This is a genomic window from Pantoea sp. Mb-10 (assembly GCF_021272205.1).
GTDB lineage: Bacteria > Pseudomonadota > Gammaproteobacteria > Enterobacterales > Enterobacteriaceae > Pantoea.
In genome coordinates this window covers 54,993-285,678 of sequence record NZ_JAJSDX010000005.1, presented here as the reverse complement: position 1 = coordinate 285,678, position 230,686 = coordinate 54,993, and the positions used below count along the sequence as shown (strand labels likewise).

Here is a 230,686-nt window from a genome sequence, read left to right as displayed (position 1 = left end):
CCACGGCTTTCCCGTCAGAAAAAATATACGCCAGGCCGCGCACAATCTGCATGGTGGCCAGCGTGGTGATAAGCGCATTGATTTTCAGACGGGCGATCACGAAGCCGTTGACAAAACCCGTCACCATCCCGAGCACCAGACCGGCAGCCACGCCCAGCCACAGGCTTTCAGTCATGTTTATGACCACCGCCGTAACCACGCCCGCGCAGGCAATCACCGAGGCCACTGAGAGGTCAAAATCGCCGGATGCCAGGCAAAAAAGCATACCGCAGGCCACCATGCCGGACATGGACATCGCCAGCCCCAGGCCTTTCATGTTGATAAAACTACTGAAGTTGGGAACAAAGATGGCGCAAACAATAAACAGCAGCGCAAACACCACCAGCATGCCGAAGTTATCCCAGATACGCCCGAGCTGAAGGCCGCTGCGCGGTGCCGGTGGCGTGTTGGACGTGGTAGATGAAGCCATTCTTATTTCTCCTTTACATCAGGCCACGGCGGCCGCTTGTGAGGTTTTTGGCATTGCCAGGCTCAGCGTCAGCTGCTCCGTGGCGCTATCGTGATCCAGCTCGCCGGCAATCTCGCCTTCGCGCATGACCACAATGCGATCAGCCAGCCCCATGACTTCGGGCAGGTCACTGGAAGCAAACAGCACCGCGATCCCCTTGTTGGCCAGTTGATAGATAAGGTTATAGATTTCGTGCTTGGCGCCCACATCAATGCCGCGCGTGGGCTCATCCAGTAAAATCACGTTCATCTCTTCCGACAGCCAGCGGCCCAAAATCGCCTTTTGCTGATTGCCGCCGGAAAGGTTCATGATCAGCTGGTGCGGACCTGGCGTTTTGATATTGAGCGAGCGAATGTGCAAATCGGCGTTTTTGGCCTCCCAGCCGGACTTGATCAAACAGCCCGCGCTGAGGTTGTGGCGACGCGCGCTGATGTTGATGTTTTCCCGCACCGAGTGCACCGGAATGATGCCTTCCGCTTTACGGTCTTCCGGGCAGAGCATGATGCCTGCGCGGATAGCATCAATGGGTTCGCGGATAGTGAGCACCTTGCCGTCCAGCGTGACGGTGCCACCGCGTAATCGTGTGGCGCCAAACAGCCCTTTCATCAGTTCACTGCGTCCTGCGCCCACCAGGCCGAACAGCCCGACGATTTCACCGGCGCGCACGCTAAGTGAAATCGGGTGGCGCACGCCTTTGGCCTGCACGTTGTCCAATTGCAAGCGCACCTCGCCCAGCGGTCGCGGCGCGTAGCCATAGATATCGCCTAAATTGCGTCCCACCATCGCCTGTACCAGATCGTCATGGTGGGTGTTGCGCATATCGTCAAAGGTGCGCACGTAGCGGCCATCTTTGAATACGGTAATGGCGTCGCTCAGGGCGAAAATCTCTTCCATACGGTGTGAGACATACAGCACCGTACGCCCCTGCTCACGCAGTTGACGGATCACGCGGAACAGGTGTTCGATTTCACGCGCTGACAGTGAACTGGTGGGCTCGTCAAAGGCAATAATGCGGGCATTACGCGCCAGCGCTTTGGCGATCTCCACCATCTGCCACTGGCCCAGCGACAAATATTTCAGCGGCATATCGGGATCGATATCCATGCCGAGGTTTTTCAGCTGCAAGCCCGCCTCATAGCGCAGCAGCTTGCGGTTCACCAGTCCACGCTTGTGCGGCAGCTGGCCGAGATAAATGTTCTCCGCCACGCTCATTTCCGGCACCAGATGCAACTCCTGGTAAATGATCGCCACCCCCGCGTCGAGCGCGTCGACCGTGGTGTTGAAGCTTTTCGCCTCACCTTTGATACGAATTTCACCGCTGGTTGGCTGATAGCTACCGCTGAGAATTTTCAACAGCGTCGATTTCCCGGCGCCGTTTTCGCCCATCAGCGCGTGCACCTCCCCGGCGCGGCAGCTGAAAGAAATATCCTGCAGCGCTTTCACGCCCGGAAACGTTTTACTGATGCCATGAAAGGACAGAAAGGCTTGATCGGTTTCCATGGAACTCCCTCACGGCAACACCGCGCCAGACGGCGGCGCGGTGTTGCCGGTTAGTCAGATAATGTGCCTGAATACACCGTGCTGTAGCGCCTGCGGCTTACATCAGGCCCTTTTTGGCCAGCTCGGTTTTGAAGTTGTCGCGCGTGATCAGCACCACATCGGTCACTTCGGTAAACTTCGGTGGCGCTTCGCCTTTGGTGACCCAGTTGTAAAGCATTTGGCTGCTCTTGTAGCCGTGCACGTCCGGGCTCGGCAGCAGTGAGCCATAGAAACCGGTGGCCGCGCCTTTTGAGAGTTCACTCACCGCGTCCACACCGTTAATACCGATGCCGATAACGTCTGGCGCCTTAAAGCCCTGACCCTCGGTGGCGCGCACGCCGCCCAGCACGGTGTTATCGTTCATGCCGACAATCAGCCAGTGTTTGACTTCCGGGTGTTGCACTAACAGTGAGTTACCGGCATCAAACGCGCCGGGAATGTCGTTGGATTTGGTGGGAACCTGGTAGATTTGCTTCTCGGGGAAGCCAGCCGCTTTCAGCGCATCCATCGAACCACCGGTGCGGCGGCGCGCGGTATCCAGTTCGTTCGCGGTGATGGCCATTACCGCAGTTTGCTTCACGTCCCAGCCGCGTTTCTGCATCTCTTTATACAGCTCCTGGCCTTGTCGTTCGCCAATTTTGGTGGCCGCCATCATCACCAGCGGAACGGTGTCCATGGGCTTACCTTTGGCGGTGACGAACTGATCGTCCACCGCGATCACTTTCAGATCATAGCTGCGCGCTTTCGCCATAATCGCCGAACCGAGTTTGGGATCGGGCGTACAAATCACAAAACCTTTCGCTCCGCTGGCGGCCAGGCTGTCGATGGCGTTAAGGGTTTTTTCACCGTCTGGCACGGCAATTTTGATCACGTCGAAACCGAGGTCTTTGCCGGCTTTATCGGCAAAACGCCACTCCGTTTGGAACCAGGGCTCCTCGGGTTGTTTGACCAAAAAACCGAGTTTCATGGTTTCGGCGATAGCGGATTGTGACATAACCGCGGCGAGACCGATGGCCGCCAGCGTTTTAGTGAATTTATGCATGATGCTCTCCGGCAAAATGGTATTTTTCGCTGCTATTCAGTAATCGGTGTAAACGTTACCAATCAGAGTTCACGATTTAGCAGTGCGCAAAATCAGCGCGTTAGCTCATAGGTTGTACAAAGGCTGTGCAAACGCTGGGCTAGTTGTAGCGATAAAAGCGCGGAAAAATGTAGAGCGGTATCACATCCTAAAACGATGACAATTTTCTCCATATATTCAGCGAAATTAATCCGGCGTTAACTTTTGCTGACGATCACACATCCTCGCCGATGACAGAAAAGTGCATATTCTCAGCCAGCCGTGACTAACCGCTTTGCCGTGTGCCTCTCAGGATAGAGCCAGACCACTTACACAGGAGAATTCCAATGGGTGCTGGCGCCATAACAATTGGGCTGGATTTTGGCAGTGACTCCGTGCGCGCGCTCGCCGTGGCCTGCGACACAGGCGAAGAGCTGCAGAAAGCGGTAGTGAACTACCCGCGCTGGGCAAGAGGCGAATTCAGCGATGCGCACGTGAATCGCTTTCGCCACCATCCGCAGGACTACATTGATGCGCTCGAGCAGGCCATCGTTGCGGTGGTGCGGGCCCTCAGCGCCGAACAGCGTGCGGCGGTGACAGGCATCGGCGTGGATACCACCGGCTCCACGCCCGCCCCCATCGACCGCGACGGCCGCGTGCTGGCGCTGCGCCCGGAGTTTGCCAGCAATCCCAACGCCATGTTTGTGCTGTGGAAAGATCACACCGCAATAGAAGAAGCCGACGCGATCAACCACCTGTGCCGCAGCGGTCGCTTTAGCGATTACACCCGCTACATCGGCGGCGTGTACTCCTCTGAGTGGTTCTGGGCCAAAATTTTGCACGTTTCGCGCGAAGACGCGGCGGTGCGTGAGGCCGCCGTCTCTTGGGTCGAGCTGTGCGACTGGGTCCCTGCGCTGTTAAGCGGCAATACCGCCCCGGCGCAGCTGCGGCGCGGACGCTGCGCCGCCGGACATAAATCGCTGTGGCATCCGCAATGGCAAGGCTTGCCACCTGCCGATTTTCTGCGCGCGCTGGACCCGCTGCTGGTTGAGCAATTGGATTACCCCCTGTTTACCGACACCTATACCGCCGATGAACCGGTAGGCACGCTGAGCGCCGAGTGGGCGGAGCGCCTGGGTCTTTCGCAGCAGGTGGTGCTGTCTGGCGGGGCCTTTGATTGCCACATGGGCGCGGTTGGCGCAGGCGCGCAGCCTTACACCTTAGTGAAAGTGATCGGCACGTCGACCTGCGACATTTTGATCGCCGACAGCGAAAAAGTCGGTGACCGAGCCATCAAAGGCATTTGCGGTCAGGTGGACGGTAGCGTGGTGCCCGGTGCCATCGGGCTTGAAGCGGGCCAGTCGGCGTTTGGCGACATTTACGCCTGGTTTAGTCGCCTGCTCGGCTGGCCGCTGCAGCAGGCAGCGGCGCGTCACCCGGAACTGCAGCCGCAGCTGGCGGCCCTGCAGCAGGATATGATCCGCTCGCTCACCGAGACGTGGGCGGCGAATCCACAGCTGGATCATTTACCGGTAGTGCTGGACTGGTTTAACGGACGCCGCACGCCAGACGCCAATCAGCGTCTTAAAGGCGTGATTACCGATCTTAATTTAGGCACCGACGCGCCCGCGCTGTTTGGCGGACTGATTGCCGCGACCGCGTTTGGCGCACGCGCCATTATGGAGTGCTTCGAACAGCAGGACATTCCGGTAGACAACATTTTGACGCTGGGCGGCATCGCCCGTAAATCCCCTGCCATCATGCAGGCCTGCTGCGACGTGATGAATCGCCCACTGGACATCGTCGCCTCGGATGAGTGCTGCGCGCTGGGCGCGGCCATCTTTGCCGCCGTCGCCGCTGGCGTCTATCCCGATGTGCCCGCCGCGCAGCAGGTAATGGCCAGCCGCATTGACACCACGCTGCAGCCCGATCCGCAGCGCGTGGCCGCTTATGAGCGGCTTTATCAACGTTATCAACATTGGTGCCAGGCCGCTGAACCTCAGTATGCCGCGCGCGCCGCATCCGCTAAGTGAAGGAGCGAGAAATGGAACAACATGTGTGGTTTGTGATCGGTACGCAGCATCTCTACGGAGCGGAAACCCTGCGTCAAGTTGAACAGAATGCGCGGCAGGTGATGGAAGGGTTGAATCAGGCCGGCACCCTGCCGGTATCGCTGGTGCTGAAGCCGCTGGTAAAGTCTCCGGACGAAGCGCTGGCGCTGTGCCGCGACGCTAACCATGACGCCAACTGCATCGGCATCATCACGTGGTTACATACGTTCTCACCCGCCAAAATGTGGATCGGCGGCCTGAGCATCCTCAATAAGCCGCTACTGCAATTCCATACCCAATTTAACGCGGAAATTCCGTGGGACAGCATGGACATGGATTTCATGAACCTCAACCAGACCGCGCACGGCGGCCGTGAGTTCGGCTTTATCGGCGCGCGTATGGGGTTGCAGCACAGCGTGGTGACCGGACACTGGCAGGATAAGCAGAGTCAGCAGCGTATTGCCCGCTGGATCAACGCCGCCCAGGCCAAACAGGCCAGCCAGCAGCTTAAAGTGGCGCGCTTTGGCGATAACATGCGCGAAGTGGCCGTTACCGAAGGGGATAAAGTCGCGGCGCAGATTCAGTTTGGCTATGCGGTCAACGGCTGGGGTGTCGGCGACCTGGTGGAGGTGATCAACGGCGTCAGCGACGGCGACGTGAATGCGCTGGTCGATGAATACGAAAGCCAGTATCTGTTCAGCGAGGCCGCTGCCGTCGGCGGTGAAAAGCGGCAGAACGTGTTAGACGCAGCGCGCATTGAGCTGGGACTCAAACGCTTCCTGGATGACGAAGGATGCCAGGCCTTTACCACCAACTTCCAGACGCTGCACGGCATGACGCAGTTACCCGGCCTGGCGGTACAGCGTCTGATGGGACAAGGCTACGGTTTCGCTGGCGAAGGCGACTGGAAAACCGCCGCGCTGCTGCGCATCCTCAAAGTTCAGGCGGGTAACCGCGCCGGCGGCACCTCGTTTATGGAGGATTACACCTACCACTTCTCACCGGGCAACGATTTGGTGCTGGGCTCGCACATGCTGGAAGTGTGCCCGTCAATCGCGAAAGAGCAAAAGCCGCTGATCGACGTGCAGTTTCTTGGCATCGGTGGCAAAGCCGATCCGGCCCGCCTGATCTTCTCAACGCCTGCCGGACGCGCCATCAACGCCAGCGTCATCGACCTGGGCGATCGCTTCCGCTTGCTGGTGAATGTGGTGGACGCCATTGAGCAGCCAAAACCGCTGCCTAAACTGCCGGTCGCTCGCGCCCTGTGGCGCGCCCAGCCTTCGCTGGCAACCGCCTCGGAAGCGTGGATTCTGGCCGGCGGCGCTCACCACACGGTGTTCAGCCAGGCACTCGATTTGGAAGATATGTACCTGTACGGCGAACTGAACGGCATTGAAGTGCTGGTGATCGACGAAGATACCCGCCTGCCCGCCTTCAAGGACGCGCTGCGCTGGAACGAGGCCTATTACCGCTTGGTGCGCTAGGAAAGAGAGTTATAACGGAGAAAGCCGCGATTTATCGCGGCTTTTTTATAGCGCGGTGTTGAGACACTCAGAAGCGCGGCCAGAACTCAACGGCTTCACAGGCAAAACAAGCGGCGGTGAGAGGTAAACGCCTCGAATGTGCTCTCCCTTCAGGACATCTCGCACAATGAAGGTGTGTCATGCGCCATTTGTGCTGCTTTGTAGGCTTTTTGCGCCTCCAAAAAAACCTGTAATTTGCCATCATTGATAACAAAAAACCGATCGCACACGCTTTCAATTAACTGTCTATCGTGTGACACCATCAGTACCGTACCCTTGAATGCCGCCAATTGATGCTCCAGGGCTTCTTTACCCGCGATATCCAAGTGGTTGGTGGGTTCATCCAGCAATAATAAATGACTTTGTATCAGTGAAATACCGGCGAAAAGCACCCTCGCCCTCTCTCCTCCACTTAACGTGTTCACTTTATTGGAGAGACGCTCCCAGGGAAATCCTGCCTTTAATAAAGCATGCTTAAGCTGATCGGAGGTGGGATTAACACGCGATTTATTACAGTAGTTGAGGAGCGCGGTCAGAATATCACTTTCAGCCTCGATACCATTTTGCTGCTGATCGTAATAAGCGATCAGCGTGGCATCGTGAATATAGAAAGACGCTTCCCGTCCTGAATAACTCTGCCAAATCTGCTGTAAAAAAGTCGATTTGCCGATGCCATTGGCACCGATCAGTGCAATTTTTTCGCCGGGGCGAATCACCAAGTCATCAATCGAATAGAGCGTTTTTTCACTATTAGGTGGCTTAATTGCCCGCGGACCGCAGCTCAATATTTTTTTTGCACTCAGCGTCTGGCCCGGAAACGAGAGGTTCCACGGGTAAGGCTCGGGCAACGTATTTTGCTCAAGCTTGAGCTTATCAATGCGTTTGAACATGGACTGTGCTTTTCGGGCAGAACTTTTGCTGTGCTGCTCTTTACCCCATGATGCGAGCTGCTTTGCGCTGGCTTCAATGCGATCAATTTCATTTGCCTGTTCTTGATACTGTTGTTGGCATGCCTGTTCTTTATGCGCGTGCTCTAACAGCGCTTGAGTACAGGGCAGTCGAAACTGATGAATGTCTCCCCCAGCAATAATCCAGGTACTGTTTGTTGTATTGTCCAATATACGCGTGTCGTGTGAGACGATAACAAATGTGCCGCGCCACGACGACAGAAATGCCTCTAGCCAGAGTAAAGTGGGTAAATCCAGATGGTTTGAAGGTTCGTCCAGAAGAAGGACATTCGGTTCACACAGTTGAGCCCTTCCCAACAGTATGCGCGTTTGTTGTCCCCCACTCAGCTGCGAACAGGGCAGCGCATAATGCATGTCACTGATGCCGAGGTTATCCAAAACGATCTGAGCTCGCCAACCCTCATTAATGCGCTCATCTTCACTTAAAACATCCAGTAAGGCTTCTTCGGGTGTACACCCTAAAAGATGATCGGGGAAACGCTGTTCTACCATGTAAAAGCGCGACGATTTGGCATGCGTAACCTGTCCAGAAGTAGGCTCAAGTACTTTTGCTAATAGCTGCAGCAGCGTCGATTTTCCCGCGCCATTGAATCCAATGAGTCCAACCTTATCCGATGAACTTAATGAAAGTGAGACATCGCTAAAAAGCAAATTTGTTACATTATGGTAGGTGAGCTGGTTTGTGGCGATAAACACCTGTTCTTTACGGTTCACGGGAGTCCCCTTTACGGTAAAAAATAACAATCAAGATACCGACAAGCGCAAGCAAACCTTGCGACAGGTAAATTCCCTGTGATGAGAAGCCTGCGCCTCCGTGGGCCATCAGGAGATACATCGCCAAGATGAAGATACCCGATATACCATTGAAGGTGGCTTGTAGCCTACCCTGAAATTCTGGTTCACAATGAAGCTGAGAAAGGGAAATAGAGAGCGCCCAGCTTGAAATACCAAACCCAATAAAGAAATAAACGGGATAAACTAAGCCAATCGCATCATTACCGGAAAGAATGAATAAACCGCAGGCGATAATCAATAAAAGCAGCGCCAACGTTTTCTTTATGGTTATCTTCTTACACAAGATGGGTGCTAAAAACCCGCCAATTAGCACGCCCAATGAATAGAGCGCCTCGTAAAGTGCAAAGACGCGTGTGCTCGCATTAAGCACTTCGCGCGTATAAGGCACCAGAATGATGGGGATGGTCATCAACAGCACCATGATAATCATCTGGCTCATGTAGGGCATGAAGAGATCAGGTTTACTTTTGAAGTACCTGAGTGAAGAGATATAGCTGGCCCACCAACTCTCATTTTGACTGGCTTTATTTTCAGTAACCGCCGGTCTACGCATAGCTAAATTCAGTATGCCTGCAAGGATAAAGAGCCCCCCCCCAATGAAAAGCGTGCCCTTTATACCTACAATAGCTAACATAAAACCGCTCCATCCCATCCCCACAATGGTGCCAAATTCATAAACCATATCGATGGTGGAATTCGCACTCACAAGGGATTTTTTAGGAACGATTTCCTGAATAAACGGCACCGCACACGGCATATAAAAGGAGATAAAAATGCCCATCAGCGAGCACAACAGCATAAGGCTAAGCTGAACATGGTAATGCCATAACATGACCCAAGCGACAACGACAACGCCACGCACCAAGTTTGAGATGACAATTTGCGTTTTACGATCATAGCGGTCGGCTAACAGGCCAAATAAGGGCGCAAACACGATGCTTGGCATCCAGATACAAAACATCATCATGGCTACGCCGCCGATTGAGTTTGTCTGCGAATAAGCCAGCCATGAAAGCGCTATATAATTCAGGCCATTACCAAAGGTGGCAAAAAGCCCGCTGAGGGTAAAGAACAAAAAGTTTCTATTTTTGAAAAGCGCCAATCTCTCTTGAGCTTCCACCTTGAACATACTGTCATCCTAATGCACGAAATCCATTACACAACCAGTTAATTTTGTTGCCGAAATAACTGCGTTTTTTCGCCGCTGACTGTACCCGTTGTATGTACGCTGGCATCAAGGCGATTGAGTCATTTAAAAATGCTGTCAAATTAAATGAATTGACCGTACTATGAATGAATGTAACTGAGCATTCAATAGTTTTTGCCTGGTGCCACCAGTGCATAGGAAAATAGAGAAAGTCGCCTGGGTGTAGCATTACGCTTTCAAATGGAATATTCAGTTCGGCCAGCTCCGCATGCGTATAATAACGCCCCTCTTGCAGCGAATAATCCGGTGAGACAAGCGTAAATTCCTTTATTCCTTCAAGTTGCCCTACTACACCATTAACGCAAAGCATGTCTTTATGCATGGACGTAACCGTTTCAGGTGCGGACATAAGCATCCACGGCGCCAGCACTAATTCTCCCACAAGCGAATTTTCAATGGCGCGTAATGTGATTGACTCAGGTATTGAATAGGACTGCTCAAGCGCGTCAGCATGGTTCAAATGGGGCTGCCAGGACCAGTTCCCCATCCCTTTGGTTCCCGTTTTGATACGATCAATATAATCACCTACCGTTATCTCTACCGTGCCTGACTTGTTTATCCCCTCCTCAATGAGAATTTTATCCTCAGAGAAGTGTTCAACGATAGACGTAAAACTCCCTTTTTTAAAAAGGGGCCACTGGGTACAATAGTCATTTATGACAAAGCAACTCTGCGTTAGCTGCATTTCGCGCGCTGCTTCCAGCATCATTTTTTCACTCTTAAACACATGCATTCAAAAACCCCTCCCCCTGAAATTGGAAATTTATGCTTTTGAGCTCATTCATTACTTTTATACCGTGATGCGTCAGTAATGAATTATCTTCAAATTGCTCTACCGTTTCACCAAGTAGTTTATTTGAATTAGCCGCTTTGGTTTCAGAGTAACCTGAATCATTAACGCTTAATTGTATTTTATTCATATAAAATACAATGCGTGCTAAAACAAATGCCGCATGGAAAACACCGTTTACCGGACGAGGATGACTGCGAAAGGGACTGCGCAACTGTGCACCTTTAACAACCAAAGGGTCGGTTAGCTGTTTAATGTAGAGTTCGATATGCGACATCTCATGAATAAGATTTTCAATATAATCATGCAGTGACCATTCTGGCTTAGGCGCAATCACAACCAAGCCAAGAAAGAGTACAGAACTGGTGGCGACCAGCGAATCACTCTCTACAATGACAATCTGACCCACAAACTTACGCAAGGCGTAACTGAGTTCACTGTCGCCGGCTTCAATGATGTTCACCGCACGCAAGAGTGATTCACGATACGTTAAATCTTCAACGTACCCAATCTCAGAAAATGCGTCTTCCTGACGCGCCATTTCACTGGCTATCTTTGTAATTATAGATGCGTACTTTTCACCCCCATCAGCTGTGTAATTCACAATTTTCTCTGCCCACTTCACGTCAACATCATCCGTTATAAAATTGATTAACGGAAGTTTGGTATTACAGGCGAAAAATTTCTGCCAGAGTGCAACCTCTTGATCAATGACGTTGGTATGCAAATACACTGAATAAAAATTATCCTGTGTGATCGCCATAAAATATTTCTCCGAGTGCAGCCATACTAAGAGGATCATAAATCTTCTTGACATTAATGAGCTCAGGGTCTGAAAAAGGATAGAAAAAACTTGTAATATTGTTCGCCATTATGGCGCTTAATAATAAGTTCGTTGATCCAATTGATCCTGATATCGGTTTTGACTTTGCTTTGTCGTGTTTTTTGAGACTTGCAAGAAAAGCCCGTTTAGCCGCGTCCGTGGTTAAAAGCGGGCCAGCGGAAAGTGAGGTATAGCCAGCGGCACCAAAAATGACGGGTTTATTGTTTTTTATGCAGTATTCAATGACATACATAGATGATTTTATTGCCGGCGTGTCTATAGCGGAAACAACAAGGTCAATGCCCTTGCTAAGGCACTCAATGTCCTGAGAAGACTGAATCTGTTGTTCAACGGTAGTGATATGCATGTCGGGATTGATATTTTTTAACTTTGTCTTCAGGCATGATACTTTACTCTGGCCCACATCGTTCAAATCGTAAGCAAATTGTCGATTGAGATTACTTGTTTGCACTGTATCAAAGTCAATTAACGTCATGCTGGCGATGCCTGAAGAAGCCAGGCACATAGCTATATTGGCTCCCGTCCCACCACAGCCAAGTAAGGCGATATGGATATCTTCACGAAACTGAAAAGGCCGCTCACCGTTACCGAAATGAAAATTGAGGAAATCGTAGCTTTTTTCCATCGCAGTCCCTTTCCATCTCGTATCGACAAGATTGATCAGAGCAGTGGATTTTAGTTCCTCAAAAACAACCCGATTTCTTTCTTTCTTAAGAAATACATTCAATTCATCTTTGCTGAGCCCGGTTTCGAGTCGTGATAGAAAAGCAATGACATCGGGTTCGAGCGTGCCATTTAACTTGTAATTCCTTTTTCCCATCAAAACGATTTCTTTATCTAATTCAAGTACGGATGCATTCAACTTTATTCTCATCATCTTTTTTAACCTGCACTCTTTTTCCTGGAGAAAAAATTGACGCTTCCGCTAGATTTGACACACAAAAGAAGCCCGTTGGAAATAAAAAAAGAGGGATGCATAGGCCATGCTTACGCAACACAGCATCTATCTTCTTGAAGATTTTTCCTTGCTGAGAAGATAGCTCTTTGACGTGCAAGCAAGAATACAATTTCTTTAAATAGAGATAATCCTCATGATTTTTATCCAACCTGCTTAAATCTGATCGAATGATGTTTATGGGGCTGGATTGGGGGGCTTTACGGATTTCGAATCTGAGATGACAATCTGATTGCCAATCACCATAGTTATCCTGGCATAAATTAAGGTGAATATTGTGCTCTGCAACTTGGCTTTTTATAAAGCCGAGCACGTCTTTGTTAGGATAAAAGTCTTCATACGAAACATCTAAAGAAAACGAGTTAATATGCAATGATGCATTGTTTTCAGCCACTTCATACTCGCCATCGTAATAGAGTGCCATCCATGAATAAAAAGGCTCAAGTGCATTATTAAATTTTGCCGCGATAGCTTCTCTTTGAATTGCCGAGACAAAACGCATCTTAACATCATCGGGGATCTGATCAAATTTATTTCCTGGTGACAGCAGCATGACCAGGTTATCGTTATCGGAGAAAAATTCTTTTCTACTTTTGAACTGCTGATATTTATTAAGATCAAGGGCGGTGTTACTGCTGACATCGACTATTCCACTAAAAAAAGCTTGACCATCTAAATCTTCAGCCACCAAAACATAATCAATCTCTTTTACAAATTCGGATTCATTTGTTAAAGAGAATTTTTTATTGGCGATAAGCTTAATTACATTTTCATTTTTTGATTGAAGTATGTAAGGCCCTGCATAAATTTCTCTATTACTTACATGCATAGGCGAGAAATTTATGAGGGTGAGATGTTGGGTGATAAAGGGATCATACCAAGACGTTCTCAACGAAAAGCAATAATCGTCATGCGCAACTATTGCTTTTTCATCCTTTATCAACGCTGAGAGAATTTTCTTATAACGATTCGAACCATCACTAATGACATATCTAATCGCCCTAACATAATCTTCTGCCTTAACATTATCGCCATTACTCCAGAAAAGATTGCGTTTGATTTCAATCTTTACTTCGTTAGTCGATTGTTCAAAAACTTCGGCTGCAAAAGGCTTTACCGTTCCTTTTTCAGTGATGAAAAGCGGAAGCGCTAATTTACTGTAAATTTGCTCGCCGCCATAATCACAAATCGACCAGATATTTTCCTTATAGGGGAAAACATCAATGGCGATATTAATCTTTTCCATTTGAAATGACCGTTTAAACTGTTGCTTTGATCATGCTTTCATAAAGTCTTTTCTTTTGCATAAGAAGATCGATTTTTTCTTGCGTATAAGAAACTTCTTCTTCTATAGAGTTAATGACTTCATTGGACAGCGGCGCATCATTTTCAGCAAGCATTTTTAGATAATTATTGAATGCCAAATCACTTTCTAATGCATCACGTGAAATGTAAGAATGATAATTCTTATAAAATCTTATCGCGTGCTGCTGTGAAGTAAACCCACCGGTTACCATGATATTGTCAGAGTCATTTCTAATTTCATGTACCCAACCTGTAGGGACATAGAGGATGGTTCCAGGAGTCAGTGTAAACTCAACAATATTTACGCCGTGCTTATTTAGATGCTCAACCACCTTGCTGTCGAATAATGATGCACCCATATCAATGTTATGGCGATCCAGCGGTGAGATTGCTCTAAATGTTTTTTGCCCTTCGATCATTAACAACCATGCGCTGGTAGAAAAACAATCAATATGCAGATCGCAGTTTATTCCCTTCTTACCAAAAAAAATCCAGCGCCTACGGAACTGCATTCTTTTGGGTAACATTTCGATAAAATCTTCTGGGTGAAACTCTGGGAAAAAGATATCGTCATCTAAAGATGGGAAACTTTTTTGATAACTCCATCCCGTCATGTAGGGGCATTCTTTTCCATCTTGAACCATTTGAATATATTCTGAAATTGATATTTTCCTGGTAATATTTGCGGGATCGTTCAGATCATCGCTTACCTGACACAGCATTTCTTTACAGTTTTCTTTAAAAAAGTCAAAGTTCCACTTTTTATAAGCTGGCATCTCGCTGGCAATATTTCTATATTGCACTGGCGTAGTGTTATTAAAGAAAATCTCCGAAAATTGTGTGTTATCAACTTTAGTAATATCTTCAACATCAGGACGGTAGACGCTCATCTGCAATTCTCTCTATTGAAAAATTCAGTAAGTTCTGGGGACTCCCCCAGAACTTCTTTTTATTAGCAGCGATGGGTCGCTAATAACAACTCACTGTCTAACTCAACTTCAGCAAGCTGGACATTTTCAATTTTGAACTCAACATCGAAGTCTTTAGCTTCGGTTGGAGACACATAAGAACGAAACTCTTTGCTTTCGAAATCATTCATGGTTATTGCTCCTGCAAAATTAATGTTATTAGACAATGTTTCCATCGACGATCGCTTTGTAAAATTTGTTAAGCAGCCGTTTCCGGTGAAGCAAACTTAATGTTTTTTGTTGGATGGTGTTACCTGTTTGTAAGTGAATTGTGACTTACCACACAGTTTTAAACTTTATTTCACCCCTTAAACATATAAGAAAAACTTTTATTTAAAGATCAAAAAATACGCTTTGATTTAAAATAAATGATATAAATCAACACATTAACATTTAGTGCCGCACCTTAAATTACCCAGAAACAGTAAACTATTTACGCTTTAAAAAATAACCTCAGGATTGATTAAAATTTATACATAACCACGTATGGAAATCACTTCGCCCTTAAAATATTCACATAAACTTAAGTTTACTTCGGATTACCGTCTCTTTTTTGTGCATCTGGCGCAGCAAGATACGCATGATTTTTTGATGTTTCGCTTCCATAAGCGAAAGGCGTTCTATGCACAAAGCGCTGCCTTGATGACTCGGCGTCAGCTCTGTTATTCATCATGAACCCAATGACAAGCTGCACGCGCTCTGTAGCAAGACCGCATGCTCGTCATACGCGCTCGCATAACGTTTTCGCAGGCTCCACGCTGGCTCCATAATTCGCACAACATCACTAAATAGTGGCAGTGCAGAGTGTTCTTCCCTGCTCAGGAGGAACCATGACTCTACTCAATCACGTCTCAAAACATGTGGAATATTTGGCGCGAAAAGGCCGCACGCTGTTGACCAACGATTTACGCTTTCATCAGATGCGGCTGGAAAAGGTGTCAGGCCGGCCTGGCAATATTCGCCAGCCGGTGACGCTGAGCGAGAAAATATGCCATCGCCTGGTTTTTGATCGTAATCCGCTCTTCACGTTACTGGCCGATAAACTCAACGTACGCCACTACGTGCACGCCAATACCGCGCTGGTTAACACCGTGCCGCTGTTAGGGGTTTACCGGCAGGTTAAAGAGATTAACTTCGCAACATTGCCCGATCAGTTTGTCTTGAAGTGCAATCATGATAGCGGCAGCACGCAAATTTGTACGGATAAACGGACGTTCGATGCAACAAACGCCTTGCGCAGACTGCACTTCGCCTCAAAAAGAAATATGTACTACACCACCCGAGAGTGGCAGTACAAAAATATTGTGCCGATGATTTTGTGCGAGCAGTATATTGCACCGCCTCGTCTGGCTGCGACACGCGCGTTACCCGAGATGCTTAGACTGCATTGCTTCCATGGCATCTTGAGGGTGATAGAAGCTGACTTCACCGATTCTCACGGTCGCGAATTTATTAATGTCTATGATCGTGATTGGCAGCCGCTCCCCTGCCAAATGGAGTATCCGAATACCCCGCACCCTGTTCCGGCACCCGCGCTGCTGGGTAAGGCGATTATCGCTTCTCAACAATTGGCCCACAGCCTCGATTACTGCCGCGTCGATTTGATGCTGCACGATGAGGGAATTTATTTCAGCGAAATCACGCTCAGCCCGCGCCGCGGCAAATTGACCATTACGCCCATGGAATGGGATACCCAGCTGGGCAACCTGTGGCAATGGCGCGCAGAGACGGCGCATCCACATGAATCCGCCCAACTCGGGTATGCGATTAAACCGGCCAGCTCAGCGTAAATACGGAGTGATTGTGGTGGGTCCGCTGGTAGGTGGCGTCGCCACCGTGCGCCACCATCAGCGCTTTCACCACCGAGAGCCCCAGCCCGTATCCGCCCGGATTGACGATTTGCGCCTCGGTGCCGCGCTGAAACGGCTGAAATAAGCATTTTTGGCCCGCGTCCGATACACCGGGCCCCTCATCCTCAATGACAATCCAGTTTTGCCCTTGCGTCACGCCATTGCTGACGTGCAGCGCGCGTGAAGTAGCGTACTGCACCGCATTATCGAACAGCACGTTAAGGCACTGTAGAATTCGCAGGGGATCGCACTGGCAAACCTGATCCTGAAGCGTGATGGTCAGGCTAAACGCGTGACGGGTAAACTCCGGAGAAAAAGCGCTGAGCGTGCTCTCCAGGATCTCTTTGAGGTTAACCTCAGAGCGTGACAGGCTAAAACCCACCCGACTTGACGCGCTCACCACCCGCAGATCGTCAATCAGGTTGGTCAGCCCTTCGGTCTGTTTAAGCAACGTGCCAAACAGCATGGGCTCTGGTGTGAATACGCCGTCCACCAAGCCTTGCAGCCTGCCGCGCAGAATAGTCACCGGCGTTCTCAGTTCATGCGCAATAGCGGCGTTCCAGGCGTTACGCTGCGCGTCCAGCGTCTGCAGCCGTTCCGCCATTGCGTTAAAATCATCCACTAATTTTTTCAGCTCGCCCAAGTGAGATTGCCCATAATGCGCGCGGGCGGCTAAATCGCCTTGGGAAATCTTTTTAAGACTGGCCGCCAGAGAGTTGAGTGGCGTCAGGATTCTTCCCGACAGCTTTACGGTAAAAAACAGCGAGATGGCCACGCTGATGGTGGTGGAAATCAGGACCCATACCCAATCCAGGAAGGTCATTTGATCTTCCGTGCTGGCTTCTGCTCCGCCGGGGATATAGTTGATGATCACCGTATAAAAGAGAAATGAACCCAGTACGGAAACGGCGACGATCGTGAAGGTCAACGACAGCATATAGGTTAATACCTGACGACTGAGTATCGGCTCGCGCTTCATCTGTTTTCCCCCAGGCGATATCCCATACCGCGAATGCTCTCCGGCATCCCCTTCAGCCCGGCATTTTCCAGCTTTTTCCGCAGCTTACTCATGTGGCTGTCAACCGTTCTGTCCAGCGTGTCACCTTCTGGCAGGCACGCGGTGAGCAACTCTTCGCGGGAAAATACGCGCCGTGGACTGCGCGCAAGGTGCGTGATCAATTTGAATTCCGTGGTGGTCAATAGCGGGCTAACCCGCTCGGTACCTACGGCAATCTCAATGTGAAAATCCTCCGGATAAATGGTGATATTGGGCGTTCTGATAGGCTGAACCGCCGCCCGCTCCGTGAGGGTACGCGTGCGGCGCAGCACGGCTTCCACCCGCGCCACGACTTCGGCTGGATTAAAAGGCTTGATCACATAGTCATCGGCGCCCAAACGCAGCCCCATCAATTTATCCATATCCTGATCCAGCGCTGTGACCATAATCACCGGCACCGGGTTTTCGCGGCGCAGCGTGGCAAGGACATGCCAGCCATCCCTGACCGGCAGGTGAATATCCAGCAGGATGAGATCGGGTTTATGCAGATTGATGAGCGTGAGGGCCTGTTCGCCTTGCGCTGCGCGCAGCGTTTTCATGCCAGCACGGTGCAGATAACTCATGAGGATGTCGGCAATGTCATCATCATCTTCCGCCACCAAAATAAGACTGTTCGTGTGCACATAATCCTCGATTTCTGCCTAAGACTCGCCAACGTCAGTGGGCAAGACAGTTGGTGTCAAAGCGTGACTATCACGCTTTACGTGGGCAAGCAGCATACCAAATGCCAGTTACCCTGGCATGACGAAACTGCTTGGGGGTAAATACGTCACCCGCCTGTTATACCCCAGGGTTCACCAATGAAAAGCAAACGCATTGCCGCCCGTTGACGTCACCAGAACGCGCGCCAGGATTCACGCGTTACCGCGATATCGATCGCGATGCGTCATGGGTGCCAGCTTGCGTCGATAAGGTATTTTTCAGGCAGCCTATCGCATTGTGTAACGCCTGGTCGGCTTCCGGCAGCGTACCGGCCAGGAGGTGCCAAACATGAAACATTCCCGGCCAGACTTCAAGCGTTGTGCGCACCCGGTCCTCGCCTAAGCGTGTCGCCAGTATCATCGCGCCACTGAGCATCACTTCGTTTTCACCCATTTGTATCAACGTGGGGGAAAGGCCCTGGAGTTCGGCATAAACCGGCGATGCGTCAGGGTGCGTGGGGAGTTCCCCCGCCAGAAAATGCCGGGCTAAATGGTGAAGAAAATCGAGGCTACAAAGCGGATCCAGACCTTCGCGAGCGCGCGCCGCGACGCCGCTGTGGGTGAGATCGGCCCACGGCGAGAAGGCTACTGCCGCCGCTGGCAGCGGTAACCCGGCGTCTCGCGCCTTACGCATCAATGTCACTCCCCTCGCCCGGCCCGCTGAATCACCCACCCGCACCAGAGTGACAGGATCGATGCCCTTGTCGAGCAGCGCACGATATGCGGTCAAACCACCGTCAACCGGGGTTGGGAAGGGAAAATCCGGTGCCTGTCGGTAATGCGGCACGTAAACGTTGGCGTTTAAAGCCGAGGCGATGCGACCGGTTAATCCGCGATACATTTCCACTCCACGCCACCGTGTACATAGCCGCCGCCATGTAGGTAAAGCACCACGCCTATTCCCGCCGAGGCGTGCATCTGGCAAGCTGCCTTCCTTTATGCTGGATAAGGATATTCTGGAGGGTCGATGAGTCCATCTGTTACCCGCAGCGCAGGGGGAAGAGATGGCTATCCATGCGATCTGTTCCAGCCGCAGGCACCTTTCTTTGCGTGTGCGGGCGTTTATTGATGAGCTGAAACGGTTTCTGGGCGCGCAGAAAACGTGACGTGGTCAGTGGCGGGACACCACGTCGCGTGTATTCCCGAAGTGACCATGACTAACGATGTTGAATGACGTAAAGGAATGCCGCGCATTTACGTGACGATGCGCAGCGGCCCGGACGCGACAAAAGATAAACCGGGCAGTGACCCGGTTATCCGTCATCAGCATTTCTTTGCGCTTGGTCAAACTGAACGATATTCCTCACACTTGCGTCATCCCCCCATCCACGCAGATTTCTGCTCCGGCGATATAACTGCTTTCATCACTGGCGAGGAACAGTGCAGCATTGGCGACTTCCTCAGGTCTGCCCATGCGAGCTAAGGGAATGGTGCTGATAAGCCCTGTACGCACCTCTTCAGAGGCTGCAAGCATCATCTCCGTATCGATAGGGCCAGGGGCGACCACATTAATGCGGATCCCACGGGCGGAGAGTTCCTGCGTCCATGTGCGGGCAAAAGAACGCAGTGCGGCTTTACTGGCACCGTATACGCCATAGCCCGGCGTGCCAATCACATCGGCAATCGACCCGATTAACACCACGCTCGCGCCCGGTTTCAGCAGGGGAAGTACTGCCTGCAGAGCAAAAAGCGGTGAGCGCACATTCAGGCCGAAAATAGCCTCAAACTGTGCCGGCGTAACCTCATCAATCGTCGCGTATTCGGCCATTCCGGCGTTGATGACCAGCACATCTAACTGCCCCGATTCGGTCTTGATGGCGTCCGCTATCCGCGTCAATTCGCTTAGCTGGCTGACATCAGCCCGGATGGGCCTTGCGGTGCCCTTAATAGTGAGGCTGGCAGCGTGTAACTCCTCATCTCGGCGTGAGGTTAACCAGGTTATGGCACCTTCACGGGCAAATCGCTGACTGATAGCCAGTCCAATACCTTTTGCCCCACCAAGTATCAGGGCAACTTTGTTCTCTAATCGACTCATCTGTTCACTCCTGTCGGGATGGAAAACAGAGGATATAATTTTTATACTTAATAACAATTACGCACTTTATCTATATCAGGTATCGAGGAATATATCGCCATGTCTCACACTGCTAATAATGACCTGAGAGAAATAGGGAAAACCCGGCCGGTGCTGGAGAACATCACCAATAAATGGTCCATTTTAATTCTCACCGTACTGTGTAATGAACCCGTGCGTTTCAATGAGCTGCGTCGCCGACTGGATGGGATTACGCACAAAGCCCTGTCTGATGCGCTGAAGCGGCTTGAGCGCAATGGCTTGGTACATCGCAAGGTACTGCCGACTTCCCCCGTGAGTGTGGAATACAGCCTGACAGCACTGGCACAGACGTTGCAGGCGCCCTTTAGCGCGCTGTATGGATGGGCGCTAAAACATGGGCCAGAAATGGAACAGGCGCAGTTGCAATATGATGCCCGGCAGGCAGAAGAGATAAGTTGAATCATCGGGCCTAGCCAACAGGGGGATAAAGTTCATAGAAGGCTGTGGCGTTCTACCAGACAGGCGTAACACCCCTGCTTTGCGTTATGAATATGGATATAGCTCACGAGCGGGTCGTCGAAAAAATGCGTCAGCAATGCTTCCGCAGCCGCACCTTCACAGATATCCGCGTGTATCATGAGATGGTTTTGATTAAAGGCCCGCAAAGAAAGCAGCCTGGCACCGATCGATTCCAGTATTTTATTCGTGTATATCCCCTGCTTCATACATCCTTCCCACAGGTAAATGGCGTGTGTGCCGTAGTAGGGAGAATCAGCTGGCTGATAAGTATGGTTAATGAGCATCGCCGTTTCCCCGACTGGAATCTCACAGAGTGAAATTCTGTCGGGATAACCTGGAAAGCGATCGACACTGACTCTTAACGCACCGTATTTTTTTTAAGTAGTGCTCGTCCTGTCCAAAAAGATGCAGAAAGGGGGCCGCCTCAAGCCCTGAAATGTTGAATGTCATGTTCGTCTCCTGTGAATGTCAGGCAGACAATACCTTTATCTGTGGAAACGCTGCGCGCTGTTTTCGGACACGGAGATGCGTGGTTCAGGATGGGTAAATAATGGATGTATGGTCACGGAATGCGCTTTTTAAGCGGGAAGCACGCCACAATTTCACCTTCAGACTAAACGCCTCTACAGCCGCTCTTTTCCTGGTTACCCAGTAAAAATAAATTATCGCGTCAGACACCGCACTAACTGGACTTCCTTGTATGTTTAAAGCAGAACCGGGATGAGGACAGTTATAATGCTGATTTTGTCAATATCTAGCCCTGGCTGTCGGTAACATAATACGTCAGTAGATAACTGTGACTTTCCTTGCCCCCTTTTGTTACAAGCCCCCTTTTTGAAGCTTCATCAGCTTTCAAAACTAATCTGCCTGATTCAGACCAGGTAATCTCATTTTGCTCTTTATCGGAAAGCCTCACGCAGGAAGTGTAAATCTTACGGAACATGCCGTTGTAATTATCATCCTCGTCAAGAATACGTTTTGCCTGATCCGGTCGCAGATAGTCAGCCTTCTCATTAGTGGCCGCTGCTGGATGCAATACAAACTGGGCCATTGGCATGGCGTAACGTTCAGGGGATGCGCAGTAAATCATGGTGGCGGATGAGGCTGTCATTGCCGAATTTATCATGCTGAGTTTCATTGGGCTTTGTCGAAGGGCTTCGTACGCTACATAAGCAGCATCCATATCACCGCCCCGGCTGTTCAGATAGATATCAACGTTTTCAACATTAAGATAATTGTTATGAATCTCGGCAAGTGCGGACAATAACCATGTCACAGTCTGATTGTTGACCGCACCGTTAAAATAAAGCGCTGCCTCTTTGACCTGCGCATTACTCAGAGTGTCATTCTTTATGAAGGACACATTGGCATGCGTTTCTGCTGACATAAGCAGCGTGCCAAGTAATACAGCAGACAGTGGTTTTATCTTCATCTTCTTTCCTCTGGCGCGTTTCAGGTCATCCCCATTAAGGAGAATGCATTCAAAGCTCGATGATTCGATCGGCCGATGAAATTGTGGAAGGTCTGTGTGCGATGAGCACACGTGTCATTTTCAGGGTCTGCATAGCCGCATTAATGAGGGCTTCATTTTTCTCATCAAGGTGACTGGTGGCCTCATCCATGAATATGATGCCCGGGCGCCGGTACAGTGCCCGGGCGATAAACAGTCGCTGACGCTGTCCCCCTGAAAGTCCTTCTCCCAGCTCGCCAGTTAGCGTTTCATACCTCATAGGCAATGCCATAATATCGTCGTGAATATGGCTTAGCCTGGCGCAATGGACCATCCACTCTTCATCAACATCATGTGAGAAACCGGTAATATTATCCCGAAGCGTTCCAGCCAGCAGCCTGTCATCCTGAAGGATACAGGCTACCGCCCGGCGATAATTGCTGAGCCCCGCAGCCTGGATATCGACATCATTCACCAGGACTCTTCCTTTTACTGGCGTGGTAAGTCCACACAGAATTTTCATCAGCGTGGTCTTTCCTCTGCCTGACGCTCCGGTTATGGCCACGCTTTCCCCTGCTCCGATGCTGATATTGAGGTTCTGCAACACCGGTGGGGAGAACCTATCGTAGCGAAACATCAGATCCTCGCATTTAAGGTTCAGGGCCTCACCTGCAGGAAATAAACGCTTTACCTCTTCTTTGTCCCCTTCCGGATCGGAAAGCGCAATATCCGCAATACGTTCATTGTGAAGAGAAAGCATCCTTAACTGTAATACAACACCCGTCAGGGAAAGTACGCGCTCTGAAAACATGCCTCTGAACGCGGTAAAAGCCACGAAAGCTCCCAGCGTCATGGTGTGATTGATCACGGCGGAAATTCCCAGCCAAAGAATAATCACACTGTCACTTGCAGCAATAAAGGTTCCGGCACTCCCCGCCAGCATGTCAAACCGGAGCAGACTGACCCCGGAGCCGGTTGCATCGGCCATCATGTTAAGCCAAATTTCACGCCGGCGGTGGGATAAACCCTGCGCACGCACGGTAGCCACTGCGTAAAGCGTTTCAGTAAATGATGAAGCCACCCGGGCGTTTTTTATCAGTAGCTCCTCCTGCGCCTGTCGGTAGCGAGGCCACGTAAAAACACGCAAGAGCACAAAATCAGGGTAAATCCGGTAACCACCCATGCCAGCCATCCCCCATAAAGGATCAACAAAACCAAAGCCCCCGTGGCCATAACACCGTCAATTACTGCGCCGTTGATACTCTGGGTGAAGGTGCTGCGCAGCGTATCGAGAGAGGCAAATCGGGACTGGATATCGCCTATCCGGCGTTTCTCAAACCAGCAAAGGGGTAAGCGAAGGAGGTGACGGTAAAGGCCGTCTTTCCACTGCAAATCGGTATAAATCCCCATCACTATCATCGTCCAGCCCCGAAAGAGGCTTAGGCCTGTCTGAAGCAGAGTCAGTAGAAGAAGACTCAGGCAGATCAGCGTAAGCAGCCCTGTGTCTGCAGCCGGCACGGCATTATCCATCACCATCTGGGTAGCTACCGGGATCAGCAGGGTAATGAATTCAATCATCAGCGAGAGGCAACATATCTTTACCAGGGACTGTCGGAATCCCGTGATGTTGTTCAGCAGCGTACTGATTTTGAGCTTTTTTTGACGGATATCAGGCTTGAAATCGGTATCAGGCCAGAGCTCCAGAGCAACGCCGGTAAAATGTGATGAAAGGGCTTCAAGTGACATGCTCTGACGGCCCGCAGCCGGGTCATGCACAACGCATCGTTTCCCCTTCACACTGACCAGCACGACAAAATGGTTGAGGTCCCAGTGCAGAATGCAGGGTTTGCGCAGTTCACTGAGACTGTCAAGGTCGATAGAGAGTGCCCGTGCTGCAAGGTGCATTTCACCTGCCACGCTCATCAGCGATGCCAGAGTACTGCCGCGTGCCGAAAGCCCTGACCGCTCCCGCAGGGTGAGTAAGTCTGTATGGCTGCCATGAAAGCCTGCCACCATTACAAGACAGGCAAGGCCACATTCTGATGTTTCCGTCTGCAGATGCAGTGGAACCCTGCCGTGCCCTGAAAACTGCAGCAGCCCCCTTATCATGGTATGAAGCGCTTCATTCATGGATTGCCCCCGTTGCGCTGTCGCGGATGTCATAAAGCGGTGACAGGATCCACTGATACAGTTTCCTTTCCTCAAGAAACAACGTTACAGAGGCCTTCATCCCGTTTTCAGCACGTATAATTTTATTTTTGTAGGTAAAATGGTCGGAGGACGGGTTGACGAGGATTTTGTACCATGTCTGGGGACCACTGAGAGAATGGGGGGGAGCGCCAGGGTAAGTTGACATTTCCTGCCAGGAAGCAGGTGAATGGGCCACGGATGCTATTTTACCCGCAAACTGGCCAAACTTCTCAGCGGGGAACGCATCATAGCGGATATTAACCGGTTCTCCTGCAGAGAGGTAAGGTATAACTGAATCAGGCACCCAGAGCACCAGTGTCCGGTAATGCGCATCGCCGGGAATAATTTGGAGGAGACTGTCTCCGGACGCCACCATCTGGCCCGGAGTAACGCTCAGCGTATCAACAGTTCCGTCAACGGGGGACGTTATTATCTGGTCGCCGCCAACATCTGCATCCGTTAACTCACTTTCAAGCGCGCTTTTCTGAATCGCAATCTGATTGAGCTGATTGTCAAAGTCGGCCGCCTGAGTCTGAAGAGCACTGCGCAGATTCATTACCTGTAGCGCATTTTGCTGATTCTGACTTTCAATCCCCAACATGTCATTCTGCTGCTGGTAATAAAGAGCCGTCTGATTGATAAGCTGGTCTCGGTTTATCAGACCCTGATGCTGATATTGCCGATAATTGTCCATATTCTCTTTCATCAGTTTCAGGCCTTCCCGCGCATGCGCAACGATTTCGGAAGACCGCTGGAGGGCCGACTCGTAACGGTTTTTTTCCTCTGCGAGCATCGAAAGCGTCAGAGCACGATTACGGGCTATATCAGCCGCAATCTGATTCAACGTGGCTATGCGTTTTTGAATACTTTCATGATGCCGCTGGCTGACCACGCCCGAGGTGGTGGTCCGGCTCACGTCGATGCGGTAAAGAGGCTGTCCTTTCCTCACTTGTTCGCCCTGCTTTACCGCACGATTGATAATGAATCCCTGTTGAGGAGAAAAGACAGTCACGGCTCGGGGCGTTGAGACAATTTCGCCGGAAACACTGACTCTGCGGGTGTAGGAGCATGACGTGATGAGCACTAAAAATGCGGTAAAAAAAATCAAGGTGAAAGCAATAATGTAATGGCCACGATGACCGGAAATTAATACAGCTTTGCCTGACCAGTAATTGTTCCTGGCTTCAGTGACCTCCTTTCTGTAAAGCATAGAGAGCCAGCTCCATAAGCAAAGTTTTTTATTCCTGAAAATTAAAATACGGGCATGGAATAATAATTCTCACATGCCCGGAAAATTATTTACCAATGGCACTGTCCGTTAGCGCTGTTAGCGTTTGAATCCCCGCCAAGATTGCCGTTATTGCCGCCGTTGTTGGCAGAGCCACTATTCTGGCAACCCACATACCCTCCGACAGCCCCTGAAACACCACCATAAACAGCCCCTTCAGCTGCCCCGGCACCTGCTCCTGCTACAACCCCTGCAGGGCCGCCAGCAAGGCCCGTCACACCGCCACGGATAGCACCGGCGACAGCACCGCCCGTTGCACCGGTCACTCCCCCCTTAATCGCGGCGTTGGTGCAGTTCGGGCCTTCGTAACCTGAGTTAGCATTACCGCCAGAGACATTATTTATTTCAATTTCAGTCAGTTCTCTAAGCATGTCATTTATCCTCTTTTGGAAACTATTTTTGTTACTACCACGTTCGAGATGATTACTGCTACAGCAACTGTTAACGAAATGGATAAAGAAGGATGTGAAACGTAGAAAGCACTTTTCGAAATGAATTTAACGATTACAGCGGTAATCGCGACACACAAAAACAAGGTAAGTATCTTCTCTTGAATAACTGATTTCATAATCAAGCCCTCATGCTTACATAAATAGTAATGACAATAAATGTATATAAAAAGAGCGTTACGTTGACAAAATGGCTACATTTTGAAAAAAAGGAATTCAAAATATTAATAATAGGTGCTCTGAAAGGTTATTTTGCAGGGCCTGTTTTAACTCCACCTCACTGCTGAGTAACTGAATTGCCAGCCAACCCAAGCCTGCATATTCGGACGTTGTTGGGATGTTTTAGCTGCGATGATGACGGCAGAGGTATTTGGTGCGGCTCATAGTTACGAAAACTTCGATGGCCTATCCATGCCTGCTTTGTACTGTGAGTTTAACCGATGGGTGCAACACACTGCCCGGAGCGTTCTGCGGATGACACAGCACGTTACTGCTTCACCGAACAGACTATTGTGGCATGATCCCACCATTTATTTTTATTAATTTTGAACGCCTCCAAATTAAAATGCGCTTTTTGTACTTCATCAATTAAATCCGTAAGCGGCATCAGGGTCCGCCAGGGGCGGCCTTCTTTCAGTAAATGATGCCTGAGGGGATCATACGCTTTAACATCTTCGGATTGACGGGGAGTTCCGCACATAGAACCGATTACAAATCGTCCACCGGGTCGGAGCAATCTCCTTACCTCTGCAAAAAAAGTTCGCGCGCGTCATCTATAAGGCAATGCAAACAACTGCCATCAATAATCAGCTCAAACATCGCGTCCCTGCATTGATGAATATTGCAGACATCGCCGACAATGAATCTTGCGGTAAGCCCGGCTTGCTGAAAACGATCTTCTGCCCAACTGATAGCCGTTTCTGACCAGTCAACTCCCCAGACAGAATATCCGAGCTCAGCAAGCGACTGCGCTGCCATTGCTCCATTCCCACACCCCATCTCAAGTACAGGTGTAGCAGGGTGGGGTAAATACTGGTGTGTGTAAAGCCACCGAAATATTTTCTCCTGCTGTTTTTTGGCTCTGGGATAACCTTCTCCAGCCCAGGCCGCCGCGCCATTTGCCATGAGTTGCCTGTAATGTCTCTCATAGGGGTTCATGCCAGAAATACCTTTTCAATAATACTCACTCTACTTTATACGTCAGAGCCGTCTCTGAGGAATAGAGTCTGCATCGCTCATAAACAAACATTTTTAATGCAGCTGTGCATCTATCTCCCATTCCGATTGACACCAAACACAACTGCTCACCCCGCTGCCGATAAACAAAGGGCACCACCGCGCGTCGCCAATAAAGCGGGTGGCTGAAAACAACATAAACTTATCTCGGGATTTTTCATGTACCAGAATAAAAGAATAAAATTAAGCGTCATGTTAACTGCCGCATTTATTACCGTCATCTTAACGGGTGTTTTTGTCACCGCCTTTGCAGGCTTCAAACTGAATACGGCAAGCGATCAGCAGAAACTCACGAGCGCGCGACTGGCCGATCTCCAGGCGCTGCAGACGGTAAAAAATAATCTAACGCAACAAACGGTTATTTTACTGGCCCTCTCCTCGCAGACGCAGGCTGAGGCAACGTTACAAGCACAGTTTTTTGCCCTGCAGGCCAACAGTGATGATACTACTGCGCGTTTTCGTGGGCTGATCAACGGCGCTAAAAGCATTCCGGGCATCAATCTTGCTGAGGTTGAAGAGGCCTCCTCGCTCCTGAAGAACATTGAGGTCGCGTCGGCCCCCCTTAATCGGGCATCGCAGCGTCTGTTTGTACCGGGCGCGGTTTCCTTACAGGATAAGCTGCATGGCGACGTGCTTCCTGTGCTTTCACAGTACCTTAATGCCGTCAACGAGATGGTAGATTATCAGGCCAGGGTAACGGGTAAAACGGCGCAGACATCAAGCCAGGAGCTCTCCGGTGTCTATGTGACGCTCTCTGTAATGACCCTGCTGTTTGTCATTCTCGGGGTTATCATCAGCGGGTTGATGACCCGCTGGATTAAGGCTCAGCTGGGTGGGGAGCCCTCTCACGCGCAGGACCTGGCCGCGGCCATTGCCGCGGGCAACCTCACGACGAACATCACGCTTCGTAAAGGGGATTCGTCCAGTCTGATGGCCTCGCTGAGTGCCATGCAAAATAACCTGCGCGATCTGGTGTCAAAAATTAAAGCGTCGTCCGCCTCGGTCGCGATGGCGGCCGACGAAATTAGCCAGGGCAATACTGAGCTCTCTTCACGCACCGAACAGCAGGCCGCTGCGCTGCAGCAGACCGCCGCCAGCATGGAGCAGCTGACCGCCACGGTGAAAAGTAACAGTGCGGGCGCACAGCAGACAGCAGGTTCAGCGCGTGAAACAGCACAGCTCGCCCGTTCAGGTGAGACAGACGTGCAGCGGATGTCGGATACCATGAGCGCTATTTCCGTGAGTGCTGCGAAGGTAAATGACATTACGTCAATTATTGAAAGCATCGCTTTTCAGACGAACATCCTTGCTCTCAACGCCGCGGTAGAGGCTGCCCGCGCGGGTGAACAGGGCCGAGGCTTTGCCGTGGTGGCGGGCGAGGTCAGAACGCTGGCCCAGCGCAGTGCTACCGCTGCGCATGATATCAAGCAGCTGATGGCGGAAGCCGTTAGTGTGGTGGGCAGCGGCGTCGTGGCGGCAGCGGATGCCGGGAAGAGCATCCTGAAAATTGTCGATATGGTCGGCGAGCTGGCCGAAGCCATGGATAATCTTTCACTGGCGTCATCAGAGCAGATGCAGGGCATTTCACAAGTCAGTATTGCGGTGAGCCAGATGGATGGCGTCACGCAGAACAACGCCGCGCTGGTTGAGGAGTCCTCGTCCGCTTCGCAGTCGCTGTCGGAGCAGGCGCACGCGCTGCGCGGGGTGGTGGAGGCCTTCCGGATCTGATGCCGTGGAAGCACGACGGGCGTGGTATCCTGCTATCACGTTGTCGTGCTTCCGGTGATATGACGAGAGGCCCGAAACGCGATGACAGCGTGAGAGGTGAAAACACGGGCATCGCACGATAAAACGGGCATATCGCAAATCAGATATAGCAGTATTCAATGAACCAGCAGCAGACACTGCGGAACGGCCGAAATGACCCGGTGCCGCCCTGACCCGCCGCTGCTTCCCTTGCCTTCTGTTGCATGAATAACACGCCGCTATAAGCAAGGCGCTGAGTATTGATTGCCCACCGCCGCCCCACTTCTGCATAAGATACCGTGTCATTAACAGGATATGCGTCCGCTTTATGCCAGGGGCAGTCGTCACTCAGTTCACGCCCGATGTCTTTATAGGCTGCCGACCCATTCAGCCTAATCCTTTGCCATAAAATGCCGATACCCCTTTTTCTTAATAAATATGTGAAGGACCATGTATGTATTCCCTGCCTATTTTTACGCGTTCACTTTTGCTGATGTTTGTTTTGCCGCTTCCTCTTGCCCAGGCTGCTGACACGCTCGGTTTGACGGATGTGAGCACGAATCCCCTATCCATCATAAAAATTCACGATCGTGTCAATTTCATGGTGTCGTTAAACTTCAGCAATGGAAAAACAGCCCAACAATGGCGATCGATTGATTGTAAACAGGGCAAGGCACAGCTTCTGTACAAAGATTTGTTGAATGATAAGGGCTATACCACCGCCCGCTTTTATGGCAACAGCTATCTTCGCTATGCGCCCGCACAAGATGATGTGCAGATGAAAGAAGAGGATATCCGTAAGGTTTGCCAGCTACCGATAAAAGCAGCGCAATGGGAAAAATTATCCGCTACGTCTGAAACTGGCATGACTACTCTGGTCGATGTGACAAGCATTAAGCACAGTGGCGATATGCTATTGGTCCGCATGGGCTACGATTTTGCCGACGTCATTTGGGAACCCCCTTACGACGCGCCGCTGGTATTAAAGGTTGAACAATACGTTTACAACTGTAAAACCCATCAGGGTGATGCCGTTGCCGCAATGAACTTAGACGATAAGGGGCGCGTAACAGACTCGCTTATCACTGCTGACATTGTTCGCCGCAAAAGCAGTTTCACGATTAACGCTGAGATGGCACAACGCTTCGATCAGATGTGTCGGTTACCCGCAGGCAAAAAATTTAAAGCCGCAGGCCACTTTGTCCCCGCAGCGAATAAACCCGCGTCGACGTTGATGGGGCCATCAATGCCTGACCTGAGTGATAATAATCCGCAGTGGTTAAAGAAATACCCGCTAACGGGGACTGTTGAACATCAGGCACAATCATTGATCAAACCCTGGGCATTACCCCGCTTTAAACAACTCCGTTATACGGAAACAAGCGCGCTCGGCAAGGTCAACGTACAGTTAGATGCACAACCCAATGGTTATGTCCGTAAATTGGAAGACTATGGTATCTGGAAGGTACAACGCGTGACGCTGGCTAATCAGCTTCAGCTTAAGTTCACCATGTCTATTAGTACTGGCGCATCCCTTCTCAATAAATTGCAGACGAATCTGCGTTTTCCATTGGTGACAGGTCAACATTATCAGGCTCAGTGGGACAGTATTGATGCTGAAAAGAAAGTCACCGCGTCTTCGTTAACCTGTGAGGTTACCGCACAGGGCGATGCAAAGCGCATCGCTCCTGAATTTGATGGGAAATACCTGTTAGTTGTGTGCGATCAAACCGCTGAAGGACAAGTGAAAAGTCGTGACACACTCGCCTGGCTGCAAGATCTTAATGTCTTTGTCCCGGTTGCAATGCAAGTCGGAGAAAAACCTGAAAGCCAGGTGAGGCTAGAAAACGTGAAGGTGATGCGTTAAACCACAAGCAGGTACCGAGCTTTCACCCAAGGCCGTGTTGAAAGTTATCTTTGCCAGAAGGATGTCCACGCCAGAATGATCGTGGGCATCCTTCTTGTCGTTGAATACCTATAGCGCACCTGCCTGGGAATATGAAAAATGAATCGCAAGCCAGCAGGCACAGACGTTGAGACTCGCCTAAAGCTTTTTTGATCAACGTTGAAGCGTTATAATTCATACGATAAACATAAAATATCAACCTCTTAGAATATAATAAGGTGTCATGAATGTTCAGGGCTTTATTCGTCAGCGTTCTTTTTTTAAGTTTGGCAGGATGTGGATTACCAAAATATCAACCAAAGACGGATCATGCGTTTATTATTCACCCTGGCGTCGGCATCAAGAATTTGTCATTAAATGATTCCATTCAACATGCCAAATCCCACTTTTCCAGCGAATTTGTCGCGAAGGAGGGGTACTTATTCCTTCCCCGCGAGGGGGTAGATGCTTCATATGGCGCGGATGGAAGAATAAGAGCGATTTTTCTCTACTATAAACTGCCTGGCTACACGATATTCGACGGTGTCACCGACAAGGGGATAGGAAAAGACAGCACCATTAAAGACGTCCTTGAGGCGTATGGTCCCCCTTCGCGTGAAGGAGAGAGCATAATTTCTGAATTCGGCTCCGTTCCCGGCGCGCATGAACACAGTCTCACCTATGCCCCTCAAGGAATTGAATTTACTTTTTGGGATAGCAAACTCGCAGACATAAGAGTGATTAGGCCGCATTGAATATTTTCTTCTCGGCTAATTTTTCCACGCAAGGACACATTCAACGTGAACGTCGCATGCATGCTTAATGCGACCATCAGTTCAAGAGTGAGTCCATTTGTGCCAAAGGCGACCTGAACCCTTTTAGCAAAGCACATCGCCAGCGCGTGTTTATCTGATTTCTGATCAGGAAGGGAACTCAAATCCAACGCTTTAATTTTGCGAATTATTTATGGATACTTTCCGCGATAAAAAGAAGATCAGAATAAGGAGCTTTTACAGTGACGGTTTCTATAGGTGTGCTAGCCGGTATGGGGCCCCGTTCCACTGCGCCCTTCATTGATAGGCTGGTAACAGACTGCCAGGTGAGCTACGGTGCTAAAGATGATCTGGATTACCCCAAAATGCATATTATCTCCTTACCAACGCCGTTTTGGCCTGGTAAGAAAATTGATGATAGTGCGATGATATCTGCCCTGCAGCAGGGCATTGCTGAGCTCGTCAACGCTAACGTGAGCCTGATCACCATTCCTTGTAACCTTGCGCACTGCTATTTCACCGAAATGAAAGCGGTAAGCTGCGGTATTCCACTGCTGCATATCGCAGACAGTGCCCTTGCGTCGCTGCCGACAGACGCAACCAGAGTCGCGGTACTGGCGACAGAACCGACACTGGAAGCAGGTTTTTATCAAGCACGAATTGAAGCGTCTGGAAGGGTGATGATTGATTCACAGCGGCTACGTGAAATGACCACGTCACTCATCGGGCGCGTCAAAGCAAAAGGGTTTGACGCACCCGATGTACAGGCAGAGTGGCAAGATTTATTAGCTGAAGTAGAAGGTCATGGTGCAGAAGCACTTCTTATTGCCTGTACCGATTTGAGCCCCCTATTAAACAGTAACCCTTACCGCTTTGTTACCGTTGATACTGCCGCAAGCCTTTCCTGGGCGACCATTAATAAATTCAGGCAATTGTGCGGATACAGCTAAAAAAGGCACAATCCTCTCTGCCATTCAGGCGTCGACTTCTCGCCTGGACAGCGTCTTTTTAGGGTGCAGCCGCGCTTCGTGCCAGAAGCGGACGTTTAAAAGATACGCTTTGCTTTTTTAGTCAATTCACTTGTTTAAGACTCAATTCGACCCAGCAGTCCAAAACCGACATGACTTAATCGTTGTATCTCATACTGGGTACAGGTCACCGGAGGTGATATGCCATTGCAGAATCTTGAAATCGTGCCTCGCCTGCTGCCGGATGTTCGCGCAGGCAGGAAGCGTCATACCATTCGATGGCGGGAGCGCGAGATTGTGCCGGGCCCTATGCTTTACGTAAACGCGCAAGATGCCTTTGACACGGTCATGGTGTGTGTCACGCACGTTGAAAAAATGCCGCTTTGTGACGTTGCGGCCAGGCTGGGGAAAAGTGCGGAATGGCCGGATGCAGAACTGCTGGAAGGAATGCGTGAGCACTACCCGAGCATAGAGCTGGATTCCGACGTTACGGTCATCCACCATTTACCGCCTGTGGCATGAGTTCATGGACGAACTTTTATACTCAATCTGACCGTATAGGCTCTTGAAATTAGCGCATCAAAACCCGCAATGCGGCATGTCTGACCGCTGTCACGTTACTGTCGGGTTGCGATCGTGGTCGTGCAGGATTACGCGGGCAATACTGTGCGCTGAACATCTGCTATTCGGAGACAGAGAATGCGTGATACCAACACATTCAGGTCGCTGCGTCTTTCGCGCGCCTGGTCACAGGAGCAACTTGCCGAACTGTCCGGGCTGAGCGTGCGCACGGTGCAACGTATCGAAAACGGCGACAAGCCAAGCCTGGAAACACTAAACGCTTTGGCTGCGGTATTTGAAGTGAGCGTGACGGATTTTTCCGGCCGTCACGCGCCTGCCGATGATGCGCGCGACGAGCAAATTGCCGAAGCGAAGCGCAAAATTGCTGAGGAAGGCCGTTTTTACCGATCGGTTATTACGGCTGTCGTCGTCTGCGCGCTACTCCTTATTCTCAACCACTATTCGGCCCCAACCAGCGTATGGTCACTCTGGGTCGCGGGGATCTGGTGTGCGCTGCTGATTATTCGTGGCATGCGGACGTTTGTTTTTCGCGTGTTCATCTGCCGCTGGCAACAGAGGCGGCTACGGCAGATGCTGCGGCGCTAGCCGTTATTCACCACAGTCGTGTTATGTTAAGTTTTCAGGGCTACGTCAGTATGAAACTGACGACCTGCCACAGCAGCCAGACGCCCACCAGGAGCTGTATCGCCTGGATAGCCCAGCGGGTATAGCGCCATGAATGCCGTTCGCGTTCATCAGCCTTGGCGATAGCCGGATCGCTATTCTTTTTTCTTTCATTCGGTCTGAAATCCAGCCAGACGGATGCTATCGCCGCTAAGCCGGCGAAAATTTTAAGCGCCAAGTGTCCGTTCATTTCAGATCTCCATTCTGTGCGGTTATGAAGATGCTGAGAGGTAAAAGAGCTGTAGCTTCGATATCAGTCCAGTAAAGCCTGCGGGTTCTTTCACACCAGAGGGGACACTCTCCCAGCGTATTGCGGATATCAGCTGCGATTGAAAACATGTTATTTCTCCCTGTCAATAAAGATCATTTTGTAGTCTGAACAAACTCACCCACATCTGTGCGTTGATAAACAGGGGTAAAGGCTTCACTGCAGAAAACGTGCAAAGAGTCGATCGCCGAAAAGCATGATGGCAAGTCCGGCCAGCATGACCAGCATACCTCCCAGCTTCAGCAACGAGACTGGCCGCCTTACCGCGCCCAGCAGGCCAAAATGGTCGATCACCTGTGATGAGAGTAGCTGTCCGACAATCGCCAGCCCGAGCAGGGCTGAGAAACCAATGTTGGGTGCGAGCACGACGTAGCTCAATAATGCGCAGGCACCGATCAGTCCGCCCGTCAGGCTCCACACAGGCTGCGAAGGAATAGCTGCAAGGGAGATGAGCAGCCCTCCGCGCAGTAGCGCATATATTCCGAGGCCGAACGCCCCGGCCGTAAAGGAAAACAACGCGGCGGTGACCGGATCCTCGCCGAGCCCTTTAGCGAGCTGACTGTTCAGGGTCGTCTGAAGCGTAATCCCAAGACCTGCTACAAAAGCTAGCACATAATAAATCGCGTTCATGCTGTTCGTCTCTGTCAGCTTGTCTGGACCAGCGGCAGGAATTTTTCCGCAAAGATGTCTGGCTGATACCCTGCTGCCGCAAAAAGGTGCTCGCGTGATTCATCGATGGCGGTGCGAAGGCGATCGCTGTCGACACCCAGCACTTTGCCGTTCTGCTTGACGATGCGCCCGCCGATCATCACGGTATCGATGTTGCTACGCTCAGCCGCATGCACTACCGTGCCAAACACATTTCCATTGGGATAGAGGTTGAGGTCAGCCGCGTTAATCAGGATCAGATCTGCCTGTTTGCCTGGCGTCAGGCTCCCGATTTTATCCTGCAGTCCGGCACACACCGCACCATCGACCGTGGCCGATTTAAGCAACTGCGCTGCCGGAATCGTTGTCAACGAATGTGCTGAATCACAGCAGTGCTGCTTATGCATACCCATTACGCGCTGCAGATAGAACGCTACGCGCATTTCCATAAACATGTCGGTGCTGTAAGACGTTTCGTTATCCACGCTCAGGCCAGGATGGATGCCATGACGCTGCGCGGCTTCAATGGCGAACATCCCGCTTTCAATACCGTAATGCGAATCTGAGCGCGGGCAGACGTTGACCCGGACACCGGCTTCACGCAGGATGTCCCAGCCTTCATCAGGTAGAGCGGTACAGTGATTAAAGATATTGTCCGGACCCAGCAGGCCCTGCTGATGCAGCGACTCAAGCCTGGAGGCCATTTCAGCACCAAAGAACTCGGTGACAATCGGCAGCCCCAGCCTGCGGGCCTCGGCCCACAATTCCGGCTCCAGCTGAGCCATGACGCCCAGCGTCACAAGACTCTCAGGATTACCCCTGAAATATTTTTCCTGCAGACGCTGCCAATTGCCAGGCCAGTGCGCTTTATCCCATTCACCGGCCACCGGTGCGCCGGAAGCATGGATAGCGCGAATACCGCTATCAAGCAGGGCCTCAACGGCAGCATCGGCATGCGCGGCGGTACGACTGTTGTGCGAATTATCAATCATCGTGGTGATGCCCGCGTCAATTGCGCCCAGCGCCGTCAGCAGGTTACCGATGTAGATGTCAGCAGGACGGTAATACTTTGCAAACGAGAAGTGCGTGGCGTTGCTGTAGTCGTCCAAACAGGTTGCGTTCGGGTTAATACGGCGCAGCTGCCCTTCCCACGCGTGACGATGAGAATCGACCATCCCCGGCATGGCGATCATATTGGTAGCATCAATGACGCAAGCATCCGGCGCGTCAAGGTTCTTGCCCACGGCGGTAATCGTTGAGCCGTTGATGAGAATATCACCGCGCGCCATGTTGCCGACGCTCTCGTCCATACTCAGTATCGTCGCGCCACGAATCAACGTAGCCTGTAACTGTAAAGTGACCTTCTGATTGTTAACAATATTTCTGATGTAATCGGTCATTAATTTGCCTCTTTCCTGATCAATGGGGAAACGATACGCGACGCTATTAACCTTAAAAAGGTGCTTAAAACGCTTTCATCATTCATAATTCGCGAATAATCAGGCCCAGTTTTTACATAAGGAAAGGATGATGGATCGGATTCAGGCTATGCAGATTTTCATGCGGGTGGCTGAAGCCGGGAGTTTTGTACGCGCGGCAGAAACGCTGTCACTGCCTTCTTCGACTGTTACCAGCACGATTAAAAATCTGGAGAAGTACCTGCAGGTGCGTCTGCTGAACCGCACGACAAGACGGGTCAGCCTTACTCCAGAAGGCTTGCAGTATCTGCCGCAATGCCGCGAAATTCTGTCACTGATCGAACAAAGCGAATCCAGCCTGAGTGATTCCACCAGCCGCCCCCGGGGGCGGCTGCGGGTTGATATGCCTGCCGGGATCGCCCATTTCATCGTCATGCCCAACCTGAAAGATTTTTACCGGCTTTATCCGGATATTTACCTGATGATTGGTGTGAGCGATCGGCAGGTCAATCTTGTGCAGGAAGGTGTCGATTGCGTCATACGAACCGGGGAATTAGCTGACTCCACATTGGTTGCCCGTCCGCTTGGCCGGTTTCGCTGGGTAACCTGCGCCTCGCCGGACTATCTCAGGAAGTTCGGCGTCCCTGAGACGCCTGAAACGTTGTCACAGCATCGTGCGATTCATTACTTTTCCGGTTCGGGAAGACGCACGAATGAACTGCGTTTTACACAAGGCACTGAGGCTTTCTCTGTTCCGGTTGAGGGAAATACAGCCGTCAACGAAACGGGACTCTATATAAGACTGTGTCTTGAGGGGTTTGGGCTGGCGCAGCTTGCTGAGAATGTGATTTCAAAGGATCTGCAGCAAGGCAAACTGGTCGAGGTTCTGGCGGACTGGCAGCCACCCGCCGTGCCGGTGACGATGATCTATCCGCACCCGCGCTTTCTCTCCCCCGCTGTGCGCGCCTTTGCGGATTGGGCCGCGGGTCTATTCAACGCCGGTCCGGAAGAGACCGCGCCTTCTCGCTGATGCCCGTGCCAGCGAGGTCCTCCTCATCACACGCTGTGCGGGAGGCAACTTTACTCGCGGATATCGGGAAATAGGCATCGGCGTCCTGCCGTATGGCGCGATTATGCCTGCCTCCTTAGGCGCGTCGCTCCCAGCGATTACGCTCAGGGATGCCTTGTCTGCCCGTACGCTCAGGCTGGGGATACATACCAGCCAGGCGCTATCGCCCGGCGCGCAGAAGATGGTTGATTTTCTGCGCGCGCAAAGTACAGGCGCGGTGTAACGGAACAAGGAACAATTTGCGCGCTTGCTTAAAACGGTGAGGGTCGCCGTTGACGGGCAGGCAAGTCAGTCAACAATGAAGAGTTTCGCTCCTGTCGCGGTGGTTGACTGATGTTGTTCAGCATTATCGCCCACCTGATAGCTCATTCCGGGTTTCAGGACGAATGTCCGTCCATCTTCAAGCAGGGTTTCTAATTTCCCTTCCAGACAGAAAAGAATATGTCCTTTATGGCACCAATGATCGGCACGGTAGCCAGGGGTATATTCCACTATTCGTACGCGGATTTGATTGGGCGCATCACCAAAGTACTGGGTACGCCAGTAAGCAATCCCTGTTTCTCCGGCGTGCGCGGTGCGTTCGACCTCATCCCAGTGGGTTGTTCCAAAAGCAAATGCCTCCATCTTCATTGTGTTGCTCTTCGCATGAGTAGATGTTCTGTTCTGAACGCGTTGCGCTTTTTGATAACGAGACATTCATTTGCATTAAGCATAACCACGGCTTAATCGTTTATTAACGCTATTTTTTCCGCGCAAGGAGGCATTCAACGTGAACGTCGCCTTCATGATCAACGCGATCACCCGCGCGCTTTATGCCAAGAGCAGACGTTTAGTTCGCTTAGGCGATGGCAAATTATCAAAGCCGCCAACGGGCGACTTATGTGCAGTAAAACAGGCTCAGCTGTATTCAGTAATATCAAACCCTTCATCAGCCGTTGGCTCTGCAAAATAGCGCGTTATGGTTTCAAACTGTTGATCGGAGGCAGCAAATTCATGCGCTCCTTCTGCATTACGGGCGCGCAAGCGGGATTTACATACTTCATCAGACACGTTCAGATAATGCAGCCTATGACTGGCACCTGCCTCTTTAATGATGCTCATCATCCATTCACGAGTTATGTGTGTGTTTGCCGGAAAATCCAGTACTACGGATAGACCCGCTTTGAGTAGTAACACCAAATGGGGCTTCATCGCATTTCTGAGTCTTGAGGAATACTGCACATAATCAGATATGGATAGCATTTCATTGGCAAAGAGGGCGGCTAGCCACTGATCTTCACTGACAACCAGGGTGCCGGGTAATGATCCTAACTTTGCGCATAATGTGGATTTTCCTGATGCAATTTTTCCACACACCAAGTGCAAAGTGGGTTTTTCTGACGTTGTTGCTGAAGCGGCGTGCATTATTTACCTCACTGGATTGTTACCGGTAAGGCCCGCCTTACCGGCGGGAAAAAGGCGAACGTTATCCCACCTAAATCAGACAGGTGATAATAATCATCATTGAATGGAATCGGGCAGCGTGCGCTTTCATCATCATTCACGCTAACAGGGCCGGAATGTAAAATCAGCAATTTTTCCGCTTATTCACTGAATGCCCCTCCTTGCTCATAGCGGACCTTCGCCTGTGTACGGTCTGCGTTGTGCAGAAGCGGATGTTTACAGTCAGCCCAAGGCTATCTTGTGCTCATAGCAAGTTTAGCCGCGAAGCATAAAAATAAGCCTCCTGTTGCTCTATCCATCACCTGGACAATGCGACTTTTCTTCAATATGGCTGACGCAAAATGCGTGGATAAAATAAGTGTGAATGACCATATAGTCCCAATCGCTACGTGGATCATCCGATCTGAAGATTGAGATAGAGGCTGTATTTGGCCTCTGACCCCTTACTCACGGCCGGGCCGTTATTGCTGTTCGGTGCTTTAGGCGTTTTACCGAATCCGGGTAGACGGGAAGCTTCAGCCCGCTTTGTGCCACAAACGGACATTTTGTAACATTGAATATGCATTATCGGACATCTTACCTTCATCGTATAAGACACATTTGTTAATTCTGCGAGGTAATATGAGTCAGGGCGACAAGAAATATTTAAGAAGAATAAGTGGCTATTTTTTTCGCACAATTCCCGTTGAAAGACTGGCTTATGTCCTTGATCTCCCGAAACATGGAAGTAGCGGACGGTATCATCGCCTTGGACAGCCTATACTCTACATGAGCCCCGTAAAAGAGTGGTCTATAAGGGCTGTGTCAGGATATATGCGGGCTGACGGAATTCGACGTGTAGTTGTTCCTCTCTATATCGACGAAGCATTTGTCTTGGATCAAAATGATGAAATGGCTTGTCGTGTTTTGGGGATTGATCCAGAGCTTTCAAAAAAACCATGGATACCTGCATTAAAGGTAAATCGTGAACCACCTTCATGGAAAAACTCTGACCTTGCTCGGGGTTATGGTGCTGATGGCATTATTGATTGCTCAAGATTAATACCGGGTGGCTGGCATCTTAATCTGTTTCGATGGAATGAACTTGGTGCTCCAACTGTACACATTTGCGGAGAACCCATGGAATTCAGATTATCTGTGGAAGGGAAAAAATGGGACCTTTGACAAAAAATCAGCCTCATGAACTACCCTATTACATCATTGTGAACGATAGCTCTCTAATATATGAATAAGCTATCAAACCAAGGAATAAAGTCGCGTAAGTAGTATTTGCAGCGATTCTAGTAATTATTAGACTCAAAATTATTTTCTTCGCCAACGTCTGCTCCTCGCTCAAAGCGGCCCTTCATTTCAGTCAGCTTGTCCGCTTCGTGCCAAAAGCGGACATTGAAATGAATACTGCAATAAAAACCATCAGGGCCGGTGGAAAGTTCACGCGGTAGAGGTGTTTTAGAGGCAACTCGTTCGGACCTCTTTGAAGCCTGATATATCAGCCCACGTTGACAACAATTTTCCCAAATGCATCCTGATCAAGCAGCTTCAGGGCCTCCGGAAGTTCGTCAAAGCGGAAAGATTTGGCGATAACCGGTTTCAGCTTGACCCCATCAACGGCCCGAACCAGATCTTCCAGCGCCCTGCGGTGGCCAACGCCAATCCCCTGAATGGTAGGGGATTTAAGCAGCAGTAATCCCCCTGGCGCTGAGGTATCGTGTACATCCATCATACCGATCAGCGAGATACGCCCATGCGAAGCAACGGCGCGGACAGAATTCGCAAAATTACGACCACCAACTGTATCAACAACGTGATCAATGCCCCGATCCTTTGTCAGACGGTAAATGGCGTCGACCCAGTCCTCTTTTTTACGGTTAATACCGTGATCGGCACCGAGTGCTGCCGCAGCGGCCAGCTTCTCATCGCTGGATGAGGTAACAAATACTTCAGCCCCCATCGCCTTAGCAATCTGAAGTGCAAAAAGCGATACGCCACCGGTTCCCTGCACCAGTACAGTTTCGCCGGCGCGAAGGCCACCGCGTTCAATCAGAGCAAACCAGGCCGTCAGTCCTGCACAGACTAATGTGCTAGCCTCAGCTTCGGTGAGCGACTGAGGGGCTCTGACCAGCCACTCTTCACTCATGACCACATATTCGGCCAGTACCCCCTGAAGCGCATAGCCTAACGTGTTGTAGTGCGGATTTTTAGCATTGTTATTCAGCTTGCCGTCAACCCAGTCTGCGTTGAAAGATGAAATAACACGATCGCCTTCGCTGAAACGGGTCGTACCCGGCCCCACCGCTTCAACGACGCCAGCCATATCAGAGCCCGGCGTAAGGGGCATTGCCATACCCTTGCCCATCCCGCCGTCAATAATGACTTTGTCACGGAAATTAAGGGAAACAGCATTGACCCGGACCAGCACGTCGTTCGGGCCGGGCTGAGGTATTTCTGCGTCAATAAGTTTCAGATTCTGACGTCCGGTTTCGCTTAACGTCCAGCGTTTCATTGTAGGGTTCATGAAGACTCCTGTATGAGTAATAAAGGACAGACGAAATCCTAGCATTGCTAGTCAGATGACAGTGGCGATACTATTTCACTTTATTGATTCTCTGCAGGAAACAATATGAAAGGCGAAATGAACACGATTGCTGTTTTTGTGGCCGCCGCCGAATCAACGAGTTTTTCTCAGGCGGCAGAAAAACTGCACGTCACGCGCTCGGCAGTGGCGAAAGCGATATCTCGGCTTGAAGACAGACTAGGCGTTACCCTTTTTAACCGCACAACCCGACGCCAGAGCCTGACTGATGAAGGCTCGCTTTATTATGAAGCCTGTCGCCAGGCGCTGGATGAAATCAGCCTGGCAGAGGATATGCTGGAAGGCGGCAAGCTTCGGGCACGCGGGAAATTAAGAGTATCTGTTCCGGTGCTGTTCGGACTCCACTGTGTTTCACCTTTGCTGTCTACGCTCGCAACAGAAAATCCCGGGCTTGAACTGGAAATGTCGTTCAGCGATCGCCAGGTGGACCTGCCGGCAGAAGGATTTGATCTGGCCGTAAGAATTGGTGCGTTGACTGAGAGCAGCAGCCTGATAGCCCGTAAGCTGGCCTCGCATAATATGGTTTTCTGCGCTTCTCCTGATTATCTCCGCCAGACCGGTGAGCCTGTTTCACCCGAAGAACTTAAGCATCATGCGACCATTGCTTACATCCATTCAGGACGCATACTGAAATGGCGTGTTAAAAATGAACATGATGAAATTTATGAAGTGACGCCTTCTGCCAGACTCATGATGGATGATATGCAGGCGGTGAAAGATATTGCCGTTGCGGGCGGCGGCATCGCCTGGTTGCCTGACTGGCTTGTGCGAGGGCAGCTTATCAGCGGGAGTCTGACACAGATATTAAAAAACTGGCCTTCTGAAAGCCAGCCGGTGTATGCCGTCTGGTCGCGAATTCCCTATCTGCCTCTCAAAATCAGGCTGGCCGTTGATAAACTGGTAAGCGAGCTGCCGGCTATGATGGCTACTGAAAAAAGCCCGGTTTAATGTCCGCTTCTCGCTCATAGCGGACCCCAGCCTGCCGTGAACCCGCTTAGTGCCGACACCAGACGCCAAGTGATACTGTTTTATTACATCCTTATTCGATACGTTCCACATTTGGAAAACGCCCGGCTGCGGCTTCACGAAAAATATCACTTAGCCAGCCAGCAATCTCGCCTTCTGTTATATCGTTTGAAACGGCGACATCATCGAGCCGAGAAAACGTTCTGCCCTTATTTCCGGCGCGAAGACGTTACCGTTGACCACGCCCTCATCTCTAACGCTTTACGATTTATTCAGCGTTAAGAACTGGCTACACATTCAGGTCAACCTGATCTTATCGGCATTAGCATGCGGGAATGTAGTATTTGATAAATTATTTTTTAATATCCATGATGCTTTCATCGTGATGACGTCTTCTGGCTCCACTCCCGCTAAACGGATCCCCACCCTTATCGTTAATAGATTTCGCATCTACAGCAATCCTGCCGAAAAACCTGAAAATTAAATTTAAAAATTAAATCATGAATCTAACCCACCACCACCTTCCTTAGACTGCGCCGTGAAATACGTGCAAATTTTAATTTTTGTCACTGTATTTGTGTCTGCCACGCTATGTGATAACTTGCACCAATAGGATTAATCTTATTAATAAAATTGTTATAACTTTCACTTTCAGGGTGCATCATGGCGTATGCTTTTTCTGCCAGGCGGCTGTTTTTCAGCCTGGTTTCCGCGTTTCTGATTCTATGTTCAGTGCCTTCAGCCTTCGCGCTCTCTGCGGGCTGTTCCGCGGTTAACGCCCTGTCGGGATCTTCCGCGCTGTCCTTCGCCTCGAACCGATATCCTGCGTCTGATTTTGCCGCCGGTGACGCCCTGACCCTGAGCTTTACCGACAGCGGTGGGGCATACGGCGGAAGCCCGGCGATGGCCGACAGCGTCAGCCTCGCGCGTTACAACCTCAGCAGTTTTCAGACCTATAATGCCGCCAACGCCACCAGTAGCACGCCTCAGACAGTGACTGTCACCGTGCCATCGGGCAGCCTGGAGGCAAACGGCATCGCTATCCGCGCCACGACGTCAAACGGCCAGATAAGCAACCTGGTGTTCAACTGCACCAGTGCATCTACGGCCTCCGGCGACGCCACGCTCTCCGGTCTTTCGCTTTCGTCAGGCACGCTCTCACCGTCGTTCAGTGCCGCCACCAGCAGTTATAGTGCTTCGGTCCTCAGTAACGTGTCCTCCGTTACGGTCACGCCTGTTGTCACTGAGAGCCATGCTACCGTTACCGTGAACGGCACCGCCGTGGCATCCGGCTCGGCGTCCCAGTCTGTAAGCCTGATATCCGGCAGCACGACCAGTATTTCCATCGTCGTCACGGCGCAGGACGGCACGACTCGGGGGTATACGCTCAGCGTCACGCGTGCGGAAGCCGCTCCGGTTTCATCAGGCAGCGCCGCCACCGTCGCCGCTGACAGTACGAATAACGTGATTCCGCTCTCCCTGAGTGGCGGAGTGGCAACGTCAGTGGCGATCGTTTCCCCACCGGCTCACGGCAGCGCGACGGTAAGCGGGACCTCGGTGATCTACACGCCCACAGCCGGTTATTCTGGCAGCGACAGCTTTACCTGGCATGCGTCTAACGGCGGGGGGACCTCTGCCGATGCCACCGTGTCTCTGACCGTTACCCCTCCGGTGCTGACGGTGACGCCGGCATCAGGCGCTCTGACCGCCGCCACCGTGGGAAGCACTTGGTCACAGCGTCTGACGGTTTCCGGGGGCACCTCCCCCTGGACTTGGTCCTCTACCGCACTGCCCGCCGGGATCGCGCTCGACGCAACAACCGGCACGCTGTCTGGCACACCGTCCACAGCAGGCAGCTACGGCTTCCAGGTCACCGCGACCGATGCAAACGGTGCCACCGGCAGCGCCAGCTATACATTCGTCGTCAGCACCGCCTCGCCGATAGCCAGCGACAGCACCGCCACCGTGACCGCCAACAGCAGCAGCAATCCGATTACGCTCAATTTATCCGGCGGGAGGGCCAGCTCGCTTAGCATCGTGAACCCGCCGGGTCACGGCAGCCTGGCGGTCTCAGGTTTGACGGTCGCCTACACGCCGGCCGCGGGTTATGCAGGCAGCGACAGCTTTACTTATACTGCCACCAACAGCAGCGGCACCTCCGCCAGCGCCCGCGTGTCGCTGACCGTGACGCCGGTGCTGCTGACGCTGTCACCCGGCAGTGGCGCATTGAATGCGGCTACGGCGGGCAGTCGCTGGAGCCAGACGCTGACGGCCTCGGGCGGCAGCGCACCCTATACGTTCAGCGCTACCCCCCTACCCGACGGCGTTACCCTGAACGCGGCGACGGGTGCGCTGGCTGGCACGCCGTCTGCGGCGGGCAGTTACCGCTTCCAGGTCACCGCCGCTGACAGCCAGGGCAACAGCGGTACGGCCAGCTACTCGCTGGTCGTCAGCGCCGCCGCACCCGCTGCCCTGCAGCTTCAGCCTGCCGGCGGCGCCCTGCCTGAGGGGAAAGCCGGGCAGGCATACTCTCAGTTCCTCAGCGTCACGGGCGGCACCGCGCCCTATCGCTGGCAGCTGAGCGGCGCCCTGCCGCGTGGGCTGGCGTTTGGCGACGGCCAGCTTTCAGGTACCCCGCAAGTCTCCGGAAGCAGTACGTTTAGCGTTCTGGTGACCGATGCCACCGGCAGGACGCTGCAGGCGGGATACTCGCTGGACATCGCTGCGTCGGCACCGTCCGCCGCTGACCACGCCGCCACGGTGGCCGCCGGACAGTCGGTCACTATCAGCCTAACCAGCGGGGCGACAGGCGGTCCGTTCACCGGCGCCCGGCTGCAGGCGCAGCCGGACAGCAGCCTGGGTAAGGCCTCCATCCAGGCTTCCGGTGCCGACTATCAGCTTCTGTTCACCGCCGCCGCGCAGGCCAGCGGCACCCTCACGCTCCGCTATGCCCTGACCAGCGCTGCCGGAACAACATCACCAGCACTTATTACCCTGACCATTACCGCGCGCCCCGACCCGTCTAAGGATGCTGACGTCATCGGACTGGTGAGCGCGCAGTATCAGGCCGCACAGAATTTTGCTCGCGCGCAGCTGCGCAACTTCAGCGACCGACTGGAGCAGCTGCATCGCGGGAGCGACCTGCCTTCTGACATGACCGGCGTCCATTTTTCCCTGCCCGCTTCCAGTCCTGAGCGCGACGCCGATCGGGATATGTGGACAACGGCCTGGCAGCAGAAAAAATCGGGCCTGAATGACCTACAGGGCCGGTCTGACACTCCCGAACTGCCTTTCGCCACCGGACAGCAGGCGCGCAAACTCTCGTACTGGACCGGAGGCTATGTTGATTTTGGCGGCGACAGTGCGGACGGGGTGCGCTTCAGTCACACCACCGTGGGCGTGACAACCGGGGCCGACTACCGCTTCAGCACCACCTTTACCGGCGGAGCGGGCATTGGCTTCGGCCGCGATGTCAGCGATGTGGGTGACAACGACACCCGCACGAACGGGCGCGCGCTCAGCGCCGCCCTTTACGGCAGCTATCACCCGGGACCGTTCTTTGTGGATGGCCTGCTTGGACAGGGTACGCTGAATTTTGATAGCCGCCGTGCGGTCACGAATTCCGACGCCGTGGCCCGCGGTTCCCGCTCGGGCCGTCAGGTCTTTACGTCACTGACTTCAGGCTACGAATATCGGGCGCCCGAAATGATGGTCTCACCCTATGGGCGTCTACAGTACACCCGCACAAGGTTAGACGGCTTCAGCGAATCCGGGGCGGGCGCGTATAACCTTGCCTACGCACCGCAGGCGGCGGTGCAGGTCTTGACGGCCGCCGGGCTGCGCGGCGAACGATCTGCGCCCGTCAGCTGGGGCTTACTGCGCCTGCAAGGGCGCGTTGAGTATGCTCAAACGCTCAGCGGCAGCGAGAGCGCAGGGGTGGGTTATGCTGATACCGCAAATGATAGCTGGCGCGTGTCGCTGTTTGAACAAAGCCGGCGAACCCTGACCTTTGGAGCCGGCATCGATTTTCTTCTGCCATACAGCATCACGCCGGGCATTGCTTATCAGGGCACTGTGGGGCTGGATGGCGCGAATACACGAGAACAGCTGGTGATGATCCGGATTAATATCGGGTTATAACCCCCGGAATCGGGAGGCACAGTTTTCATGAGCAGAGCTGAAAACAGGTTGTAGATTAAGAGGGTATCTTTATTCGTCATTGAACTCTTATGTTAACTTCGGGTGATGTAGTGACAGCAAAAAATAAAGGATGTGTATGAAAATCGAGATCTGCCGGGATTCGGACATTCCGGAGCTGGCGAGAATTTTTGTCGAAATGGAATCCTATTACTTCGGGAGTGAAGCTACCCGCTATGACGAAATGCACTCTTATCTAACTAAGCGCGTTTTCTCTACCTATTCGGGTGTGACTGTCCTGGGAGCATGGAAAGACGGCGCGCTCGTCGGATTCGCCACGTTCACGCTGATGTTCCCTGCGCCAAAATGCTCTGGACAGGCATACATGAAAGATCTCTTCACTTCAGCAGAAGTGAGAGGCCAAGGGATCGGTAAATCACTCATGCGATTCATTGCGGCTTTCGCAGTTGAACATGGCTGCACACGTTTTGACTGGACTGCTGAAACAACCAACCCGAAAGCTGCCGAATTTTACTTGTCACTTGGGGCTTCTGTGGTCGAAGAAAAACAATATTTCCGATTAGATCATCAAAGTTTAGTTGCGTTTGCTTTGCAGGACGGACATTCCTGAAGCCCATTCCGGCTGCGCAGCGGCACTGTGTGGCGGGATGTTATATTTAATATGGAAGGACTTCCCTGTCCCTAACATGATTACGTCCGCTTTTCGCGCAAAGCGGACACGCCCTGAAGAAGACCCGCGGCTTGTTTCATACACGGACGCTGGCCTGACTCACTGCCGGATTTTTACGTCATACCGCGCCAACCAGCCGCGCGGCGCTCCAGTCAGAAATGCGTCCAGCCTTCGTCCTTATTCGCGACGTCGATGCTTGCTCCCGGCGTACTGAGTTTCTGTCTTAGAGGTTCAGAAACCGTCCTAACAGAAGACGTAATGGCCTGATTACTCAGACGGAATACGGATACGGCCTGGAGAAGCCTTTCGGCCTGATCTTTCAGGCTTGCAGCCGCAGAGGCCGACTCCTCGACGAGCGAGGCGTTCTGTTGCGTGGTGCTGTCCATCTCCGTTACCGCAATGCCTACCTGTTCAATACCGCGGGCCTGTTCAGCGCTTGAAGAGGTGATTTCCTCCACGGTGTCAGTCAGCTTTCCGACCGCAGAGAGGATGCCTGACATTGTTTCAGAGGCGTGTACCACTAATTTGTTACCCTCTCCGACGCTGTGCGCATTTGCCTCAATAAGCTGACGTATTTCACCGGCAGCTGTTGCACTGCGCTGTGCCAGAGATCTTACCTCACTTGCCACCACGGCAAATCCGCGCCCATGTTCACCTGCCCGAGCCGCTTCAACTGCGGCGTTGAGCGCAAGGATATTCGTCTGGAATGCGATTCCGTCAATCACGGCGGTGATCTCGGCGATACGACCGGAGCTTTCGCTGATGGTCTTCATGGTCCCGGTAATGGCTCCGGTGGCATCGCTGCCTTTATTCGCCACATCGCGTACGCCCACTGCCAGCTGACCGGCCTGCCGTGCGTTTTCCGCATTGTTCCTGACGGTCATACCCAGCTGCGTCATGGTTGCCGCAGTCTGCTCTAGCGCACTGGCCTGCTCTTCAGTTCGTTGTGAGAGGTCAGCGTTACCCTGCGCAATCTGGTTGCTGGCTGATGCAACACTTTCCGCATTGCTTCTCACCTGGCTGACGGTATTAATCAGCGAATCTTGCATGTCACGAATGGCTGACAGCAGGACCCCTGTCTCATCTTTATGACCCGTATGCACAGCGCCACTCAGGTCACCCAGGGCTACGCGACGTGCAGCCTGCACGGCCTCCGTAAGTGGCCGTGTGATACTTCGGGTAATGAAAAGTGCGGATATGGCGGCCAGTAGTACGGCAATAATGCCTGCGGTAATGAGTATCCTCAGTGCTGAAGAACGGTCTTCGCGCGCCTGTGCAGTAGCGGTAATCATGCGCGCTTCCTGATGGTCCTGCAGTTGTTTCAGGGAAGCCATGAATTCATCCTGGCTGTGATAACGCGGACCGAAAATCAGCTGCGTGGCTTCGTCGCTTTTGCCGCTTTTCGCGAGGGTCACAACTTCATCAACAAAAGGCAGAAAGAGGTCTGCCCGGTCCGTGAGACGCTTAAAGATTTCCAGCCCTGTGGGCGAGTTCACCTCTTTCCGGAGCAGTTCGAGCAGGCTATCAAGCTCATGCCTTTCTCTGCGGTAGTCATTGATGGCTTTCTCTCTCTGAGACTCGTCCTTGAGGAGAATCGCGTTGCGTGCAAGACGGCTCATGTCGGATGTGAGATAGCGCAGAGACTGGGAGGCGGAGGATTTACTGTATAGGCTGCCTGAAATTTCATCGTTCACATTGCCAAGCGAGTTAATTTTAACCACGCCAATCAGCACCATCATAATGACAAGCAATGCCATAAAGCCGAAGGCCACACTAAGCCTTATACCTATTTTAATATTATTCATGAAGGTTCCCTGATATCGGCGGGTATCCGCGTTGATGTATGGAGACATCAGTGCTGATACGAAAGCTCTCCTGCGCTGCAGGAGAGCGATGCAGTACATTTCCGTTTTGTTTTATGACGGAATTATTACTATCGGCAGCGATTAAAAAATGTTCATTCTGGCTGGCCGGATCTGAAAGCCGAGGAGAGTCCATGGCTGTTTCTGAGCCATCGTTAAACCGGACTGAGCAGCGACAGCTAAGGCAGTAAGTGCTGCTTTCATTCCTGGAGACAGGAAGCAGCCTGTAATGCCACCATTTCCCTTATTGCGGATTTTCCCTGATGAAGCTGCCCGCTTAGTGCCAGGAGATTGGGTTACTGGCCTGAATCCTGATTACCAAATCTGCGTCGATCAACAAAAAAACCGCCTTACGGCGGTTTTTTATGTTGATCCGGAGTCTGCAGGTCACGGCCGGTTTTAATTACTTATGATGCATCATAAGTAATGTCATCCTGTGGACACGGGCCGCCATCATCGTAGCAGGCCGAGTTTACGCGCTGACCACTCGCCAGGGTTTTCTCTCTGGCCAGAATCATGTTTCCGTTACGGTGCGCAGCATTTTTCAGCTGTGAAACCGCACCATGTTGGATGGGCTGCGAAGAGGCTGACGCGGTTTCAGCCAGTGCTGCGTCTTGATTTAACAAAAACACGGTGAGCGCGAATGCTGTTGTTTTCAGTAGCGATTTTGTTGAGAGCCTGTTCATGATTTACCCTTAATCAATACGTTCTGTGGTGGAAAGTATTATGTGTGTCGTAAATCTCTGTGTCTGAGTTCCAGCAAACTGATTTTCTATTGCCGGTATATCGTTTTTATGACCGACTCATAAAATCAGATTTTTCTTGTCCGGAGGGGTCACATCCTGAATCAGGCTGCTGTTAAGGTGAGACGCGAAAGAACACATCCGTGAATGGACATGCAGCGCTGAGCGGTACTGCTCACGGCGAATATTGGATGCTGCAGATGTTTGCTCTGTGCCGATAGCGAATGTTAATAAGGGGGGCTTTTCTGATCCTTTTCCTCACCATGATCTGCACGGTGCTACATTGATCTCTTTCTGGTTTCGTTTATAGTTAAGCGCCCGTTCTGACAAGATCAGGCTTCCCGGTCAGCGTTCATCCCCCTGATGAGCCGGCTTAATTCAGTCCTGAAGGCCTCTGTTTGCCGTAAAGGAGATCTCAAAACATCATGCGTCTTACGCCACCCTGAGTCGTCACCCTCTCCTGTCGCACTGAGTTGTCTCGGTCGCGCATCCTGAAACATCCCGTCTGCGGATGTGCTTTTTCGTCTGTGAAATTTTCGCCCTTCGGGCTAACTGTATTCAAAATCTGAGAAATTATTATGCTGCTGTCCTCGACGCGTAAGGACTGGCTGGGCAACGTCCGTGGTGACGTGCTCGCCGGTATTGTCGTCGCGCTTGCGCTTATTCCTGAAGCGATCGCGTTTTCCATCATTGCCGGCGTCGACCCGCAGGTCGGCCTCTACTCGGCGTTCTGTATTCCCGTGGTTATGGCCATTTTCGGCGGACGCCCCGCCATGATTTCATCGGCCACCGGTGCCATGGCGCTGCTGATGATAACCCTGGTCAAAGACCACGGCCTCCAGTATCTGCTTGCTGCCTCCATGCTAACCGGCGTCATCCAGCTGATAGCCGGCTATCTGAAGCTCGGCAGCCTGATGCGCTACGTGTCGCGCTCGGTCGTAACGGGATTCGTCAACGCGCTGGCCATTTTGATTTTTATGGCGCAGCTGCCGGAGCTGACCCACGTGACCTGGCACGTTTATGCGCTCACCGCCGCAGGCCTGGCAATCATCTACCTCTTTCCGTACCTCAATAAAACCATTCCCTCGCCGCTGATCTGCATCGTGGTGCTGACCGCCATCTCCATGTGGCTGCACCTGGACGTGCGTACCGTGGGCGACATGGGCAAACTGCCTGACAGCCTGCCAGTGTTCCTTATTCCAGATATTCCGCTAAACCTGAATACCCTGCTGATTATCCTACCCTATTCTGCCGGCCTTGCCGTCGTGGGGCTGCTGGAGTCGATGATGACCGCCACTATCGTGGACGACATGACTGACACGCCGAGTGATAAAAACCGCGAGTGCAAGGCGCAGGGTATCGCCAACGTCTGCACGGCGTTTATCGGCGGTATGGCGGGCTGCGCCATGATTGGTCAGTCGGTGATTAACGTGAAGTCCGGCGGGCGCGGGCGCCTCTCGACCCTGACGGCCGGACTGGTGCTGCTCTGCCTGATAATCTTCCTGCGTGACCAGGTATCGCAGATCCCGATGGCGGCGCTGGTTGCGGTGATGATCATGGTCTCCATCGGCACCTTCTCCTGGCGCTCCATCACCGACCTGCGCCGCCATCCGTTGTCAACCAGCGTGGTGATGCTGGCGACCGTGATTGTGGTGGTGGCAACCGACAATCTGGCCTTCGGCGTGCTGACCGGGGTGCTGATTGCCTCGCTAAACTTTGCCACCAAGGTAGCACGTTTCATGACGGTCAGATCGTCACTGGAGGGCGAGACCCGGACCTATACCGTGGCCGGTCAGGTCTTTTTTGCCTCTGCCGATCGTTTTATGCGCCACTTTGACTTCAGGGAAGCGGCAGAGCGCGTGGTTATTGACGTTATGCACGCCCACTTCTGGGACATCACCGCCGTGAGCGCACTGGACAAGGCGGTAATCAAGTTCCGCCGGGAAGGTGCTGAAGTGGAAATACGGGGCATGAACGACGCCACCCGTACCCTCGTTGACCGCTTCGGTGTGCACGACAAGCCGGAAGAGGCGGAAAAGTTGATGGGCGGTCACTAACCGACAGGAGATTCAGTTATGAACGGCCTGTGTGGACGGTTGGTCGTCAGCCACTGCGTCCACGCTGGCGACTGCGCTGTGGGTACAGCTGTTTGGCCCCGCACAGCTGACACAAGTCCCGACATAGAGTTATACCGCATCCTCATAACCTGTTTCTATAAGGCTACATGCTTTAAACCCTGCATCCAGAACCGGCTGAGTTCGGCTGCGGAATGAATGGATGCGGGTAACAGTGGCTCAGGCTGCTCAGAGAATATTTTCTGCGCGAATTGTCTTCCAGCCATCTGCGCTGCTAAGGTTTTGCTATGTCGCTGGTGGTAAAAGTTTTGCAGAGCAATGTTCAGATCATCTGTCTCTTTCATTAAACAAGTAAGACTCCATGCATCTTCAAGCGCCTGACATGCTCCCTGCCCGGATGTAGGCAGGGAAGCATGAGCCGCGTCTCCGATGAGTAAGACATTGTCTTTATGCCAAAAAGGAAGAGGATCAATGTCATGCACAAAAATTCCCCGTACAGATGCCCTGTCACATGACAGCAGCACATGCCGCACAGGAGCAGGCCAGTCTCGAAAACGCTGATGCAGCTCATCGTACCAATGTGCCCGAGGACGTCCATTGCCAACAGGCGCGTTCCACGCCCCTGCCCAATAGCACCACCCATCCTTCACCGGCACGATCCCAAAACGCTCACCTTGACCGCGAAAGTCATCAACAGCGTTGTTCAGGATGTGCTCTTGTTGTCTTCCCACACCGATTACGTTCACAAAGCCATGATAACGAGGCGTGACTTTATCCCTATACAGAGCCTGCCGTACGACCGAATTCATACGCCCGTCAGCGCCGACGACCAGATCAAACTCCTGGCTCAACGTCATCACGTCCGCTGCACCAATTGCACTATTGAATGTGATCCCTCCGCCCAGACTCTCTAACGTACTGGCCAGTAAGCCCATCAGTTCACGCCGCAATATTGTGACACTCGGAAAACCGCAAATCGAATTCACGGCTGAAATATCGAACTGCATTTGAAGGTCACCCTTCCGATCAAACTGGCGCATCATGCTCGGTGTCCCCCCTACGTGCTGGATCTTTTCGTCCAGCCCCATCTTCTGCATGACGAACATGGCATTTGGCCATAAAGTCACACCTGCTCCAACACAGGAGACGTTGCGGCCACGCTCAAACAGTCTGACTTGATGGCCCTGTCTGGTCGCAAGTATTCCCAATGCTATTCCAGCCACGCCGGCACCGACGATGGCAATTTTCTTAGGCCTGGTCATCATTATTTTCCCTCTACGAAACGTAATAAAAATTGTAATGACCGCCTTATTATTGATAAATACAGCGTTATAACTTTGTTAATCTCATTTTTTGGGATAATCGATGATTGAGAAATGTGAATTGCAGTGGCTGATCAGCTTTCGAGTGGTTTATGAAAAACTGAGTTTTAAGTTAGCGTCAGAGCAACTTCAGTTGCCCTCTTCTAACGTCAGCAGGCATGTCGCTTTACTTGAACAACAACTCCACGTGCGGCTACTGGAGCGAACGACGCGCAGGATAATGCCCACCGCAGCCGGCAGAATGCTATATCAATCCGTTACGCCGCTCACGCACGCTTTGGATCATGCTCTGCAGGAAGTCGCACTGTTTGGTGATTCGCTTTCAGGTCACCTGAAGATCATTACACCAGACCTTCCATTCATGGCAGATATCCTCGCTGACTTCTGCATCAGACATCCCCAAATACAGCTCAGTTGTGACACACAACTGGATCCAACAGAGGGCTTACTGGATGAATTCGACCTGATATTACGCTTTGGACGTGGACCGCTGGAGGATTCCTGCTGGGTGGCGAGGGAAATTTTTCGTTGGCCGAGCTGCGTGGTCGCAGCACCCGCACTTCTGGAACGCTACCCTTCACCACAATCTGTTGATGAGCTGACTAAACTCCCCTGCATTACCAGTATGTCAGTGCTGCAGGGAATGCCATGGAGATTTAAACCAAACCAAAGCGTCCAGGTGCAGTCCGGCTACAAGGTGAACAGCGGACAGATGGCTAAGGCCGCGGCACTGAAAGGACTTGGTTTCGCCATTTTGCCTCTCCATGCATGTGAATCAGAAATCGATAATGGCTCCCTTGTTAAAATTAACTGTAACAGCGAACCCGAAGATTTGGTGTTATACGCGCTCTATTCCGGCAGAAAATACTTACAGATAAAAGTGAAAACATTTCTTGAGCATCTCCAAAATGCGATTGCTCAATTAGCTATAAGCAGTAAGGAAGGAGCATGATTGATTAAGCCATCCAGTACATTGTGCTGAGGAAAAAAAAGCTGGCGAAATTTTGTAGGTGAAGCTTTTTTCATATAGCTGTCCCAAGCTGACTTACGCCTTTTGTTGAAAACCTCTCGGTCTGAATGTGCCACCTGAACTTCCGCTTCTCGCTCTTATCGGACATTCATCTGATTCCGTCCGCTTGTGCCAGAAGCGGAAGTTGATAACCTTGGAATGTGGTAATCAGCGGGAAGCAGGTCAACTCAACTATATTGCCTGCGTTAAAAGCACAGCTCATCTTTTTACTCCCCGCCAAGTCTGCCGAGGAGTAATAAGGGTTCACGAAGGTGATCGAAGTTGAAGCCTTAAAATGGGTCTGTGGGTTGCAATAATATTTCTAGTTAAAATGCGCCACCGTCTGTTCCAACTGGCGTGCACGTGAATCAAGAGAGGTTGAGGCCGCTGACATCACCTGCACCAGTGAAGCGTTGTGTTGCGTTGAACCATCAATATCATTAACAGCTTGCGTGACCTGAGCTATCCCTCTGGCTTGTTCATCAGAAGCAGTGACAATTTGCTCAATCATATATTGAACGGATGATACAGCTTGGTTGATTTCCTGCATGCTTACACCCGCTTCATCAACAAGACTCACACCGCGACTGACGCGCATGCCGGACTCTTCTATTAATGATGACACATCTTTTACGGCATTTGCGGTACGCTGAGCGAGGTTACGTACTTCAGATGCCACAACAGCAAAACCGCGGCCTTGTTCGCCTGCCCGGGCAGCTTCTACCGCCGCATTGAGCGCGAGTATGTTGGTTTGGAAGGCAATGCTGTTTATCAGGGTCGTGATATCGGCAATCTTCTTTGAACTCTCGTTAATGCCGGCCATCGTTTCGACAACCTGACCGACTATCTTTGCTCCTCTGTCTGCAATTGAGTTTGCTTTGGACGTCATTTCCGTCGCCTCACGGGAATGGTCAGCATTGAGCCTTATTGCAGCGCTTATTTGTTCCATACTAGCGGCTGTCTCTTCCAGTGATGCAGCCTGCTGTTCTGTTCGGGATGAAAGATCAAGATTTCCATGAGCAATCTCTTCTGCCCCCTGACGGACAGTAAGACTCGCATCCTTAATTTGAATGACAAATTCTCGTAACTGTTTCTGCATTATATGAAGCGCATAAAACAGACTGCTTTTATCATTTTTATCAAATTTTATATCACTCTGAAGGTTCCCACCTGCAATGCTCAGGGCAATTTTCGCCGCTTCAATAGGTTCTCCTCCCAGCGGGCGTAAAACCTTACGGCTGAATAAAATCCCCAACACTGCGCATACAATAATGATGCTGAGTATCATCAGGCTTGCAGCCCACATAATCTCATGGTTCGCGGCCTCCATTACTTTACTAACGGGAACGACCACGCCAAAATACCAAGGCTTATCGCTATCGCCAACCAGCACCGGATACCAAGCATAAATAGCATTTTCTTTAAGCACAGGATCATAGTGCTCAGAAAGTCCCGATGTTTTTAAACTGCTATCTCCATTCCATTTTTTCCCAGCATTTTCTTTGTCCGGTGAGGCCACGACAACACCATCACTTGATATCAAAACTGCATAACCTGTTCCATTAAAGGGTTTCAACAGACTTATTCTCTTCTGTATCGCATTAAGAGACATATCGGAGTTAATAACGGCAATCAGTTTGTCGTTTATAATTATCGGTGTGGCAACGGAGGTTATCCATACAAGCCCTACACCTTCATAAGGGGCCTTATAAGGTTCAATTAGAACATCTTTACGGGTATTCTTCGGAATTTGATAAAAATCTCCGTCACCCGGCAACATAAAATTGGGGGCCGCATTCATTCTATATTGCCCTTTGTTGTCACGATCAACATACCAGGCATAGCGGCCATCTGGAAGTTGCCCGGTCTTACCAGCGAACTCAACATCCCGTCCGTCATAAGCGTTGGGCTCAAATACAACTGTCATCGACATAAAATCAGCATTTTGACTAAGGGTATATTGCATCAACTTATCGACTACCCCGCGATCTTTTACGCCGGCCGCGGGTAAAGCAGCAATATTCTGTCCCAGTGTTTTTGCAACGTCCAGCCCCTTACTTAACTCTCCCTGAATTTGCTGACCAGTCGTCCTGGCTATGAGTTGTAGATTATTCACAGCCAGCATTTTTTGCTCTTTAGATGACATCCAGCTTATCAACCCAATGGTAGCGATAAAACCTATGCAGATAGTCAGTCCACCGGCAAGTATCATTAATGTTCTCGTGCTCATTTTTCGTGATGTCGCCTGCACTTTTCCCATTTTTTCCTCGGCATTAAACTGTAAGTATGATTGATGCAAGCTGAGCGACAAATATTCATCGTAACCCTTGTTAAAAATTGGAGTTAGGGTGCATAAATAATCTTACATTACTTTTAAAGATGAATAATTGGATATACAGCTTGCTGTATGTGAGGGCTACAAGTCAGTATCGGAAAAAATTCAGAAATATTTAGGCGCAGTTGAAAAAAAATCATACATTCTGTCCGGGATGATTCCCCCCTTACATATTAATCCCTTTCATTTTCACTAAATGATAGTTATCATTAACCTGCCTTTTTGGGGAAGTGTCGATATAAAAAATTTAATTATAAGCGACCTGGAACACTTATTTTTATTGCGAGCGATTGGATTATGACTGTTCAAAGGAGTGGCTGACTCATCCCCCTCCGATTTCAAGCAATTAATGTTGGCCATTTCCGCAGATAAAATTTGTCAGACATTATCCTGCCGTCTGTCTGTTTTGTGCCAGAAGCGGACATTGCGTGTGAACCCACACTTCTATGCTGTCCCGCCTTTCAACTTATGAGTTTGCTGTTCATCGCTTATCCATGTCGATGGCTTCGCTCACCCACAAGCATACTTCGGTGCCGACCGAAGCAGCATGCCTCCGTCATCGTTAAAGTGTCCGTAAATTAACAGCGGAGCGGACCATGATTGCAGTACTTTTTGAGGCAGATGCCCTGCCAGAGGCTCAGGAAAGATATCTTCAGCTCGCTTTGGAGCTGAAACCTCTCTTATCCAACACGCCCGGCTTTATTTCAATTGAGCGTTTCCAGAGCCTGACTACGCCCGGAAAGATTCTTTCTTTGTCCTGGTGGGAAGATGAGGAGTCTGTAGCCGGATGGAAGCAAAATCTAATGCATCAGGCCGCTCAGAAAGAAGGTAAGCAGTCGATTTTTTCATTCTACCGAATACGAATAGCCAGCGTATTCCGTGACTACTCTTCTGATAAGGGAACAAATCAGCATGTATGACATTCACGTTATTCTCAAAAATAGCCCGGGTTCACTCGGTTCACTGGGTAGTGTACTGGGTGAAAACGGAGTGGGACTTGAAGGCGGTGGCGTATTTACAGGACCTGAAGGCGGGCACGCCCATTTCCTGGTTGAGGACGGCTATAAAGCACGCAAAGTGTTGACTGAAGCCGGTTTTACCGTCTGCAACGTGTGTCGTCCCCTGGTAAGAAAATTACCTCAGGAACGGCCCGGAGAGTTGGGAGAAATAGCTGACACAATTGCCCGGAACGGCATCAATATTCTGTTACAGTACAGCGATCACAGTAACCGGCTCATTCTCATTACGGATGATGATGCCCGGGCAGCCGAAGTAACCCGAAAGTGGGCAATACCTTCTGAATGAACCTCGTTAAAACAAAGCGCGACAGCGAGCCCGATGATGTTCTTGAAACATCAATGGCAAAGGTGGCTTCTGCACTGTCTGATCCGTCAAGGGTAAGTATCCTGTGCGCCCTGATGGACGGGCGCGCATGGACAGCTACCGAACTTAGCGTAGTGGCTGACATAGCAGCCTCGACTACCAGCGGGCATCTGAACCGACTTCTCAGCAACGGCTTGGTCATTTGCCTGACGCAGGGGCGTCATCGCTATTACAGCCTTGCAGGCCATCATATCGCCGGACTGCTGGAAAACCTGATGGGCGTTTCCATGGGTACTTCCAAAGCCCCCGTTTCCAGTACGCCGGTTTATCTGCGTTACGCACGCACCTGCTATGACCATCTGGCAGGCGAACTTGCTGTCAATATTTATGAATTTATGCTGCAGGAAAAATGGCTTGAGGCAGATGGCTCGGAATTGACATCAGCCGGCAAAGTGAATTTTGAGAAAATAGGCATTTTGCTTAACCCTCGCACACGACGTAAACCCTGTTGCGGCTGTCTGGACTGGAGTGAAAGACGTTTCCATCTCGGCGGTGACGCTGGCTCAGCCCTGTTTACACTTTTCCTGCAAAAAGAGTGGGTAACGCGTACACAGGGATACCGTGAAGTGAAGGTAACCGATTCAGGCCGGGTGGCAATATATCGGCTATTTAAGCTGAAGATCGCCTAATTTTAAGTCATTTACCGGTTGATATGATCGGGTGACTCAAGATGCCTTCATCTCACTCTTCCATTTTACGTAAACGTTCCGCTTCTCGCTCTTAGCGGACATTCATCTGATTCCGTCAGCTTTGTGTCAGAAGCGGACGTTGCATGTCCCCTGGCTCGCGATTAAAAAAACGCAGTACAGCCTCATCCTGTTGTCTCAAAATGGCACCCAGTAAAAGATGCCAAAATGGGGGAACGTTTGATGAATGGGCGTTCAGTCTGGGAATCAATTGGCTTTGTGTTGGCCCAACCACGTAATTGCCATATCCGCAGCATCTCCTTTGAAGGTTCAACTCGCGAAAAACCGGGAGTCTGAAGCTGAATCTGGCGACGCTTATCATGGCAGTTAACGTCCGCTCCTCGCGCTTATTAACAAATAAGAAAGAGTGCGCCTGACATCAGAACCGCGTGGAGAACGAAAATATCCTTTGCCTTGACTGGCTAAGAATGACGCCAGGTTGCTGTTGTCGGGCGGCGACGTCAGTCACAGCTTTCTCATCACTGACGTTCTCACCGGTTCAGTATCGGTATTTTCCATCGAGAATGCGGCAGGTAAGGTAGGAGCCTGCCGCACATAACAGCACCGGAACAAAATAACTGTGTTCCATCTGGGTAAATTCCATCACAAGGACGACGGCGGTAAGGGGCATCTGCATGGATGCCGCCAGAAATGCTGCGCCTCCAACCAGTGCAAAACTGGGGGCATTCCCCCCAGGAAAAATAAGCTGCCATCCGGCACAAAGTAGAAGGCTCAAGAGCCCACCGACCGCCAGAGCGGGCGTCAGCAGGCCTCCCTCAGCGCCGCCCCGCAGTACGGCCAGGATCACCAGAAGTTTTAGTCCCAGTAAAACGGCAGCGTGGCGGTCATCCAATTCATTGCTGAAAGCCATCTGCATCGGCCCCTTACCGTTACCCGGTAACTGAGGATGGTAAAGACTGAGGACAGCGAGCACAGCAAAGGCGAGCAGACAGATAACGGGCATCTGCCAGTTATTTTTGACCCCGGCGCGGGCTTTACCTGTGATAATCCGGAATCCCCATGCCGCCAGGCCCAACAGCGGGCCCGCGAGACAGGCCCAGAGTACAAAGGTATGAGGAAGCGCAACGGACAGAAAATGATACTGCGATTCATTTCCCAGGCCGAGTGAGGCGATCCAGGCCGCAAGCGCCGAGGTGACGACGGCAGCGAATGCTTTTTCCCAGCTAAAAGCGATCAGCAGAACTTCCAGACTAAACAAGGCCCCCGCCAGTGGCACATTATAGACAGCCGCCAGGCCAGCGCCTGCACCACAGGCAATCAGAATCCGGACCTCATCCTCGTTTAAACCTAACCGGCGCGCGATGGCGCCGCCGGCAAGCGCCCCCATTTCACGTGGGGCAACTTCACGTCCCAGTGGGGAGCCCAGCGCAACAGTCACGATCTGTAGCAGCGCATGAACGGTCGTGGTGCCCGGAGGCATCGCCCGGGAGGGCACAGCGACGGCGTCTTTGATCGAGACGCGAGGCTGGCCATAACGCCCCAGCAACCACCATCCGAAGCCCGCGATAACACCGCCAGTCACGATAGCTGCAATGCGCCGCACGAAGGAAGAATCACTGACGCCCTGAAGAAAAGAGACGGTACCGATGACATGCGACAGGCTGTAGCCAAACGCGTAGTGCTGCACTGCGTGTAAAATCAGCCCCAGCGCCATCCCTGCCAGACCTGCCGCTAAGCCTGTTGCCACAACAGCAACAAGCCTGATGAGATAACTGACGTTTCCTGCCCAATCTTTCATTTTTCTGAATCCCTGAGTTTTCATATCCGTACAGTAACGAACGTCACTTCAATCGTGTCTCACTGACGAGCCATACAAGGCTATGATTCGGGGTCAGGGTCTGCGGGTTCACTCTTCACCATCGTGACATCTTCATAAAAGGATGCTGATGTGCCGCTATTAGGCTGAACTATCATCTACAGCGGGTGTTGTTCGTCACCACCCGCTACAAAATCTGGCGGGCAAGTCAGGCTGTTATCCGGTTTGTTTCTCTTCCTTTCCTGCCAGCGCTTCTTCATTCTCTATCATTGCAAAGAACAACTCGAGCTGCCCGAGCATCATTGACGCGGCCACCGATAACTGGCGTTGTGGTGCCACGCACAGTGACAGAGTAAAGGGTTTTAATACCGTGTCGATCAACGGAATGAATTTCAGTTCTCCCCGGCGATATTCATCAACAATATCCAGCCAGCACATCAGGCTGATCCCAACATCATCACGCACTAACGATCGCAGCATATGAATGTTATTGGTGCGCCCCACTTCCTTCAGGCGAATGCCAGAACTGTTAATGAGCGCTTCCAGCGGATCGGCCAGCATTAATGGCGCGGCGGGCACAATAAACGGCCAGGGTTCGCAATGACTGAAGCGAATAGATTCCAGCGCTGCCAAGGGATGGTGTCGGCTAACCACAATCCCCAGACGCAGATCGGCAAAAGATTTCACCAGCAGTTCACGCGAGCTTTGTGGGTTGAGCATGATGCCAAAATCCGCATCACCGGCGGTCAGCGCATTCGCGATGTGGATATTGCTCATGGTGGTGAGGGTAAACGAAATGCCCGGATAGTCTTCGCGAATACGCTGCAGGATTGAGGAGAAAAAACCGCGGTTAATGGCATCAATGGTGGCGATATGCACATGGCCATGTCGCAAGCCACGCAAATCCTCTAATTGGGTACAAACACGACCAAAATCACGTTGCCAGTTTTTGGCCGCATTAAACAGGATTTCGCCAGCGGCAGTCATACATAAACCTAATGGATGGCGTTCAAACAACGGCATATCCAGCTGTTCCTCCACGCGCAAAATCTGCCGGTCGATAGAGGACGCAGAGACGTGTAACACCTCGGAAGCCTTACGTAGCGAACCCTGGCGTGCCACTTCGGTGAAGTAAATCAGAAAACGTGAGAAGGCAAACATAGTGGGTGCTCTCTTTTTTGCAACGCATCATGCGAATTAAACAGATGGACGCTTACACAAAGGCAAAATAATAATCGCATCCATGATAAAGACAAGGGTATGCGCGGCGCTAACGCTGATGACTGCCCTGCAAAGACAGGCTGATTATGAAATCAACACACCTGGCTGTCACCGTCATCGCAAAGCAGTCCAACGGTGCTGGCAATCAGTTACTGACGCTGGAGAGTGCCAGCGATCAACCGCTGCCGCCTTTTACACCGGGCGCGCACATTGATGTCCATCTGCCGACGGGAGAGGTACGTCAATACTCACTGTGTTCGGCAGCCAGTACGTCGGGCTATGAAATTTGCGTCCGTCTTAATCACGCTTCAACAGGGGGTTCCCGCTGGCTGCATCAACAGCTGAATGTCGGGGATGCATTAACCCTGTCGGCACCGCGGAACCACTTTCCGCTACCGGATGCAACGCGCACCTTATTATTTGCCGCCGGTATTGGCCTGACGCCACTGCTGGTCATGGCAGAAGCGCTGGCCGAGCGGCAGGCTGAATTCATGCTGCATATCTATCTCAAACATCATGATGAACTGGCGTTTGCGACACGTCTGGCACAGCTCGGTGAGCGTGTCGTCATTCACTACAGTTGCGAAGGCGACAGCCTGCGCACCCGGATACCTGACGATCTTGCAACATCAGCCAACAGTGCGCTGGTTGCCTGCGGGCCGGCTGGCTTCATGCACCACCTGCAGCAGCAAGCGCTGGAACGCGGCTGGCAGCCGGATCAATGGCACAGCGAACGTTTCAATCCTGCAGCCGCCCCACTTACCGCAGGCGACAGCTTCGACGTGGAGATTGCGTCCTCCGGCGCGCGCTTTACCGTTGGACAGGCACAAAACATTGCCGGGGTGCTGAAGGCGGCGGGTATCGACATCGAACTCTCCTGTGAGCAAGGCATGTGTGGTGCCTGCATTACGGGTGTTTTGTCGGGTGAACCCGATCACCGCGACGAGGTGTTAAGCCCCAAAGAGCGTGCCGCGAATGACTGCATCGTACTGTGCTGCTCACGCGCACGCTCTCCGGTTCTGGTACTGGACTTATGACCCTCTATCTAGGCGCAACCGGCGCACGTTTACCCCGCTGGCTCCTGCCAGACAGCTGGCCGCAGCATAACAATCAGCCGCAGCTGGCGACGTTACATTTTCAGGCTGACGGGCTGCAGTTCACCCCCTGTGAAGGCGCGTATGCCGATTATTTGCCACTCAAGGGTGCTCTGGTGCTGCCCGCCCTGATCGAGCCGCATGCGCATTTGGACAAAACGTTCACCTTCGAGCGAAGCCCGGCACGCCAGCCCGGTTTGCTGGCTGCGATTACCGCGATGCACCAGGATCGCGTGCACTGGAGCCAAGCAGACCTCCATCAGCGCGCGCATCAGGCGTTGCAATGGGCAGTGGAGAGTGGCGTGGGTTTATTACGCACCCACGTCGATTGGTTCAGCACGCAGGCGCCGCTGGCGTGGCAGGTGATTGGTGAGTTACAGCATCCGTTATGTCGTATCGAACGCGTGGCCCTCGCCCCGCTGAGTTTTTTCGCCAGCGCGGAAGCTGCGCAGCATATTGCCGCCCAAGTGGCCATCAGCGGTCCGGGCGCGCTTCTGGGTGGGTTCATCCACAGCAGCAACTGGGATGCGCAAGCCTTCTCGCATCTTCTGCACGCTGCCGAACAGTGGCAGCTCGATATCGACCTGCATATTGATGAAGAGTTGGATGCCGATGCCCAGGGCATGCGCTGGCTGGCGAACTACCTGCAACAGCATCCGTTCAGCGGTCATATTACCTGCAGCCACAGCTGCGCGCTGTCGCAACAGGAAGATGCGCTGCAGATTCTTGATCGGCTGGCCCTGCACCCGGTGACGTTGATCGCTCTGCCCCTGACCAATCTGCTGTTACAGGACGCTGTGCCCCATCGCACACCGCGTCAGCGTGGATTAACGCGGGTGAAAGAAGCGCAGGCGCGTGGAATTTCAGTGCTGCTGGGCGCTGACAATGTGCAGGACGCCTTCTGCCCTCTCGGCAGTTACGACCCACTCGATACCCTGTTCAGTGGGGTATTGAGTTTGCAGTTGGGTGCTGCCTTTGATGAAGCCTCTCAGCTCATCTGCCAGCCCGATGCTTTTCGTCACAACGATATGGTGATTTTTCCGCATGCCGATACAGCAAGCTGGCCGCTGCGCCAGCGCCAGCGCTATCGGCTTAAACAAGGCGTGCGTTATGGAGAAGAAACGGATGACGCTAGATCAAGGGGCGGGTAAGCCGCTGGCGAAATATGCGGCGTGGCGCCGCGTTGGCGACTTTATTTTTCTCTCCGGCATTATTCCGGTGAATCCGCAAACCGCGACGATCGTGCGCGGTTACAGCGATGTTCCCGAAGCAGCGCAACGGCTGCTGGGACGCAGTGGTGAATTTTCTACCGATTTCAAAGAAGGTCCGATCCTGGCACAAAGCTGGTATGTGCTGGAGAGCATCCGCACCACCCTTGAAAGCGCCGGTGGGCAGATGAGTGATGTGTTCAAACTGGTGCAGTACTTTCGCAATCTGGACCATTTCCCGCACTACAGCCGGGTGCGCAAGCAGTTCTTCCCGGACGAACCGCCGGTTTCAACGGTGGTGCAAGTCAGTGAAATGCTGCCCAGCCCGGACGTACTCATTGAAGTTGAAGCCACGGCGTGGTTGCCACAATAACGCGAGGAAACAGTATGTTGCATGGTTATATCCCAGCAAACCGCTTTTTGCCGTACCTGAGCTGGACCGACATCGCCACACTGGATAATAAAGCCAACACGGTGATTGTGTTACCGACCGGCGCCATCGAACAGCACGGTCCCCATCTGCCGTGTGCCGTAGACAGCGTTATTTCATCGGGCGTGGTCGGGCATGCCCTGGCACTTTTGCCCGCGGATATCCCGGCTTATGCCATTCCGCCGATCACCTATGGCAAATCCGATGAGCACCTGCACTTTCCCGGCACGCTGACGCTGACCGGGGAAACCTTGTTACATACCATTCTGCAGATTGGTGAATCCCTTTATCGCGCCGGTTTCCGGAAGTTTTTAATGGTGAATGGCCATGGCGGGCAGCCACAGCCGCTGCAGATGGCCGCACGCGAACTCCGTCTGCGACACGGTGACATGATCATCATCATGCAAGACACCTTCAAAGTGCCTAACTGTGCCGAAAGTTTTATGGACGACAAAGAGCGGCAAATGGCGATGCATGCCGGTCATGCGGAAACCGCGCTGATGCTGGCACTCGCCCCCGACACCGTGCAGATGAGCAAAGCCGTGGCGAATTATCCGCCTGCATTCCCCTGCCCGACGCTCTCGACCAGTAAACCCATGGCGGCATGGGCTTCTTATGATTTCGGCCCCAGCGGCGTGATTGGCGATCCCCTGCCTTCCACGCCCGAACAAGGCGCGGCGATTCTGGATTCGCTGGCGGAAAGTTGGGCACAGGTAATAACCGAAATACATCAAATGCGCTGGGTGACCCGCGCTGAACCGGCATGGGGCACAGGTCACTGGCAGGGCAAAGTATTAGACCACAACGACGCTGCATCACTCTTAACACCGCGCTAGCCGGGGGCTCGACGATGAATAAAAAATTAAGCATGATTGCCGCACTGTCGCTGGCGCTGTCGGCCCAGAGCATGGCGGCGGAGAAATTCACCTTTATGACAAACTGGTATGCGCAAGCAGAGCATGGCGGTTTTTATCAGGCACTGGCGCAGAACCTGTATAAAGATGCCGGGCTGGACGTCACCCTTAAAATGGGGGGGCCCCAGGTTCACACCATGCAGCTGATGGCGGCGGGTCAGGCAGACTGCATCATCAGCGATAACATGCAGGCGCTTGAATCCTGGCAGCAAGGTGTTGAAGCCGTGCCCGTTGCCACAACGTTCCAGCACTCGGCAATTGCTTTTCTCACCCATCCGGATGTCAAAGATAAAGCGGATCTGCAGGGTAAAACCTTCCTGCTGGCGGCGGAAGCTTATACCTCCTACTGGCCGTGGGCACAGAGTGCGCTCAGCCTGAAGCATGCGCGCGTGCGCCCGTACACGTTCAGCATTCAGCCATTCCTCGCAGATAAAACGCTGGTGCAGCAGGGTTATATCACCTCCGAACCTTTTGCTGTGCAGAAAGCCCATGCGCAAGCCAATGTCTACCCAATCAGCGAATGGGGTTACCCGCCCTACGGCAACAGTATTGTGTGCATGAAATCAACCATTGAAAAACGTCCGCAAGCGGTAGCCGCGTTTGTTAAAGCCTCAATGCAGGGCTGGAAAAACTATCTGCAGGATCCGAGCGCTGGCAACGTGCTCATCAGGAAAGAGAATCCCCAGATGAGTGAGGAGCAGATCGCCTTCGGTATCGCCCAGATGAAGAAATACCAGATGCTGACGGGCGGCGACGCGCAAAAGGCGGGTATCGGTATTATGACCGAGCCACGGCTAAAACAGACATGGCAGCTGCTGGTCGATAACAAGCTCATCGATCCAGCCAAAGTGCCGTTTGCCGGTAGCTACACGCTGCAATTCATCAAAGACGTTAAGGTCATGCCATGAACATCGCCAGCAACATAACGCCGATCAATCCGGATAGTCAGCCACGGTCTGCCGCGCCGCCGGCAATTGAGGTGCTCTCCGCGGAAAAAATCTATCCCAACGGGACGCGGGCCCTGCTGCCGGTGGACCTGACGGTGCGTCCGGGCGAGTTTGTTTCACTGCTCGGCCCTTCCGGCTGTGGCAAAAGTACCTTACTGAAAATGATCGCCGGCTTAATCGAACCCAGTGATGGCAAACTGATGCTATTTCGTCGCGATCGTCGTGAGAATCAACGCGATCTACCGCTTTCCTTTGTGTTTCAGGAAGCCACCCTGATGCCGTGGAGCACCGTGCATAAGAATGTTCGCCTGCCGTTGGATCTGGCGGGGGTACCACGCGGTGAAGCCAACACCCGGGTGCAGGAGATTCTGGCACTGGTTGGCTTGGGTCAGTTTGGTCATGTACTGCCACGCGAGCTTTCCGGTGGCATGCAGATGCGGGTGTCAATTGCCCGTGGTTTAGTGACGCGTCCCCGGGTGCTGCTAATGGATGAGCCCTTTGGCGCGCTGGACGAAATCACCCGCAACAAACTGGATAGCGATCTGCTCGATTTGTGGCAAGAGCAAAAGCTTACGGTGGTTTTTGTGACCCACTCGATTCAGGAAGCCGTCTTCCTGTCGCAGCGTGTGATTATGATGGCCGCGCGACCGGGTCGCGTTGTTGATGATATTCGCATTGAAACCCGCCTGCCGCGTGATGATGCGTTTCGTGTCAGTCAGCCGTTTACCCATTATGCGCAGCTGTTGCAGCGCGGCCTGCTCGCAGCCAGTCAGGAGAGCAAAGCATGAAACCGCTTGCAGCAAACCATAAATTTCAACAATGGCTGTTTCCGACCGTGGTCGCCATTGCCATGCTGTTACTGTGGCAGTTTCTGGTCACCGCGTTTAAGGTGCCCGTCTTTCTGGTCCCTTCTCCGCTCGTCGTGGCGCAAAGCCTGGCGCAAAACTTTCCGGCGTTGTTTATGTCTTTACTTTATACGCTGAAAATCACCGTGATCTCGTTTGTGCTGGCGACGGTTATGGGTTCCATCATTGCGTTTTTACTGGTGCAAAATCGGTTTATCGAGACAGCGTTATTTCCTTATATTGTCTTTCTGCAGGTCACGCCGATTGTCGCCATTGCGCCGCTAATCATTATTTGGGTAAAAGACACCACGTTGTCCCTGGTGGTGTGCGCCACACTGATGGCGGTGTTCCCGATCATTTCAAACACCACACAAGGTTTACGTAGCGTGTCGCCGGGGCTATTGAGCTATTTCAGGCTAAACCATGCATCGCGCCTGCAAATTTTAATACGCCTGCGCATTCCCTCGGCGTTGCCCTACTTCTTTGGTGCGTTGCGCATCTCCAGTGGCTTGTCGCTTATTGGCGCGGTGGTCGCGGAGTTTGTTGCGGGCACCGGCGGCACGGATACCGGGCTGGCCTATCAGATCTTACAGGCTGGCTATCAACTCAATATTCCGCTGATGTTTGCCGCATTGTTACTGATATCCCTGGCCGGCTTTCTGCTCTTTGCGCTGATGTCGTGGCTTACGCGCCGCGTACTGGCAGCATGGCATGAGAGTGAGTTAAGCCCGAGCTAATGCAACACAGGCGGATCGTCAACCGCCCATCACCTTATCTACTGACAGGAGCTAGACATGTCTGAACCCGATCGCCAGTCTGCACTGGCGGCACTGGTCGCGGCGTTGCCGGAATGTGACTGGATTCAAGAAGCGCCGAAAGTAAAACGTCTGTCACGTGACTTTCACTGGTTTAGCCCGGTGCTTAAACACCAGCTGGAAGATAAGTTCGCCGAGCTGGCCGTTCGTCCACGCGATGAGAACGAACTGCTCGCCGTTGTGGCAGCCTGTGCAAAAGCCCGTATCCCACTGAATCTTCGGGGTGGCGGCACCGGCAACTACGGCCAACTGATTCCGCTGGAGGGCGGCGTGATGGTCGACATGACACGCCTGAACAGCGTCACCGCCATGGGGACCGGTACGGTGCGCGCGCAGGCTGGCATTCGTCTGGGCGATCTCGAAGCACATACCCGCCCGCATGGCTGGGAGCTGCGTTGCATGCCCTCAACCTGGAAACTTGCCACGCTTGGTGGCTTATTTGGCGGCGGTTTTGGCGGAGTAGGATCGATTAACTACGGTCCGCTGGCCGCGCCAGGCAACGTGCTGTCAATTCGTATGATGACGATGGAAGAGTCACCGCGCATCATTACGTTGCAGGCACCGGACGCCCTGCTTTTGCATCATGCTTACGGCAGCAATGGCATCGTGCTGGAGATCGAGTTGGCATTGTCACCGTGCCACGACTGGATCGAGCGCCTGGATACCTTCGCCGATTTTCCCTCCGCGATGGCGTATGCCGATGCGCTGGCGCGATCGCCTGGAATTGTTAAACGCCAAATCGCGGTATTTGCCGCACCGGTGCTGGAGTATTTCAGCGATTTAGCGGATGCGCAGATTCGTGCTCAACACGGTGTCATTTCGGTGACTGGACGCGAGAGTGATGGCCTGCTCCCTTCCATCCTCGCACAGCACAACGGCCATAATGCCTTGCGCTTTGCCGAGGGTGAAAATAGCGGCCATTCCCTGATTGAATATTGCTGGAACCACACCACCCTGCAGGCATTGAAGGTTGATAAAACCCTGACTTACCTGCAAACCGCTTATGCTGTGGATGATTACCATCAACAGGTGCTGGCAATGGAGGCTGAATTATCGGATGAGGTGATGTCGCATATTGAATTTCTGCGCGACATTAACGGCGCGCTCACCTGTAGCGGCCTGCCATTAATCCGTTACAGCAGCCCGGAACGGCTCAATGCCATTATGGATATTTATCGTAGCCATAACGTGAAAATAAATAATCCCCATGTCATTCATATTGAGGATGGTAAACAAGGTAAGGTGCGGCCAGATGTGGTTGCCCTAAAATGCGCCTGCGATCCTTACAACTTACTCAACCCCGGCAAGCTACGTGGCTGGGAAGTACGTGAAACCTTGCCGGCAGTGCATATACCCGGCGTTAACTGATCTTCACTTTTTATTTGCGACATCACTCACCGCCGGATGATCCTTTCATCCGGCTGGCATCGTTATGCTTTCCTCAATCGGTTATGTTTATTCACGGATCGTGCAATGAGAGCACTAAAACGTGTCGGTTTACTTGCGCTGTTTTCCCCCTTCGCGCCAACAACACTGGCTGGTTAACTCAGCCCCTCCGTTTTTAAGTAATGCGTGTTAGCCATTTCCACAGATAAAATTTGTCAGACACTATCCTGCCGTATGTCTGTTTTGTGCCAAGGGATATGCAATGTCGCCCGCTGAACCGCGCATGACTGCAGGAATATCGCCTAATGAATGCAGCCTTGTCCAATGAGCGTGGTACGCACGGCCTCAATGAGCGGGGTGTGAGGCTCATGGCCTAAAAAATCGATCAGCTTGGCATTGTCCATCTGTATTGCCTGTTGCCATAAATAGCGCATTTCCAGCATTTCATACAGCGTGGCGTTAAAAGGCGCCATCGCCGTGATGAGCCACCAGGGGAAGGATGTGACCCTGGCGTTAATGCCCGCCCGTTGGGCGACACGCTTTATGGCTCCTGCCATCATCGACCCATCGGCATCCCAGTGTCCACGCATCTGAAAACAGGCAAAAGGGTCAAGTTGCTCCCGACGCGCCAAAAGCGCAACCAGCGTTTCAGCGACATCCGGCAGATAGGCCCACTGGTGGCCTGTTCCTGCCTTGCCCGGGTTTCTGATTATCCGGGGTGGCAGCCCCGGTTTGATCAGCCCCTGCGAAAACCAGTTATTGCCAGCCTGAGGGCCAAAGAAGTCACCGGCCCGCAGAATCAGCACGCTACCGCCACGCTGCGTCCAGGCGAACAGCGCCCTCTCCATTTCCACCCGTATTGCCCCTTTTCGGGTAACAGGATGTTGAGGGGATTGTTCCCGCAAGAGTGGAAAGGCATCCGGCCCATAGTTGTAAACCGTGCCCGGTAGGACGATCAGCGCGCCATTCCGCTCGGCGGCATCGATAGTGTTCTGTAGCATTGGCAGCACCCAGTGTTCCCAGTTTCTATACCCCGGTGGATTAACGGCATGCACAATTACACTACACCCTGACGCGGCGGCCATGACCTGCTCACCCTTCAGCGCATCGCCTTGCATCCACGTGATATCCCCCTCCTCTTCGTTCTGCGGTGCGTTGCGGCGCAGCGCACAAACGTCCCATTTTTCTCGGATAAGTTTTCGGGCGATTTCACCGCCGATTCCCCCTGTTGCGCCCAGAATGAGCACCTTGTTTTTACTTTTCATTTTGTTGCCTTGGTTAGATGTCTGCTTGACATCGTAAGGCCAGGGCGGACTAAATGTAATTGCATGACATCAGACAACAGGTATGCATTTTTGTATGGCACAAACGATTCCATGGGAGTGGTATCGCACCTTCCTCGCGGTGATGAAAGAAGGCTCTCTGTCGGGGGCAGCCCGTGTGCTGGCGATTACCCAGCCTACAGCGGGACGCCATGTGGCTGCACTCGAATCCGCCCTGGGTGTGGTTTTATTTACGCGGTCTCAAACTGGCCTGCAGGCTACGGATGCGGCCGTCGCGATTCAGGGCCATGCGCAAGCGATGGAAAATACGGCCAAAATGATAGCGCGCTCTGCCGCCGGTTTTAGTGCTCCCACAGCGGGTTTACACGGCGTGGTTCGCGTTTCTGCGAGTGAAATCATCGGCACAGAAGTGCTGCCTCCGCTGATTGCAGGCATCAAAAAAGCGTATCCGCGACTGACCATTGAACTGGTGCTGTCTAACCGAATGCAGGATTTATTGAACCGGGAGGTGGATATTGCGATACGCATGGCCACGCCTGCGCAGGAACAACTGATTGCGCGGCGGTTAGGGAGTATTGAAATTGGTCTGCATGCCGCATCGTCCTATCTGGCACGCCATGCCGCACCAGACACTATTGATGCGTTATTCACCCATACCCTGGTGGGCTTTGATGACACCACACCCTTTATTCTTGAGGCCCTGAAACACTTCCCACAGCTAAGTCGTGAACGCTTTACCGTGCGAACTGACAGTGATGTGGCGCAATTGAACCTTATCCGCGCAGGTGCCGGCATTGGGATGTGTCAGGTTCAACTGGCCGCTTTCCCTGTTCCGTTAGAGCGAGTGATGCCGGATTTTTTTGCCTTTCATCTCGATACCTGGCTGGTTATGCACGAGGACTTGCGCCATAGCAAAGCGTATAAAACGGTATTCGATATGCTTGCAACCGGCTTACAGGCTTATATCAATGATGGGGGTGACAGTAAGCCACGCCAGCACCCGAAGATGACAGAGTAGCTGGCCTGGCAGGTAGAAATCAGCAATAAATACTCCCGACCTCAATCGGGATAGCGTGTGACGCTGCTAGCATGGACGACAAGCCCGTCCGCATTGCGGGTGGCGACGAACGGGCCTCACCGCTGATAACGGTGCGGGGTGCCGCGCATGATGTTGCGGCCAGGGAGTCCGGCTACTCCATCGGCGTATCCGGCATATTTAGCTGCGACCTCGCGTTGTAGAACTGTCGGTAAGATAAGTAAACCGCGATAATGGTCGAGAGACTGGCGGTGCCGATCAGCATAAACGTGACCATAATCTGATACGTAATCGCCTTGAGTGGATCAACACCCGCAAAGATCAGCCCGGACATCATGCCCGGCAAGCTGACCAAGCCGACGGTTTTGGCAGCATCCACGGTGGGGATCATGGCGGTACGAATTGTCTCGGCGATGATACGGCGCGACGCCACTTTCACCGTCGCGCCCAAGCTCAGCATCTCCATGATTTTCTGACGATGATCGGTGAAGCGCTGCGCCAGGTTGCGGTAGCACAATCCCACCGCCACCATGGCATTGCCGGCGATCATGCCCGTGAGCGGAATGACCTGCATCGGCACAAACGCGATGGCGCCACTCAATACCAGGATCGTGAGCGTCACGGCGGTGCCGCTCACGATAGCGATAAAGGCGATCGTAAAGGCCTGTTTCCCATGGCGAGCGCGCTTACGCGCGTTCAATGCGGCGTTAAAACAGATAAACAGCACCATCAGCAGCGTGAGCCAGCGGTCATTCACATTGAACACCGCCTTGAGTACATAGCCTACCAGCACCAATTGCACAACCGCACGACACACGCTCCAGATGATGTCTTTGCCCATGCCCAATTGCTCTTTCTGGCTGATCAGCAGCGCGATAACCACCAGCGACAAAGAGAGTAAGAGCGACGTGTCGCTGATGTCATGCTGATTCATGCGTATCCTCCCGATGGGTTGTGGTCAGGCGAAGCACCTGTTTCGCGTGCTGGATGTCGCTGGGGTCGTGGCTGATGCGCACTAGCGTGACTTTCTCTTCAACATTCAGCTGGTTAATCACCTTAAGCACCACGTGGCGGTTCTCCTCGTCAAGGGCGCTGGTGACTTCATCCAGCAACAGGACCTCAGGCATGAACTGCAGATTGCGCAGCAGGCCGACGCGTTGCTTTTCCCCACCGGAGAGCTGTTCCACAGGCGTATTCAATTGGTCTGCCGTGAGATTAACGCTCTCTAGCGCGGCCACAAGCGCATCCCGCTTAGGTTGCAGCCGGCGAATTTGCCACGGCAGCGCAAGATTGTCATACACGGTCTGTCCAAAAAGTTGCGGCGTCTGAAAACAGTACGACACCTGTTGCCGATACGTCTCGGGTTTGAGCGTGGTGATATCCCGGTTGTGAAAGCGAATCTGCCCGGCCGTGGGGCTAGCAAGCGAGGCGATAATTTTCAGCAGCGTGCTTTTTCCGCTGCCGGAGGGGCCGGTCACTAACAGCGTGTCGCCCTGATGCAAGTCGAACGAGACCGGTTGCAATAGCGCACGTCCGCCAACGGAAAAAGCCACATTCTGCACAGCAAGCAGGGGCAAAGGCGTGTTCATAGTCTCCTTAATGAACGGATAAAGCGCGAAAAGGGAGTGATATCGGTATAGCACAGGCGAACCGGTTTTCGCAGAGGATGGCGACTGCGCACCTTGCCCTTTTTCGATCACGCTGAATTTCTGCCCCCGAACGCTTCGCGTCTACCGTACTGCTGTGAGTCAGCGACAGGACGCGTTATCTCTCTGTTGAGACACGGCCTGAAGAATTTTCTGCTGAACATGCCTCACTTCATCACGCAGGCTATTCAGCGTCTCAAGCGAGATGCCGACCGCGCAGATCATCTCTTGCGATATGCCGGCGATACGGCTTTCAAGCGCTCGCCCCGCGTCGGTGAGCCGGATGATTACCCTGCGTTCATCCTGCCCGACGTCCCGCGTGCGACAAATGAAACCGGCCTGCTCAAGGCGCTTCAGCAGGTGACTAAGCGTACCTGAGTCCAACTGGAGTCGCTGGCCCACGCCGGACACCGTAATGCCATCCTTTTCCCATAAAACCAGAAGCGTCAGGTACTGCGCATAGGTCAGCCCAAACGGTTTCAGGTACGGCTGGTAAAGTTTGGTCATGGCCAACGAGGCGGAGTAAAGCGCAAAGCACAGCTGCTTATCCAGTTTTTGCGCGGGTACATGTGGCTCTTCGTTGATGTCATTGCCGTGTTTCATGGTGTCCTTCCTGGGGAATTAATGGCCGATAGACGTGCGGTGAATCGTATCCTGTAACCCCTCTCACAGCACTGAAAAAAGGCGTTCAACGTACGGTTTCAGGGGGGTTGAACATGCTTAAGAAATACCACAACTGTAATATATCGACACCAATTAAATTGAGTTCAATTTTATTTTTCACAAGGGATGAAGTTTGTGAATGTCCGGGCCGATAGAGGCTCAAACGGATACCAAATCCGAAAAAAGAGAGGCTTTCACGCGACGGGTAACGGCCTTTGGGTGGAGGGTTGCGCTGGGTTGATCGGCTGAACGGGAAATAACACTGAGTATGGACCTTGCGATAGCCGAGCCAGGCACCGTCTAACGGGATACCGCCGCAGATGAAACCGCGCAACAACGCTTTTGGGTTATTCGCTGCGCTAATGCGCCAAACCTATTGGGTAAAGCACGTTTGCTTGCGAATCAGTTTGTAAGCGCGATGAGATAAAAGACACGGACGGACAGCATTCATTTTTCCTTATTCTTTTCAAGAATAGAGGAAGGGCTTAAATCAAATACGTGCACGCGCGGTGCAGCTTTAACTGAATACATGCTAAAGCCAGCACCCCATTACACACAGCCAAATTCCTTCATGACGAGAAAAACATGAAAATATCTACCCGCTTAACCGCAGGCTTTGGCCTGCTTATCCTCCTTTTTATTATCTGCACCGGCGTTGCACTGCATGCATTGAACCGCGCCCGCGAAGGCATGGATGTGGTTGTAAACGTCAAAATGAAGAAGTATCAGATTGCAGAAGACATGCTGGGTGAAATAAGACAGATGGCCATCGACGTGAGAACGCTTGGGTTGCTGAACGATCCCGAGGCGATGAAACCCGTTGCAGACCGCATGCAGGAAACCCAGGCGCGGTTCATTGCTCATCGTCAGGAACTGGGTGAATTACTGGAGAAGGACTCACTTCCCGCCGATCGTCAGGCATTTAAAAGGCTGACCGATACGGAGGCCACCTTTTTCACCATTTTCGCGAAAGCCAGCCAGCTCGGTCTGGCTAACCGTGACAAAGAATTTTTTGATTGCCTGACAAAAGAAGTCCAGCCCGTGCAGGACACCATGCTGAGCGATCTGCTGGTTGTGACCGGAATACAACAGAAAACCAGTATCGCTGAGGTCGCGAAGAACAGCGCGACAACATCGCAGTCATCGCTCATTCTGATTTTGCTGGCGGGTGCATCCATTGTTGTCAGTGTGGTTGCCTGTGTTGTGGTGATTAGGGTGCTGATGCGCCAATTGGGCGGCGAACCGGCGCAGGCGCAGGCATTAGCTGCGACCATTGCGTCAGGCGATCTCACCTCCTCAGTGAAACTTCGTCGCAATGACGCAACCAGCCTGTTGGCCTCACTTGACGGTATGCAGAAAACGCTGCGCGGTCTGGTGTCGCAAATCAAGGATACCTCCGCCTCCGTCGCGCTGGCTGCTGATGAAATTGCCCAGGGCAACTCAGAGCTGTCGTCACGGACAGAGCAGCAGGCCGCCGCCCTCCAGGAAACGGCAGCCAGCATGGAACAGCTGACCGCCACGGTAAAGAGCAATACGGCCGGGGCGCAGCAGACGGCAGAATCAGCCCGTGGCACGGCGCAGCTCGCGCTTAAAGGCGGATCGGACGTTGAGTTAATGTCAGCGACCATGCAGGACATTTCCGTGAGCGCGACAAAAGTTCGTGACATCACATCGGTGATTGAGAGCATCGCGTTTCAGACAAATATTCTTGCCCTCAATGCTGCGGTAGAAGCGGCGCGGGCGGGTGAAGATGGCCGCGGCTTTGCCGTGGTGGCCGGTGAAGTCCGTACGCTGGCGCAACGCAGTGCAACAGCCGCAAAGGACATCAAGGGACTGATTGAGCATGCCGTTGAGCAGATTGAAAGCGGGGTCGGTGTGGCCTTATCCACTGGCCAGAGCATCCAGGCGGTTGTCGGCATGGTCGGCGAACTCGCGGACGCGATGGACAATATCTCGCTGGCGTCGTCGGAGCAGATGCAAGGTATTTCACAGGTCAGCATAGCCGTGAGCCAGATGGACAGCGTGACGCAGAATAACGCGGTACTGGTCGAGGAGTCGTCTTCGGCATCGCAATCGCTGTCGCAGCAGGCGCATGCCCTGCGCGGTATGGTGGAGACATTCAGCGTCTAACAGTATTCGTATGAGGGTTGCAGGCCGGCAAACGCCCGTGCTGGCCTGCGTTTCACGGATAACGGCTGGTGCGTAAACCGTCATCAACCACGCACTTTGGCGGCATGTCAGCACAAAAAATCAGCCGGTGCTGCCAGGCTGATTTTTCACACGATCTCTCACTGCTCTCTTTCTGGCATGCGGCCTGCGCGGCGTTTACTGAAGGTGTTCCCGCAGTTCCGCTGACGCCTGACGGATCGCCGTCCGCACCGTTGGCTCGTTGCTCAGGGCATTCAATAAACCAAAGTCGTGAATCATCCCGTTGTAACGCGTCACGGTTACCGGCACGCCAGCGGCATCCAGTTTACGGCCAAAGGCTTCTCCTTCGTCGCGCAGCACATCCAGTTCGGCCGTCTGAATCAGCGTTGGCGGTAAACCCGCCAGTTCGGCTTGGGTGGCACGCAGCGGAGAGGCCAATATGCTATTGCGCTCTTTTTCTGAGACGGTGTAATTGTCCCAGAACCATCTCATCATGTTCTGGGTCAGGAAATGGCCATTGGCAAATTGCTGATAAGAGGCATCATCGAAGCGTGCATCGGTGACAGGCCACAGCATGACGTCGTAGCGAATAGCCGGGGTTTGATGTTGTTTCGCCTGCAGGGCGACGGCGGCAACCATATTCCCACCCACGCTATTGCCCACCAGCGCCAGGCGTTTACCGTCCACCCCAATTTCAGCGCCGTGGTTGGCCACCCATTTGGTGGCCTCATACGCTTGGTTAATTGCCACCGGATAGTGGGCTTCCGGTGACGGCGTGTAGTTGACAAACACCGCCGCCGCACCCGATTCGTTCACCAGGTCGCGCACCAAACGTTGGTGGGTAGGAAAGTCTCCCAATACCCACCCCCCGCCGTGGAAAAACATAAACACGGGCAGGACACCAGAGGCATTGGCCGGTTTCACTATCGTCAGTTTGAGCGGTTTACCCAGCGCGGTGATGATTTTTTCAGAGACTTGGGCAGGCGGCAGCGTGGCCCCCTTCTGTGCACCTATCAGCACCGCACGGGCGGCGTCAGGGGATAACGTTTCCATCGGCTTTCCGCCGCCGCTGTTCAGCGCGTGAAGAAATGCCGCCACGCCAACGGTGGGCTGCGGCGCGTTTTCAACCGGGCTGGCCCACGCGGATGTCATCTGGCTGGCTAACAATAAAGCACTGGCGGTGAGTTTTACTTTCATGACAGATTTCCTTGTGATTGCTATTAAGTAGTGTGCTATTTAGTTTCGCTACAATGCCAGCGAACCATCACATTGTAAACAACTAAATAGTTCGCTATTTAAATTTTTATCGTGTGGTGGAGGGATGGGGAAAGAAACTCAGGCGCAGATTTTAGGGTTAAAGACACATGATTAGTATAATTTTCAATATATTACATGATGATTGCGTGGTAGGTATCAGCCGCAGATTTCCATTTTACGCGTCGGGCAAACGGGAGGTTGTCCGCTTCCTCGAAGAAGCGGAGGTGGGAAAATTCAATATGGCTGATTAAGTGACAGAAAGTGCAGCAGCACAACACTCACATTCGTCCTGTTCTAAGCGCATTGAAATAATCGGGACGGTTATTGCTGAGCGCAACGGAAGCGGTTGACTCCCAATCATACTCAACCGCTTTGAAATCGGCTTTCCATAATCCGTTGTGTTTTTCCACAATTGCATAGCGGGCATGGGGAGAACCACTCTCCATAACGTGCACAAAGGGGGTGTCATCATCATAGGCTTGTAACCCTACGCTGCCGGGATTGACAATCAGTCGGCCGTCTGACAGCCGCATCTCTCGAGGGATGTGCGTATGGCCGCAAAGGATCAGCGATTCGTTTCTACCTGCAATAAGCGCTAAAACGCGCGCTTCAGATGAGGGCTTCACGCCTGAAGCAGTGACTTTTTCCAAAAGGTAAATGAGGTCATCTCCCGGAGCGCCGTGCACCATCAGTATGTCTTCATTAATAGTTAACTGCGCTGGCAGGCCTTTAAGCCACGCCCAATGCTCAGCCTGAAGACTTTTGAACGCATGTTTATCAGATAAACTCATACCTGAAAAATCCGTTTCGAGGAGTTGTCGTTCGTGATTTCCTCTTATCGTTGGCAGGCTTAAAGGCATCAATCTGTCCGCTGTTTCCGCAGGAAAGAGTCCTCCTGAAACGATATCGCCCAGATTCACAATGTGATCAACTCCATGAAAATGAATGTCCTTCAGCACAGCATTCAGCGCAGGAAGGTTGCCATGAATGTCCGATATCAGCGCTAATTGCATTATGCTTTCCTTACAATATTTAATCTCACCTGTTCTTCATCAGCGTGATCACTCGCTGATCATAAGCATCCACTGCCCACTTGGTGCCAGAAGCGGACAGCGGATGCTAAACCATTCCCTATCACTCACCACCCAGTCAGGCCTGGTTATTCTTTTTCAGAGTAGAAAATGCGGTATCCACTGCCATCCCTGTGAACGCTGGCAAATCCTGCCTGACTTAAGTGCATACCTGCGATGATCAATTTTTCGCTAACGGCTTTTTCCATAATTTGCCTTCTTGTTTCCTCGGCCTGAACAGGATCGGTGTCGAATAAAATAGAAACCGCCGGTTGCGCTGACTGAATGTGAGGATAATGGACAATGTCTCCCCATATTAATAAGCATCTCTCATCTGCATTAATGCGAAAACCAGTGTGACCTGGCGTATGACCGGGTAGCCATACTGGCAGAATGCCTTCTGCTATTTTGTCACCGTTAAACAAGCGCACCTTTGGGGCATAAGCCTCTAACGTTTGGCGCACCCGCTCAACATGACGTTGCCCGCGCGCATCCGCTATTTTCATTTTTTCATCATCCTGCCAGTGTTGCGCTTCCAGTGGATGAAGAAAAATCTCAGCGTGTTTAAACACCGGCTGTTTTTCAGAATCCAGCAGCCCGCCAATATGATCAGGATGGCAGTGCGTCAATAACACCGTATCGACGTCCTCAGGGCTAACGCCGACTGCGGCAAGGTTTGCGTTGAGTTGTCCCGCCATGTCATTCAGCGGGCCTGTGCCAGCGTCAACCAGAATGATTCGACCCGGGCCGCGGATAAGGTAACAGTTTATATGGATATTAGCGGGCTCACTGATTCCGGCACGGTATTGAATAACGTCCGCATCAGATTTTTTAATACCCGACAGCAAATCCAGACTCGCTGCCATATTCCCGTCACTCAATGCAGTTATGTGAAAATCGCCAATCTGGCGGAATGGAAAGAGAGGGTTCATCGTTACCTCGGCGCGAGTTGCGAGCAAATACGTGTTTGCCAGGGGAGCCAAAACAGCGAAAACGCGTTATCAACCCCGAGGCCTGATAAGTGGCAACGTCCAGTGCACGCATAAAGTCCTCCATAACGTATGGGCTTTGCGCTCAATAACAGCCTTTCATCGTAAGAGATGGCTGGTACAAGACCTTCGCCGCCATAGAGATTGCGATGCGAGTCAGTGATGCAGACCTGCCAGCGAGAGAAATTCCCCCCGCCTTTTAAACGGGAGTCCGCACTGCTGAGAATATCCCCATCCTTAATCGTATGAAGAGCAAGGTAGACAGGACAGCCCGATTTGACGGCGCGAAAGCGTTGGGAGGTGGTGAAGCCCGCAACAGATATTAATGCGGGCAGTTTGTTGTGACGGTAAAAGGCATTCCATTCTGCCTCGCGTTCAGGATCGGTAAACGAGCACTCCACGGTATAGAACATCGGCCCCTCTCAGCTTGCGTTATATCTGCAAGCAAATATCTTTGCTTAATGATTTTTCATCATGCTACAAGCTGGTTGCACCGCTTAAAAACGATAATATGTCACGGGTTAGTGACATTTAGTCAATGGAAGCGCGTTGTTGGCGCTAAGTAAGGATCAGGTTTGATGCGCAAAAAAATACCCAGCAGTGCGTCGCTGCAGGCTTTTGATGCCGCTGCTAGACACGGTAATTTCGTCCGGGCCGCACAGGAGCTATCGTTAACGGAAGGCGCAATTAGCCGTCAAATTGGGCGCCTTGAAACGCTGCTGAACTGTAAACTGTTTGACCGTATGGGAAGCCGGGTAAAGCTGAATCCTGTCGGCGCGCGCTATGCACACCATGTACGTGAAACCCTCGATCGGCTTGAAAGAGACACGCAGTCCATCATGGGCATGCCTGAGGGCAGTCAGAGTCTGGATATCGCCGTCCTGCCAACCTTTTCCAGCCGCTGGCTTATACCCCGCCTGAAGGGCTTTAACGCGTTGTTCCCGGACATAACGGTAAATATTGCGGCAAGAACCGAGCCGTTCATTTTGCCCGGGAGTGGCTTTGACGCCGTTATTCACTTTGAACATTCCGCATGGACAGGCATGCGCGTGCACGCGCTGTTTCAGGAACAGCTGCAGCCGGTTTGCACGCCCGCACTGTTGACGCATCATGACGTCAATCGGCAGTTAAATGCACTGCCACGCATTCACCGACCACAGAATCCAGATGCATGGCACCAGTATGCTCAAGAAACTGGACTACACCTCGATAATCCGGCACAGGGCGTGCGGTACGATCTTCATGAAATGGCCATTGCTGCCGTCATCGCGGGGCAAGGCGTAGCACTGATTCCGCGAATGTATGTCGAGAATGAATTACGTTGCGGCACGCTTATTTCGCCTTGGCCAGCCTCAAACTGCCTGAGCAAAACGTTCTGTTTAGTCAAACCGATGGAAACGGCAGTGAATGAAGCTGCGCTGAACAGTTTTGAACGTTGGTTGCTTGCTGAAATTACAACGCTTGCAGGTCTGGATACCAAAGGTTGATAGGGCGTCCGCTTCTCGCGCATAGCAGCGATTGATCTGTTCATGGTGTTCTTCAGGTCAGGTTCCTGCTGAAGAGGAGAGTTGATCGTAAAAGCGCGGGGCACCCGTTAAGAATTCCCGGACAGGGTAAAATACAATGGCATATATCATGCTGTTTACTTACCACTCATCGGCTGCATGTCCGTTCTTCTGAGCCGCCCCGGGCATTTACTGAATCCTTTTAAAAATAGTGATGTTATTTGTTATAGGTCTTAACCGGTTTACACGTAGGCGTGCTCACGGTTGGATCCTGTAACGGAAGGCCAGGAATCACGTGAGCTTCACAGTCTAAAATACGTCCCTTATCAGTCGTTGCGCGGTACGATATCATCTGGGAACCGAGTGCGTCAGGCTTAGACATGGAAACATTGGTAACATTTATCTCATCGGAAGACCCTAAGCCTAACATTTTTGACGTGTCGGCCTGTAGTATCGGGATTGCGAGATCAGGCGACATCGTAGTACATGCACTCAAAAGAAAAGAAACAGCTGATATACAGATCATTTTTTTCATGACTTTAACTCCAGGTTGTTTAGACAGCATTTGATTTGTTAATTACCAATGATTGATCAGCAACATATTAGAAGCATCTTTAGCTCATCGATAAATGGCCAATACTTTTAATATGAACATTCCTTTTAAGGGATCGTTTTATTTCATGCCCAGGAGACATTCAGGTCAGTTTATTTCCCAATAATGTAATATGCCGGTTGTGCCGAATCCCCAGCCTCCCAAGCCACAGTTATCTTTGACTTAGTAGTAATCGATTATGTTCGTTTTCGGATCAGCCCAGAATCCAACTCTACATGACTCCTGCGCATGTTGTGTTTCGAACTGATTAACCAGAACCGGACGGCCTTGTGATGTATCCATATAAGAACCGTTGAACTTTCCCCGATCGTATTCAAGCCCCTTAAAATAGAAATGATAAACATTATGTCCGTAAAATTTACTTTCCGCACTGACACTTGTTTCTGTACCACTAAGCCATGGATGACCAAAAACCCTGTAGGCTTCACTGATATTCTTTCCATAAGATTTTTTGCTGCAGTTCGCTCCGGAGCCAGTGTCGAGCATCCTGATAGCAGCCAGGCGACTAAAGTAGCAATAGCTATTGTATGTATTTTTTCATTTATATCTAAAACCAGTTTACCTTTGGCAGGGTAATAATTTATTTTCGCCTTTTGCCAGCTACCGGTGAGGTAGCGGGCGGGAGAGCAGATACGATCGGCAGGGAACCTCTCAATAAGAATAAACAAAGTTCTGGAATAATTTCTTACCCCAGCTTATTAACGAAATAATTACATATACCAGTTGGAAACAACTTTATTACTAGTAAAATAAATTGCCAACCTACCGCTACGATGCTCTGTATTTCCGGACGCTTTATCAGAAACAGAACTTATATCATCTCTGGTATGCTGAGCAATTGTGGCTTGGGTCACTGCACCACTTAGCGCAGAAGCTCCGGGAATTAAAGAAACAGCATTTGAAAGAAAATTCATTTTACCATCCCTATCATAACGCCACACGTAACTACCGTCTGAACTTGATGATTGATCGTCGGGTGTGCCATAGAGAGCCTTAACTTCGGACTCCGTCGTTTTATTAGCTATGATATGAGCAGAAACATAACTTCGTGAAAACTTATCCTCACCACTGAAAGAACTACATCCTGAAATAAATAGTACAATTGCAAATGCCGCTATATAAGTCTTCATAATATTGACCTTGAAAGTTTACTTAATTAATAGGGTTCAATCATAACTGATTTTGAACGAAATTTAGTCAATTCTTTTTACTTCTAACTGAAACGTCCCGCGTTTTTTTAACTGGCAATCACTTTGTGAGCCACGGTTTATTTAAATCCCCCTCAGATAAACACCAGTCAAAAGCAAAACTTACTAAAGAGTTGGTTTTGGTACTGGTATACTTCCATCAATCAACTTTGCCCCTTCAGGTCTTTTTGGGCAGCCACCTGATGAATACCATCTTGTTATTATCCCTTGCTCGACCAGAAATCGTCTATCACAGTTTGCATATTCAGGAATATAGTTCCACATACTTGAATCGTATCCATTTACAATCCAGTTATACTGATAATCCAGTATGCTGCTTCCGTTACTCAGAGCCTGGCTGTTTTGAGGTGGTCCCCATGCCATCATCAGTTCGTCTGCCGAAGACCCGACCCATGATGCAGCGATATCTGAACTGGTCTGATAACGTTTATTAAAAATCAGGTTGCCAAGTGGAGAGCCTGCACACCCAGTCAGTATTAATACAGGTATGACGAAATAAATCCACCGCATGTACGTCTTGTTCACAGAAAACCTCATTTATAAAAAATTGAAACTGATTAATTATTTATTAATTACGACAGACCCGAACTTGCTCAGTTAAACCTGGTAAACTTTTATCTGAGCATTTCATTACTGTCTTGCCGGGACGTAAACAAAGTCATATCTATATTGCGTAAATGCTCCGGAATGAATACATATCCTGTAAAATGCAAAAATAAAATTTCTTAATGGTAATTTTACCGGTCTTCGCTATCATTTCTCTCCATTCCCTGTTTTTGGCTCTGTATTCCGTTAGTTCCACTTTATCGAGAGTGGCCACAAGATACCCCAGGGTGATGTGGTACTGATAATAACGATGATCCTCGCGACGAATACCTGTTATATCTGACAATTCATCCCTTAAATTTTCTAGCCTGGCATAGGTATCCTGACTGGCAGGTTTAAGTGGAATAAAAAGATTATCGTTCTCTCCTGGCAATAGAGCATCTGAATCGACAATAAATTCAAAGGGCGAAGACATCTCTGGCTGACGTAATTTAAGTTTCTCCAGAAAATATGTGTTCAGGCTTTCCAGCGCCACCTCACGAGACATACCGGTTGGCCATGGGCCTGAATGACGATCGCACTCGTTTACACCGGTAAAAAGCGTAATGTGGTAACTGCTGGATGGAAGAACCGTCATTTTCCTAAAAAAACTGGTTTCCGGAAGGGCTCTGTATACATTAAGAATAGTATCGAAAGTCTTAAATCCTTCCCCCTGCTGTTCAAGGTGGCCAAGAAATGTATTACCCGCAAAAGGCAAAGGACACCCGGAGGATGAAAATTTTCTTCCCACATCCGGTGCGTAACTGACAACATCACGTGACATATCCCATCCTCTCTTACTGATATAATGGCCGGCATACCTTTTAAACCCGAGTAAAACTAATCTGGCACTGCTACTTTTTTATATTCAGTGTGTAATATAAAGGCAGCATTGCTGCCCCGCGTGACGCACCCTCTTTACTGAAAGCAGAAGCTTCAATTTTTGCTGATGGTCGTAACGGCTCTAATCGTCCGCTGACTCTGAGTTTGAGCTCCTTCACCAGCCGCCCGACGATTTTTTTAGGCATCGCGCCACCCAGCGTGATAACTTCAGGGTCCAGCCACTGGATACAGCTGAATATAATGGGTTCCAGTTGTTCACTTACACGCGCTATCCAGCACTCAATAACCTTATTCCCGCTGCCAGCAAGGCCATCAAGTTCATCGGGATCCAGACCGGCCTTCTCCAGAGTGATAAGCAAATCTTTATAAGAAGGCCTTGGCAGTTCGAGTGGGAAACTCATTCCAAGTTCTCCGGCATTCGAAAACCCCCCACTCAGAAGTTTATTGTCAGCAATAATGCCTGCAGCAATTCCATATCCCAGATCAATAAGGACCAGATCAGAAATGTGACTGTGATTACCGGAGTAATATTCGGCAATGACAGAAGCATTTACGATGTTTTCTACCCAGGTCGGGTAAGGTAACGCTGCAGCAAAAACTGCCTGAAGGTCAACCTCCCTCCAGCTATCAAGCCATGCTACTGTCTGTCTTTTACGGCCGTCTTTTTTCAGGAATCCCGGAACGGCATATCCAATGCCCAGTATTCGTGAGTTACTTAAACGTTTCTTTTTAAGTGCACCGGCAACCATCTGTATGACCTGATTGACCGTATGGGCTATTTCACGGTTTTCAGTATGTTTTTCTGAAACCTGTACGAGCGGTTTTCCGCTTAGGTCAACGACGGCAATGTCAATAAACCCAGGACTGAAGGAAACACCTACAGAGCACGCCCCTCCTGGATTCAGGCGCAGGGGTAACGAAGGCTGACCACGCTTGCCATCATGTACAGGCTCACCCTCGATAATCAGCCCGGTAAAAATCAGTTCACGGCACTGCTGTGTTATAGCTCCCGGAGTCAGACCTGAGAGGCGACTGAGTTCGGCCCGTGTAACGGTGCCATGATTCCTGATCAGGTCGATCAGGTTACGCTGCGTCGCGCTCAGTTCTAAAGGTGCACTGACTAAATTCATGGTAATTCCTATATGCCGGCATCAAATGGTTAAGCGCATTTTAACCCAGCGTCTTCAATGAGTCTTTTGACATACAGGACGTCATCATGGCTGACCATGTCAATCAGACCTTCTTTCATCCAAAAAAGTATCTCGCTGCGGACATCATGCCCGAATTTAAAGCGGTAGTACTCCAGCGTATCGAGACCGAGCTTGCCCGGCGTAAGGTAAAGGCGTACACCTAATCCCGCCTGCTTATAGGTCTTCAGATCGTCTATGTGTGTATGTTCATATTCAAGACAAACACAATCAGCACCCGAACCGAGAATGGCTTCAAGCTGATTTTTATAACGTTCAAGCGAGACTGTCTGAATCTTCAGACCCGGAACGCTGTTCTTGACCTGATTAAGCAGTACATGGTTAAACCCGAGTAACTGCATTCTTCCGACAATGCCAGTTCTGGTGTTGACCAGTTCGGTGAATCTTTCAATAAAGCGATCAAGACGACAGCGCTGTTTTATCTCTACGACAAGCCCCATATCGTGCCTGATCGCCCAGTCAAAGATGTCATCCAGGGCCGGTATGGCAGCCTTTACGGCGTCGGAGGAAGCGCTGACGCCAAAGTCATACGTTCTCAGTTCGTCGAGAGTCATATTGGCCACATAACCAGAGCCATCCGATACTCTGTCAATGCGGTAATCATGAATAACCACCATCTTCTCATCCTTGGTCATGTGCACATCGAGCTCAATACTCGACATTCCAGCCAGGCGTGCCCCTTCAAATGCCGATAACGTATTTTCAGGATACTTACTGGAGTATCCACGGTGGCCGTTAGCCAGTACTACCCCTCTACTGGCCTGATGGAAGTTGAACAAGATCTGCACCCTTGGAAAAAAAGTTAGCCCTCATTAATAAGTATATTATCTAAATATAATAGAAAAATCACCGAAATTTTCATGTATTTTTTTACTATATAAATCATCAACATAAATAAATTAAACATTGAATTACCAACCTTTTGCTCTCTGTCACAAAAGTTTAATGTTTAATCATTAAACTTAATAATGACAAATATTAGGGACTGCATGATGGTTAAACTGAGACTGGAAAATATTACAAAGCGTTTTGATGAGTACTATGCAGCGAAAGAGATTTCTTTCGATGTTGAAGAGGGAGAGTTCGTCACCCTGCTTGGACCCAGCGGATGTGGTAAAACAACGCTTCTGAAGATGATTGCAGGATTCATTACCCCGGACAGTGGAAACATCATTCTGAATGGTCAGGCAATTAATACATTACCTCCGGAGAAGCGAAGCACTGCGATGTGTTTCCAGTCTTACGCTTTGTTCCCTCATCTGAATGTTGTTCACAATATTGCTTATGGACTGAAGCAGAAGAAGATCCCCCTCGGCGAACAGAAAGCGACGGTGGATACCGTGCTGGAACAAATGGGCCTCGGATCACAAAGACACAAAATGCCTTCTCAGCTTTCAGGCGGGCAACAGCAAAGAGTTGCGATCGCGAGAGCCATGGTAACAAAGCCTCACGTCATGCTTTTTGATGAACCTCTTTCCAATCTGGATGCCAAGCTGCGTGAAAGTGTGAGATATGAAATTAAGCAGCTTCAGAAGCGCCACAATCTTACATCAGTTTATGTGACGCATGACCAGAGTGAAGCACTGTCCATGTCAGACAAAATTGTAGTGCTTAATGCAGGGAACATTACGCAAGCGGGTACACCTGAAGAGATATATTATCAGCCGGCAAACCGCTTTATCGCCGATTTTATTGGCGCGGCAAATATCATGCAGGCAACCATAAGCAGGGCAGCACAATCCGGCTATTACAGAGTATCCACTTCAATGGGTGGCTTCTACGTCAGTTCTTCGAGAGAACCTGAAAGCGATCATTGCTGGATCTGCTGGCGGCCCGAAGATGCTGTATACATTCCGGAGAGCAAAAAAGACGCTAATCACTTTATCATCACGGTAGAAAGTATGGCTTTTATGGGAAACCATACCGAGGCTTCGGGGCACACAAGCGACGGAACCGGCGTACGACTGCAACTTATAAAAAAACCCTCCTTTAAAATCGGTGAGCAGGCATGTTTTTATTTGCCTGAAACTGCCATCGTATTTCTGGAGCCTGTGATATGAAGACCAATATCCGGCAGGAGTTATTCGCCTGGCTTCTTATGATAAGCGGGCTTGGTACTATCCTCATGCTGATGGGCTCAACATTCTATGTTCTGATTGCGCAGAGCATTGGTTATTTTAATCTGACGGGTGAAAGTTATTTTACACTTCAGTACTGGTCCGGGATGCTCCGCGATCCCGTACTGGTGAGCTCACTTCTATATTCAGTAAAAGTTTCACTTCTCGGATCCCTGGGTGCCGTTATTCTCGCCTACCCCATCGCTTTATGGCTGAGAAAGCCGCTACCCATGAAAGAAAGTATTATTGCCATACTGCGTATACCTATGTTTATTCCTGGCCTTGTTGCAGCCTTTTTATTTATTAACATCATTTCATTCCATGGTGTTATTAATGAATTCCTTCTGGCTGCAAATATTATCAGAACGCCGCTGCGTATGCAGAATGATAGTTTCGGAACGGGAGTCATTGTCCTGCAGATATGGAAGAACATGCCCTTTGCTCTGATTTTGATTAGCAGCTCAGTGAATGCTGTGAAAAATGATTTTTTAAACGCATCTGGAAATTTAGGCGCTAATAAGTGGCAGCGGTTTATCACTATTTTGCTGCCACTCACCCTGCCCGCCTTGCAGGTGGCATTGATTATTGTATTTATTGATGCGATCGGTGACTTTGCCTTTTATTCCGTTGCCGGACCGCATGATGTTTATTCGCTTGCGCGACTGATGCAGTCAACGGCCATAGAGTACGGAGAGTGGAATAACGCTGCCGTCATTGCCATGATCATCATGATAACTTCACTATTGTTCAGCATAGTAGTTAAGTTACTGATAACACCTTTCATGACGTGCAAAGGGGACCTGAAATGAACGTGAACAGTCCAAAAAAGACTGGTGTAGTCATGAGAGTTTCGGTGTTTTTTTTTCTCATTGCTAATTTTATGTGGCTTGGGCTGCCCGTGGGCATGGCAGTAATATGGTCTATGGTTGATCCTGCTCATCCTTGGAGTTTTCCTAACATATTTCCGGACAGCCTGTCTTTCACAAGATGGGTAAATATGTGGCAGACGACATCGCTTCCTGACGCTATGTTCAACAGTTATTCGATAGCGTTAACAGTAGCTCCCCTGAGTCTGTTACTGGCTCTTCCTACTGCTTATGCTTTCGGTCGCATACCATTCAGAGGAAAAGGGATAGCTGAAATCCTGACGCTGATCCCGCTCGTTATGCCGGGAATGCTCATTGGCATATTTTTCAGCGCCATGATCTTGCAACTCAATATCGACAATCCCTTTATCAGCATCGTGACAGGACATACCGTCCTCGCGCTGCCTTATGCAATAAGAATACTTTCCGCCGGATTCCGGGCTGTACCGCAGGAGATGATTGACGCCAGCCGCGATCTGGGTTCGGACAGATGGGCTACATTCAGGAATGCATACCTGCCTTTTCTGAAGAGTGCCATCCTCGCTACCCTGATCCTGTGTTTCGTCAGGAGCCTTGAGGAGTTTTCCGTCTCATATGTACTGGGTTCACCGGATTTCATTACCATTCCTACAATACTTTATTCTTTCCTTGGATACACGTTTGTCAGACCAGACGCCGCAGTTGTATCAATGATACTCATTATTCCTAACATATTCCTTATGATCGTCATTGAAAGAGCGCTGAAAGATAATTACGCGGCTGAGACAACTGGCAAATATTAATATTAAGAGGTTAATATGAAACGCTTTCAAACTTTAACTACCGCTGTAATGGTTACTTGTTTCTCTTTTTCCGCGGCAGAGGGAGCGCAGCTTTCAGAAATGACGTGGAGTGAGGTTGTCTCCCGGGCAAAAATCGAAGGGACAGTTAACTTTAATATCTGGTATCTCAAGCCACAATGGCGAAGTTTTGTAAAAGAATTTGAGCAGGAGTACGGTATTAAAGTCATCATTCCCGAATCGACTATAGACGGGAATCTCAATAAAATACTCGCTGAAAAAAGTAAAGAAATCGGCAAGCTTGACGTAATAGGTTTCACGATGAGCCAGATGCCGGTTGTCCTCAACTCTCATACCGTTTCGCCAGTATCATGGCTTCCGGAATACCAGAACGGCTACAGTCAACTCCATGGTACCGACTTCCTTGGATATGGCCTTGCATTCTGGGGAAGTCAGACCGGGTTTGCCTATGACCCGCTGCAAATGCAGGACAAAAAACTGCCTCAGACGCTGGACGAGCTTCAGGGCTTCATCGACAGCAATCCAAATTTGTTTGGATACAATGATCCGCAAAATGGTGGAGCCGGTGAAGCTTTTATACAGAGGGTACTGACACTCCAGGGACAGGGAGAGCATACGTTATCTGATAAAACAGATCCGGCCGTTCTGCAGCACTGGAATAAAGGATGGGAATGGTTTATTAAAAACAAAAGTAAGATCACGCTAACAAAATCTCAGGCAGACAGTCTTACCCGCATCAATGATGGCGAGCTTATTCTGGCACCTGCATGGGAAGATCATCTGCTGACTCTTAAAAAAACGGGTGCAGTAACATCACGCATAAAATTTTATGTACCCGGGTTTAATATGCCTGCCGGTTCCAACGCTGTCGTAATAGCTAAAAATTCAGCACACCCCGCCGCGTCTGCTGTTTTTGTAAACTGGCTGGTCAGTGAAAAAACGCAAAGCGAACTTCATAACGTTTTTGGTTCAATTCCAGTGAATAAACATCTGAATAATAAATTTGATGATAAATTTCAGAGGGTAAGCTTTTATAACGCCCCATATAGCGTTGAGCTAAAAAAAGAATTTTCCAGCCGGGTATTGCTGGGGCGATAAATTTTACCGTTAAAAATGTTCCGCAGAATAAATCATTTTTATCAGATTACCCATCCTGCCTCTCACCAACAAGGTGCTATATCAGCTCTGGTATATGCACCTTTTGTCCTGTTCACGATACGCGAGACCCACACTCGCTTTCTGTGACCGCATTTAAAGCTGTATCCGGCACAAATGTCAGGAGCCGGTAGGACGTTATTCTCAAGTGAGATTTCGTGTATTAGGTTAAAAATCATTAACTGTTCATGATGTGGACTGGCAGGATGAATTTCGTTCTTAGCAGACGTTTATCACCTGTCACCACTGCGTGTCTTTGAAACACCCTTCCATTGACATCAAACACAACTGCTCACCCGCCAGACTGACAACATTGTTATTGGTCTGCAGGTATATATCGATGGCGGGATGTCGGCATTTGAAGTTTTCCATGCGGGGCAGCAGCCAGCCCAGGGCAAAGGTCCCCACGCAAGATATCGTCAACGACTCTTTGATCGCGCCACCGTCAAAGCGCCGGTAGGCTTTTTCCAGGCGTTGAAATTCATCCGTAATACTGGCAAAAAGTAGCCGGGCTTCATCGGTCATTTCAAGCCCTCTGGGCAGCCGTTTAAATAAAATCATCCCCAGCTTCTCTTCCAATAGCCTGACCTGCTGACTCACCGCCGCCTGTGAAACGTACAGCTCAAGACCTGCCTTGGTGAAGTTCAAGTGACGCGCGGCAGATTCAAAGGCACGTAATGCATTTAGCGGGATATCACTTTTCACTCAAGACCCCAGAAAAAGTTATGGCTGACATCAATTTATATCATTACAGGATCAAAGAGAACGAACTTACTCTTGAGGTATTGAAGCGGCGCATCCGTCTCATCGTTTATTCACAAACCTTATGCATTAAGGAGTATTCACATGCAGCAACGTTCAACGACCCAGCGAATGGCATTTTCTCTCTTTTTACTGACAGGATTAGCGGCGAGTGCCCATGCGGCTATTAATACGCAGTCACTTAACGCCGCGATAAAAACGCTCGAAGAGCAATCCGGAGGGCGACTGGGCGTGGCCGTGATAGATACCGAAGACGGTTCACGTTATGCCTGGCGTGGCGATGAGCGCTTTCCCCTGTGCAGCACCAGCAAAGTGATGGCTGTGGCATCCCTATTAAAAAGCAGTGAAAAAAATCCCTCTCTGCTGAATGAAGCGATTCCCTTAGTGAAATCAGACATGGTGAATTACAACCCTGTTACGCAAAAACACATTAATTCCACCCTCACCGTCGCCGAACTGAGCGCCGCAGCGTTACAATTTAGCGACAATGCCGCCATGAATAAACTGCTGGCGATTGGCGGCGGCCCCCGTCAAACGACCCAGTTTGCCCGCACCCTTGGCGATGTGAAATTCCGTCTGGACAGAAATGAACCGAGCCTGAACACCGCCATACCGGGCGATGCGCGAGATACCACCACGCCGCGTGCCATGGCGGAAAGTCTAAATAAACTGGTGTTAGGCAACGCCCTCGCCCCCTCGCAGCGCACCCAGCTGGCTACGTGGATGAAAGGCAATACGACCGGCACAAACAGTATCAAAGCGGGCCTGCCTGCTGACTGGACGGTAGGTGACAAGACCGGCAGCGGGGATTACGGCACCACCAATGACATTGCGGTTATTTGGCCTAAAGGCCGGGCGCCCATTGTGCTGACAACCTATTTTACCCAGCGCGTAAAAGACGCCAGCGCGCGCAAAGATGTGCTGGCCAGCGCAGCGAAACGGGTTGCTGAAGCCGTCAAAGATTAATCGCGTGAGGATGTTTTACAGGGCATTTTTATAAACAATAAACGGCCCAGTATGGGCCGTTTATTGTTGCTGAAAGAGAGTGTGTCTTTAGTACAAGCCGCTTTGCGCCGAGTGGATTCAGCGGGGGCGTAACAGACTGTCCAGGTAATATCTCACCTCTTGGGTAAAAAGTTTAAACCACCGCAGCTTATGGGGAGCAAGCTGTGCGGAGATCAATTTTTTTTTAAACCCAACTCACTCATCAGCCGTGCCATCTTATTGCCCGGCGTTGTGCTGCTTGTTGCCGCCTCCCCTAACCACGTCTCATCGGCTTCCGGATGGGGGCCAGAAAGTATCACCGTCCCCTTACCATAACGGTATTTTGCGATTGCGATATCGCCATGCGCATAATAGGCGATGGCTTTATCTTCCTGACTGTTATTCAGATGAGGCCCATCCTGATAGTAAAAGGGCTCTTCTTTTTTATTCCACCTTACCTGAAGGGCATAATCCCCTTCGTCAGTCACCCCTGAGCCCGGCCTGCCCACTTCTGACGCCAGCGATGCATCAATCAACCCCAAGTTATTCTTATCAGCGAGGTATGCCCCCATACAGATACCCAGAAAGCGCTTGCCGTTTTTCACGAAACGACGAATTGCGTTGGCACCTTCGGTTCCCAACGCCTGATATGCAGCAGGAATATCCTGCCCACCACCCGGCTGGATATAGAGATCAAACCTCTTTAGGGTATTGTCATTGAGCTTGAGTTTTTCATGCTCACCCACATAGGAAGTCGTAAGGGGGAGTCCTGAATTCTTCAAGGCCTTATCCACCATTTCAGCGCATCCTGCACAGCCTGCTTCGCCACGGTAAATCGCCACCTGATAACGCGTGGGCTCAGCACTTTCGCTTAGTGCGGCTGTAGCGAACGTCATAGAATAGAAACCCACCACCACCGCCATCGCGCTAGCCAATGTGGTTTGTCTTTTGGAAATAATATGATGCATTATATTTCTCCCTGCCTGACTATGAATCTGTTACCAAACATGCAAAAAAGTAAATTTTGTTGGGAATAATCAGTGAATATCGACAGCTTGATGAATACCATCACGAAATAACCGCAGCAGAAAAAATTACCCTCTCGCAGTAGGATAACGGTTTAAATACTGCCGCAGCATCGTCACCACAAATAAAAATGCGTATTAACACCTTAACGGGCGCGATCTTTTTGCAGTCGCGTAATAGAGTGCCAAGGCAACCTATATAACCCGATCCAGCCTCAATGGCTGCTCCAACGCGCATGAGAAATGCGAAATAAACATGACTGTATAGTGACTTCAATCATCGGCCAGTTGATATTTTTTTTGCATTCCGTTAACCACCGCCTGATGGACAGGCAGCGTTTTTCTGCCTATGAGTGCAGAGAGATCCTTACAATCACTGAATAATTCCCCCTCTTGCGATTGTTTATCCGCTTCGATAACAACATCTGCAATCATTTCAGGAATATTGACTGATAAAAGCACTTGCTTGAGATCGTAAGAGGATAAATTGAGATAATCGATTTTTTTGCCACTCAACTCGCTCAGTTTATGGGCTAAATCGGCCATACAGTACGACTCGTCACCCGCAAGTTCATAGATTTTTCCCACATGCCCCTCTTGAGATAACACCACGGCGGCGGCTTCAGCGTAATCCACTCGGGAGGCGGCGGAAAAGCGTCCTTTTCCCGAGGAGCCTAACAGCACCCCATGTTGAAGCGCTTTATACAGATTCTCGGTGTGGTTTTCTATATACCAGCCGTTGCGCAGAATGGTGTATGCCATTCCACTCTGTTTAATATAACTTTCTGTCTCTCTGTGACTTTTCGCCAAAGAGAGCCGCGAGGTATCCGCACGTAATTGGCTGGTGTAAGCCATTAACGTCACGCCAGCCTGCTGCGCAGCATCAATGACCGCTTGATGTTGCCTGAGCCTTTCGCTGGGGACCACGGCGGAAATCAATCACAGTTTTTCTACGCCAGATAACGCTGCCAATAGGGTTTCAGGTTTATCATAATCGGCTTCTCTCACTTGTATACCTAACGCAGAAAGATCTGTCGCGTTTTGAGAATCACGGGTAAGTCCGACAATTTTTTCAGCGGGATAAAAAGAAAGAAGTTTCTTGATAACCTGCCTGCCCAATTTACCGTTTGCACCGGTCACTGCAATCATCTTTAATCCTCTAATTTATCAGTGTCACATGAATGTCTTATTAAATAAGGGGTATTTCAGCATAAATTACCAAATTCACTTAGAGCGAATTAAATGATATACAGAATGCAGAACAGGTCAATCAGGCACTTTTTCTCTACTAAGTAGCAAACAGGAAACCGGGTTTATGACAGCGTCGAACAGAATTACATCTTGCCCTAATCGAGTGATATTAGATCAAATATCTGATAAATGGTCCGTACTAGTAATATTAACCGTTAGCGAAAAACCAACCCGATTCAATGAGATAATGCGTAAGATAGGCGTAACCCAAAAAGCCTTGACGCAATGCTTGCGCAAGCTTGAACGAAATGGGATTGTTGAAAGACGCGTGGTAACGATTTCGCCTATTGCCGTCGAATACCGAATGACGCCTTTAGGGCAATCGCTCGACAAAATTTTCCAGGCATTACTGGAATGGACAAATGAAAATATGGCGGCGGTAGAAACAGCGCAGCGCGAGTATGATGCGCAATCACTGCCTGCCTATTAAATTCCCTACCATAATCGCGGCATAATATTAATGGAATGTTAAAATAAAGTGCTAAAGAAAAGAGATTGCGATGCATTAAATTTTATCTTTTCTTTTAATCTGTTGGCGTAAAAAAAGGGAATGGTAGGCACTTGGGGCCGCATCAATCGAAAGGATGTATGTTATTTAGGCGTTGACGCGTTCACGTAGACGGTGGCACTCCGTTAATGAACGTGCGCGTGGGCCTCTTCTCTTTCGCTCGGCGTTATAAGCCAGCCATCGGATATTGTCGATGGCGCGTCAAAGCCGAAGGCTCACGTGCAGGCTCCATCTTCCCTCCATCTTGGGGAAATCCTCACTCCACTCGCCGCGTGCAAACTCTGCGTCATCACAGCATAATGAATTTGCACAAAAAATGTCTCCAACTACGCGACCTCTTTGCCGCCATCACGCGCTATCACGACCGGATTATTCCCGCCTTCGCCACCGTGCTTGCATATGCCCTTGTCAAACACCGCGTCAGGAAGGCCATTAACATGCCCGCTTTTTTTATCCAACGCCCCGTGTTTGCTTGGGTGGTCGCGCTTTTTATTGTGCTCTCCGGCGTTCTGGCGATCCCTCAGCTGCCCGTAGCGCAGTATCCTGCCGTTGCGCCACCCAGCATCATCGTTTCCGCCTCCTGGCCTGGTGCCAGCGCCGAGGTGATGAATGATGCGGTCATTTCGCTGATTGAACGTGAAATGTCCGGGGTGGATAACCTGCTCTATTATGAGTCAACCAGTGATAATAGCGGCATGGCGAACATCACCGTGACCTTTAAGCCCGGCACCGACATCAAGCAGGCGCAGAGGGATGTGCAAAACCAGCTGAACGTGGTCGAGCCACGTCTGCCGCAGGCGGTGAAACAGAATGGCCTCACCGTGGAGGCCGCAGACGCAGGGTTCCTGATGATGGTGGGATTGAAATCGCCTTCGGGTGCCTATCAGGAAGCGGATCTCAGCGACTACTTCGCTCGCCATCTCACCGACACGCTGCGCCGCGTACCCGGCGTGGGCAAAATCCAACTTTTCGGCAGCGAAAAGGCGCTGCGCATCTGGCTGAACCCCACTCAACTCCAGGGCTACGGGCTGTCGGTGAACGAGGTTTTGACGGCAATCAGTCAGCAAAACAGTTTGGTCTCCCCCGGCCGGGTGGGTGACGAACCCGCGCCGGCCAGCCAGCGCGTCGCCTACCCGATAAAGGTCCAGGGTCAGCTCGCCTCGGTGGAGGCGTTCGGCAATATTACCGTTAAGGCTGCGGTCAATGGCGCCCGAGTGAAGTTAGCGGATATCGCGCGGATTGAGTCCGGGCAGCAAAGTTACGCCTTTGCTATTCGCGAAAACGGCGTGCCGGCAACGGCGGCGGCCATTCAGCTCGCACCGGGTGCCAATGCTCTGCGCACCGCGCACGACATCCACGCGGCGCTGGCCCAGCTGCGTGGCACCCTGCCGGAAGGCATGGCGCTCAGCGTCCCCTTTGACACCGCACCGTTTATCCACCTTTCCATTCTGAATGTGGTGCAGACGTTCATTGAGGCGATGGTGCTGGTGTTTTTGGTGATGCTGCTGTTTCTGCATAACGTGCGCTACACCCTCATCCCGGCGATTGTCGCCCCCATCGCCCTGTTGGGGACGTTTACGGTGATGCTGATTGCCGGTTACGCCATCAACATGCTCACGCTGTTTGGCATGGTGCTGGCGATCGGTATCGTGGTGGATGACGCCATTGTGGTGGTAGAGAATGTGGCGCGTCTGATGGCGGAAAAATGCCTCTCGCCGGAAGCCGCCACGCGGCAAGCGATGCGTGACATCACGCCGGCCATTATCGCCATGACGCTGGTGCTGACCGCCGTCTTTATCCCCATGGCCTTTGCCGGCGGCTCAACCGGCATCATTTACCGTCAGTTCTGTGTCTCTATGGCCGTTTCCATCCTCTTCTCCGCGTTTCTGGCGCTAACGCTGACGCCCGCGCTGTGCGCCACGCTGCTAAAGGCTGCGCCGCCGCGTGCCGGCAGTTTCTCCACGAGGTTTGACCGCGACTTTCACGCCCTTTCACAGCGTTATCGCACCGTGCTTGGGCGGGTTCTGCTGCGCGGTGGGCGCATGCTGGCGCTGTATGTGGCGATGCTGGCTGCGCTCTGTGTCGGGCTCGCGGCCTTGCCCTCCGCATTTCTGCCAGAGGACGATCAGGGCTACTTTATGTCTTCCATTCAGCTGCCTGCGGATGCCACGCTGCCACGTACTCTGGAGGTGGTTAAACGGTTTGAGCAGCTGTTGGCCGAACGCGAGGCGGTAAAAAGCAACGTGATGATCCTCGGCTTTGGTTTCACCGGATCGGGCCCGAATACGGCAATGGCCTTTACGACTCTCAAGGACGCGGCACAGCGCCAGGGCGCAACGACGCAGGAGGAAGCGGCGCGCATTCAATCAGGCATGGCGCAGCTGCCGGAGGCCGAAACCCAGAGCCTGCTTCCGCCGGCCATGCCGGATCTGGGAACATCAGCAGGCTTCACGTTCTATTTGCAGGATCGCGCAGGTCACGGGTATCACGCGCTGAAACGCGCCGCGCGCGAACTGGTGGAGTGCGCAAAGCACAACGCCCTGCTGGCCGAGGTGGCTATCGATGGCTTACCGGACGGTGCCGCACTGGTGCTGAATGTCGATAGGGAAAAAGCCGAAGCGCTGGGGGTCTCCTTTGACGACATCAATCAGGCGCTGTCGGTCTCCCTGGGCGCCTGGTACGTCAATGACTACACCAACAAGGGGCGCGTTCAGCAGGTTATCGTGCAGGCAGATGCCTCTTTCCGCATGCAACCTGCGCAGCTGTTGCAGCTCACCGTAAAAAATCGCAGCGGCCAGATGGTGCCGCTCGCCCGTTTCGTCACGGCATCCTGGACGCAGCAGGCGCAGCAGCTGACCCGCTATCAGGGCTATCCGGCTATTCGCATCACCGCCAGCGCGGCAGCGGACGCCGCCAGCGGCAGTGCCATGGCGGCGATGGAGACGCTCGCACGCCAGCTACCGCCGGGGTTTGTCGGCGAGTGGGCAGGCAGCGCCCTGCAGGAGAAGGATTCCGCGGCGCAGCTGCCGGGGCTGCTGGCGCTATCTATGCTGGTGGTGTTTATGGTACTGGCCGCCCTGTATGAGAGCTGGTCGGTACCGCTCGCGGTAATGCTGGCGGTGCCACTCGGACTGATCGGCGCGACATTCGCTGTGTTTGTCACGCAGGGAACCAACGACATTTTCTTTAAAGTGGGCTTAATTACGTTGATTGGCCTGTCGGCCAAAAATGCCATCCTGATCGTGGAGTTTGCGCAGCAAAAGCGGCTTGAGGGGTGCGGTCTGGTTGAGGCCACCTGTGAGGCCGCGCAGCAACGGCTGCGCCCCATCATCATGACCTCTTTGGCGTTTACGCTCGGCATGGTGCCGTTGATGCTGGCGCGCGGGGCGAGTGTCAGCGCGCAGCGCGCCATGGGTACCGGCGTATTTGGCGGTATGATCAGCGGTACGTTGCTCACCCTGTTTTTTGTGCCGGTGTTTTATGTCCTTATCATGCGTATTACCGCGTCGCGCAATAACGCTGCGCGGTAGGCAGGAGCAGAAGATCGCGTGCTTGCTGTCAGGGTAAGAGCGGCTTTTTCATTGACGGCGAGGCGTGGGGGATAAAGTCATGGCGCGTGTAGAACGGAATCGCCTGCTGGCGTGCGTCAAGGAAGATTGCGCCCATGTCGCGGCTTTGCGCCTCACGCGTGGCAAAGTCCAACAGCGCCTTACCGATGCCTGCGCGGCGGCACTGTTCATCCACCACCAAATCATCAATGTGTAAATGAAAGCCTCTGGCCAACGTGTGTACCGGTCTGCACCCCATCACCCCCACCAGCGCGTTCTCGTTGAACGCGCCGACCAGCACATAGCCGTTCAGCGTCTGGATCTTCACGCTCGCCAGAAACGCCTCGCGCGAGATGGTGCGCAGCTGGGCGATCAGCGGATACGCATCCGGCCATTCATCAGGCCGCAAGGTTCTGGTAATCATCTGAATACACTTATATTGCGGGTAGGTGTTTAGGTTATAGCGCGTTTCGGATCTGCCTGACAAGCGCGCCCTTCCGCCGCGGCACGCGCCTTTTCGCGGACCGGCGCTACGCGCTGTCAGCTTCGCGGGATCGCCCCGCATTTCTTTTTCCCTGTTTTGGCGCTTCCGTGAACTGCCTCGCATTACCGCACTTTTATTCCCCGCGCCGCTTGTTTAAAAAAACAGCGCGCGTATAAGTAATACAACTTCACGAATTATTGTGAAAAAGAAAAGAACAACACAAACCGACTCGTAAGGGTGTCGCCATGTCTGAACTTAAGTTTGCCACGCGTCTCAACTCATTCGCCTCGGGTGCCCATCTTTATTGGCCCGCGCTGCAAGGAAAGCCCTCGGTGTTACAGATGATTCAGCGGGCGGGGACCGTTCAAGGCCTCACTCACCTCGATTTAAATTACCCCCAGCACATGGTCGCGGATATCCCTACCATGAAGCAGGCCATTAATGATGCCGGCTTGGCCGTGAATGGTATGCAGATGCGCTGGGACGCGCCACAGTTTAAAATCGGCGCGTTTACCCACCCGGATGCCAAGGTGCGGCGTGAGGCGATCGAACTCACTAAGCGCGGTATTGATGCCGGTCGCGAATTTGGCGCCACGCTGATGACGCTTTGGATGGGGCAAGACGGCTTTGATTACTGCTTCCAGGCCGATTACAAGAAGCTATGGGACGATGCCGTCTCCGCCGTGCGCGAGGTGGCGGAATATGCCCCGGACATTGACGTCAGCATTGAATACAAACCCAACGAACCGCGCGCCTACAGCATTTTTCCCAACGCCACCACCTGCCTGCTGGCGGTCGACGAGGCCGCCAGCCCCAATCTCGGTATCACGCTGGATTTCGCACACGTCCTGTTTGCGAATGAGGTGCCGGCCTTCGCTGCGGCGATGGTTGCCCGCCGCTCGCGCCTGCTGGGGCTGGATCTCAACGACGGCTGGGGAAAGCGTGACGACGGGTTAATGGTGGGATCGGTGAATCCCCGCGCCACGCTGGAATTTCTCTGGCAGATGCAGCGCGACGGTTACCGTGGCGCCTACTATTTTGACACCTTCCCGGACGCCAGCGGGCTGGATCCGGTGCGCGAAGCTGAAATCAACATCGCCACCGTCAAGCGCCTGCTCACGCTGTGCGAGCAGCTCAATCATAACCCCGCGCTGGAGGACGCTATCCGGCGGCAGGATGCCGTGGCCTCCCAGCAAATCGTCAATGACATCCTGCTTGCACGCTAACGCAACACCGCTACCGTTCCCCTACAACAATAAAAAGGTCGCCCCATGAAAAAATGCTTACTCTCCGCCCTGGCTTGCGCGCTGCTGTGCTCCAGCGCGTACGCCGTCACCCTACCACCGCTGAAATCTGACTCGGAGCCCGACCGCACGGATTGGACCCAGCTCGAAAGCAAATACGGTGCGATGCCGAAGGTGGATAAAACGCTGAAAATCGGCGGCGTGTCCAAAACCCTGACCAATGAATATTGGCGCTTGCTCGGCGAGGGTTACCAAAACGCGGCGAAAAAATATGGCATCACCGTGGCTTATCAGGCAGCGGCTAACGAAGACGATCAGCTGGGCCAATTGTCGATTGCGGAAACGCTGCTGGAACAGGGTTTCAACGGACTGCTGATCTCTCCCCAAACCGATATTAACCTGGAGCCCGCGCTGGAAACCGCCAACAGCAAAGGGATCCCGGTGGTCAACGTCAACGATGCGGTCGTTCCGGGCGTGCGTTATTACGTGGGTAACGTACAAAAAGACAATGGTGTCCGCGTCGCGAAGTGGTTTATTGCGCACCATCCCAACGGCGGCAAGGTGGCGGTCATTGAAGGTCAACCGGGTGTGTATGCCGCAGGGCAGCGCACCGCAGGCTTTAGAGAGACGCTACAGGCCAACGGCAAATTCACCCTTGTGGCCAGCGTGCCGGCCAACTGGAGCCGTGAGCAGGCCTACAATGCTGCGTCCACCATCCTGCAACAACACCCTGATTTGGTAGGCTTTTATGCCAATAACGACACCATGGCGCTGGGCGTGGTGGAAGCCGTGCGCGCGCAGAATAAAAGCAAACAAACCGCGGTCTTCGGCACCGATGGCATCTCAGACGCCTACGCCTCCATTAAGCGCGGCGAACTCACCGGCACCGTGGACAGCTTTCCGGTGTTAACCGGCGAAGTGGCGATGGAAGTGATTCTGCGCGTGATTAACGGTCAAACGCTGTCGCGCGTGGTCACGACGCCCCAGGCATTGATCACGCAAGAAAATGTCGAGGCGTTTTCCACCAAAGACAACGCCAAGCTGCGCCAGCTGCTGGCGCAACAGTGATGCAGGCGGCGTACGTATGGAACAGTATCGCTTAGTGATGCAGGGCATCAGTAAAACCTACGGTCAGGCGGCGGCGCTGCACGAGGTGACACTCAAGGTGCGTCCCGGCGAAGTGCACGCGCTGATTGGCGAGAACGGTGCCGGGAAATCCACCCTGCTCAACATTTTGTCCGGCGTACGTCCCGCCGACAGCGGTGAGATCTACGTCAACGGCGCGCCCGTGCAGATCAAGCATCCACTCAGTGCCAGGCAGGCGGGGATTGCCATGATCCATCAGGAATTACAGCACGTCCCCGCGCTCTCCGTCGCGCAAAATATGTTTCTTGGCCGCCCGCTGACCCTGGCACGTGGACTGTGGGTCGATCGCCGCGCGCAACTTGCTCGCGCGCGGCATATTTTGCAGCAGCTCGATCCCAGCATCGATCCCGCCATGCCAATTGGGCAGCTAAAAGTTTCGCAGCAGCAGATCGTGGAAATTGCCCGCGCGTTGTTGGATGAGGCCACGATCATCGCCATGGATGAGCCCACCTCCAGTTTGACGCCGCGCGAGTTTACGCGCCTCGCCGACGTGATCGCAGACCTCAAATCCACCGGCGTGGCGCTGATTTACGTCTCACACAAGATGAACGAAATTTTTCACGTGTGCGACCGCGCCACCATCCTGCGCGACGGTCGTCTGGTCGACGAAGTCACGCTTGCCGATGAAACGGAGGCGCGCATCGTGGCAAAAATGGTAGGACGCAATATTGAGAAGCAGGCGCACCACAGCTGGGCCACCGGTCGCACGGTATTGCGCGTGGAAAATGTCGCGCGTGACGGCGTGATCCACCCCGCGTCTTTTGCGGTCGCCGCAGGCGAAGTGCTGGGCGTGGCCGGCCTGGTGGGCGCAGGCCGTACAGAATTGCTGAAGCTGATTGCGGGGGTAGATAAGCGTTCGGCAGGCGATGTGTTCGTGAACGATCGCCCCGTGGCTAACCATAACGTTTGCGCGGCGATACGCGCCGGCATTGGTCTGGTTCCTGAAGATCGAAAAAAAGAAGGCATCATCAAAGCGCGTGCGGTGAAAATGAATATGGCGCTGCCGTCGCTGCGCAACTTCACGATTGCTGGCTTAATTCGTAAAGTTAGGCTGAACCGGACCGCGAATCAGGTGATGAGCGAGGTCAAGTTACGTCCCCTGGACATTGAAAAAGCCATTGGCACCCTCAGCGGCGGCAATCAGCAGAAGGTGATTATTGGCCGCTGGCTGGCGGCGGATACCGAGGTCTTTTTATTCGACGAGCCCACCCGGGGAATTGATATTGGCGCCAAAGCGGAAATTTATAACTTGATTGAAAAGCTGGCACAGCAAGGCAAAGCCGTTGTGGTGGTCTCATCGGAAATGACCGAAATCCTTCGCGTATCCGATCGCGTATTAGTGATGCGTGAAGGAAAAATCACGCGTGAATTACGCGACAACGCGATTACCGAAGAGAACATTGCCCGCTTCGCCATTCATGATCCAAAAGACGCGGTGTAATACGCCGCTGCATTCCTATAAAGGCACGCTTATGACGACGCAAAATAGTCTTCAACCGGCCCGGTTAACCCCGCGCCTGACGCTCAACCTGCGCGATGCGGGTACCCTGATTGGGTTAGTGATAATTGTCGTGACGTTTTCTTTTTTGACACCGGTATTTTTCACCCTGCCCAATCTGCTGAATATTTTGCAGCAATCCTCGATCAATGCGCTGATTGCGCTGGGGATGACGCTGGTGATCATTTCCGGCGGCATCGATCTCTCGGTAGGGCCCACCGCCGCACTCTCGGCGATACTGGGCGCCACCATGATGGTCGCGGGGGTACCGGTGCCGCTGGCCATCGTGGCAACCCTGGGCATTGGCGCGCTGTGCGGCCTCTTCAGTGGCACGCTCATCGCATACGCTGGCCTGCAACCCTTTATCGTCACCTTAGGCGGACTCTCATTGTTCCGCGCGGTTGCGCTGATTTACTCTGGCGGTAACCCGGTATTCGGTATTCCGGTTGCTTTTCGCAGCATGATTAACAGCACGGTGCTGGGCGTGCCGACCCCGATTGTGATTGCGGCGGTGATTGCGCTGGTGCTGTGGCTGGTGATGAACAAAACGCCGCTGGGTGAATATATTCTGGCCGTGGGCGGCAACGAGGAAGCCGCCCGCGTGGCTGGCGTCCCGGTTAAGCGCACCAAGGTCACCGTCTATATTCTCTCCGGTGCATTGGCCTCGCTGGCTTCCCTGGTGTTGATTGGCCGCCTCGGTGCCGCTGAGCCCACCATCGGCAACTTATGGGAGCTGGACGCCATCGCCGCCGCCGCTATCGGAGGGGCATCGCTGATGGGTGGCAAAGGCAGCATCGTCGGCACGCTCGTCGGTGCCATTATTCTGGGTGCGCTGCGTAACGGTTTGACGCTGCTGAATATCCAGGCGTTTTATCAATTGCTCGCTACCGGCCTGATCATTATCATCGCAATGTTAATTGATCGGGCAACCAGAGGCAGGTAATGAAGCAAGATCCGCGAGCGATTGGTGCACAAATACGGATGCGCCTCCCCCAATTAACGCCGCTTGAACGGCGCGTGGTGGAGGCCATTCTGGCCAGAACTGATATTCATGAACAGACGCCGCTGCAAGAAATTGCCGAGGAAAATAATGTGTCTCAGGCAATGATTGTGAAAATTGCCAAAAAGCTTAACTTCACTGGCTACCGTAATTTTCGTAGCGGATTGATTTATTACAATCAGTCGGAAGTGGCCGGTCTGCATGCGGATATTGAGCCCAATGACTCGTCGGAACAGTTATTAAGTAAAGTATTCAGGACGTCCATTCAGGCGCTGGAAGAGACGCTGTCGATTCTCGATATTTCTGAGTTTAATCGCGCCGCCGAAAGTTTGTTTAAAGCACGACATATTGATTTATATGCCGTGGGCGGTTCAGCGGCGGTGGCGCGCGATCTTTCCCACAAGCTACTGAAGATCGGCATTAAATCAACGGCCTATGACGATGCCCACATTATGCTGATGTCCGCTGCGGTGCTGTCAGATGACGATGTGGTGATCGCCATCAGCCACTCGGGCTGTACGCGGGCGGTCAACGATCCGATCAAGCTTGCCGCGCGTAATGGCGCGAAAATTATTGCCATCACTAACTATGCCGAGTCACCTATTGCGCGCAGTGCGCACGTGGTACTCAACTCCACCTCTCAGGGATCGCATCTGCTGGGTGAAAACGCCGCCTCGCGTATTGCGCAGTTAAATATCCTCGACGCGCTGTTTGTAGCGATTGCGAAAAAGGATATGGCGCGGGCGGAAAAGAACCTGATGAAAACCCAGCATGCGGTACAAAATATGCGGGAATACTGACTATGACAAAAATCGCGGTAATGGGTAGCCTGCACTACGACATTCTGCTGGATGCCGATCATCGCCCGGAAAAGGGTGAAACCGTGATGGGCACCGATTGTCGCTATGCCTTTGGCGGCAAGGGTGGCAATCAGGCGCTGGCGCTGGCCAAAGCGGGCGCTGAGGTGATGTTCGCCGGCGCGGTAGGCAATGACGCGCCGGGCCACTATTTACGCGAGGTGCTGCGCGCGGCCAAGGTGGACACGCGCTATATTCAGACGATTGACAATGTGGCGTCGGGCATGAGCGTGGCCATCACCGACGCGGAGGGCGACTACGGTGCCGTGGTGGTGAGTAATGCTAATCAGCATATTGCCCCCGAGATGTTCGATGCCGCCCCCTTCTGGCACGGCGTCAGCCTGCTGGTGCTGCAAAATGAAGTGCCTGACGCCATTAATCTGCACGCGGCGACATGCGCCAAGCAACAGTCGGTACAGGTGTGCCTTAACGCGGCCCCGGCGCGGCCGCTGAGCGCGGCGCTGACGGCGCTGATTGATGTGCTGGTGGTGAATGCGATTGAAGCGCGCGACATGAGCGACGTCGCGGTCAACGATCTCGCCACGGCGGCGCGCGCGGCGCAGGTCCTGAGCGCGCATTTTCCCCGCGTGGTGGTGACGGCAGGCGAACACGGCGTCGCGTTCTGCGAAACGGGTCATCCCTGCCAGACGCTGGCGGCGCAGAAAGTGGTGTTGATTAGCACGCACGGGGCCGGTGACTGCTTTACGGGTACGCTCTGCGCAGCCTTAGCCCGGCAAGAAGCCTTTTCTGACGCCGTCATTACCGCTAACGCCGCTGCCGCCCAGCACGTCTCTCAGCGCCCCGGCAGCCACTGATGCACGCTTGCGCGACGCCCAATCGTGATTGGAGTAAAAATACGCGGGGTGAAATGCGACATTATTTAGGGTTAGCCGTGAAAATAAAGCGTGAGCATCGCCACACTATCAAATAAAACCGACTCTGCGCGTTAATTTTAATGCGATAACCCCTTATCGCAGGCGCTTTATTGCCTGAAGGCATAACGTTTCTTTTTATTCACTCACAAAGGGAGTGTGCAATGCCCCCTATTACCCTACAGCTTCACAAATCGTTTTTCCGCGCACAGCCACTGGAAATTATCCACGCGGCGGGATGCAGTGCAGAAATTTTTATTTATGACACCGGCATTGAAGCGGTTAAGCTCAAAAATCAGCGCGGGTACCTTATTATTCTGCCCTATTATGGTCAGATAATCTGGCAGGCGGTTTTCGATGGTGTGGACCTCACCATGCAGAGCCATTTTCGTGCGCCGCGACCCGCCAGCGATATTGTCGGTACCTATGGCTGCTTTATGTTTCACTCTGGTTTGCTGAGAAACGGCAATCCCGGCGCAGAGGATACCCACGCGCTGCACGGTGAAATGCCGGTGGCGCCGATGGATAGCGCCCGTATCGAAACCGGCATAGATGATGAAGGGCCGTGGCTGGCGCTGGTCAGCGAGCGGGAATATCTGATGGGCTTCGGCGACCACTATCGGGCGCAGCCGCGCGTGACGATGCGCCCTGACAGCGCGCAGTTTGAAATCCGAATGGAGGTTGAAAACCTGTCACAAAACCCGATGGAATTGATGTACATGTGTCACGCCAACTTCGCCTATGTGGAAGGCGCAGAGCTGATTCAGCCCACCTCCTTTACCGCTGCAGATACCGTGATTCGCACGTCGATTCCGGGGCTGGTTAAGGCCGATGAGGCCTATCTGCAACGCCTGGCGCGCCTCGCGCGCGATCCCCGCGACACGGCGGTGGTGTCTGCCGCGTTACAGCCCGATCCGGAACTGGTCTTCTCGTTGAAAAACCTGCGAACGGCCGCGGATGGACGCGTGCACACCCTGCTCCGTCGCCCCGGCGGAGACGCTTTTATGGTCCAGTACGACCCCGCCGAATTCTCACATTTACTCCGCTGGATCCTCGCTAACGCGATGCAAAAGGTGTGCGCCTTTGCTATGCCAGCCACCTGCGGCGTAGAGGGGTATCACGCGGAGCAACGCGCGGGCAATGTACGCACCCTCGCGGGAGGTGACAGCGCGCAGTTCACGGTGAAACTGGGTTACCTCACCGCGCAAGAGACGCCTGCGGAGGCCGCGCGTATTCACGCATCCTGCGTAGCTCCTCACGCCTCCACCATGAAGGATGTGTGAGCTTCTTCAAAGAAGAAACCTTTCCCACTGTGAAGTAATTTACTTTATTAAAATTTGCAGTAAAGTTCTCAGTGAGCCGGCACAATATACGCGGTATGTCCGGCAAGAAAAAGAAATAAGCCTGCTGCTTATCCTTCTTTTTCTTAAAGGATTTGACTACCCACGTTTCGGGCTTTGTTAATTGCACTGCTTTCTTAAATAAAAAGCAGCGTGAATCTATTCACCCGCTTTTAAGCCGGAACGTCATACGCACCTTTATTTTATCCAGGGGTATCACATGAATCGCCGCACGATTATTAAACTCAGTCTTTCCGCATTATTATCGTTAAGTATGGGTTTCACTCTGCCCGCTTTTTCCGCATCAGAAACGAAAACCATGGTCACCGTGGTGAAAGAAGCGGGCATCCCTTGGTTCAATATTCTTAATCAGGGCCTCAAGGAAGGCGGCGAAAAATATAACCTGAAAACGTCAATGGTGGGCCCTACCCGCGCGGATCCGGCACAGCAGGTAAAATTAATTGAAGACTTGATTGCGAAAAAAGTCGATGTCATCGGCCTTGTCCCCCTGGACACCAAGGTCACCGCGCAGGTGGTTAAACGGGCGCGCGACGCCGGCATTATGGTGATCACCCAAGAGGGCCCTAACCAGCCGGGTAAAACGTGGGACGTGGAGTTAATCAGCGCGCAAGCCTACGGTGAAGCGCAAATGAAAGCGCTCGCGCGGGAAATGGGTGAGAAAGGCGAATATGTGGTGCTGGTGGGCACCTTAACCACCACCGGCCACAATCAGTGGGCTGACGCCGCCATCGCTTATCAGAAAGCCCACTACCCCAACATGAAGCTGGCGACAGATCGCCTTCCCGGTGCCGATTTTATTGATGAGTCTGAGCGCGTGACGCAAGACGTTCTCAAAGCGCATCCTAACGTGACGGGCATTATGTCGATGGGCTCGAATGGGCCGATCGGCGCAGGTAACGTGTTAAAAAAACGCCATCTTGAGAAGAAAATCGCGCTGGTGGGCACTACCATTCCCTCCCAGGCGCGCGCCTATATCCTGTCGGGCGTGATCCGCGAAGGTTTCCTGTGGAGTCCAAAAGAAGCGGGACTGGCCATGACCGCCGTGGCGCGCCTGGCCTTAGATAAAGCCGACTTCAAAACCGGCATGACAATTCCTGGCTTGGGTGAAGCCACGGTAGACAGCGCCAACAACGTGATTATGGTGGATCGCATCCTGCAGATCACCAAAGCCAATATTGACGACCTCGTTAAACTCGGTCTCTGAGGCCTCCCTCTCTGAACGGGCCCGCGCGCGGGCCCTCTTTCTCCGTTCCTGGAATCGCTAAGGGGTGACGTATGCCCACATTTTTACAACTTGATGGCATCTCGAAAGTGTTTGGCGGCGTGCGCGCCCTTTCGGATGTCAGCCTGTCGCTTGAAGAGGGCGAGGTGCACTGTTTATGCGGCCAAAACGGCTGCGGAAAATCGACCCTCATTAAAGTGATGGCGGGCGTTCATCAGCCTGAGCCGGGCGCGCGTATCACCATCAAGGGCCAGGACGTGTTTCCGCTTTCGCCGGTAGGCAGCACCCGGTTGGGCGTTCAGGTGATTTATCAGGATCTCTCGCTGTTTCCCAACCTTACGGTTGCCGAGAACATCGCTATTGGTCAGCACGCGGGCGGTTTTAAACGCGTCAATTGGAAACAGCTTTACGCCATCGCCGCCGAAGCCGTGCAGCGCATCGGCGTTTCCCTCAATTTGCATGACAAGGTGGCCGATATCTCCATTGCCCAGCGCCAGCTCGTGGCCATATGCCGGGCCATGGCCGCCAATGCCCGGCTGGTGATCATGGATGAACCCACTTCGTCCCTGACCCGCCATGAAGTTGACGCGCTATTAAGGTTGACCCAGCAGTTAAAGCAGCGCGGTATTACCATTGTGTTCGTCAGCCACAGACTGGATGAGGTGCTGGAGATCGCCGACCGCGTCACGGTGATGCGTGATGGGATTAAGCTCGGCACCTGGGACGCCCGCGAGATGTCGGACAAAAAGCTGGCGACGCTGATGACGGGTAAAACGTTCCATTACGAGTCCGTGGCCAAAGCGCGACCGGAAACCGACACGGTGCTGGCGGTGCACAACTTATCGCGCGCGGGAGAGTATCAGGATATTTCGCTGGATATCCGCCGCGGTGAAATTCTCGGGCTTACCGGCTTGCTGGGCTCGGGACGCACCGAACTGGCGCTGAGTTTGTTTGGCCTGACGCGGCCGGATCGTGGCGAAATCAGGCTGCACGGTTCGCCAGTGCGGCTGCGATCTAACCGTGACGCTATCGCACAAGGCATTGCCTATTTATCAGAGGACCGGCTGGCGCTCGGCCTGGTGCTGGAGCAATCCATCCGCGACAACATCACGCTCTCGGTGGTGGAAAAATTGGTTAATAAAGCCGGATTGATTCGCGAAGAGGCCTACTCCGCCACGGTGAAGCACGCGATTGCGTCCTTAACCATCAAGGCTGGCGATCCCGAAAACAAAGTGAAAACGCTCTCCGGCGGTAACCAGCAGCGGGTGGTGCTGGCCAAATGGCTGGCGACCCAGCCTAAATTGTTGATTCTGGATAGCCCCACGGTAGGCGTAGATATTCACGCGAAAGACGGTATTTACGCCATCGTACGAGAACTCGCCGCCAGCGGCATCGCTATTTTGATGATCTCCGATGAAATTCCGGAGGTCTACTACCATAGCGACCGGGTGCTGGTGATGCGTGCGGGTCGGCTGGAGGGAGAGTTTTACCCCGGCCAATGCAGTGAAGAAGCCTTAAAGGAGGCGGTAAATGCGTGATGAACTCCAGCGTTTCCTGCATTCTCATGAGTGCCGCCTATTGGCGGTGCTGGCCGTGATGATCGCCGCGCTGACGATCTTCACTTCTGAATTTGCCACCCTACAAAATCTGCTGGATGTCACAGGCGCCACAGCGTTTATTGGCATTATGGCGGCGGGTTTGCTGGTGGTGATCATTACCGGCGGGATCGACCTCTCGTTTGCCGCCGCCGCCTCCATTACGCAATATGGTGCGCTCACCTTAGCCAACCATGTGGGGCTGGGCTGGCCGGGAGTATTTGCCGTTGCCATCGGGCTTGGCATTCTGCTCGGTGCGATCAACGGCTTGCTGGTGAACGTGTTACGCACCTCGGCGCTGATCATTACCATTGCCACCCTGAATGTGTTTTATGGCGTGCTCCTGACGGTCACCGGGGGGGCCGACATTTTTATGCTGCCTGACTGGTTCAATGCTGGAATTGAAATCGTGTTTTACACCGATGCGCAAGGTAATCCTTACGCGCTCAACCTGCAAATTATGGCATTGGTGCTGGCATTTATGCTGACCTGGCTGCTGCTGAACCGGAGTAATACCGGCCGCCAGATTTACGCCATGGGCGGCAATCCGGACGCCGCGCAGCGCGTCGGCTTCAATGTTTTCCGCCTCAATATTCTGGTCTATGCCTACATGGGGGCGCTGGCCGGTCTGGCCTCGCTGGTGCAGGCGCAGCTCGCCCAATCGGTTTCCCCTACCGCGCTGGTCGGTCGCGAGCTGGATGTGGTGGCTGCGGTGGTGATTGGCGGCGCCAGCCTGATGGGCGGCAAAGGCACGGTGCTGGGTACCGTGCTGGGCGTGGCGCTGATCGCCATTATGCAAAATGGCTTGATATTGCTCGGTATCTCCTCCTACTGGTCACTGTTCAGCACCGGTTTGGTGATCATCGCCGCCATGATCATGATGGCGCGCGAGACCCGTAAACAGAACAAGCTCGTTGAAGAAGGAGCGGTGACATGAACACCTCGCTGTATGAAAAAATGGGGCTAAGGCTGGGGACGACCAATGTCCGGCTGCTGTTTATCCTGATCGTGATGATGATTGGGCTGGGGCTGGTCGAGGGCGACAAACTCTTTGCCGCCTCCGGTCTACGCTCAATGGGCTTTCAGCTACCGGAACTCGGCTTTCTCGCGCTGGCGATGATGATCCCGATGCTCTCCGGAGGCATTGACCTCTCGATTATCGCCACGGCCAATCTGTGCGCCCTCACCGTTGCCTATACGCTGACCGCCTTACTGCCTGAAACCCACGGCAGCGCAGGCGAACTGCTGCAGCTCGGTGCCCTGCTGCTGGGCTTGCTGCTCGCCGCTGCGGTGGGGTTGATCAACGGCGTGCTGGTGGCGTACCTGCGCGTACCGCCCATGCTGGCGACGCTCGGCACCATGACCACGGTGAAAGGGCTGGCGATTGGCGTGAGCCACGGCGACGTGATTTCCGGTTTTCCCGCGCCGGTGGTGTTTATTGGCAACGGCACGGTATGGGGTATTCCTTTCGCGCTCATTGTGTTTGCCCTGGCCGTGATCCCACTCAGCATTTTTGTGAATAAGACCCCACTGGGTAAATCGATCGCCATGATCGGTTCCAACGAGCGCGCGACGTTCTATTCCGGCATCGATACGCGGCGCAGTTTGCTCTGGGTCTATCTGATTTCCGGTATTTTCGCGGGCATTGCCGGCATTATTATGATGGCGCGCTTCGACTCCGCCAACGCCGCTTACGGCGAAAGCTATCTGCTGGTGGCGATTCTGGCCGTGGTGCTGGGGGGGGTTGATCCCTTGGGTGGGTTTGGCCGGGTCAGCGGCGTGATCCTCTCGCTGGTTATTCTGCAAATGGTCTCTACGGCCTCTATCCTGTTGGATTTAAGCCAGTTCATTACGCTGGCGCTATGGGGCGCGATTTTAATCGCCGCCTCGGGTGGCGTCGTGGTGAAAGCGTGGTTTACCGAGCGCAGAAAAACGCGAACCAAACGCCCAGCCAGCGTGGGCAAAGCGGGCTGATGCGTACGCGTTCAATAGGGATGTGCCGCAGCGTGACGGTGGAAAGCACGCTGTTTCGGACTGACCATGCGCCGACAGAACGTCCCGGAATTTACGCAGTCAATAGAGGGGCGAAACGCGCGGTTGAGTCACAGCGCGTGCAGCGATTGGCTTAGCGCCTGAATCATCTCGCTAACCGCCGCTTCGCGGCGGCGATAGTAAGTCCATTTCCCCACTTTACTGGCTTCAAGCAGGCCAGCATCGTGCAGAGATTTGAGGCAAAGCGACGTGGCGGGCTGTGATAAGCCCGCCTTGTCCTGAATGAGACTGGCACACACGCCATACTGGTCGAAGGGAAAAAGTTGCGTGTAGTCCGCAAAGGCTTCGTCCGGACATTTAAGCCATTTCAGCACCGCCACCCGCGTGGGATTGGCCAGCAGTTTAATGGCATTTTCGGGTGACATGCCGTGTCCATACCTTAGACAGTGTAAAAAGGGTAATCAGTATAGCCTTTTCGGGTGCCGCCATACAAAGCGGCGCTGTCGAGTGGATTCAACGGATATCCCGCTTTCAAGCGCGTCGGCAAGTCGGGATTCGCAATAAACGGACGCCCAAAGCCAAACAGTTCGCCCCAGCCGTTGTCCAGCATCGCCTGCGCCTTGGCCTGGGTATAGCGGCCAGAATACATAATGGGCGCGCGGAAGGCCTTGCGCAGCGCGCGACGGAAGTCCTCTGGCAGATCGGGGCTGTTGTCCCAGTCTGCTTCGGCAATCGACAAATACCCAATATTGAGGGCATCTAACATGTGCGCCGCCTGAATATAGGTAGCGTGCGGATCGCTCTCCACCAGCCCCAGATACACGCGCGTTTCATCGGTGCTCGAGAACAGTGGCGCAAGCCGCACGCCGACGCGCTGGCTGCTGAACACGCGGCTGACTGCTTCCGTGACCTCGCGCAAGAACCGCAGGCGATTCTCCAGCGACCCGCCGTACTCATCGTCGCGGAAATTAGTGTGTTCCGAAATAAACTGGTTGATCAAATAGCCGTTGGCCGCGTGCAGCTCAACGCCATCAAATCCCGCGGCTTTTGCGTTCTCTGCGGCCGTGCGGTAGAGCCCCACCACGGCTTTGACCTCGTCAGTGGTCATGGCGCGGGGCGCGCTGGGTGACGTGAGCTCCCCCGCACCGGGGCCGGTTTCGACAAACACACGCACGCCGGTAGCCTGCACCGCCGAAGGGGCAATGGGCGCCTGTTGACCGGGCTGTAGCGCCGTATGCGACACGCGGCCGACGTGCCACAGCTGACAAAAAAGGGTCCCGCCTGCGGCATGCACCGCGTCGGTCACTCTTTTCCAGCCCGCGACCTGCGCCTGGGTGTGAATGCCGGGTGTCCAGGCATAGCCCTGACCGCGCGGTTCAATCTGCGTGCCTTCGGTGATCATCAGGCCGGCGCTGGCGCGCTGGCGGTAGTAGTCCACCATCATGTCACCGGGGATATTGCCCGGCTGCTCACTGCGGCAGCGGGTCAGCGGCGGCAGCGCAATACGGTGGCGCAGCGTCAGCCCACCCAGCGTGAGGGGAGAAAAAAGCGACGACATAGTCCTGTTCCTGTATTGAAAATGTCCGCGCATTATATTTATACATTTAAATTTGTAAATGTATAATCTGTGCGGTTTTCTCGGTGTCGCACTGCGCCGGGATCCTTTCAACCGCCTCGGTGAGCGAGGCGGTTATCGGCAATCAGTGGTGCAGCAGATCGTCCACAATCGCTTCTTTACTTAGCTGATAGGGGAAAAAGGTTGGCCAGTTTTCCAATTCGTTAAACAGCGCGGCCTGCGAGACATTACCGGTGAAAATGTGGAAATGTCCGGATTTCCTCGGACCGATGATGTGATCGCTGAACTGCACAAATTTCGGCGCGGCGCTGGTTTGATCGCTGCAGGCAAAGAGATAACGCACCCCTTTTTTACCCGAAACGTAATGCAGAATTTTGTGGCCCTGGTAAACGTAACGACATGCGTGGGTCACACCGTTGTCTGTAAACTCCATCACGCCGTTTTCAATGCCGATCTCTGAAAGGGTACTGGCATAACCCGTAAGATAATATTTTTTTACCTCGCTGAAGGTCTTGCTTTTATCTGCCTCGGCTTTTTTGCGGAATACCGGATCGAGCGTGCCATCTTTGGCATAGGGATAAATCGATTGCCACACGCCATCCCAGTCGCTCAGCGGACGATCCTTTACGTCGCCGTCGCTGAAGACGCCTTTCGCCGCATTTATCTCTTTCGCGCTGAGCGGCGCACCGTGCGCGTGATCGCCATGAGCAAACACCGCGTGACTGACCAACATTCCCAGAAATACCATACCGAACTGCAATCTCATCTGTGCCAATCCCTCTCTGTTTTTATGAATGTTATAACATAACACAACAAACGGTTACAGACAGACTTTCTTCGCCACACTTTTACCTGCCGCGCATGATGAAAGCCGTCGCGCTGAAAAATGTCACTTTCTGGTATGCGATTGTCAGTTGCTGGTGCGTTTTTGGGCGTCACGGCACGCACACTGGACGCCGATACTCACAAGGAGCTATGCGATGTTAACCAACCCCTCACGCAAATATCAGCCGCATCCGTCAATAATGTTATCAGAGAGGCAGTGGCCTAACGCGGCGCTGACCCGCGCGCCCCGCTGGCTTTCAACGGATTTACGCGACGGCAACCAGGCGCTGGCGGAGCCCATGGACAAAGCCAAGAAGCTGATGTTCTGGGAGCTACTGCTGAGCTGTGGGTTTACTGAAATTGAAGTCGCCTTTCCTGCCGCCTCGCAAACGGAGTTCGATTTTGTGCGCACGCTGATTGAAGAAAACCGGGTGCCCGCTGACGTTACGCTCCAGGTGCTGACGCAGGCACGCCGCGACCTGATTGACCGCACCTTTGTCGCCCTGCAGGGTGCACGCCGGGCAACTCTGCATCTCTACAACGCCACGGCGCCACTGTTTCGCGACGTGGTATTTCGTCAGACGCGTGACGAGATCGTGCAGCTGGCGGTGACGGCGGCGCAACAGATTCGACAGCGCTGTGCCGCCGCGCCAGAAACGCTCTGGACGTTTCAATATTCCCCTGAAACCTTTTGCTTTACCGAGCCGGATTTTGCCCTGCAAATTTGTGAAGCGGTCGCCGAAGTCTGGGAACCGAGCGCCGAACGCCCAATGATTATCAACCTGCCTGCCACGGTAGAGGTGAGCACGCCTAACCTGTACGCCGACCAAATTGAGTATTTTTGTCGCCATTTTACACGCCGGGAGCAGGTGTGCATCAGCGTACACACTCACAACGATCGCGGCACCGGCATTGCCAGCGCGGAACTGGGGCTGTTGGCGGGCGCTGAGCGCGTGGAGGGCTGCCTGTTTGGCAACGGCGAACGCACCGGCAATGCCGATCTCATCACGCTGGCGCTGAATCTGTATACCCAAGGCATCCCGCCGGGCCTCGACTTCAGCAACATGAAGAAGGTCATTGATGTGGTGGAGGCCTGCAATCAGCTGCCGGTTGCGCCGCGCCATCCTTATGCGGGTGAGCTGGTGTTTACCGCCTTTTCAGGCTCCCATCAGGATGCGATCAAAAAAGGCTTCGCTGCCCGCGAGCGCGACCCCAAAGGCCCGTGGCACGTGCCTTATCTGCCGCTGGATCCCGCCGACATTGGCTGCAGCTACGCCGCCGTGATCCGCGTGAATAGCCAATCTGGCAAGAGCGGTGCCGCGTGGTATCTGGAACAAAACCACAATCTGCACCTGCCCCGCCCACTGCAGCAGGATTTCAGCCTGCGCGTGCAGCGTGAAGCCGAGCGCGATGAGCGGGAGATGACGCAGGAGGCGGTCTGGACGCTTTTTCGCCGGGCATATGGGCTGATCGACGCCCCGCCGCTGCAGTTAATCGATTACGCCAGCCACGGCCCGTCAACGCAGCGCACCGTGCTTACCGCTGAAGTGCAGCACCAATCAAAACGGCTGCCCCTGCAAGGTGAAGGCGCTGGGGTGCTCTCTGCGGCCGTGACCGCCCTGTGTCGGCATTTTAAGGTTGAGGTGGAAATTGTCTGCTACGAAGAGCACATCTTGGGAAAACGCAGCGACAGCCGCTCCGTCGCCTATCTGTGCTGTCAGCGCCGCGGCGGTGCCAGCGCGTGGGGCGTCAGCATTGATAGTGATATCACCCGCGCCTCGCTGCAGGCGCTGCTGAATGCGCTTGGCAATCTGCTCAGCGACGAAAATAGTCGCTTGGCGTAACGTCCATCACGCGGCGAAACATCACGCTAAATGCGCCGGGTGTGGCATAGCCGAGATCCAGCGCCACGCGCGTGACAGCCTCGCCCTGCGCCAAACGCATCAGGGCGTGCAGCAGGCGTGCGCGCCGTACCCATTCGCTGAAGTGCATGCCGGTCTGCTGATAAAAATGGCGGTTCAGCGTGCGGCCGCTGGCGCCAAGGGTGCAGGCGGCCTCGGCGATCGACCATGTCTGATGGGGTGCCGCGCGCACCGCCTCACTCAGCTGCTTCAGGCGGGCGCTGGTGGGCTCTGGCAGATGAAAAGGCAGCGTATCTATCAAGCGTATTTCATCCAGGATTAAGCCATAAATTCGCCCATCCCGACTGCCCGAGCAGTCGTCAGCAGAGAGCGTCAGCGCGCTGAGGATCAGCTCGCGCAGCAGCCCGCTTACGCCCACCACTTGACAGGTGGCGGGCAAATCGGCGCGCGCCAGCGGATCAATAAACAGCACGCGGGCCTGCACTGCGCCCGTGATGTCTAACGCGTGCGGCGTATTGGCCGGGATCCATACCCCGCGCGACGGCGGCACCACCCAGCATCCTTCGCGCACATCAACGCGAATCACGCCGCTCAACGTGTGAATCAGCTGCGCGCAGTGATGCACGTGCCACGCTTCGCTGTCGCCGTGCTGATAGTCATGGGCATAAGGGATGATCGGACGGAGCGTAAAATCAAAATCGCGCTGGTGCGTCATGCGGGCGTGCTTCTCCTGTTAACCGTTCGATCGTGTTGTTCGCGTCGTTGCCGGGAACGACGCGGTGAGGTCAATAAGCGCGTAACGTGTTAACAGCGCCCCTTAAAATAAGGTAAAAGGATCGTGCTCGCATGACAACATTGCTGCAATGTCCAGGCGCGTTTTCCCTCCTCACGGGTGGGTGTTGCCCCTGCCTTTGCCTCGTGGGCCACCTATCAAGTGAGGTAAAACTGCCGCTTGAACGCAAACATGTCCTTCATAACGCAAAACTCCGGATTCCCCAACGTGAACACCGGGACGCGCTGCACGACCTGGGTTTTCCAGTGCGCCAGCGCGTCGCGCCAGGCGCTGTCCTGCGCGTCGGTAAGCGGCGCGATTTGGTAGCCTAAGGTAATATGAAATTGATAGTGGTCGTGGTCGGGATCGCGGATGCCTGTGACGTCAGCTAAGCGATCGCGCAGGCGGCGTAGACGCGTTTCCGTCGCGGCATCGGCCGCTATCAGGCGAAGCGTCAGCGGCGTTTCCGTGGCGGCCGGGGCGGCAGGATTCACGCGCAAACGATACGGCGCGGCATCCTCACCCAGCCGAAATTGCTGCAGGCGCTGCGCCAGTATCTCACTGCACTGCGCCATCGGCATATCCAGCGGCAACCCGGCAGGCCACAGCGGATAATGGCGATCGCGATCGTCGGCGCAGCCAAAAATGGTCATGTGATAACTGGAGGGCGGCAGCGCCGTGATGCAGCGTGCCCAACTCTGCCGGGGCAGTTCACGGTAGACATCCAGTAACGCATCAAAGAGGTGCGATCCCTCTCCCTGCTGCGGAAGATGACAAATGACCGTATTACCCGCAAAAGGCAGCACGCCCCCTTCCGCGTCGAACTTACGCCCCACGTCATGGGGCAGATGCTCGGCCGCCGCAGTGCGCAGCGCCGCCATACCCAGCGTTAAGAGCGAGCCTTTTAACAGCATGCGTCGTGTTGCCATGATTCACCTCGCGTTTGGCTTAAGAATGAAGATGTGCGATTGCAGCGTGCCAGCGAGAGATGGAAAAAAAATGACAGCGCGGTGCGTTTTGACCTGCGGCGCGTTGTGACCCATGCAAAAAAAAGGCTATCGCAAGATAGCCTTTTATCCACGGCGCAGACGCCGCGTCAGGTTAAGCGCTTCACCGGCGCATTCTGCTGGCGGTCCCACATCACGGTGAGCATGCGCTGAAGCGCGATGAACGCAAACAGCAAAATGCCGATGGCAATCTTGGTCCACCACGAGCTCAGGGTGCCATCGAAGTTGATCCAGGTCTGGATCAGCCCCTGAATCAGTACGCCAAACAGCGTGCCCAGTACCGTGCCGACGCCGCCGGACAGCAACGTGCCGCCAATCACCACCGAGGCAATCGCATCCAGCTCAACCCCCAGTCCAGCGAGGGCGTAGCCCGCTGAGGTATAAATCGAGAACACAATGCCCGCCAGCGTCGCCAGCGTGGTGGAAAGCATATAAATTTTGACCGTGGTCGCGCGGGTGGAGACCCCCATTAATTGCGCCGAGGTCAGGTTGCCGCCGATGGCATAGACCTGATTACCAAAGCGCGTACGGTGCGCCAGCAAAATGCCGCCAATCACCACCACCAGCATAATCACGGCCAGCAAACTCAGCCGCCCTCCGCCCGGCACTTTCCAGGCCAAACTGGAGAGCGTGGTATACAGCGGATGGTCAATGGGGATGGAGTTTTCCGAGACCAGATAGCTACAGCCGCGCAGAAAAAACATGCCCGCCAGCGTAATAATAAACGCGGGAATTTTCAGTGCATCAATCAGCCAACCCATCATGGCACCAAACAGCGCGCCCATCGCCAGTACCAGTGCAAAGGCCACCAGCGGATCAACGTGATAATCACCGATGACGCGCGCCAGAAACACGCCGCTAAACGCAATGACCGCGCCCACGGAAAGATCGATACCACCGGACAAAATCACAAAGGTCATGCCCACGGCGATGATACCGAGAAAAGCATTATCGGTAAGAATATTGCAGATAACCCGCGTGGAGGCGAAGCCAGGAAACTGACTTAAACAGAATAGATACCCTGCCGCAAACACCAGCAGCGTGATCATTAACGGCAAATGGCGCTTGATCATTTCGGACGTCTCCCTTTCAGGATGGCAATGAAACGCGGTGACTGCAGCAGCAGCACGCACATCACCACCACCGCTTTCACAACCTGGTTTAATTCGGGCGGGAAGCCAGAGAGCAAGATGCCGGTATTCATGGCCTGAATGATCAGCGCGCCCACCAGCGACAGCACGATGTTAAACCGCCCACCCATCAGCGAAGCCCCGCCGATAACCACTGCCAGAATGGCGTCCAGCTCCAGCCATAATCCGGCGTTGTTGGCATCGGCGCCGCGAATATCCGCCGCCACGATCAATCCCGCCACGGCGGCGCAGAGGCCGCTGATCAGGTAAGTGGACATCACCACCAGCCAGCCATTGACGCCTGCGTTGCGCGCCGCGCGCAGGTTGATCCCCACCGCCTCAATAAACAGCCCTAATGCGGTTTTGCGTGCCAACAGCCAGACCAGCAGCGCCACCAGCAGCGTGATCCACACCGGCACCGGCAGCAGCCACAGCGCGCCGCTGCCAAACCATGACAGGCTATCGCTGTTAAACGTCACGATTTGCCCTTGGGTGATCAGCTGCGCCACGCCGCGGCCCGCCACCATGAGAATCAGCGTGGCCACAAAGGGCTGAATTTTTAACAGCGCCACCAATACGCCGTTCCACAACCCGCACGCCAGACCGGTGCCCAGCGTGGCGAGAATAATCACGCCCAGACTGTGTCCGGATACCGTCAGCGTGGCGGCGGTGGCACCGGCTATCGCCATCACCGCGCCGACCGACAGGTCGATCCCGCCGGTGGCGATCACCAGCGTCATGCCAATGGCCAACAGCGCCACCGGCGCAGCGCGGTTAAGAATGTCAATGGGGCTGCCAAACAGGCGTCCGTCCTGCACGTGAATGGCAAAAAAGTTATTCGCCACCACGCTGTCGATCAGCAGCACCAGAATCAGCGCCACCAGCTGCGGCATCCCCTGCGGCATTTTGCGCTTGGGCCGCTGCGTTTTTGGCTGTGTCATAGGCGATTCAAGCATGTTGTGTTCCTCCATCGGCAATGGCATTCACAATAGATGCCACCGACAGCTGCTCCAGGGGGATCTCGGCGACCTGCTTGAGATCGCGCATGATCACTACGCGGTCGGCATAGCCCACCAGCTCTTCGAGTTCCGAGGAGATCACCAGCAGCGCCAGGCCGTCAGCGCACAGAGACTCGATCAGGCGGATAATTTCCGCGTGCGCGCCCACATCAATGCCGCGCGTGGGTTCATCCAAAATCAAAAACTGCGGTTTGGTCACCAGCCAGCGCGACAGCAGCACCTTTTGCTGATTGCCGCCGGAGAGGAGTTCAACCGGCTGGTCGGCATGCGGCGTGCGAATGCCCAGGCTTTTGATAAAGCGCTCGGCAATCGCCTGCTGTTCACGGCGTTTGATCGGCCGCAGCCAGCCGCGCTGCGCCTGCAGGGCCAGGATAATGTTCTCCCGCACCGAGGCCGCGCCAATAATGCCGTCGGTTTTACGATCTTCCGGGCAAAAGCCCATGCCTAAGCGTGACGCCTGCGCCGGGGTGCGAATCTGCTGCACTTTTCCTTTGATGGTGGCCGTACCGCGATCGGCACGGCGAATACCAAACAGTACTTCCGCCGTCTCGGTGCGGCCGGAGCCTAACAGCCCCGCCAGCCCCACCACTTCGCCGGGGCGCACGCTCAGGTTGAACGGTTCAATGGTGCCTTTCTTGCCGTAGTCGGTAAACGACACCACCGGCTGATTGCTGCGCAGCGTACTTCCCTGGCGCTGGAGCGCCGTTTCCAGTAGCTCGCGTCCCAGCATCAGTTTGATCAGATCGAGCTGCGGCAGCGCGGCGGTGTCGCGCGTGGCGATAAATTGTCCGTTGCGTAACACCGTGATGCGATCGGTGATGCGATACACCTGATCGAGAAAATGGGTGACAAAAATCAGACTCATGCCTTTGGCGCGCAGCTGGTCCATCAGGGTAAACAGCATCTCAACTTCGCTGGCGTCCAGACTGGCGGTGGGTTCATCGAGGATCAGCACTTGCGCGGAGAGATCCACCGCGCGACAGATGGCGATGATTTGCTGCATCGCTACCGAGAAGTGGCCGAGCGGACGCGTGACGTCGAGCGCGAAACCGGCGTTGCGCATCAGCGCATCCGCGTCGCGCACCATGCGCTTGCGGTCAATCAGACCAAAGCGGCGCGGCTCACGCCCAATGTAGAGGTTATCAGCCACCGACATATTCGGCAGCATGTTGACTTCCTGATAAACGGTACCGATGCCGAGGCGCTGTGCGTCTGCAGTGCTGTGCGGCGAAATAGCGGTGCCGTTCAGGGTGATGGTGCCGGCGTCGCGCGCATATACGCCCGTCAGCACTTTAATCAAGGTTGACTTGCCCGCACCGTTTTCACCCAACAACGCCATGATCTCACCCTTGCGGATGCTAAAAGAGACGTTATCCAGCGCTTTGACGCCGGGAAATCCTTTACTGATGCCGTCAAGTGTTAACAGCGTCGTGTGTTCAGAACTGCTCATCAGGTTCTACCTCGCTTACGTCATGAAAAACCGCCCCGAAGGGCGGCTGCGGGGATCAGTAACCCATGTTTTTCTTTTTATCGAGTTCAGCCTGCGCGTCGGCGGGCAGGAACAATTTCGATTCGGTTTTAATGATTTTTGGCGGAACAGTGCCGTCTTTCTTGAATTTTTCCAGCGCATCAAACGCCGGGCCGGCCATGTTTGGCGTCAGCTCGACGTTGGCATTGGCTTCGCCTGCCAGCATGGCTTTATAGATGTCCGGTACGCCATCAATGGAGCCGGTCAGGATATCTTTACCGGGTTTCAGGCCGGCCTCTTTAATGGCCTGAATGGCACCGATCGCCATGTCATCGTTGTGCGCATACACCATGCAGATGTTTTTGCCGTTGTTCTCCGCTTTGATAAAGCTTTCCATGACCTCTTTACCTTTGCTGCGGGTAAAGTCGCCAGATTGCGAGCGCACCACTTTGATGTTGTTATGGCCGCTGATGGCTTCAGCGAACCCTTTTTTACGATCGATGGCGACGCTGGCACCCACGGTGCCCTGCAGTTCCACCACGTTACAGGGTTTATTGCCGACGGTTTTCACCAGCCAGTCGCCGATGAGCTTACCTTCCAGCACGTTATCGGCGGTGATCACGGACATGTAGAGCGACTTGTCTTTCACCACAATGGCGCGATCCAGCAAGAAAACGGGGATCTTGGCGTCTTTGGCTTCTTCCAGCACCGGCTCCCATCCGGTTTGCACCACGGGCGCGATGAAGATGGCATCCACACCCTGCGCGATAAAGGAACGCACGGCTTTAATTTGGTTCTCCTGCTTCTGCTGACCATCGGCGATTTTCAGGGTAATACCGCGCTTTTGCGCTTCACTTTTCGCCACGTTGGTTTCTGCAGAGCGCCAGCCTGATTCCGAGCCTACCTGCGAGAAGCCCACCGTCATGTCTGCGGCGGAGGCCATACCGCTGAGCGCAGCGCTGACCATGGCGGTCAAGAGTAAACGTTTCCACATAGTTGTCATTCCTCTGAAGGGAGTGTGTTGTCGGGGTACAAACGCGGCTTAAGCTTGGCGTAAAAACGGGGAAACTAGCGCGACGCAGTTCACAATTCAGAGTGAATTAAAGGAGTTACATCAATAGGTTGCAGTAAATCACTTGTGCAATTATGGACAAAACGCCTGATGGCTTTTTCTACGCGCTATAAATAAAGTTAATAAACAGAATCGTTTATGATTGCCCTGCCTGGAAACGATTACAGCTATCGCGTAAAGAATGGTTACGGCGCTTCGCCACAGATAAAGGTGAATTTTGTGACGTCAGCCACACTTGCAAAAGCACGTCTTTCAAGGCGGCGTAGCAGGTAGCGTGAATAAGCATTAACCCAAACGCCTGAGCCCACGGTGCCGGGCGGCCTGCGCTGTTCCGCGTTGCGTGCCGCGCTTCGGCTCAACGTCGCGCAGGTTGATGCGGACTTGCGGGTGCCGGGCGCTGAGGAGGTAAAGTGACGAAAACAGTCGTTGCCGATGCCAATTGCGCACTTAATCTGATTTTACATTTTTTTGCGCACCCAATATGGACTCTGTCGGTGCGCTCCCTATACTTGGGCACTTCGACACCCTATATAATAAATGGCACTCATGACCGCGCTCGATTACCTGCTGAAATTCCGCAAAGTGAACAACCTTGAGAGTCTGGAAAAGCTCTACGATCACCTCAATTACTCACTCACCGATGACAGCGAGATCATTAATATGTACCGCGCAGCCGATCACCGTCGGGCAGAATTGGTTTCTGGAGGCCGCCTTTACGATCTGGGCTGCGTACCGAAATCTGTCTGGCACTATGTGATGTAAAGGAGAGTCCGTCGCGTTGCTTTGACGCTGTTCTCCGCAGGCGCGCCTTCCGCACGCTTTACCCACGCCCTTCTCTCCTGACTGGATGCATAAAATGAACGAATCGCTTACTCCGCCGCGCATTGCGGGCTGGTTGCTGCTGCCGCTCGCGTGGTTGATCATGACCATGCTAACCAGCGCGTTGGTGCTGGCGATGTATCTCAGCCCCCTGTTCGACGGCGCACTGCGTCAGACGCTGTTTACGCAGGGTGGTACCTTGCTGACGCAGTGGGCCATTTCGCTACTGACCGCAGCCGGCGTATGGCTTTACAGCCTGTGGGTATGCTGGATTTTCTGCCAGCGTTCGCGCCGCTTACCGCGCCATTTCACCCTGTGGCTGCTGATGACCGTCCTGTTGGCCCTGAAAACCTTTGCCTTTACCCCGGTTGCGGATGGCAAAGCGTTACAAACGCTGCTGCTGTCTCTGCTCGCAGCCGCGGTTTTTGTGCCCTATTTCAAGCGTTCACAGCGCGTAAAGCACACCTTTGTCCGTCCCTGATGCGCTTTTTTGTCAGCAATGTGGTCCTGAGTGCGGTTGACCCGGCGCCACTTTTTGTAAAGGTTGAGATGCATCTCTCATTTCCGGATAATAGTGGCCTTTTGGCTTCCCAGGTTAAAAAATGACCGACTATCTGCTTCTCTTTATTGGCACCGTGCTGGTAAACAACTTCGTGTTGGTGAAATTCCTCGGCCTCTGCCCGTTTATGGGCGTGTCAAAAAAACTGGAAACGGCCATTGGCATGGGACTTGCCACCACCTTTGTGATCACCCTTGCCGCCATTTGCGCGTGGCTGGTTAACCATTTAATTTTGGTGCCGCTCGACCTCGTCTATCTGCGCACCATGGCCTATATCCTGGTGATTGCGGTGGTGGTGCAGTTCACCGAGATGGTGGTGCGTAAAACCAGTCCGTCACTCTATCGCCTGTTAGGGATTTTCTTGCCGCTGATCACCACCAACTGCGCCGTGCTGGGCGTACCGCTGCTGAGCGTGAACCTCAATCATACGTTTCTGCAGGCCGCGCTGTACGGTTTCAGCGCCTCGCTGGGCTTTTCGCTGGTGATGGTGCTGTTTGCCGGCATGCGTGAACGTCTGGTGCTGGCCAATGTGCCGGCCCCCTTCAAGGGCAATTCTATTGCCTTGATCACCGCAGGATTAATGGCGCTGGCCTTTATGGGCTTTACCGGGCTGGTGAAATTCTGATGAGTGCGATTTGGATTGCTATCGCGGTATTGGCCGCGCTAAGCCTGGTATTTGGGGCGCTACTGGGATACGCCTCGCGGCGCTTCGCGGTGGAAGACGATCCGATTGTGGAGCAAATCGACGCCATTTTGCCGCAAAGCCAATGCGGACAGTGCGGCTATCCCGGCTGCCGTCCCTACGCCGATGCGGTGGGCAACAACGGCGAAGCCATTAACAAATGCGCCCCCGGCGGTGAACAGACCATGCTGAAACTGGCCGCGCTGCTGAACGTGGAGCCGCAGCCGCTGGACGGCGATCAGAGCGTGCTGGAACCGGTGCGCACCGTGGCATGGATTGATGAAGCCAACTGCATCGGGTGCACCAAGTGTATTCAGGCGTGTCCGGTTGATGCCATCGTGGGTGCGACCCGCGCCATGCATACCGTACTGAGCGATGTGTGCACCGGCTGCGATCTCTGCGTGGCGCCCTGCCCAACTGACTGCATTGAGATGCGTCCGGTGGCCACCACCACGGCCAACTGGAAGTGGGATCTCAACACCATTCCTGTAAGGGTGATCACGGTAGACAGCCATGCGTAATCTATTGAATCTCTTCCGCAAAGAGAAATTGTGGGATTTTCAGGGCGGCATTCATCCGCCTGAGATGAAAACCCAGTCCAACGGTACGCCGTTGAGCACGCTGCCGCTGCCTGAAAGATTGATTATTCCGCTCAAGCAGCATATCGGCCACGAAGGCGAACTCTGCGTATCGCCTGGCGATCGCGTCCTGCGCGGCGATCCCTTGACCTTTGGTCACGGGCGGATGCTGCCGGTGCATGCGCCAACGTCTGGCATCATTGAAGCCATCGCGCCGCACATGACGGCCCATCCCTCTGGCTTATCCGAACTGTGCGTGTTCTTGCGCGCCGACGGCGAAGACCGCTGGACCACACTGGATCCCCAGCCTGACTATCGCGCCCTTTCACGCGAAGAGGTGGTAAAGCGCATTCATGCTGCGGGCGTGGCCGGACTCGGCGGCGCCGGTTTCCCCACCTCTACGAAGCTGCGCGGCGGCCTGCGCGGCGTGAAGACGCTGATTATCAACGCCGCCGAGTGCGAACCCTATATCACCGCTGACGATCGTTTGATGCAGGACTGCGCTGCTGAAGTGCTGGAAGGCTGCCGTATTCTCGCCTGGGTGCTGCAGGCCGAGCGCGTGCTGATTGGCATCGAAGATAACAAGCCGCAGGCCATTGCGGCGCTGAAGCAAGCGCTGGGCGGCGATCGTGAGCTGCAGCTGCGCGTGATCCCCACCAAATATCCTTCAGGCGGCGCTAAGCAGCTGACTAAGATTCTGACCGGTCGCGAAGTGCCGCACGGCGGGCGCTCAACGGATATCGGCGTGCTGATGCAAAACGTCGGCACCGCGTGGGCGGTAAAACGTGCCATCGTCGACGGTGAGCCGATCACCGAGCGCGTGGTGACCCTTACCGGTGAGGCGATCGCCCAGCCGCGCAACGTCTGGGGACGACTCGGCACGCCCGTCAGTCACCTGCTGCGTCACGTGGGCTTCCGGCCCGGCAGCAAGCAGATGGTGATCATGGGCGGTCCACTGATGGGCTTTACCCTGCCCTCGCTGGATGTGCCGCTGGTGAAAATTTCCAACTGTATCCTGGCCCCGTCCGCTACAGAGATGGGACACGATCAGCAAGAACAATCGTGCATTCGCTGTAGCGCCTGTGCCGATGCCTGTCCCGCCAATTTGCTGCCGCAGCAGCTTTTCTGGTACAGCCAGGGCGGCGATCATGACAAAGCGCGCGCGCACAATATCGATGATTGTATTGAGTGCGGTGCCTGCGCCTACGTCTGCCCCAGCAACATTCCCTTGGTGCAGTACTACCGTCAGGAAAAAGCCGAGCTGCGCGCGATTGATTTAGAAGCGCGCCGCACGGCGGAAGCCAAAGCGCGCTTTGAGGCGCGCCAGGCCCGACTTGAACGGGAAAAACAGGCGCGTGAGGCGCGTCATGAGCACGCTAAGCAGCGTGTCGCAGGCAGCGCACGCGGCGAACTGGACGCGGCCACGGCGCGCGTGAAGGCGCGCGAGGCGAAAAGTGCCGAGCAGCAACTGGCTGAGCGCGAAGCGCGTCATGCTCAGGCGCTGGCACAGCAGGCTGTAAAGCAGGCAGAGACAGAACCCCTGAGCCGCCAATCCGGCGATCCGCGCAAAGCCGCCGTAGAAGCGGCCATTGCGCGCGCCAAAGCGAAAAAAGCAGCGGAAGTCTCGTCTGGGGCATCAACTGCCGCTGACGACGCGCCCGCCGCCGAGCAGGATCCGCGCAAGGCTGCCGTCGCAGCAGCCATTGCCCGCGCCAAAGCGAAGAAAGCAGCGGAAGCCTCGTCTCAGGCATCAACTGCCGCTGACGACGCGCCCGCCGCCGAGCAGGATCCGCGCAAGGCTGCTGTCGCAGCAGCCATTGCCCGCGCCAAAGCGAAAAAAGCAGCGGAAGCATCGTCTCAGGCAACCACTGCCGCTGACGACGCGCCCGCCGCCGAGCAGGATCCGCGCAAAGCCGCAGTAGAAGCGGCCATCGCCCGCGCCAAAGCGAAAAAAGCGGCGGCGGCGGCGTCTGAGGCAACGACTGCCGCTGACGACGCGCCCGCCGCCGAGCAGGATCCGCGCAAAGCCGCAGTAGAAGCGGCCATTGCCCGCGCTAAAGCGAAAAAAGCGGCGGCGGCGGCGTCTGAGGCAACGACTGCCGCTGACGACGCGCCCGCCGCCGAGCAGGATCCGCGCAAAGCCGCCGTCGCAGCAGCCATTGCCCGCGCCAAAGCGAAAAAAGCGGCAGCGGCTGCGGCGTCTGAGACGCCCGCCGAAACCGACGCAGCGTCCGCTGCTCAAGCGCAAGCCGAGGCGTCGTCTGACTCCGACGATCCCCGTAAAGCGGCCATCGCTGCCGCGATCGCCCGTGCCAAAGCGCGAAAAGCGCAGCAGCCGTTGAACACTGAGGAATAAATGGCTTTTCGTATCGCAAGTTCTCCTTATACCCATAATCGGCGCAGCACCGGCAACATCATGTTACTGGTGGTGGCTGCCGCGCTGCCCGGTATGGCGGCGCAGTGGTATTTCTTTGGCGTGGGCTTTTTAGTTCAGGTGCTGCTGGCGGTACTCACCGCCTGGCTAACCGAAGGCGCGATCCTGCGTCTGCGTAAAACGCCGGTGGTTCCTACCCTGGCCGATAATTCCGCCTTGCTCACGGCGCTGCTGCTGGGGATCAGCATCCCTCCTTTGGCGCCGTGGTGGCTGGTGGTGCTTGGCACCGTGTTCGCGATTGTCATCGCCAAACAGCTTTATGGCGGGCTAGGACAAAACCCCTTTAACCCGGCGATGGTCGGCTATGTGGTGCTGCTGATCTCCTTCCCGGTGCAGATGACTAGCTGGCTGCCGCCTGAATCCTTACAAACGGTCAAGATCGGCCTGTTAGACACGCTGAGCATGATCTTCACCCAGCACACCCTCAGCGGTGATACGCTCCAACAGCTGCAACTGGGGGTTGATGGCATCAGTCAGGCGACGCCGCTGGACAGCTTCAAAACCGGCCTGCGCGCCGGCCACAGTGCTGAACAGCTGCTGGCGCAGCCTATTTACAGCGGCGTTTTGGCAGGTCTGGGCTGGCAGTGGATTAATCTGGGCTATCTGCTGGGCGGTCTGCTGCTGCTGGCAAAAAACGCCATTCGCTGGCACATCCCGGTCAGCTTTTTGGTTTCGCTGGCGGTGTGCGCCACGCTGGGCTGGCTGTTCTCACCGCAGACGCTCAATACCCCGTTGATCCACCTCTTCTCCGGGGCCACGATGCTGGGCGCCTTTTTTATTGCCACCGACCCGGTTACCGCCTCGACCACCAATCGCGGCCGCCTTATCTATGGTGCACTGATTGGCGTACTGGTGTGGCTGATCCGCAGCTTCGGCGGCTATCCCGATGGCGTGGCGTTTGCCGTCCTGCTGGCCAACATTTGCGTGCCGCTGATTGACTACTACACGCAACCGCGCGTTTACGGCCATCGTAAGGAAGAAAAATGATCGATGCGATTCGTAAAAATGCGGTGACGCTGGCCGCCTTCGCGGTGATCACAACCGGCCTCACGGCGGTGGTGAACTCTGTAACCAAGCCGACCGTGGCGCACCAGACCCAATTGCAGCAGAAAGCGCTGCTCGATCAAGTGGTGCCGCCGGACATCTATGACAATAATATCCAGCAGGCGTGCTATCAGGTGACCAATGCCGCGTTGGGTAATGACAAACCGCATGCGCTTTATGTGGCGCGCAAAGCCGGGCAGCCGGTTGCAGCCGCGCTGGAAACCACCGCGCCCGATGGCTACTCAGGGGCGATACAGATGCTGGTGGGTGCCGATTTCCACGGTAAAGTGCTGGGCGTGCGCGTGGTAGAGCACCATGAAACGCCGGGCCTCGGCGATAAAATTGAGCTACGCGTTTCTGACTGGATTAAACGCTTCAGCGGCAAAGTGGTTCACGGATCCGATGACAAACAGTTTGCGGTAAAGAAAGATGGCGGCGACTTTGACCAATTTACCGGTGCCACCATTACCCCGCGTGCGGTCGTCAATGCCACCAAGCGCGCCACCCTGCTGATTGAAACGCTGCCAGCGAAGCTTGATTCGCTGCCTGAATGTGGAGAAACACCATGAGTGAAGCGAAGAACTTAGTAATTGGCGGTCTGTGGAAAAACAACTCGGCGCTGGTGCAGCTGCTGGGGCTGTGTCCGCTGCTGGCCGTGACCTCAACCGCCACCAATGCCCTTGGGCTTGGGCTGGCAACCACGCTGGTACTGACCATTACCAACAGCGCGATTTCGGCCTCGCGCCGCTGGGTGCCCAGCGAGATCCGTATTCCCATTTACGTGATGATCATCGCGTCGGTGGTGAGCTGCGTACAGATGCTGATCAACGCCTATGCCTACGGGCTGTATCAGTCGCTGGGCATTTTTATTCCGCTGATTGTCACCAACTGCATCGTGGTGGGCCGGGCAGAAGCCGTCGCCTCAAAGAGCAGCATTCCGCTCTCAGCGCTGGATGGCTTTGCCATCGGCATGGGGGCGACCTGCGCGATGGTCACGCTAGGTTCCATCCGCGAGCTGATCGGCAGCGGGACGCTCTTTAACGGTGCTGACCAGCTGCTGGGGCCGTGGGCCAAAGCGCTGCGCATTGAAGTGGTCCACTTCGATTCGCCCATGCTGCTGGCGATGCTGCCGCCGGGTGCGTTTATTGGCCTCGGCATGCTGCTGGCGGGTAAATATATGATTGACCAAAAAATGAAGCAGCGCGCCGCACAGCGTGCTGCGCAGCCCGCTTCTGCGTCGCAGGGCGAAACCGGACAAACCGTGTGAACAAAGAAAAGCGTTTAGCCATCCTCACGCGCCTGCGGGATAACAACCCGCACCCGACCACGGAACTCAATTTTACCTCGCCCTTTGAGTTGCTCATCGCGGTGCTGCTCTCGGCGCAGGCCACCGATGTCAGCGTGAACAAAGCCACGGCGAAACTTTACCCGGTAGCGAATACCCCCGCTTCCATGCTGGCGCTGGGGGTAGAGGGCGTCAAAGCGCACATCAAAACCATCGGTTTATTCAACAGCAAAGCGGAAAATGTCATCAAGACCTGCCGTATCCTGTTGGAGCAGCACGGCGGCGAAGTGCCAGAAGATCGCGCTGCGCTGGAAGCCTTACCGGGCGTAGGACGTAAAACCGCCAATGTGGTGCTGAATACGGCGTTTGGCTGGCCCACTATTGCCGTCGATACGCACATTTTTCGCGTTAGCAACCTACCCGCTTCGCGCCGGGTAAGAACGTGGAGGAAGTGGAGGAAAAATTGCTGAAAGTGGTTCCTGCCGCATTCAAAGTCGACTGCCACCACTGGTTGATTTTACACGGGCGCTACACGTGCATCGCGCGTAAGCCGCGCTGCGGATCTTGTTTGATTGAAGATCTCTGTGAGTATGACGCCAAAACCGACAGTTAGCGCTGTCCGACACGGGGTAACCGCCCAACCAAAGGCGTTAACGACTGCGGCTGTTTGCCGCAGGATACCAGGCGGTTAGCCATCGCCTCCTTTTCTGCTCTATCCCTTGTGCGTCAACGCCACGGTGCGTAGTACCGTCAATGCCCATGCGGGTGCGCGTCATTGCCTTCTTACCGCGAGCGCGCCTCCTGCTTCAGCATGGCCGCGTAAAGGCGATGGCGCCGTTGTCCCGTCGCATACCTGAATTTCTCTCTCCTTCCCCCGCAAAAGCGCGTTTTACCCATGCTATAGGCGATATCGCCTGAGAAAGTTTTTTTACGACGGTAATTTATTGGCATTAATGTGATACAGATCAACATATTAACCTTCGCATGGGGCAGGAGGCCGTTTTACGCCGCTTTTTGTCAGCCTTTTGGCTATTTATTGCACAACCTCCCAATGAAAACGGGCCAAATATCGCTGCTATAGCGAGATATGCTGATAAAGGGAGCACAAGCAGTTAATTTCAGGAAATTGCTTCCGGAGATTTCCAATTACGCGCTTTATCCTGATATACTTCTTAAGTGCAACATTAACCACTGACTTGAAACTTTTATACGCACTATTCACCCTACCTGATGCGATCCTGCCAGCGTGTAAAAAGTGCTTGCCCTGATGGCCTGATTCAGCCAAATTAGGCGCCGTTTTTCCTTTCTAATAACGATCTCGCGCGGAATACCCGGACCGACGCAGACTTAATTCCTGTCACAAAACAGGCTATGTATAAACTGAGGTACACGTGTCAACTGCAAACAAACACACTGACGAGGCAGTAAGCCTCAACGCCTTCAAGCAACCGAAAGCGTTTTATCTGATTTTCTCGATTGAGCTATGGGAACGCTTTGGTTTCTACGGCCTGCAGGCCATCATGGCCGTTTACCTGGTGAAACAGCTGGGTATGTCAGAAGCCGAGTCGATCACCCTGTTTACCTCGTTCAGCGCCTTGGTGTATGGCCTTGTGGCGATCGGCGGCTGGCTGGGCGACAAAGTTTTGGGCACCAAGCGCGTGATTGTGTTGGGCGTCATGGTGCTGGCACTGGGCTACGCGCTGATTGCCTTCTCCGGTCACAACACCCTGCTGGTATATGTGGGCATGGCGACCATCGCCGTGGGCAGCGGTTTGTTTAAAGCCAACCCGTCGTCGCTGCTTTCAACGTGCTATGAGAAAGATGACCCGCGTATCGACGGGGCATTCACCATGTTCTATATGTCGATCAACATCGGCTCGCTGTTCTCCATGATGCTGACGCCTTGGCTGGCAGCGCACTACGGCTGGAGTGCGGCATTCTCGCTCTCCGTGGTCGGCCTGGTGATTACCCTGCTGAACTTCCTGTTTTGCCAGCGCCTGGTGAAAAACTACGGCTCCAAACCGGATTTTGCCCCGCTGCAGGTGGGCAAACTGCTGATGACGCTGGTGGGCATTGTCGCGCTGGTGGCGCTGGCCACCTGGCTGCTGCACCATCAAAACATTGCGCGCATGACGCTGGGCGTGGTTGCCGTGGGTATCGTGCTGGTGTTTGCCAAAGAAGCGTTTGCCCTGCAGGGCGCGGCGCGGCGCAAGATGATCGTGGCCTTCCTGCTGATGCTGGAAGCGGTGGTGTTCTTTGTGCTGTACATGCAAATGCCGACCTCGCTCAACTTCTTTGCCATTCGCAACGTGGAACACGCTATCCTGGGCATCACCTTTGAGCCTGAACAGTTCCAGGCCCTGAATCCATTCTGGATTATGCTGGCCAGCCCGCTGCTGGCGGCAACTTACAATAAGCTGGGCGATAAGCTGCCGATGCCGCATAAATTTGCTTTCGGCATGGTGCTGTGCTCGGCCGCGTTCCTGGTGCTGCCTTTTGGCGCGCGCTTTGCCAATGAGGCCGGTATCGTCTCCGTTAACTGGCTGATTCTCAGCTACGCGCTGCAAAGCGTCGGTGAGCTGATGATCTCAGGCTTGGGTCTGGCGATGGTCGCGCAGCTGGTGCCACAGCGCCTGATGGGCTTTATCATGGGCTCATGGTTCCTGACCACGGCGGGCGCGGCGATGATCGCGGGTAAAGTGGCCAATTTGATGGCGGTGCCGGAAAACGTGACCGATCCACACGCTTCGCTGACCGTTTACAGTCACGTGTTCCAGCAGATTGGTATGGCGACCGGAGCGATTGCCCTGCTGATGCTGGTCACGGCGCCAGTGTTAAACCGCATGACGCAGGACGACGCCGCTGAAGCCGCGCTTAAGTCCACGCCGTAGGTTTTCCAGGCCGGGTTAATCCCGGCTTTTTTTTGCCTTCCTTTGCGCTTCCTGTTTCTCTCTGTGCCCTGCCTGATGCCCTATTACACCGACTAAAAGCCAATCACGCGGCTCGCGCACCTTGTCCGATCGCGGTCATGGGGTATTCTTTTGGCGTGGTTTAGGCTATGTATGACATCTACGCAGTCCTCAATAAGGAGATCCCTGATGAAGCTCTACTGCAAGCCCGGCGCCTGTTCGCTTTCGCCCCACATCGTCGCGCGAGAGTGCGGCGTCGACTTTACGCAAATTAATGTCGACCTACAGAAAAAAGTCACCGAGCTGGGTGAAGATTACTGGCAGATTAATCCGCGGGGACAAGTGCCCGCCTTGCAGTTTGACGACGGCACGCTGCTGACCGAGGGCGTGGCGATTGTGCAGTATCTGGCAGATTTAAAACCCGACCGCCATCTGCTGGCACCCACGGGCAGCCTGACGCGCTACCACACGCTATCATGGCTGAGTTTTATCAGCAGCGAGCTGCATAAGTCGTTTACGCCGCTGTTTCGCCCTGATACGCCTGAAGCGTATAAGCCGATCGTGCGTGCGCAATTAGAGAAAAAGTTCCAGAGCGTGAATGAGGCGTTGCAAGATAAGCAGTGGCTGATGGGGCTACGCTTTACCGTGGCAGACGCTTATCTGTACGTGGTGACGCGCTGGGCCAACGCGCTGGAATTGGATATCAGTGGCCTGACGGCGCTTAACGCCTGGTTCGAGCGAGTTGCGGAGCGCCCTGCGGTGCAGGCGGCGCTGCAAGCGGAAGGGTTACGCTAAGTGTTAACGCCGGTGGGCGCCGCGCGGCCGCCCACCGGCAGACTGTTTAGCGTTTTTCCGCCGCAAAGTGCTGGGTGGGATGCGCAATGGCGTCCTGGGCTGCCACCAGCTGCAACTCGTATTCGCCCATCTGGTGAGTTTTCACCATCACTTCATACACGGCTGCCGTAACGTGCTCCAGCGCCTCCTTCAGGCTTTTTCCGTGCAGCAGATCCACCAGCAGCAGACCGCTGGTTAAATCCCCCACGCCCACCGGCTGACGCACGCCGAAATCCACCAGCGGACGGCTGATATGCCAACTCTCCTCAGCGGTGACTAACAGCATTTCAAAACGGTCGCTACGCTCGCCGGCACGCGCCAAATGCTTCACCAGCACCACTTTTGGGCCTTGCGCGATGAGCGCGCGCGCCGCGGCAATCGCCTGCGCCACGTCGGTGATATCGCGTCCGCTGAGCATCTCCAGCTCAAGCAGATTGGGCGCAACCATGTCGCTGGCAGGCAGCGCCTTTTTGCAGTGAAACTCCGCGACGCCCGGTGCCACGATACAGCCCTTCTCTGGGTGCCCCATCACCGGATCGCAAAAGAACCAGGCGTTGGGGTTGGCCGCTTTCACCATACGCACGATTTCCAGGATCTGTTCGCCCTGCTCCGCTGACCCCAGGTAGCCACTCAATACGGCGTCACAGGTTTTCAGCCGATCAACCGCGGCGATGCCTTTAACGATATCGGTAAGATGGGTCGCCGGCATGACGGTACCTGTCCAGTGACCGTACTGCGTGTGGTTGGAGAACTGCACGGTGTTGAGTGGCCATACGTTGGCCCCCATTCGACGCATCGGGAACTCAGCGGCGCTGTTACCGGCGTGGCCGTACACCACGTGAGACTGTATTGCGAGGATGTTTTTCATTGTTAACCTGTTACTGCCTTGCCATAAAAAAAGGGCCGTCGCAGCGGCCCTCTGATCTTACTGCCAGGTGATCAGGCAGTAGTGTTTCTTGCCGCGACGCAACAGCGTGAAGCGACCAAACAGTTTATCGCTGTCGCTGAAGCGGTACTCCGCATCAGATTGCTTCTCACCGTTTACCGAGACGGCATTCGAGCCGATCATGGTGCGCGCCTGTCCGCGTGACGGTACCAGCTCCGCCGCCACCAGCGCCTGCTGCAGGTCGTCTTCGGCGTTCAGGGCAATCACCGGCATGCCATCCTGTGCCAGTTGTTCAAAGTCCGCTTCGGTCATGTCACTCAGGCTGCCAGAGAACAGGCTCTCGGTGATGCGTTTTGCCGCCGTCAGGCCCGCTTCGCCGTGTACCAGACGCGTCACTTCCTCTGCCAGCACATACTGCGCGCGTGGCGCTTTGCCGCTGTTTTTATCTTCTTCTTCAAGCGCGTTGATGGCGTCAATCGGCATAAAGGTAAAGAATTTCAGGAAGCGATACACGTCCGCATCCGCGGTGTTGATCCAGAACTGGTAGAATTTGTACGGGCTGGTTTTTTTCGGATCGAGCCAAACCGCGCCGCCTTCTGTTTTACCAAATTTGGTGCCGTCTGATTTGGTGATCAGCGGTACGGTCAGCCCCCAGGTTTGCTGCTGATGCAAACGACGCGTCAGGTCAATACCGGAGGTGATGTTGCCCCACTGATCGGACCCGCCAATTTGCAGCACAACGCCGTGGCGCTTGTACAGCTCAGCAAAGTCATATCCCTGCAGCAGGTTATAGGAAAACTCGGTGTACGAGATGCCTTGATCTTCACGGTTCAGGCGCTGTTTCACGGCTTCACGGTTGATCATCTGATTGACCGAGAAGTGTTTCCCGATGTCGCGCAGGAAGGTCAGCACGTTCATGCCGCCAAACCAGTCGTAGTTATTCGCGGCAATCGCGCTGTTTTCCCCACAGTCGAAGCTCAGGAACGGCGCGACCTGACTACGGATTTTGTTAACCCACTCGCCGACGGTGTCTTCGGTGTTGAGTTTACGTTCTGCTGCTTTAAAGCTGGGATCGCCAATCAGACCGGTGGCCCCGCCCACCAGCGCAACCGGCTTGTGTCCGGCATCCTGAAAACGCTTCAGGCAGAGCAGCGGCACCAGATGGCCCAAATGCAAGCTATCCGCGGTCGGATCAAAGCCGCAATAGAGTGCGATTGGCCCTTGCGCCAGTCGTGCTGCTAACGCGTCTTCATCCGTTACCTGGGCAATCAAGCCCCGTTCTTGCAATTGTTGTATCAGGTTACTGCTGGTCATCAATGACTCCAAATTGATCGGGCTGCACCTGGGCTGGTACACAGCTTTCCGCTGACGTGCGGAGACGAAAAAAATGAGGGCTATAGCATAAAGCGCTGACGCCAACTGCGCCAGCGTTGTGAGGGGATAAAAGGCGTTTTACGGGGCTAAACGGTCAATCGTCCAGCCATTGGCGTCGCGCTGGTAAATAAAGCGGTCGTGCAGACGATGTTCACCGCCCTGCCAAAACTCAACCGTATGGAATTGCACGCGAAAACCGCCCCAAAAGCTGGGCAGCGGCACCTCGCCCTGCTGAAACTTTTGCTTGAGCTCCAGAAACTTGCCTTCCAGCACGCCGCGCGCCGAAATACGGCTGGACTGTTTCGAGACCCAGGCGCCAATTTGGCTGTCACGTGGGCGACTGCTGAAGTACTTGAGCACCTCAACCGACGACAGTTTTTCCACTTTGCCCAGCACCATCACCTGACGCTCAAGGAAGTGCCAGGGAAAATGCAGCGAGATGCACGGATTACCTGCCAACTGGAGCGCCTTACGGCTGCCAAGATTGGTGTAAAACACCATGCCACGGTCGTCGAAATGCTTCAGTAACACCATGCGCTGATAAGGCTGACCGTGGCTGTCCACCGTGGCCACCGTCATGGCGGTGGGATCGGGCAACTGCGCGTCACACGCCTGCTTCAGCCAGTGTTCAAACAGCGCCAGCGGGTTGGCGGGCAAATCCTTACGCCGCAGCCCGCCGCGGGTGTACTCCCGGCGCAGGTGGGCAATGTGTTGTAAGCTGTCGTTATCGCTCATGCGGATTCTCTCGGTTAACGCGCCGCGGGCGCGGCCTGCTGCAGTTGACAATCGTTGATGACGATTTTTTCATTGCGCTCAACAAATGCGCTGTCACCTTTTGACCAAAACACATAGGTGCCGTCACTGTAACGCGCACCAGACGCCGACACGGACTCTTTCAGGGTCAGCGGCTTACCGTCCAGTATAAAACTGACCTGCTGCCTGGCGTTATCTTGCGTCACGGTCAGCGGCAGCGTGCCGCATTGATAACGCAGGGTTTGCGGCCCTGGAGCCGGTTTGTGCAGTAGGCTACAGCCGGTTAAAAGCGTCGCGCTGGCCAGCAGCGCAAGGATCATTTTCATGGTTACTCCTTAGCGTAAAGGTCGAACATTGGCGGGCCAGATGGCGCCCAACACGCTCATTTCGCGCGCGCCGGTAACGGAAGGGAGATTGCCCGGCAGTCCCGACAGGGTGCGAAAAGCCAGCCAGGCAAACGCCAGCGCCTCCATATCGTCGCCGCGGATCCCAGCCGTGTCCGTGGTGGTAACATCGGTATCCGGCAGATGTGCCGCTAAACGTGACATCAGCAGCGGATTGCGGCTACCGCCGCCGCACACCAGCAGGCGATCGCAGCCGCCGTGTGACTGTATTTGATGCGCGATGGTCAGCGCGGTGAGCTCGCACAGCGTGGCCTGGACATCCTGCGCGGCCAGCGTCGGAAAACGCTGCAGCTGGCGCGTAATCCACGCCAGATTAAAATATTCGCGCCCGGTGCTTTTCGGCGGTGGCAAGGCAAACCAGGGATCGGCAAGCATCTCTTCTAACAGTGCCGGCACCACATGGCCGCTGCGCGCCCAGTTGCCATCGCTGTCGTATGTCGCGCCGTTGTGCTGGCCAATCCAGGCGTCCATCAGCATGTTGCCAGGCCCGGTGTCAAAACCGCGCACCGGCAGGCCGGGGATCAGCAAGGAAAGGTTAGCGATCCCGCCGACATTGAGCACCATGCGCCGCTCACTGCTGTGCATCAACAGCGCCTGGTGAAAAGCCGGCACCAGCGGGGCACCTTGTCCGCCCAACGCCATATCGCGTCGACGAAAATCGCCCACGACCGTCACGCCCGTGGCGGCTGCGATGACATTGTTATCGCCAATTTGCAGCGTATGCGGCGCCTCGCCGTGCGGCTCGTGCCAAACCGTTTGTCCGTGGCAGCCAATGGCCACAATATCGCTGGCATCCAGCGACTGCTGCCGCATCAGCGCGACCACGGCATCCGCAAACAGTCGTCCCAGCTGCGTATCCAGGCGCCCTAGCTGCGACAGCGTGAGGGATTGGCCCTGGCAGATAGCCAGCACCTGCTGTTTGAGCGCCGACGGAAAGGGATGGCAGTAGCTTGCTTGCTGCACCACCATTTTTTCATCAATAGCCGCCAGCACCACGTCTACGCCATCAAGGCTGGTGCCAGACATTACGCCAATGTAGCGTCCTGATTTCATACAATGTCCTTGTGCCACTTCGCGCAGCGAGTGATTGCTTTCTAGCCTCGCAAATTACGGTCGCTAATTCTATGATAAAAATCCCTTTTTTACCCCTTTGCCCTCTCGTGTGCCGTGCTGGCTTTTTTTTAACGGAAAATTGAATTTTTGTTGAGGCATTGCGGTCTATGCTTCGCCCAGCGCGTTTACGTTGAACGCAAAGTCAACCACCTGTTTTCTGGCTTATACTCTGTGCAGTACAGGATATGAATGTGGCGTTTTAATGCATAAGGAGTTTTCGATGATCAAGCGTTTTGTAGCCGTTGCACTGACAGGTTTAACCTTGGCTGGCTGTGCCAACAACGACACCCTTTCCGGCGACGTCTATAGCGCCAGCGAAGCTAAACAGGTGCAAAGCGTTTCTTACGGTACGCTCGTGTCCGTGCGCCCGGTTAAGATTCAGGGCGGCGATGACAGTAACATTATTGGCGCGATCGGGGGTGCGGTACTGGGTGGCTTCCTCGGTAATACTATCGGCGGCGGCACTGGCCGCAGCTTAGCCACCGCAGGCGGTGCAGTCTTGGGCGGCGTGGCGGGCCAAGGTGTGCAGGGTTCGCTAAACAAATCTGATGGTGTTGAGCTGGAAATTCGCAAAGATGATGGCAACACCATCATGGTGGTGCAGAAACAGTCTGCCAGCCGCTACTCTGTTGGCCAGCGCGTGGTAATGGCGTCCAACGGCAGCCAAGTGACCGTGTCACCTCGATAAGCTGTTCCCAAAAAAAACCGACGCCGGGCGTCGGTTTTTTTATTTCTCTCGATGGTGCAATTCGAGAATATTTTTTTCCAGCCGCGCGATAAGCGTCACCATTTGATTAATCTCTTCCAGGCTGATACCCGCAAGAATGTCATCGCGGGTGGCGTCAATGACGTTTTCGACCTGTTCGATAATGGGCTCCGCTTCACGCGTCAGTTTAATGCGCTTGGCGCGACGGTCATTGGCGCAGGTGGAGCGCGTGATCAATCCTTTCTCTTCAAGCTGGTCCAGCGTGCGAACCAGCGAAGGTTGCTCGATACCGATCGCTTTCGCCAGTTGAATTTGGGACTGCTCAGGCGGCAGCTGGTGGATGTTATGCAGCGTCACCCAGTGCGTTTGCGTTAACTCAAGGGGCTTGAGGCGCTGATCGATTAAGGCGCGCCAAATGCGCACCAGGCGAGAGAGATCGCTTCCGAGAGGCGTATCCATTTCATCTCCTTATAATTAGCTTGCTAGCTATCAAGCCGGATTTTACACTATTCTGCGAGTTTGCAGGATAAATTACAAATCGCGGGCAAAATGCGCACAAGCGGTTCCTATTGACAATATTGCGCGTCTTGACGATTAAAATCTTCTTGCAGCTGGGTAAGGCTTTTTTGTCCCTCAAAGCGCGTTTTATCTTGCTCGGTCATCGGCTCGATCACGAGCGCTTTTTCCTCTGAGGAGTAGATAAAGCGACGGTTGAGCGTGTCACCAGTGAAGCTTTTACCGCTGATACCGCCGCACACCACGGTCATGGTGTGATGGAACGTTTCGGTATGGGTAAAGTCGGTTTCAGTGGCGCTGCGCAGCACATTTTGGCAGCCTTTCGCACGCAGCTGTTCTAGCGTACGTTGCGTGAGCCATTCGCGCCCCCGTGCCACCTTCTCGCAGTTGACGCGTAAGGGGTTCGAGTCGATAACTCGCTGTAACTGCCGGCTGGCCTCCAAACGGAGTTGCGTATCATTGGGCTGATCGCATCCCGCTAACAGCAGCAGCCCCAACAGTACTAATCCGCGCGTTTTCATGCCTTCCCCTGAATGGTTCTTTTCCTTGACCCGCATCATAAGCCGTTTGGCACGCAGAAAGTAGTAAGAAAATGGCGCAGAACTTTTCAGCCCTGCGCTGTCTCTTTGCAATCTTACAGCGAGATTACACCGCAGGCCAGGCGTGCGCCCCCGCCACCCAGCGGCTGCGGTCGGTCGGCATGATTATCGCCACCCACGTGTACCATCAGCGCTTTACCCTTGATCTCCCGCAGCGATTTGATGCGCGGCGCAACCACCGGATAGTTCGCGGTGCCGTCTGCCGTAACGTAGAGCGCGGGTAAATCGCCTAAATGTCCCTCCGCATAAGGTCCGAGGTGTTTACCGCTGTGAGTAGGATCGAGGTGCCCTCCCGCTGCCCCCGCCGCCACGGTTTTACCGTTGGATTCGCCGGGTTCACAGCTGCCGTTGGCATGCACGTGAAAACCGTGAATGCCCGGTTCGAGTCCGCTGAGATGCGGCGCAAACTGCACGCCGTAGGGCGTCTCACTGAGGGTCACCACGCCGATGGCGGCCCCCACGCCCTGTGCGGTGACCTTATGCAGCGTCACCTCTTGGGTCGCAGCCTGGGCCCCGATCGCAAATGCCAACACGAATGTAGCAATAAGCCTTTTTTTCATAACGTCTCCTGACGGTAACGATTCCCGTTAAGTCTGGACCGAATTGCTGGATGCCGCCGCAGTTTGACGTAGCTTTACGCTTTAGGGGACATCGTAGCCGAGCGCGGCTTTACGAATGCGGAACCACTGCTGGCGTGACAGCGCCAATCGGCAAGCTTCAACCGCTTCTGTCACGCGTGCCGTTTTCCCGGAGCCAATGATCGGCAGCGGCCGTGATGGCAGCATTTGCACCCACGCATACACCACCTGCTCAATGGTACGCGCCCCCGTTTCCTCACGGACACACTCAAGCTCATCGCGCAGCGGCTGAGCGTGAGGATCGTTAAATAAGCGTCCACCCGCCAGGCACGACCACGCCATGGGACGCATGCGTAGCTGCTGACACTGATCGAGTGTGCCGTCCAGCAGCGTTGACTGTTCCAGCGGGGAAATTTCAACCTGATTAGTGACCAAACTAAAAGGCAATCGGGACTGAAGCAAGGTGAACTGCGACGGGGTAAAGTTCGATACGCCAAAATGGCGCACTTTCCCGCTTTGATGGAGAGCGATAAAGGCTTCGGCCACCTCGTCGGCGTCCATGAGCGGGTCCGGGCGATGAATCAGCAGCACATCAATATAATCGGTGGCAAAGTGACGCAGTGACGCCTCGGCGCTGGCACGAATGTGACGGGCATCGGTGATGTAGTGCCCAATGCGGTGTTCCGCGCGCGCGCGGGTGGCAATGCCGCATTTGGTGACAATTTGCAGCTGCTCACGCAGGCCCGGCGCCAGACGCAGCGCCTCGCCAAACGCCGCTTCACAGCCGTAATCCCCATAAATGTCCGCGTGATCAACCGTGGTAATGCCCAGCGAGAGATGGTGCTCAATAAACGCAACGCGCTGCTGAGGCGTCATCGTCCATTCGAGCAGGCGCCAGTAGCCCATGATCAGCGGTGAAAAAGCGGGGCCCTGTGGGGCAATTGATTGTGGTTCTAACATCCGATAACTCCCTCGAACACGCAGACGATGTAGTGAAAGGGAGTATAACGGAAGGCACACGCAAAGCGGTGTTAAAACAGCGACGGTTGCTCGGGGTCTGGCGTTTCGTCACCTTTTTGTTTTTTATGCAGCCGCAGCCAGCGTTGACGGCACAAGCGCAACACCTCTCGCTTCTGTGCATCCGTGAATTGCATCCAATTAAAACGTTCCTCCCGGCTGCGCAAACACCCCACGCAATATCCGCGCGCATCGGTCTGGCAGATACCGCGGCACGGGCTGGGAACGGGAAAAAACTCTAATTGCTCAGGCACACCACCTCCGCCAGTTAGCTTTTCTCTATAGTCATAACAGGTCACAGGGATTGTGCAAAGCCTGTTGGCTTATTGCCGCTTATCCGTGCTAATTCCTGGCATTGATTTGTCCGCCCTGTGTTAAGGTTTTCCTCATCTTGCAATCCTATGATTGTCACAATTTTCTTAACTAATGAGTTTTCATGAAAGTGGCCATCCGGTTACAGTGTCACGCCAACCTGTTTAATTTGCTGGCGGCGCTGTTTTTTACCTTTGTGTTAAATGGACTGTTTTTATTCCGCGCCTGGGAAATCATCGCTTACGATCGCCTTCACGACTATCTGTTTGCCGCCAGTATGCCCCTTGTGCTGGCCAGCGCGTTTTATTTGATTTTCTCCCTGCTCGCCTGGCCTTGGGTACGCAAGCCGCTGCTGGCGGTTATGGTCGTGGTGAGTGCCGCCGCGAACTACTTTATGTATAGCTTCGGCACGGTCATTGACACCAACATGATTCAAAACGTATTTGAATCGGATCCGCAGGAAGCGATGGCGCTCATCAGTACGCGCTATGCGGTATGGATGATCTTGATGGGTGTACTGCCGGTTATCGTCATCTGCCTGGTGCGCATCAAACGCGGTCAGCGCTGGTGGTGGAGCCTGCTGCACCGCCTGGCAAGCGCGCTGGGTGCCCTGCTGCTGATTTTGCTGATGGGCGTGCTTTTTTATAAAGATTACGCCTCGCTGATTCGCAATAACAAAGGTTTGGTCAAGATGATCACGCCGGTGAACGTCGTGAGCGGCGCCGGACATTATCTTGATCACCGTTTCTTGCAAGGGAGCCAGGCGCTGGTAAAAATTGGGCAGGATGCGCACAAAGGCCCGCTTATTCGTGCTAATGCGAAAAAAACGCTGGTGGTTCTGGTGGTAGGGGAAACCGCGCGTGCTGAAAACTTCTCGCTCGGGGGCTATGCGCGTGAAACCAACCCTGAACTGAAAAAACAGCAGGTTATTTACTATCAAAATGCCAGCTCTTGCGGCACCGAGACCGCCATCTCCGTCCCCTGTATGTTCTCTAATATGCCGCGACAGCACTACGATGCTAATCTGGCGCACCATCAGGAAGGGTTACTTGACGTCCTGGCGCACGCCGGGGTTAGCGTGCTGTGGCGCGAAAACGATGGTGGCTGCAAAGGCGCATGCAGCCGTGTGCCGCACAGTGATATGACGATGTGGCGTTTATCAGAATATTGCCACGACGGCTTTTGCCAGGACGACGTGTTACTGCATCGTCTTGACAACTACCTTGATAGCCTGCACAACGATGGCATCGTGGTACTGCACCAGATGGGCAGCCATGGCCCGGCTTATTACCAGCGCTATCCTGACAAGTTCCGCCGCTTTTTACCCACGTGCGACAGCAAACAGATTCAAGATTGCGATCACCAAGCCTTGGTCAACACCTACGACAATACCCTGTTGTATACCGATGACATGGTGAGCCGAACGATCGATAAGCTGAAAGCGCTCAGCGATCGTTTTAACGTGGCGCTGGTTTATCTCTCCGACCACGGCGAATCGCTCGGTGAGCACGGCATGTATCTGCACGGTGCGCCCTACCTGTTCGCCCCTTCGCAGCAGACGCATATTCCGCTTTTGCTCTGGCTTTCGCCTGGCTACGAAACCGCCTACCACATTGACGACGCGTGTTTACGTCAGCAAGCTGCGGGCGCGCCGGTGTCGCAGGACAACCTTTTCCATACCGTGTTGGGCATGTTCAATATTCAAACTCAGCAGTATCAGCCTGCCCTGGATATGATCAAATCGTGCCAGCCGACAACCGCTGATTTGCATTAGACCGACTGGTCTACTACTCTGTTGGGCATGAATAAGAGTTCGCAACGCAATGAAACCCGTGAACACCTGCTTGCTGTTGGCGAGCAGGTGTGCCTGCAGCGCGGCTTCACGGGAATGGGTCTGAGTGAGATGCTGGCACTGGCAAAAGTGCCAAAGGGCTCCTTTTACCACTATTTTCCCTCGAAAGAAGCGTTTGGCGTCGCGCTGCTTGAGCGCTACTTCAACCACTTTTTGGCGCAGCTTGAGCAGCAGTTGCATCGCCCCGCCGCGTCAGCGCGCGCGCGGTTCCTCGCCCATTTCCGCTACGCCGAAACGCTGTTTATTGAGCAGGGGCATATTATGGGATGCCTGGGCGTGAAGCTCTCAGCAGAAGTGTGCGATCTCTCTGAGCCGATGCGCACTGCGCTACAGCAGGGTGCCAATGCGGTTATCGCGGCTTATGCAGCGTGCCTGACAGAGGTCGCGGCTTTCCAACCGCTGCCGTTCGATCAGACGCCGCAACAGCTGGCTCAGCGCTGCTACCTGCTGTGGCTCGGCGCCAGCTTGCAGAGCAAAATATCTCGGGAGTCAGGCCCTATTAGTCTGGCGCTCGACACCATCGAACAGTGGCTTGCAAGCCGCTGATTTAAAAAAAGCCCTTTCAAGACGACCGGTCTACTATTAGGAGACACCATGGCGAGCAAACAGCTGTTTACCCCACTGAAAGTGGGCGCGATCACCGTACCCAATCGCGTATTTATGGCCCCGCTGACGCGTCTACGCAGCATTGAGCCAGGCGATATTCCTACGCCGCTGATGGCGGAGTACTATCAGCAGCGCGCCAGCGCCGGCTTGATCATCACCGAAGCCACGCAGGTCTCCTTCCAGGCGAAAGGTTACGCGGGTGCACCCGGGTTGCACACCGACGAGCAAATAGCGGCTTGGAAGCGGATTAACGAAGGTATTCACGCCGCCAACGGTCACAGCGCCGTCCAACTGTGGCACACTGGCCGTATTTCTCATCACAGCGTACAGCCTGGCGGTGAGGCACCCGTGGCGCCCTCAGCGCTGCCAGCGGGTACGCGCACCTCACTGCGTGCCGAAGATGGATCGGTCTACCGTGAAGATACGTCCATGCCGCGCGCGCTAACGGTGCCGGAAATTCAGCAAATCGTAAAAGATTTTGGCCAAGCTGCGGCTAACGCACGCGAGGCAGATTTTGATTTGCTGGAGCTGCACTCGGCGCACGGCTACCTGATGCATCAGTTCCTGGCGCCGGGCTCTAACCAGCGCACCGATGAATATGGCGGTTCCATCGAGAAACGCGGCCGTTTTGCGCTGGAAGTCGTGGACGCGGCGATTGCCAACTGGTCTGCTGACCGCGTAGGCATTCGTATCTCCCCGATTGGTGCGTTCCAGAATTTGGACAACGGCCCGGATGAAGAAGAAGCGGCGCTGTGGTACATCAGCGAGCTGGGCAAGCGTGGCCTGGCGTATCTGCATCTCTCCGAGCCTGACTGGGCTGGCGGCAAACCTTACACCGATGCGTTCCGTGAAAAAGTGCGCGCGCGCTTCCCTGGCGTGATCATTGGTGCCGGCGCGTATACCGTAGAAAAAGCGGACGATCTCATTGCCCGTGGCCTCATCGATGCGGTGGCCTTTGGCCGCGACTTTATCGCCAACCCGGATCTGGTCGCGCGCTTGCAACAGGATGCGCCGCTGAATCCACAGCGCCCGGAAAGCTTCTATGGCGGCGGTGCGGAAGGCTATACCGACTACCCTACCCTGTAATTAGCTGCGGTCGCCCTGTGCTGGCGACCGCTGCGTTTAAGCCCGGCATTACGGGCTATACTGTGTTTGCCAGCGTCATTCCCCGATGACGTGATTAAAAAGAGGATGTTATGCGTTTACTTCATACCATGCTGCGCGTTGGCGATCTGCAACGCTCGATTGATTTCTACACCCGCGTGTTAGGCATGCGCGTGCTGCGCCAGAGCGAAAACAGCGAGTACAAATACACCCTCGCTTTTGTGGGCTATACCGAAGAGAGCGAAGGTGCGGTTATTGAGCTGACCTACAATTGGGGCGTGGATAAATACGAACTGGGTAATGCTTACGGCCACATTGCGCTGGGCGTGGATAACGTCGCCGAGACCTGCGAGCGTATCCGCAGTGCGGGCGGTAACGTCACGCGCGAAGCGGGTCCCGTTAAAGGCGGCTCCACGATCATCGCGTTTGTTGAAGATCCAGACGGCTATAAAATTGAGCTGATTGAAAACAAACATGCCGGCAACGGCCTCGGCAACTGATTGCCGCCACCAGTCCACGCACGTGGACTGGTTTCTCTCCTGCTGCACCCCTCCGCAATTTTTGCCATAATGCGCGCTGCCCCATTCAATGCTATGAGATCCTGATGTCTGAATCGAACGCTCCAAACGCCCTTCATCAACGCTTTCGCGGTTTTTACCCTGTGGTCATTGACGTTGAGACGGCCGGCTTCAATGCGCAAACCGACGCGCTGTTGGAAATCGCGGCCACCACGCTCAAGATGGATGACGATGGTTGGCTTCATCGCGATGAAACTCTGCATTTTCACGTGGAGCCATTTGAAGGCGCGCTGCTGCATCCTGAAGCGCTGGCGTTTACCGGCATCGATCCCCACAACCCTTTACGCGGTGCCGTCAGTGAATATGAGGCGCTGCATGCCATTTTTAAGATGGTGCGCAAAGGAACCAAAGAGAGCCTCTGCAACCGCGCCATTATTGTCGCGCATAATGCGACTTTTGATCACAATTTCCTGATGGCCGCGGCAGAGCGTGTGGGCCTGAAACGCAATCCGTTCCACCCGTTTGCCACCTTCGACACCGCCGCGCTGAGCGGTTTAGTGCTGGGGCAAACGGTACTGGCGAAAGCCTGTATTGCTGCGGGCATGGCGTTTGATAGCACCCAAGCGCACTCCGCACTGTATGATACTGAACAAACGGCAACGCTGTTCTGTGAACTGGTGAATCGATGGAAACGGTTGGGTGGCTGGCCACTGCCAGTGAGCGACGCCCCCTCACTCGAGGATGAGACGCACGACAGCGCCGCACAGTAGCTGCAAACAGACATAAAAAAAGGCCGACACTGTCGGCCTTTTTTATTATTCCGCTTCTTTGTGTTTTTCAGCGGTTTCTTTTACCAGCGGCTGAAGCTCACCGCGCTGGAACATCTCAACGATGATATCGCAGCCGCCAACTAACTCGCCGTCAACCCACAGCTGAGGGAACGTAGGCCAGTTTGCATATTTTGGCAGTTCAGCACGGATATCCGGGTTTTGCAGAATATCAACATACGCGAAGCGCTCACCGCAGGCGGAAAGCGCTTGTACAGCCTGCGCAGAGAAACCACAGCTTGGCAGCTTGGGGGAACCTTTCATGTACAGCAGGATCGGGTTTTCTGCGATCTGGCGCTGAATTTTTTCAATAGTACTCATTTATGCCTTCCTTAATGCTCCACTTCGTGTTTGTTTATTGTAGCGACTTAACGCGTACACTGAAAATGGGTTTTTCTCTCAGCCCGGTACGATCGCCATGTTTGTTAAGCCCGCGATGTCTACCCTGTCGATCTCTTTGATGATAAAGCGTGTCAAAATTAATAATCAGCAATAATACGCTGGGTTAACCAGCTGAAATGGCTTACTTTTGCAACAGTTTCTTTCGGTCAAAAGATTAATCGAAAAAGCCCTTACCTTTTCGAAAAAAAGTGGATTAGAATTGCTTCGGCGCTGATCGATGATCAGATTTCTCTTACTTAGCTGCAGCCTCTGTTTGGGTCTGCTTAACCTGTAACCGGACTATGCGTTTACTCATTACGCTTTTCATACTGGCTTTCGCCCAATTGTTCTTTAATGTGGCCTCTGCGTCTCCGCATGCGCCTGTTAATGTCAGTTTGCATAAGGCAGATAAAAAAAGTGCGCGTGAAGATGAACGGCGCAAGCGACGTCCGCTCAAAACCACAGCGAAGAAATCGCGCCTGACCTCCGTACAAAAACTCAAACTCAAAAAACAGCTTCAAACCGCTAAGGCGCCACAAAAATCGGCCCGCAAAAAGATCCTGCTTAAAAGCCCCGTCAAAAAATACGGTCATCAGCGCCCCACAAAAATGGCGCGCACTGACGACGACGACGTGCCGTCGCTGACCGGGATAAAAATGAGTAAATCGCACCGTTTGCGCTATCAAAAGGCGCGTGAGACGGCGATGACTAAATTGATGGGCCAGCTTGGCAAGCCTTATCAGTGGGGTGGCACCTCGCCACACACCGGTTTTGATTGCAGTGGGCTGGTGTGGTACGCCTACAAAGATCTGGTGAAGTACCGTTTCCCCCGCACCGCAAACGAAATGTACCACCTGCGTGACGCCTCCCCCATCAAACGGGAACTGCTGGAAAAAGGCGATCTGGTGTTCTTCCGCATCAACAATCGCGGCACTGCCGATCACGTCGGTGTCTATCTGGGCAACGGTAAATTTATTCAGTCACCTCGTACGGGAAAAGACATCCAAATCAGCGCGCTGGGCGAGGATTATTGGCAAAAGCATTACGTTGGCGCACGCCGCATGATGACGCCCAAAACTATTCGCTAGCCGTTGCGCAACCTCTTTTCGTCATCAGCCGGTCGCGGCATCGCGCACCGGCTTTTTTATTGCCTTTCCACGTGTAAATCTGTTTCTGCCGCTGACGCCTCGCCTTTGCTGGCCTACTTTTGCGGAAACGCGCGGTGTATTTAGCGAAATTTGCCGCGGGTTAGGCAAAGATCTCGTCTTTATTGCGCCAGCTTGCTAGAATCGCCGCCTTTCGTTGCGCAACACACAGAGCGCACGCTATCTTTGCCGCCTGCTAACGCCTTTTTTCCCGTAATTATTGGCGAAAACGTTCCCCATTTGGGGCATAAAACCCTTAGCAGACGCAATCGTTTAACACTATGCTTATCAGCAAGTTGCAATAAGCCGGGAGTTCTTTTTCATGGCAACAATTAAAGATGTGGCAAAACGCGCGGGTGTCTCTACCACCACCGTTTCCCATGTCATCAATAAAACGCGCTTTGTCGCGGAAGAGACGCGTAATGCCGTATGGGAAGCGATCAAAGCGCTTCACTATTCCCCCAGCGCCGTGGCGCGCAGCCTGAAAGTTAACCACACCAAAACGCTGGGGTTGCTTGCCACATCCAGCGAGGCGCCCTATTTTGCAGAAATTATCGAAGCGGTAGAAAACCACTGTTTTGAACGCGGCTACACGCTGATTCTCGGTAACGCCCACAATGATCTGCAAAAACAGCGCGCCTATCTCTCTATGATGGCGCAAAAACGCGTCGACGGACTGCTGGTGATGTGTTCCGAATACCCGGACGATCTGCTGCAAATGCTGGAGGAGAATCGCAATATTCCCATGGTGGTCATGGACTGGGGCGCATCGCGCGGCGATTTCACCGACACCGTTCAAGATAATGCGTTTCACGGCGGTTATCTGGCGGGCCGCTACCTGATTGAGCGCGGTCATCGTGATATTGGCGCCATTCCTGGTCAGATGGAACGCAACACTGGCGGTGGTCGCCATGCGGGCTTTTTGCAAGCCATGAACGAGGCGGGTATCACGGTGCGTCCCGAATGGATCGTGCAAGGTGATTTTGAACCGGAGTCCGGTTATCTAGCCATGCAGCAGATCCTCAACCAAAAGCAGCGCCCCACGGCGGTGTTCTGCGGCGGCGACATCATGGCAATGGGCGCGATATGCGCCGCCGATGAAATGGGCTTGCGCGTGCCGCAGGATATTTCGGTGATCGGTTACGACAATGTGCGCAACGCGCGCTACTTCACCCCCGCCCTGACCACCGTGCATCAACCCAAGGCGCAACTGGGTGAGAAAGCGCTGGAGATGTTGTTAGACAGGATCACCAGTAAACGTGAAGAGCCGCAAACCATCGAAGTGCAGCCGTCGCTGATCGAACGCCGCTCCGTGGCGGATGGCCCCTTCCGTGATTACCGCCGCTAAGCGGCTGACTCGCTAAGCCACTCTTGATTCAGCGTCTCTGCATCGCCCAGGTAAGTCAGCAGCCACGCCAGCGCCGGCGAGGCGCGCTGCTCAGACCAGCTGACGCAGCACGGGCTGTCGGGAAACGGTTGCGCCAAGGTGAGCTCCACCAGCGCACCGCTGTTCAGCAGCGGTCGCGCCAAATGGCCCGGCACCATGCCGACGCACAATCCGTCCTGGAGACACGCCAGGCCGGTATCCCAGTCGGGCACCACCAAACGCCGCTGATTATCGAGCGTCCAGGTCATGCGCCGCGGCAGCGCGCGCGAGGTATCTTCCAAAACCAGAGATGGCCATGCACGCAGCATATCGTCGTCGGGCTGCACGCTGTGTGCCAAGGCGTGACCGGGACTCACGACGCAGCGCCAGTTCAGGGCGCCCATGTCCTGAAAAGCAAAGCGCCCGCCAACCGGGATGGCTTGGGTGGCGCCAATCGCCACATCGACACGCGCATCGGCCAGCGCATCCCAAACGCCGTTAAACACTTCATAGCTGATGACCAGCTCCATGTCCGGAAAGTGGCGATAGAAGTCTTTCACCAACTGGCGCGTGCGTTGCGGCTTGACAATGCAGTCCACGGCGATGCTGAGCTGGCCGCGCCAGCCGTTGGCAAGTTGCTGGCACTGTCGCCGCGTAGCCAGCATTTTTTTGATAACAGCGCGGCCCTCACGCACAAAATGCTCTCCGGCTGGCGTCAGGATCACCTCGCGGTGCTGGCGCTCAAACAGAGGAACAGCCAGCCAGGTTTCTAACTGACGAACGGTGTAGCTGATAGCAGAAGGCACGCGGTGCAACTCCTGCGCCGCCGCGCTGAAGCTGCCCGTGCGGGCAACGGCATCCACCACTTCAAGGGCGTATTCAGACCACATAGTTTCCCTTCAAAAAAATTCACAGCACTGCACAAATATTAGCGTTTCACAAAACGGGATGCACCCTTTTACACTCCTCGGCGTTCATTTTGCCCATGAGAATAAAAATGGTGTCATCGAAAGGATTTCTTCTCTATCTCGCCCTGCTGAGCATGCTGGGCTTTCTTGCGACCGATATGTACCTGCCCGCGTTTGGCGCCATGCAGCATGACCTCGCGTCCTCGCCCGGCGCCATTAGCGCCAGTCTCAGCCTATTTTTAGGCGGCTTTGCCTGCGCCCAAGTGATTTGGGGGCCGCTGTCCGACCGTTTTGGGCGTAAACCTATCTTACTGGCAGGCTTATCGTTATTCGCGCTTGCCTGTCTCGGCATGCTGTGGGTAACAAGCGTGGAGGCGATGCTGACGCTGCGCTTTGTACAGGCCATTGGTGTCTGCGCAGCAGCGGTCAGCTGGCAGGCGCTGGTGGTGGATCGCTACGCCAAAGCGCAGGCGAACAAAGTATTCGCCACCATTATGCCCTTGGTGGCGCTGTCGCCCGCGCTGGCACCGCTTCTGGGCGCATGGCTGATGAGCCATTTTCACTGGCGCAGCATTTTTATTACGCTCACGCTCATCACCGTCCTGCTGCTGCTCGGCACGCTAAGGCTCACGGCGCCCACGCGGCAAACGCCGGCCCACTCACGCGCGCAGCCCGGCTGGCTAGCGATTATGGCGACCCGCATCTGGAGTGGGAACGTGCTGATCTATTCGGCGTGCTCGGCCAGCTTCTTTGCCTGGTTAACCGGCTCGCCGTTTATTCTCGCTTCGGCGGGCTTGACGCCTGCGGATATCGGCCTGAGCTATATTCCGCAAACGGTGGCATTCCTGATCGGTGGCTTTGGCTGCCGCGCCCTGCTTAATCGCGTAAGCGGTGCGCAGTTACTGCCGTGGCTGCTGGTGGTTTACAGCATCAGCGTGTTAAGCCTGTTTGCCGTCGCACTCACCGCCACCTCGTCACTGGTGGCGCTGCTGCTGCCCTTCTGCGGTATGGCGCTGGCCAACGGAGCCATTTATCCCATCGTCGTTGCCAGTGCGCTGGCGCCGTTTCCTCACGCTACGGGCAAAGCCGCTGGGCTACAAAATTTGATGCAGCTGGGCCTGTGCTTCGCGGCTAGCCTGCTGGTGTCTGCGGGGTTGACTGCGGCGCTGTTTAATACCACGTTGGTGATGGCGGCCACGGTGATCCTGGCGTGGGCCGGTTTTATTTGGCAACGTCGCGCAACCGCACAAAGTGATGTTGCTCACTTCTCCACCCCTTGCCAGGATCAGCAGTGAGGCACGCTTATTAGCTTGCTAACGATCACGCGTTGAACATTGACCCACGTGAGCATATACTCAGTGGGTCCGCATTTCTGTAACAATTCAATAAGATACTGTTTTTACTTTTGCGACTTTGTCGCTGGGATGGCGTCTGCACGCAATGTCCTGGTGGGGCGCGTCAGACATTTCTCTTCAAAATCATACCGCTGTACACGGCAGACGGGGAGCGCACGGGTGCCCGTGGCTTCGCTTTCAGGCTTGAGGATATTGGCTATTCTTTCCTCAGGTTTAATTCGGAAAGGTGATGGAGACGCTATGAGTTCATCAGTTATCGAAGAAGTGAGCCTTGAAGAAAACCACTGGTTTCGCATCGTCAATGAACTGCTGGAGCGCGCGGATATTCGGGTCAATGGCAGCCGTCCTTGGGATATTAACGTCAAACATCCCGATTTTTTTAAACGCGTATTGCAGCAGGGCTCAATTGGACTGGGTGAAAGTTACATGGATGGCTGGTGGGACTGTGAGCAGCTGGACGGTTTTTTTCACCGCGTGCTGAAAAACCGTCTCGACAAACAAATACCCCGGCACGTTAAGGACACGCTCCGTATTGCGGCCGCGCGTCTGATGAATCTGCAATCTAAAAAACGCGCGTGGATAGTCGGGAAAGAGCACTACGATCTGGGCAACGACCTGTTTACGCGCATGCTTGACCCTTACATGCAATACTCCTGCGGTTACTGGAAAGACGCCACCACGCTTGAACAAGCACAAGTCGCCAAGCTGGATATGATTTGCCGTAAACTGCAGCTTGAACCGGGCATGACATTACTGGACATCGGCTGCGGCTGGGGCGGACTAGCCGAATATGCCGCCCGACACTATGGCGTGAAAGTGCTGGGTGTGACCATCTCTGCTGAGCAGCAGCGCATGGCCCAGCAGCGCTGTGCCGGGTTGGACGTGACGATTTTGCTCCAGGATTACCGCGATCTCGATTTGCAATTTGATCGCATTGTCTCGGTGGGCATGTTTGAACACGTCGGTCCCAAAAACTACACGACCTACTTCCGCGTGGTCGATCGCAACCTTAAGCCTAATGGGCTGTTCTTGCTCCACACTATTGGCGCAATCGTTACCGATATGAACGTTGACCCGTGGATCGACAAATATATCTTTCCCAACGGGTGCCTGCCCTCAGTGCGGCACATCGCTGACGCCAGCGAGGGCCATTTCATCATGGAAGATTGGCACAATTTTGGCGCCGATTACGACACCACCTTGATGGCCTGGCACGAACGCTTTCAGCAAGCGTGGCCGCAACTGGCGGAGGCCTATGGTGAGCGGTTCAAACGCATGTTCACCTATTATTTGCATGCCTGCGCCGGTGCGTTTCGCGCGCGGGATATTCAACTATGGCAAGTGGTGTTTAGCCGTGGCGTTGAGGGAGGATTGCGCGTCGCGCGCTGACGAATGTGGTGTGCCGAGGTCGGGCACCTGAGGGTGCCCGTTCATCGCGCTTATTTACAGATTATCACTGCTCTCCGCCACCGCTTGCGCCACCAGCGCGGCCTCTCGCTGCGCCAGCACGCGCTCAACCGTTTCAACAATCGCCTGCGTATGCGGATCGATTTCAATGTTGACCTTGTGCCCCAGCTTTTTTGCCCCCAGCGTGGTGCGCTCAAGCGTTTCAGGGATCAGATGCACGCAGAATTTACTTTTGGTCACGTCACCAACCGTGAGGCTGATACCATCGATGCCGACAAACCCTTTATGCAGGATGCATTTGATCTGCGCCACGTCCTGTAATTTGAACCAGATTTCTCGATTGTTTTCGGACTGGATAATTTTGCAGATCTCTGCCGTGGTCATGATATGGCCAGACATCAAATGGCCGCCAATTTCATCGCTGAATTTGGCCGCCCGCTCAATATTGACTCTGTCACCCACCTTGAGTTCGCCCAGGTTGGTGATGCGCAGCGTTTCCTTAATTAAATCAAAGCTCACGCAGTCACCGTCAATGGCGGTGACGGTCAGGCAGCAGCCGTTGTGCGCTACCGAAGCGCCCAGTGCCAGGCCCGGCAGGAGTTCCTGCGGCAAGCGCACCGTGTGCGTGCGAAAAAGCTCTTTTTCCTCAATGGCAATAATTTCTGCAGTGCCCTGCACAATTCCAGTAAACATATTCTACGCCTCTGCAACATTTGCCCCAGTTTAACACAGCCTGGGGTGGCGCGTTGAATTTGGCGGCGGGCAAACTTTACACATCTGGCGAAACGAAGTGCGAACAACGTTTGGTAGAACGCGCGGCTGCCGCTAAACTGTGTCGCGCAATCCAGGGGACCTCTCCCCGCGTGAAATTCATTTCTTTTAAGCAGGTATAACGTGCAGAAGTATTTTACAGAAGCGCGTCAATTGCTCGCCCTTGCTATTCCCGTGATCCTGGCTCAGGTAGCGCAAACAGCGATGGGCTTTGTAGATACCGTAATGGCCGGTGCGGTAAGCGCCACGGATATGGCCGCCGTTGCTGTCGGCACCTCTATCTGGCTTCCCGCCATTCTTTTTGGTCACGGTTTACTGCTGGCATTGACGCCCACCGTTGCGCAACTCAACGGTTCAGGACGCCGCGAGCGTATTGCGGAACAGGTTCGCCAGGGATATTGGCTGGCGTTTGCCGTCGCGCTGCTGATTATGGTTGTCCTGTGGAATGCAGGCTATTTCATTCATCGCATGCACGATATTGATCCCCAGCTTGCGGAGAAAGCCGAAGGCTATCTCCATGCGCTGCTGTGGGGGGCGCCGGGTTATCTCTTTTTCCAGGTGGCGCGCAATCAATGTGACGGGTTATCGAAAACCAAACCGGCCATGCTGCTCGGTTTTCTTGGGCTACTGCTCAACATCCCGCTAAATTACGTGTTTATTTATGGCCACTTTGGCATGCCTGCGCTGGGCGGCGTGGGCTGTGGCGTCGCAACCGCCTCGGTCTGCTGGGTGATGTTTATCGTGATGCGCTACTGGCTAAACCACATGCCAGCCATGCGCGATATTCGTATGGCTTCTCGCTGGTCTGCGCCGTCGCGCGCGATCCTGCTGCGCTTATTCACGCTGGGCTTGCCCGTGGCGCTGGCGCTGTTTTTTGAAGTGACGCTGTTTGCCGTGGTGGCGCTGCTGGTCTCACCACTGGGTATTGTTAACGTGGCAGGTCACCAAATTGCGCTTAACTTTAGCTCGCTGATGTTTGTGCTGCCGCTGTCGATTGGCGTCGCAACGACCATTCGCATAGGGTTTCGTTTGGGACAAGGTTCGGCGGAGCAGGCGCGGGTCGCGGCGTGGACCGGCCAGGGAATTGGTATCAGTATGGCGGCGCTGACCGCGCTGTTCACGGTGATTTTTCGCGAACACATTGCCACGCTTTATACCGATAATCCGGCGGTGATCGCGCTGGCAGCGCATCTCATGCTCTTGGCGGCCATCTATCAATTTTCCGACTCGATTCAGGTGATCGGCAGCGGCATTTTGCGCGGTTACAAGGATACCCGCTCCATCTTCTTCATTACCTTTATCGCGTATTGGGTGCTGGGTTTGCCGGTGGGCTACGTACTGGCGCTCACCGATTGGGTGGTGCAGCCGATGGGGCCTGCCGGGTTCTGGTGCGGCTTCATCGTAGGCTTAACCTCCGCCGCAATAATGATGATTTGGCGTATTCGCCGTATACAGCGCCAGTCAGCGGCGCAGATTCTTGCACGCGCAGCCCGCTAAGTGGCTGAACATGGCGAGGTTTGCCTTTTGACGCTTAAAAAACCGGCGGGTCGCGCAGTTGCTGGTCAGTCGTGAGGGAAAATCATTTTTTCCCTTGCCAGCCTCGCGGCCTGCCGTTAATATTCGTCCCCGCTGTCGCCCTGACAGCGTGTTGCGCTCTTAGCTCAGTTGGTTAGAGCACCACCTTGACATGGTGGGGGTCGATGGTTCGAGTCCATTAGAGCGCACCAATGTGCGTCCGTAGCTCAGTTGGTTAGAGCACCACCTTGACATGGTGGGGGTCGGTGGTTCGAGTCCACTCGGACGCACCAAATTACTGTATGCGCTCTTAGCTCAGTTGGTTAGAGCACCACCTTGACATGGTGGGGGTCGATGGTTCGAGTCCATTAGAGCGCACCACTCTGGTTGTACTTCTTTGCGCAACGCACACTTCTTTGATCTCCTTCTGTTTCACCGCCTGCTTTTATGTTGGTTTTCGCATACTTACCGCTTATAATGTGGTCCGTTGTTTTACCTGAAAGGTTTCAGCGCTAACGTGCCTAAGCAAACTACGATAATGAGTTGCGCAACACTGCCCAATCAGTTCCTTTCTGAACTGCGCAACTTCTCTGCACGCTCTGCCTCCGTCACCTATCCTTACTCCTGTTCGCTCCTGATCAACTTAGACACATTTTCATTTCGCTGCGCAGCGCAGCGGACCCAGACCTCCATCATTCATCACAACTTACAGACAATCTGATATGAAAAAGACCAAAATCGTATGCACCATCGGTCCGAAAACCGAATCGGAAGAGATGTTGACTCAACTGCTTGAGGCTGGCATGAACGTGATGCGCCTCAACTTCTCACACGGTGACTATGCCGAGCATGGCCAGCGCATTGCCAACATGCGTGCCGTGATGGAAAAAACCGGTCATCAGGCCGCGATTTTGCTGGATACCAAAGGTCCTGAAATCCGCACCATGAAGCTTGAAGGCGGCAACGACGTTGCGCTGAAAGCAGGACAAACCTTCACGTTTACCACCGATCAATCTGTCATTGGCAACAGCGAGCGCGTTGCGGTCACCTACGCGGGTTTCACCGAGGACCTTAAGATCGGTAACACCGTGCTGGTGGATGACGGCCTGATTGGTATGCAGGTTACGGAAGTCACGGAAAACACCGTGGTGTGCACGGTTTTAAATAACGGTGACCTGGGTGAGAACAAAGGCGTTAACCTGCCGGGCGTCTCTATTCAGCTGCCTGCGCTGGCAGAAAAAGACAAACGTGACCTGATCTTTGGCTGCGAACAAGGCGTCGATTTTGTTGCCGCTTCTTTTATCCGCAAGCGTTCCGACGTGCTGGAAATTCGCGAACACCTGAAAGCCCACGGCGGCGAGCACATCCAGATCATCTCTAAAATTGAGAATCAGGAAGGCTTGAACAACTTTGATGAGATCCTCGAAGCTTCAGACGGCATCATGGTGGCACGCGGCGATCTTGGCGTAGAAATCCCGGTTGAAGAAGTGATCTTTGCCCAGAAGATGATGATCAAGAAGTGCAACAAGGCGCGCAAGGTGGTCATTACTGCAACGCAGATGCTGGATTCGATGATCAAAAACCCGCGCCCTACCCGCGCGGAAGCAGGCGACGTGGCAAACGCCATCCTGGACGGTACCGATGCGGTGATGCTGTCCGGTGAAAGCGCAAAAGGGAAATATCCACTGGAGTCGGTGACCATCATGGCCACCATCTGCGAGCGCACCGATCGCGTGATGAAATCGCGCATTGGCGAACTGCAAGATTCGCGCAAGCTGCGCATCACCGAGGCGGTGTGCCGCGGTGCGGTTGAGACCGCAGAGAAGCTGGAATCCCCGCTGATTGTGGTCGCGACCGAAGGCGGCAAATCGGCGAAAGCGGTGCGTAAGTACTTCCCAGACGCCACCATTCTGGCATTGACCACGAACAGCACCACGGCGCGCCAGTTAATTCTCAGCAAAGGCATTGAAACGCGTGTGGTGTCTGAAATTGCCTCAACCGACGATTTCTACCGCATTGGCAAGGAAATGGCGCTGGAAAGCGGATTTGCGCAAAAAGGCGACGTTGTAGTGATGGTGTCCGGTGCGCTGGTGCCCAGTGGCACAACCAATACCGCCTCGGTGCACCTGCTCTGATAAGGTTTTAAATTTTATTTAAGGCGCCTTTTTAAGGCGCCTTTTTTTATTCTGCCTTAATACATAATCAGGAATTTTCCAATCGATAATAACTATTCAATATCCGGCGGAATTAAGGTTAGTCCGATTAAATCTCTCTGTTTTAGCTAAATATTTTCATCATCTTCTGTGAAACGCTGCTTCTTTGAGCGAACGATCAAATTTAAGCATGTTCTCATCAAAAATTTATTCTCAACTTAAAAAGCTTTGTGTAATACTTGTAACGCTACATGGAGATTAACTCAATCTAGAGGGTATAAATAATGAATCGTACTAAACTGGTACTGGGCGCGGTAATCCTGGGTTCAACTCTGCTGGCTGGTTGCTCAAGCAACGCTAAAATCGACCAGCTGTCTTCAGACGTTCAGACTCTGAACGCTAAAGTTGACCAGCTGAGCAACGACGTGAACGCAGTGCGTTCTGACGTTCAGGCTGCTAAAGATGACGCAGCTCGCGCTAACCAGCGTCTGGACAACCAGGCTCACTCTTACCGTAAGTAAGAGTTCTGGTTTGAAAAATGGTGCCCATGTGGCACCATTTTTTTTGTCCTGAAAACCGCTTCTGCTTAATTTTCTTTGGCCTGCACCTCGGCACGCTTCGCTTGTGCTGCCTCTGTCTTCTCCACAGCGCTACCCGCGCTAGCGGTTACCGGCTCGCCGCTGCTGACCAATACCGGCATGCCGGAGCGTCGCGCAATCGCCGCGTTAATCAACGCCGTATCGCTCTGCGGCGCGCGCACAAACGCTTTCATCGCGGCAGTGAGCGGAATCGGCATCGTTTGCGGATCATCTTTGTCAGTGCGTGAGAGCGGCTGATGCACCTCAATGTAACGCTTACCATCAGGTTCAATGGCGTACTTTATCGGTTGATTGACGATCTGCACGCGGGTGCCTTCAGGAACGCGGGCAAACAGCGCCGCAATATCATCCGGTCGCAGGCGAATGCAGCCGGAACTGACGCGCATACCAATGCCAAAATCCGCGTTGGTTCCGTGAATCAGATACTGGCCGGTTCCTCGCGCCAGACGCAGCGCAAACAGCCCCATGGGATTGTCGGGGCCCGCCGGCACGACGCCCGGCAGCGTAATCCCCTCTTTCGCATAGCGCTTGCGGATATTGGGCGTTGGCGTCCAGGTCGGATTAGCGATCTTTTGGCTGATACGCGTGACCATACTCGGCGTAGCGGCCCCTAGCTGGCCAATGCCGATAGGATAGACCACGACCCTGTTCTCCCCTTTGGGGTAGTAATACAGACGCAGCTCCGCCAGATTAACCACAATGCCCTGACGCGGCGCGTCCGGCAGCAGCATCTGCAGCGGTACAGTGAGCTGAGTGCCGGCTTTAGGTAGCCAAGGGTCAACGCCGGGATTGGCTTCCAGCATGCCCAGCAGGCCTATCTTGTAATGCGCAGCAATGTTCTCCAGCGGACGCTTGTCATCTGGAACGGTGGTAAGCACATTCTCGCCGATTAATCGGCTGTTTTCAGCGGGAAGAGGATATTCCGTGGCAAAAGTGGGTGCAGAGAGTCCGAGACAGGACAACAGCAGTGCACCGGCTATACGTAACGCTGGTTTCATGCAATTTTCTCTTTGTCGGATAGAAAAGACCCCGGTCAAGCCGGGGTCTGGAGAGTGTAACCTAGGAGAGCGTCTGAGCGTTATGGCGGATTGCGCGGATCATCGCTTCCAGCCCTTGCGAACGCGTTGGGGTAAGGTGCTGGGTCAAGGCAAGTTGTTCAAACCAGTGACGGACATCCAGATCGAGAATTTCCTGCGGCTTCAGCCCCTGATAAAGACTAAACACCACGGCAATCAAGCCCTTAACGATTGCGGCATCGCTGTCGCCCTCGAAAGAGAGCGTGCTGTCTGCTTGCGGGGTCATGCGGATCCACACCTGACTCTGGCAGCCCGAGATCGCGTGTTCTGCCTGGTGCAAGCTTTCAGAGGATTCTGGTAATTTTGCCCCGAGTTCAATGATGTAGAGGTACTTCTCTTCCCAGTTCGCGCAACGGTTAAAGTTACGCACCAGCTTCTCTTTGTCTGGCAAATTCGCCATGCATTACTCCTGAAATCTGATCACGCGCCCAGCAGACGATGAATACGGCTCAGCCCGGCCGCCAGGCGATCCGCCTCTTCTTCGCTGTTGTACAGGGCGAAAGAGGCACGGCACATCGCGGGCACGGCAAAATGACGCATCAGCGGCATCGCACAGTGATGCCCGGTGCGAATGGCAATACCGTATTGATCGAGGAAACTGCCGACGTCAAAGGCGTGGTGCTTACCGAGATTAAAGGCGATGACACCGCTGCGGTTTTCTGGCCCATAGATGGTCAGGTCGGGGACAGAAGCCAGCTTGTCCAGCGCATAACGCATCAGCGTGGCTTCACGTGCATGAATGGCCTCCAGGCCCAGCTCGCTGATCCAGCCGAGTGCCGCACCCAAACCGATAATACCGCCGGTATTCGGGGTGCCCGCCTCAAAGCGCCACGGCGCACTGTTCCAGGTGGTGCCGGTTGGCAACATGACTTCACCAATCATAGACCCGCCGCCTTCCCACGGCGGCATCATCTCCTGCAGCGCCTTACGCGCATACAGCACACCGATACCGGTTGGGCCATAGATTTTATGCCCAGAGAATACGTAGAAGTCGCAATCAATGTCCTGCACGTCAACGGGGTGATGCATGACCGCCTGCGCACCGTCAACCAAGGTGACGATGCCGGCCGCTTTGGCGCGCGCCACGATCTCTTTAACCGGATTCACCGTGCCCAGCACGTTGGAGACGTGCGTCACAGCCAGTAAGCGTGTGCGCGCATCAATCAGACTGTCTAGCCGCTCCAGCGCCAGTTCACCGCGGTCGTTAAGGGGAATGACGCGAATCTCCGCCTCGGTTCGCGCCGCCACCATTTGCCACGGCACGATGTTAGCGTGGTGTTCCATCTCCGTGATGATGATATTGTCGCCCGGCTGCAGTTGACTGCCGCCCCAGCTGTTAGCCACCAAGTTAATCCCCTCGGTGGTGCCTTTGACGAAAATAATCTCCTCGGTATCTGCCGCGTTAAGAAAACGCGCCGCCTGCGCACGCACATTTTCCATGTCCGTGGTGGCCTGCGCGCTCAGCGAATGGATGCCGCGGTGCACGGCCGCATAGCCGTGCTGATAGAAATGGCTTTCCGCGTTAATCACGGCAAGCGGGCGTTGTGCGCTGGCCGCGCTATCAAGATAGGCCAGCGGGTGTCCGTTGACCTCACGTTTCAGGATCGGAAATTCCGCTCTGATTCGTTCGAGATCGAAACTCATGACGCAACTCCGGGAAAACGGGCTGTAATACGCTGCAGTACTGCCTGACGCAGCGTCTCATCTTCCAGTGCTTCCGTCAGCTCAGCCGCGAAAGCGTGGATGATCATTTGCTGCGCAGCATCCTCGGCGATACCACGTGAACGCAAGTAGAACATCTGCTCTTCATCGATACGACCAATGGTGGCACCGTGGCTGCACTTCACGTCATCCGCATAAATTTCCAGCTGAGGTTTGGTGTCCACTTCCGCCAGGCGGCCCAGCAGCAGGTTGTTGTTGGTCATCTGACCATCCGTTTTCAACGCGTGCTGCGCCACTTTAATGTGGCCGTTAAACACCGCACGGCCTTTGTCGCGGGAGATGGTCTTATGCAACTGACGGCTCAGGCAGTGGCCTTTGTTGTGCTCCAAATAGCTGCGGGTGTCCGCAACTTCGGCGTTGATCGGCAGCACCAAGCTGTTTAAGGCCAGCTGGCTGTTTTCACCGTTCAACTGCACGCTGGTGTTATGACGCGACAGGCCTGCGCCCAGCAAGAAGCTGGTACTGCTTACCTGCGCATCAGAGCCAATAACCATATCATTGTGCGCGAAGTGGTAGCTGCTGCTCTCTTCAAACGCCAGTTTGATATGGTGCAGTTGTGCATTGTCTGCCACCGTGCAGGTCAGACGCGCACCGGTGAAGTGGGGTGCGCCGTTAAGCGTCACATAGTGCTCAATCACTTTGGCTTCAGCGCTCTGCTCCAGCTCGATATGGTGGCGGTGGTGAACGGTGTTAAGCGCCTCACTCTGACCGCTGGTAATGTGCACCAAATAAAGCGGGCGCGCGGCCGATTTGCCGCGGGCGAGACGAATGTGCGTCACTTCTTCGGCCAAGCTTTCGGTCAAATGCAGAAAGACTTCTGGCTGAACAGGCGCAGGCAGCGGACGGCGTTCGGCCGCGCGGCTGTGCGCGATCTCGAACAGGTCGCTGTCGCTTGTGCTCAGCTCAGGCTGAAAGCGTCCATCAACGAACACCAGACGAACGGCGTCCAGCGGCAGCGACAGCGCGTCAACCTGCTCCGCGCTCACCGCAGCAGACTCTGCGAGCACAAATTGGTGCGACAGCAAGTTATCCAGCGCGGTGTATTTCCAGTTTTCGTGCTTACGCGTAGGCAAGCCGAGGCGCATCAGCTGTTGCCAGTGCTGCTGTGCCTGAAGCGAGCGCGCACCACCGCGCGACTCAAACAGATGATGCCACTGTTGCAGGGCGCTATCACTCTTCGTCGGTAAGCCAGCCATAGCCTTGCTCCTCCAGCTGTTTAACCAGCGTAAAGTCGCCAGATTTCACGATTTTGCCTTGGTACAACACGTGCACGTAATCAGGCTTGATGTAGTCAAGAATACGCTGATAGTGCGTGACGATGATGAAGGCGCGCTTGCCGTCGCGCAGGCTGTTGACGCCTTCCGAGACAATTTTCAGCGCATCAATGTCCAGACCGGAGTCGGTTTCATCCAGAATGCAAAGCTCAGGCTCAAGCGCCGCCATCTGCAGAATGTCATTACGCTTTTTTTCACCGCCGGAGAAGCCCACATTAACGGAGCGCGTCAGCAGATCCTCTGGCATTTTCAGCAGGCGGATTTTATCTTCGATAAAGTCCTGGAAATCAAAACGATCCAGCTCGTCCTGCTCACGATATTTACGCACGGCATTGACCGAGGTTTGCAGGAAGAATTGGTTGCTGACACCTGGGATCTCAACCGGATACTGGAAGGCCATAAAGATGCCTTCACCGGCGCGTTCTTCGGGCTCCAGCGCCAGCAAGTCTTTATCTTTGAATGTGACCGAACCGCCGGTGACTTCGTAGTCTTCGCGGCCAGCAAGCGTCGCTGACAAGGTACTTTTACCCGAGCCGTTCGGGCCCATGATAGCGTGGACTTCACCCGGCTTAATCTCAAGGTTGAGTCCGCGCAGAATCGCTTTGTCTTCAACGCTTACCTGTAAATCTTTAATGCTTAACATACTCTTTCCTTCACATTGCTTCCGGCAACGCGTGTGGCATCAGCCGACACTGTGCTCAAGGCTGATGGCTAACAGTTTTTGCGCTTCCACGGCAAATTCCAGTGGCAGCTCGGAGAAAACGTCTTTGCAGAAGCCGTTGACGATCATCGAGATGGCATCTTCTTCGCTGATGCCACGCTGCAGACAATAGAACATCTGATCTTCACCGATGCGCGAGGTCGTGGCTTCATGCTCCAGCTGGGCCGTGTTATTACGCGTTTCCACATACGGGAACGTGTGTGCGCCGCAGTCGGGGCCAATAAGCATGGAATCGCACTGGGTAAAGTTACGGGCATTGGTGGCTGTCGGCATAATTTTCACCAGACCGCGATAGGTGTTCTGACTTTTGCCGGCTGAAATCCCTTTCGAGATAATGGTCGACTTGGTGTTCTTACCAATGTGAATCATCTTGGTGCCGGTATCGGCCTGCTGACGGCCGCTGGTCAGCGCCACAGAATAGAATTCACCCACAGAATAATCGCCGCGCAGGATGCAGCTTGGGTACTTCCACGTGATAGCGGAGCCCGTTTCTGACTGCGTCCAGGACATTTTACTGCGCTCACCTTCACACAGCGCACGCTTGGTCACGAAGTTAAGGATACCGCCCTCGCCTTCACCGCCCGGGAACCAGTTTTGCACCGTGGAGTATTTCACTTCCGCGTTTTTGTGAATGATCACTTCTACCACTGCGGCATGCAGCTGATAGGTGTCACGCACGGGCGCGGAGCAGCCTTCAATGTAGCTGACGTAGCTGTCTTCGTCGGCGATAAGAATGGTGCGCTCAAACTGGCCGGTTTTGGCGGCGTTGATGCGGAAGTAAGTAGACAGCTCCATCGGGCAGCGCACCCCTTTCGGGATGTATACAAAGGTGCCGTCCGATGCGACCGCTGAGTTCAACGCAGCAAAGAAGTTATCGTTATGCGGCACGACGGTGCCCAGATACTTCTGCACCAGCTCTGGGTGGTCGTGGAGGGCCTCACCAAACGAACAGAAGATAATGCCCTGCTCGGCAAGCTTATCGCGATAGGTGGTCGAGACGGACACCGAGTCAAAAATCGCGTCCACCGCCACTTCTTTGCCTTCGCGTACTGGGACGCCCAGCTGATTGAATGCGTCTTCAACTTCTTTCGTCAGGTAGTCAGCAGCCGCTGCGGCACCGCTTGAGGCTTGCGTGGCGCCGGGCTCGGAAGCACAGCTGTCGTCGCAGTTGCCGCAAGATGGCGCTGAGTAGTAGCTGTAATCCTGATAATCCAGCTTGTCGTAGTGCGCTTTCAGCCAGTGTGGCTCTTCCATTTCTAACCAAGCGCGAAACGCTTTGAGACGGAACTCCAGCATCCACTCCGGTTCATTACGCTTGGCCGAAATGGCACGCACCACATCTTCGTTGATGCCGTGCGCCAGTTCGTCGGTTTGAAGCTGGGTAAAGAAGCCCTCTTTGTAGTTCAGGCTGCCTTCCCAGGTTTGTACATCATCAGATGCTTCGCTGTGTCGTGACATATTTCACTTACTCGACGCCAAAGCTTTCACCGCACCCGCAGGCGTGCTGAGCTTTAGGGTTGTTGAATTTAAAAATCTGGTTCAGGCCTTCACGGACATAATCCAGTTCGGTGCCGTCAACAAACGGCATCGCCTGAAGGGGCACAAACAGTTTCGCGCCATGTTGCTCAAATTGCAGGTCATCATCAGCGGGCTCTTTGACAAGATCCATGACGTAACCAAATCCGGCACACCCGGACTGCTTCACACCCAGTTTCAACCCCTTGACTTCAGGGTCCTGTTCCACCAGGTTAAGAATTTGTTTCGCTGCCGATTCGGTCAGCGTTAGCCCTTTCCAGACGAAATCTTCGGGTGAAAAGGAAGCGGCATTAACAGATGACATAGTGCTACCTCGTAAGTCAGGACCTTTTCAGGCTATCCCCCTATGGTAGTGATATCGCCTATCACTTCAACCTCTTGTTTTGCAGGGATAATCATCTAGTGCTATTTTTTCTGCTGCTTAATTAAGCATAGTCTCTTGGCGCAGTACCGTGAGACGTGATTTAACCCACGTCATATCTGCGTAAGCTGCTGATAAATAGTAACTTTACAAAAAGGGACTTTTTCAAAATCTCATGATTGATAGGTTACGCCTTTACGCGATGTAAAGAGATTGTTGTTGCCGATTTTAGTAACAGGTATGGGAAATCAATAAATTTCACTGCGGGAATTGCATTCCTGACGCGGCTGAATATGATAATGATTATCATTAACCTACATACGGTGGCGATATGACGCCCAGCGTCTCGGCCTGGTTACAACGCAACATCGACGCATACCGCTTTTCAATACGCGACATCACGGTCGACTTCTACATGGCGCAAGCCAAGCTCGATCGCACCGACTGCTCCCTTGAGCAGCTGCGCCGCTTCAACGACACTTGCCTCGACATGGCAGAGATATGCGCGCTCAACGGCGACGATCGCAGTTACTTGCACGCGCTGGGTAAACTCCACCACCGTTTGGTGCAGGAGATAAGCAACGCCGACCGCGAACATCTCTTTCGCGTTCAAGCCTACCAGCTGGCGCGTCTCTCATTAACGCGTTTATGTCACCAGCTTGCCCTGTGCGGCGAATGGGATCAGGCCACCCGCCTGCAGAGCGACTTCATCCGGCACGCAGGCTGGATATTCTAATCCAGCTTTGTGACGGCTCCTACAATTTGTTTACATCATTTCCAACAGCGCCTGTAGCGGATGGCGCATGCCGTTGCCCTCGGCGCGTTTCACCTGGCTGCGGCAGGAAAAGCCGGTGGCCAGACAGCGCTGACGCGGCAATCTTTGCAGCTGGGGATGCCATGACAGGGTATAAATTCCCAGCGAGTTTTCCACATTCTCACGCTCATGACCGTAGGTCCCCGCCATGCCGCAGCACCCCACATTGATGTTTTCCAGTTTTGCGCCGAACCGGGAAAAAATGGCCTGCCATTGCGCGGGGGTTGCTGGCAGCGCCGTGACTTCCGTACAGTGTGCAAACAGATACCAGGATTCACCGCTGGCGGGTTGTTCACTGCGTTCGTCAAGCGCCGTAGCCAGCCACTCGTGCACCAACTGTACAGTGAACTCGCCGCGTTTTTCGCCCAACACCGCGTGATACTCGTCGCGATAACAGAGCACCGTAGCGGGATCGATGCCCACCATTGGCGCCCCCAGCTTAGCAACCCGGTTAAGAAATTCGGCGGTTTTCAATGCGGTACGTGCAAAGCGCTGCAGAAATCCTTTGACGTGCTGGGCTTTGCCGTTGGGCGAAAAGGGCAGCAGTACCGGACGGTAGCCCAATTTTTCAATTAATTTAATGAAATCGGCCACCAGCTGGGCTTCGTAATAGCTGGTGAAGGGGTCTTGCACCACCAGCACGCAATTTTCACGCGCGCCGCTGTCCATGGCTTCCAATTGCTCCAGCGTCATATTCATCGCCGGATGCCCGCTGAGCTGCTGGCGCAGGCTAGGTGACGAGAGCAGCGGCAAGTCCACCATTCCCACGTGGGTTTTGCTCATTTCGCGCAGCCACGGCTGTTTTAAAAAGAAATTAAACACGCCGGGCGCTTTCGCCATCAGCGGAGCATACTGTTCAACCGACGCCACTAAGTGATCGCTGAGCGGGCGTAAATAACGCGTGTGGTAAAGCTGGAGAAAACGCGCGCGAAAGTTCGGCACATCAATTTTGATGGGGCATTGCGTCGAACAGGCTTTGCATGCGAGACAGCCGGACATCGCCTCTTTCACCTCGTGCGAAAAATCATATTCTCCCTGTTTGGCATGCCAGGTATTACGTGTGCGCTGTATCAGCGCGCGCAGGCTCACGCCCTGTTTGGGCAAGGCCTGCTCCAGCTGCACCGGATCAACACCTTGTTCTGCGAGCAAACGCAGCCATTCGCGCGTCAACGACGCGCGCCCTTTAGGCGAATGAATGCGATTACGGGTGATTTTCATAGACGGGCACATCGGACTGCGCGCATCAAAGTTAAAGCACAATCCGTTGCCGTTACACTCCATCGCGCCCCGCCAGTCGCTGCGCACCGTCACCGGAATTTGACGATCGTAGGTACCCCGCTTGACCGCATCGACTTGCATCATGGGGGCGTCACTGCCAAGCGGCTGACAAATTTTACCGGGATTAAGGCGATTGTCCGGGTCAAACGCCGTCTTGATGCGACGCAGCTCGGTAAAAAGCGTCTCGCCAAAAAATGCCGGACTGTACTCCGCGCGAAATCCTTTGCCGTGTTCGCCCCACAGCAAACCGCCGTAGCGGGCCGTCAGGGCCACCACCTCGTCTGAAATGCGCTTCATCAGCATCTCCTGCTGCGGATCGCACATATCCAGCGCCGGGCGTACGTGCAGCACGCCAGCATCCACGTGCCCGAACATGCCGTAACTTAAGCCGTGGCTGTCCAACAGCGCGCGAAACTCCACGATGTAATCAGCCAACTGCTCGGGAGGAACAGCGGTGTCTTCAACGAAGGGAATGGGTTTAGCGCGCCCTTTGGCATTGCCCAACAGCCCCACCGCTTTCTTGCGCATATTATAGATGCGCTCAATGCCGCCTAAATCGTCGCACAATTGATAGCCGATCACGCCGCCGGCATGCTGTTCCATGAGCGCATCCAGCCGCAGGCAAAGCTGGCTAACCTGCCGCGCGATCAGCTCGGCGTCGTCGCCCGCGAATTCAACAATATTCAACCCCAGCAGGGTCTTGTCCGGTACATCGGTAATCAGCTCTTTCACCGAGTGCCAGACAATGTCCTCGCGCGCCAAATTGAGCACCCGTGAATCCACGGTTTCGACCGACAGCGCCTTGGCGTCGACTAAAAAAGGCGCGTTGCGCAGCGCTGAATCGAACGAGTCATATTTAATGTTCACCACGCGACGCACTTTCGGAATGGGGGTGATGTTCAGGCGCGCTTCCGTGATAAACGCGAGCGTGCCTTCGGCACCGCAAAGCAGCCGGGTGAGATCAAACGTCGTTAAATCGTCACTCAAAACGTGGCGCAGGTCATAGCCGGTAAGGAAACGGTTGAGTTTGGGAAATTTTTCAAGAATCAGTGCACGCTGCTCGCGGCAGCGGTTCAGCACGGTCTTGTAAATGTGTCCAATTCGGCTCTCCTCGCCGGCCAGCTGCTCCGCGAGCGACGTGGGCATGGCATGAGTATCAAGGATGTCACCGCCCAGCAGCACGGCGCGCAGCCCCTCCACATGATCGGAGGTTTTGCCGTACACCAGCGACCCCTGGCCTGACGCATCGGTATTGATCATGCCGCCCAGCGTCGCACGGTTGCTGGTGGAAAGCTCCGGCGAGAAAAAATAACCATAGGGTTTCAGCCACGCGTTGAGCTGATCCTTAATCACGCCCGCTTCGACACGCACCCACTGCTGCTCAACGTTGATTTCAAGAATGCGATTCATGTATCGCGACATATCGACCACGATCCCCTGGTTGAGCGCCTGCCCGTTGGTGCCCGTACCGCCGCCGCGCGGGGTAAACACCAGGCTGGTAAAACGCGACTCACCTGCCAGGCGCGCAATAAGCGCAACGTCAGCCGTTGAGCGGGGAAACAGCGCGGCATCCGGTAATATCTGATAAATGCTGTTATCGGTGGCCAATGCGAGACGATCGGCGTAGCTGGTGGCGGTATCGCCGGTGAAGCCCTGTTCTTTTAGCGACTGCAGGAATGTCAGCACCAGTTGAACGAGGCCTGGCGCCTGAGAAATCTGTGGGATCATTTGCGTGACCGAGAAGTTGTAAACGTTTGCGTAGCGATTTTATCAGCCTGTGGTTTTATCATATTTTTTGCCACGCTGCTGCGTTTTAAGGAAAGCCACCGGGGGGCGACGCTTTTTTCTGTTTAATTTTCAGGAAATAGCTCATCATTGAGTCAGTACATCGCACCCTAGCTGAAAGGGTCAATTGAGGTCTTACGCTGTGATGAAAAGCCTGCAACGCGGTATGGATTTACCGCAACTCCTGTTTTCGCTGATGTTCATGCTGATTATGATGGTCGCCTCGCTCTGGGTGGTGTGGCCCTTTATCCTCGGCTTTGCGTGGGCGAGCATGGTGGTTATCGCGACCTGGCCGCTGATGATACGTTTGCAGCACCTGCTGTGGGGACGGCGCTCGCTGGCGGTTATCGCCATGACACTGCTGTTATTACTGCTCTTTATTATTCCGATTGCCCTCCTGGTAAGCAGCCTGATTGATAATAGCGCACCGGTCATTGCCTGGGCGACGCAGCGTCACTTGGTACTGCCTGATTTCGCGTGGCTACGGGAAATTCCCTATGTCGGCCATAAAGCCTACCTTAACTACCACAAAATGGTGGATGGCGGCGGCGCTGCCATTATGCGGCAGGTTCAACCCTACATCGGCCGCACCACCGGTTTCTTTGTGGCGCAGGCCGGTCATTTTGGCCGCTTCATGCTGCATTTAGGCCTGATGCTGCTGTTCAGCGTGCTCCTTTACTGGCGCGGCGAGCAAGTGGGTTTTGGCATTCGCCATTTTGCCTATCGCATGGGCGGTGCGCGCGGTGATGCGGCAGTGCTGCTGGCCGGCCAGGCGATTCGCGCCGTGGCGCTCGGCGTAGTGGTCACCGCGCTGGTTCAAGGGGTATTAGGGGGAATTGGGCTGGCCGTGTCCGGCATTCCTTATGCCACATTGCTGACCGTCTTGATGATCTTAACCTGCCTGGTGCAGCTGGGGCCACTGATCGTGCTGGTCCCCGCTATTATCTGGCTCTACTGGAGCGGCGACACCACTTGGGGCACCGTGCTACTGATCTGGAGTTGCGTGGTCGGCACGCTGGATAATGTGTTGCGCCCGATGCTGATTCGTATGGGCGCCGACCTGCCAATGATATTGATTCTGTCCGGCGTCATCGGCGGCCTGATCGCCTTTGGCATGATTGGGCTGTTTATCGGTCCGGTTGTGTTGGCGGTATCCTATCGTTTGGTCTCGGTCTGGATGCATGAGTCACCGGCGCCGAATGATGCGCCTGACATTGCGATTGAGGCGTTAGCTGAGCATGACGACGAGTTACGCTAACGTTCTTCTGTGCGGTGCCATGCGCGCCGCACCGCTCCCGCACATTTGACCCCACAACGTTACTACAGCCGCGCTAACGGAATTGGCGCCACTTTTTCTTTCCCTGCGGCTATTTTCTTTTTTCCATAAGCAACTTTTAAGAAAAAACCCGTTCTTCACGGTTAACCGCAGTTTTAAGGCATTAAATGATTACTTTTTGCACTGAATTAATCAACCGTTCCCCTACCGCAGCGAGAAAAAGATTATCAGCTTTAAACTAATAAGAGGATTCTTAAAGACGCAAGGGGCGGCGGTGAATAACATGAATCTACTGTTTGAAATCAACCTACTGATTTTTAACAACCCTTTTTCCCCTGAGTAGAGTAAAGAATTGCTGTGTGTAGTCTTTGCCCATCCCCTGTGATGGGCTTTTTTTTTGCCTCAATGCTTTAAAATGTTAAGGCCAGCATCGCTGGCCTTAACTGTTTCACTTCGGTCACACTGGGCTTGCTGCGCAGCCGGATTTTAGCGCGTCAGGATGTTCGAGAAGCATGTAGCTCCGCCAGGTTTACCCATGTTTCCACCACGGTATCCGGGTTGAGCGACAGGCTATCTATACCCTGCTCCATCAGCCAGGCCGCAAAATCTTGGTGATCCGACGGTCCCTGACCACAAATGCCCACATATTTGCCCTGTTTTTTTGCCGCCTGGATCGACATAGCAAGCAAGGCTTTTACCGCATCGTTACGCTCGTCAAACAGTGCCGAGACAACGCCGGAATCGCGGTCAAGGCCCAGCGTGAGCTGCGTCATGTCGTTGGAGCCAATTGAGAAGCCGTCAAAATGCTCGAGGAACTGTTCTGCCAGTAAGGCGTTGGAAGGGATCTCGCACATCATGATGATTTTCAGCCCGTTTTCACCGCGCTTTAAACCCTGCCGGCCTAACTCTTCTACCACGGCCGCCGCCTGATCGACCGTCCTCACGAACGGCACCATAATTTCAACGTTGGTGAGCCCCATCTCGTTGCGTACGCGCTTCACGGCTTCGCACTCAAGCGCGAAGCAGTCGCGGAAGCTGTCAGCGACGTAGCGCCCTGCTCCGCGGAAGCCCAACATGGGGTTCTCCTCTTCGGGTTCATAACGCTCTCCGCCCACCAGATTGGCGTACTCGTTAGATTTAAAGTCAGAAAGACGCACGATAACCCGCTTTGGCGCAAATGCGGCGCCCAGCGTGGCAATACCTTCCGTGAGCCGCGCCACATAAAACTCAACCGGATTGTCAAAGCCTTTCATCATTTGACGAATCTGCGCCTGAATTTCAGGCGTTTGATCGTCAAATTCCAATAGCGCCCTGGGGTGTACACCAATCATGCGGTTAATAATAAACTCCAGACGCGCGAGGCCGACGCCTTCGTTAGGCAGACAGGCGAAATCAAAAGCGCGATCCGGGTTGCCGACGTTCATCATGATTTTCAGCGGTAGCGCGGGCAGCTTATCCACCTGCGAGCTGGTCACGTCAAAATCCAGTAGGTCTTGATACACATAGCCGGTATCGCCTTCGGCACAAGACACCGTCACCGCACGCCCATCTTGCAAATGGTCAGTGGCATCGCCACAGCCCACCACGGCCGGGATGCCGAGTTCGCGGGCGATAATTGCGGCGTGACAGGTGCGTCCTCCGCGATTAGTGACGATAGCGGCGGCCTTTTTCATGATCGGTTCCCAGTCGGGATCGGTCATATCGGTCACCAGCACATCGCCCTTTTCAATGCGATGCATTTCACTGATATCGTGGATAACCTTCACGGTGCCAGCCCCAATGCGGTGGCCAATAGCGCGCCCTTCAACCAGCACATTGCCTTTGCTCTGGAGGTTATAGCGTTCCATTACTTGGCCGTTTGAGCGCACCGTCTCTGGACGTGCCTGAACGATAAACAGCTTGCCGGTATGGCCGTCCTTCGCCCATTCGATGTCCATCGGCCGTTTGTAGTGCTGCTCAATCAATACCGCCTGATGCGCCAGCGCCTGCACTTCGTCGTCGGTCAGACTAAAGCGGTCACGCTCGCTAACATCGACATCTTCAATGCGCACTTGCTCGCCATGCTGCTGGGAATCGGCATAGACCATGCGAATCTTTTTTGAGCCCATAGTGCGCCGCACAATCGCCGGACGACCTGCGGCCAGCGTGGGTTTGTGAACGTAAAACTCATCCGGGTTCACCGCACCTTGCACCACCATCTCGCCCAAGCCAAACGCCGACGTGATAAACACCACCTGGTCGAAACCGGATTCAGTATCAATGGTAAACATGACACCCGAGGAGGCAAGATCGGATCGCACCATGCGCTGAATCCCCGCCGACAGCGCGACGCCGCGGTGGTCATAGCCCTGGTGTACGCGATAGGAGATAGCGCGATCGTTAAACAGCGAGGCGTAGACGTGTTTCACCGCCACCAGGATGGCCTCAAAACCCTGCACATTCAGGAACGTCTCCTGCTGACCGGCAAAAGACGCATCGGGCATATCTTCTGCCGTAGCGGAGGAGCGCACCGCAAACGAGGCCTCGGCATCATCGGCGGAGAGCTGCTCATAGGCCGCGCGAATGGCCTGTTCCAGTTCTGGCTGGAATGGCGTTTCCACTACCCACTGACGAATTTGCTTGCCGGCGACGGCCAGCGCTTCAACGTCATCAATCTCTGTCTTATCCAGCAATGCATAAATACGCTGGTTCAGTCCGCTTTGATCGAGAAACTGATTAAACGCCCAAGACGTGGTCGCGAAGCCGTTAGGCACGGATACGCCCAGCGACGACAAATTCGTAATCATTTCTCCCAGGGACGCATTTTTGCCTCCCACCCGATCAACATCATGCATGCCAAGCTGGTTATACCAGAGCACTAGCGACTGTTGGTCTTGATTGGACATTGAGATTATCCTTTTAAATGATTGGAGCACATGGAATATTTTGCTATTCGCCTCAGCAGCCTGGCACACTCGCAAAATAAAGACTAAGTGTTGAATCGTTAAAGCAGGAAAAGAAATTTAAATTCAGATTACTTCCCATTTAAAAGGATGTTGCGCAAGTGGACTATTTAGCGCTAACAAATTGCTTACGCTACATTTTTCAATGATTCATACACTTAACGCATGTTTCTGTTGCGCAACGCGCCGCCACTTTATTTAAGACAAAAAGAAAGGTGAGTAGAAAATAACGGAATTTTAAAATGGCATTTCATCTAAAATGGTATGAGCGGCGATAACCGCATTTCGCTGCGCTTAACGACAATATGGATATTCCATTTCAGATAACGTGACGATGAAATGAAATTGATAATGTGGCGTCCCGGTTACCCTTATAAGGAATGGCGAGAGCATGAGTACAGAACGCAGTGTCTTTTATATTTCTGATGGCACCGCCATTACGGCGGAAGTGCTAGGCCACGCGGTGCTCTCGCAGTTTCCGGTGGCGATCAATAGCGTCACCCTGCCGTTTGTCGAGAATGTGCAGCGCGCGCAGGCCGTTAAAGCGCAGATCAATGCGCTATATCAACAGAGCGGCGTTCGCCCGCTGGTGTTTTTCTCCATCGTCACGCCTGATGTGCGTGAGATCATTTTGCAAAGCGAGGGCTTCTGCCAGGATATCGTCCAGGCACTGGTGGCACCGCTGCAAAGCGAGCTGGGGGTGGCCTCGATGCCGGTCGCCCACCGAACGCACGGCCTGACCGCCAGCAATCTGGGAAAATATGACGCGCGTATCGCCGCCATTGATTATACGCTGGCGCATGACGACGGCATCTCGCTGCGAGGCCTTGAAGATGCGCAGGTCATTCTGCTGGGCGTCTCCCGCTGCGGCAAAACGCCCACCAGCCTCTACCTGGCGATGCAGTTTGGCGTGCGCGCCGCAAACTATCCCTTTATTGCTGACGATATGGATAATTTGACATTACCGCCGGCCCTGCGCGCGCATCAGCATAAACTGTTCGGGCTGACTATCGATCCAGAGCGTCTATCGGCTATCCGTCAAGAGCGAGCAGAAAATACGCGCTACGCCTCAATGCGCCAGTGCCGCCTTGAAGTAGGCGAAGTCGAAGCCTTATTCCGCACCCACCAGATACGCTATTTAAACAGCACCAATTATTCGGTGGAGGAAATTGCGACCAAAATTCTCGATATCATGGGACTGCGCCGCAGCATGTATTAATTGGCTCTCAGCCTGCGTAAAGGCGGGCTTCCGTTAAGATGGGCTGGCATTGCAAGTAGTGGCTTGAATTTGCGGACGTTTGCTTTATTGTGAATCTCATCACTTCCCGGTATTTCACCGCTGTGAAGACACTTTTTGAGAATCACCATGAACAAAACTGATGAGTTACGCACCGCGCGTATTGGAAGCCTGCTGACGCCAGCCGAACTGGCGGAGGCCCATCCCCTTGCACCTAACATCGCGGACAATATCACCGCTGCGCGTCAGCGCATCGCGCGCATTTTAACCGGCGCTGACCCGCGCCTGCTGGTGGTGATCGGCCCATGCTCGCTGCACGATCCGGTTGCCGCGCTGGAGTATGCGCAGCGCCTCAACGAGATGCGCGAGCGCTTTGCGGATCGTCTTGAGATCGTGATGCGCGCGTACTTTGAAAAGCCGCGCACGGTGGTCGGCTGGAAAGGGTTAATTTCCGATCCCGATCTGAACGGCAGTTTTGACGTCAATCGCGGTATCGCTATCGCGCGCAAGCTGCTGTTAGATATCAACGCCCTCGGCATGCCGACCGCCACCGAATTTCTGGATATGGTGATCGGGCAGTTTATTGCCGATTTGATTAGCTGGGGCGCCATCGGCGCGCGCACCACCGAAAGCCAAATTCACCGCGAGATGGCCTCGGCACTCTCCTGCCCGGTGGGATTCAAAAACGGCACCGACGGCAACGTTCAAATTGCCGTGGACGCCATTCGCGCGGCGCGCGCCAGCCACATGTTCCTCTCGCCGGATAAGCGTGGACAGATGACGATTTATCAGACCAGCGGAAACCCGCACGGTCACGTGATTTTGCGCGGCGGTCGCGCACCCAACTATCACGCGGAGGATGTCGCCGCCGCGGCCGCTAATCTGCGTCAATACGCCCTGCCGGAACAGTTGGTTATTGATTTTAGCCACGCAAACTGTCTGAAACAGCATCTGCGCCAGCGCGACGTCGCTGAGGATGTCGCCGCGCAAATTCGCGCCGGATCGTCCGCCATTGCCGGTGTGATGATTGAAAGTTTCTTGCAGGAGGGCAACCAGAAAGTCGTGTCCGGCGAACCCTTACGCTATGGCCAATCGATTACCGATCCCTGCCTTAGCTGGGCGCAGAGCGTGCAGGTGCTGGAAACGCTGGCTGCCGCTGTCGACAGCCGTTTCTGATGCGTTAGCTGGAGCAGCTGACCTCCAGCGTTTTTCCCCACTCCGGCGGCCGCTGGCGAAACGCTGCGTTCTCGGCAGTTTCGCTAAACGGCTGCTGTAACGCCGCATGCAGTGCCTTAAGCGCCGAGCGGTCGCCCTGCTCGACCTGTTCAATGACCTGCTGCGCGAGGTAATTGCGCAGCACCACCGCTGGGTTCGCCGCTTTCATTACCGCCTGTCGCTGTTCGTCAGAGGCGCCGTCCTGCAGCAGGCGCTCGCGATAGCGAGAATACCAGTGGTCGAACGCGTTACGATCGATAAACTCATCACGCAGCGGCGATCGATGCGCATGCTGTTGGGTGTCACTCAGCAGGCGGAAGGTCAGCGTATAGTCACTGTGTTCTTGGGTCATCAGCGACAGCAGTTCGGTCAGAATCGCGTTATCACGCTCGTCGGCCGTTAATAGCCCCAGCTTGGCGCGCATCTTTTCCCCCCACTCGCGCATCAATTCCGGCTCGTAATGGCTCAGCGCCTGCTTGAGCTGCTCGGTATTCATCAGTCCAGAAAGGGCGTGCGCCAGACGGTTCAGGTTCCACAGTCCAATCATCGGCTGATTATCAAACGCATAGCGTCCCTGATAATCGCTGTGGTTGCAGATAAAGTGAGGCTGGTAGTCGTCGAGGAAACCAAAGGGACCGTAATCCAGGGTCAGACCGAGAATTGACATGTTGTCCGTATTCATCACACCGTGTGCAAACCCCACGCTTTGCCACTGGGCGATCAGGCGTGCGGTGCGCTTCACGATGTCGGTAAACCATAGCGTATAACGATCGGCCTCCTCATGGAGTTGCGGCCAATGGTGACGGATCGCGTAATCGGCCAGCTGCTGCACCTTTTCTGGCTCACCGGCATACCAAAAGTGTTCGAAGTGGCCAAAGCGTAGGTGGCTCTCGGCAATCCGCATCAGCATAGCGCCGCGCTCTGTGGTTTCGCGGTAGACCGGCTCATCGCCGATGGCCAGCGTCAACGCGCGCGTGGTCGGGATCCCTAAATGATGCAAGGCTTCCGAGGCAAGAAATTCGCGCACGCTGGAGCGGATCACTGCCCGTCCGTCTCCCATGCGTGAATAAGGGGTTAAGCCTGCGCCTTTCAGATGCCAATCCAGCTTACGTCCGTTTGCCAGCCGCTGCTCACCCAATAAAATCCCGCGCCCATCGCCTAATTGCCCGGCCCAGACGCCAAACTGATGGCCGCTGTAAACCTGTGCCAGCGGCGACATGCCCGGCAGCAGCGCCTGGCCGCTCCAGACCCCGTGTCCCGCTCCGGTAAATAGAGACGGATCCAGCGCCATCTCGTTCGCCAGCACGGCGTTATGATAAAACAGCTGCCCGCCCTGTAACGGCGAAGGCGTCAGCGCGCTATAAAAGCCCTGTAGCTCTTGCTGCCACGTGTTAACAAATTGCATCGGCACTCCAAAGGTGCGCGCGAAAGCGCCACCCGTAATGCGTAAAGAGGATGATCTAGTGTAGCGTTGACCCTGTGCGGAAGACAGGTTTAGCGGATTATTGCTGCGAAGGGGTAAGCAGATGGCCGTCGAGCGCGATCAGCTCGTGTAAGTGCTCGGCTTTAACCACTGAAAAAAGGCTGCCTTGAAAAAGTGCCCCGTTTAGCATGCTGACTTTTTCCAGCATTGCATTGTCATCGACGCCACAGATAATCAACTGATTGGTGTAGTCAGAAAAATTATCAATTATGGCCTGAATAAAAGGTATAAAAGATGCACGTTTAGCCAAGTCCTGAATAAATGCCTTATCCAGTTTGAGCACCGAAAACAGATTTTCGTAAACCGCCGTCGCGGGGGATTTCCCGGCACCAAATTGCGAAAGCGACAGCGGAAATTGCTGCTGCAGCGCGGCTAATAACGGTTGCTTACGGCCTAAAGATAAGTGCGGAAACGTTTCGCTGATATCAAACACCACAAAGGGAAGCTGTTTGAATTTTCTTAGCAAAAATTCACTGTCTAATAGCGTATGGGCCAACGAATCATCAATTCTCACCAGTGCCAAAACTTGATGTAGCTCAAAAAAGTCGCGGTACTTTTCGAGAAGCATAATCTGGCTTTGCAGTAATCGTAATTGCTGAGCAACATCTAATTGAGGCAGTAACAAATCTTGCGGCACAGTAACAGGCGCGCTTTCATGCACAAATTGCGTGACCAGTTCGACCGCAGTCAGCTGGCCCGCGAGAGAATATACAGGATAAAACCAAGTTTCCGACTGATAGTCGGCCGACAAATGCACTTTCATTTTTTTAGCCAGAAGCTGTGGCAATTGGCGCATCGTATATCAACGAAAACCCACAGGCAATAGGACCAAACGTTTAAAGAGACGCCGTTTTTGTGCCCGATTTGCCGGTTATGTGTGTCCAATAATACTTAAGCCAAATAGCGCGGTTGGAATATCCATACGGGTGTATTAATACTGTACTTATTTTTAGTATTTATTAGCCGCTGGGTAAAGTGCCATTTTTAATGAGAGTTAATTTTTGAAAAAGAATGCGAAAGTCATCGACATAAAATTGGCCTTTTCTTGTAAACGAAATAAATATTCGTCATCGCATCAGATGCGTCGCGCCTGCCAAAATACCTTGCGCCAATAAACATTATTCAGCGATGAGCGAATCACCCCCTGACTGGTTGAGGCGTGAATAAAGGTATCGTCCGTATCATAAATGCCTACATGTAAGCCGTTTTCACCGCTGCCGGTTTTAAAGAACACCAGATCGCCTGGCAGCAGGTCGCGTTTATCAATCCGCGCGCCGATATCGGTCTGCGCCAGCGTAGATCGCGGCAGCTGCAGGTCAAATCGGTCGCGGAAGGTCACATAAACAAAGCCTGAACAATCGATGCCGCGTCGGCTCAGGCCGCCGTAGCGATAAGGCGTACCGCGCCAGTGTCTCAGCTGGTCGTTTAGCTGCGCAATCACCGCAATCGAGTCTGACAGTCGCCCATTAGGCGGAGGCGCGCGATGACCACTACAGCCCGCCAGCAGCAGTACCAAAACAACCACAATGATGCGCATCCGATGATCCCTTAATCCTTTGGTCGGCAGACACTTTAGCCAAAAAGCAGGCGCGCAGGCAATGGCATTCAGAGGGGGTAGAGGATCGGACCTTGCGGGGTGTCAATTCGCCCCATGCCGGTTTGGTAGACGTCGGCGAGCGCATCGACGGTTAACACCTGTGCAGCGGGCCCTTCTGCGATAAGATTTCCCCCCTGCAACAGCCAGACGCGGTCTGCACGACGCAGACTGTGATTGAGGTCGTGACTGCTGGCGATCACGGTAATGCCGGCCTGACATAAGGTGCGCACCACATTATCCACGTTCCCCTGCTGTGCCACATCCAGTGCTGACATCGGCTCATCCAAAATCAGGATGCGGCCAAGCGGGTTGATGGCAGGGTGAATTTGCAGCGTCACGGCGGCAAGGCGTACGCGCTGCCACTCACCGCCGGAAAGTTGCGTCACCTTGCGTGTGAGTTTGTCCTCAAGTCCTAGCTGGGTAGTGAGGGTGTGCAGTACTTCATCAACTGGCGTACTCCCTGCGGTGAGATGCATCCGCAGGTAGTGCCACACCGGCAGCGTGCCGGGCACGGGCTGCTGCTGCGGCAGCCAGGCTCGGTAACGCGCCAGCGCCTTACCCCCGAGCGCCGACAGCGGTTTGCCATCAAGCGTTACCTTGCCCGCTGCAGGCTGCAGGCCGGCGAGTACGCTCAGCAGCGTGCTTTTCCCCGCGCCGTTAGGGCCGACGACGTGTACGCATTCGCCTGCACGTGCGCACACCGTCAGCGGCCCCAGTCGACCTGGCACGCTGACGTCCATGCCCATCAACCGCATTTAGGCGGCCAGCGCCTGTTCAATCTGCTTCAGAATGATTGGATCGTCCGGGCTCATATCGGGTGAGAAGCGCGCGATCACCTCACCCTGCTTGTTGATCAGGAATTTTTCAAAATTCCACAGAATATCGCCCTCTTCTTTGGGCGCGCGCCCTTTACTCACCATGCGTGCCAAGAACTCGCTGCGCTCAGGACGCTGCGCATCCGGCTGTGCCGCCACCAGCTGCGCATAGAGCGGATGACGATGCGCGCCGTTGACGTCGGTTTTGGCAAACAGCGGGAAGGTCACGCCATAGGTGGTGCTGCAGAAGGTTTTGATCTCCTCGTGACTGCCGGGCTCTTGTTCAAGAAACTGATTGCACGGGAAACCCAATACGCTGAAGCCCCTATCCTGCCAGGCGCGCTGCAGCGACTCAAGCTGCGTATATTGCGGTGTCAATCCGCATTTAGACGCCACGTTCACCACCAGCAATACCTTGCCTTGAAACGGTTCGAGTGAGGTTTTCTCACCCTCCAGCGTCACCACGTCGGTCTGATAAATGCTCATCATTCATTCCTGTTCACGGTTGCACAAAGCCAGCTAAGACTGGCGAGAGGTTTTTATTAATAACGCAATAAAGAGGGGCGCGCCAAGTGTGGCGGTGACCACGCCAATCGGCAGCTCGGCTGACGTCAGCACCATGCGGGCCAGTACGTCAGCCGCGAGCAACACGGTCGCCCCCGCCAGCGCCGCAGCGGGCAGCAGATAGCGGTGATCGCTGATACCACTTAATCGCAACAGATGCGGGATCACTAATCCCACAAAGCCAATGGCGCCGGCTAAGGCGACGCTCACGCCCACCAGCCATCCCATCGACAATACCAGCACATTGCGCCAGAGCCGCAGCGACAGACCCAGCTGGCGCGCCGAGGTTTCTCCTAGCGCCAGCTGATTAAGGATGCGTGATGTCCCGAGCAGCAGCAGCATCACCGGCAGCAGTGCCAGCATCATCCACCCATAGCGCCAGTCGATGCCGCTAAAGCCGCCCATCATCCAGTACATTAACTGACGCAGATCCAGACTGGTGCTGAAATACACGGCCCACGTCATGATGGCACTGCAGATGATGCCCAGCGCGACGCCGGTCAACAACAGGCGACTCGACGAAAGCTGCCGATGCGCAAAGTGCAGCAGGATGGCGGTGATCAACAGTGCACCTGCCATTGCCGCCAGCGCCAGACTCCAGAGTGAGCCGCTGCCCAGCATCACGCCCAGCACCAAGCCAATTCCGGCGCCGTTGGACACGCCCAGCAATCCAGGTTCGGCTAAAGGATTGTTGAACAGCGCCTGCATCACCACGCCGCACAGTGCCAGCGCAGCGCCCGTGAGCAGCACTGCCAGGGTGCGCGGCAGACGCAGCTGCCAGATAAAGAGTTCACCGCTGTTGGAAAACCACCGATTGGGAAGGATCCAGCTATCACCGGCGCAGAGGCTCAAGACAACGAGCAGCAGCAGCAGCAGCGCCAGCGCGACAAGGGTGCGCCGACTGCGGCAGTCGGCTTGGTGAGCAAGCTGATCCAGCAAGGTCATAGAGAAGATTGGCTGAGAAAACAGAGCATTGATTGTAGTGAGATCGCGGTAAAAAGATAGTCGCGCCGCGGTGATTAGGGTCGCCAGTGGCGTAAGCAACAAACGTGGAGCTGACCTGTACCAGACGCAATAAAAAAGGCCGCTAAGCGGCCTTTTTGTAAACTGAATTTAGTCAGCATCCTTGGGTGACGCGTTTTCAACCCGGCTTTTCAACTTCTGGCCGGGACGGAAGGTCACCACGCGACGCGCGGTAATAGGAATATCCTCGCCCGTCTTAGGGTTACGGCCAGGACGTTGGTTTTTGTCGCGCAGATCAAAGTTACCAAATCCGGACAGTTTAACCTGTTCTCCATTTTCCAACGCGCGGCGAACTTCCTCAAAAAAAAGCTCAACCAACTCTTTGGCGTCGCGTTTGCTCAACCCGAGTTTCTCAAACAGGTACTCTGACATTTCAGCTTTTGTAAGCGCCATAGGTTCAATCCCTCAAGGTTGCCTGGAATCGCTCTTTTAATGCCGCAACGCATTTGGCAACGGTCGCGGCAATCTCCTCTTCTTCGAGTGTCCGGCTGGTATCCTGCAAAATCAGGCTAATCGCAAGGCTCTTTTCACCTTCGTTTACGCCCTTACCACGGTACACGTCAAACAAGTTTACGCCAACTACCTGATTTACGCCAACTTTCTTACACTCTGCGATGATATCTGCTGCAGGGACGCTTTCGGCCACGACCACAGCGATATCACGACGGTTGGCCGGGAAGCGTGAAATCTCGCGCGCGTCAGGCAAGACGCGGTCTGACACCTTATTCCAAAGCAGTTCAAACACTAAGGTGCGACCATTGAGATCAAGCTTGCGTTCCAGCTCTGGATGAACCACGCCAATAAAACCGATGCGCTCTTCCTGTAAATAAATTGCCGCGCTCTGGCCCGGGTGGAGCGCCGGGTTCGCTTCAGCGCGGAATGAAATCTGATCGAGCTTGCCGGTTAACTCCAACAGCGACTCTAAATCGCCTTTCAAATCATAGAAGTCAACCGCCTGGCGCGCCAGGTCCCAGTGCTCTTCGTGGCGGTTACCGCTGAGTACGCCGGCCAGCATAAGATCCTGACGAATACCCAAATCAGCTTGCGTATCCGGCACAAAGCGCAGACCGCTTTCAAACAGGCGCACACGCCCCTGCTGGCGGTTTTGGTTATACACTACCGCACCCAGCAATCCGGTCCACAGTGACAGGCGCATCGCAGACATATCGCTGGAGATGGGGCTTGGCAAAATCAACGCCTCTTCGCCCGGATGCAGCAATTGTTGAAGCTTAGGATCGACAAAGCTGTAGGTGATCGCCTCTTGATAGCCCTTATCCACCAGCAGCTGCTTGGCACGCTTCAGCGACAGCGCGGCTTCACGGTGGTGAGTCATGATCAGGTTAGCCTTCACCGGCACATCAGGGATGTTGTTGTAGCCGTAAACGCGTGCCACTTCCTCGACCAGGTCTTCCTCAATGGCCATGTCAAAACGCCACGACGGTGCCACGGCCTTCCACTCGCCGCTGCCCACCGTCACGTCACAGCCCAGACGCGTCAGAATATCCGTGACCTGCTCATCGGCAATCACGTGACCAATCAGGCGATCAAGCTTTTCACGACGCAGCGTGATGGTGGCCCGCGCAGGCAGCCGATCGGTGGCGGTCTGGTCGATCACCGGGCCCGCTTCACCGCCGCAGATATCCAGCAGCAGCTGAGTGGCACGCTCCAGCGCACGGTATTGCAGCGCCGGATCGACGCCGCGCTCGTAGCGGTGTGACGCATCGGTATGAAGACCGTGACGGCGCGCACGTCCAGTAATAGACAGCGGATCAAAGAACGCGCACTCAAACAGCACATTGCGCGTTTCCTGATTCACACCCGAATGTTCGCCACCAAAAATGCCGGCCATGGCCAGCGCCTGCTGATGGTCGGCGATCACTAGCGTGTCACTGCTGAGTTTGGCTTCGGTGCCGTCAAGCAGCGTCAGCGCTTCGCCCTCTTCCGCCATGCGCACGACGATCCCGCCCTGAATACGATCGAGATCGAAAGCGTGCATGGGCTGGCCCAGCTCCAGCAGAACATAGTTAGTGATATCCACCACCGGATCGATCGAACGAATACCGCAGCGGCGCAGTTTTTCGCGCATCCACAGCGGCGTAGCAGCGTTAACGTCGATGCCTTTTACCACCCGTCCCAGATAGCGCGGGCAGGCTGCGGTAGCGTCTACGCGAATTGGGAAAGTATCGCCGATCGTTGCTTTAACCGGGACTACGGCAGGTTCCGCCAGCGGCAGGCCGTTCATCACCGCCACATCGCGGGCAACACCGATGATGCCCAGGCAGTCCGCGCGGTTTGGCGTGACGCTGATTTCAATGGTGTTGTCGTTGAGCTGCAAATAGTCGCGGATATCGGTGCCCACAGGCGCATCGGCAGGCAGCTCAATAATGCCATTGTGATCGTCTGAAATCCCCAGCTCGGAGAAGGAGCAGAGCATCCCTTCTGACGGCTCACCGCGCAGTTTCGCCGCTTTAATTTTAAAGTCGCCTGGCAGCACGGCACCCACCGTCGCCACCGCCACTTTTAACCCCTGACGGCAGTTAGGCGCACCGCAGACGATATCCAACAGGCGATCGCCGCCCACATTGATTTTAGTGACGCGCAGTTTGTCGGCATTGGGGTGCTGACCGCACTCAACGACTTCGCCAACGACCACGCCGTGAAACGCGCCCGCGACCGGTTCAACGCCGTCGACTTCAAGGCCCGCCATGGTGATTTGATCTGACAGCGCAGCGCTATCAAGGGCTGGATTTACCCATTCGCGTAACCAGAGTTCACTGAATTTCATTGGATAACCTGCCCTTATTTAAATTGTTTGAGGAAACGTAAATCATTTTCGAAGAAGGCGCGTAAGTCGGTAACGCCATAGCGCAACATGGTCAGGCGCTCCATGCCCATACCAAAGGCAAAGCCAGAATAAATTTCCGGATCGATGCCGACGTTGCGCAGCACATTCGGATGCACCATTCCGCAGCCCAGCACTTCCAGCCATTTGCCGTTTTTGCCCATGACGTCCACCTCGGCGGAGGGTTCGGTAAACGGGAAATACGAGGGACGGAAGCGGATCTGCAAGTTCTCTTCAAAGAAGTTGTTGAGAAAATCGTGCAGCGTGCCTTTGAGGTTGGTAAAGCTGATGTCTTTATCAACGATCAGCCCTTCCATCTGATGGAACATTGGCGTATGGGTCTGATCGTAATCGTTGCGGTAGACACGGCCCGGCGCGATGATGCGAATCGGCGGCTGTTGGGTTTTCATGGTACGGATCTGCACGCCGGACGTTTGGGTGCGCAACAGGCGCGTGGCGTCAAACCAGAAGGTATCGTGATCGGCGCGTGCCGGATGATGGCCTGGAATGTTCAGCGCATCAAAGTTGTGGTAGTCATCTTCAATTTCCGGCCCGGTAACCACCGCAAAGCCCAGCTCGCCAAAGAAGTTTTCAATACGATCAATTGTGCGCGTGACGGGATGCAGCCCGCCATTTTCAATGCGGCGCCCAGGCAGCGAAACGTCAATGGTCTCTGCCGCCAGGCGTTGATTCAGCGCTGCGCTCTCAAGCATAGCCTTGCGCGCATTCAGGTGCTCTTGCACCTGCTGCTTAGCCTCATTGATCACTGCACCCGCCGCGGGGCGCTCTTCGGCTGGTAGCTCACGCAGGGTGGTCATTTGCAGCGTCAGATGGCCTTTCTTACCTAAAAATTCGACGCGCACGGCGTCCAGAGCGGCGATATCCGACGCCTCGTCAATGGCGGCCGTGGCACGGGCCACCAGGTCTGCGAGTTGGGACATGATTTCCTCTTCTTCCAGCCTGGGCTGGTCAGTTCTCATTGGGATCGTCAGATCCGATTTAGTGTCGCCAGAAACAAAAAAGCCTCCACGAGGGAGGCTTTTAGCGCGATTTTTCGTTTCTTTTCTTATGCGCAAAAGCCCCTGATTTTCAGGCGCTAAAGTAAAAAAAGAAACGGAAAACAGCCGCGTGCATGCTTGTTGTACCTTGTTTAAACGGAAACCGCACTATTGAAATGCGCGAGCGTGAAAATGTCAATCTTTTGCGTGGGTTGCAGACAATAAAAAAGGGAGCAAGCTCCCTTTTTTACCTGACTTACGCCAGAGCTGATTTCGCTTTTTCAACCAGTGCAGTAAATGTCACTTTGTCGAATACGGCGATGTCGGCCAGGATCTTACGGTCAATTTCAATGGACGCTTTTTTCAGGCCATTGATGAAACGGCTGTAAGAGATACCGTTCTGACGCGCTGCAGCGTTGATACGTGCGATCCACAGCTGACGGAACTGACGCTTACGCTGACGACGGTCACGGTAAGCATACTGACCAGCTTTGATAACAGCCTGGAAGGCAACGCGGTAAACACGTGAACGTGCACCGTAGTAGCCTTTAGCTTGTTTTAAGATTTTTTTGTGACGTGCGCGAGCAATTACACCACGTTTTACGCGAGCCATGTGAGCTCTCCTGTTTCAATATTCTGTGAATGTCCCGCCATCTCTCCGATTGCCGTGCTCAGGCGAATCCTCTGCGCTATACGCTGACCGACGTCAGCATGAGCGAGAATGGTGCCATAGCGCTGCAAGCGTAAATCTGCCGGGGGAACTAAAAAATGTTTACTTATGCGTATGGCAGGCAGGCAACAACCAGGCCCAGATCGCCTTTAGACACCATGCCTTTCGGACGCAGGTGACGTTTACGCTTGGTAGACTTTTTAGTCAGAATATGACGCAGGTTAGCGTGCTTACGCTTGAAGCCGCCAGAAGCGGTCTTCTTGAAGCGCTTAGCGGCGCCACGTACAGTTTTAATCTTTGGCATTTTTACAAATATCCACTTCGCATTGTTAATAAAATGAATCAGACAGGCGAATAACTGCCACACAGCGCGAGCGCTGCGCGGCATTATTACTTGAAAGCCTACTGCTTCTTCTTCGGTGCGAGCACCATGATCATCTGACGGCCTTCGATCTTCGTAGGGAAGGATTCGACCACTGCCAGTTCACCCAGATCTTCTTTCACGCGGTTAAGCACTTCCATACCGATCTGCTGGTGCGCCATCTCACGACCACGGAAACGCAGCGTGATTTTGGCTTTATCGCCCTCTTCCAGAAAACGAATCAGGCTGCGGAGTTTTACCTGATAGTCGCCTTCGTCGGTACCAGGACGGAATTTAACTTCCTTGACCTGGATAACTTTCTGCTTCTTCTTCTGTTCCTTAGAAGACTTACTCTTTTCATAAAGGAACTTGCCGTAATCCATAATACGGCAAACCGGCGGTTCGGCGTTCGGGCTGATTTCAACTAAATCTACGCCAGCTTCTTCTGCTTTCTCAATTGCTTCACGCAGTGAGACAATGCCAAGTTGCTCGCCGTCTACGCCAGTTAAGCGCACTTCGGTAGCACGGATTTCGCCGTTGATACGGTTCGGACGCGTCGGTTGTACTCGTTTTCCGCCTTTAATAACCTTATTCCTCTAATTGGTGAAGATGTCGGCTGCGAATCTCTTGTTGCAGCTTCTCAACAAACACATCTACGTCCATGCTCCCGAGGTCTTTACCACGGCGGGTGCGCACGGCAACTTTGCCTGCTTCCACCTCTTTCTCACCGCAGACCAGCATATAAGGGACGCGACGTAATGTGTGCTCGCGGATTTTAAAGCCTATCTTCTCGTTTCTCAAGTCTGCTTTGACACGAATGCCAGCATTCTGCAATTTCTTTGTCAATTCACTGACATATTCTGCCTGACTGTCGGTGATATTCATTACCACAGCCTGAACTGGCGCCAGCCAGCTCGGGAAGAAGCCTGCGAACTCTTCAGTCAGGATACCGATGAAGCGCTCCATCGATCCCAGAATGGCACGGTGAATCATCACAGGCGTCTGGCGATCGTTGTTTTCACCTACATAGGTGGCTTCCAGACGTTTTGGCAGGGAGAAGTCTAGCTGAACGGTGCCACACTGCCATGCGCGATCGAGGCAATCATACAGCGTAAACTCAATTTTCGGGCCGTAGAACGCCCCTTCTCCCGGCTGGTATTCAAACGGAATACCGTTTTCCTTCAGCGCTTCCGCCAGGTCAACTTCCGCACGGTCCCACATCTCGTCGGTGCCAATGCGTTTCTCTGGACGCGTAGACAGCTTGACCACGATTTTTTCGAAACCGAAGGTGCTGTACATGTCATAGACCATACGGATGCAGCTGTTCACTTCATCGCGCACCTGGTCTTCTGTACAGAACACGTGAGCATCATCTTGAGTAAAGCCACGCACGCGCATCAAACCGTGCAGCGCGCCTGACGGCTCGTTGCGGTGGCAGCTGCCAAACTCCGCCATACGCAGCGGCAGATCGCGATAGGACTTCAGACCCTGATTGAAGATCTGCACGTGCCCAGGACAGTTCATTGGCTTAATGCAATATTCACGATTCTCAGAAGACGTCGTAAACATCGCTTCTTTGTAGTTTTCCCAGTGCCCGGTTTTTTCCCACAGCACGCGGTCCATCATGAACGGACCTTTAACTTCCTGGTAGTCGTACTCTTTCAGCTTGGTGCGTACAAAGACTTCCAGCTCGCGGAAAATGGTCCAGCCATCGTTGTGCCAGAACACCATGCCCGGTGCTTCTTCCTGCATGTGGTAGAGATCAAGCTGCTTACCGATTTTACGGTGGTCACGCTTGGCCGCCTCTTCCAGACGCTGCAGATAGGCTGCCAGCTGTTTTTTATCAGCCCAGGCGGTGCCGTAAATACGCTGCAGCATTTTGTTTTCACTGTTTCCACGCCAGTAAGCGCCAGCAATTTTCTGCAGTTTGAAATGGTGACAGAACCGCATGTTCGGCACGTGCGGACCGCGGCACATGTCGATATATTCTTCATGATGATACAGGCCAGGACGATCGTCATGGCTGATGTTTTCGTCAAGAATGGTGGTTTTATAGCTTTCGCCTCGCGCCGCGAATACATCGCGCGCTTCCTGCCAGCTCACCTTTTTCTTCACAACATCGTAATTGCTCTCAGCCAGCTGGTGCATACGCTTTTCCAGCTGCTCCAGATCTTCCTGCGTCAGGGTATGGTCGAGATCGACGTCATAATAGAAGCCGTTATCGATTACCGGACCAATGGCCATTTTGGTATGGGGCCACAGCTGTTTAATCGCATGACCGAGCAGGTGTGCGCATGAGTGACGAATAATTTCCAGACCGGCTTCGTCTTTCGCGGTAATGATCGCGACCTGCGCGTCTTCGGTAATGGGATCAACGGCATCAACCAGTTCGCCATTCACGCGGCCGGCAATACAGGCTTTCGCCAGGCCGGGGCCGATATCAAGCGCAATGTCCATGACGCTGACCGGACCATCAAACACACGTTGGCTGCCATCAGGAAGCGTAATTACTGGCATTTCATATCCTTAATTGCAGTGGTAAGCCACACGAAAGCCTACATGCAACATTCAGTTCTGTGGAGTTGCCCGGCGTGATGTCAGACCCACATTGTCGGAATGACGCCAGGAATATAAAGCGGCGAGGATGATACCAGTTTTAGGCAGTGAGCAAAACCCATGAAATGCGGCTAAGCCACAGAGAGATCGAAAAAAACCGCCGCGAGTGGTGGCAACACGGCGGTTTTACGTTCCGCTCGCTTACATAGAATAAGAGAGCTGAATAGTGGTTTTGGTGTCGGTGCGGTCCGGCGCAGATTCCGGCGGATTGTTGTTCCAGGTGACGTTATACGCCATTTTCAGCGCGAAATGGTCGTTGATGGCCACCTGAAGACCGGTTTCGGAGTTCAGGGTAGTATCTTCGCCAAAGCTGCTCAATACCGAAACACCCTGAATAAATTTCGTGGTGTCGGTCAGCTGCCACTGATAGCTCAGGGCACCGTAGCCGAGCGCCTTGGTTTCGTGTCCACCATCATGGAAATCGTCATAACGCACACCCGGACCAAATTCCGCACGCAGCGAATGGATTGGGCCATTGAGGATCTGACGACCATAACCGGCGGTCAGTACGTCGCGCGAATCGTAACCATTGTAGCGATCGCTCAGCCAGCTCGCCTGGCCAAACAGGTAATCTGCGCTGTTCAGGTTGTAGCGGCTACGACCACCAATGTTGTAGGTTTCAGACGAACGCTCATCATTGGACGAGTTATTCGCTGCGTTACCCCACAAACTGTAAGCGGTATTGGTTTGGTACCACGTCATATTAGTGGCGGCACTCAGCGTTGAGCTGGTGGTGTTACCCGTCTGCGCCATGTAACCGGCAGAGGCGGTGCCTTCGAACGGTTTTTTAGCCGTGGAAGGATCATCCATTGAAGTAAAAACGGCGTTATCGGCCATAGCCTGGTGACAAAATGCGCCAGCAGAGAGCAACAAAACAGCGGACAACTTATTGAAGGCTTTCATTAATGTAACCCGTACGACAGTTTAAAAAACAGTGAGTCTGAAGCGTTTTCCCAGCCAATCAATGCAATTTACCGTAAGTTTTGTAAAAAATTATGATACTGCCGGAAACGTCAGATGTTGCGCCTTTCGCGCGGTGCGAATGGAAGTGTTCCCATTATCGCGGCGCATTATAAAAGGCAATTAAAGAAATACCAGCGCAATTGCACGAAGAATTTTCCCACTGCCCAAACCAGAAAAGACCATTTTATCATCACGAGGTGAGCAGAATTCGCTCAATTCCGCGCTCTGCGCTACGCTGAAATCGGTTCTATAACAGCGAGGTGAAACATGAGCGATCGTACGCTAACGCGGTATATCGTCACATTCCACTACCACGAACACGGTTTAGGTGACCTGCAGTCGCTTAACAGCGCCATGGTCAATGCGGGGTATAGCACCACGTTACACGATGAGCAGGGGTACCCCCATGAATTGGGCACCAACAGCTATGGCATCGTCAGCGCACTGAATGAACACGAACTCGCGGCGCAGGCAAGCGGCCTCGCTGCCGCGGCCCTGCACCAACAGCCTGAAGTCGACGTCACAACGCTGGAGGCGTTCCTGAAAGCCCACGCGTCGCCAAAGTAACCACAATAGCGCGGCAACCAGCAGCACGTTACACGCAAACTTACGCAGCGAATAAAGAGGATAACCCCATGTGGTCAGCCATTAGTCGACTGTTAAGCGAATACGCCGGTGAAGCCGAGATCACCGAACGCCATGCGCTTCCCGGTGGCGATGTTCACCCTGCCTGGCGTATTCGCTATGGCAATTTGGACGTGTTTGTAAAGTGCAACACCCGCGATATGTTGAACCTGTTCCGCTGGGAAGCCGATCAACTGGACTTGCTGGCCCGTACCCAAACGGTTCGGGTGCCCAAGGTCTATGGCGTGGGACACCATCGGGACGGCAGTTTTCTTCTGCTGGAATACATCCCGCCTCTGCCGTTGAACGAAGCTTGCGCGCGCCAGCTGGGCGAGCAGCTGGCCCACCTGCACCAATGGAGCGAACAGCCGCAGTTCGGTCTCGATTTTGATAACAACATCACCACCACATTACAGCCAAACAGCTGGCTGCGACGCTGGTCAGCGTTTTTTGCCGAGCAGCGCATTGGCTGGCAGCTTCAGCTGGCGGTCGAGAAAGGCCTTGATTATGGCAATGCCGATCTTATCGTTGACAGCGTGCAGCAGCGGCTGGCCAATCATCATCCTCAGCCCTCTCTGCTGCACGGTGATTTATGGCCCGCAAACTGCGCCGGAAGTCCTGATGGCCCCTGGCTGTACGACCCCGCCTGCTACTGGGGCGATCGGGAATGCGATCTCGCCATGCTGGGTTACTACGCTACGCTGCCGCGACAGATTTATGAAGGCTATAGCGCGGTTTGGCCGCTGCCCGAGGGGTTCTCGCAGCGACAGCCGGTTTATCAACTTTATTACTTGCTGAACCGCGCCAATGTGTTTGGCGGCGGCTGGATAGACGAGGCGCAGTTTGCCATTGACCAGCTGCTGGCAGAATCCGCCTTAGCGGCTCAGCACGCGAAGCCGGCGTAAAAGGTTAAATCATGCCCAGCAGCTTGAGCACAAAGTACCCTGCCACCGCAATGATCACAGGCAAAATATAAAGCGGAAAGATTTGCAGGAAAACGGTGTGGCGCGGTAGGCGGATTTTTTCTTCCAGCTGGGCGCGTGTACGCCCTTCGCTGCCTTTCGTCTGTTCGAGAATAAGCTGATCCTCAATCCCCTCTTTTACATGGCGCGACTGGCGCCACATGCGGGCGCCAGATGCCTGGAGCGCGATACCAAGAAAAATCAGCAGATAGATAAGCCAAAAGCCGATATTGGCGCTGCCGTTGAAGTCGGGCACCGGTGAGTTATGCCAGAACACGTTCAAAAAAGGCGTGTTGAACCGCACCATATCCACCATGACGTGCACAAAATCCAGCATGACCGCATCAATGCCCGGCTGCTTTTCGCTGTGCTTGAACATAAAGCCAAGGATAGAGATCAGGGTGGAGAGCAGCGCGGGGATAAAGATTATCCAGCCGGCCACGCGCTTGAGGATGGCAATGCGGCCAGCCTGTTGGTAAGTCATGGTGTTTCCCTTCGCAGAATGTCGTTTTGCCCCTAAGTCTACCTGCACTGTGCTTTTTTTTCCTGAAAAATGCGTTACCTGGCCGTAAGTCGGCTTTGCACGACTGGCATGATAAGGTAAAGACACATCTTAAGAGGGAGTAAGACATGGCTTATCGTCGTCCGACAGTGGCTGCTATTTTCGATATGGATGGACTGCTGATTGATTCAGAACCGCTGTGGGATCGCGCAGAGCTGGCGACCCTTGCCAGCGTGGGTGTCGATGTATCGCGACGCCACGAACTCCCGGATACGCTGGGTCTGCGCATCGACCAGACGGTGCGGCTCTGGTATGACGCGTTTCCCTGGCAGGGGCCAAGTCAGGCAGACGTTGCTGAGCGCATCATTACGCACACGCTCGCGCAAATTGAAGCCACGCGTCCGCTGCTGCCGGGCGTTGAGCAGGCCCTGCAGCGCTGTCAGCAGCAGGGATTACGCATCGCCCTCGCCTCCGCCTCGCCGCTGCATATGCTGGAGCGGGTGCTCGAGATCTTTAATCTGCGTCACTATTTTTCCGCGCTGGCGTCAGCGGAAACGCTGCCCTACAGTAAGCCGCATCCGCAGGTCTATCTTGATGCGGCGGCGAAACTGGATGTTGATCCGCTGCAGTGCGTCACCTTCGAAGATTCGTTCAACGGCATGATCGCCACAAAAGCCGCGCGAATGCGATCTATTGTGGTGCCCGCCGCCCAACATCGCGATGATGGGCGCTGGGCGCTGGCAGAGGTCAAATTGGACTCGCTGCTGGCGCTCCGTTCTGAACATCTTTTTGACTAACTCACCTTTCAGTTAGGGCATGCGCATCGTGCTCATGCCCCGCTTGACCCAGATCCGATCCGTGGCGCAAATAAGACGCTGATCCTTTCATGCCATCGTCCTTCACCCCTTCATGATGAGCACCGACGTTTTTCTGGCCTCCGCGATCGCGGATAACGTTCAGGGCTGCAGGCTGGCGCTGGAAGGGAAAAGGCTGACGCGTTCAATAGCCGCACTTTTTCTGCCTCAACGTGTAGCAGGGAAAAAAGCACTTTTTTAACGCTTAGTTACACCGTCACCGTTCTCATTTACTGGATAAATCCCTATACTGGATGCATTGACAGTTTTTGCAGCCAGGTTTCTCATGACGGCCGAAGGCCATATCATTTTCGCCATTGCTAGCGCGATCTTCGCCAAGCGCGCGGAGTTAACGCCAGTGCTGGCCAGCGCTGACTGGTGGCATCTGGTGCCGGCTGCGTTGTTGACCTGCCTGCTGCCCGATATTGACCACCCTAAATCGCTTCTCGGCCAGCGGCTAAAGTGGATTTCACAGCCCATTGCACGTGCCTTTGGGCATCGCGGCTTTACCCACAGTCTACTGGCGGTGGCCGTTAGCCTTTGGCTATTTCAGGTTAATGTACCGGCAGACTGGCTATTGCCAGCGGATGTGCTGCAGGGTATGACGCTGGGCTACTTAAGTCATATTGTCGCCGATATGCTGACGCCCGCCGGGGTACCGCTGCTATGGCCTATCCGCATGCGTTTTCGGTTTCCGGTACTCAACAGCCAAAAAGGTAACCAGCTTGAGCGCGTATTGTGCCTGGCGCTGGTGGGCTACGCCCTCTGGTTCCCCGCCGGGATGCCGACGTTTGGTGCAAACGGTTGGCCTGAACAGCTGTTTAGTACGCTACAAAATGGCGTTGGTCGCATTATCAATACGCGAAGCGACTAAAAAAAGCGCAAATTGCAGCATTAAGTTATAAGCCATTCTTTTTGGGTATAAGCCTGCACTTTCGTGAACTGGTAACATTCCTGACATTCCCTGACGGGAACTTACTGTTCTCCGCTCCCTTTACCGGGGCGGCATATCGCTGGAGCTAAGTATGGATTTCCCCTTAATCATAAATATCGTGGCATTTGTCGCGCTATTGGTGCTGCTTAATCGCATCGGCAGCGCGCGCTGGAGCCTGTCCAAACGCGTCTTAACCGGCCTGGTGTTTGGCGTCCTCTTTGGCCTTGCGCTGCAGGCTATCTACGGTGAAAACAGCGCGGTGCTCAAAGCGTCCATCAGCTGGTTTAACATTGTCGGTAATGGCTATGTGCAGCTGCTGCAGATGATTGTCATGCCGCTGGTGTTTGCCTCCATTCTGAGCGCCGTCGCCCGACTCCACAATGCGTCGGCGCTGGGCAAAATCAGCGTATTGACCATTGGCGTCCTGCTGTTTACCACGGCCATTTCGGCGCTGGTCGGCGTATTAGTAACCGGCCTGTTCGGCCTGAGCGCAGAAGGGTTGGTGCAAGGGGCGCAGGAAACCGCACGCCTGAGCGCGATTCAAAGCAACTATGTTGGCAAAGTGGCTGACCTCAGCACCCCACAGCTGCTGCTCTCCTTTATTCCTAAAAATCCGTTTGCCGATATGGCCGGTGCCAATCCCACCTCCATTATCAGCGTGGTGATTTTTGCCGCCTTCCTTGGCGTCGCTGCCCTGCAGCTGCTAAAGGATGACAAAACCAAAGGCGAGCGCGTGCTGGTCGCGATCGATACGTTGCAGTCATGGGTAATGAAACTGGTCAGATTGATCATGAAGCTGACGCCCTACGGCGTGCTGGCGCTAATGACCAAAGTGGTAGCCGGTTCCAACCTGCAAGATATCATTAAGCTGGGTAGCTTTGTGCTGGCCTCGTATCTGGGTCTGGCTATCATGTTCGCGGTGCACGCGCTGCTGCTGTCGGTGAATGGCATCAACCCCCTGCGCTTCTTCCGCAAAGTGTGGCCCGTGATCACGTTCGCGTTCACCAGCCGCTCCAGCGCTGCCAGTATTCCGCTGAATGTGGAAACGCAGACCCGTCGCCTGGGCGTGCCGGAATCTATCGCCAGCTTCTCAGCGTCGTTTGGTGCCACCATTGGCCAGAACGGCTGTGCCGGTCTCTATCCCACCATGCTGGCCGTAATGGTCGCTCCAACGGTGGGTATTAACCCGTTTGATCCGATGTGGATTGCCATGCTGGTGGGGATTGTCACTCTTAGCTCAGCCGGTGTGGCGGGCGTTGGTGGCGGTGCCACGTTTGCCGCACTCATTGTGCTGCCGGCGATGGGCCTGCCGGTCACGCTGGTGGCACTGCTGATCTCCATTGAGCCGCTCATCGACATGGGGCGCACCGCGTTGAACGTCAACGGCTCGATGACCGCAGGCTCGCTCACCAGCCGCTGGCTGGGCCAAACCAACCGTGACGTGCTGGAAAGCGATGAACACGCCGAATTGGCTCATCGCTAACGCACAGGTCACATAAGCGCCAGACGGCAGGTCAAATGACCTGCCGTTTTTTTTTGCGCCGCATGCGCATTTCATCGCAATCATGGCGAGGTCGTTAGGAAAGCGTTAAGCGTGGTAAACAGACGAAACATCCCGCACTTTCCGCTTGAACTCCGCTGATAAAAAGCCAATTCTGCTGACATCATACCAGGAGAGTCATCATGAAAAACGTTATCGCCTCGCTGCTGGCGCTGACCCTGATTGCGCCAGCCACCAGTTTTGCCTATCCCGGCGGTTGGGATCACGGTCCCGGCCCGCACTGGGGCGGTTGGCCACACGATCGCCACTGGGGTGGTCCTGGCCCGCTGCGTTTCCTGCCGGATGCCGCCACGGCGGTACTGATTGGCGGTCTGACCTACTATTTGCTCAACGACCACTATTATCAGCGTCAAGGTGACACTTACGTCATGGTGCAGCCGCCAGAGACGGTGCCGGACGGGGGCATGCGGGTGCTGGACTTCAACGGGAAGCGCTACTACGTGCAAGCGGGTCACTATTATGAGCGGGAGTTAGGCGGGCGTTACGTGGAAGTGCCACGTCCCTATGGGCTATAAGCCCGAAAACAAAACGGCCCGTCTTTGACGGGCCGTTATCTGTTCCGCGACGCTTACTGCGCAGCTTGCGGATCGGTATCGTAATCCTTACAGCTCTGGAAGCCGTAGTTCATCACGCGACCGGTGTCGTTATAGCTCACGAAGTAGGTCTGCTGCTTGCCATCACGCTCGCCAATCACGTAGGTCTGGCACGTACCGCGCGCATGAACCATGGTGATTTCGGTTGAAGCAGGGCCCGCAATCTGGCGCACCTGTTCACGCGTCATGCCTTTCTTCACATCTTTGACCACTGGCTTAGTCACATAGCTTTCCGCGCGATCGTAAGTCGTACAACCTGACAGAGCTGCCAGCGTCATAGCGGCAGCGATACATCCCAGCACTTTATTCATATTGTTGTTCCTCATACGTTGTCCATGTCGGAATAAGCCTGGAACAGAAAGTTCGATTTATCAAATCACTGGCTGCGTTTTCCTGCATTTTTCATTGATGCCTCAAGGTACTCACGTTAGCGCCCTTTCTGCAATTGAACATCCGGGCTGCGCACGCGACGTCGCGGGGGTAAAAATCGTCTTAAATTGCGGCGATTAGCCATGCCCATCGCCGTTCGGCTTGTTGTTTTAAGGCAGAGGCGTTAGCTTTAGCAAAGCATTCGCACGGTGCCGTCAGGCGACAGACTTGAGGAGACGTTCATGTCATTGCAGCAGGAAATCATTCACGCATTAGGGGTTAAACCGGTTATCGATCCGCAGGAGGAAATCCGCGTCAGCGTGGATTTTTTGAAGTCTTACCTGAAAGCTCACCCGTTTATTAAAACGCTGGTGCTGGGGATCAGCGGCGGCCAGGACTCTACTCTGGCGGGCATGCTGACACAAACCGCTATCCGCGAACTGCGTGACGAGACCGGTGACAGCGAATATGCGTTTATTGCGGTGCGCCTGCCCTATGGCGTGCAGGCCGATGAGCAGGATTGCCAGGACGCGCTGGCCTTTATCAAGCCGGACCGTACATTAGTGGTCAACATCAAAGAAGCCGTATTAGCCAGTGAGCGCGCACTCCAGGACGCGGGTATCGCGGTCTCTGATTTTGTGCGCGGCAACGAAAAAGCACGCGAGCGTATGAAAGCGCAGTACAGCATTGCGGGCATGACCAAAGGCGTGGTGGTTGGCACCGATCACGCCGCCGAGGCCGTCACCGGCTTCTTTACCAAGTACGGCGACGGCGGCAGCGATATCAATCCGCTGTTCCGCCTGAACAAAGGCCAGGGTAAGCAACTGCTCAAAGCCTTGGGCTGTCCAGAACACCTCTATTTGAAACACCCTACCGCCGATCTCGAAGATGATCGCCCTGGCCTGCAGGATGAGGTGGCCCTTGGCGTGACATACCAGCAAATTGATGATTACCTCGAAGGCAAAACCATTGACGCCGACGCCGCCCGCACCATTGAAGGCTGGTATTTGAAAACCGAGCATAAGCGTCGCCCGCCTATCACCGTTTTTGACGATTTTTGGAAAAAGTAACCGCCTGCCTCGCGTTTCTCGTCAGCGGGCGAGAAACGCCTATTCTTGCGCCACTGGCGAGAAAACAGCCGCGCTGATATACTGGACAGACAACCAGTAATCGGAGTACGTTTTGGTCAGACGCGCAGCCAGCCACCGCCTGGATTTTGATGCGGCGGCAATCTATCAATATCCCGAACACTTACGCCAATGGCTCGACGGTTTACCCAACGTGCCCGGCGTCTACACCTTCCACGGCGATAGCGAAAATCTTCCGCTGTATATCGGCAAAAGCATTAACCTGCGCAGTCGGGTGATGGCGCATTTCCGCACCGCTGACGAAGCCAGTATGCTACGCCAGGCGCGGCGCGTGAGCTGGATCCCTACGGCGGGCGATCTCGGTGCACAGCTGCTGGAAGCACAGATGATTAAAACGCAGCAGCCGCTGTTTAATAAGCGGCTGCGTAAAAATCGCCAGCTCTGCTCTTTGCAGCTGGGCGACAGCGCCCCGCAGGTGGTCTACGCGCGCGATCTCGATTTTTCCTGCTCGCCTAATTTATATGGCCTGTTTCGCAGCCGCTTTGCCGCGCTGGAAAAACTGAAAGCCCTTGCCGACGAGCAGCGTCTTTGCCATGGGCTGCTGGGCCTTGAGAGTCTCCGCCCCGGACGCGGCTGCTTTCGCGCGGCGCTTAAGCGCTGCGCCGGTGCGTGCTGCGGTCACGAGCCGGTGGCCGCGCATCAGCAGCGATTACAGGCGGCGCTGGAGCAAATGCGCGTGGTGTGCTGGCCGTGGCAAGGCCCGGTCGGTATCGTGGAAACCCGCCCCGAGATGACGCAAATCCACGTTATCGACCACTGGTTTTGGCTGGGATCGGTGAGCACCGAAGACGAAGCGCGTACCCTTCAACGCGCGCGCGCGGGATTTGACCACGACGGCTATAAAATCCTCTGCCGCCCGCTGCTTTCAGGCGCATTTCCGCTGATTGAGTTATAAAAAAAACCGCCCTGCTGCCCAGTGCGATTCACACACTGGACAGCATTGACGGTCTCTTAGAGGGTCAGCTGAGGCTTATTCTGCGTCAGCCGGTGGCGGCATTTTGCCTTCGTGAGGGCCTTTCTCCGTGAGACGTTTCTCGAAGTTGGCGTTGTACTGTTTTTTCTGCTCCGGCGTCAGCACGTTATAAATCTTGTTCTGCGTTTCCATCATCTGCAGCGCGCGCGCTTTGGCGTCGGCGCTCATTTTTTCTGCCTGCGCCTCGGCTTTTGCACTGTCGAAAGTATCGGATGCGATGATGTCATGCATCGCCTTACGCTCGTCCACGGAAGGACGCTTCATCTCTTTGTGGCCATCGCGCATGATGGTCTTGATCTGCGTTTTTTGCGCCTCGGTCAGATTCAGATCTTTAAACATCATCTCCATGCCGTGATGGCGCATCGGTTTATGCATGGGTGTTTCGCTGCCTGCTGGCGGCGGCGTGAGGTTATCTGCAGCGGCGTGGACGATATTGGCCGCGCCCAGTGCCAGCGTGGTAGCCAGGAACAGAGAGGTGAGTTTACGCATAATATTGTCCTTTTTTATCAGTAAAGTTGCGACAGTCTGTATCGCGTCGACGGAGACCACTATACGAATCTGAACGTCAACTACTCAGAGGGTGAGTAAAGCCGTGAAAGCGTAAATGACAACATTCATTCAATCATGGAGAGAAAGCGAAGAAAGGCGTGAAGAAATGCAAAAAAGTATGACAAAAACGGGAATCGAGCAGAAATTAAGGAAGATTGTAATGGTATTGTCGGTTTTGAGGAAGCAAATATCGTGATTCTGCCTGATAGTTGCTGCCGGTTTCCTCGCCGCATGCAAGGAAACCGGACTTGACCCGCCGCTACAGCGCCAGCGCCTGAGTTTGCGGCGTCTCTTCTACCAGCATCAGCCCGGCACGCAGGCCTGGCGCCACGTGCGGGTTAGGAAACAGCACAAACTCCCGCGCCTGCTGCACGTAATAGCGCTGACTGCCCTCTTCCGCCAGCAGCGTGCCTTGAGGAAACGCGGTGAAATTCAATGTCTCATCATCCATGTGCAACACAAAGTCATCTCCCTGACGCGTAATTTGCTGCGCCACGCGGTAATGGCGCGGCGGTTGTCGTACCGGTGGGAGCGCCTCGCCGTACAATAGGGCCGCCAGCGCCTGCTGGGCCCCGGTGAACTGGCTGAGCTCGTTGTGCCCAAACGGTAGCGCTTTCCCCAGCTCCAGCGTGCAGCTCGCGGCGTCGTGATGTTCACAGCTATAGTGCGTAAAGGTGCCGCCCGGCGCGCGATGAAACACCAGCGCTTCCATGTCGGCAGCGGCCAGCCACTCGAGAAACGGCTGCGGCCAAGGCTGCTCACGCTGCGGCAACACGCCAAAACGCGTATGCCAGGAGCCCCGGATCGCGGTGTGCAGATCCAGGTGCCAACGCTGTTCATGCTCGCGGCAGGTGCGCCAAAACGTTTCCAGCGCTTGCTCTAGCTGCAGCGCGCGCTGCGCCTCTGCCAGCTCCGACACCCTTTGCCAGCGACCGCTGAACAGGCGATTGAGATCGTACTGCTGATAGCGTTTGCCGCTGCGCAGCGCCGCCGGATTGCCGAGCACCACCAGAAGTCGCACCGCCAGCGAACGCGCCCCGGTTAACAGCGGCGCGAGCAGCGCGTTGAGTATTTCTACCGGTGCCGTTTCATTGCCATGAATGCCCGCTGAAAGCACCAGCGCCTGATGCGTTGCCTGATGCGGCGTCAGCGATAAAATGCCTTCGCCATGCCATGCCCACTCCAGGTGCGCCGTACTGCCGCGGCGCGCACGCGGGGGGTCACCTGACAGGGTTTGCTGTAGAAAATCCTGCATAATCCCTCCTTTTAACTCGGGCCGACGCGCGTGGCCCGCGATTAACGCTGAAACGCGTAAACACAGCCTAAGTCTAGCAGCTGCGTCAGCTCGTCCAGCGCGGTGCGTCCCTCACGTAACAGCGCGGGATCGGCCAAATCGGCCTGCGTCAGGCGATCGCGGTAGTGCTTGTCTACCCAGCCGTTAAGCGTGGCGAAAAGGGGGTCATTCATCAGCACCGCCGGATTGAGCGCCGCGCGCTCGGCCTCGGTCAGCACCACGCGTAACCGCAGACACGCTGGCCCGCCGCCATTGCACATGCTTTCACGCAGATCGAACACCTTGAGCTCACGAATGGGCCCACCGCTCGCCACCAGCTGGTTAAGGTAACGCCATACGCCGGGGTGCTGCCGCGACTCTTCCGGTAGCACCAAGAGCATGCCGCCTTCGGGCCGCTGCAGCAATTGGCTGTTAAACAGGTAGGTGTTGACCGCATCCGCCACCGAAACTTGGGCACGCGGCACCACAATAGGCTGAAAATCCGGGACGCACGCGGCAAGCGAGGCCAATAGCTGAGGCTGATCGACAAACGCGTCTTCATGGCAAAACAGCACCTGCTGATTGCTCACCGCAATGACGTCGTTGTGAAACACGCCCTGATCGATCACGCCAGGATGTTGCTGCGCAAACAGCGTGCGCTGCGCATCGAGCTGATGCAGGCGCGCCACCGCTGCGCTGGCTTCTCGCGTCTGGCGGGCCGGATAACGCTGCGGCGCGGCAGTGGGTTGCCGGTCGTCGCGGCCATACACAAACAGTTGCACGCCAGGGTCGCCGTAAACTGCGCCGAAGCGGTTATGGTTGGCGGCGCCCTCATCGCCAAACAGCGCCACCTGCGGCAGTGGGTCGTGCACGCTAAAGTGCCGGGTATCACGGAAAATAGCCCGCAGTAGCGCGGCGGTTTGCGGTGCTTCGATGGCGCGATGAAACTTATTATTAAGGTTGGCGACGGTGAAATGGACGCGCCCGTCCGCGCTGTCCGCCGACGGTGAGACGGTCGCGGCGTTGGCCACCCACATCGCCGACGCCGAACTGGCTGCGGACAACAGATGCGGCGCCTGCGCCGCGGCCTTGGCCAGCACCTGCTCATCGCTGCCGCTGAATCCCAACTGCCGCAGCAGCGGGATATTCGGCCGCTCATGAGGCGGGATGACGCCCTGCACGTAGCCCATATCCGCCAGCGCTTTCATCTTCTGCAGCCCTTGCTTAGCGGCCAGACGCGGATTAGAAGGCTGCAATTGGTTGCGGGTGGAGGCTTCATTGCCGAACGATAAGCCCGCGTAGTGATGCGTTAGCCCAACCAGGCCGTCAAAATTGGCTTCACAGGCAGTCATCATGCGTGCTCTCCGGCAGAGAAGTCGAGACCCGGCGAGAGGCTGCCCGGCAGCGCCTGGCTGGCGCTTTCCAGTGAAGCCATCGGCCAGGCACAGTAGTCAGCGGCATACCACGCGCTGGCGCGGTGATTGCCCGAGGCGCCCACGCCGCCAAAGGGTGCGGTACTGGCTGCGCCGGTCAGCGGCTTGTTCCAGTTCACGATGCCCGCGCGCGCTTCCAGCAGTAACTGGTCGAACTGCTCACGCTGTGGTGAGATCAGCCCGCAGGACAGGCCGTAGCGCGTATGGTTGGCGAGACGGATCGCGTCGGCGTAGTCGTCATAGCGAATCACCTGCAGTAGCGGGCCAAACACCTCTTCATCCGGTAGCACCGCGACGTCTGTCATGTCGATAATACCGGGCGTCAGGATGGCGCTGTTGCGATCGGGCCAGCGCATCGCCAGCAGCACCGTGCCGCCTAACGCGACACGTGCCTGCCACGCCGCAAAAATCTGACCGGCCGCTACGGGAGAAATCACACTGCCCATAAACGGCTGCGGGTCAGCATTCCACGCGCCCGGCTGCAAGCGCGCGCTAACCTCCACCAGGCGCTGCAGAAAAGCGTCGCCGGCGGCGCCCCGCTTCACCAGCAGGCGACGCGCACAGGTACAGCGCTGTCCCGCGGTAATAAACGCAGACTGGATGGCAATATGCACCGCGCCGTCGCAATCCTCTGGGTTTTCTACAATCAGCGCATTGTTACCGCCCATCTCCAGTGCCAGCATCTTTTCCGGCTGTCCGGCGAACTGGCGATGCAGGTGATACCCGGTGGCGGCGCTGCCGGTAAACAATAAACCGTCAATATCGCGCGCGTTCGCCAACGCCTGCCCGGTTTCGCGTCCCCCCTGAAGCAGCGCCATAACGCCCGCTGGCAGCCCGGCTTGCGCCCACAGCGCCACGGTTTTCTCCGCCGTCATGGGGGTCAGCTCGCTGGGTTTAAACACCACGCAGTTCCCCGCCAGCAGCGCGGGCACAATATGTCCGTTGGGCAGATGACCGGGAAAGTTATACGGGCCAAACACCGCAAGCACGCCATGCGGACGGTGGCGCAGCGAACTCTCGCCTTGCGCCTGGTCGCCCGTGCGCGCGTGATAAGCCTTAACGGAAATCGCCACTTTATTGATCATCGCCTGCACTTCGGTCAGCGTTTCCCAGCGAGGTTTACCGGTTTCACGGGCAATGATTTCTGCCAGCGTCATTTTGTCTTGTTCCAACAAGTTAGCGAACTGCTCGACTATCGCCTGGCGCGCGGCGAACGGCGTGCGCGCCCAGTCAGGAAAAGCGGCGCGGGCCGCCGCACAGGCGTGCGCAACCTGTTCCGCTGACGCGGCATGGCCCTGCCACAGCGTCTCGCCGCTGACCGGATCCTGTTTAGTGAGCTTTTCCGCGTCGCCAGACAACCACTCTCCCTGAATAAAATGCGTCATGCTTTTTTCTCCTCGCGGCACAGCGTGACCACACGCAGCGCATCACCATAGTTGCAGCACAGCGCGGCGCGCTGGCTGTCATTGAGCTGAACCACGCCTGATTCGATCTCTACCGGCAGTAAAATGACCCGGAAGCGTTGGTAGTCGGTATTGGCCACCAGACACAGCGGCCATGATTCGGCGGCCTCGCCTGCCTCGGCCGTCAACAGCTGGCTCTTGCGGATGGCGCGGATGCGATCAATTTCACATTCAAGCGTCGGGCCGCCGTCAAAAATATCGATGTAGTTTTGATAGCGAAACCCCTCCGCCTCGAGCACAGCGCGTGCGGGTGCCGTCTGCGGATGCACTTCGCCGATCACCTTTTGCGCCGCCTCACTGAGATAATGAATATAAAGCGGATGTTTCGGCATCAGCTCGGCGATAAACGCTTTCTGCCCGGTGCCGCTGAGAAAATCCGCTTGGGTAAAGGGCATGGAGAAAAAATGGCTGCCCACGCTGTCCCAAAACGGCGAGTGCCCCTGCGCATCGCTGATACCGCGCATCTCCGCCACCACATGCTGGGTAAAATGCTCGCGAAAGTTGGCCATAAACATAAAGCGCGATTTCGACAGCAGATAGCCGTTTTTCCCCGCGCGGTAGTCAGGATCGAGAAACAGCGTGCACAGTTCGCTGCTGCCTGTGTGATCGTTACTCAGCGACAGCGTAGGCAGGCTGGCATAGACATTGAGCTCTTTAGAAGCATGCACTTGGGTGCCCACGCGGAAGTTATACCAGGGATCCTGTAACCCCACGGCCACTTCAATCGCGCAGATGCCCACGGCGCGATTGTCCTCGCTGTCAGCCAGCACAAACACATAGCCCTGCTCGCTGCGCGGCAGAACCCCCTGCCACGTCAGTAAAGCGCGTTCGATACGCGCTTTCAGCGTATCGCTGTCCGCCGGCAGTGACGTTAAGCCGCCGCCGGTTTTGCCCGCCAGCGCCAGCAGCTGCGCCAGATCGTCGCGCTCGACGGGGCGAATCACCATCATGATGCGGCCCCGCTGAGCATACGCTCACAGGCCCGTTCAAAGCGCGCCAGGCCCGCTTTCACATCGGCTTCACTGATGTTTAACGCCGGCGCAAAACGCACCACGTTGGCCCCGGCAATCAGCACCATCACGCCCTCTTCGGCCGCCAGCAGATTGAACTGTTTCGCCTTGCCGGCAAAATCCTCGTTGAGGACGGCACCGATCAGCAGCCCTATGCCGCGTATCTCTTTGAACACCGGCAGACGTTGATTTAGCGCCTGCAGCTGGTCAACAAACCAGTCATGGCGCATTGACACGCCCGCCAGAAAATCGGGCTGATTGATCAGTGACATCACCGTGCCCGCCACCGCGCCTGCCAGCGGGTTACCGCCATAGGTGGTGCCGTGCGTGCCCACGCCCATGACCTGCGCCAAATCCTCACGCGTAAGCATCGCGCCAATGGGGAAGCCGCCGCCTAGCGCTTTGGCCGTGGTCAACGCATCCGGCGTGACGCCATAGTGCATATAGGCATAGAGCGACCCCGTGCGGCCGACCCCGCTCTGCACTTCGTCGAAGATAAGCGTGGCATGATGCTTGTCACACAGCTCGCGCAATCCGCGTAAAAATGCGCCATCGGCGGGTACTACGCCCCCTTCGCCCTGAATCGGCTCCACGATCACCGCGCAGGTACGATCGTTGATCAGCGCCGCCGCCGAGGCTAAATCATTGAACTCCGCGTGTTCAATAGCCGGTGGCAGCGGTGCAAAATCACGCGAATAGGCCGGCTGCCCGCCCGCCGACACGGTAAACAGCGTGCGACCGTGAAACGCGTTTTTAAACGCCACAATGCCGTTTTTCTCGGCGCCAAAGCGGTCATGCGCCACTTTACGCGCCAGCTTGAGCGCGGCCTCGTTGGCCTCGGCGCCGGAGTTACAAAAGAACACGCGATCGGCAAAGGTGGCGTCAATCAGCTGTTTTGCCAGCCGTAAAATCGGCTCATTGGTATAGCCATTGCCGGTGTGCCACAGTTTGGCCGCCTGGTCCGTTAACGCTTGCTGTAGCGCAGGATGCGCATGGCCGAGCGCATTGACCGCAATACCACCTGCAAAATCGATATAGGCCTTGCCCTGCTGATCCCACAGGGTTGAGCCTTCCGCACGCACCGGCACAAATGCCGCAGGGGCATAAACCGGCATCATCCATTGATCAAAATCGTGACGAGATACTTGCAGTGACATGGCCATTTCTCCTGCCCCACAAAACGTGAAGCGTTTGTTTTAGAATTGTTAACAGCGTGATAGTGCTGCTCTACTGTAAATTGCAGTAAGCGTGCCAGCCAGCGGAAAAATGCATAAAATGCGTTCTTCGGCGTAAAATCAATGACTTAGAAGGAGCCGCTATTCACAATAAATGCATAAAAAGTGAATAATTGTCTGATGCAGGCGGTCAAAAAGCGGTTTATTTAGCGGATTTATGCAACGGCAAAACGAAATATTACTTTTGTGATCGAACAGCAAATATCACACCAAAATAGCGCAGGTTCGGCACTGAAAAAGGGCAGCCTGCGCAGTGTCGGTGCAGCCGTTGTTCGCTGTAATAAAAAAAGATGAGACGCAGAAATTACCCTCAGGCAAGAAAGTTGAATAAAAAACACCCATATTTGAAAGTAAATAAAATGCGCCGGAACAGAGTGCTTTCGCATGTTATCATCAGCAGTGAAATAAAATGACATGCGCTGTGAGTTAAAAACATTACCCTGCTAAGCATCCTATCAAAAAAATAGCTTTCTTAAGCACAAGAACGCATAGGACGGGGTTATTTCACTTAAATGAATTCATTAAAATCGCTTTTACTGCAAATGAATATAATTCGATTAAAAACAATAAGATAATTAAATATTAAATACGTTAATTCCCGAAAATTGTGATAAGTAAATGCGATTGCTAATGGGTAATAAACACTAGCAAGCACAAAATTCGCACACATCGTTAAACTGAAATATATTGTTACATATATTGCACTTTTGATTTTGAACCTTTTATGTCATTTTCTTTCAACCCCGCAACGGGGATACAATTAAAAAATATCACAGGGTAAACAATAAATGATGAAGCGCACGTTACTGGCAGCAGTGATGCCCTTACTGCTGGCTATGCCTTCGGCTCACGCGGCCGAAATCTATAACAAAGATGGCAACAAACTGGATCTGACCGGAAAAATTAACGTTTCCCATCTGTTCTCCAATGACAGCAATAACGATGGCGATACCAGCTCTTATGCGCGTCTTGGTTTTAAAGGTGAAACGAAAATCAATGACCAGCTTACCGGCTATGGTCAATGGCAGTACCAGTACAGCCTGCGCAACTCAGAAGGCAGCGATGCGCAGTCGGGTAACCGTACCCGTTTGGGCTTTGCCGGTCTGAAATTTGGTCAGTTTGGATCCGTAGACTACGGCCGCAACTACGGTCTGGTTTATGATGCGCTGGGCTATACCGATATGCTGCCATTCTTCGGTGGCGACTCCGGTTACACGGATGCGTTCCTGTCAGGCCGCTCGGCGGGCGTGCTGACCTGGCGCAACAAAGATTTCTTTGGCCTGGTTAAAGGCTGGAACGTTGCCGCGCAGTATGAAGGCAAAAATGAGCGCAGCGACACCAGCGGCAGTAACCTATCTGTACGCCGCTCCAACGGCGACGGCTACGCCCTCTCCACCTCTTACGACTTCGATTTTGGTTTGAGCCTGGTGGGTGCCTATGCCAGCCTCGATCGCGTGACCGCGCAGAACAGCGCCACGTTCGGCAAAGGCGACAAAGCGCAAAGCTGGGCAACCGGTCTGAAATATGACGCCAATCAGATCTATCTGGCGACGATTTATGGCGAAACGCTGAATGCTACCCCGGTGCGCAACACCAACGCTGGCTTTGCTAACAAAGCGGTCAACTTTGAAGCCGTGGCACAATATCAGTTCCTCAACGGCTTGCGTCCTTCACTGGGCTATGTCTCTTCAAAGGCCAAGGATCTGGAAAACGTAGGCGACACCTATCTGTTTAAATACGTTGCCGTGGGTGCCACCTACTACTTCAACAAAAATATGTCGGCGTACGCGGAATATAAAATCAACCTGCTGAAAGACAACAACCCGCTGGGTCTGGCAACGGATGATGTGACCGCCGTGGGCCTGGTGTACCAGTTCTAAGCGTTTTACCCTCATTGCACAGGGGCAGTGTCAACCCTGTGCCGCAAGGGCAGCGTAAGCTGCCCTTTTTTATTGCTGAGAAAAACACCTTCTGTTGCAGGTACTTAATCGCGATCGAGGACGCCATTCCCGGCCAGAAGCGTCACGATCTCCCGCTCATTAACTGTGGAGATCGCTATGTACCGCTTTATCATGACCACGCTGTTCATCTTTATCCTCGCGCTTCCCGGGTATGCCAGCGTCGGATTTCGACAGCTTACCCTGGATGCACAAAGCTCACGTCCTCTTCCCATCACGCTTTGGTATCCCACGCGGGCAAGCGGACCGCCACAAGCCACAGGCGAAAACGCCGCCTTTTATGGTGAGTCAGTGATACGCAATGCCGAGCCTGAGGCTGGCATCCATCCGCTGGTGCTGTTGTCCCATGGCTACGGCGGCAGCTGGCGTAATCTGAACTGGCTCGCCGTCGCGCTGGTGGCACAGGGGTACAGCGTCGCCGCGCCGGATCATCCCGGCACCAGCAGCGAAAACCGTGATCCCGCGGCTGCACGCGCGCTGTGGCATCGCCCCGAGGATATCTCGCGCTTGCTCGACGCCCTATTGCAGCAGCCCGCACTGGCGGGACGCATCGATGCCACGCGTATCGCCGCGATGGGACACTCTCTTGGCGGCTGGACGGTCATGGCGCTGGCCGGTGCCCGTTTTTCAGCACCGGCATTTTTAGCGGATTGCCACCAGCATCGCGCCTTCTCCGACTGCAAACTGGCGGAAAAGCTCGGCATCACGTCACCCGAAAACGCGCCGTTGCTCGCGGCGAACTTTCGCGATGGGCGTATTCGTGCGGTAGTGACACTGGATGCTGGCGTGACGCGGGGTTTTACAAAAGTGACACTGTCACAAATGGCGTTACCCGTGCTGTTACTGGCGGCGGAAAAAGATGCGCCCGATCTGCCCGCATCGCTGGAATCCGGCTTTTTGGCAGCCCATCTTCCCCCCTCTCGGGTGCAGGTTTATCGCGTGGGCGGTGCCAACCACTTTAGTTTTATGCAGCGCTGTAAACCGGAGGGTGCGGCCATCATTGAACGCGCCTCACCCGGCGACGGGATGATTTGTCATGATGGCGATGCGCGCGGTCGAGCGGTTATTCATCAGGCCGCGCTGGCGCGCATCCTGCCCTTTCTGACGGCGGCGCTGGCGCCCGCTGCTGGCGAAAAGCACTCGGCGTCTGCCCGGTGATGCGCAGAAATTCGCGATTGAAATTGGACTTGGTGATAAAGCCAGAAGCCAGCATCACCTCTGTGACTGAAGCGCTATCCGTGTGCAAAAGCGCGCAGGCGTGACGCACGCGATAACCGTTGATCCACTGCGACACATTGCAGTGGTGCACAGCATTGACCGCCGCGGAAAGATGCCGCGTCGTGATGCCCGTTTTGCGCGCCAGTCGCGCGAGCGTGAGCGCTGAATCCAGAAACAGCGTCTGCGCCAGCATCTGGCTATCCAGCTGCTGGCAAAGTGCCACTTGCGCGGGGGACGACGCTGTCGCGGCGGGCACAGATGCCAACGAGCCCGATTCGTCAGCTGAGACGGGCTGGCGGCGTGCCACCCGCATGATGGCGAGCGTCAGAAACGGCAGCAACAGGGTTTGCAGCGCGGCAATCATCGGCACCACGCGTGCGCCTTGATGCCAGTGAAACGCCAGCGCTACCGTGAGATCGCTTAGGGCCGAAAGCAGCAGAAAACCCCCGACCGCCAGCGCCACCTTCGCCGTTCCGGGCAGTGCGCGAATGCGCCTTAAGCCTGCCCCTTCGCTGACGCGCAGGCCGGCGGCGATCAGCGCCACGCCGTACCCGGTATAAAGCGCAAACAGCAGGAGATCGATGGCGACAGGGATAACGCAGGCTAGCGCCACTGCGAGCGCAACGGGCGCCAGGGATAACCGTGAGAAGCGGTGCGCGCTGGACGGCCAGAAACCGTGCCATGCCAGCATCGGCAACAGCAGTGCCAGTGCAACCCGAAGCAGCGTCAGCGGCACACTTGGCCAGATCCAGCCTGCCGTATTGAGCGCCATCAGCAGCAGGCTAACCAGTAAGAAGAAGCGTGCGCGGCGATAGCGTACGCGATCGTGCGTCCACAACGTCAACGTGAGAATTGCGAGCGCCAACAAGGTCAACGCCGGCAACGGAATGGTGGGCATAGCGGTGGCATCCTTTCCTGCAACAGAGTCCGTATCTTACGTTATCTTCACGCCGGCAGTGCGTGTTTCGCTGATGCTTTACTAGGGTGCCAGCAGATCAAAGCGGCTGTCCGGCCCGGAGTCGATAGTAAACGGCTCCTGCACCTGCAGCGTGATCGTGTTTGAGGTTACGCGGTTGCCACGGCTGTCTTCCAGCGTCACCGCCAAATGATACGTGTTGCTGGCGTCCGCCGCGCTGTCCCACTGCGGCACGATAATACTCCAGCCTTGCGGATCGTTGGGGTTGGCACCCGGCGTCAGGCTCAGCGCTTGAGTATCGCCCTGCCATTCAACGTGCGCGATCGGGCTGGCGTGACGAATTTGCAGCTTGAGCGGCAGGCTCTCGCCGCCGTTAAGCTGCCACGGCGGCGTTGCCAGGAATACGGTCAATGTTTTGCGCGCGCGCGTCTCACGTACCGGCGTGTAGTTGCGCGTGACGCTGTCGTAGCGGCTGCCGCGCAGCGAACGTGCTTCCGCCACGTTGCTGGCGCTCAGCTGCTGGCTTAGCGGCACGCCAAAGCGGTAGTTGAGGCGTAAACCGAGCTGATCCTGACTTTCGCCCTCATTGCTGGCTTTGTGGCTGGCGGAGACAGTCACCAGCGGCACCGGTGTATACGAGATGCCCAACGTGAGCGCTGAGGGGTTGTGGTAGGCATTACCGCTGTTAAAAAGATCAACATTGTTACCGAGATACTGCTCCCAGCTCACGGACATGCCGAGTTGGCGATAGAACGGCAAATACCCCTGCGTCGTCACGTCATACCCGCGCGCCAGACGCTGCTGCTGGAACGGATTGCGGTTTTGCCAGCCAGAGAGCGGCGTGTAGTAGTTTGCCGAAAAGCGCAGGAAATCGCTCCATGCCTCGGTACCCAGCGACGCCCGCTGCAAACCGCTGTTGAATTGACGATCGACAAATCCGTTGTAGCCCAGCAGCCAGTTCCCGGTCATCCAGCGCTGTCCAAGACCGGCATTGCCCACCAGCCCGTCCTCGGTTTGGTGAAAACCCACCTGGCTAAAGGTCAGCGAGCGATAGCGGTCGGCCCAAGGCGTCAGCAGCGAGGCGCCGCTGCCGTTAAAATTGCCGTCCATGTCCACGTTGAAATCAATTTGCGCATTACCGTAAGGAGAAAGCAGCGATTGCCCTTGGTTTTCTACCCGGTCAGCAACCTCATCGCGAAAATGATTAAAGGCCCAGATGCCCGCCTGATGGCCAATGGAGCTATCACCCTCGCCACGTTGACTGGCTTCGCCGATACTTTTGGCCACGCTGGCGATGCGTTTACTGAACGCGTCGCTCTCCTGTTGCGAACCCAGTTCGGGTAGCGCAGCAGCCATTGTTTGAAAGTGATTCGGATCGCCAAACGGCGCGTCCGGCACGGAAGACTCGCTCACTAAGGCCCGCGCAGGCGCGCTGGCAGCCAGCATCAGGCCAATGAGCAGCGGGAAACGTTTTGGACTATAAAACACAGGCAACATGACCGAAAATAATCACTCCCGTTGAATCTTCAGAGATGAAGAGTTTGATGTATCTCACAAAATTTCACTCCTTTACCCTAACACATTCTGGCTAAGGTGCAGGACAAGTCTGGAAGGATTCAGATTACAGGCCATGAAATGGCGCCAGGAGGGCAGACAATGTGACGTGTTTTAATACGGAAACCTGTCAATCGCGACGCTGAGCCGTGAAGCGCGCCCTACTGACGTACGCAAAGGCGTTACCGCGGTGGAAAGGTGTAATCAGCAAAGGATGTGCAGGGCCAGCAAGCAGGAAGGATAATTCTGCGCGCGGCGTGGTGGAGTAAGCCACCGCGCCGGAGGAAAACGACGTTTCCTCCGGACTGCGATGCCGCAGGCGTACGGGTTTAAGCGGACGCCAGACGTGGGATCAGAAGCCTAAGCTATCGAGCAGATCGTCAACCTGATCCTGCCCTGAGACCACACCCGGTGCGTCTGGATGGATCTGCGGGCCATTCAACAGGCTGTGTGCATCTTTGCGCTGGCTGGCATTGACTTCTGGCATGTTTTCCAGCAACACCATCAGCAGCTGACGTTCGATCTCCTGGATCACATCCATCATGCGCTTGATGACCTGACCGGTAAGGTCCTGGAAATCCTGCGCCATCATGATCTCAAGCAGCTGCTTGTTGGTGAATGCCGTGTGCGTGGGCACGTCGCCGAGAAATGCGCGCGTATCCGAAACCAACTCGCGTGCATCCGTCAACTCAATCGGGTTCTCAAACCACGCGTCCCAGCGGCCTTTCAGCTGGTTAGCGTTAGCTTCCATTTGATCTTGATGTGGCTGCGCCGCTTCAACGCAGTTCAGCGCGCGGTCGGCGGCTTGCGCGGTCATTTGCACCACATAGTCCAGGCGATCGCGCGCATCCGGAATCGCTTCCGCCGCTTCTGCAATGGCCTGATCCAGTCCCAGTTCGCGCAGGCTTTCGCGCAACATGCGCGTCAGCGAGCCAATCCGGGAAATAATGTCGTGTGCCGAGGCTTCTTCAGTTGATTTCGGAAGGTCGCTCATCACATCTCCTTACATACCCAGTTTTTCAAAAATTTTACCCAGCTTCTCTTCAAGCGTGGCGGCGGTGAACGGCTTAACGACGTAGCCACTGGCTCCGGCTTGGGCGGCAGCGATGATGTTCTCTTTTTTCGCTTCCGCCGTGACCATCAGCACCGGCAGTTTGTTGAGCGTGGCGTCGGCGCGGATGGTTTGCAGCAGCTCCAGCCCGTCCATGTTGGGCATGTTCCAGTCGGATACCACGAAGTCAAACCCGCCTGCGCGCAGTTTGCTCAGCGCGTCAACACCGTCTTCGGCTTCTTCTACGTTGTTAAAACCCAGCTCTTTCAGTAGGTTGCGCACAATACGACGCATCGTATTGAAGTCGTCTACTACCAAAAAGCGCATATTCTTGTCAGCCATATCTACTCCTGTGTTGTCTTGTCCGGCAGGACCGGCCCGTTAAATTCGCAATGCCTGTCCGGCGCTAATTTTTGCCAGCATGTGCTGGCTGATTTGACCTAAATCGACCACTTCACTGGCGCCGCCCATCGCAATTGCTTCGCGCGGCATACCAAATACGACGCAGCTGGCTTCATCCTGCGCGATGGTCCAGGCACCCGCGCGATGCATTTCCAGCATGCCCGCGGCGCCGTCATTGCCCATCCCGGTGAGGATCACGCCCACTGCATTTCGACCTGCATTCACCGCCACTGAGCGGAACAGCACGTCTACCGACGGCTTGTGCCGATTCACTGGCGGACCATCGTTCAGTTTTACAACGTAGTTTGCGCCACTGCGTCCCAGCTCCATGTGCATCGCGCCCGGTGCGATATACGCATGGCCGGGCAGGATGCGTTCGCCGTCTTCCGCCTCTTTCACGGTGATCTGGCACAGCTTATTAAGACGCTCAGCAAACGACCGGGTAAAGCCCGGTGGCATATGCTGCGTGATCAGCAGCGCTGGGCTGGTGGCCGGCAGCGGCTGCAGTACGTGGCGAATCGCTTCGGTGCCACCGGTTGAAGAGCCGATGGCGATCAATTTTTCACTGCTCAGCAGCGGGCCCGCTTTTAACGTCACTGGCGCAGGCATATTGGTGCGCACGTGCAATCTGGCGCGCGCGGCGGCGCGGATTTTATCGGCGATCATCTGGCTGTACGCCAGCATGCCTTCGCGGATGCCCAATTGCGGCTTGGTGACAAAATCCACCGCACCCAACTCCAGCGCGCGCAGCGTCACTTCCGATCCTTTTCCGGTCAGTGAGGAGACCATCACCACCGGCATCGGGCGCAAGCGCATCAATTTTTCGAGGAAATCAAGGCCATCCATGCGCGGCATTTCCACATCCAGCGTGAGCACCTGTGGGTTGTACTGTTTGATTAAATCCCGCGCCGCCAGCGGATCGGGCGCCGTCGCCACCATTTCCATGTCGGGGTGGCTGTTGATGATCTCGGTCATCAACTGACGCATCAGCGCGGAGTCATCCACGCACATCACGGTGATCTTGCTCATCGTCTTTCCTTAGTCAATCCATAGACCGTCTGTCCACGCAGCCAGAACTCTTTACTGATCTGACTGAAGTTCTCCGAGTGCCCGGCAAACAACAGACCGCCTGGCTTTAGCAGGGGTACGAAGCGGCGCAGAATCTTCTCCTGCGTCTCTTTATCAAAATAAATCATGACGTTACGGCAAAATATCGCGTCGAACGGGCCGGGTAATGCCCAGTCATTACTGAGTAAGTTCAGCTGGGAATAGTTCACCATTCCCGCCAGCTCGCTGCGCACGCGCACCATGCCTTCATGAGGACCGGTGCCGCGCAAAAAGAAGCGCTGAAGCTGCTGCTGCGAGAGCGTGCGCAGCTCTTCGTGGCGATAGACACCCGCCACCGCTTTTTCCAGCACCTGCGTATCAATGTCGCTGGCGTGTACCTGGAATTTTCCGGGGCCCGTACCCAGCGTCTCGGCCAACGTCATGGCGATGGAGTACGGCTCCTCACCGGTTGACGCGGCGGTGCTCCACACGCTGTAGCTGCCGCTGCGTTTGCGCGCATGTTCCGCCAAAATCGGAAAATGGTGCGCCTCGCGGAAAAAAGAGGTCAGGTTGGTGGTCAGCGCATTGATAAATGCCTGCCACTCCGCGCTGTTTTGATCCTGCTCCAGCAGGGCCAAATAGCGGCCAAAGTCATCAATATTCAGCGTGCGTAAACGGCGCACCAGGCGGTTGTACACCATCTCCCGCTTGTGGTCGGCGAGCACAATGCCGGCGCGCTGATAGATAAGCTGGCTGATACGACGAAAGTGAGTATCTGAAAGCGGCAGACGCTGCACCATTTGTGACAGCAGCGTTGTCGATTCACTTTGATCCAATACCGTCGATTTCTTCATTTCGGGTCACCCGGCAACAATTTTATGTAATGGCGTTAATGCGGCGACTGCGATGCTGCCAGTCAGGCCGCCCTGCGGCGGCCTGAAGGGTTAAAAGGTTTCCCAATTATTGTCCGCGTTACGTAGCGCTGACGGTTGCGCGGCGGTACTGACCGGATGCCGCAACATTTTTGGCGCTGTAGTTACGTTAACGGCCTGGCCGGAGAATTCTTTACCAATATTGAACACCGCAACAGATTGTTTCAGTCGGCTGGCCTGATCTTCGAGCGAAGAGGCCGCCGTAGCTGACTCTTCGACCAGCGCGGCGTTCTGCTGTGTCACGCGATCCATTTCGTTCACCGCAATGCCCACCTGATCGATACCGCGGCTCTGCTCGTCGGACGCAGAGGCGATTTCGCCCATGATGTCGGTGACGCGCGTCACCGCGTTAACGATGTTGGTCATGGTTTCGCCTGCGCTCTCAACCAGCACGGAACCCGTGTTCACACGGCTCACCGAGTCCTCAATCAGCCCTTTGATCTCTTTCGCCGCCTGGGCACTGCGCTGCGCCAGGCTGCGTACCTCACCGGCGACCACGGCAAAGCCGCGCCCCTGCTCGCCCGCACGCGCGGCTTCCACCGCGGCGTTCAGCGCCAGGATGTTGGTTTGGAAGGCGATGCCGTCGATCACGCTGATGATGTCAGCAATTTTCTTCGAACTGCCGGAGATCTCTTTCATGGTGCTTACCACGCCATCCACCACTTTGCCGCCGTGCTGCGCGGTTTCCGAGGCGGTCAGCGCCAGCTTCGACGCCTGACGGGCGTTTTCTGCATTGAGCTTCACGGTCGCGGTCAGCTCTTCCATGCTGGCTGCAGTCTGCTCCAGCGAGGCGGCCTGCTGTTCCGTGCGGGAAGAGAGATCGTTATTGCCCTGCGCAATTTCACTGGCGCCGGTATAAATGGCGTCAGAACCGTCACGCACAATGCGCACGGTTTGCGTCAGCGACTGCTGCATCTCGTGCAGTGAGGTGAGCAATTCGCCCATTTCGTTACGCACATTCACGTTTACCGGCTGGGTGAGATCGCCGCGCGCGATGTGACGAATGTGGTCAATGCTCTGACGCAGCGGACGGATCAGCGCGGTGCGCATCCCGGTCCACACCAGCGCAATCACCAGCAGCGTGGTCAGCAGCGTACCCACGACCAACCCAATCGAGCGCTGATAGGCCGATTCATTGGCGTCTACACCCTGCTGTGCCAGCACCTGGTTGTAGCTCAGCCAGGCGTTGTAATCGGTTTCAAATTTATCCTGAAAAGATTGCGTCGGCTGGTCAACAAAGCCCTTGAAGTTGCCGCTGCTCAAGAAGCCAATCAGCTCACCCAGCGCGCCACGATAGGCGTTGTAGTTGGCCTGCAGCGTCTTCACGTTGTCCGCCGACTTGCCTTTTTCTGACAGATTAGCGTTAAACTCGGCAAAGCCTTGGTCAGCCACTTTGAGCTCTTTATTCGCCAGCTCCACCAGATCGGTGATCGTGGCGCCAGAACCCGCCTGCTGACTGTCCAACAAATAGCGGATGCCTGCGCGGTTCAGCGTGTTACGTGCCTGAACCAGCGATACCCAAGAGGTGCCCATTGCCCGCTGTAGCGTGCTCAGACGCTGGTTATAGGCAAAATTATCTTTATCGGCTTTCACCGTGGTAAAAAACACTCCGCCGGAAAAGAGCTGCAGCAAGGCAAAGAGCGCCAGGACGCACAGCAGTCCGGATACGACACGAATACGACTAAACATAAACACCTCATTGGTTTGCGATCTCTAGCGTTATCGGCGTGACCAAAAAGAACTTTATGTGCGGTAGCAGGGGTTGGACCAGCGGGCAAGTCGGACGCGGGCTGCGAGCAAAAAAAACGGGGCCGTCAGCAAGACGGCCCCGATGAGCGTGCCCGTGTGGGCGCTGACGTAAGGGATTAGAAGGTTTCCCAGTTGTTGTCGCCTGCCGCTGCGGTCACCGCTTTGCGCGGCTGCGCCACGGTTTGCGGTGCAATCTGCGGATGGCTCACCAGCGGACTTTGCGCGGCGCGCGGAATGCGGAACACCGCCACCGCCTGGCTCAAACGGCTTGCCTGCGCTTCCAGCGACGCCGCTGCGGAAGCGGACTCTTCAACCAGCGAGGCGTTCTGCTGTGTGACGCGATCCATTTCCGTTACTGCCTGGCCCACCTGGTCAATGCCGCGGCTCTGCTCGTCAGAGGCGGAGGCAATTTCCCCCATGATATCGGTGACGCGCGTGACGGCGCCGACGATATCCTGCATGGTGGCACCGGCGGTCCCCACCAGCTGTGAGCCGCTGTTGACGCGGTTCACCGAGTCTTCGATCAGTCCTTTGATCTCTTTTGCCGCCTGGGCGCTACGCTGCGCCAGGTTGCGCACTTCGCCAGCCACCACGGCAAAACCACGGCCCTGCTCGCCAGCGCGCGCCGCTTCCACCGCGGCGTTCAGCGCCAGAATGTTGGTCTGGAACGCAATGCCGTCGATCACGCTGATAATATCGGCAATTTTCTTCGAACTGCCGGCAATATCCTGCATGGTGCGCACGACGCCATCCACCACATCTCCGCCTTTGCGCGCGGTGTCAGAGGCGTTAAGTGCCAGCTGCGATGCCTGACGCGCATTTTCGGCGTTCTGCTTCACGGTCGCGGTCAGCTGCTCCATGCTCGCTGCCGTCTGCTCCAGTGACGCCGCCTGCTCTTCCGTACGGGCAGAAAGATCGTTATTGCCCGCGGCGATTTCGCTGGCGCCAGTGAAGATCGCGTCCGATCCGTCGCGCACGTTACCCACGGTGCGCACCAGCGCCTGCTGCATCTCGTGCAAACTGGACGCCAGCTGGCTCATTTCATTGCGCCCTTCCACCGGGATCGGCTGCGTAAGATCGCCCGCGGCGATATGGCGAATGTGACCCAGCATCTGGTGCAGCGGCTGAATCAGTACGCTGCGCAGGCCAAACCAGCAGCCGACGATCACCGCGACCACCGCCAGCGTTACTGATCCTAATAGCCACATCATGCTGGTGAAGGCACGTTGGTTTTGCGCCACGCCCTCGGCCGCCAAATCGCTCTGCACGCTACGCCACTCGGCATAAGTGGCCTTCATCTTCACCTGTTTGGTTTCGATGTTCTGCGCAAACATGCCCTGCAAATCGTTGGCTTTCAGGCGTTCCAGCATCGCTTTAAGGCCGTCGTTGAACGCGTTGTAATCGTTCTCCAGACGCTCAGTTAGCGCCGCCGGCATGCCGGGCGTCGCAGGCAGGTTGTAGTAGCGCTGATAGTGTCCAGCGGCCACGCTCAGCTGCTTCTCGGTTTGCGCAATCAGGGCCGCCAGCTGTCCGCCGTTGGCCTGCGCCGCCGCATTGCCCTGCATACGCAGCATTGCGCGGTTCAGCACGGTGCGGGTCTGGTTGAGCTCGATCCACGCGTCTGAGAGTGCTGACACGTTATTGGTAGAGGTTTGCGCGACCGCAAACGCATTTTTGTCATTCTGCAGGGCATTCCAGAACAGACCGCCAGACAGCAGCTGCAAAGCGCCAAAGATCAGCAGTACCGCCAGCAGGCTGGTGACGACGTTGATTCGTTTTAACATGGGTTCTCCAGATAGGGTTTCACTCCCGCTGTTATCGACCGCTTTGCGTAATGTTTGAGGATATTTATGCCTTCTTTACAAAATATCATGCTGAGTATTAAGCATTAATTAGTGTTTAATAACTAAAGAAAGCGAAACTCACGCGTAAACGGGAATGCAGCGTAAAGCCTGACAATACACAGTGGACGGCATGCAGCTGCGGGCACGCCGCCGCGAGCAGCGATGTTTCTCTGCTTATAAAAAAGACAAAAAAAAACGGGCTGCCCATGGGCAGCCCGTTTTCGCTCAACCCTTATGCGCTACGCAGCGTATCCACCAGCGCCATCTCGTCGCTGCTCAGCAGCTTCTCGATATCGACCAGAATCAGCATACGCTCGCCGAGCGCGCCCAGACCGGTGAGGTATTCGGTCGACATGGTCACCGCGAATTCCGGGGCCGGGCGAATTTGATCCTGCGTCAGCGACAGCACGTCAGACACGCCATCTACCACGATACCCACGACGCGCTGTACCAAATTCAGCACAATCACCACGGTGTTTTCGTTGTAGTCCACGTCCGGCTGCGAGAACTTCACGCGCAGATCGATGATGGGAACGATCACGCCGCGCAGGTTAGTTACGCCTTTGATGAATTCAGGCGTGTTGGCGATGCGCGTGACCTGATCGTAACCGCGAATCTCCTGCACTTTCAGAATATCGATGCCGTACTCTTCATCACCGAGCGTGAACACTAAGAATTCCTGGCCGACGGTTTCGCCAGCGATTTTGGTCACGGTTGCCATGTCAGTCATTTTTTTTACCCTTTGGTTATCTATTACGCTGCGGCACCGGCCACACGCTTTTCACGGTTCAACGATTGCAGTGCGGACACGTCCACAATCAGCGCGACGCTGCCATCGCCCAGAATGGTGGCGGCAGAAATGCCCGGCACTTTGCGATAGTTGCTCTCAAGGTTTTTCACCACAACCTGGTGCTGGCCAATCAGCTGGTCAACCAGCAGCGCATAGCGGCGCCCTGCGCTCTGCAGAATCACGACAATACCCTGCGTGGCATCGGTTTTGGCGTTCTGCACATCGAACACATTCCACAGCTCCACCAGCGGCAGGTATTCGCCACGCACTTCCAGTACGCGCTCGCCACCGGCCAGCGGCTTCAGCTCTTCGGCGGTCGGCTGCAGTGATTCCATTACCGCGTTGAGCGGCAGGATAAAGACTTCGTCTGCCACGCGCACGGACATGCCGTCGAGGATCGCCAGCGTCAGCGGCAGCAGAATGCGAATGGTGGTGCCTTTGCCCTCTTTCGAGGCGATCTCAACGTGCCCGCCCATCTCCTGAATGTTTCGCTTCACCACATCCATGCCCACGCCACGGCCGGAAACGTCCGTGACCTGCTCGGCAGTGGAGAAGCCCGGCGCGAAGATCAGCATGCCCACTTCTTCGTCGCTCATGCTGTCGCTGACCGGCAGGCCGGACGAGAGCGCTTTAGCGAGAATACGCTGGCGGTTGAGGCCGGCACCGTCATCGATCACTTCGATGCAGATGTTGCCACCCTGATGCTCTGCGGAGAGCGTCAGGTTGCCCACAGCGGTTTTGTGCGCCGCGAGGCGTTTTTCCGGGGTCTCGATACCGTGGTCAAGGCTGTTACGCACCAGGTGCGTTAATGGATCGATGATGCGTTCGATCAAGCTCTTATCCAGTTCGGTAGAGCTACCCAGCAGCGTCAGTTCCACTTCTTTACCGAGCTTGCTGGCCAAGTCACGAACCAGACGTGGGAAGCGGCTGAACACATACTCCATTGGCATCATGCGGATCGACATGACCGATTCCTGCAGATCGCGCGCGTTGCGCTCCAGCTGTCCCATGCTGTTCAGCAGGTCGCCGTGCGCCACCGGATCCAGTTCACCGGAGCGCTGTGCCAGCATTGACTGCGTGATCACCAGTTCACCCACGAGGTTGATGAGCTGATCCACTTTTTCTACCGCCACGCGAATACTGCTGGACTCGCTGGTTTTTGCCGGTGCCGCCGCGCGTTTGCTTTCGCGTTTCGCCGGGGCGATTTCCGTGACTGTGGCTACCGGTGCTGCGGCTTCGATCGGCGCGGACGCGACCTCGGCGTTCGCCGCAGGCGCAGGCGTCTCCCCTTCCGGGAAGCGGATCTGCCCTTCTTCAATCACAAAGCACAGCACCGCAACGATATCGTCTTTATCCACGCCTTCAATCGTGACGTCCAGCGTGTCTGCGCCTTTGACCACGTTAGAGAGCGCACCGAGGTTGCCCAGCTCTTCTAACAGCAAGTCCGGCTCTTTCTCTTTTAGCGAGACCAGCTGAACGTGCAAACCTTTTGGCGCAGCCGCAGGCGCGCTCGCGATATCAATCACTTCCGCTACGGGTGCAGCGACCGGCGCCAGGCCTTTTGCTTCTAGCGCCAACTGACGCAGGGCTTCGCAGATGTAATTAAAACTTTCTGCATTCGGCTCCTGCGCGGTTTTATAGGCATCGAGCTGTTCCTGCATAATATCTTTGGTTTCCAAAAACAGGTTGATGATGTCGGTGCTGAGCTGCATTTCGCCACGGCGTGCACCATCCAAAATGTTCTCCAGGATGTGGGTCGTTTCCTGTAAAACGGTAAAGCCAAACGTACCGGCTCCGCCCTTGATGGAGTGGGCGGCGCGGAAGATGGCGTTTAACTGCTCGGAATCTGGTTCCTGGGGATCCAGTCCCAACAGGTGCTGCTCCATATCCGCTAACAGCTCGTCGGCCTCATCAAAAAACGTTTGGTAAAAATCGCTGATGTCCATGCTCACGGGATCACCTCGGCTGTGAGGGTTGGTCTGGTGTCACCGCGCCCGCTGCTTTCGGCGCTGCTGTCGTGGGGGCCGCTGCCGCAGCCGCAGGGGCTGTGGTGCTGGAACCCGCGGCGGCGGCAGGCGCTTTTGGCCCGGCAGGTGCGGTAATCTCGGGAATAATCTGTGCCGGGTCGGTCACCTGAACGGCGTCGCTCTCGGCATTCTCTTTTTCAATCGCAGCCTGGGTGTCATGGTTCAGCACCAGCAGGCTTATGCGGCGGTTTACTGCATCGTTCGCGCCGCGATTTTTCAGACGCATCGTGTCGGCCATGCCCACTACGCGCAGCATTTTGGAACCGTCCATACCGCCCAGCACCAACTCACGGCGCGAAGCATTGGCGCGGTCGGCTGACAGCTCCCAGTTGCTGTATCCTCTGTCGCCGTTGGCATACTGGAAGTCATCGGTATGCCCCGCCAAACTGATTTTGTTCGGAATATCGTTCAGAATCGGCGCAATCGCACGTAAAATGTCACGCATATAGGGCTCCACTTCCGCGCTGCCGGTTTTAAACATCGGCCGATTCTGGCTGTCAATAATCTGAATACGCAGTCCCTCTTCCACCATGTTAATGATCAGGTGCGGGCGCAGCGCTTTCAGCCGCGGATCGGCTTCAATCATCTGATCGAGCTTTTCCCGCAGGCGATTAAGCCGAATTTCTTCCAGCTTCTTCTTCTGCGCATCCAAATCGACCACTTTTTTCACTTCACCCTCTTTGCGCGTCGGATCGTCTCCGCCGCCGGGAATCGGGCTTTCACTGTCACTGCTGCGATTTCCGCCCGTTAACGCGACTTTCAAAGGCGTACGGAAGTATTCGGCAATTTGTACCAACTCTTTAGGGCTGGCGATGGAGAGAAGCCACATCACCATAAAAAAAGCCATCATCGCCGTCATAAAGTCGGCATAAGCGATTTTCCACGAACCGTGACTGCCATGATGACCTTTATGTTTGCGCTTTCTAACCAGCACAATGGGGCGATTGCCATGCTTCATGAGCTCTCTTCCGATGTCTGTTTCGCCGGATTCTTGGCGTTACGCACATGCTCTTCCAGTTCAGAGAAAGAGGGGCGATCTGTGGAGTACAGGGTTTTACGCCCAAACTCGACGGCGATCTGCGGCGCATAGCCATTCAGGCTTGAGAGCAAGGTCACTTTGACGCACTGCATCATTTTGGTGGTTTCAGAACACTTCTGGCGCAGTACGGAAGCCAGGGGCGAAATAAAGCCGTAGGCCAGCAGAATGCCGAGGAAGGTTCCCACCATGGCATGCGCCACCAGTGCGCCTAATTCCGCAGCGGGACGATCCGCCGAGGCCAGTGCGTGCACGACGCCCATTACCGCCGCTACGATCCCGAACGCTGGCAGGCCATCACCCATCGCGGATAAACTTTGCGCTGGGACTTCACATTCGTGCTCGTAAGTCTCAATCTCTTCGTCCATCAGCGCTTCAATTTCAAACGCGTTCATATTTCCGCTGACCATCAAACGCAAATAATCGGTAATAAAATCCACCAATTGTTTATCGGCTAAGATGCGTGGATAGTTAGTGAAGATTTCACTTTGGCTTGGATCTTCAATATCCCGTTCCAGCGACAGCATCCCTTGTTGGCGAGACTTGGCCATCAGGCGATAAAGCAGCGCCATTAAATCCATGTAAACAGATTTGTTATATTTTGATCCACGCATTAATAAAGGCAGTGCTTTTAAGGTTTTCTTAATCGCCTTACCGTTATTACCCACTAAAAATGCGCCGATACCGGCTCCGCCAATAATAACCAGCTCAGCAGGTTGATATAATGCGCCCAGATGGCCACCGACCATCATATAGCCGCCCAACACGGAAGCGACGACCACGATATAACCCAGAATAATCAGCACAAATAATCCTTACGTCCGTAACGTGTGGGTGGAAGTTAAGCCAGAGAGCCGAAGGCGTTATCCGTAAACCGTGGGCAAAAAAAAAGCAGCGGGGTTAACCGCTGCTGGATGTTTTCCACGATGCGAACAAACTTAAACGGCGTGTTTAACCTGTTCATCCAGCAGTTGTGGAAAGGTATCGGCAGATTCTGCAGAAAGTTTACGTCTTTTTACCGCGCGTGATGGCGGCTGGCACAGGCTGCAAACAAAGCTGCCCGGCGGTTGGTGCGCATGGTTAATGAAGCTGCCGCTGCAGCATTTGCAGTCCGAAAGCTCCAGCATACCGCTCTCCACGAATCGCACCAGGGTCCAGGCGCGCGTCAGCGCCAACAGCGGGCCCTCGTCCGATTGTGGACACTGTTCCAAATACAAACGGTACGCTTTGATCACGGCTTCAACGCCACTGTTCAGGCCGGTTTTCAGCAAGAACTGCCACGCGTTGCAGAACATGGATGCGTGAATATTTTGCTCCCACGTCATGAACCAGTCGGTTGAGAACGGCAACATGCCTTTTGGCGGTGGTGCGCCACGTAGCTCTTTATACAGCTTGATCAGTCGACCGCGGCTGAGCTGGGTTTCACTCTCAAGCATTTGCAGTCTGGCACCTAATGAAATCAGCTCCATTGCCAGCTGAATATCGCGCGCTTCCTGAACGATACTTTTTTCGCTCATTATACCGCCCTCTTCTTCGCAGACACGTCATTTTTAGACGCGCTACGGAGTAAACGGCTCGATAATAAAATACCGGTGTGAATCTGCTGCAAATCGTCAACGCGTGATTCTTGCGTTAAGCGCGTAATATGATTGTGATCGGTGAACCGGAACTGGCACACCAACTGGTTGGTTTCCGCTAATTTTACCATTTCGGGCAACGTCAGCTGAGATAATGCGTCAGCCATTGCTTCATCAATTCCCAAACGAAACATTGCAGAGGCTTTTTCCTGGTTAATTAAACGCTGTGCGAGAAGCAAATATGACAGGTTGATGTCATAAATATGTTTTAATAATTCTGATGTACCCATTTTTTTCCATCCTGATAACACGACATTTACGGCCACAAAATAAGATTATCTGTGGTTCGGGTTGCTGGTTGGTAAATCTAAAGATGGCAAAAAATAATCAGGCTTAAACCAACATGTACTGAACTGTTTCACTTCCCGCCGGGACACTGATTCAGTAGTAGTCAAAACTCCAGGCCATTCTTTTCTTGAGTTGTAACCATCTTCCGTGACGTCTGCTTACAGTTTTTTAGGACTAATCTGAAAACAACGCAAATCTATATCGTCTGATTTCGACATACAACGTGAGTGGAGCGAAATTTTAGATAAAGTGTGATCTGCGTCACACTTTTAAGGCAAATTTTTTTCCAAAAGGTTCAGCGTCGCTTTTATTTTGTTCACTTTTTAGCCATTAGCGAATCGTTTCGCTAATAAGACTCCTCCTAAAAGGCACATTTTACCCCCTCCGCTTTTACCGTCCGTCTTCTGCGCATTTATCCATATGATTGCCGTTAGCAAGTGATAACCTTCCAGCAGTGAAGAACAAGCCAGCATAAAATGCTAAAAACAGGTGGAATTATCCCTTTTTAAATTAATCACTTACAGGGAATATTTCTGGGCAGGCATAAATGGGTGATGTAAACGTCGCGTGAAGCATGCGCGCAGCGCCGCTGCGATTCGTCAGCGTTTTGTAAGGGAGGTCAAGGATATGGCAAGCGATGTAACTGGTGGTTACATTAGGATTATGAATCTATTGCGGAAATTGCATACCGATGCACATTAAGTATCGGCATGACCACCAAAAACTTTAGGATTGGGGTAAAAAAAAACCATTTTGTCGATAAAGCGCACATTCTTTGTGCAACTATCATGGAAATTTCTGATGAATTTGCCGCGGATCGCACTGCGAAAATGAAATCGATTTCTCCGCGGCAGTTTTCGGTGAAGTGAGGTGGAATTTTAACGGAAATTTTACTGACGCATCGGCTACCGTCATCGCGCGTCAGAATTAATAAGGCGCGTCATTAATGCGCCTTATTAACCAGACTCATGCTAAACGTGGAAAGGTGGCCACCTTGTTCTGCGTACCGTGATCGGCGCTGCGAACCGGCAGGCGATCCAAGTCCGCCAGGAAGCTTTCGCGCCAGCGCGTGATATCTTGCTTGCGCAGCACGGCCATCATGTCGTTGTAACGGGAAATACGCTCGGTGCGTGGCATCGTCAGCGCGCGGTTCAATGCTGCGGCGACGTCATCCCTGTCATAGGGGTTCACGATCAGCGCAGAGGTCAGCTCGTGCGCCGCGCCAGCAAAGCGTGACAGCACCAGCACACCCGGGTCATCCGGATCTTGCGCGGCCACATACTCTTTCGCTACCAGGTTCATCCCGTCACGCAGTGGCGTGATCAGGCCGACATCGGTGAGGCGGAAGATTTTCATCAGCAGGCGGCGATCGAAGTGCTGATTAAGGTAGTAAAGCGGCGTCCAGCCCAGCGTGCCGTATTTACCGTTGATGCGCCCTGCCTCGGTCTGCAGCTGCGCGCGAATATCCTGATAGGCTTGCACATCACCGCGTGAGGTCGGTGCGATCTGCGAATAGCGAATTTTACCGCGATGTTCCGGATAGTTTTCCAGCAGCGCTTCATACGCCAGGAAACGCTCCGGCAAGCCCTTGGAGTAATCCAGGCGCTCACAGGCGATGATATTTTGCAAATCGCCCAGCTCGCGCTTCATGGCCGCCATCTTCGGTGGCAGCGGGCCTTGAGCCATCTCTTTAATGCTGTCTGGCTCGATCCCGATGGGATAGACCTCGGTCATAAAGGTATTGCCGAAGGCGCGATGGCACTTCTCTCCTTTATTCTGCAGCTGCGTGAGCTGACTCAGGCTGTCGAGGAACGCCACGCGATCGGATTCTGTCTGGAAACCCAACAAGTCATAGTCGCTCATCATCTCTAACAGCTCTTGATGTGGCGGCAGTGCGTTGAAAATTTCCGGCGTCGGGAACGGGATATGCAGAAAGAATCCGATACGGTTGTTAATGCCCAGCTTGCGCAGCTCAGCCGCGAAAGGCAGCAGGTGATAATCGTGGATCCACAAGATGTCATCTGGCTTGATCAACGGCTGCAAACGCTTCGCCAGCAGGTGGTTAACGCGGCAATACCCTTCCCACGCTTCGCGCTGGTATTGCACTAAGTCGAGGCGATAGTGAAACGCGGGCCAGAGCACGGTGTTAGAGAACTGACAGTAATATTGATCGTAATCATCTTGATTAAGCGGCAGAGAGGCATAGGTGATGCCGTCATGTTCAACCTGTGAGACTTCCTCTTCCTCGCCGGTAAATTCACTGATCTCGCCGTTCCAGCCAAACCACAGACCGCCAGTGTTTTTCAGCGCATCTAAAATGCCCACTGCCAGGCCGCCTGCGCTAGATTTGCTTCCGTCTGGAATCGCGATACGGTTTGATACTACGACTAAACGACTCATAACCTTCACTCCTTACCAACTGTGTCGTGCTCTAATTGTAATAATAGTTGCTCAAGCCAGTGCCAGACCGCCTCAACGTCCTGTAAGCGGTAGTGGGCGTGCGTGGCACCTTCACCCACCTTCACGGAGATCCCTTGCAGGGCGTTCACCGCTGAAAATCCTTTCTCGTCAGTGAGATCGTCACCCACGAAAACCGGAATACGTCCGTTAAAAGGCGCTTCCTGCATAAACGCCTGCACTGCGGCACCCTTGTCCACACCCTGCGGTTTTAATTCAACCACGCACTTGCCGGGCTGCAGCGTGAGAAGCGGAAAGCGCGCTACGGCATCATGGGCCAACGCCAGTATGGCGTTTTCATAATCAGGTGCGTTGCGGTAGTGCAGCGCAAAGGCCATGCCTTTGACCTCCAACAGCGTGCCTGGCCACTGGTCCAGGGTGGCTTGCAGCTCACTCTGCAAAGTCTGCGCGATGTCATCAGGCAACGTATGACGATGAATCTGCCCGGTGGCATCACGGCGTTCTGCGCCATGCACGCCTGCTGCGGGCGCTTCCAGCGGCGCAACGAGCGCATCCAATTGTGCAATCGGCCGCCCTGATACCAGCGCAACAGCGCCGTGAGTAAGATTAGAGAGTTGTTGCAGATGCTGACGAACCAACGCGGGGATTGAAACGGACTCGGGTTGAGACTGGATGGTCGCCAACGTCCCGTCGACATCAAAAAAGAAGGCGTAAAGCCCACCACTTAACGACGGCAAGGTGCTGTTTTCATTAACCGCAGGGGTCACATCTCCTCCTGTATCTGGATTTCATCAAAACAGTGTTCTAAGCGGGTTGCGAGCGAGGTCGTGAGGAATGGAAACGAGATTTCGGGGAGGTCAACGCCAAAAATACTCGCTGGACGTACCAACGCAGCAACCAGACAACGAACATCTGAGCGAATAAGTGTAGACAACAATTGAGGTTTCGCCAGTAAAGGGCGGCGAACACACTGTGCAAAGTGGCTCTTTTACGCATTGCTATCGAAAATGGCGCGATTCCTGCTGTTTCTCTCACGCTTCGCTTGGCGATGCCGCGCGTACCGGATGCCACAGTTAGACTCACGTGACGAAGCATTACCGGATTTTCCTCACTTGCATCGGTGCTGCAGATTCGCTTACCGTGGGAATTCCAGCAGCAAACAGACCGTTCAGCGTCATCCGACGCCTTGAGTCAGGCAAATCACAAAGATGAAAAATCGATGGCGATCGTCCTTCCACCCATGCTTCGCAGGTAGCCACTTATGATGACGCAGAGCTACAGTCAGCGCGTCCACTTTTACTACTGCGTGCTGGTGGCGCTTAAAATTCATGCCAACACCCGTAAAGCGCGCGGCGTGCGGAGCCAGAACAATTTTTTGCTCAAATGGCTGCGCAATGCGCAAAACAACGCGCTGTTTGCCGCTGACGTCACCAGCGAAATTGTGTGGCTACGCAGCAAAATTATTAGCGCGGGCCCCGACGCCGACCTTGAACCGATGTTGCAGTACGTTTATGACACCGCAAAACGCGCTGAGGCGCTGCGCATGGGGCGGTGATTTCATGCGTGCATCGGTTGGGTTTTCTCCACTGGCCTGCTAAATTACCGCCCTGAAAAAACAGCGCAAGCGCGGGAACCCGCTGTAATCAGCGCCACAAGAATAAGGATATCCACCATGAATTTTAGCCTGCGTAACGCCCAGTTTGAGGATGCGCCGCTGCTGCATCAATTGGGCCGAATGACCTACCGCGCCCATTTTCAACATATGTGGATATCGCCGGAAGAGATGGATGCGTTTATCGATAAAGAGTACGGCTTAGCGGTGTTGCAGAGCAGCCTGGCGGCAACCCATGAAAGCTGGTTAATTGCCGAGACCGATCGCCCGATTGGCTTCGCGAAAGTGACCTGGAATACGCCGGTACCCGACTCAGGCATGACCGGCGCGCAGCTCAATAAACTCTACCTTGATCCTGCCCACACCGGCAAAAACTATGGACGCCTGATGTTTGAACGGATCATTTGTGAGGCGCGCAACCGACACGAAGGGTATATGTGGCTGGAAGTGATGGCGGAAAACGTGCGCGCACGTAAGTTCTGGGAAGGGTTTGGCATGCAGCACATTAAAGATATTCCTTTCATCACTGCGTCTCAGCAAAGCACGCTGCTGATTCTGGGCATGGTCATTTAGCGTTGGCCGCCTTACCACTTATTCAGATTTAATCTAACGATATAATCAGTTTTTCTTTTAAGGCGCTTCTTTGCATGCTGTGTGCAACTAAGGAGCGCATATGGCTGAGATTTCCCTCCCTCTAAAAAAACGCGGCGTGGCGCCGCTTATTCCCGGCGTCCTGCTGACCGCAAGCGTCGCCCTGTGCACCGCCTGGCTGAGCACTCTGTCTGTCGTAGCGTCATGGGGACTCGGTGCGCTTACGCTGGCGATCGTGGGCGGCATTCTCCTGGGCAACACGGTTTACGGTCGTCTGCATATTCACTGCGACGCAGGCGTGCAGTTCGCCAAGCAGAAACTGCTGCGTATCGGTATTGTGCTGTTCGGCTTTCGCCTGACCTTTCAGCAGGTGCTGGATGTCGGCATCAGCGGCGTTGTCACCGATGTGCTGACATTATCCAGCACTTTTCTGCTCGCCTGCTGGCTAGGCATTCGCTGGCTGAAAATGGATGCCCGCACCGTCTGGCTCATCGGCGCAGGCAGCAGCATCTGCGGAGCGGCGGCAGTGCTGGCAACCGGGCCGGTGGTCAAAGCGGAAGCGGCCAAAATCGCGGTGGCCGTTGCCACCGTGGTACTGTTTGGCACCGCCGCGATTTTTCTTTATCCGTTGATTTGGCATCTTGCCGCGCCTCTGCTGCCTGGCCTGACGCTGCATGCGTTTGGTATTTACACGGGCTCAACCCTGCATGAAGTGGCGCAGGTGGTGGCTGCTGGACACGCCGTGGGCGCGGAGGCAGAAAACGCGGCAGTGATTGCAAAAATGCTGCGAGTAATGATGCTGGCCCCCTTTTTAATGGGGCTGGGAGAATATGTGCGCCGCTGTATGCCCCAAACAACCGGCATCAAAACGCCCGTGACATTCCCTTGGTTTGCCCTGGCGTTTATCGCGGTGGCGCTGTTTAATTCGCTGCACCTTGTGCCCGCTCATGCTATAGCGGTGATCAACCAGATCGACAATGTGCTATTGGCCATGGCGATGGCGGCGCTGGGATTAACGACTTACCTCAGCCAGCTGAAACAGGCCGGTTTACGCCCGCTACTGCTTGGACTGCTGCTGTTTATTTGGTTAGTGATTGGCGGCGGCGCAATTAATTTTTGCGTTGGCGCGTTGGTAAACTAATGCTTCTCCACGCGCGCAATGCGCGTGGTTTATTTTTTATTTAAGCGAAGCGCCAATATACGAAACACGTTTACCGCTGCGGTAATATTTCATCCTGGGCATAATAAATCATTAACGCTCCGCTTTTTATTTTCTCTCAACAGATAATTCTGGAAACGGTGAAATGCCGTTCATTCGCTCCTGTTTTAATCTGCCTTACACCACGTTGTGCCATACTCATTTTTCTTAAGAATAAAGGAATTGTGGGTTATGTTTCGCTTATTTGCTTCACTTTTCAACAGTCCCGAATCTTTGCTGCAGGTCATGAGCCAAGAAGACAGAGCCGAGTCAATTCAGGAAGGTGACAGAATTATTATCGATGAAGACGGCAATGCCTCGGTGAATCCGTTGAGTCCCGAAGTACAGCGAGACTTTTCCCGCCATATTGACGCGTTAAAGGATATATAAATGGGAACGGCAATCTTTATGGTGTTAATGGTGTGCGGCTATTGGTACACCAACCGCGACATGTCCAGCCGGTTGAAAATAAAGCGCTCATTTGGGTGGGACGTCTATTTTTTGATCGCGCTTTATGGCTGTATTTTCGTGGTACAAGGGGTATTAGCCACGGCCTTTATCTGGCTGGTGCTACTGGCCGCATCGGCGCTGAACAATGCGCTGGCGTTGAGCGAGGCGATGCACGCCCGCTGGCACGTTGACTTTATGACCTGGAGTTTTCTCGGCATCCAGGCACCGGTCGTAGTGATGCTTACCTTTGCCGTCCTGTTTTGCGTTTATCGCTCTAACTGGGCCGGCAGCGCGCGTCTGACCGCCAGCAGGCGTAAAGACCTCTATCAACGCCTCTCCCGCTCAAACGGTATCGAGCAATTGCTGCTCCAGTGTATGGAGGAAGGCGAACTGGCGTGGGTGACGTTGAAATCTCGCCGCATTTATATCGGTATGATTCACGCCGCGACGTTTGAATATGCGAATACCGCGAATATCGTGATCATTCCTATGCTGAGCGGCTATCGCGATGCCCGCACCCTCAATCTGGCCATTGAGCATAATTACAGCCGATGGTATGACCAGCACAGCATCAATTTTGTTTCTGAGCCCAAATCGGCGCTCGACTTCCGTAAAGTGATTATGGTGTCGCAGATTGAAAGTTTGTCGCTGTTTGATCCGGCCAGCGCGAGCGCACTGGCACTCGATCAGCCTCAACGCAAAATAATTCGCTCCTCGCCGCTTGGCTGCCACGACGAGGCATAATTATACTTTTTTGACCTGACCGAATGAGCAAGGAGAGTGTTATGACCGATCGTCCTCTGCATGGCGAGCTACCTGATGATCATTCCCGTACGCCTGCGCCAGACGCACCGGCGAAAGATGATGATACCGGCGCGCCTGAATCCGGCGATAAGCAGCCGGATTAAACGTTAAACCGCCGCTCAGGCGGTTTATTTTTATCTCCCTTTCCAGCGCCAGTTATGCACCTCTGGCAGATCCTCTCCTTTTTCCCTTACGTAAGCCTGATGATGGGCGAGTTTCGCCTCCAGATCCGCCAGCACATCCGCGTGACGCGCTGCCAGCGACGGCGTATGACGGATAGCCGCTTGGGCCAGATGATAGCGATCAAGTCCGTTTAATAC

General features: G+C 54.2%; 210 protein-coding genes, 3 tRNA genes, 1 other RNA gene, 7 pseudogenes and 1 other annotated feature (2 of these 222 only partly in view). Of the genes and pseudogenes, 100 read left to right on the top strand and 121 right to left on the bottom strand.

Annotated features, from left to right (window positions below; translation table 11 throughout):
* The 3 genes from araH to LU196_RS12740 all read right to left on the bottom strand — a co-directional run.
* A protein-coding gene (araH, locus tag LU196_RS12750; RefSeq protein ID WP_232757472.1) for an L-arabinose ABC transporter permease AraH crosses the window boundary here: on the bottom strand, window positions 1-469 show its start. The gene continues 518 nt to the left of window position 1, outside the view; the window shows 469 of its 987 coding nt (coding positions 1-469); it begins with the start codon at window positions 467-469; its stop codon lies beyond the left edge, outside the window.
* Between the two features lie 18 nt (window positions 470-487).
* Window positions 488-2,008: an L-arabinose ABC transporter ATP-binding protein AraG gene (gene araG / locus LU196_RS12745; RefSeq protein ID WP_232757473.1), complete on the bottom strand. Its 1,521-nt coding sequence runs from the start codon at window positions 2,006-2,008 to the stop codon at window positions 488-490.
* A gap of 97 nt (window positions 2,009-2,105) precedes the next feature.
* Window positions 2,106-3,089, bottom strand: coding sequence for an arabinose ABC transporter substrate-binding protein (locus LU196_RS12740; protein ID WP_232757474.1), 984 nt, complete (start codon window positions 3,087-3,089; stop codon window positions 2,106-2,108).
* Between the two features lie 365 nt (window positions 3,090-3,454).
* On the opposite strand from LU196_RS12740, the gene LU196_RS12735 reads away from it, so the two are divergent.
* Both LU196_RS12735 and araA read left to right on the top strand, forming a co-directional pair.
* Complete coding sequence (locus tag LU196_RS12735) at window positions 3,455-5,140, top strand: ribulokinase (RefSeq protein ID WP_232757475.1); 1,686 nt, start codon at window positions 3,455-3,457, stop codon at window positions 5,138-5,140.
* A gap of 11 nt (window positions 5,141-5,151) precedes the next feature.
* Window positions 5,152-6,642, top strand: coding sequence for an L-arabinose isomerase (gene araA / locus LU196_RS12730; protein WP_232757476.1), 1,491 nt, complete (start codon window positions 5,152-5,154; stop codon window positions 6,640-6,642).
* Window positions 6,643-6,791: 149 nt separating this feature from the next.
* Here araA and LU196_RS12725 read toward each other — a convergent pair whose 3' ends face one another.
* The 8 genes from LU196_RS12725 to LU196_RS12690 all read right to left on the bottom strand — a co-directional run bounded on the left by LU196_RS12725 (window position 6,792) and on the right by LU196_RS12690 (window position 14,644).
* Complete coding sequence (locus LU196_RS12725; protein WP_232757477.1) at window positions 6,792-8,363, bottom strand: ABC-F family ATP-binding cassette domain-containing protein; 1,572 nt, start codon at window positions 8,361-8,363, stop codon at window positions 6,792-6,794.
* Window positions 8,353-9,573: an MFS transporter gene (locus tag LU196_RS12720; RefSeq protein WP_232757478.1), complete on the bottom strand. Its 1,221-nt coding sequence runs from the start codon at window positions 9,571-9,573 to the stop codon at window positions 8,353-8,355. The genes LU196_RS12725 and LU196_RS12720 overlap by 11 nt, the downstream gene beginning before the upstream one ends.
* 4 nt (window positions 9,574-9,577) lie before the next feature.
* The gene (locus LU196_RS12715; protein WP_232757479.1) at window positions 9,578-10,360 is read right to left on the bottom strand and encodes a JmjC domain-containing protein; all 783 of its coding nucleotides are present in this window, start codon (window positions 10,358-10,360) and stop codon (window positions 9,578-9,580) included.
* 10 nt (window positions 10,361-10,370) lie between these two features.
* Entirely contained in the window at window positions 10,371-11,204 is an 834-nt protein-coding gene (locus LU196_RS12710; protein ID WP_232757480.1) for an aKG-HExxH-type peptide beta-hydroxylase, read from the bottom strand.
* Window positions 11,185-12,162 (bottom strand): ThiF family adenylyltransferase, encoded by a 978-nt coding sequence (locus LU196_RS12705; protein WP_232757481.1) that lies wholly within the window; start codon window positions 12,160-12,162, stop codon window positions 11,185-11,187. The genes LU196_RS12710 and LU196_RS12705 overlap by 20 nt, the downstream gene beginning before the upstream one ends.
* A complete protein-coding gene (locus LU196_RS12700; protein ID WP_232757482.1) occupies window positions 12,128-13,486 on the bottom strand; it encodes an ABC transporter substrate-binding protein in 1,359 nt (452 codons plus the stop codon). Before LU196_RS12700 ends, LU196_RS12705 begins: the two co-directional genes overlap by 35 nt.
* Window positions 13,487-13,499: 13 nt before the next feature.
* Window positions 13,500-14,435: a cupin-like domain-containing protein gene (locus tag LU196_RS12695; protein ID WP_232757483.1), complete on the bottom strand. Its 936-nt coding sequence runs from the start codon at window positions 14,433-14,435 to the stop codon at window positions 13,500-13,502.
* A 62-nt stretch (window positions 14,436-14,497) separates the two neighbouring features.
* Window positions 14,498-14,644 (bottom strand): hypothetical protein, encoded by a 147-nt coding sequence (locus tag LU196_RS12690; protein WP_232757484.1) that lies wholly within the window; start codon window positions 14,642-14,644, stop codon window positions 14,498-14,500.
* A gap of 699 nt (window positions 14,645-15,343) precedes the next feature.
* Between LU196_RS12690 and LU196_RS12685 the strand changes: the two genes are divergently transcribed.
* A complete protein-coding gene (locus tag LU196_RS12685; protein WP_232757485.1) occupies window positions 15,344-16,303 on the top strand; it encodes an ATP-grasp fold amidoligase family protein in 960 nt (319 codons plus the stop codon).
* Here LU196_RS12685 and LU196_RS12680 read toward each other — a convergent pair.
* From LU196_RS12680 to LU196_RS12665, 4 genes and pseudogenes are all read right to left on the bottom strand, one after another.
* A complete protein-coding gene (locus tag LU196_RS12680; protein ID WP_232757486.1) occupies window positions 16,281-17,342 on the bottom strand; it encodes an ATP-binding protein in 1,062 nt (353 codons plus the stop codon). The two genes, LU196_RS12685 and LU196_RS12680, sit on opposite strands and share 23 nt — an antisense overlap.
* Window positions 17,339-18,043, bottom strand: coding sequence for a response regulator (locus tag LU196_RS12675; RefSeq protein ID WP_232757487.1), 705 nt, complete (start codon window positions 18,041-18,043; stop codon window positions 17,339-17,341). Before LU196_RS12675 ends, LU196_RS12680 begins: the two co-directional genes overlap by 4 nt.
* Before the next feature lie 238 nt (window positions 18,044-18,281).
* A pseudogene (locus LU196_RS12670) lies at window positions 18,282-19,015 on the bottom strand (alpha/beta hydrolase fold domain-containing protein); the annotation flags it as partial.
* A 409-nt stretch (window positions 19,016-19,424) separates the two neighbouring features.
* Entirely contained in the window at window positions 19,425-20,156 is a 732-nt protein-coding gene (locus LU196_RS12665; protein WP_232757488.1) for an SDR family NAD(P)-dependent oxidoreductase, read from the bottom strand.
* 99 nt (window positions 20,157-20,255) lie between these two features.
* On the opposite strand from LU196_RS12665, the gene LU196_RS12660 reads away from it, so the two are divergent.
* The gene (locus LU196_RS12660; RefSeq protein ID WP_232757489.1) at window positions 20,256-20,636 is read left to right on the top strand and encodes a helix-turn-helix domain-containing protein; all 381 of its coding nucleotides are present in this window, start codon (window positions 20,256-20,258) and stop codon (window positions 20,634-20,636) included.
* Window positions 20,637-20,668: 32 nt separating this feature from the next.
* Here the strand turns inward: LU196_RS12660 and LU196_RS12655 are convergent, their stop codons facing one another.
* From LU196_RS12655 to LU196_RS12630, 6 genes and pseudogenes are all read right to left on the bottom strand, one after another.
* The gene (locus LU196_RS12655; RefSeq protein ID WP_370640997.1) at window positions 20,669-20,980 is read right to left on the bottom strand and encodes a DUF1203 domain-containing protein; all 312 of its coding nucleotides are present in this window, start codon (window positions 20,978-20,980) and stop codon (window positions 20,669-20,671) included.
* A 470-nt stretch (window positions 20,981-21,450) separates the two neighbouring features.
* Complete coding sequence (locus tag LU196_RS12650; protein ID WP_232757490.1) at window positions 21,451-22,128, bottom strand: ATP-dependent Clp protease proteolytic subunit; 678 nt, start codon at window positions 22,126-22,128, stop codon at window positions 21,451-21,453.
* Between the two features lie 49 nt (window positions 22,129-22,177).
* Window positions 22,178-24,276: pseudogene (locus LU196_RS12645) on the bottom strand (peptidase domain-containing ABC transporter).
* Window positions 24,269-25,546: an HlyD family secretion protein gene (locus LU196_RS12640; RefSeq protein ID WP_232757491.1), complete on the bottom strand. Its 1,278-nt coding sequence runs from the start codon at window positions 25,544-25,546 to the stop codon at window positions 24,269-24,271. The pseudogene LU196_RS12645 and the gene LU196_RS12640 overlap by 8 nt, the downstream one beginning before the upstream one ends.
* Window positions 25,547-25,635: 89 nt before the next feature.
* Window positions 25,636-25,995, bottom strand: a complete 360-nt coding sequence (locus tag LU196_RS12635) for a hypothetical protein (RefSeq protein WP_232757492.1) — start codon at window positions 25,993-25,995, stop codon at window positions 25,636-25,638.
* 565 nt (window positions 25,996-26,560) lie between these two features.
* Window positions 26,561-27,231 (bottom strand): annotated as a pseudogene (locus LU196_RS12630) (class I SAM-dependent methyltransferase).
* Window positions 27,232-27,468: 237 nt separating this feature from the next.
* On the opposite strand from LU196_RS12630, the gene LU196_RS12625 reads away from it, so the two are divergent.
* From LU196_RS12625 to LU196_RS12600, 6 genes are all read left to right on the top strand, one after another.
* On the top strand, window positions 27,469-29,037 hold the full coding sequence (locus LU196_RS12625; protein WP_232757493.1) for a methyl-accepting chemotaxis protein: 1,569 nt from the start codon (window positions 27,469-27,471) through the stop codon (window positions 29,035-29,037).
* 472 nt (window positions 29,038-29,509) lie between these two features.
* Window positions 29,510-30,922: a hypothetical protein gene (locus LU196_RS12620; RefSeq protein ID WP_232757494.1), complete on the top strand. Its 1,413-nt coding sequence runs from the start codon at window positions 29,510-29,512 to the stop codon at window positions 30,920-30,922.
* Window positions 30,923-31,188: 266 nt separating this feature from the next.
* Window positions 31,189-31,695: a hypothetical protein gene (locus tag LU196_RS12615; RefSeq protein WP_232757495.1), complete on the top strand. Its 507-nt coding sequence runs from the start codon at window positions 31,189-31,191 to the stop codon at window positions 31,693-31,695.
* A 260-nt stretch (window positions 31,696-31,955) separates the two neighbouring features.
* Window positions 31,956-32,663, top strand: coding sequence for an aspartate/glutamate racemase family protein (locus LU196_RS12610; protein WP_232757496.1), 708 nt, complete (start codon window positions 31,956-31,958; stop codon window positions 32,661-32,663).
* A 219-nt stretch (window positions 32,664-32,882) separates the two neighbouring features.
* The gene (locus LU196_RS12605; RefSeq protein ID WP_232757497.1) at window positions 32,883-33,203 is read left to right on the top strand and encodes an ASCH domain-containing protein; all 321 of its coding nucleotides are present in this window, start codon (window positions 32,883-32,885) and stop codon (window positions 33,201-33,203) included.
* A 177-nt stretch (window positions 33,204-33,380) separates the two neighbouring features.
* Complete coding sequence (locus LU196_RS12600) at window positions 33,381-33,848, top strand: helix-turn-helix domain-containing protein (protein WP_232757498.1); 468 nt, start codon at window positions 33,381-33,383, stop codon at window positions 33,846-33,848.
* Between the two features lie 40 nt (window positions 33,849-33,888).
* On the opposite strand, the gene LU196_RS12595 is transcribed toward LU196_RS12600, so the two are convergent.
* The 4 genes and pseudogenes from LU196_RS12595 to LU196_RS12585 form a co-directional block, all read right to left on the bottom strand.
* Complete coding sequence (locus LU196_RS12595) at window positions 33,889-34,116, bottom strand: hypothetical protein (RefSeq protein ID WP_232757499.1); 228 nt, start codon at window positions 34,114-34,116, stop codon at window positions 33,889-33,891.
* A 35-nt stretch (window positions 34,117-34,151) separates the two neighbouring features.
* Window positions 34,152-34,265 (bottom strand): annotated as a pseudogene (locus LU196_RS20420) (SMP-30/gluconolactonase/LRE family protein); the annotation flags it as partial.
* An 85-nt stretch (window positions 34,266-34,350) separates the two neighbouring features.
* On the bottom strand, window positions 34,351-34,824 hold the full coding sequence (locus LU196_RS12590; protein ID WP_232757500.1) for a DMT family transporter: 474 nt from the start codon (window positions 34,822-34,824) through the stop codon (window positions 34,351-34,353).
* A gap of 14 nt (window positions 34,825-34,838) precedes the next feature.
* Window positions 34,839-36,242: an amidohydrolase family protein gene (locus LU196_RS12585; RefSeq protein WP_232757501.1), complete on the bottom strand. Its 1,404-nt coding sequence runs from the start codon at window positions 36,240-36,242 to the stop codon at window positions 34,839-34,841.
* A 130-nt stretch (window positions 36,243-36,372) separates the two neighbouring features.
* Here LU196_RS12585 and LU196_RS12580 point away from each other — a divergent pair, with 130 nt between their 5' ends.
* A complete protein-coding gene (locus LU196_RS12580) occupies window positions 36,373-37,290 on the top strand; it encodes a LysR family transcriptional regulator (RefSeq protein WP_232757502.1) in 918 nt (305 codons plus the stop codon).
* A gap of 327 nt (window positions 37,291-37,617) precedes the next feature.
* On the opposite strand, the gene LU196_RS12575 is transcribed toward LU196_RS12580, so the two are convergent.
* Window positions 37,618-37,959 (bottom strand): DHCW motif cupin fold protein, encoded by a 342-nt coding sequence (locus LU196_RS12575; protein ID WP_232758221.1) that lies wholly within the window; start codon window positions 37,957-37,959, stop codon window positions 37,618-37,620.
* 267 nt (window positions 37,960-38,226) lie between these two features.
* Entirely contained in the window at window positions 38,227-38,733 is a 507-nt protein-coding gene (locus tag LU196_RS12570) for an ATP-binding protein (RefSeq protein ID WP_232757503.1), read from the bottom strand.
* A gap of 660 nt (window positions 38,734-39,393) precedes the next feature.
* On the opposite strand from LU196_RS12570, the gene LU196_RS12565 reads away from it, so the two are divergent.
* Window positions 39,394-39,936 carry an RES domain-containing protein gene (locus tag LU196_RS12565; protein ID WP_232757504.1) on the top strand — a complete coding sequence of 181 codons (543 nt, stop codon included), beginning with the start codon at window positions 39,394-39,396 and terminating at the stop codon, window positions 39,934-39,936.
* A 325-nt stretch (window positions 39,937-40,261) separates the two neighbouring features.
* Here the strand turns inward: LU196_RS12565 and LU196_RS12560 are convergent, their stop codons facing one another.
* Window positions 40,262-41,287: an NAD(P)-dependent alcohol dehydrogenase gene (locus LU196_RS12560; RefSeq protein ID WP_232757505.1), complete on the bottom strand. Its 1,026-nt coding sequence runs from the start codon at window positions 41,285-41,287 to the stop codon at window positions 40,262-40,264.
* 105 nt (window positions 41,288-41,392) lie between these two features.
* Between LU196_RS12560 and LU196_RS12555 the strand changes: the two genes are divergently transcribed.
* The 3 genes from LU196_RS12555 (at window position 41,393) to LU196_RS12545 (ending at window position 47,099) form a co-directional block, all read left to right on the top strand.
* Window positions 41,393-42,313: a LysR family transcriptional regulator gene (locus tag LU196_RS12555; protein ID WP_232757506.1), complete on the top strand. Its 921-nt coding sequence runs from the start codon at window positions 41,393-41,395 to the stop codon at window positions 42,311-42,313.
* 681 nt (window positions 42,314-42,994) lie between these two features.
* Entirely contained in the window at window positions 42,995-46,471 is a 3,477-nt protein-coding gene (locus tag LU196_RS12550; protein ID WP_232757507.1) for an autotransporter domain-containing protein, read from the top strand.
* Window positions 46,472-46,607: 136 nt separating this feature from the next.
* Window positions 46,608-47,099 (top strand): GNAT family N-acetyltransferase, encoded by a 492-nt coding sequence (locus LU196_RS12545; RefSeq protein WP_232757508.1) that lies wholly within the window; start codon window positions 46,608-46,610, stop codon window positions 47,097-47,099.
* A 212-nt stretch (window positions 47,100-47,311) separates the two neighbouring features.
* Here the strand turns inward: LU196_RS12545 and LU196_RS12540 are convergent, their stop codons facing one another.
* Window positions 47,312-48,964: a methyl-accepting chemotaxis protein gene (locus tag LU196_RS12540; protein WP_232757509.1), complete on the bottom strand. Its 1,653-nt coding sequence runs from the start codon at window positions 48,962-48,964 to the stop codon at window positions 47,312-47,314.
* 286 nt (window positions 48,965-49,250) lie between these two features.
* On the opposite strand from LU196_RS12540, the gene LU196_RS12535 reads away from it, so the two are divergent.
* Window positions 49,251-49,424 carry a hypothetical protein gene (locus tag LU196_RS12535; RefSeq protein WP_232757510.1) on the top strand — a complete coding sequence of 58 codons (174 nt, stop codon included), beginning with the start codon at window positions 49,251-49,253 and terminating at the stop codon, window positions 49,422-49,424.
* A 918-nt stretch (window positions 49,425-50,342) separates the two neighbouring features.
* On the top strand, window positions 50,343-51,821 hold the full coding sequence (locus tag LU196_RS12530) for a SulP family inorganic anion transporter (RefSeq protein WP_232757511.1): 1,479 nt from the start codon (window positions 50,343-50,345) through the stop codon (window positions 51,819-51,821).
* Between the two features lie 155 nt (window positions 51,822-51,976).
* On the opposite strand, the gene LU196_RS12525 is transcribed toward LU196_RS12530, so the two are convergent.
* Window positions 51,977-53,104: an FAD-dependent monooxygenase gene (locus tag LU196_RS12525; RefSeq protein WP_232757512.1), complete on the bottom strand. Its 1,128-nt coding sequence runs from the start codon at window positions 53,102-53,104 to the stop codon at window positions 51,977-51,979.
* A 100-nt stretch (window positions 53,105-53,204) separates the two neighbouring features.
* Here LU196_RS12525 and LU196_RS12520 point away from each other — a divergent pair, with 100 nt between their 5' ends.
* The gene (locus tag LU196_RS12520) at window positions 53,205-54,113 is read left to right on the top strand and encodes a LysR family transcriptional regulator (protein WP_232757513.1); all 909 of its coding nucleotides are present in this window, start codon (window positions 53,205-53,207) and stop codon (window positions 54,111-54,113) included.
* A 379-nt stretch (window positions 54,114-54,492) separates the two neighbouring features.
* On the opposite strand, the gene LU196_RS12515 is transcribed toward LU196_RS12520, so the two are convergent.
* Window positions 54,493-56,430 (bottom strand): methyl-accepting chemotaxis protein, encoded by a 1,938-nt coding sequence (locus tag LU196_RS12515; protein WP_232757514.1) that lies wholly within the window; start codon window positions 56,428-56,430, stop codon window positions 54,493-54,495.
* A gap of 671 nt (window positions 56,431-57,101) precedes the next feature.
* On the opposite strand from LU196_RS12515, the gene LU196_RS12510 reads away from it, so the two are divergent.
* The 4 genes and pseudogenes from LU196_RS12510 to LU196_RS12495 all read left to right on the top strand — a co-directional run.
* Entirely contained in the window at window positions 57,102-57,425 is a 324-nt protein-coding gene (locus LU196_RS12510) for an antibiotic biosynthesis monooxygenase (RefSeq protein WP_232757515.1), read from the top strand.
* A complete protein-coding gene (locus LU196_RS12505) occupies window positions 57,418-57,810 on the top strand; it encodes an amino acid-binding protein (protein ID WP_232757516.1) in 393 nt (130 codons plus the stop codon). The genes LU196_RS12510 and LU196_RS12505 overlap by 8 nt, the downstream gene beginning before the upstream one ends.
* Window positions 57,807-58,517, top strand: coding sequence for a helix-turn-helix transcriptional regulator (locus LU196_RS12500; RefSeq protein WP_232757517.1), 711 nt, complete (start codon window positions 57,807-57,809; stop codon window positions 58,515-58,517). The genes LU196_RS12505 and LU196_RS12500 overlap by 4 nt, the downstream gene beginning before the upstream one ends.
* A 219-nt stretch (window positions 58,518-58,736) precedes the next feature.
* Window positions 58,737-58,871: pseudogene (locus LU196_RS12495) on the top strand (deoxygluconate dehydrogenase); the annotation flags it as partial.
* A gap of 202 nt (window positions 58,872-59,073) precedes the next feature.
* Here LU196_RS12495 and LU196_RS12490 read toward each other — a convergent pair.
* Both LU196_RS12490 and LU196_RS12485 read right to left on the bottom strand, forming a co-directional pair.
* Complete coding sequence (locus tag LU196_RS12490; RefSeq protein WP_232757518.1) at window positions 59,074-60,333, bottom strand: chloride channel protein; 1,260 nt, start codon at window positions 60,331-60,333, stop codon at window positions 59,074-59,076.
* A 234-nt stretch (window positions 60,334-60,567) separates the two neighbouring features.
* A complete protein-coding gene (locus LU196_RS12485) occupies window positions 60,568-61,512 on the bottom strand; it encodes a LysR family transcriptional regulator (protein WP_232757519.1) in 945 nt (314 codons plus the stop codon).
* A gap of 146 nt (window positions 61,513-61,658) precedes the next feature.
* On the opposite strand from LU196_RS12485, the gene LU196_RS12480 reads away from it, so the two are divergent.
* The 8 genes from LU196_RS12480 to LU196_RS12445 are packed head-to-tail and all read left to right on the top strand — an operon-like array spanning window position 61,659 to window position 69,193.
* Window positions 61,659-62,609 carry a PDR/VanB family oxidoreductase gene (locus tag LU196_RS12480; RefSeq protein WP_232757520.1) on the top strand — a complete coding sequence of 317 codons (951 nt, stop codon included), beginning with the start codon at window positions 61,659-61,661 and terminating at the stop codon, window positions 62,607-62,609.
* Window positions 62,606-63,817 (top strand): amidohydrolase family protein, encoded by a 1,212-nt coding sequence (locus tag LU196_RS12475; protein ID WP_232757521.1) that lies wholly within the window; start codon window positions 62,606-62,608, stop codon window positions 63,815-63,817. Before LU196_RS12480 ends, LU196_RS12475 begins: the two co-directional genes overlap by 4 nt.
* Entirely contained in the window at window positions 63,792-64,247 is a 456-nt protein-coding gene (locus LU196_RS12470) for a RidA family protein (RefSeq protein WP_232757522.1), read from the top strand. Before LU196_RS12475 ends, LU196_RS12470 begins: the two co-directional genes overlap by 26 nt.
* A 14-nt stretch (window positions 64,248-64,261) precedes the next feature.
* Window positions 64,262-65,140 (top strand): creatininase family protein, encoded by an 879-nt coding sequence (locus tag LU196_RS12465; RefSeq protein ID WP_232757523.1) that lies wholly within the window; start codon window positions 64,262-64,264, stop codon window positions 65,138-65,140.
* A gap of 14 nt (window positions 65,141-65,154) precedes the next feature.
* Complete coding sequence (locus LU196_RS12460; protein ID WP_232757524.1) at window positions 65,155-66,126, top strand: ABC transporter substrate-binding protein; 972 nt, start codon at window positions 65,155-65,157, stop codon at window positions 66,124-66,126.
* On the top strand, window positions 66,123-66,953 hold the full coding sequence (locus tag LU196_RS12455) for an ABC transporter ATP-binding protein (protein ID WP_232757525.1): 831 nt from the start codon (window positions 66,123-66,125) through the stop codon (window positions 66,951-66,953). Before LU196_RS12460 ends, LU196_RS12455 begins: the two co-directional genes overlap by 4 nt.
* A complete protein-coding gene (locus LU196_RS12450) occupies window positions 66,950-67,747 on the top strand; it encodes an ABC transporter permease (RefSeq protein WP_232757526.1) in 798 nt (265 codons plus the stop codon). Before LU196_RS12455 ends, LU196_RS12450 begins: the two co-directional genes overlap by 4 nt.
* 57 nt (window positions 67,748-67,804) lie before the next feature.
* The gene (locus LU196_RS12445) at window positions 67,805-69,193 is read left to right on the top strand and encodes an FAD-binding oxidoreductase (protein WP_232757527.1); all 1,389 of its coding nucleotides are present in this window, start codon (window positions 67,805-67,807) and stop codon (window positions 69,191-69,193) included.
* 320 nt (window positions 69,194-69,513) lie between these two features.
* Here LU196_RS12445 and LU196_RS12440 read toward each other — a convergent pair whose 3' ends face one another.
* Window positions 69,514-70,476 carry an NAD-dependent epimerase/dehydratase family protein gene (locus LU196_RS12440; RefSeq protein ID WP_232757528.1) on the bottom strand — a complete coding sequence of 321 codons (963 nt, stop codon included), beginning with the start codon at window positions 70,474-70,476 and terminating at the stop codon, window positions 69,514-69,516.
* A gap of 94 nt (window positions 70,477-70,570) precedes the next feature.
* Here LU196_RS12440 and LU196_RS12435 point away from each other — a divergent pair, with 94 nt between their 5' ends.
* Window positions 70,571-71,512 (top strand): LysR family transcriptional regulator, encoded by a 942-nt coding sequence (locus LU196_RS12435; protein ID WP_232757529.1) that lies wholly within the window; start codon window positions 70,571-70,573, stop codon window positions 71,510-71,512.
* A gap of 172 nt (window positions 71,513-71,684) precedes the next feature.
* On the opposite strand, the gene fetB is transcribed toward LU196_RS12435, so the two are convergent.
* From fetB to LU196_RS12420, 3 genes are all read right to left on the bottom strand, one after another.
* The gene (gene fetB, locus LU196_RS12430; protein ID WP_232757530.1) at window positions 71,685-72,464 is read right to left on the bottom strand and encodes an iron efflux ABC transporter permease subunit FetB; all 780 of its coding nucleotides are present in this window, start codon (window positions 72,462-72,464) and stop codon (window positions 71,685-71,687) included.
* Window positions 72,451-73,119: an iron efflux ABC transporter ATP-binding subunit FetA gene (gene fetA / locus LU196_RS12425; protein WP_232757531.1), complete on the bottom strand. Its 669-nt coding sequence runs from the start codon at window positions 73,117-73,119 to the stop codon at window positions 72,451-72,453. Before fetA ends, fetB begins: the two co-directional genes overlap by 14 nt.
* Window positions 73,120-73,278: 159 nt before the next feature.
* Complete coding sequence (locus LU196_RS12420; RefSeq protein ID WP_232757532.1) at window positions 73,279-73,779, bottom strand: MarR family winged helix-turn-helix transcriptional regulator; 501 nt, start codon at window positions 73,777-73,779, stop codon at window positions 73,279-73,281.
* Between the two features lie 645 nt (window positions 73,780-74,424).
* Here LU196_RS12420 and LU196_RS12415 point away from each other — a divergent pair.
* Window positions 74,425-75,969, top strand: coding sequence for a methyl-accepting chemotaxis protein (locus tag LU196_RS12415; protein WP_232757533.1), 1,545 nt, complete (start codon window positions 74,425-74,427; stop codon window positions 75,967-75,969).
* A 195-nt stretch (window positions 75,970-76,164) separates the two neighbouring features.
* On the opposite strand, the gene LU196_RS12410 is transcribed toward LU196_RS12415, so the two are convergent.
* From LU196_RS12410 to LU196_RS12395, 4 genes are all read right to left on the bottom strand, one after another.
* A complete protein-coding gene (locus tag LU196_RS12410; RefSeq protein WP_232757534.1) occupies window positions 76,165-77,184 on the bottom strand; it encodes an alpha/beta hydrolase in 1,020 nt (339 codons plus the stop codon).
* Between the two features lie 338 nt (window positions 77,185-77,522).
* The gene (locus LU196_RS12405) at window positions 77,523-78,257 is read right to left on the bottom strand and encodes a metallophosphoesterase (RefSeq protein ID WP_232757535.1); all 735 of its coding nucleotides are present in this window, start codon (window positions 78,255-78,257) and stop codon (window positions 77,523-77,525) included.
* A 146-nt stretch (window positions 78,258-78,403) separates the two neighbouring features.
* Window positions 78,404-79,246 (bottom strand): MBL fold metallo-hydrolase, encoded by an 843-nt coding sequence (locus tag LU196_RS12400; protein WP_232757536.1) that lies wholly within the window; start codon window positions 79,244-79,246, stop codon window positions 78,404-78,406.
* A gap of 2 nt (window positions 79,247-79,248) precedes the next feature.
* Window positions 79,249-79,716 carry a sugar ABC transporter gene (locus tag LU196_RS12395; protein ID WP_232757537.1) on the bottom strand — a complete coding sequence of 156 codons (468 nt, stop codon included), beginning with the start codon at window positions 79,714-79,716 and terminating at the stop codon, window positions 79,249-79,251.
* 165 nt (window positions 79,717-79,881) lie between these two features.
* Here LU196_RS12395 and LU196_RS12390 point away from each other — a divergent pair, with 165 nt between their 5' ends.
* Entirely contained in the window at window positions 79,882-80,790 is a 909-nt protein-coding gene (locus LU196_RS12390) for a LysR substrate-binding domain-containing protein (RefSeq protein ID WP_232758222.1), read from the top strand.
* A 1,341-nt stretch (window positions 80,791-82,131) separates the two neighbouring features.
* On the opposite strand, the gene LU196_RS12385 is transcribed toward LU196_RS12390, so the two are convergent.
* The 5 genes from LU196_RS12385 to LU196_RS12365 all read right to left on the bottom strand — a co-directional run bounded on the left by LU196_RS12385 (window position 82,132) and on the right by LU196_RS12365 (window position 86,047).
* Complete coding sequence (locus tag LU196_RS12385) at window positions 82,132-82,551, bottom strand: hypothetical protein (protein ID WP_232757538.1); 420 nt, start codon at window positions 82,549-82,551, stop codon at window positions 82,132-82,134.
* A gap of 183 nt (window positions 82,552-82,734) precedes the next feature.
* Window positions 82,735-83,154 (bottom strand): hypothetical protein, encoded by a 420-nt coding sequence (locus tag LU196_RS12380; protein WP_232757539.1) that lies wholly within the window; start codon window positions 83,152-83,154, stop codon window positions 82,735-82,737.
* A gap of 139 nt (window positions 83,155-83,293) precedes the next feature.
* Window positions 83,294-83,998 carry a DUF1868 domain-containing protein gene (locus LU196_RS12375; protein WP_232757540.1) on the bottom strand — a complete coding sequence of 235 codons (705 nt, stop codon included), beginning with the start codon at window positions 83,996-83,998 and terminating at the stop codon, window positions 83,294-83,296.
* A 70-nt stretch (window positions 83,999-84,068) separates the two neighbouring features.
* Complete coding sequence (locus LU196_RS12370; RefSeq protein WP_232757541.1) at window positions 84,069-85,187, bottom strand: ROK family transcriptional regulator; 1,119 nt, start codon at window positions 85,185-85,187, stop codon at window positions 84,069-84,071.
* 29 nt (window positions 85,188-85,216) lie between these two features.
* Entirely contained in the window at window positions 85,217-86,047 is an 831-nt protein-coding gene (locus LU196_RS12365; protein WP_232758223.1) for a glycerophosphodiester phosphodiesterase family protein, read from the bottom strand.
* Window positions 86,048-86,257: 210 nt separating this feature from the next.
* Between LU196_RS12365 and LU196_RS12360 the strand changes: the two genes are divergently transcribed.
* From LU196_RS12360 to LU196_RS12345, 4 genes are read left to right on the top strand one after another with little or no spacing between them, the layout of a single operon-like run.
* On the top strand, window positions 86,258-87,325 hold the full coding sequence (locus LU196_RS12360) for an ABC transporter ATP-binding protein (RefSeq protein WP_232758224.1): 1,068 nt from the start codon (window positions 86,258-86,260) through the stop codon (window positions 87,323-87,325).
* Window positions 87,322-88,191 carry an ABC transporter permease gene (locus LU196_RS12355; protein ID WP_232757542.1) on the top strand — a complete coding sequence of 290 codons (870 nt, stop codon included), beginning with the start codon at window positions 87,322-87,324 and terminating at the stop codon, window positions 88,189-88,191. The genes LU196_RS12360 and LU196_RS12355 overlap by 4 nt, the downstream gene beginning before the upstream one ends.
* Window positions 88,188-89,030: an ABC transporter permease gene (locus LU196_RS12350; protein WP_232757543.1), complete on the top strand. Its 843-nt coding sequence runs from the start codon at window positions 88,188-88,190 to the stop codon at window positions 89,028-89,030. The genes LU196_RS12355 and LU196_RS12350 overlap by 4 nt, the downstream gene beginning before the upstream one ends.
* 15 nt (window positions 89,031-89,045) lie before the next feature.
* Window positions 89,046-90,146, top strand: coding sequence for an extracellular solute-binding protein (locus LU196_RS12345; RefSeq protein ID WP_232757544.1), 1,101 nt, complete (start codon window positions 89,046-89,048; stop codon window positions 90,144-90,146).
* A gap of 297 nt (window positions 90,147-90,443) precedes the next feature.
* On the opposite strand, the gene LU196_RS12340 is transcribed toward LU196_RS12345, so the two are convergent.
* The gene (locus LU196_RS12340; protein ID WP_370640996.1) at window positions 90,444-90,908 is read right to left on the bottom strand and encodes a LysR family transcriptional regulator; all 465 of its coding nucleotides are present in this window, start codon (window positions 90,906-90,908) and stop codon (window positions 90,444-90,446) included.
* 141 nt (window positions 90,909-91,049) lie between these two features.
* Between LU196_RS12340 and bla the strand changes: the two genes are divergently transcribed.
* Window positions 91,050-91,931 (top strand): class A beta-lactamase, encoded by an 882-nt coding sequence (gene bla / locus LU196_RS12335; protein WP_370640995.1) that lies wholly within the window; start codon window positions 91,050-91,052, stop codon window positions 91,929-91,931.
* 212 nt (window positions 91,932-92,143) lie between these two features.
* On the opposite strand, the gene LU196_RS12330 is transcribed toward bla, so the two are convergent.
* Window positions 92,144-92,917: a BPL-N domain-containing protein gene (locus LU196_RS12330; RefSeq protein WP_370640994.1), complete on the bottom strand. Its 774-nt coding sequence runs from the start codon at window positions 92,915-92,917 to the stop codon at window positions 92,144-92,146.
* A gap of 330 nt (window positions 92,918-93,247) precedes the next feature.
* Window positions 93,248-94,123 (bottom strand): annotated as a pseudogene (locus LU196_RS12325) (SDR family oxidoreductase).
* Between the two features lie 166 nt (window positions 94,124-94,289).
* On the opposite strand from LU196_RS12325, the gene LU196_RS12320 reads away from it, so the two are divergent.
* A complete protein-coding gene (locus LU196_RS12320) occupies window positions 94,290-94,655 on the top strand; it encodes a helix-turn-helix domain-containing protein (RefSeq protein WP_232757545.1) in 366 nt (121 codons plus the stop codon).
* Between the two features lie 515 nt (window positions 94,656-95,170).
* Complete coding sequence (locus LU196_RS12315; RefSeq protein ID WP_232757546.1) at window positions 95,171-98,263, top strand: multidrug efflux RND transporter permease subunit; 3,093 nt, start codon at window positions 95,171-95,173, stop codon at window positions 98,261-98,263.
* A gap of 28 nt (window positions 98,264-98,291) precedes the next feature.
* Here LU196_RS12315 and LU196_RS12310 read toward each other — a convergent pair whose 3' ends face one another.
* Window positions 98,292-98,705, bottom strand: a complete 414-nt coding sequence (locus LU196_RS12310) for a GNAT family N-acetyltransferase (RefSeq protein ID WP_232757547.1) — start codon at window positions 98,703-98,705, stop codon at window positions 98,292-98,294.
* Window positions 98,706-99,010: 305 nt separating this feature from the next.
* On the opposite strand from LU196_RS12310, the gene LU196_RS12305 reads away from it, so the two are divergent.
* From LU196_RS12305 to LU196_RS12255, 11 genes are all read left to right on the top strand, one after another.
* The gene (locus LU196_RS12305) at window positions 99,011-99,991 is read left to right on the top strand and encodes a TIM barrel protein (protein WP_232757548.1); all 981 of its coding nucleotides are present in this window, start codon (window positions 99,011-99,013) and stop codon (window positions 99,989-99,991) included.
* 45 nt (window positions 99,992-100,036) lie between these two features.
* Complete coding sequence (locus tag LU196_RS12300; protein WP_232757549.1) at window positions 100,037-101,077, top strand: substrate-binding domain-containing protein; 1,041 nt, start codon at window positions 100,037-100,039, stop codon at window positions 101,075-101,077.
* A gap of 16 nt (window positions 101,078-101,093) precedes the next feature.
* Window positions 101,094-102,596: a sugar ABC transporter ATP-binding protein gene (locus LU196_RS12295; protein WP_232757550.1), complete on the top strand. Its 1,503-nt coding sequence runs from the start codon at window positions 101,094-101,096 to the stop codon at window positions 102,594-102,596.
* 31 nt (window positions 102,597-102,627) lie between these two features.
* The gene (locus tag LU196_RS12290) at window positions 102,628-103,596 is read left to right on the top strand and encodes an ABC transporter permease (RefSeq protein WP_232757551.1); all 969 of its coding nucleotides are present in this window, start codon (window positions 102,628-102,630) and stop codon (window positions 103,594-103,596) included.
* On the top strand, window positions 103,596-104,453 hold the full coding sequence (locus LU196_RS12285; protein WP_232757552.1) for a MurR/RpiR family transcriptional regulator: 858 nt from the start codon (window positions 103,596-103,598) through the stop codon (window positions 104,451-104,453). Before LU196_RS12290 ends, LU196_RS12285 begins: the two co-directional genes overlap by 1 nt.
* Window positions 104,454-104,455: 2 nt before the next feature.
* Window positions 104,456-105,325, top strand: a complete 870-nt coding sequence (locus LU196_RS12280; RefSeq protein ID WP_232757553.1) for a PfkB family carbohydrate kinase — start codon at window positions 104,456-104,458, stop codon at window positions 105,323-105,325.
* Window positions 105,326-105,546: 221 nt separating this feature from the next.
* Window positions 105,547-106,665, top strand: a complete 1,119-nt coding sequence (locus tag LU196_RS12275; RefSeq protein WP_232757554.1) for an aldose 1-epimerase family protein — start codon at window positions 105,547-105,549, stop codon at window positions 106,663-106,665.
* Between the two features lie 277 nt (window positions 106,666-106,942).
* Window positions 106,943-107,947, top strand: a complete 1,005-nt coding sequence (locus tag LU196_RS12270; RefSeq protein ID WP_232757555.1) for an autoinducer 2 ABC transporter substrate-binding protein — start codon at window positions 106,943-106,945, stop codon at window positions 107,945-107,947.
* A 71-nt stretch (window positions 107,948-108,018) separates the two neighbouring features.
* On the top strand, window positions 108,019-109,503 hold the full coding sequence (locus LU196_RS12265) for a sugar ABC transporter ATP-binding protein (RefSeq protein ID WP_232757556.1): 1,485 nt from the start codon (window positions 108,019-108,021) through the stop codon (window positions 109,501-109,503).
* On the top strand, window positions 109,496-110,497 hold the full coding sequence (locus tag LU196_RS12260; RefSeq protein WP_232757557.1) for an ABC transporter permease: 1,002 nt from the start codon (window positions 109,496-109,498) through the stop codon (window positions 110,495-110,497). The genes LU196_RS12265 and LU196_RS12260 overlap by 8 nt, the downstream gene beginning before the upstream one ends.
* Window positions 110,494-111,534: an ABC transporter permease gene (locus tag LU196_RS12255; protein ID WP_232757558.1), complete on the top strand. Its 1,041-nt coding sequence runs from the start codon at window positions 110,494-110,496 to the stop codon at window positions 111,532-111,534. Before LU196_RS12260 ends, LU196_RS12255 begins: the two co-directional genes overlap by 4 nt.
* Before the next feature lie 128 nt (window positions 111,535-111,662).
* On the opposite strand, the gene LU196_RS12250 is transcribed toward LU196_RS12255, so the two are convergent.
* From LU196_RS12250 to zinT, 3 genes are all read right to left on the bottom strand, one after another.
* Complete coding sequence (locus LU196_RS12250) at window positions 111,663-111,977, bottom strand: helix-turn-helix transcriptional regulator (RefSeq protein ID WP_232757559.1); 315 nt, start codon at window positions 111,975-111,977, stop codon at window positions 111,663-111,665.
* A gap of 14 nt (window positions 111,978-111,991) precedes the next feature.
* Entirely contained in the window at window positions 111,992-113,110 is a 1,119-nt protein-coding gene (locus LU196_RS12245; RefSeq protein ID WP_232757560.1) for an alkene reductase, read from the bottom strand.
* A gap of 142 nt (window positions 113,111-113,252) precedes the next feature.
* A complete protein-coding gene (gene zinT / locus LU196_RS12240; RefSeq protein ID WP_232757561.1) occupies window positions 113,253-113,894 on the bottom strand; it encodes a metal-binding protein ZinT in 642 nt (213 codons plus the stop codon).
* A 214-nt stretch (window positions 113,895-114,108) separates the two neighbouring features.
* On the opposite strand from zinT, the gene leuA reads away from it, so the two are divergent.
* Complete coding sequence (gene leuA / locus LU196_RS12235; protein ID WP_232757562.1) at window positions 114,109-115,797, top strand: 2-isopropylmalate synthase; 1,689 nt, start codon at window positions 114,109-114,111, stop codon at window positions 115,795-115,797.
* Here the strand turns inward: leuA and LU196_RS12230 are convergent.
* From LU196_RS12230 to ytfQ, 6 genes are all read right to left on the bottom strand, one after another.
* Window positions 115,769-116,530 carry a helix-turn-helix domain-containing protein gene (locus LU196_RS12230; protein ID WP_232757563.1) on the bottom strand — a complete coding sequence of 254 codons (762 nt, stop codon included), beginning with the start codon at window positions 116,528-116,530 and terminating at the stop codon, window positions 115,769-115,771. The genes leuA and LU196_RS12230 overlap by 29 nt on opposite strands.
* A gap of 215 nt (window positions 116,531-116,745) precedes the next feature.
* Window positions 116,746-117,516, bottom strand: coding sequence for a DUF1868 domain-containing protein (locus tag LU196_RS12225; RefSeq protein WP_232757564.1), 771 nt, complete (start codon window positions 117,514-117,516; stop codon window positions 116,746-116,748).
* Between the two features lie 167 nt (window positions 117,517-117,683).
* Entirely contained in the window at window positions 117,684-118,667 is a 984-nt protein-coding gene (gene yjfF / locus LU196_RS12220; protein ID WP_232757565.1) for a galactofuranose ABC transporter, permease protein YjfF, read from the bottom strand.
* Window positions 118,664-119,680: a galactofuranose ABC transporter, ATP-binding protein YtfT gene (ytfT, locus tag LU196_RS12215; protein WP_232757566.1), complete on the bottom strand. Its 1,017-nt coding sequence runs from the start codon at window positions 119,678-119,680 to the stop codon at window positions 118,664-118,666. Before ytfT ends, yjfF begins: the two co-directional genes overlap by 4 nt.
* Window positions 119,673-121,193 carry a sugar ABC transporter ATP-binding protein gene (locus LU196_RS12210; protein WP_232757567.1) on the bottom strand — a complete coding sequence of 507 codons (1,521 nt, stop codon included), beginning with the start codon at window positions 121,191-121,193 and terminating at the stop codon, window positions 119,673-119,675. Before LU196_RS12210 ends, ytfT begins: the two co-directional genes overlap by 8 nt.
* Before the next feature lie 55 nt (window positions 121,194-121,248).
* On the bottom strand, window positions 121,249-122,205 hold the full coding sequence (gene ytfQ / locus LU196_RS12205) for a galactofuranose ABC transporter, galactofuranose-binding protein YtfQ (RefSeq protein WP_232757568.1): 957 nt from the start codon (window positions 122,203-122,205) through the stop codon (window positions 121,249-121,251).
* A gap of 624 nt (window positions 122,206-122,829) precedes the next feature.
* On the opposite strand from ytfQ, the gene ydgT reads away from it, so the two are divergent.
* The 11 genes and pseudogenes from ydgT to gstA all read left to right on the top strand — a co-directional run bounded on the left by ydgT (window position 122,830) and on the right by gstA (window position 133,388).
* Window positions 122,830-123,045 carry a transcription modulator YdgT gene (gene ydgT, locus LU196_RS12200; protein ID WP_232757569.1) on the top strand — a complete coding sequence of 72 codons (216 nt, stop codon included), beginning with the start codon at window positions 122,830-122,832 and terminating at the stop codon, window positions 123,043-123,045.
* 94 nt (window positions 123,046-123,139) lie between these two features.
* The gene (locus LU196_RS12195) at window positions 123,140-123,583 is read left to right on the top strand and encodes a DUF2569 domain-containing protein (protein ID WP_232757570.1); all 444 of its coding nucleotides are present in this window, start codon (window positions 123,140-123,142) and stop codon (window positions 123,581-123,583) included.
* A gap of 121 nt (window positions 123,584-123,704) precedes the next feature.
* Window positions 123,705-124,286 (top strand): electron transport complex subunit RsxA, encoded by a 582-nt coding sequence (rsxA, locus tag LU196_RS12190; protein ID WP_007893776.1) that lies wholly within the window; start codon window positions 123,705-123,707, stop codon window positions 124,284-124,286.
* Window positions 124,286-124,864, top strand: a complete 579-nt coding sequence (gene rsxB / locus LU196_RS12185; RefSeq protein ID WP_232757571.1) for an electron transport complex subunit RsxB — start codon at window positions 124,286-124,288, stop codon at window positions 124,862-124,864. The genes rsxA and rsxB overlap by 1 nt, the downstream gene beginning before the upstream one ends.
* Entirely contained in the window at window positions 124,857-127,277 is a 2,421-nt protein-coding gene (gene rsxC / locus LU196_RS12180) for an electron transport complex subunit RsxC (protein ID WP_232757572.1), read from the top strand. The genes rsxB and rsxC overlap by 8 nt, the downstream gene beginning before the upstream one ends.
* Window positions 127,278-128,342 (top strand): electron transport complex subunit RsxD, encoded by a 1,065-nt coding sequence (rsxD, locus tag LU196_RS12175; protein WP_232757573.1) that lies wholly within the window; start codon window positions 127,278-127,280, stop codon window positions 128,340-128,342.
* Window positions 128,339-128,968, top strand: a complete 630-nt coding sequence (rsxG, locus tag LU196_RS12170; protein WP_232757574.1) for an electron transport complex subunit RsxG — start codon at window positions 128,339-128,341, stop codon at window positions 128,966-128,968. Before rsxD ends, rsxG begins: the two co-directional genes overlap by 4 nt.
* A complete protein-coding gene (locus LU196_RS12165) occupies window positions 128,965-129,666 on the top strand; it encodes an electron transport complex subunit E (protein ID WP_232757575.1) in 702 nt (233 codons plus the stop codon). The genes rsxG and LU196_RS12165 overlap by 4 nt, the downstream gene beginning before the upstream one ends.
* Window positions 129,663-130,297, top strand: a pseudogene (gene nth / locus LU196_RS12160) (endonuclease III). The gene LU196_RS12165 and the pseudogene nth overlap by 4 nt, the downstream one beginning before the upstream one ends.
* 778 nt (window positions 130,298-131,075) lie before the next feature.
* Window positions 131,076-132,575, top strand: a complete 1,500-nt coding sequence (gene dtpA / locus LU196_RS12155) for a dipeptide/tripeptide permease DtpA (protein ID WP_232757576.1) — start codon at window positions 131,076-131,078, stop codon at window positions 132,573-132,575.
* Between the two features lie 207 nt (window positions 132,576-132,782).
* Window positions 132,783-133,388, top strand: coding sequence for a glutathione transferase GstA (gstA, locus tag LU196_RS12150; RefSeq protein ID WP_232757577.1), 606 nt, complete (start codon window positions 132,783-132,785; stop codon window positions 133,386-133,388).
* Window positions 133,389-133,434: 46 nt separating this feature from the next.
* Here gstA and pdxY read toward each other — a convergent pair whose 3' ends face one another.
* From pdxY to anmK, 5 genes are all read right to left on the bottom strand, one after another.
* Window positions 133,435-134,295: a pyridoxal kinase PdxY gene (pdxY, locus tag LU196_RS12145; RefSeq protein WP_232757578.1), complete on the bottom strand. Its 861-nt coding sequence runs from the start codon at window positions 134,293-134,295 to the stop codon at window positions 133,435-133,437.
* A 57-nt stretch (window positions 134,296-134,352) separates the two neighbouring features.
* Window positions 134,353-135,627 (bottom strand): tyrosine--tRNA ligase, encoded by a 1,275-nt coding sequence (gene tyrS / locus LU196_RS12140; protein WP_232757579.1) that lies wholly within the window; start codon window positions 135,625-135,627, stop codon window positions 134,353-134,355.
* Between the two features lie 138 nt (window positions 135,628-135,765).
* A complete protein-coding gene (gene pdxH / locus LU196_RS12135) occupies window positions 135,766-136,422 on the bottom strand; it encodes a pyridoxamine 5'-phosphate oxidase (RefSeq protein ID WP_232757580.1) in 657 nt (218 codons plus the stop codon).
* Window positions 136,423-136,436: 14 nt separating this feature from the next.
* Complete coding sequence (locus LU196_RS12130) at window positions 136,437-136,766, bottom strand: MliC family protein (protein ID WP_370640993.1); 330 nt, start codon at window positions 136,764-136,766, stop codon at window positions 136,437-136,439.
* Window positions 136,767-136,775: 9 nt separating this feature from the next.
* Window positions 136,776-137,897, bottom strand: coding sequence for an anhydro-N-acetylmuramic acid kinase (gene anmK / locus LU196_RS12125; protein ID WP_232757581.1), 1,122 nt, complete (start codon window positions 137,895-137,897; stop codon window positions 136,776-136,778).
* Between the two features lie 280 nt (window positions 137,898-138,177).
* Here anmK and slyB point away from each other — a divergent pair, with 280 nt between their 5' ends.
* Entirely contained in the window at window positions 138,178-138,645 is a 468-nt protein-coding gene (gene slyB, locus LU196_RS12120; RefSeq protein ID WP_232757582.1) for an outer membrane lipoprotein SlyB, read from the top strand.
* A 39-nt stretch (window positions 138,646-138,684) separates the two neighbouring features.
* Here slyB and slyA read toward each other — a convergent pair whose 3' ends face one another.
* From slyA to LU196_RS12095, 5 genes are all read right to left on the bottom strand, one after another.
* The gene (gene slyA, locus LU196_RS12115) at window positions 138,685-139,122 is read right to left on the bottom strand and encodes a transcriptional regulator SlyA (protein ID WP_232757583.1); all 438 of its coding nucleotides are present in this window, start codon (window positions 139,120-139,122) and stop codon (window positions 138,685-138,687) included.
* A gap of 107 nt (window positions 139,123-139,229) precedes the next feature.
* Window positions 139,230-139,700 (bottom strand): hypothetical protein, encoded by a 471-nt coding sequence (locus LU196_RS12110; protein ID WP_232757584.1) that lies wholly within the window; start codon window positions 139,698-139,700, stop codon window positions 139,230-139,232.
* A gap of 113 nt (window positions 139,701-139,813) precedes the next feature.
* Window positions 139,814-140,338 (bottom strand): superoxide dismutase family protein, encoded by a 525-nt coding sequence (gene sodC / locus LU196_RS12105; RefSeq protein WP_232757585.1) that lies wholly within the window; start codon window positions 140,336-140,338, stop codon window positions 139,814-139,816.
* Between the two features lie 81 nt (window positions 140,339-140,419).
* Window positions 140,420-141,316 carry an aldo/keto reductase family oxidoreductase gene (locus LU196_RS12100; RefSeq protein ID WP_232757586.1) on the bottom strand — a complete coding sequence of 299 codons (897 nt, stop codon included), beginning with the start codon at window positions 141,314-141,316 and terminating at the stop codon, window positions 140,420-140,422.
* A 71-nt stretch (window positions 141,317-141,387) separates the two neighbouring features.
* Window positions 141,388-141,627, bottom strand: a complete 240-nt coding sequence (locus LU196_RS12095) for a DUF1289 domain-containing protein (protein ID WP_232758227.1) — start codon at window positions 141,625-141,627, stop codon at window positions 141,388-141,390.
* Window positions 141,628-141,809: 182 nt separating this feature from the next.
* Here LU196_RS12095 and eptA point away from each other — a divergent pair, with 182 nt between their 5' ends.
* From eptA to rnt, 5 genes are all read left to right on the top strand, one after another.
* Entirely contained in the window at window positions 141,810-143,459 is a 1,650-nt protein-coding gene (gene eptA, locus LU196_RS12090; RefSeq protein ID WP_232757587.1) for a phosphoethanolamine transferase EptA, read from the top strand.
* A 27-nt stretch (window positions 143,460-143,486) separates the two neighbouring features.
* Window positions 143,487-144,083, top strand: coding sequence for a TetR/AcrR family transcriptional regulator (locus LU196_RS12085; RefSeq protein ID WP_232757588.1), 597 nt, complete (start codon window positions 143,487-143,489; stop codon window positions 144,081-144,083).
* Between the two features lie 48 nt (window positions 144,084-144,131).
* Window positions 144,132-145,229: an alkene reductase gene (locus tag LU196_RS12080; protein WP_232757589.1), complete on the top strand. Its 1,098-nt coding sequence runs from the start codon at window positions 144,132-144,134 to the stop codon at window positions 145,227-145,229.
* A 110-nt stretch (window positions 145,230-145,339) separates the two neighbouring features.
* Entirely contained in the window at window positions 145,340-145,747 is a 408-nt protein-coding gene (gloA, locus tag LU196_RS12075; RefSeq protein ID WP_232757590.1) for a lactoylglutathione lyase, read from the top strand.
* Window positions 145,748-145,851: 104 nt separating this feature from the next.
* Window positions 145,852-146,535 carry a ribonuclease T gene (gene rnt / locus LU196_RS12070; protein WP_232757591.1) on the top strand — a complete coding sequence of 228 codons (684 nt, stop codon included), beginning with the start codon at window positions 145,852-145,854 and terminating at the stop codon, window positions 146,533-146,535.
* Between the two features lie 45 nt (window positions 146,536-146,580).
* On the opposite strand, the gene LU196_RS12065 is transcribed toward rnt, so the two are convergent.
* Window positions 146,581-146,913: a Grx4 family monothiol glutaredoxin gene (locus LU196_RS12065; RefSeq protein WP_232757592.1), complete on the bottom strand. Its 333-nt coding sequence runs from the start codon at window positions 146,911-146,913 to the stop codon at window positions 146,581-146,583.
* A 362-nt stretch (window positions 146,914-147,275) separates the two neighbouring features.
* On the opposite strand from LU196_RS12065, the gene LU196_RS12060 reads away from it, so the two are divergent.
* Window positions 147,276-148,061 (top strand): C40 family peptidase, encoded by a 786-nt coding sequence (locus LU196_RS12060; protein ID WP_232757593.1) that lies wholly within the window; start codon window positions 147,276-147,278, stop codon window positions 148,059-148,061.
* A 379-nt stretch (window positions 148,062-148,440) separates the two neighbouring features.
* Window positions 148,441-149,466, top strand: a complete 1,026-nt coding sequence (purR, locus tag LU196_RS12055; RefSeq protein WP_232757594.1) for an HTH-type transcriptional repressor PurR — start codon at window positions 148,441-148,443, stop codon at window positions 149,464-149,466.
* Here the strand turns inward: purR and punR are convergent.
* A complete protein-coding gene (gene punR, locus LU196_RS12050; protein ID WP_232757595.1) occupies window positions 149,463-150,374 on the bottom strand; it encodes a DNA-binding transcriptional activator PunR in 912 nt (303 codons plus the stop codon). The two genes, purR and punR, sit on opposite strands and share 4 nt — an antisense overlap.
* Window positions 150,375-150,481: 107 nt before the next feature.
* On the opposite strand from punR, the gene punC reads away from it, so the two are divergent.
* Window positions 150,482-151,687: a purine nucleoside transporter PunC gene (punC, locus tag LU196_RS12045; RefSeq protein WP_232757596.1), complete on the top strand. Its 1,206-nt coding sequence runs from the start codon at window positions 150,482-150,484 to the stop codon at window positions 151,685-151,687.
* Window positions 151,688-151,987: 300 nt separating this feature from the next.
* Window positions 151,988-153,136 carry a cyclopropane fatty acyl phospholipid synthase gene (gene cfa / locus LU196_RS12040; RefSeq protein WP_232757597.1) on the top strand — a complete coding sequence of 383 codons (1,149 nt, stop codon included), beginning with the start codon at window positions 151,988-151,990 and terminating at the stop codon, window positions 153,134-153,136.
* Window positions 153,137-153,190: 54 nt separating this feature from the next.
* Here the strand turns inward: cfa and LU196_RS12035 are convergent, their stop codons facing one another.
* Entirely contained in the window at window positions 153,191-153,847 is a 657-nt protein-coding gene (locus tag LU196_RS12035; protein ID WP_232757598.1) for a riboflavin synthase subunit alpha, read from the bottom strand.
* 201 nt (window positions 153,848-154,048) lie between these two features.
* Here LU196_RS12035 and LU196_RS12030 point away from each other — a divergent pair, with 201 nt between their 5' ends.
* The 6 genes from LU196_RS12030 to LU196_RS12005 all read left to right on the top strand — a co-directional run bounded on the left by LU196_RS12030 (window position 154,049) and on the right by LU196_RS12005 (window position 158,114).
* Window positions 154,049-155,422 (top strand): MATE family efflux transporter, encoded by a 1,374-nt coding sequence (locus LU196_RS12030; RefSeq protein WP_232757599.1) that lies wholly within the window; start codon window positions 154,049-154,051, stop codon window positions 155,420-155,422.
* Window positions 155,423-155,575: 153 nt separating this feature from the next.
* A tRNA-Val gene (locus LU196_RS12025) sits at window positions 155,576-155,652 on the top strand.
* 4 nt (window positions 155,653-155,656) lie between these two features.
* Window positions 155,657-155,733: transfer RNA gene (locus LU196_RS12020), tRNA-Val, on the top strand.
* A gap of 11 nt (window positions 155,734-155,744) precedes the next feature.
* Window positions 155,745-155,821, top strand: a tRNA-Val gene (locus LU196_RS12015).
* A gap of 341 nt (window positions 155,822-156,162) precedes the next feature.
* Window positions 156,163-157,575: a pyruvate kinase PykF gene (pykF, locus tag LU196_RS12010; RefSeq protein ID WP_232757600.1), complete on the top strand. Its 1,413-nt coding sequence runs from the start codon at window positions 156,163-156,165 to the stop codon at window positions 157,573-157,575.
* A gap of 302 nt (window positions 157,576-157,877) precedes the next feature.
* Entirely contained in the window at window positions 157,878-158,114 is a 237-nt protein-coding gene (locus LU196_RS12005) for a major outer membrane lipoprotein (RefSeq protein ID WP_006118977.1), read from the top strand.
* Window positions 158,115-158,179: 65 nt separating this feature from the next.
* Here the strand turns inward: LU196_RS12005 and LU196_RS12000 are convergent, their stop codons facing one another.
* The 7 genes from LU196_RS12000 to sufA all read right to left on the bottom strand — a co-directional run bounded on the left by LU196_RS12000 (window position 158,180) and on the right by sufA (window position 164,825).
* Window positions 158,180-159,190 (bottom strand): L,D-transpeptidase family protein, encoded by a 1,011-nt coding sequence (locus tag LU196_RS12000; RefSeq protein WP_232757601.1) that lies wholly within the window; start codon window positions 159,188-159,190, stop codon window positions 158,180-158,182.
* Window positions 159,191-159,251: 61 nt separating this feature from the next.
* On the bottom strand, window positions 159,252-159,668 hold the full coding sequence (sufE, locus tag LU196_RS11995) for a cysteine desulfuration protein SufE (RefSeq protein WP_232757602.1): 417 nt from the start codon (window positions 159,666-159,668) through the stop codon (window positions 159,252-159,254).
* Between the two features lie 20 nt (window positions 159,669-159,688).
* Window positions 159,689-160,912, bottom strand: a complete 1,224-nt coding sequence (sufS, locus tag LU196_RS11990) for a cysteine desulfurase SufS (RefSeq protein WP_232757603.1) — start codon at window positions 160,910-160,912, stop codon at window positions 159,689-159,691.
* Window positions 160,909-162,186 (bottom strand): Fe-S cluster assembly protein SufD, encoded by a 1,278-nt coding sequence (gene sufD / locus LU196_RS11985; RefSeq protein WP_232757604.1) that lies wholly within the window; start codon window positions 162,184-162,186, stop codon window positions 160,909-160,911. Before sufD ends, sufS begins: the two co-directional genes overlap by 4 nt.
* Entirely contained in the window at window positions 162,161-162,907 is a 747-nt protein-coding gene (gene sufC, locus LU196_RS11980; protein ID WP_232757605.1) for a Fe-S cluster assembly ATPase SufC, read from the bottom strand. Before sufC ends, sufD begins: the two co-directional genes overlap by 26 nt.
* Before the next feature lie 39 nt (window positions 162,908-162,946).
* Complete coding sequence (gene sufB, locus LU196_RS11975; protein WP_232757606.1) at window positions 162,947-164,443, bottom strand: Fe-S cluster assembly protein SufB; 1,497 nt, start codon at window positions 164,441-164,443, stop codon at window positions 162,947-162,949.
* 7 nt (window positions 164,444-164,450) lie between these two features.
* Complete coding sequence (gene sufA / locus LU196_RS11970) at window positions 164,451-164,825, bottom strand: Fe-S cluster assembly scaffold SufA (protein WP_232757607.1); 375 nt, start codon at window positions 164,823-164,825, stop codon at window positions 164,451-164,453.
* A 388-nt stretch (window positions 164,826-165,213) separates the two neighbouring features.
* Between sufA and LU196_RS11965 the strand changes: the two genes are divergently transcribed.
* Window positions 165,214-165,618 carry a hypothetical protein gene (locus LU196_RS11965; RefSeq protein ID WP_232757608.1) on the top strand — a complete coding sequence of 135 codons (405 nt, stop codon included), beginning with the start codon at window positions 165,214-165,216 and terminating at the stop codon, window positions 165,616-165,618.
* A 30-nt stretch (window positions 165,619-165,648) separates the two neighbouring features.
* On the opposite strand, the gene LU196_RS11960 is transcribed toward LU196_RS11965, so the two are convergent.
* Window positions 165,649-168,702, bottom strand: coding sequence for an FAD-binding and (Fe-S)-binding domain-containing protein (locus LU196_RS11960; RefSeq protein WP_232757609.1), 3,054 nt, complete (start codon window positions 168,700-168,702; stop codon window positions 165,649-165,651).
* A gap of 202 nt (window positions 168,703-168,904) precedes the next feature.
* Between LU196_RS11960 and ydiK the strand changes: the two genes are divergently transcribed.
* Both ydiK and rprA read left to right on the top strand, forming a co-directional pair.
* Window positions 168,905-170,017: an AI-2E family transporter YdiK gene (ydiK, locus tag LU196_RS11955; RefSeq protein WP_232757610.1), complete on the top strand. Its 1,113-nt coding sequence runs from the start codon at window positions 168,905-168,907 to the stop codon at window positions 170,015-170,017.
* A gap of 309 nt (window positions 170,018-170,326) precedes the next feature.
* Window positions 170,327-170,435, top strand: an RNA gene (gene rprA / locus LU196_RS11950) — antisense sRNA RprA.
* Window positions 170,436-170,529: 94 nt separating this feature from the next.
* Here rprA and ppsA read toward each other — a convergent pair.
* Window positions 170,530-172,920, bottom strand: a complete 2,391-nt coding sequence (gene ppsA, locus LU196_RS11945) for a phosphoenolpyruvate synthase (protein ID WP_232757611.1) — start codon at window positions 172,918-172,920, stop codon at window positions 170,530-170,532.
* A 448-nt stretch (window positions 172,921-173,368) separates the two neighbouring features.
* Between ppsA and LU196_RS11940 the strand changes: the two genes are divergently transcribed.
* Entirely contained in the window at window positions 173,369-174,196 is an 828-nt protein-coding gene (locus tag LU196_RS11940; protein ID WP_232757612.1) for a pyruvate, water dikinase regulatory protein, read from the top strand.
* A gap of 147 nt (window positions 174,197-174,343) precedes the next feature.
* A complete protein-coding gene (locus LU196_RS11935; RefSeq protein WP_232757613.1) occupies window positions 174,344-175,390 on the top strand; it encodes a 3-deoxy-7-phosphoheptulonate synthase in 1,047 nt (348 codons plus the stop codon).
* A 4-nt stretch (window positions 175,391-175,394) separates the two neighbouring features.
* Here the strand turns inward: LU196_RS11935 and LU196_RS11930 are convergent, their stop codons facing one another.
* The 15 genes from LU196_RS11930 to LU196_RS11860 form a co-directional block, all read right to left on the bottom strand.
* Window positions 175,395-176,834 carry a YdiU family protein gene (locus LU196_RS11930; protein WP_232757614.1) on the bottom strand — a complete coding sequence of 480 codons (1,440 nt, stop codon included), beginning with the start codon at window positions 176,832-176,834 and terminating at the stop codon, window positions 175,395-175,397.
* 97 nt (window positions 176,835-176,931) lie between these two features.
* Window positions 176,932-177,675 carry an EAL domain-containing protein gene (locus tag LU196_RS11925; protein ID WP_370640999.1) on the bottom strand — a complete coding sequence of 248 codons (744 nt, stop codon included), beginning with the start codon at window positions 177,673-177,675 and terminating at the stop codon, window positions 176,932-176,934.
* A 312-nt stretch (window positions 177,676-177,987) separates the two neighbouring features.
* The gene (locus LU196_RS11920; RefSeq protein ID WP_232757616.1) at window positions 177,988-178,449 is read right to left on the bottom strand and encodes an NlpC/P60 family protein; all 462 of its coding nucleotides are present in this window, start codon (window positions 178,447-178,449) and stop codon (window positions 177,988-177,990) included.
* 68 nt (window positions 178,450-178,517) lie between these two features.
* On the bottom strand, window positions 178,518-179,264 hold the full coding sequence (gene btuD, locus LU196_RS11915) for a vitamin B12 ABC transporter ATP-binding protein BtuD (RefSeq protein WP_232757617.1): 747 nt from the start codon (window positions 179,262-179,264) through the stop codon (window positions 178,518-178,520).
* Complete coding sequence (locus LU196_RS11910; RefSeq protein WP_232757618.1) at window positions 179,265-179,810, bottom strand: glutathione peroxidase; 546 nt, start codon at window positions 179,808-179,810, stop codon at window positions 179,265-179,267.
* 33 nt (window positions 179,811-179,843) lie between these two features.
* Window positions 179,844-180,833, bottom strand: coding sequence for a vitamin B12 ABC transporter permease BtuC (gene btuC, locus LU196_RS11905; protein ID WP_232757619.1), 990 nt, complete (start codon window positions 180,831-180,833; stop codon window positions 179,844-179,846).
* A 168-nt stretch (window positions 180,834-181,001) separates the two neighbouring features.
* The gene (ihfA, locus tag LU196_RS11900) at window positions 181,002-181,304 is read right to left on the bottom strand and encodes an integration host factor subunit alpha (RefSeq protein WP_021506246.1); all 303 of its coding nucleotides are present in this window, start codon (window positions 181,302-181,304) and stop codon (window positions 181,002-181,004) included.
* Between the two features lie 4 nt (window positions 181,305-181,308).
* On the bottom strand, window positions 181,309-183,696 hold the full coding sequence (gene pheT / locus LU196_RS11895) for a phenylalanine--tRNA ligase subunit beta (RefSeq protein ID WP_232757620.1): 2,388 nt from the start codon (window positions 183,694-183,696) through the stop codon (window positions 181,309-181,311).
* Between the two features lie 14 nt (window positions 183,697-183,710).
* Window positions 183,711-184,694: a phenylalanine--tRNA ligase subunit alpha gene (gene pheS / locus LU196_RS11890; protein ID WP_232757621.1), complete on the bottom strand. Its 984-nt coding sequence runs from the start codon at window positions 184,692-184,694 to the stop codon at window positions 183,711-183,713.
* A gap of 72 nt (window positions 184,695-184,766) precedes the next feature.
* Window positions 184,767-184,893 (bottom strand) — a sequence feature (Phe leader region).
* A complete protein-coding gene (gene pheM, locus LU196_RS11885) occupies window positions 184,843-184,887 on the bottom strand; it encodes a pheST operon leader peptide PheM (protein ID WP_232758228.1) in 45 nt (14 codons plus the stop codon). It overlaps the preceding feature by 45 nt.
* 114 nt (window positions 184,894-185,007) lie before the next feature.
* The gene (rplT, locus tag LU196_RS11880) at window positions 185,008-185,364 is read right to left on the bottom strand and encodes a 50S ribosomal protein L20 (protein WP_007892678.1); all 357 of its coding nucleotides are present in this window, start codon (window positions 185,362-185,364) and stop codon (window positions 185,008-185,010) included.
* A gap of 163 nt (window positions 185,365-185,527) precedes the next feature.
* Window positions 185,528-185,725, bottom strand: a complete 198-nt coding sequence (gene rpmI / locus LU196_RS11875) for a 50S ribosomal protein L35 (RefSeq protein ID WP_006118955.1) — start codon at window positions 185,723-185,725, stop codon at window positions 185,528-185,530.
* 98 nt (window positions 185,726-185,823) lie between these two features.
* Window positions 185,824-186,366: a translation initiation factor IF-3 gene (infC, locus tag LU196_RS11870; protein WP_232758229.1), complete on the bottom strand. Its 543-nt coding sequence runs from the start codon at window positions 186,364-186,366 to the stop codon at window positions 185,824-185,826.
* 4 nt (window positions 186,367-186,370) lie between these two features.
* Entirely contained in the window at window positions 186,371-188,299 is a 1,929-nt protein-coding gene (thrS, locus tag LU196_RS11865; protein ID WP_232757622.1) for a threonine--tRNA ligase, read from the bottom strand.
* 240 nt (window positions 188,300-188,539) lie between these two features.
* A complete protein-coding gene (locus LU196_RS11860) occupies window positions 188,540-189,301 on the bottom strand; it encodes a YdiY family protein (RefSeq protein ID WP_232757623.1) in 762 nt (253 codons plus the stop codon).
* Window positions 189,302-189,628: 327 nt separating this feature from the next.
* Between LU196_RS11860 and ghoS the strand changes: the two genes are divergently transcribed.
* Together ghoS and LU196_RS11850 are read left to right on the top strand one after the other, a co-directional pair.
* Window positions 189,629-189,928: a type V toxin-antitoxin system endoribonuclease antitoxin GhoS gene (gene ghoS, locus LU196_RS11855; protein WP_232757624.1), complete on the top strand. Its 300-nt coding sequence runs from the start codon at window positions 189,629-189,631 to the stop codon at window positions 189,926-189,928.
* Between the two features lie 68 nt (window positions 189,929-189,996).
* Window positions 189,997-190,890 carry a fructosamine kinase family protein gene (locus LU196_RS11850; protein WP_232757625.1) on the top strand — a complete coding sequence of 298 codons (894 nt, stop codon included), beginning with the start codon at window positions 189,997-189,999 and terminating at the stop codon, window positions 190,888-190,890.
* A 4-nt stretch (window positions 190,891-190,894) separates the two neighbouring features.
* On the opposite strand, the gene LU196_RS11845 is transcribed toward LU196_RS11850, so the two are convergent.
* The gene (locus tag LU196_RS11845) at window positions 190,895-191,431 is read right to left on the bottom strand and encodes a YniB family protein (protein ID WP_232757626.1); all 537 of its coding nucleotides are present in this window, start codon (window positions 191,429-191,431) and stop codon (window positions 190,895-190,897) included.
* Between the two features lie 146 nt (window positions 191,432-191,577).
* Between LU196_RS11845 and hxpB the strand changes: the two genes are divergently transcribed.
* The 4 genes from hxpB to LU196_RS11825 all read left to right on the top strand — a co-directional run bounded on the left by hxpB (window position 191,578) and on the right by LU196_RS11825 (window position 195,313).
* Window positions 191,578-192,246 (top strand): hexitol phosphatase HxpB, encoded by a 669-nt coding sequence (hxpB, locus tag LU196_RS11840; RefSeq protein WP_232757627.1) that lies wholly within the window; start codon window positions 191,578-191,580, stop codon window positions 192,244-192,246.
* Window positions 192,247-192,589: 343 nt separating this feature from the next.
* Window positions 192,590-193,177, top strand: a complete 588-nt coding sequence (locus LU196_RS11835) for a metal-dependent hydrolase (protein ID WP_232757628.1) — start codon at window positions 192,590-192,592, stop codon at window positions 193,175-193,177.
* A gap of 151 nt (window positions 193,178-193,328) precedes the next feature.
* Window positions 193,329-194,720, top strand: coding sequence for an L-cystine transporter (locus LU196_RS11830; protein ID WP_232757629.1), 1,392 nt, complete (start codon window positions 193,329-193,331; stop codon window positions 194,718-194,720).
* A gap of 200 nt (window positions 194,721-194,920) precedes the next feature.
* On the top strand, window positions 194,921-195,313 hold the full coding sequence (locus LU196_RS11825; RefSeq protein WP_232757630.1) for a DUF6515 family protein: 393 nt from the start codon (window positions 194,921-194,923) through the stop codon (window positions 195,311-195,313).
* 53 nt (window positions 195,314-195,366) lie between these two features.
* On the opposite strand, the gene osmE is transcribed toward LU196_RS11825, so the two are convergent.
* Entirely contained in the window at window positions 195,367-195,702 is a 336-nt protein-coding gene (gene osmE, locus LU196_RS11820; RefSeq protein ID WP_021506259.1) for an osmotically-inducible lipoprotein OsmE, read from the bottom strand.
* 300 nt (window positions 195,703-196,002) lie between these two features.
* On the opposite strand from osmE, the gene nadE reads away from it, so the two are divergent.
* Together nadE and cho are read left to right on the top strand one after the other, a co-directional pair.
* Window positions 196,003-196,830, top strand: a complete 828-nt coding sequence (nadE, locus tag LU196_RS11815) for an ammonia-dependent NAD(+) synthetase (RefSeq protein ID WP_232757631.1) — start codon at window positions 196,003-196,005, stop codon at window positions 196,828-196,830.
* Between the two features lie 112 nt (window positions 196,831-196,942).
* Window positions 196,943-197,803: an excinuclease Cho gene (gene cho, locus LU196_RS11810; protein WP_232757632.1), complete on the top strand. Its 861-nt coding sequence runs from the start codon at window positions 196,943-196,945 to the stop codon at window positions 197,801-197,803.
* Between the two features lie 75 nt (window positions 197,804-197,878).
* On the opposite strand, the gene spy is transcribed toward cho, so the two are convergent.
* From spy to LU196_RS11780, 6 genes are all read right to left on the bottom strand, one after another.
* On the bottom strand, window positions 197,879-198,370 hold the full coding sequence (spy, locus tag LU196_RS11805; protein WP_232757633.1) for an ATP-independent periplasmic protein-refolding chaperone Spy: 492 nt from the start codon (window positions 198,368-198,370) through the stop codon (window positions 197,879-197,881).
* Between the two features lie 319 nt (window positions 198,371-198,689).
* Window positions 198,690-199,685, bottom strand: a complete 996-nt coding sequence (gene astE, locus LU196_RS11800; RefSeq protein WP_232757634.1) for a succinylglutamate desuccinylase — start codon at window positions 199,683-199,685, stop codon at window positions 198,690-198,692.
* Window positions 199,686-199,726: 41 nt separating this feature from the next.
* Entirely contained in the window at window positions 199,727-201,055 is a 1,329-nt protein-coding gene (gene astB / locus LU196_RS11795; protein WP_232758230.1) for an N-succinylarginine dihydrolase, read from the bottom strand.
* Window positions 201,055-202,521 carry a succinylglutamate-semialdehyde dehydrogenase gene (astD, locus tag LU196_RS11790; RefSeq protein WP_232757635.1) on the bottom strand — a complete coding sequence of 489 codons (1,467 nt, stop codon included), beginning with the start codon at window positions 202,519-202,521 and terminating at the stop codon, window positions 201,055-201,057. The genes astB and astD overlap by 1 nt, the downstream gene beginning before the upstream one ends.
* Window positions 202,518-203,549, bottom strand: coding sequence for an arginine N-succinyltransferase (astA, locus tag LU196_RS11785; RefSeq protein ID WP_232757636.1), 1,032 nt, complete (start codon window positions 203,547-203,549; stop codon window positions 202,518-202,520). The genes astD and astA overlap by 4 nt, the downstream gene beginning before the upstream one ends.
* Entirely contained in the window at window positions 203,546-204,766 is a 1,221-nt protein-coding gene (locus tag LU196_RS11780; protein ID WP_232757637.1) for an aspartate aminotransferase family protein, read from the bottom strand. Before LU196_RS11780 ends, astA begins: the two co-directional genes overlap by 4 nt.
* An 866-nt stretch (window positions 204,767-205,632) precedes the next feature.
* Here LU196_RS11780 and LU196_RS11775 point away from each other — a divergent pair.
* Together LU196_RS11775 and LU196_RS11770 are read left to right on the top strand one after the other, a co-directional pair.
* On the top strand, window positions 205,633-206,724 hold the full coding sequence (locus LU196_RS11775; protein ID WP_304622735.1) for a porin: 1,092 nt from the start codon (window positions 205,633-205,635) through the stop codon (window positions 206,722-206,724).
* A 177-nt stretch (window positions 206,725-206,901) separates the two neighbouring features.
* Window positions 206,902-207,960 carry an alpha/beta fold hydrolase gene (locus LU196_RS11770; RefSeq protein ID WP_232757638.1) on the top strand — a complete coding sequence of 353 codons (1,059 nt, stop codon included), beginning with the start codon at window positions 206,902-206,904 and terminating at the stop codon, window positions 207,958-207,960.
* Here the strand turns inward: LU196_RS11770 and LU196_RS11765 are convergent.
* From LU196_RS11765 to otsB, 16 genes are all read right to left on the bottom strand, one after another.
* Entirely contained in the window at window positions 207,866-208,918 is a 1,053-nt protein-coding gene (locus tag LU196_RS11765; protein WP_232757639.1) for an AraC family transcriptional regulator, read from the bottom strand. The genes LU196_RS11770 and LU196_RS11765 overlap by 95 nt on opposite strands.
* Window positions 208,919-208,999: 81 nt before the next feature.
* Window positions 209,000-210,433 (bottom strand): YchO/YchP family invasin, encoded by a 1,434-nt coding sequence (locus LU196_RS11760; protein ID WP_370640992.1) that lies wholly within the window; start codon window positions 210,431-210,433, stop codon window positions 209,000-209,002.
* A 409-nt stretch (window positions 210,434-210,842) separates the two neighbouring features.
* Complete coding sequence (gene cheZ, locus LU196_RS11755) at window positions 210,843-211,484, bottom strand: protein phosphatase CheZ (RefSeq protein ID WP_232757640.1); 642 nt, start codon at window positions 211,482-211,484, stop codon at window positions 210,843-210,845.
* A 9-nt stretch (window positions 211,485-211,493) separates the two neighbouring features.
* On the bottom strand, window positions 211,494-211,883 hold the full coding sequence (cheY, locus tag LU196_RS11750; protein ID WP_232757641.1) for a chemotaxis response regulator CheY: 390 nt from the start codon (window positions 211,881-211,883) through the stop codon (window positions 211,494-211,496).
* Window positions 211,884-211,922: 39 nt separating this feature from the next.
* A complete protein-coding gene (locus LU196_RS11745; protein ID WP_232757642.1) occupies window positions 211,923-212,972 on the bottom strand; it encodes a chemotaxis response regulator protein-glutamate methylesterase in 1,050 nt (349 codons plus the stop codon).
* Entirely contained in the window at window positions 212,969-213,844 is an 876-nt protein-coding gene (cheR, locus tag LU196_RS11740) for a protein-glutamate O-methyltransferase CheR (protein ID WP_232757643.1), read from the bottom strand. Before cheR ends, LU196_RS11745 begins: the two co-directional genes overlap by 4 nt.
* A gap of 90 nt (window positions 213,845-213,934) precedes the next feature.
* Window positions 213,935-215,611, bottom strand: coding sequence for a methyl-accepting chemotaxis protein (locus LU196_RS11735; RefSeq protein ID WP_232757644.1), 1,677 nt, complete (start codon window positions 215,609-215,611; stop codon window positions 213,935-213,937).
* A gap of 176 nt (window positions 215,612-215,787) precedes the next feature.
* Window positions 215,788-217,455: a methyl-accepting chemotaxis protein gene (locus LU196_RS11730; protein WP_232757645.1), complete on the bottom strand. Its 1,668-nt coding sequence runs from the start codon at window positions 217,453-217,455 to the stop codon at window positions 215,788-215,790.
* A 292-nt stretch (window positions 217,456-217,747) separates the two neighbouring features.
* Window positions 217,748-218,245 (bottom strand): chemotaxis protein CheW, encoded by a 498-nt coding sequence (cheW, locus tag LU196_RS11725; protein WP_232757646.1) that lies wholly within the window; start codon window positions 218,243-218,245, stop codon window positions 217,748-217,750.
* A gap of 23 nt (window positions 218,246-218,268) precedes the next feature.
* The gene (gene cheA, locus LU196_RS11720) at window positions 218,269-220,251 is read right to left on the bottom strand and encodes a chemotaxis protein CheA (protein WP_232758233.1); all 1,983 of its coding nucleotides are present in this window, start codon (window positions 220,249-220,251) and stop codon (window positions 218,269-218,271) included.
* 10 nt (window positions 220,252-220,261) lie between these two features.
* A complete protein-coding gene (motB, locus tag LU196_RS11715) occupies window positions 220,262-221,290 on the bottom strand; it encodes a flagellar motor protein MotB (protein ID WP_232757647.1) in 1,029 nt (342 codons plus the stop codon).
* Entirely contained in the window at window positions 221,287-222,174 is an 888-nt protein-coding gene (gene motA / locus LU196_RS11710) for a flagellar motor stator protein MotA (RefSeq protein WP_232757648.1), read from the bottom strand. The genes motB and motA overlap by 4 nt, the downstream gene beginning before the upstream one ends.
* Window positions 222,175-222,306: 132 nt before the next feature.
* A complete protein-coding gene (flhC, locus tag LU196_RS11705; protein ID WP_232757649.1) occupies window positions 222,307-222,885 on the bottom strand; it encodes a flagellar transcriptional regulator FlhC in 579 nt (192 codons plus the stop codon).
* Complete coding sequence (flhD, locus tag LU196_RS11700) at window positions 222,885-223,235, bottom strand: flagellar transcriptional regulator FlhD (protein WP_232757650.1); 351 nt, start codon at window positions 223,233-223,235, stop codon at window positions 222,885-222,887. Before flhD ends, flhC begins: the two co-directional genes overlap by 1 nt.
* Before the next feature lie 1,024 nt (window positions 223,236-224,259).
* On the bottom strand, window positions 224,260-225,693 hold the full coding sequence (gene otsA / locus LU196_RS11695) for an alpha,alpha-trehalose-phosphate synthase (protein WP_232757651.1): 1,434 nt from the start codon (window positions 225,691-225,693) through the stop codon (window positions 224,260-224,262).
* A 5-nt stretch (window positions 225,694-225,698) separates the two neighbouring features.
* The gene (gene otsB / locus LU196_RS11690; protein WP_232757652.1) at window positions 225,699-226,478 is read right to left on the bottom strand and encodes a trehalose-phosphatase; all 780 of its coding nucleotides are present in this window, start codon (window positions 226,476-226,478) and stop codon (window positions 225,699-225,701) included.
* A gap of 497 nt (window positions 226,479-226,975) precedes the next feature.
* Here otsB and LU196_RS11685 point away from each other — a divergent pair, with 497 nt between their 5' ends.
* The 6 genes from LU196_RS11685 (at window position 226,976) to LU196_RS20360 (ending at window position 230,470) form a co-directional block, all read left to right on the top strand.
* Entirely contained in the window at window positions 226,976-227,266 is a 291-nt protein-coding gene (locus tag LU196_RS11685) for a hypothetical protein (RefSeq protein ID WP_232758234.1), read from the top strand.
* A gap of 117 nt (window positions 227,267-227,383) precedes the next feature.
* Entirely contained in the window at window positions 227,384-227,896 is a 513-nt protein-coding gene (locus LU196_RS11680; protein ID WP_232757653.1) for a GNAT family N-acetyltransferase, read from the top strand.
* Between the two features lie 100 nt (window positions 227,897-227,996).
* Complete coding sequence (locus LU196_RS11675) at window positions 227,997-229,055, top strand: YeiH family protein (protein WP_232757654.1); 1,059 nt, start codon at window positions 227,997-227,999, stop codon at window positions 229,053-229,055.
* Between the two features lie 249 nt (window positions 229,056-229,304).
* Window positions 229,305-229,502, top strand: a complete 198-nt coding sequence (locus LU196_RS11670) for a hypothetical protein (protein WP_232757655.1) — start codon at window positions 229,305-229,307, stop codon at window positions 229,500-229,502.
* On the top strand, window positions 229,503-230,306 hold the full coding sequence (locus LU196_RS11665) for a hypothetical protein (protein WP_232757656.1): 804 nt from the start codon (window positions 229,503-229,505) through the stop codon (window positions 230,304-230,306).
* 41 nt (window positions 230,307-230,347) lie between these two features.
* Window positions 230,348-230,470: a hypothetical protein gene (locus LU196_RS20360; RefSeq protein WP_255697692.1), complete on the top strand. Its 123-nt coding sequence runs from the start codon at window positions 230,348-230,350 to the stop codon at window positions 230,468-230,470.
* Between the two features lie 30 nt (window positions 230,471-230,500).
* Here LU196_RS20360 and LU196_RS11660 read toward each other — a convergent pair whose 3' ends face one another.
* Window positions 230,501-230,686, bottom strand: the 3' portion of a protein-coding gene (locus LU196_RS11660; RefSeq protein ID WP_232757657.1) for a phosphoketolase. 2,169 nt of this gene lie beyond the right edge of the window; only the last 186 of its 2,355 coding nucleotides appear in the window; its start codon lies off the right edge, out of view — the gene reads right to left on this strand; the stop codon is at window positions 230,501-230,503.

Coding starts and splice junctions, on each gene's coding strand:
- araG (WP_232757473.1), bottom strand. CDS start 2,008: ATGGAAACCGATCAAGCCTTTCTGTCCTTTCATGGCATCAGTAAAACG.
- LU196_RS12740 (WP_232757474.1), bottom strand. CDS start 3,089: ATGCATAAATTCACTAAAACGCTGGCGGCCATCGGTCTCGCCGCGGTT.
- LU196_RS12735 (WP_232757475.1), top strand. CDS start 3,455: ATGGGTGCTGGCGCCATAACAATTGGGCTGGATTTTGGCAGTGACTCC.
- araA (WP_232757476.1), top strand. CDS start 5,152: ATGGAACAACATGTGTGGTTTGTGATCGGTACGCAGCATCTCTACGGA.
- LU196_RS12720 (WP_232757478.1), bottom strand. CDS start 9,573: ATGTTCAAGGTGGAAGCTCAAGAGAGATTGGCGCTTTTCAAAAATAGA.
- LU196_RS12715 (WP_232757479.1), bottom strand. CDS start 10,360: ATGATGCTGGAAGCAGCGCGCGAAATGCAGCTAACGCAGAGTTGCTTT.
- LU196_RS12710 (WP_232757480.1), bottom strand. CDS start 11,204: ATGGCGATCACACAGGATAATTTTTATTCAGTGTATTTGCATACCAAC.
- LU196_RS12705 (WP_232757481.1), bottom strand. CDS start 12,162: ATGATGAGAATAAAGTTGAATGCATCCGTACTTGAATTAGATAAAGAA.
- LU196_RS12700 (WP_232757482.1), bottom strand. CDS start 13,486: ATGGAAAAGATTAATATCGCCATTGATGTTTTCCCCTATAAGGAAAAT.
- LU196_RS12695 (WP_232757483.1), bottom strand. CDS start 14,435: ATGAGCGTCTACCGTCCTGATGTTGAAGATATTACTAAAGTTGATAAC.
- LU196_RS12690 (WP_232757484.1), bottom strand. CDS start 14,644: ATGAATGATTTCGAAAGCAAAGAGTTTCGTTCTTATGTGTCTCCAACC.
- LU196_RS12685 (WP_232757485.1), top strand. CDS start 15,344: ATGACTCTACTCAATCACGTCTCAAAACATGTGGAATATTTGGCGCGA.
- LU196_RS12680 (WP_232757486.1), bottom strand. CDS start 17,342: ATGAAGCGCGAGCCGATACTCAGTCGTCAGGTATTAACCTATATGCTG.
- LU196_RS12665 (WP_232757488.1), bottom strand. CDS start 20,156: ATGAGTCGATTAGAGAACAAAGTTGCCCTGATACTTGGTGGGGCAAAA.
- LU196_RS12660 (WP_232757489.1), top strand. CDS start 20,256: ATGTCTCACACTGCTAATAATGACCTGAGAGAAATAGGGAAAACCCGG.
- LU196_RS12655 (WP_370640997.1), bottom strand. CDS start 20,980: ATGCTCATTAACCATACTTATCAGCCAGCTGATTCTCCCTACTACGGC.
- LU196_RS12650 (WP_232757490.1), bottom strand. CDS start 22,128: ATGAAGATAAAACCACTGTCTGCTGTATTACTTGGCACGCTGCTTATG.
- LU196_RS12640 (WP_232757491.1), bottom strand. CDS start 25,546: ATGCTTTACAGAAAGGAGGTCACTGAAGCCAGGAACAATTACTGGTCA.
- LU196_RS12635 (WP_232757492.1), bottom strand. CDS start 25,995: ATGCTTAGAGAACTGACTGAAATTGAAATAAATAATGTCTCTGGCGGT.
- LU196_RS12625 (WP_232757493.1), top strand. CDS start 27,469: ATGTACCAGAATAAAAGAATAAAATTAAGCGTCATGTTAACTGCCGCA.
- LU196_RS12620 (WP_232757494.1), top strand. CDS start 29,510: ATGTATTCCCTGCCTATTTTTACGCGTTCACTTTTGCTGATGTTTGTT.
- LU196_RS12615 (WP_232757495.1), top strand. CDS start 31,189: ATGTTCAGGGCTTTATTCGTCAGCGTTCTTTTTTTAAGTTTGGCAGGA.
- LU196_RS12605 (WP_232757497.1), top strand. CDS start 32,883: ATGCCATTGCAGAATCTTGAAATCGTGCCTCGCCTGCTGCCGGATGTT.
- LU196_RS12600 (WP_232757498.1), top strand. CDS start 33,381: ATGCGTGATACCAACACATTCAGGTCGCTGCGTCTTTCGCGCGCCTGG.
- LU196_RS12595 (WP_232757499.1), bottom strand. CDS start 34,116: ATGAACGGACACTTGGCGCTTAAAATTTTCGCCGGCTTAGCGGCGATA.
- LU196_RS12590 (WP_232757500.1), bottom strand. CDS start 34,824: ATGAACGCGATTTATTATGTGCTAGCTTTTGTAGCAGGTCTTGGGATT.
- LU196_RS12585 (WP_232757501.1), bottom strand. CDS start 36,242: ATGACCGATTACATCAGAAATATTGTTAACAATCAGAAGGTCACTTTA.
- LU196_RS12580 (WP_232757502.1), top strand. CDS start 36,373: ATGGATCGGATTCAGGCTATGCAGATTTTCATGCGGGTGGCTGAAGCC.
- LU196_RS12575 (WP_232758221.1), bottom strand. CDS start 37,959: ATGAAGATGGAGGCATTTGCTTTTGGAACAACCCACTGGGATGAGGTC.
- LU196_RS12570 (WP_232757503.1), bottom strand. CDS start 38,733: ATGCACGCCGCTTCAGCAACAACGTCAGAAAAACCCACTTTGCACTTG.
- LU196_RS12565 (WP_232757504.1), top strand. CDS start 39,394: ATGAGTCAGGGCGACAAGAAATATTTAAGAAGAATAAGTGGCTATTTT.
- LU196_RS12560 (WP_232757505.1), bottom strand. CDS start 41,287: ATGAACCCTACAATGAAACGCTGGACGTTAAGCGAAACCGGACGTCAG.
- LU196_RS12555 (WP_232757506.1), top strand. CDS start 41,393: ATGAAAGGCGAAATGAACACGATTGCTGTTTTTGTGGCCGCCGCCGAA.
- LU196_RS12550 (WP_232757507.1), top strand. CDS start 42,995: ATGGCGTATGCTTTTTCTGCCAGGCGGCTGTTTTTCAGCCTGGTTTCC.
- LU196_RS12545 (WP_232757508.1), top strand. CDS start 46,608: ATGAAAATCGAGATCTGCCGGGATTCGGACATTCCGGAGCTGGCGAGA.
- LU196_RS12540 (WP_232757509.1), bottom strand. CDS start 48,964: ATGAATAATATTAAAATAGGTATAAGGCTTAGTGTGGCCTTCGGCTTT.
- LU196_RS12535 (WP_232757510.1), top strand. CDS start 49,251: ATGCCACCATTTCCCTTATTGCGGATTTTCCCTGATGAAGCTGCCCGC.
- LU196_RS12530 (WP_232757511.1), top strand. CDS start 50,343: ATGCTGCTGTCCTCGACGCGTAAGGACTGGCTGGGCAACGTCCGTGGT.
- LU196_RS12525 (WP_232757512.1), bottom strand. CDS start 53,104: ATGATGACCAGGCCTAAGAAAATTGCCATCGTCGGTGCCGGCGTGGCT.
- LU196_RS12520 (WP_232757513.1), top strand. CDS start 53,205: ATGATTGAGAAATGTGAATTGCAGTGGCTGATCAGCTTTCGAGTGGTT.
- LU196_RS12515 (WP_232757514.1), bottom strand. CDS start 56,430: ATGGGAAAAGTGCAGGCGACATCACGAAAAATGAGCACGAGAACATTA.
- LU196_RS12510 (WP_232757515.1), top strand. CDS start 57,102: ATGATTGCAGTACTTTTTGAGGCAGATGCCCTGCCAGAGGCTCAGGAA.
- LU196_RS12505 (WP_232757516.1), top strand. CDS start 57,418: ATGTATGACATTCACGTTATTCTCAAAAATAGCCCGGGTTCACTCGGT.
- LU196_RS12500 (WP_232757517.1), top strand. CDS start 57,807: ATGAACCTCGTTAAAACAAAGCGCGACAGCGAGCCCGATGATGTTCTT.
- LU196_RS12490 (WP_232757518.1), bottom strand. CDS start 60,333: ATGAAAGATTGGGCAGGAAACGTCAGTTATCTCATCAGGCTTGTTGCT.
- LU196_RS12485 (WP_232757519.1), bottom strand. CDS start 61,512: ATGTTTGCCTTCTCACGTTTTCTGATTTACTTCACCGAAGTGGCACGC.
- LU196_RS12480 (WP_232757520.1), top strand. CDS start 61,659: ATGAAATCAACACACCTGGCTGTCACCGTCATCGCAAAGCAGTCCAAC.
- LU196_RS12475 (WP_232757521.1), top strand. CDS start 62,606: ATGACCCTCTATCTAGGCGCAACCGGCGCACGTTTACCCCGCTGGCTC.
- LU196_RS12470 (WP_232757522.1), top strand. CDS start 63,792: ATGACGCTAGATCAAGGGGCGGGTAAGCCGCTGGCGAAATATGCGGCG.
- LU196_RS12465 (WP_232757523.1), top strand. CDS start 64,262: ATGTTGCATGGTTATATCCCAGCAAACCGCTTTTTGCCGTACCTGAGC.
- LU196_RS12460 (WP_232757524.1), top strand. CDS start 65,155: ATGAATAAAAAATTAAGCATGATTGCCGCACTGTCGCTGGCGCTGTCG.
- LU196_RS12455 (WP_232757525.1), top strand. CDS start 66,123: ATGAACATCGCCAGCAACATAACGCCGATCAATCCGGATAGTCAGCCA.
- LU196_RS12450 (WP_232757526.1), top strand. CDS start 66,950: ATGAAACCGCTTGCAGCAAACCATAAATTTCAACAATGGCTGTTTCCG.
- LU196_RS12445 (WP_232757527.1), top strand. CDS start 67,805: ATGTCTGAACCCGATCGCCAGTCTGCACTGGCGGCACTGGTCGCGGCG.
- LU196_RS12440 (WP_232757528.1), bottom strand. CDS start 70,476: ATGAAAAGTAAAAACAAGGTGCTCATTCTGGGCGCAACAGGGGGAATC.
- LU196_RS12435 (WP_232757529.1), top strand. CDS start 70,571: ATGGCACAAACGATTCCATGGGAGTGGTATCGCACCTTCCTCGCGGTG.
- fetB (WP_232757530.1), bottom strand. CDS start 72,464: ATGAATCAGCATGACATCAGCGACACGTCGCTCTTACTCTCTTTGTCG.
- fetA (WP_232757531.1), bottom strand. CDS start 73,119: ATGAACACGCCTTTGCCCCTGCTTGCTGTGCAGAATGTGGCTTTTTCC.
- LU196_RS12420 (WP_232757532.1), bottom strand. CDS start 73,779: ATGAAACACGGCAATGACATCAACGAAGAGCCACATGTACCCGCGCAA.
- LU196_RS12415 (WP_232757533.1), top strand. CDS start 74,425: ATGAAAATATCTACCCGCTTAACCGCAGGCTTTGGCCTGCTTATCCTC.
- LU196_RS12410 (WP_232757534.1), bottom strand. CDS start 77,184: ATGAAAGTAAAACTCACCGCCAGTGCTTTATTGTTAGCCAGCCAGATG.
- LU196_RS12405 (WP_232757535.1), bottom strand. CDS start 78,257: ATGCAATTAGCGCTGATATCGGACATTCATGGCAACCTTCCTGCGCTG.
- LU196_RS12400 (WP_232757536.1), bottom strand. CDS start 79,246: ATGAACCCTCTCTTTCCATTCCGCCAGATTGGCGATTTTCACATAACT.
- LU196_RS12395 (WP_232757537.1), bottom strand. CDS start 79,716: ATGTTCTATACCGTGGAGTGCTCGTTTACCGATCCTGAACGCGAGGCA.
- LU196_RS12390 (WP_232758222.1), top strand. CDS start 79,882: ATGCGCAAAAAAATACCCAGCAGTGCGTCGCTGCAGGCTTTTGATGCC.
- LU196_RS12385 (WP_232757538.1), bottom strand. CDS start 82,551: ATGAAGACTTATATAGCGGCATTTGCAATTGTACTATTTATTTCAGGA.
- LU196_RS12375 (WP_232757540.1), bottom strand. CDS start 83,998: ATGTCACGTGATGTTGTCAGTTACGCACCGGATGTGGGAAGAAAATTT.
- LU196_RS12370 (WP_232757541.1), bottom strand. CDS start 85,187: ATGAATTTAGTCAGTGCACCTTTAGAACTGAGCGCGACGCAGCGTAAC.
- LU196_RS12360 (WP_232758224.1), top strand. CDS start 86,258: ATGGTTAAACTGAGACTGGAAAATATTACAAAGCGTTTTGATGAGTAC.
- LU196_RS12355 (WP_232757542.1), top strand. CDS start 87,322: ATGAAGACCAATATCCGGCAGGAGTTATTCGCCTGGCTTCTTATGATA.
- LU196_RS12350 (WP_232757543.1), top strand. CDS start 88,188: ATGAACGTGAACAGTCCAAAAAAGACTGGTGTAGTCATGAGAGTTTCG.
- LU196_RS12345 (WP_232757544.1), top strand. CDS start 89,046: ATGAAACGCTTTCAAACTTTAACTACCGCTGTAATGGTTACTTGTTTC.
- bla (WP_370640995.1), top strand. CDS start 91,050: ATGCAGCAACGTTCAACGACCCAGCGAATGGCATTTTCTCTCTTTTTA.
- LU196_RS12330 (WP_370640994.1), bottom strand. CDS start 92,917: ATGCATCATATTATTTCCAAAAGACAAACCACATTGGCTAGCGCGATG.
- LU196_RS12320 (WP_232757545.1), top strand. CDS start 94,290: ATGACAGCGTCGAACAGAATTACATCTTGCCCTAATCGAGTGATATTA.
- LU196_RS12315 (WP_232757546.1), top strand. CDS start 95,171: ATGCCCGCTTTTTTTATCCAACGCCCCGTGTTTGCTTGGGTGGTCGCG.
- LU196_RS12310 (WP_232757547.1), bottom strand. CDS start 98,705: ATGATTACCAGAACCTTGCGGCCTGATGAATGGCCGGATGCGTATCCG.
- LU196_RS12305 (WP_232757548.1), top strand. CDS start 99,011: ATGTCTGAACTTAAGTTTGCCACGCGTCTCAACTCATTCGCCTCGGGT.
- LU196_RS12300 (WP_232757549.1), top strand. CDS start 100,037: ATGAAAAAATGCTTACTCTCCGCCCTGGCTTGCGCGCTGCTGTGCTCC.
- LU196_RS12295 (WP_232757550.1), top strand. CDS start 101,094: ATGGAACAGTATCGCTTAGTGATGCAGGGCATCAGTAAAACCTACGGT.
- LU196_RS12290 (WP_232757551.1), top strand. CDS start 102,628: ATGACGACGCAAAATAGTCTTCAACCGGCCCGGTTAACCCCGCGCCTG.
- LU196_RS12285 (WP_232757552.1), top strand. CDS start 103,596: ATGAAGCAAGATCCGCGAGCGATTGGTGCACAAATACGGATGCGCCTC.
- LU196_RS12280 (WP_232757553.1), top strand. CDS start 104,456: ATGACAAAAATCGCGGTAATGGGTAGCCTGCACTACGACATTCTGCTG.
- LU196_RS12275 (WP_232757554.1), top strand. CDS start 105,547: ATGCCCCCTATTACCCTACAGCTTCACAAATCGTTTTTCCGCGCACAG.
- LU196_RS12270 (WP_232757555.1), top strand. CDS start 106,943: ATGAATCGCCGCACGATTATTAAACTCAGTCTTTCCGCATTATTATCG.
- LU196_RS12265 (WP_232757556.1), top strand. CDS start 108,019: ATGCCCACATTTTTACAACTTGATGGCATCTCGAAAGTGTTTGGCGGC.
- LU196_RS12260 (WP_232757557.1), top strand. CDS start 109,496: ATGCGTGATGAACTCCAGCGTTTCCTGCATTCTCATGAGTGCCGCCTA.
- LU196_RS12255 (WP_232757558.1), top strand. CDS start 110,494: ATGAACACCTCGCTGTATGAAAAAATGGGGCTAAGGCTGGGGACGACC.
- LU196_RS12250 (WP_232757559.1), bottom strand. CDS start 111,977: ATGTCACCCGAAAATGCCATTAAACTGCTGGCCAATCCCACGCGGGTG.
- LU196_RS12245 (WP_232757560.1), bottom strand. CDS start 113,110: ATGTCGTCGCTTTTTTCTCCCCTCACGCTGGGTGGGCTGACGCTGCGC.
- zinT (WP_232757561.1), bottom strand. CDS start 113,894: ATGAGATTGCAGTTCGGTATGGTATTTCTGGGAATGTTGGTCAGTCAC.
- leuA (WP_232757562.1), top strand. CDS start 114,109: ATGTTAACCAACCCCTCACGCAAATATCAGCCGCATCCGTCAATAATG.
- LU196_RS12230 (WP_232757563.1), bottom strand. CDS start 116,530: ATGACGCACCAGCGCGATTTTGATTTTACGCTCCGTCCGATCATCCCT.
- LU196_RS12225 (WP_232757564.1), bottom strand. CDS start 117,516: ATGGCAACACGACGCATGCTGTTAAAAGGCTCGCTCTTAACGCTGGGT.
- yjfF (WP_232757565.1), bottom strand. CDS start 118,667: ATGATCAAGCGCCATTTGCCGTTAATGATCACGCTGCTGGTGTTTGCG.
- ytfT (WP_232757566.1), bottom strand. CDS start 119,680: ATGCTTGAATCGCCTATGACACAGCCAAAAACGCAGCGGCCCAAGCGC.
- LU196_RS12210 (WP_232757567.1), bottom strand. CDS start 121,193: ATGAGCAGTTCTGAACACACGACGCTGTTAACACTTGACGGCATCAGT.
- ytfQ (WP_232757568.1), bottom strand. CDS start 122,205: ATGTGGAAACGTTTACTCTTGACCGCCATGGTCAGCGCTGCGCTCAGC.
- ydgT (WP_232757569.1), top strand. CDS start 122,830: ATGACCGCGCTCGATTACCTGCTGAAATTCCGCAAAGTGAACAACCTT.
- LU196_RS12195 (WP_232757570.1), top strand. CDS start 123,140: ATGAACGAATCGCTTACTCCGCCGCGCATTGCGGGCTGGTTGCTGCTG.
- rsxA (WP_007893776.1), top strand. CDS start 123,705: ATGACCGACTATCTGCTTCTCTTTATTGGCACCGTGCTGGTAAACAAC.
- rsxB (WP_232757571.1), top strand. CDS start 124,286: ATGAGTGCGATTTGGATTGCTATCGCGGTATTGGCCGCGCTAAGCCTG.
- rsxC (WP_232757572.1), top strand. CDS start 124,857: ATGCGTAATCTATTGAATCTCTTCCGCAAAGAGAAATTGTGGGATTTT.
- rsxD (WP_232757573.1), top strand. CDS start 127,278: ATGGCTTTTCGTATCGCAAGTTCTCCTTATACCCATAATCGGCGCAGC.
- rsxG (WP_232757574.1), top strand. CDS start 128,339: ATGATCGATGCGATTCGTAAAAATGCGGTGACGCTGGCCGCCTTCGCG.
- LU196_RS12165 (WP_232757575.1), top strand. CDS start 128,965: ATGAGTGAAGCGAAGAACTTAGTAATTGGCGGTCTGTGGAAAAACAAC.
- gstA (WP_232757577.1), top strand. CDS start 132,783: ATGAAGCTCTACTGCAAGCCCGGCGCCTGTTCGCTTTCGCCCCACATC.
- pdxY (WP_232757578.1), bottom strand. CDS start 134,295: ATGAAAAACATCCTCGCAATACAGTCTCACGTGGTGTACGGCCACGCC.
- tyrS (WP_232757579.1), bottom strand. CDS start 135,627: ATGACCAGCAGTAACCTGATACAACAATTGCAAGAACGGGGCTTGATT.
- pdxH (WP_232757580.1), bottom strand. CDS start 136,422: ATGAGCGATAACGACAGCTTACAACACATTGCCCACCTGCGCCGGGAG.
- LU196_RS12130 (WP_370640993.1), bottom strand. CDS start 136,766: ATGAAAATGATCCTTGCGCTGCTGGCCAGCGCGACGCTTTTAACCGGC.
- anmK (WP_232757581.1), bottom strand. CDS start 137,897: ATGAAATCAGGACGCTACATTGGCGTAATGTCTGGCACCAGCCTTGAT.
- slyB (WP_232757582.1), top strand. CDS start 138,178: ATGATCAAGCGTTTTGTAGCCGTTGCACTGACAGGTTTAACCTTGGCT.
- slyA (WP_232757583.1), bottom strand. CDS start 139,122: ATGGATACGCCTCTCGGAAGCGATCTCTCTCGCCTGGTGCGCATTTGG.
- LU196_RS12110 (WP_232757584.1), bottom strand. CDS start 139,700: ATGAAAACGCGCGGATTAGTACTGTTGGGGCTGCTGCTGTTAGCGGGA.
- sodC (WP_232757585.1), bottom strand. CDS start 140,338: ATGAAAAAAAGGCTTATTGCTACATTCGTGTTGGCATTTGCGATCGGG.
- LU196_RS12100 (WP_232757586.1), bottom strand. CDS start 141,316: ATGTTAGAACCACAATCAATTGCCCCACAGGGCCCCGCTTTTTCACCG.
- eptA (WP_232757587.1), top strand. CDS start 141,810: ATGAAAGTGGCCATCCGGTTACAGTGTCACGCCAACCTGTTTAATTTG.
- LU196_RS12085 (WP_232757588.1), top strand. CDS start 143,487: ATGAATAAGAGTTCGCAACGCAATGAAACCCGTGAACACCTGCTTGCT.
- LU196_RS12080 (WP_232757589.1), top strand. CDS start 144,132: ATGGCGAGCAAACAGCTGTTTACCCCACTGAAAGTGGGCGCGATCACC.
- gloA (WP_232757590.1), top strand. CDS start 145,340: ATGCGTTTACTTCATACCATGCTGCGCGTTGGCGATCTGCAACGCTCG.
- rnt (WP_232757591.1), top strand. CDS start 145,852: ATGTCTGAATCGAACGCTCCAAACGCCCTTCATCAACGCTTTCGCGGT.
- LU196_RS12065 (WP_232757592.1), bottom strand. CDS start 146,913: ATGAGTACTATTGAAAAAATTCAGCGCCAGATCGCAGAAAACCCGATC.
- LU196_RS12060 (WP_232757593.1), top strand. CDS start 147,276: ATGCGTTTACTCATTACGCTTTTCATACTGGCTTTCGCCCAATTGTTC.
- purR (WP_232757594.1), top strand. CDS start 148,441: ATGGCAACAATTAAAGATGTGGCAAAACGCGCGGGTGTCTCTACCACC.
- punR (WP_232757595.1), bottom strand. CDS start 150,374: ATGTGGTCTGAATACGCCCTTGAAGTGGTGGATGCCGTTGCCCGCACG.
- punC (WP_232757596.1), top strand. CDS start 150,482: ATGGTGTCATCGAAAGGATTTCTTCTCTATCTCGCCCTGCTGAGCATG.
- cfa (WP_232757597.1), top strand. CDS start 151,988: ATGAGTTCATCAGTTATCGAAGAAGTGAGCCTTGAAGAAAACCACTGG.
- LU196_RS12035 (WP_232757598.1), bottom strand. CDS start 153,847: ATGTTTACTGGAATTGTGCAGGGCACTGCAGAAATTATTGCCATTGAG.
- pykF (WP_232757600.1), top strand. CDS start 156,163: ATGAAAAAGACCAAAATCGTATGCACCATCGGTCCGAAAACCGAATCG.
- LU196_RS12005 (WP_006118977.1), top strand. CDS start 157,878: ATGAATCGTACTAAACTGGTACTGGGCGCGGTAATCCTGGGTTCAACT.
- LU196_RS12000 (WP_232757601.1), bottom strand. CDS start 159,190: ATGAAACCAGCGTTACGTATAGCCGGTGCACTGCTGTTGTCCTGTCTC.
- sufE (WP_232757602.1), bottom strand. CDS start 159,668: ATGGCGAATTTGCCAGACAAAGAGAAGCTGGTGCGTAACTTTAACCGT.
- sufS (WP_232757603.1), bottom strand. CDS start 160,912: ATGAGTTTCGATCTCGAACGAATCAGAGCGGAATTTCCGATCCTGAAA.
- sufD (WP_232757604.1), bottom strand. CDS start 162,186: ATGGCTGGCTTACCGACGAAGAGTGATAGCGCCCTGCAACAGTGGCAT.
- sufC (WP_232757605.1), bottom strand. CDS start 162,907: ATGTTAAGCATTAAAGATTTACAGGTAAGCGTTGAAGACAAAGCGATT.
- sufB (WP_232757606.1), bottom strand. CDS start 164,443: ATGTCACGACACAGCGAAGCATCTGATGATGTACAAACCTGGGAAGGC.
- sufA (WP_232757607.1), bottom strand. CDS start 164,825: ATGTCATCTGTTAATGCCGCTTCCTTTTCACCCGAAGATTTCGTCTGG.
- LU196_RS11965 (WP_232757608.1), top strand. CDS start 165,214: ATGACGCCCAGCGTCTCGGCCTGGTTACAACGCAACATCGACGCATAC.
- LU196_RS11960 (WP_232757609.1), bottom strand. CDS start 168,702: ATGATCCCACAGATTTCTCAGGCGCCAGGCCTCGTTCAACTGGTGCTG.
- ydiK (WP_232757610.1), top strand. CDS start 168,905: ATGAAAAGCCTGCAACGCGGTATGGATTTACCGCAACTCCTGTTTTCG.
- ppsA (WP_232757611.1), bottom strand. CDS start 172,920: ATGTCCAATCAAGACCAACAGTCGCTAGTGCTCTGGTATAACCAGCTT.
- LU196_RS11940 (WP_232757612.1), top strand. CDS start 173,369: ATGAGTACAGAACGCAGTGTCTTTTATATTTCTGATGGCACCGCCATT.
- LU196_RS11935 (WP_232757613.1), top strand. CDS start 174,344: ATGAACAAAACTGATGAGTTACGCACCGCGCGTATTGGAAGCCTGCTG.
- LU196_RS11930 (WP_232757614.1), bottom strand. CDS start 176,834: ATGCAATTTGTTAACACGTGGCAGCAAGAGCTACAGGGCTTTTATAGC.
- LU196_RS11925 (WP_370640999.1), bottom strand. CDS start 177,675: ATGAAAGTGCATTTGTCGGCCGACTATCAGTCGGAAACTTGGTTTTAT.
- LU196_RS11920 (WP_232757616.1), bottom strand. CDS start 178,449: ATGCGCATCATTGTGGTTGTTTTGGTACTGCTGCTGGCGGGCTGTAGT.
- btuD (WP_232757617.1), bottom strand. CDS start 179,264: ATGCGGTTGATGGGCATGGACGTCAGCGTGCCAGGTCGACTGGGGCCG.
- LU196_RS11910 (WP_232757618.1), bottom strand. CDS start 179,810: ATGAGCATTTATCAGACCGACGTGGTGACGCTGGAGGGTGAGAAAACC.
- btuC (WP_232757619.1), bottom strand. CDS start 180,833: ATGACCTTGCTGGATCAGCTTGCTCACCAAGCCGACTGCCGCAGTCGG.
- ihfA (WP_021506246.1), bottom strand. CDS start 181,304: ATGGCGCTTACAAAAGCTGAAATGTCAGAGTACCTGTTTGAGAAACTC.
- pheT (WP_232757620.1), bottom strand. CDS start 183,696: ATGAAATTCAGTGAACTCTGGTTACGCGAATGGGTAAATCCAGCCCTT.
- pheS (WP_232757621.1), bottom strand. CDS start 184,694: ATGTCCCAACTCGCAGACCTGGTGGCCCGTGCCACGGCCGCCATTGAC.
- rplT (WP_007892678.1), bottom strand. CDS start 185,364: ATGGCTCGCGTAAAACGTGGTGTAATTGCTCGCGCACGTCACAAAAAA.
- rpmI (WP_006118955.1), bottom strand. CDS start 185,725: ATGCCAAAGATTAAAACTGTACGTGGCGCCGCTAAGCGCTTCAAGAAG.
- thrS (WP_232757622.1), bottom strand. CDS start 188,299: ATGCCAGTAATTACGCTTCCTGATGGCAGCCAACGTGTGTTTGATGGT.
- LU196_RS11860 (WP_232757623.1), bottom strand. CDS start 189,301: ATGAAAGCCTTCAATAAGTTGTCCGCTGTTTTGTTGCTCTCTGCTGGC.
- ghoS (WP_232757624.1), top strand. CDS start 189,629: ATGAGCGATCGTACGCTAACGCGGTATATCGTCACATTCCACTACCAC.
- LU196_RS11850 (WP_232757625.1), top strand. CDS start 189,997: ATGTGGTCAGCCATTAGTCGACTGTTAAGCGAATACGCCGGTGAAGCC.
- LU196_RS11845 (WP_232757626.1), bottom strand. CDS start 191,431: ATGACTTACCAACAGGCTGGCCGCATTGCCATCCTCAAGCGCGTGGCC.
- hxpB (WP_232757627.1), top strand. CDS start 191,578: ATGGCTTATCGTCGTCCGACAGTGGCTGCTATTTTCGATATGGATGGA.
- LU196_RS11835 (WP_232757628.1), top strand. CDS start 192,590: ATGACGGCCGAAGGCCATATCATTTTCGCCATTGCTAGCGCGATCTTC.
- LU196_RS11830 (WP_232757629.1), top strand. CDS start 193,329: ATGGATTTCCCCTTAATCATAAATATCGTGGCATTTGTCGCGCTATTG.
- LU196_RS11825 (WP_232757630.1), top strand. CDS start 194,921: ATGAAAAACGTTATCGCCTCGCTGCTGGCGCTGACCCTGATTGCGCCA.
- osmE (WP_021506259.1), bottom strand. CDS start 195,702: ATGAATAAAGTGCTGGGATGTATCGCTGCCGCTATGACGCTGGCAGCT.
- nadE (WP_232757631.1), top strand. CDS start 196,003: ATGTCATTGCAGCAGGAAATCATTCACGCATTAGGGGTTAAACCGGTT.
- spy (WP_232757633.1), bottom strand. CDS start 198,370: ATGCGTAAACTCACCTCTCTGTTCCTGGCTACCACGCTGGCACTGGGC.
- astE (WP_232757634.1), bottom strand. CDS start 199,685: ATGCAGGATTTTCTACAGCAAACCCTGTCAGGTGACCCCCCGCGTGCG.
- astB (WP_232758230.1), bottom strand. CDS start 201,055: ATGACTGCCTGTGAAGCCAATTTTGACGGCCTGGTTGGGCTAACGCAT.
- astD (WP_232757635.1), bottom strand. CDS start 202,521: ATGACGCATTTTATTCAGGGAGAGTGGTTGTCTGGCGACGCGGAAAAG.
- astA (WP_232757636.1), bottom strand. CDS start 203,549: ATGATGGTGATTCGCCCCGTCGAGCGCGACGATCTGGCGCAGCTGCTG.
- LU196_RS11780 (WP_232757637.1), bottom strand. CDS start 204,766: ATGTCACTGCAAGTATCTCGTCACGATTTTGATCAATGGATGATGCCG.
- LU196_RS11775 (WP_304622735.1), top strand. CDS start 205,633: ATGATGAAGCGCACGTTACTGGCAGCAGTGATGCCCTTACTGCTGGCT.
- LU196_RS11770 (WP_232757638.1), top strand. CDS start 206,902: ATGTACCGCTTTATCATGACCACGCTGTTCATCTTTATCCTCGCGCTT.
- LU196_RS11765 (WP_232757639.1), bottom strand. CDS start 208,918: ATGCCCACCATTCCGTTGCCGGCGTTGACCTTGTTGGCGCTCGCAATT.
- LU196_RS11760 (WP_370640992.1), bottom strand. CDS start 210,433: ATGTTGCCTGTGTTTTATAGTCCAAAACGTTTCCCGCTGCTCATTGGC.
- cheZ (WP_232757640.1), bottom strand. CDS start 211,484: ATGAGCGACCTTCCGAAATCAACTGAAGAAGCCTCGGCACACGACATT.
- cheY (WP_232757641.1), bottom strand. CDS start 211,883: ATGGCTGACAAGAATATGCGCTTTTTGGTAGTAGACGACTTCAATACG.
- LU196_RS11745 (WP_232757642.1), bottom strand. CDS start 212,972: ATGAGCAAGATCACCGTGATGTGCGTGGATGACTCCGCGCTGATGCGT.
- cheR (WP_232757643.1), bottom strand. CDS start 213,844: ATGAAGAAATCGACGGTATTGGATCAAAGTGAATCGACAACGCTGCTG.
- LU196_RS11735 (WP_232757644.1), bottom strand. CDS start 215,611: ATGTTTAGTCGTATTCGTGTCGTATCCGGACTGCTGTGCGTCCTGGCG.
- LU196_RS11730 (WP_232757645.1), bottom strand. CDS start 217,455: ATGTTAAAACGAATCAACGTCGTCACCAGCCTGCTGGCGGTACTGCTG.
- cheW (WP_232757646.1), bottom strand. CDS start 218,245: ATGACTGACATGGCAACCGTGACCAAAATCGCTGGCGAAACCGTCGGC.
- cheA (WP_232758233.1), bottom strand. CDS start 220,251: ATGGACATCAGCGATTTTTACCAAACGTTTTTTGATGAGGCCGACGAG.
- motB (WP_232757647.1), bottom strand. CDS start 221,290: ATGAAGCATGGCAATCGCCCCATTGTGCTGGTTAGAAAGCGCAAACAT.
- flhC (WP_232757649.1), bottom strand. CDS start 222,885: ATGAGCGAAAAAAGTATCGTTCAGGAAGCGCGCGATATTCAGCTGGCA.
- flhD (WP_232757650.1), bottom strand. CDS start 223,235: ATGGGTACATCAGAATTATTAAAACATATTTATGACATCAACCTGTCA.
- otsA (WP_232757651.1), bottom strand. CDS start 225,693: ATGAGTCGTTTAGTCGTAGTATCAAACCGTATCGCGATTCCAGACGGA.
- LU196_RS11685 (WP_232758234.1), top strand. CDS start 226,976: ATGACGCAGAGCTACAGTCAGCGCGTCCACTTTTACTACTGCGTGCTG.
- LU196_RS11680 (WP_232757653.1), top strand. CDS start 227,384: ATGAATTTTAGCCTGCGTAACGCCCAGTTTGAGGATGCGCCGCTGCTG.
- LU196_RS11675 (WP_232757654.1), top strand. CDS start 227,997: ATGGCTGAGATTTCCCTCCCTCTAAAAAAACGCGGCGTGGCGCCGCTT.
- LU196_RS11670 (WP_232757655.1), top strand. CDS start 229,305: ATGTTTCGCTTATTTGCTTCACTTTTCAACAGTCCCGAATCTTTGCTG.
- LU196_RS11665 (WP_232757656.1), top strand. CDS start 229,503: ATGGGAACGGCAATCTTTATGGTGTTAATGGTGTGCGGCTATTGGTAC.
- LU196_RS20360 (WP_255697692.1), top strand. CDS start 230,348: ATGACCGATCGTCCTCTGCATGGCGAGCTACCTGATGATCATTCCCGT.